The sequence below is a fragment of the Clostridioides sp. ES-S-0005-03 genome (genome assembly GCF_020658455.1).
In the GTDB taxonomy this organism is placed as follows: Bacteria; Bacillota; Clostridia; order Peptostreptococcales; family Peptostreptococcaceae; genus Clostridioides.
Genome location: NZ_JACVWI010000004.1, coordinates 1 through 230,686, shown reverse-complemented (window position 1 = coordinate 230,686; position 230,686 = coordinate 1). Strand labels below are relative to the sequence as shown.

214 protein-coding genes, 2 pseudogenes and 4 riboswitches (1 of these 220 cut by a window edge) are annotated in these 230,686 nt (G+C 28.3%); of the genes and pseudogenes, 196 read left to right on the top strand and 20 right to left on the bottom strand.

Annotation, left to right across the window (positions count from 1 at the left end):
* The 17 genes from glmS to fabZ all read left to right on the top strand — a co-directional run.
* Positions 1–1,212, top strand: partial view of a glutamine--fructose-6-phosphate transaminase (isomerizing) gene (glmS, locus tag IC218_RS16185; RefSeq protein ID WP_227824886.1) — the 3' portion only. It extends 621 nt beyond the left edge of the window; only the last 1,212 of its 1,833 coding nucleotides appear in the window; the start codon falls outside the window, past its left edge; it ends in the stop codon at positions 1,210–1,212.
* Positions 1,213–1,317: 105 nt separating this feature from the next.
* On the top strand, positions 1,318–2,475 hold the full coding sequence (locus IC218_RS16180) for a (Fe-S)-binding protein (RefSeq protein ID WP_413927334.1): 1,158 nt from the start codon (positions 1,318–1,320) through the stop codon (positions 2,473–2,475).
* 43 nt (positions 2,476–2,518) lie between these two features.
* Entirely contained in the window at positions 2,519–3,100 is a 582-nt protein-coding gene (locus tag IC218_RS16175; RefSeq protein ID WP_227824885.1) for a CDP-alcohol phosphatidyltransferase family protein, read from the top strand.
* A gap of 23 nt (positions 3,101–3,123) precedes the next feature.
* Positions 3,124–4,341, top strand: a complete 1,218-nt coding sequence (locus IC218_RS16170) for an ABC transporter substrate-binding protein (RefSeq protein WP_227824884.1) — start codon at positions 3,124–3,126, stop codon at positions 4,339–4,341.
* Positions 4,331–5,206, top strand: coding sequence for an ABC transporter permease subunit (locus tag IC218_RS16165; protein WP_227824883.1), 876 nt, complete (start codon positions 4,331–4,333; stop codon positions 5,204–5,206). The genes IC218_RS16170 and IC218_RS16165 overlap by 11 nt, the downstream gene beginning before the upstream one ends.
* Positions 5,207–5,214: 8 nt before the next feature.
* Positions 5,215–6,009, top strand: coding sequence for an ABC transporter permease (locus IC218_RS16160; protein ID WP_227483567.1), 795 nt, complete (start codon positions 5,215–5,217; stop codon positions 6,007–6,009).
* Between the two features lie 20 nt (positions 6,010–6,029).
* Positions 6,030–7,067, top strand: a complete 1,038-nt coding sequence (locus tag IC218_RS16155) for an ABC transporter ATP-binding protein (protein WP_227434537.1) — start codon at positions 6,030–6,032, stop codon at positions 7,065–7,067.
* Between the two features lie 135 nt (positions 7,068–7,202).
* Positions 7,203–7,943: a rhodanese-like domain-containing protein gene (locus IC218_RS16150; protein ID WP_227434538.1), complete on the top strand. Its 741-nt coding sequence runs from the start codon at positions 7,203–7,205 to the stop codon at positions 7,941–7,943.
* 43 nt (positions 7,944–7,986) lie between these two features.
* On the top strand, positions 7,987–9,288 hold the full coding sequence (locus IC218_RS16145; RefSeq protein WP_227824882.1) for a rhodanese-like domain-containing protein: 1,302 nt from the start codon (positions 7,987–7,989) through the stop codon (positions 9,286–9,288).
* Between the two features lie 185 nt (positions 9,289–9,473).
* Positions 9,474–10,343: a 4Fe-4S binding protein gene (locus tag IC218_RS16140; protein ID WP_227824881.1), complete on the top strand. Its 870-nt coding sequence runs from the start codon at positions 9,474–9,476 to the stop codon at positions 10,341–10,343.
* Between the two features lie 85 nt (positions 10,344–10,428).
* A complete protein-coding gene (locus tag IC218_RS16135) occupies positions 10,429–11,166 on the top strand; it encodes a YwmB family TATA-box binding protein (protein WP_227434541.1) in 738 nt (245 codons plus the stop codon).
* A 20-nt stretch (positions 11,167–11,186) separates the two neighbouring features.
* The gene (gene murA, locus IC218_RS16130) at positions 11,187–12,440 is read left to right on the top strand and encodes a UDP-N-acetylglucosamine 1-carboxyvinyltransferase (protein ID WP_227434542.1); all 1,254 of its coding nucleotides are present in this window, start codon (positions 11,187–11,189) and stop codon (positions 12,438–12,440) included.
* Between the two features lie 86 nt (positions 12,441–12,526).
* Entirely contained in the window at positions 12,527–13,591 is a 1,065-nt protein-coding gene (gene spoIID / locus IC218_RS16125) for a stage II sporulation protein D (protein ID WP_227434543.1), read from the top strand.
* 65 nt (positions 13,592–13,656) lie between these two features.
* The gene (locus tag IC218_RS16120) at positions 13,657–14,325 is read left to right on the top strand and encodes a M23 family metallopeptidase (protein WP_227434544.1); all 669 of its coding nucleotides are present in this window, start codon (positions 13,657–13,659) and stop codon (positions 14,323–14,325) included.
* A 97-nt stretch (positions 14,326–14,422) separates the two neighbouring features.
* On the top strand, positions 14,423–14,683 hold the full coding sequence (gene spoIIID / locus IC218_RS16115; protein WP_044212029.1) for a sporulation transcriptional regulator SpoIIID: 261 nt from the start codon (positions 14,423–14,425) through the stop codon (positions 14,681–14,683).
* A 197-nt stretch (positions 14,684–14,880) separates the two neighbouring features.
* Positions 14,881–15,900 carry a rod shape-determining protein gene (locus tag IC218_RS16110; protein WP_227434545.1) on the top strand — a complete coding sequence of 340 codons (1,020 nt, stop codon included), beginning with the start codon at positions 14,881–14,883 and terminating at the stop codon, positions 15,898–15,900.
* 15 nt (positions 15,901–15,915) lie between these two features.
* Positions 15,916–16,344 carry a 3-hydroxyacyl-ACP dehydratase FabZ gene (gene fabZ, locus IC218_RS16105; RefSeq protein ID WP_227434546.1) on the top strand — a complete coding sequence of 143 codons (429 nt, stop codon included), beginning with the start codon at positions 15,916–15,918 and terminating at the stop codon, positions 16,342–16,344.
* Between the two features lie 144 nt (positions 16,345–16,488).
* Here the strand turns inward: fabZ and yyaC are convergent, their stop codons facing one another.
* Positions 16,489–16,998, bottom strand: a complete 510-nt coding sequence (yyaC, locus tag IC218_RS16100; protein WP_021382545.1) for a spore protease YyaC — start codon at positions 16,996–16,998, stop codon at positions 16,489–16,491.
* A 188-nt stretch (positions 16,999–17,186) separates the two neighbouring features.
* Positions 17,187–17,290, top strand: a riboswitch (SAM riboswitch).
* 136 nt (positions 17,291–17,426) lie between these two features.
* On the opposite strand from yyaC, the gene metK reads away from it, so the two are divergent.
* From metK to nhaC, 35 genes are all read left to right on the top strand, one after another.
* Positions 17,427–18,620: a methionine adenosyltransferase gene (gene metK / locus IC218_RS16095; protein ID WP_227434547.1), complete on the top strand. Its 1,194-nt coding sequence runs from the start codon at positions 17,427–17,429 to the stop codon at positions 18,618–18,620.
* 334 nt (positions 18,621–18,954) lie between these two features.
* Positions 18,955–20,052 carry a hypothetical protein gene (locus IC218_RS16090; protein ID WP_227434548.1) on the top strand — a complete coding sequence of 366 codons (1,098 nt, stop codon included), beginning with the start codon at positions 18,955–18,957 and terminating at the stop codon, positions 20,050–20,052.
* Positions 20,053–20,323: 271 nt separating this feature from the next.
* Complete coding sequence (locus IC218_RS16085; protein ID WP_227434549.1) at positions 20,324–22,543, top strand: ATP-dependent RecD-like DNA helicase; 2,220 nt, start codon at positions 20,324–20,326, stop codon at positions 22,541–22,543.
* 2 nt (positions 22,544–22,545) lie between these two features.
* On the top strand, positions 22,546–23,328 hold the full coding sequence (locus IC218_RS16080; protein ID WP_227434550.1) for a ComF family protein: 783 nt from the start codon (positions 22,546–22,548) through the stop codon (positions 23,326–23,328).
* Between the two features lie 343 nt (positions 23,329–23,671).
* Complete coding sequence (locus tag IC218_RS16075; RefSeq protein WP_227483560.1) at positions 23,672–25,576, top strand: BglG family transcription antiterminator; 1,905 nt, start codon at positions 23,672–23,674, stop codon at positions 25,574–25,576.
* A gap of 139 nt (positions 25,577–25,715) precedes the next feature.
* A complete protein-coding gene (locus tag IC218_RS16070; RefSeq protein ID WP_227483559.1) occupies positions 25,716–26,024 on the top strand; it encodes a PTS lactose/cellobiose transporter subunit IIA in 309 nt (102 codons plus the stop codon).
* Between the two features lie 26 nt (positions 26,025–26,050).
* Positions 26,051–26,377 (top strand): PTS sugar transporter subunit IIB, encoded by a 327-nt coding sequence (locus IC218_RS16065; RefSeq protein ID WP_227434553.1) that lies wholly within the window; start codon positions 26,051–26,053, stop codon positions 26,375–26,377.
* Between the two features lie 38 nt (positions 26,378–26,415).
* Positions 26,416–27,750, top strand: a complete 1,335-nt coding sequence (gene celB, locus IC218_RS16060) for a PTS cellobiose transporter subunit IIC (protein ID WP_227434554.1) — start codon at positions 26,416–26,418, stop codon at positions 27,748–27,750.
* A gap of 10 nt (positions 27,751–27,760) precedes the next feature.
* Positions 27,761–28,279 (top strand): GrdB-related putative oxidoreductase, encoded by a 519-nt coding sequence (locus IC218_RS16055; protein ID WP_227434555.1) that lies wholly within the window; start codon positions 27,761–27,763, stop codon positions 28,277–28,279.
* Positions 28,280–28,372: 93 nt separating this feature from the next.
* Positions 28,373–29,332 (top strand): N(4)-(beta-N-acetylglucosaminyl)-L-asparaginase, encoded by a 960-nt coding sequence (locus IC218_RS16050; protein ID WP_227483556.1) that lies wholly within the window; start codon positions 28,373–28,375, stop codon positions 29,330–29,332.
* Positions 29,333–29,385: 53 nt separating this feature from the next.
* On the top strand, positions 29,386–30,438 hold the full coding sequence (locus IC218_RS16045; RefSeq protein WP_227434557.1) for a Sapep family Mn(2+)-dependent dipeptidase: 1,053 nt from the start codon (positions 29,386–29,388) through the stop codon (positions 30,436–30,438).
* Positions 30,439–30,440: 2 nt separating this feature from the next.
* Positions 30,441–31,115, top strand: a complete 675-nt coding sequence (locus IC218_RS16040) for a copper homeostasis protein CutC (RefSeq protein ID WP_227434558.1) — start codon at positions 30,441–30,443, stop codon at positions 31,113–31,115.
* 565 nt (positions 31,116–31,680) lie between these two features.
* Complete coding sequence (gene hpf / locus IC218_RS16035) at positions 31,681–32,232, top strand: ribosome hibernation-promoting factor, HPF/YfiA family (RefSeq protein WP_227434559.1); 552 nt, start codon at positions 31,681–31,683, stop codon at positions 32,230–32,232.
* A gap of 131 nt (positions 32,233–32,363) precedes the next feature.
* The gene (secA, locus tag IC218_RS16030) at positions 32,364–35,039 is read left to right on the top strand and encodes a preprotein translocase subunit SecA (protein ID WP_227434560.1); all 2,676 of its coding nucleotides are present in this window, start codon (positions 32,364–32,366) and stop codon (positions 35,037–35,039) included.
* A 14-nt stretch (positions 35,040–35,053) separates the two neighbouring features.
* Positions 35,054–36,161, top strand: a protein-coding gene (gene prfB / locus IC218_RS16025) for a peptide chain release factor 2 (protein WP_227434561.1) whose coding sequence is annotated in 2 segments (ribosomal slippage) — positions 35,054–35,128 and positions 35,130–36,161 — 1,107 coding nt in all. Because the reading frame shifts where the segments join, the coding sequence is not laid out codon by codon here.
* Positions 36,162–36,307: 146 nt separating this feature from the next.
* A complete protein-coding gene (locus tag IC218_RS16020; protein ID WP_227824880.1) occupies positions 36,308–38,449 on the top strand; it encodes a Tex family protein in 2,142 nt (713 codons plus the stop codon).
* A gap of 147 nt (positions 38,450–38,596) precedes the next feature.
* Positions 38,597–39,763, top strand: coding sequence for an amidohydrolase (locus IC218_RS16015; RefSeq protein WP_227824879.1), 1,167 nt, complete (start codon positions 38,597–38,599; stop codon positions 39,761–39,763).
* A gap of 59 nt (positions 39,764–39,822) precedes the next feature.
* Positions 39,823–39,940, top strand: a riboswitch (FMN riboswitch).
* A 125-nt stretch (positions 39,941–40,065) separates the two neighbouring features.
* Positions 40,066–40,671 (top strand): ECF transporter S component, encoded by a 606-nt coding sequence (locus tag IC218_RS16010; protein ID WP_227434564.1) that lies wholly within the window; start codon positions 40,066–40,068, stop codon positions 40,669–40,671.
* A 336-nt stretch (positions 40,672–41,007) separates the two neighbouring features.
* Positions 41,008–42,048 (top strand): DUF4116 domain-containing protein, encoded by a 1,041-nt coding sequence (locus IC218_RS16005; protein ID WP_227434565.1) that lies wholly within the window; start codon positions 41,008–41,010, stop codon positions 42,046–42,048.
* A 140-nt stretch (positions 42,049–42,188) separates the two neighbouring features.
* Positions 42,189–42,641 (top strand): tRNA (adenosine(37)-N6)-threonylcarbamoyltransferase complex ATPase subunit type 1 TsaE, encoded by a 453-nt coding sequence (tsaE, locus tag IC218_RS16000; RefSeq protein ID WP_227824878.1) that lies wholly within the window; start codon positions 42,189–42,191, stop codon positions 42,639–42,641.
* Positions 42,641–43,357 carry a tRNA (adenosine(37)-N6)-threonylcarbamoyltransferase complex dimerization subunit type 1 TsaB gene (gene tsaB, locus IC218_RS15995; RefSeq protein ID WP_227483550.1) on the top strand — a complete coding sequence of 239 codons (717 nt, stop codon included), beginning with the start codon at positions 42,641–42,643 and terminating at the stop codon, positions 43,355–43,357. The genes tsaE and tsaB overlap by 1 nt, the downstream gene beginning before the upstream one ends.
* A complete protein-coding gene (gene rimI / locus IC218_RS15990) occupies positions 43,347–43,823 on the top strand; it encodes a ribosomal protein S18-alanine N-acetyltransferase (RefSeq protein WP_227824877.1) in 477 nt (158 codons plus the stop codon). Before tsaB ends, rimI begins: the two co-directional genes overlap by 11 nt.
* A gap of 5 nt (positions 43,824–43,828) precedes the next feature.
* Positions 43,829–44,845 carry a tRNA (adenosine(37)-N6)-threonylcarbamoyltransferase complex transferase subunit TsaD gene (gene tsaD / locus IC218_RS15985; RefSeq protein WP_227434569.1) on the top strand — a complete coding sequence of 339 codons (1,017 nt, stop codon included), beginning with the start codon at positions 43,829–43,831 and terminating at the stop codon, positions 44,843–44,845.
* Between the two features lie 272 nt (positions 44,846–45,117).
* Positions 45,118–47,826 (top strand): 4-hydroxyphenylacetate decarboxylase large subunit, encoded by a 2,709-nt coding sequence (gene hpdB / locus IC218_RS15980; RefSeq protein WP_227824876.1) that lies wholly within the window; start codon positions 45,118–45,120, stop codon positions 47,824–47,826.
* A 3-nt stretch (positions 47,827–47,829) separates the two neighbouring features.
* Entirely contained in the window at positions 47,830–48,087 is a 258-nt protein-coding gene (gene hpdC, locus IC218_RS15975; RefSeq protein ID WP_227434571.1) for a 4-hydroxyphenylacetate decarboxylase small subunit, read from the top strand.
* A complete protein-coding gene (hpdA, locus tag IC218_RS15970; protein WP_227434572.1) occupies positions 48,080–49,030 on the top strand; it encodes a 4-hydroxyphenylacetate decarboxylase activase in 951 nt (316 codons plus the stop codon). Before hpdC ends, hpdA begins: the two co-directional genes overlap by 8 nt.
* A 427-nt stretch (positions 49,031–49,457) precedes the next feature.
* Complete coding sequence (locus tag IC218_RS15965; RefSeq protein WP_285894659.1) at positions 49,458–50,858, top strand: sigma 54-interacting transcriptional regulator; 1,401 nt, start codon at positions 49,458–49,460, stop codon at positions 50,856–50,858.
* Between the two features lie 215 nt (positions 50,859–51,073).
* Positions 51,074–52,141, top strand: a complete 1,068-nt coding sequence (gene ord / locus IC218_RS15960) for a 2,4-diaminopentanoate dehydrogenase (RefSeq protein WP_227434573.1) — start codon at positions 51,074–51,076, stop codon at positions 52,139–52,141.
* A 34-nt stretch (positions 52,142–52,175) separates the two neighbouring features.
* The gene (gene ortA, locus IC218_RS15955; RefSeq protein ID WP_227434574.1) at positions 52,176–52,484 is read left to right on the top strand and encodes a 2-amino-4-oxopentanoate thiolase subunit OrtA; all 309 of its coding nucleotides are present in this window, start codon (positions 52,176–52,178) and stop codon (positions 52,482–52,484) included.
* Complete coding sequence (ortB, locus tag IC218_RS15950; protein ID WP_227824875.1) at positions 52,477–53,907, top strand: 2-amino-4-oxopentanoate thiolase subunit OrtB; 1,431 nt, start codon at positions 52,477–52,479, stop codon at positions 53,905–53,907. Before ortA ends, ortB begins: the two co-directional genes overlap by 8 nt.
* A 77-nt stretch (positions 53,908–53,984) precedes the next feature.
* Positions 53,985–54,359, top strand: a complete 375-nt coding sequence (locus IC218_RS15945) for an ornithine aminomutase subunit alpha (protein ID WP_227434576.1) — start codon at positions 53,985–53,987, stop codon at positions 54,357–54,359.
* Positions 54,353–56,557, top strand: coding sequence for a D-ornithine 4,5-aminomutase subunit OraE (oraE, locus tag IC218_RS15940; protein ID WP_227824874.1), 2,205 nt, complete (start codon positions 54,353–54,355; stop codon positions 56,555–56,557). Before IC218_RS15945 ends, oraE begins: the two co-directional genes overlap by 7 nt.
* Positions 56,557–57,966, top strand: coding sequence for a GlmL-related ornithine degradation protein (locus IC218_RS15935; RefSeq protein ID WP_227824873.1), 1,410 nt, complete (start codon positions 56,557–56,559; stop codon positions 57,964–57,966). Before oraE ends, IC218_RS15935 begins: the two co-directional genes overlap by 1 nt.
* Positions 57,951–59,015, top strand: a complete 1,065-nt coding sequence (orr, locus tag IC218_RS15930) for an ornithine racemase Orr (protein WP_227483545.1) — start codon at positions 57,951–57,953, stop codon at positions 59,013–59,015. Before IC218_RS15935 ends, orr begins: the two co-directional genes overlap by 16 nt.
* A gap of 29 nt (positions 59,016–59,044) precedes the next feature.
* A complete protein-coding gene (gene nhaC, locus IC218_RS15925) occupies positions 59,045–60,466 on the top strand; it encodes a Na+/H+ antiporter NhaC (RefSeq protein WP_227434580.1) in 1,422 nt (473 codons plus the stop codon).
* Between the two features lie 134 nt (positions 60,467–60,600).
* Here nhaC and IC218_RS15920 read toward each other — a convergent pair whose 3' ends face one another.
* The 3 genes from IC218_RS15920 to IC218_RS15910 all read right to left on the bottom strand — a co-directional run bounded on the left by IC218_RS15920 (position 60,601) and on the right by IC218_RS15910 (position 65,594).
* Positions 60,601–61,956: an APC family permease gene (locus IC218_RS15920; protein ID WP_227434581.1), complete on the bottom strand. Its 1,356-nt coding sequence runs from the start codon at positions 61,954–61,956 to the stop codon at positions 60,601–60,603.
* Positions 61,957–61,992: 36 nt separating this feature from the next.
* The gene (locus IC218_RS15915; RefSeq protein WP_227434582.1) at positions 61,993–63,213 is read right to left on the bottom strand and encodes a M20 metallopeptidase family protein; all 1,221 of its coding nucleotides are present in this window, start codon (positions 63,211–63,213) and stop codon (positions 61,993–61,995) included.
* Between the two features lie 368 nt (positions 63,214–63,581).
* Positions 63,582–65,594: a sigma-54 interaction domain-containing protein gene (locus tag IC218_RS15910; RefSeq protein WP_227824872.1), complete on the bottom strand. Its 2,013-nt coding sequence runs from the start codon at positions 65,592–65,594 to the stop codon at positions 63,582–63,584.
* A gap of 612 nt (positions 65,595–66,206) precedes the next feature.
* On the opposite strand from IC218_RS15910, the gene IC218_RS15905 reads away from it, so the two are divergent.
* Positions 66,207–66,857 carry a Crp/Fnr family transcriptional regulator gene (locus tag IC218_RS15905; RefSeq protein WP_227434583.1) on the top strand — a complete coding sequence of 217 codons (651 nt, stop codon included), beginning with the start codon at positions 66,207–66,209 and terminating at the stop codon, positions 66,855–66,857.
* Between the two features lie 149 nt (positions 66,858–67,006).
* Here the strand turns inward: IC218_RS15905 and IC218_RS15900 are convergent, their stop codons facing one another.
* Together IC218_RS15900 and IC218_RS15895 are read right to left on the bottom strand one after the other, a co-directional pair.
* The gene (locus IC218_RS15900) at positions 67,007–68,383 is read right to left on the bottom strand and encodes an MATE family efflux transporter (RefSeq protein WP_227434584.1); all 1,377 of its coding nucleotides are present in this window, start codon (positions 68,381–68,383) and stop codon (positions 67,007–67,009) included.
* Between the two features lie 15 nt (positions 68,384–68,398).
* Positions 68,399–70,312, bottom strand: a complete 1,914-nt coding sequence (locus IC218_RS15895; protein WP_227824871.1) for an ABC-F family ATP-binding cassette domain-containing protein — start codon at positions 70,310–70,312, stop codon at positions 68,399–68,401.
* 135 nt (positions 70,313–70,447) lie between these two features.
* On the opposite strand from IC218_RS15895, the gene IC218_RS15890 reads away from it, so the two are divergent.
* The 11 genes from IC218_RS15890 (at position 70,448) to IC218_RS15840 (ending at position 81,958) form a co-directional block, all read left to right on the top strand.
* Positions 70,448–71,080, top strand: coding sequence for a redox-sensing transcriptional repressor Rex (locus IC218_RS15890; RefSeq protein ID WP_227434586.1), 633 nt, complete (start codon positions 70,448–70,450; stop codon positions 71,078–71,080).
* 147 nt (positions 71,081–71,227) lie between these two features.
* On the top strand, positions 71,228–71,758 hold the full coding sequence (locus tag IC218_RS15885) for an FmdE family protein (protein WP_413926674.1): 531 nt from the start codon (positions 71,228–71,230) through the stop codon (positions 71,756–71,758).
* 223 nt (positions 71,759–71,981) lie between these two features.
* Positions 71,982–72,131: a hypothetical protein gene (locus IC218_RS15880; protein ID WP_227434588.1), complete on the top strand. Its 150-nt coding sequence runs from the start codon at positions 71,982–71,984 to the stop codon at positions 72,129–72,131.
* 70 nt (positions 72,132–72,201) lie between these two features.
* Positions 72,202–72,339: a LytTR family transcriptional regulator DNA-binding domain-containing protein gene (locus IC218_RS22275; RefSeq protein WP_227824870.1), complete on the top strand. Its 138-nt coding sequence runs from the start codon at positions 72,202–72,204 to the stop codon at positions 72,337–72,339.
* 927 nt (positions 72,340–73,266) lie between these two features.
* The gene (locus IC218_RS15870; RefSeq protein WP_227824869.1) at positions 73,267–74,511 is read left to right on the top strand and encodes a radical SAM/SPASM domain-containing protein; all 1,245 of its coding nucleotides are present in this window, start codon (positions 73,267–73,269) and stop codon (positions 74,509–74,511) included.
* Positions 74,501–75,520, top strand: coding sequence for a radical SAM/SPASM domain-containing protein (locus IC218_RS15865; protein WP_227824868.1), 1,020 nt, complete (start codon positions 74,501–74,503; stop codon positions 75,518–75,520). Before IC218_RS15870 ends, IC218_RS15865 begins: the two co-directional genes overlap by 11 nt.
* A 79-nt stretch (positions 75,521–75,599) precedes the next feature.
* Positions 75,600–75,764 (top strand): hypothetical protein, encoded by a 165-nt coding sequence (locus tag IC218_RS15860; protein WP_153885192.1) that lies wholly within the window; start codon positions 75,600–75,602, stop codon positions 75,762–75,764.
* Between the two features lie 107 nt (positions 75,765–75,871).
* The gene (locus IC218_RS15855) at positions 75,872–78,445 is read left to right on the top strand and encodes an ABC transporter permease (RefSeq protein WP_227824867.1); all 2,574 of its coding nucleotides are present in this window, start codon (positions 75,872–75,874) and stop codon (positions 78,443–78,445) included.
* A gap of 16 nt (positions 78,446–78,461) precedes the next feature.
* Positions 78,462–79,127 (top strand): ABC transporter ATP-binding protein, encoded by a 666-nt coding sequence (locus IC218_RS15850; RefSeq protein WP_227824866.1) that lies wholly within the window; start codon positions 78,462–78,464, stop codon positions 79,125–79,127.
* An 11-nt stretch (positions 79,128–79,138) separates the two neighbouring features.
* Positions 79,139–80,155, top strand: a complete 1,017-nt coding sequence (locus tag IC218_RS15845) for a S8 family serine peptidase (protein ID WP_227824865.1) — start codon at positions 79,139–79,141, stop codon at positions 80,153–80,155.
* A gap of 54 nt (positions 80,156–80,209) precedes the next feature.
* The gene (locus IC218_RS15840) at positions 80,210–81,958 is read left to right on the top strand and encodes an ABC transporter ATP-binding protein (protein ID WP_227824864.1); all 1,749 of its coding nucleotides are present in this window, start codon (positions 80,210–80,212) and stop codon (positions 81,956–81,958) included.
* A 634-nt stretch (positions 81,959–82,592) separates the two neighbouring features.
* On the opposite strand, the gene IC218_RS15835 is transcribed toward IC218_RS15840, so the two are convergent.
* Positions 82,593–82,763: a DUF362 domain-containing protein gene (locus IC218_RS15835; RefSeq protein WP_009888017.1), complete on the bottom strand. Its 171-nt coding sequence runs from the start codon at positions 82,761–82,763 to the stop codon at positions 82,593–82,595.
* A gap of 284 nt (positions 82,764–83,047) precedes the next feature.
* On the opposite strand from IC218_RS15835, the gene IC218_RS15830 reads away from it, so the two are divergent.
* From IC218_RS15830 to IC218_RS15815, 4 genes are all read left to right on the top strand, one after another.
* Entirely contained in the window at positions 83,048–84,115 is a 1,068-nt protein-coding gene (locus tag IC218_RS15830; RefSeq protein WP_227434597.1) for a CapA family protein, read from the top strand.
* A 170-nt stretch (positions 84,116–84,285) separates the two neighbouring features.
* A complete protein-coding gene (gene cooS / locus IC218_RS15825; protein ID WP_227434598.1) occupies positions 84,286–86,187 on the top strand; it encodes an anaerobic carbon-monoxide dehydrogenase catalytic subunit in 1,902 nt (633 codons plus the stop codon).
* The gene (locus tag IC218_RS15820) at positions 86,180–86,653 is read left to right on the top strand and encodes a 4Fe-4S dicluster domain-containing protein (RefSeq protein ID WP_227434599.1); all 474 of its coding nucleotides are present in this window, start codon (positions 86,180–86,182) and stop codon (positions 86,651–86,653) included. The genes cooS and IC218_RS15820 overlap by 8 nt, the downstream gene beginning before the upstream one ends.
* Positions 86,628–87,854: an NAD(P)/FAD-dependent oxidoreductase gene (locus IC218_RS15815; protein WP_227434600.1), complete on the top strand. Its 1,227-nt coding sequence runs from the start codon at positions 86,628–86,630 to the stop codon at positions 87,852–87,854. Before IC218_RS15820 ends, IC218_RS15815 begins: the two co-directional genes overlap by 26 nt.
* Positions 87,855–87,996: 142 nt before the next feature.
* On the opposite strand, the gene IC218_RS15810 is transcribed toward IC218_RS15815, so the two are convergent.
* A complete protein-coding gene (locus tag IC218_RS15810) occupies positions 87,997–89,184 on the bottom strand; it encodes an SAM-dependent methyltransferase (protein ID WP_227824863.1) in 1,188 nt (395 codons plus the stop codon).
* Positions 89,185–89,454: 270 nt separating this feature from the next.
* Here IC218_RS15810 and IC218_RS15805 point away from each other — a divergent pair, with 270 nt between their 5' ends.
* The 12 genes from IC218_RS15805 (at position 89,455) to IC218_RS15750 (ending at position 102,817) form a co-directional block, all read left to right on the top strand.
* Positions 89,455–90,279, top strand: coding sequence for an ATP-binding protein (locus IC218_RS15805; RefSeq protein WP_227434602.1), 825 nt, complete (start codon positions 89,455–89,457; stop codon positions 90,277–90,279).
* A gap of 127 nt (positions 90,280–90,406) precedes the next feature.
* Positions 90,407–91,672, top strand: coding sequence for a Glu/Leu/Phe/Val family dehydrogenase (gluD, locus tag IC218_RS15800; RefSeq protein WP_227434603.1), 1,266 nt, complete (start codon positions 90,407–90,409; stop codon positions 91,670–91,672).
* 574 nt (positions 91,673–92,246) lie between these two features.
* On the top strand, positions 92,247–93,377 hold the full coding sequence (locus IC218_RS15795; RefSeq protein ID WP_227824862.1) for a M56 family metallopeptidase: 1,131 nt from the start codon (positions 92,247–92,249) through the stop codon (positions 93,375–93,377).
* Between the two features lie 529 nt (positions 93,378–93,906).
* Positions 93,907–95,040 carry a M56 family metallopeptidase gene (locus IC218_RS15790; protein ID WP_227824861.1) on the top strand — a complete coding sequence of 378 codons (1,134 nt, stop codon included), beginning with the start codon at positions 93,907–93,909 and terminating at the stop codon, positions 95,038–95,040.
* Between the two features lie 439 nt (positions 95,041–95,479).
* Positions 95,480–96,508, top strand: coding sequence for an NlpC/P60 family protein (locus IC218_RS15785; protein ID WP_227824860.1), 1,029 nt, complete (start codon positions 95,480–95,482; stop codon positions 96,506–96,508).
* Positions 96,509–96,799: 291 nt separating this feature from the next.
* Entirely contained in the window at positions 96,800–97,720 is a 921-nt protein-coding gene (pyrB, locus tag IC218_RS15780) for an aspartate carbamoyltransferase (protein WP_227824859.1), read from the top strand.
* A 40-nt stretch (positions 97,721–97,760) separates the two neighbouring features.
* Complete coding sequence (locus IC218_RS15775; RefSeq protein WP_227824858.1) at positions 97,761–98,453, top strand: dihydroorotate dehydrogenase electron transfer subunit; 693 nt, start codon at positions 97,761–97,763, stop codon at positions 98,451–98,453.
* Positions 98,446–99,348, top strand: a complete 903-nt coding sequence (locus IC218_RS15770) for a dihydroorotate dehydrogenase (RefSeq protein WP_227824857.1) — start codon at positions 98,446–98,448, stop codon at positions 99,346–99,348. Before IC218_RS15775 ends, IC218_RS15770 begins: the two co-directional genes overlap by 8 nt.
* Positions 99,349–99,441: 93 nt before the next feature.
* The gene (gene pyrE, locus IC218_RS15765) at positions 99,442–100,026 is read left to right on the top strand and encodes an orotate phosphoribosyltransferase (RefSeq protein WP_227434610.1); all 585 of its coding nucleotides are present in this window, start codon (positions 99,442–99,444) and stop codon (positions 100,024–100,026) included.
* Positions 100,027–100,245: 219 nt separating this feature from the next.
* Positions 100,246–101,172: a ketopantoate reductase family protein gene (locus IC218_RS15760; protein WP_227434611.1), complete on the top strand. Its 927-nt coding sequence runs from the start codon at positions 100,246–100,248 to the stop codon at positions 101,170–101,172.
* A 78-nt stretch (positions 101,173–101,250) separates the two neighbouring features.
* On the top strand, positions 101,251–101,769 hold the full coding sequence (locus IC218_RS15755) for a hypothetical protein (RefSeq protein WP_227824856.1): 519 nt from the start codon (positions 101,251–101,253) through the stop codon (positions 101,767–101,769).
* A 313-nt stretch (positions 101,770–102,082) separates the two neighbouring features.
* Positions 102,083–102,817: an MBL fold metallo-hydrolase gene (locus IC218_RS15750; RefSeq protein WP_227824855.1), complete on the top strand. Its 735-nt coding sequence runs from the start codon at positions 102,083–102,085 to the stop codon at positions 102,815–102,817.
* 236 nt (positions 102,818–103,053) lie between these two features.
* On the opposite strand, the gene IC218_RS15745 is transcribed toward IC218_RS15750, so the two are convergent.
* Positions 103,054–103,950, bottom strand: a complete 897-nt coding sequence (locus tag IC218_RS15745; RefSeq protein WP_227824854.1) for a LysR family transcriptional regulator — start codon at positions 103,948–103,950, stop codon at positions 103,054–103,056.
* A gap of 190 nt (positions 103,951–104,140) precedes the next feature.
* On the opposite strand from IC218_RS15745, the gene IC218_RS15740 reads away from it, so the two are divergent.
* The 9 genes and pseudogenes from IC218_RS15740 (at position 104,141) to IC218_RS15700 (ending at position 117,284) form a co-directional block, all read left to right on the top strand.
* On the top strand, positions 104,141–105,172 hold the full coding sequence (locus tag IC218_RS15740; RefSeq protein ID WP_227434615.1) for a YeiH family protein: 1,032 nt from the start codon (positions 104,141–104,143) through the stop codon (positions 105,170–105,172).
* 293 nt (positions 105,173–105,465) lie between these two features.
* On the top strand, positions 105,466–106,341 hold the full coding sequence (locus tag IC218_RS15735) for a DNA-3-methyladenine glycosylase family protein (RefSeq protein WP_227824853.1): 876 nt from the start codon (positions 105,466–105,468) through the stop codon (positions 106,339–106,341).
* Between the two features lie 19 nt (positions 106,342–106,360).
* A complete protein-coding gene (gene cls / locus IC218_RS15730; RefSeq protein WP_227483532.1) occupies positions 106,361–107,851 on the top strand; it encodes a cardiolipin synthase in 1,491 nt (496 codons plus the stop codon).
* A gap of 192 nt (positions 107,852–108,043) precedes the next feature.
* Positions 108,044–108,328 carry a co-chaperone GroES gene (gene groES / locus IC218_RS15725; RefSeq protein ID WP_227434618.1) on the top strand — a complete coding sequence of 95 codons (285 nt, stop codon included), beginning with the start codon at positions 108,044–108,046 and terminating at the stop codon, positions 108,326–108,328.
* 32 nt (positions 108,329–108,360) lie between these two features.
* A complete protein-coding gene (groL, locus tag IC218_RS15720; protein ID WP_227434619.1) occupies positions 108,361–109,989 on the top strand; it encodes a chaperonin GroEL in 1,629 nt (542 codons plus the stop codon).
* A 268-nt stretch (positions 109,990–110,257) separates the two neighbouring features.
* Complete coding sequence (gene larB, locus IC218_RS15715) at positions 110,258–110,998, top strand: nickel pincer cofactor biosynthesis protein LarB (RefSeq protein ID WP_227824852.1); 741 nt, start codon at positions 110,258–110,260, stop codon at positions 110,996–110,998.
* Positions 110,999–111,045: 47 nt separating this feature from the next.
* Positions 111,046–112,271, top strand: a pseudogene (larC, locus tag IC218_RS22270) (nickel pincer cofactor biosynthesis protein LarC).
* Positions 112,272–112,330: 59 nt separating this feature from the next.
* A riboswitch (purine riboswitch) is annotated at positions 112,331–112,432 on the top strand.
* A 223-nt stretch (positions 112,433–112,655) separates the two neighbouring features.
* Positions 112,656–114,194 carry a glutamine-hydrolyzing GMP synthase gene (gene guaA, locus IC218_RS15705; RefSeq protein WP_227434621.1) on the top strand — a complete coding sequence of 513 codons (1,539 nt, stop codon included), beginning with the start codon at positions 112,656–112,658 and terminating at the stop codon, positions 114,192–114,194.
* 1,044 nt (positions 114,195–115,238) lie between these two features.
* Positions 115,239–117,284: a YceG family protein gene (locus IC218_RS15700; RefSeq protein ID WP_227824851.1), complete on the top strand. Its 2,046-nt coding sequence runs from the start codon at positions 115,239–115,241 to the stop codon at positions 117,282–117,284.
* Positions 117,285–117,909: 625 nt separating this feature from the next.
* Here the strand turns inward: IC218_RS15700 and IC218_RS15690 are convergent.
* Positions 117,910–118,389 carry a MarR family winged helix-turn-helix transcriptional regulator gene (locus IC218_RS15690; RefSeq protein WP_227434622.1) on the bottom strand — a complete coding sequence of 160 codons (480 nt, stop codon included), beginning with the start codon at positions 118,387–118,389 and terminating at the stop codon, positions 117,910–117,912.
* Between the two features lie 162 nt (positions 118,390–118,551).
* Here IC218_RS15690 and IC218_RS15685 point away from each other — a divergent pair, with 162 nt between their 5' ends.
* From IC218_RS15685 to IC218_RS15290, 81 genes and pseudogenes are all read left to right on the top strand, one after another.
* The gene (locus tag IC218_RS15685; protein WP_227824850.1) at positions 118,552–119,112 is read left to right on the top strand and encodes a hypothetical protein; all 561 of its coding nucleotides are present in this window, start codon (positions 118,552–118,554) and stop codon (positions 119,110–119,112) included.
* Between the two features lie 241 nt (positions 119,113–119,353).
* Entirely contained in the window at positions 119,354–119,569 is a 216-nt protein-coding gene (locus IC218_RS15680) for a hypothetical protein (protein WP_227483469.1), read from the top strand.
* A gap of 174 nt (positions 119,570–119,743) precedes the next feature.
* A complete protein-coding gene (locus IC218_RS15675; protein WP_227434625.1) occupies positions 119,744–120,325 on the top strand; it encodes a sugar O-acetyltransferase in 582 nt (193 codons plus the stop codon).
* Positions 120,326–120,697: 372 nt separating this feature from the next.
* Positions 120,698–122,941: an EAL domain-containing protein gene (locus IC218_RS15670; RefSeq protein ID WP_227434626.1), complete on the top strand. Its 2,244-nt coding sequence runs from the start codon at positions 120,698–120,700 to the stop codon at positions 122,939–122,941.
* A gap of 435 nt (positions 122,942–123,376) precedes the next feature.
* Positions 123,377–125,407 (top strand): BglG family transcription antiterminator, encoded by a 2,031-nt coding sequence (locus tag IC218_RS15665; protein ID WP_227824849.1) that lies wholly within the window; start codon positions 123,377–123,379, stop codon positions 125,405–125,407.
* Positions 125,404–125,856, top strand: a complete 453-nt coding sequence (locus IC218_RS15660; RefSeq protein ID WP_227434628.1) for a PTS sugar transporter subunit IIA — start codon at positions 125,404–125,406, stop codon at positions 125,854–125,856. Before IC218_RS15665 ends, IC218_RS15660 begins: the two co-directional genes overlap by 4 nt.
* Before the next feature lies 1 nt (position 125,857).
* Positions 125,858–126,913, top strand: a complete 1,056-nt coding sequence (locus tag IC218_RS15655; RefSeq protein ID WP_227434629.1) for a PTS fructose transporter subunit EIIC — start codon at positions 125,858–125,860, stop codon at positions 126,911–126,913.
* Between the two features lie 78 nt (positions 126,914–126,991).
* Entirely contained in the window at positions 126,992–127,300 is a 309-nt protein-coding gene (locus tag IC218_RS15650; RefSeq protein ID WP_227434630.1) for a PTS fructose-like transporter subunit IIB, read from the top strand.
* Between the two features lie 104 nt (positions 127,301–127,404).
* Entirely contained in the window at positions 127,405–128,670 is a 1,266-nt protein-coding gene (locus IC218_RS15645; RefSeq protein ID WP_227824848.1) for a class II D-tagatose-bisphosphate aldolase non-catalytic subunit, read from the top strand.
* Between the two features lie 87 nt (positions 128,671–128,757).
* Positions 128,758–129,468: an HAD family hydrolase gene (locus IC218_RS15640; RefSeq protein WP_227434632.1), complete on the top strand. Its 711-nt coding sequence runs from the start codon at positions 128,758–128,760 to the stop codon at positions 129,466–129,468.
* Positions 129,469–129,944: 476 nt separating this feature from the next.
* Positions 129,945–130,421, top strand: a complete 477-nt coding sequence (gene purE / locus IC218_RS15635; RefSeq protein ID WP_003420964.1) for a 5-(carboxyamino)imidazole ribonucleotide mutase — start codon at positions 129,945–129,947, stop codon at positions 130,419–130,421.
* Positions 130,422–130,426: 5 nt separating this feature from the next.
* Complete coding sequence (gene purC / locus IC218_RS15630; RefSeq protein WP_227483465.1) at positions 130,427–131,125, top strand: phosphoribosylaminoimidazolesuccinocarboxamide synthase; 699 nt, start codon at positions 130,427–130,429, stop codon at positions 131,123–131,125.
* 11 nt (positions 131,126–131,136) lie between these two features.
* Complete coding sequence (gene purF / locus IC218_RS15625; RefSeq protein ID WP_227434634.1) at positions 131,137–132,504, top strand: amidophosphoribosyltransferase; 1,368 nt, start codon at positions 131,137–131,139, stop codon at positions 132,502–132,504.
* The gene (gene purM / locus IC218_RS15620) at positions 132,498–133,574 is read left to right on the top strand and encodes a phosphoribosylformylglycinamidine cyclo-ligase (RefSeq protein WP_227434635.1); all 1,077 of its coding nucleotides are present in this window, start codon (positions 132,498–132,500) and stop codon (positions 133,572–133,574) included. Before purF ends, purM begins: the two co-directional genes overlap by 7 nt.
* Entirely contained in the window at positions 133,568–134,161 is a 594-nt protein-coding gene (gene purN / locus IC218_RS15615) for a phosphoribosylglycinamide formyltransferase (protein WP_227434636.1), read from the top strand. The genes purM and purN overlap by 7 nt, the downstream gene beginning before the upstream one ends.
* Entirely contained in the window at positions 134,154–135,686 is a 1,533-nt protein-coding gene (gene purH / locus IC218_RS15610; protein ID WP_227824847.1) for a bifunctional phosphoribosylaminoimidazolecarboxamide formyltransferase/IMP cyclohydrolase, read from the top strand. The genes purN and purH overlap by 8 nt, the downstream gene beginning before the upstream one ends.
* A 10-nt stretch (positions 135,687–135,696) precedes the next feature.
* Positions 135,697–136,947, top strand: coding sequence for a phosphoribosylamine--glycine ligase (gene purD, locus IC218_RS15605; protein WP_227483464.1), 1,251 nt, complete (start codon positions 135,697–135,699; stop codon positions 136,945–136,947).
* 24 nt (positions 136,948–136,971) lie between these two features.
* On the top strand, positions 136,972–140,778 hold the full coding sequence (locus tag IC218_RS15600; protein WP_227824846.1) for a phosphoribosylformylglycinamidine synthase: 3,807 nt from the start codon (positions 136,972–136,974) through the stop codon (positions 140,776–140,778).
* Between the two features lie 209 nt (positions 140,779–140,987).
* On the top strand, positions 140,988–141,860 hold the full coding sequence (rfbD, locus tag IC218_RS15595) for a dTDP-4-dehydrorhamnose reductase (RefSeq protein ID WP_227483462.1): 873 nt from the start codon (positions 140,988–140,990) through the stop codon (positions 141,858–141,860).
* Positions 141,861–141,968: 108 nt separating this feature from the next.
* Complete coding sequence (gene rfbA / locus IC218_RS15590) at positions 141,969–142,838, top strand: glucose-1-phosphate thymidylyltransferase RfbA (RefSeq protein ID WP_227434641.1); 870 nt, start codon at positions 141,969–141,971, stop codon at positions 142,836–142,838.
* Between the two features lie 51 nt (positions 142,839–142,889).
* Entirely contained in the window at positions 142,890–143,447 is a 558-nt protein-coding gene (rfbC, locus tag IC218_RS15585; RefSeq protein WP_227434642.1) for a dTDP-4-dehydrorhamnose 3,5-epimerase, read from the top strand.
* A gap of 35 nt (positions 143,448–143,482) precedes the next feature.
* Positions 143,483–144,466, top strand: coding sequence for a dTDP-glucose 4,6-dehydratase (rfbB, locus tag IC218_RS15580; RefSeq protein ID WP_227824845.1), 984 nt, complete (start codon positions 143,483–143,485; stop codon positions 144,464–144,466).
* Positions 144,467–144,504: 38 nt separating this feature from the next.
* Positions 144,505–145,173: a lytic transglycosylase domain-containing protein gene (locus tag IC218_RS15575; RefSeq protein ID WP_227434644.1), complete on the top strand. Its 669-nt coding sequence runs from the start codon at positions 144,505–144,507 to the stop codon at positions 145,171–145,173.
* 8 nt (positions 145,174–145,181) lie between these two features.
* Positions 145,182–145,610, top strand: coding sequence for a YaaR family protein (locus IC218_RS15570; RefSeq protein ID WP_227434645.1), 429 nt, complete (start codon positions 145,182–145,184; stop codon positions 145,608–145,610).
* Positions 145,611–145,633: 23 nt separating this feature from the next.
* Complete coding sequence (locus IC218_RS15565) at positions 145,634–145,948, top strand: FliM/FliN family flagellar motor switch protein (RefSeq protein WP_227434646.1); 315 nt, start codon at positions 145,634–145,636, stop codon at positions 145,946–145,948.
* A gap of 151 nt (positions 145,949–146,099) precedes the next feature.
* A complete protein-coding gene (flgM, locus tag IC218_RS15560; RefSeq protein ID WP_227434647.1) occupies positions 146,100–146,375 on the top strand; it encodes a flagellar biosynthesis anti-sigma factor FlgM in 276 nt (91 codons plus the stop codon).
* A gap of 4 nt (positions 146,376–146,379) precedes the next feature.
* Complete coding sequence (locus IC218_RS15555) at positions 146,380–146,796, top strand: flagellar protein FlgN (RefSeq protein ID WP_227824844.1); 417 nt, start codon at positions 146,380–146,382, stop codon at positions 146,794–146,796.
* A 17-nt stretch (positions 146,797–146,813) separates the two neighbouring features.
* Positions 146,814–148,124 carry a flagellar hook-associated protein FlgK gene (gene flgK / locus IC218_RS15550; RefSeq protein ID WP_227434649.1) on the top strand — a complete coding sequence of 437 codons (1,311 nt, stop codon included), beginning with the start codon at positions 146,814–146,816 and terminating at the stop codon, positions 148,122–148,124.
* An 18-nt stretch (positions 148,125–148,142) separates the two neighbouring features.
* Positions 148,143–149,075, top strand: coding sequence for a flagellar hook-associated protein FlgL (gene flgL / locus IC218_RS15545; protein ID WP_227824843.1), 933 nt, complete (start codon positions 148,143–148,145; stop codon positions 149,073–149,075).
* Between the two features lie 15 nt (positions 149,076–149,090).
* Positions 149,091–149,483 (top strand): flagellar assembly protein FliW, encoded by a 393-nt coding sequence (gene fliW, locus IC218_RS15540; protein ID WP_227824842.1) that lies wholly within the window; start codon positions 149,091–149,093, stop codon positions 149,481–149,483.
* Positions 149,477–149,689 carry a carbon storage regulator CsrA gene (gene csrA / locus IC218_RS15535; RefSeq protein WP_095892764.1) on the top strand — a complete coding sequence of 71 codons (213 nt, stop codon included), beginning with the start codon at positions 149,477–149,479 and terminating at the stop codon, positions 149,687–149,689. Before fliW ends, csrA begins: the two co-directional genes overlap by 7 nt.
* Before the next feature lie 21 nt (positions 149,690–149,710).
* Positions 149,711–150,106 carry a flagellar export chaperone FliS gene (fliS, locus tag IC218_RS15530; RefSeq protein WP_227434652.1) on the top strand — a complete coding sequence of 132 codons (396 nt, stop codon included), beginning with the start codon at positions 149,711–149,713 and terminating at the stop codon, positions 150,104–150,106.
* On the top strand, positions 150,106–150,462 hold the full coding sequence (gene fliS, locus IC218_RS15525; protein WP_227824841.1) for a flagellar export chaperone FliS: 357 nt from the start codon (positions 150,106–150,108) through the stop codon (positions 150,460–150,462). The genes fliS (IC218_RS15530) and fliS (IC218_RS15525) overlap by 1 nt, the downstream gene beginning before the upstream one ends.
* A gap of 22 nt (positions 150,463–150,484) precedes the next feature.
* Positions 150,485–152,008, top strand: coding sequence for a flagellar filament capping protein FliD (gene fliD, locus IC218_RS15520; RefSeq protein ID WP_227824840.1), 1,524 nt, complete (start codon positions 150,485–150,487; stop codon positions 152,006–152,008).
* Positions 152,009–152,010: 2 nt separating this feature from the next.
* Complete coding sequence (locus tag IC218_RS15515) at positions 152,011–152,346, top strand: flagellar protein FliT (RefSeq protein WP_227824839.1); 336 nt, start codon at positions 152,011–152,013, stop codon at positions 152,344–152,346.
* A 102-nt stretch (positions 152,347–152,448) separates the two neighbouring features.
* Entirely contained in the window at positions 152,449–153,321 is an 873-nt protein-coding gene (locus IC218_RS15510; RefSeq protein WP_227824838.1) for a flagellin, read from the top strand.
* Positions 153,322–153,412: 91 nt separating this feature from the next.
* Positions 153,413–155,554, top strand: coding sequence for a glycosyltransferase (locus tag IC218_RS15505; protein WP_227824837.1), 2,142 nt, complete (start codon positions 153,413–153,415; stop codon positions 155,552–155,554).
* A 24-nt stretch (positions 155,555–155,578) separates the two neighbouring features.
* Positions 155,579–157,459: a bifunctional glycosyltransferase family 2 protein/class I SAM-dependent methyltransferase gene (locus IC218_RS15500; RefSeq protein WP_227824836.1), complete on the top strand. Its 1,881-nt coding sequence runs from the start codon at positions 155,579–155,581 to the stop codon at positions 157,457–157,459.
* On the top strand, positions 157,452–159,566 hold the full coding sequence (locus tag IC218_RS15495) for a glycosyltransferase family protein (protein WP_227824835.1): 2,115 nt from the start codon (positions 157,452–157,454) through the stop codon (positions 159,564–159,566). The genes IC218_RS15500 and IC218_RS15495 overlap by 8 nt, the downstream gene beginning before the upstream one ends.
* Positions 159,567–159,574: 8 nt before the next feature.
* Positions 159,575–160,570 carry a peptidoglycan bridge formation glycyltransferase FemA/FemB family protein gene (locus IC218_RS15490; RefSeq protein WP_227824834.1) on the top strand — a complete coding sequence of 332 codons (996 nt, stop codon included), beginning with the start codon at positions 159,575–159,577 and terminating at the stop codon, positions 160,568–160,570.
* A 91-nt stretch (positions 160,571–160,661) separates the two neighbouring features.
* Entirely contained in the window at positions 160,662–161,894 is a 1,233-nt protein-coding gene (locus IC218_RS15485) for an ATP-grasp domain-containing protein (RefSeq protein ID WP_227824833.1), read from the top strand.
* Between the two features lie 19 nt (positions 161,895–161,913).
* Positions 161,914–162,858, top strand: a complete 945-nt coding sequence (locus IC218_RS15480; RefSeq protein ID WP_227824832.1) for an ornithine cyclodeaminase — start codon at positions 161,914–161,916, stop codon at positions 162,856–162,858.
* An 89-nt stretch (positions 162,859–162,947) separates the two neighbouring features.
* Positions 162,948–163,355: a sugar 3,4-ketoisomerase gene (locus tag IC218_RS15475; protein ID WP_227824831.1), complete on the top strand. Its 408-nt coding sequence runs from the start codon at positions 162,948–162,950 to the stop codon at positions 163,353–163,355.
* Between the two features lie 81 nt (positions 163,356–163,436).
* Complete coding sequence (locus IC218_RS15470; RefSeq protein WP_227824830.1) at positions 163,437–164,528, top strand: DegT/DnrJ/EryC1/StrS family aminotransferase; 1,092 nt, start codon at positions 163,437–163,439, stop codon at positions 164,526–164,528.
* Positions 164,529–164,836: 308 nt separating this feature from the next.
* A riboswitch (cyclic di-GMP riboswitch) is annotated at positions 164,837–164,927 on the top strand.
* A gap of 404 nt (positions 164,928–165,331) precedes the next feature.
* Entirely contained in the window at positions 165,332–165,649 is a 318-nt protein-coding gene (gene flgB / locus IC218_RS15465; protein WP_227434666.1) for a flagellar basal body rod protein FlgB, read from the top strand.
* Positions 165,650–165,656: 7 nt separating this feature from the next.
* Positions 165,657–166,061 carry a flagellar basal body rod protein FlgC gene (gene flgC / locus IC218_RS15460; protein WP_038811378.1) on the top strand — a complete coding sequence of 135 codons (405 nt, stop codon included), beginning with the start codon at positions 165,657–165,659 and terminating at the stop codon, positions 166,059–166,061.
* Between the two features lie 9 nt (positions 166,062–166,070).
* A complete protein-coding gene (fliE, locus tag IC218_RS15455; RefSeq protein ID WP_227824829.1) occupies positions 166,071–166,388 on the top strand; it encodes a flagellar hook-basal body complex protein FliE in 318 nt (105 codons plus the stop codon).
* 24 nt (positions 166,389–166,412) lie between these two features.
* Positions 166,413–167,963 carry a flagellar basal-body MS-ring/collar protein FliF gene (gene fliF, locus IC218_RS15450; protein ID WP_227824828.1) on the top strand — a complete coding sequence of 517 codons (1,551 nt, stop codon included), beginning with the start codon at positions 166,413–166,415 and terminating at the stop codon, positions 167,961–167,963.
* A 12-nt stretch (positions 167,964–167,975) separates the two neighbouring features.
* Positions 167,976–169,046: a flagellar motor switch protein FliG gene (fliG, locus tag IC218_RS15445; protein WP_227824827.1), complete on the top strand. Its 1,071-nt coding sequence runs from the start codon at positions 167,976–167,978 to the stop codon at positions 169,044–169,046.
* Positions 169,030–169,770, top strand: coding sequence for a FliH/SctL family protein (locus tag IC218_RS15440; protein ID WP_227824826.1), 741 nt, complete (start codon positions 169,030–169,032; stop codon positions 169,768–169,770). Before fliG ends, IC218_RS15440 begins: the two co-directional genes overlap by 17 nt.
* A gap of 3 nt (positions 169,771–169,773) precedes the next feature.
* Positions 169,774–171,093 (top strand): flagellar protein export ATPase FliI, encoded by a 1,320-nt coding sequence (fliI, locus tag IC218_RS15435; protein WP_227824825.1) that lies wholly within the window; start codon positions 169,774–169,776, stop codon positions 171,091–171,093.
* 27 nt (positions 171,094–171,120) lie between these two features.
* On the top strand, positions 171,121–171,570 hold the full coding sequence (gene fliJ / locus IC218_RS15430) for a flagellar export protein FliJ (RefSeq protein ID WP_227824824.1): 450 nt from the start codon (positions 171,121–171,123) through the stop codon (positions 171,568–171,570).
* Positions 171,571–171,598: 28 nt separating this feature from the next.
* Positions 171,599–172,801, top strand: a complete 1,203-nt coding sequence (locus tag IC218_RS15425; protein ID WP_227824823.1) for a flagellar hook-length control protein FliK — start codon at positions 171,599–171,601, stop codon at positions 172,799–172,801.
* Between the two features lie 17 nt (positions 172,802–172,818).
* Complete coding sequence (locus IC218_RS15420; RefSeq protein WP_227824822.1) at positions 172,819–173,427, top strand: flagellar hook assembly protein FlgD; 609 nt, start codon at positions 172,819–172,821, stop codon at positions 173,425–173,427.
* 26 nt (positions 173,428–173,453) lie between these two features.
* Positions 173,454–174,440 carry a flagellar hook-basal body complex protein gene (locus IC218_RS15415; RefSeq protein ID WP_227483438.1) on the top strand — a complete coding sequence of 329 codons (987 nt, stop codon included), beginning with the start codon at positions 173,454–173,456 and terminating at the stop codon, positions 174,438–174,440.
* A 12-nt stretch (positions 174,441–174,452) separates the two neighbouring features.
* Complete coding sequence (locus IC218_RS15410) at positions 174,453–174,656, top strand: flagellar FlbD family protein (RefSeq protein WP_054268815.1); 204 nt, start codon at positions 174,453–174,455, stop codon at positions 174,654–174,656.
* Entirely contained in the window at positions 174,656–175,474 is an 819-nt protein-coding gene (locus tag IC218_RS15405) for a motility protein A (RefSeq protein WP_227434677.1), read from the top strand. The genes IC218_RS15410 and IC218_RS15405 overlap by 1 nt, the downstream gene beginning before the upstream one ends.
* Positions 175,464–176,159, top strand: a complete 696-nt coding sequence (locus tag IC218_RS15400) for an OmpA family protein (RefSeq protein WP_227824821.1) — start codon at positions 175,464–175,466, stop codon at positions 176,157–176,159. The genes IC218_RS15405 and IC218_RS15400 overlap by 11 nt, the downstream gene beginning before the upstream one ends.
* A gap of 11 nt (positions 176,160–176,170) precedes the next feature.
* Positions 176,171–176,614 carry a flagellar basal body-associated protein FliL gene (gene fliL / locus IC218_RS15395; RefSeq protein WP_227434679.1) on the top strand — a complete coding sequence of 148 codons (444 nt, stop codon included), beginning with the start codon at positions 176,171–176,173 and terminating at the stop codon, positions 176,612–176,614.
* 14 nt (positions 176,615–176,628) lie between these two features.
* Complete coding sequence (locus IC218_RS15390) at positions 176,629–177,003, top strand: flagellar biosynthetic protein FliO (RefSeq protein ID WP_227434680.1); 375 nt, start codon at positions 176,629–176,631, stop codon at positions 177,001–177,003.
* The gene (gene fliP, locus IC218_RS15385) at positions 177,004–177,669 is read left to right on the top strand and encodes a flagellar type III secretion system pore protein FliP (RefSeq protein WP_227434681.1); all 666 of its coding nucleotides are present in this window, start codon (positions 177,004–177,006) and stop codon (positions 177,667–177,669) included.
* Positions 177,670–177,681: 12 nt separating this feature from the next.
* A complete protein-coding gene (fliQ, locus tag IC218_RS15380; RefSeq protein WP_227824820.1) occupies positions 177,682–177,951 on the top strand; it encodes a flagellar biosynthesis protein FliQ in 270 nt (89 codons plus the stop codon).
* Positions 177,952–177,962: 11 nt separating this feature from the next.
* Positions 177,963–179,777 carry a fused FliR family export protein/FlhB family type III secretion system protein gene (locus tag IC218_RS15375; protein ID WP_227434682.1) on the top strand — a complete coding sequence of 605 codons (1,815 nt, stop codon included), beginning with the start codon at positions 177,963–177,965 and terminating at the stop codon, positions 179,775–179,777.
* Positions 179,778–179,785: 8 nt separating this feature from the next.
* Complete coding sequence (gene flhA, locus IC218_RS15370) at positions 179,786–181,861, top strand: flagellar biosynthesis protein FlhA (protein ID WP_227434683.1); 2,076 nt, start codon at positions 179,786–179,788, stop codon at positions 181,859–181,861.
* A complete protein-coding gene (flhF, locus tag IC218_RS15365; protein WP_227824819.1) occupies positions 181,836–182,852 on the top strand; it encodes a flagellar biosynthesis protein FlhF in 1,017 nt (338 codons plus the stop codon). Before flhA ends, flhF begins: the two co-directional genes overlap by 26 nt.
* Complete coding sequence (locus tag IC218_RS15360; protein ID WP_227483433.1) at positions 182,849–183,727, top strand: MinD/ParA family protein; 879 nt, start codon at positions 182,849–182,851, stop codon at positions 183,725–183,727. Before flhF ends, IC218_RS15360 begins: the two co-directional genes overlap by 4 nt.
* Positions 183,728–183,740: 13 nt before the next feature.
* On the top strand, positions 183,741–184,442 hold the full coding sequence (locus tag IC218_RS15355) for a sigma-70 family RNA polymerase sigma factor (RefSeq protein ID WP_227434686.1): 702 nt from the start codon (positions 183,741–183,743) through the stop codon (positions 184,440–184,442).
* Between the two features lie 15 nt (positions 184,443–184,457).
* Entirely contained in the window at positions 184,458–184,880 is a 423-nt protein-coding gene (locus IC218_RS15350; RefSeq protein WP_227824818.1) for a flagellar protein, read from the top strand.
* Positions 184,865–185,050: a flagellar protein gene (locus tag IC218_RS15345; RefSeq protein WP_227434688.1), complete on the top strand. Its 186-nt coding sequence runs from the start codon at positions 184,865–184,867 to the stop codon at positions 185,048–185,050. Before IC218_RS15350 ends, IC218_RS15345 begins: the two co-directional genes overlap by 16 nt.
* 40 nt (positions 185,051–185,090) lie before the next feature.
* Entirely contained in the window at positions 185,091–185,864 is a 774-nt protein-coding gene (locus IC218_RS22265) for a flagellar hook-basal body complex protein (protein WP_227824817.1), read from the top strand.
* Between the two features lie 20 nt (positions 185,865–185,884).
* Positions 185,885–186,646, top strand: coding sequence for a flagellar hook-basal body complex protein (locus IC218_RS15335; RefSeq protein ID WP_227824816.1), 762 nt, complete (start codon positions 185,885–185,887; stop codon positions 186,644–186,646).
* 22 nt (positions 186,647–186,668) lie between these two features.
* On the top strand, positions 186,669–187,550 hold the full coding sequence (locus tag IC218_RS15330; protein WP_227434691.1) for a FliM/FliN family flagellar motor switch protein: 882 nt from the start codon (positions 186,669–186,671) through the stop codon (positions 187,548–187,550).
* A gap of 2 nt (positions 187,551–187,552) precedes the next feature.
* Positions 187,553–187,927 carry a FliM/FliN family flagellar motor switch protein gene (locus tag IC218_RS15325; protein ID WP_413926673.1) on the top strand — a complete coding sequence of 125 codons (375 nt, stop codon included), beginning with the start codon at positions 187,553–187,555 and terminating at the stop codon, positions 187,925–187,927.
* A 31-nt stretch (positions 187,928–187,958) separates the two neighbouring features.
* A complete protein-coding gene (locus IC218_RS22260; protein ID WP_227824815.1) occupies positions 187,959–189,329 on the top strand; it encodes a tetratricopeptide repeat protein in 1,371 nt (456 codons plus the stop codon).
* A gap of 113 nt (positions 189,330–189,442) precedes the next feature.
* A complete protein-coding gene (gene htpG, locus IC218_RS15315; protein WP_227824814.1) occupies positions 189,443–191,383 on the top strand; it encodes a molecular chaperone HtpG in 1,941 nt (646 codons plus the stop codon).
* A 307-nt stretch (positions 191,384–191,690) separates the two neighbouring features.
* Positions 191,691–192,821 carry an iron-containing alcohol dehydrogenase gene (locus IC218_RS15310; protein WP_227824813.1) on the top strand — a complete coding sequence of 377 codons (1,131 nt, stop codon included), beginning with the start codon at positions 191,691–191,693 and terminating at the stop codon, positions 192,819–192,821.
* 211 nt (positions 192,822–193,032) lie between these two features.
* The gene (gene splB / locus IC218_RS15305) at positions 193,033–194,055 is read left to right on the top strand and encodes a spore photoproduct lyase (protein WP_227824812.1); all 1,023 of its coding nucleotides are present in this window, start codon (positions 193,033–193,035) and stop codon (positions 194,053–194,055) included.
* A 312-nt stretch (positions 194,056–194,367) separates the two neighbouring features.
* Positions 194,368–195,279, top strand: coding sequence for an AraC family transcriptional regulator (locus tag IC218_RS15300; RefSeq protein WP_227824811.1), 912 nt, complete (start codon positions 194,368–194,370; stop codon positions 195,277–195,279).
* A gap of 14 nt (positions 195,280–195,293) precedes the next feature.
* Positions 195,294–195,710, top strand: coding sequence for a DUF3788 domain-containing protein (locus IC218_RS15295; RefSeq protein WP_227824810.1), 417 nt, complete (start codon positions 195,294–195,296; stop codon positions 195,708–195,710).
* Between the two features lie 362 nt (positions 195,711–196,072).
* Positions 196,073–196,129 (top strand): annotated as a pseudogene (locus tag IC218_RS22255) (hypothetical protein); the annotation flags it as partial.
* 42 nt (positions 196,130–196,171) lie between these two features.
* Positions 196,172–196,456, top strand: coding sequence for a DDE-type integrase/transposase/recombinase (locus IC218_RS15290; protein WP_413927147.1), 285 nt, complete (start codon positions 196,172–196,174; stop codon positions 196,454–196,456).
* A gap of 563 nt (positions 196,457–197,019) precedes the next feature.
* Here the strand turns inward: IC218_RS15290 and IC218_RS15285 are convergent.
* Both IC218_RS15285 and IC218_RS15280 read right to left on the bottom strand, forming a co-directional pair.
* A complete protein-coding gene (locus IC218_RS15285) occupies positions 197,020–198,000 on the bottom strand; it encodes a CPBP family intramembrane glutamic endopeptidase (protein ID WP_227824808.1) in 981 nt (326 codons plus the stop codon).
* A 154-nt stretch (positions 198,001–198,154) separates the two neighbouring features.
* Positions 198,155–198,547, bottom strand: coding sequence for a winged helix-turn-helix transcriptional regulator (locus tag IC218_RS15280; protein WP_227824807.1), 393 nt, complete (start codon positions 198,545–198,547; stop codon positions 198,155–198,157).
* A 141-nt stretch (positions 198,548–198,688) separates the two neighbouring features.
* Between IC218_RS15280 and IC218_RS15275 the strand changes: the two genes are divergently transcribed.
* Positions 198,689–199,084 (top strand): pyridoxamine 5'-phosphate oxidase family protein, encoded by a 396-nt coding sequence (locus tag IC218_RS15275; protein WP_227483421.1) that lies wholly within the window; start codon positions 198,689–198,691, stop codon positions 199,082–199,084.
* Positions 199,085–199,451: 367 nt separating this feature from the next.
* Positions 199,452–199,658 carry a hypothetical protein gene (locus IC218_RS15270; protein WP_227824806.1) on the top strand — a complete coding sequence of 69 codons (207 nt, stop codon included), beginning with the start codon at positions 199,452–199,454 and terminating at the stop codon, positions 199,656–199,658.
* 69 nt (positions 199,659–199,727) lie between these two features.
* On the opposite strand, the gene IC218_RS15265 is transcribed toward IC218_RS15270, so the two are convergent.
* The 5 genes from IC218_RS15265 to IC218_RS15250 all read right to left on the bottom strand — a co-directional run bounded on the left by IC218_RS15265 (position 199,728) and on the right by IC218_RS15250 (position 202,621).
* Positions 199,728–201,098, bottom strand: a complete 1,371-nt coding sequence (locus tag IC218_RS15265) for an MATE family efflux transporter (protein ID WP_227824805.1) — start codon at positions 201,096–201,098, stop codon at positions 199,728–199,730.
* 371 nt (positions 201,099–201,469) lie between these two features.
* Positions 201,470–201,679, bottom strand: a complete 210-nt coding sequence (locus IC218_RS15260; RefSeq protein WP_021382875.1) for a helix-turn-helix transcriptional regulator — start codon at positions 201,677–201,679, stop codon at positions 201,470–201,472.
* Between the two features lie 5 nt (positions 201,680–201,684).
* Complete coding sequence (locus IC218_RS15255; RefSeq protein WP_227434703.1) at positions 201,685–201,996, bottom strand: DUF6442 family protein; 312 nt, start codon at positions 201,994–201,996, stop codon at positions 201,685–201,687.
* 213 nt (positions 201,997–202,209) lie between these two features.
* Entirely contained in the window at positions 202,210–202,332 is a 123-nt protein-coding gene (locus IC218_RS21965; RefSeq protein WP_255616430.1) for a hypothetical protein, read from the bottom strand.
* A 112-nt stretch (positions 202,333–202,444) separates the two neighbouring features.
* Positions 202,445–202,621 carry a hypothetical protein gene (locus IC218_RS15250; RefSeq protein ID WP_227434704.1) on the bottom strand — a complete coding sequence of 59 codons (177 nt, stop codon included), beginning with the start codon at positions 202,619–202,621 and terminating at the stop codon, positions 202,445–202,447.
* 327 nt (positions 202,622–202,948) lie between these two features.
* Here IC218_RS15250 and IC218_RS15245 point away from each other — a divergent pair, with 327 nt between their 5' ends.
* From IC218_RS15245 to IC218_RS15170, 16 genes are all read left to right on the top strand, one after another.
* Complete coding sequence (locus IC218_RS15245; RefSeq protein WP_227434705.1) at positions 202,949–203,383, top strand: helix-turn-helix domain-containing protein; 435 nt, start codon at positions 202,949–202,951, stop codon at positions 203,381–203,383.
* A 224-nt stretch (positions 203,384–203,607) separates the two neighbouring features.
* Complete coding sequence (locus IC218_RS15240; protein ID WP_227434706.1) at positions 203,608–204,702, top strand: helix-turn-helix domain-containing protein; 1,095 nt, start codon at positions 203,608–203,610, stop codon at positions 204,700–204,702.
* Positions 204,703–204,706: 4 nt separating this feature from the next.
* Positions 204,707–204,907: a PLD nuclease N-terminal domain-containing protein gene (locus IC218_RS15235; protein ID WP_227434707.1), complete on the top strand. Its 201-nt coding sequence runs from the start codon at positions 204,707–204,709 to the stop codon at positions 204,905–204,907.
* Positions 204,904–205,824: an ATP-binding cassette domain-containing protein gene (locus tag IC218_RS15230; RefSeq protein ID WP_413927332.1), complete on the top strand. Its 921-nt coding sequence runs from the start codon at positions 204,904–204,906 to the stop codon at positions 205,822–205,824. The genes IC218_RS15235 and IC218_RS15230 overlap by 4 nt, the downstream gene beginning before the upstream one ends.
* Complete coding sequence (locus tag IC218_RS15225; RefSeq protein ID WP_227824803.1) at positions 205,821–206,579, top strand: ABC transporter permease; 759 nt, start codon at positions 205,821–205,823, stop codon at positions 206,577–206,579. The genes IC218_RS15230 and IC218_RS15225 overlap by 4 nt, the downstream gene beginning before the upstream one ends.
* Before the next feature lie 402 nt (positions 206,580–206,981).
* Entirely contained in the window at positions 206,982–208,055 is a 1,074-nt protein-coding gene (locus IC218_RS15220) for a DUF362 domain-containing protein (RefSeq protein ID WP_227824802.1), read from the top strand.
* Between the two features lie 69 nt (positions 208,056–208,124).
* The gene (locus tag IC218_RS15215; RefSeq protein WP_021382847.1) at positions 208,125–208,388 is read left to right on the top strand and encodes a hypothetical protein; all 264 of its coding nucleotides are present in this window, start codon (positions 208,125–208,127) and stop codon (positions 208,386–208,388) included.
* 207 nt (positions 208,389–208,595) lie between these two features.
* Positions 208,596–209,573: a biotin synthase BioB gene (gene bioB, locus IC218_RS15210; RefSeq protein WP_227824801.1), complete on the top strand. Its 978-nt coding sequence runs from the start codon at positions 208,596–208,598 to the stop codon at positions 209,571–209,573.
* A gap of 220 nt (positions 209,574–209,793) precedes the next feature.
* Positions 209,794–210,816, top strand: a complete 1,023-nt coding sequence (locus tag IC218_RS15205; RefSeq protein ID WP_227824800.1) for a LacI family DNA-binding transcriptional regulator — start codon at positions 209,794–209,796, stop codon at positions 210,814–210,816.
* Between the two features lie 41 nt (positions 210,817–210,857).
* On the top strand, positions 210,858–211,751 hold the full coding sequence (rbsK, locus tag IC218_RS15200; protein WP_227434713.1) for a ribokinase: 894 nt from the start codon (positions 210,858–210,860) through the stop codon (positions 211,749–211,751).
* A gap of 47 nt (positions 211,752–211,798) precedes the next feature.
* Positions 211,799–212,755 (top strand): substrate-binding domain-containing protein, encoded by a 957-nt coding sequence (locus tag IC218_RS15195; protein ID WP_227434714.1) that lies wholly within the window; start codon positions 211,799–211,801, stop codon positions 212,753–212,755.
* 50 nt (positions 212,756–212,805) lie between these two features.
* Positions 212,806–214,317, top strand: coding sequence for a sugar ABC transporter ATP-binding protein (locus IC218_RS15190; protein WP_227434715.1), 1,512 nt, complete (start codon positions 212,806–212,808; stop codon positions 214,315–214,317).
* Positions 214,301–215,299: an ABC transporter permease gene (locus tag IC218_RS15185; RefSeq protein ID WP_227434716.1), complete on the top strand. Its 999-nt coding sequence runs from the start codon at positions 214,301–214,303 to the stop codon at positions 215,297–215,299. The genes IC218_RS15190 and IC218_RS15185 overlap by 17 nt, the downstream gene beginning before the upstream one ends.
* A 154-nt stretch (positions 215,300–215,453) precedes the next feature.
* Positions 215,454–216,716, top strand: a complete 1,263-nt coding sequence (locus IC218_RS15180) for a M20 family metallopeptidase (RefSeq protein WP_227434717.1) — start codon at positions 215,454–215,456, stop codon at positions 216,714–216,716.
* Between the two features lie 19 nt (positions 216,717–216,735).
* Complete coding sequence (locus IC218_RS15175) at positions 216,736–217,479, top strand: glutamine amidotransferase (protein WP_227434718.1); 744 nt, start codon at positions 216,736–216,738, stop codon at positions 217,477–217,479.
* Between the two features lie 164 nt (positions 217,480–217,643).
* Positions 217,644–219,029, top strand: coding sequence for a M20 family metallopeptidase (locus IC218_RS15170; protein WP_413927333.1), 1,386 nt, complete (start codon positions 217,644–217,646; stop codon positions 219,027–219,029).
* A 366-nt stretch (positions 219,030–219,395) separates the two neighbouring features.
* Here IC218_RS15170 and IC218_RS15165 read toward each other — a convergent pair whose 3' ends face one another.
* Positions 219,396–220,040 carry a nitroreductase family protein gene (locus IC218_RS15165; protein ID WP_227434720.1) on the bottom strand — a complete coding sequence of 215 codons (645 nt, stop codon included), beginning with the start codon at positions 220,038–220,040 and terminating at the stop codon, positions 219,396–219,398.
* A gap of 265 nt (positions 220,041–220,305) precedes the next feature.
* Between IC218_RS15165 and IC218_RS15160 the strand changes: the two genes are divergently transcribed.
* From IC218_RS15160 to IC218_RS15145, 4 genes are all read left to right on the top strand, one after another.
* On the top strand, positions 220,306–220,920 hold the full coding sequence (locus tag IC218_RS15160; RefSeq protein WP_227434721.1) for a TetR/AcrR family transcriptional regulator: 615 nt from the start codon (positions 220,306–220,308) through the stop codon (positions 220,918–220,920).
* Between the two features lie 410 nt (positions 220,921–221,330).
* Positions 221,331–222,170 carry a DUF5685 family protein gene (locus IC218_RS15155; protein WP_227434722.1) on the top strand — a complete coding sequence of 280 codons (840 nt, stop codon included), beginning with the start codon at positions 221,331–221,333 and terminating at the stop codon, positions 222,168–222,170.
* The gene (locus IC218_RS15150; protein ID WP_227434723.1) at positions 222,160–222,603 is read left to right on the top strand and encodes a hypothetical protein; all 444 of its coding nucleotides are present in this window, start codon (positions 222,160–222,162) and stop codon (positions 222,601–222,603) included. Before IC218_RS15155 ends, IC218_RS15150 begins: the two co-directional genes overlap by 11 nt.
* Positions 222,604–222,613: 10 nt before the next feature.
* Positions 222,614–223,111 (top strand): hypothetical protein, encoded by a 498-nt coding sequence (locus IC218_RS15145; protein WP_227434724.1) that lies wholly within the window; start codon positions 222,614–222,616, stop codon positions 223,109–223,111.
* Positions 223,112–223,434: 323 nt separating this feature from the next.
* Here the strand turns inward: IC218_RS15145 and IC218_RS15140 are convergent, their stop codons facing one another.
* Positions 223,435–224,163 carry an HAD family hydrolase gene (locus IC218_RS15140; protein ID WP_227434725.1) on the bottom strand — a complete coding sequence of 243 codons (729 nt, stop codon included), beginning with the start codon at positions 224,161–224,163 and terminating at the stop codon, positions 223,435–223,437.
* 125 nt (positions 224,164–224,288) lie between these two features.
* On the opposite strand from IC218_RS15140, the gene IC218_RS15135 reads away from it, so the two are divergent.
* Together IC218_RS15135 and IC218_RS22250 are read left to right on the top strand one after the other, a co-directional pair.
* On the top strand, positions 224,289–225,377 hold the full coding sequence (locus IC218_RS15135; RefSeq protein WP_227824798.1) for a hypothetical protein: 1,089 nt from the start codon (positions 224,289–224,291) through the stop codon (positions 225,375–225,377).
* Between the two features lie 483 nt (positions 225,378–225,860).
* Complete coding sequence (locus IC218_RS22250) at positions 225,861–225,956, top strand: DUF6485 family protein (protein WP_227483497.1); 96 nt, start codon at positions 225,861–225,863, stop codon at positions 225,954–225,956.
* 328 nt (positions 225,957–226,284) lie between these two features.
* Here the strand turns inward: IC218_RS22250 and IC218_RS15125 are convergent, their stop codons facing one another.
* Positions 226,285–227,145, bottom strand: a complete 861-nt coding sequence (locus IC218_RS15125; RefSeq protein WP_227824797.1) for a hypothetical protein — start codon at positions 227,143–227,145, stop codon at positions 226,285–226,287.
* A 202-nt stretch (positions 227,146–227,347) separates the two neighbouring features.
* On the opposite strand from IC218_RS15125, the gene IC218_RS15120 reads away from it, so the two are divergent.
* Together IC218_RS15120 and IC218_RS15115 are read left to right on the top strand one after the other, a co-directional pair.
* Complete coding sequence (locus IC218_RS15120) at positions 227,348–227,713, top strand: ArsR/SmtB family transcription factor (RefSeq protein ID WP_227434729.1); 366 nt, start codon at positions 227,348–227,350, stop codon at positions 227,711–227,713.
* Between the two features lie 22 nt (positions 227,714–227,735).
* Positions 227,736–230,126 (top strand): heavy metal translocating P-type ATPase, encoded by a 2,391-nt coding sequence (locus IC218_RS15115; RefSeq protein WP_227824796.1) that lies wholly within the window; start codon positions 227,736–227,738, stop codon positions 230,124–230,126.
* Positions 230,127–230,686 lie beyond the last annotated feature (560 nt).

Here is a 230,686-nt window from a genome sequence, read left to right as displayed (position 1 = left end):
TTAGAAAATGGAGAGATAGTTCACCTAAAAGATGAAAATGTAACAATTTATGATTCTAATAGAAATGTTGTAGAAAAAGAAGTATTCCATGTAACATGGGATGTAGAAGCTGCATCTAAAGGTGGATATGATTACTTTATGTCAAAAGAAATACATGAGCAACCAACAGGAGTTAGAGAAACTCTAGAAAGAAGACTTGATAATAATGGAAATATAATTTTAGATAGTATAAATATTTCTAAAGAAGATTTAGATAAAATAAATAAAGTTTATATAGTAGCTTGTGGAACGGCATATAATGCTGGATTACTTGGTAAGTATGCTATAGAAAAATTTGTAAATATACCAGTAATAACTGATATAGCATCAGAATTTAGATATAGTGACCCATTTGTAGATGAAAACTCATTAGTAATATTAGTTAGCCAATCTGGTGAAACAGCAGATACTTTAGCAGTACTAAGAGATTCAAAAGCTAAAGGAGCAAGAATACTTTCAATAACTAATGTTGTAGGTTCATCTATAGCAAGAGAATCAGATGATGTTTTCTATACTTGGGCAGGACCTGAAGTAGCAGTTGCATCAACTAAGGCATATACAACTCAAATAACTTCTTTATATATGATAGCTTTAGATTTTGCTATTAAAAAAGGAACAATAACTAGAGAGTTTTATGATGGTATGATTACTAAGATGAAAGAAATACCATCAAAAATACAAGAAATATTAGATAATGAAGAATATATAAAAGAAGTTGCTAAAACAGTTGTTAGCTCTGACCATGCTTTCTATTTAGGAAGAGGTATAGATTATAGTTTAGCAATGGAAGGTTCATTAAAATTAAAAGAAATATCATATATACATGCAGAAGCTTTTGCAGCAGGAGAATTAAAACATGGAACAATAGCATTAATAGAAAAAGGAACTCCTGTAATTGCTATAGCTACTCAAGAAAAATTATTTGAAAAAATGGTTTCTAATATGGAAGAAGTAAGAGCAAGAGGAGCTTATGTTGTAGCAATTGCTCAAAGTCATAATAAAGACGTTGAAAAAGCTGCTGAAAAAATAATTTATATACCAAACTCAGATGATATTTTATCACCAATATTAGCAGTTGTACCAATGCAATTACTTGCTTATCATGTTTCTGTATTAAGAGGTTGTGATGTAGATAAGCCAAGAAACTTAGCTAAATCAGTAACAGTTGAATAAAAATATATTAAAAAGTGCATAGATAATATCTATTAGAAAAAACTCATTCTATTTGTTATAATTTTATAGAATGAGTTTTTTATTATAGAAAAAAGCTATTAATCAATATGGAGGTGTATTTGTATAAAAGAGGTAAAGTTAAAATTAGAGACGTTAAAAAAAATCGAAAAAAATAACAATGATTGTATAAATTGCAAAAAATGTTTTAAGGTATGTCCTATGATGAAAGAATTTGGAGACTCACCAAGAGAACTTATGATAGACATTTTGCAAAATAAATCAATAAATAAAAATATACCATATTCTTGCATGTTATGTGGAATATGCAAGGTAGAGTGTCCAAAAGATATAGATTTAAAAGAAATGTTTTTTGATGTAAGGAAAGAAATATTTCATAGAAATCAAAAAGAATTAAATGATATAGGATATAGAACAATAAAATTTCATCAAACTAATAGTTTCTCTTCATTATTCTCAAAAAAATTTATTAAAAAAAACACCAAAAAGATTTTTTTTCCAGGATGTAGCCTTTCTAGCTATAGTAGTGACTTAGTATTAGCAACATATAAATATTTAGAAAATCATATAGAAAATATATCCTTAGCTTTTGAATGTTGTGGCAAGCCAACTTTAGCTATGGGAGATACAAATAAATTTGATGAATATTATTCTAAAATAGATAAGCTATTTAGAGAAAATGATATAGACGAAGTAATCGTAACTTGTCCAAATTGTTTTAATACTATAAGAAATAATAGTGATATAAAAGTGACCTCAATATGGGAAGTGATAAAAGAATATGGACTTCCAGAAAATCTAAAAAATCATTATGATGATTTAAATCAGGAATTTTTATTACATGACCCATGCCCTATAAGAAATGAGCATAATATACATGAGTCAGTCAGATATATACTAGGTTTTATGGGAATAAAAATAATTGAATTTGAAAAAAATAGAGAAAACACAGAGTGTTGTGGCTCTGGAGGTATGGTAAGAGTTACTAATAATGAAGTTGCTATAAACCAGACCAAAAATAGAGCAAATAATGAAAAAACAGATTATGTAATCTCATACTGTCAATCTTGTTGTGAGTCTATGTTAATGGCAGATAAAAAAGTACTACATGTATTAGATTTAATTTTTGATGTTGATGTTATAAACAAAAATAAATTAACCCAGAAAAAAACATCATCTATTAAAAAATGGAGTACAAGGTATAAAGGAATAGAAGTAGCAAAGAAGATGAATATAGAAACTTAATAAATTCCCATAAAAAGTATATAAGCTAATGAAAGGAAATAATATGTTAGATACACATGCAAGAAAATATGTAGAGCCATTTATAATCAAAGGAGCAGAGTTCTTTTTAAAACTTAAATTAACTCCAAATAACGTGACAATAATAGCACTTATAGTTGGAACATCTACGTCTTTATTTATATATCTCGATATGAAAGTGCTAGCAATAATTACATTATGGGTTTCAGGATACCTAGATGCTGTAGATGGTGATATGGCGAGAAGTAGTAATAAAACATCCTTATTTGGAACATTAATGGATATTACTTTTGACAGAATAGTAGAAATAAGTATGATTTTAGTATTTGGCTTGAAGATGATTGATGTAAGGTTAAATCTAATGATTCTTTTAAGTAGTATTCTTATGTCAATGACTATATTTTTAACTGTTGGGGCCTTAACTGATAAAAAAGGTATGAAATCATTTTATTATCAAGCTGGTGTAGCTGAAAGGAGTGAGGGATTTATACTTTTTACTTTGATGATTTTATTTCAAAGTTATATTGGAACGATAGCAAATCTATTTTCTATAGTCGTTTTATTTACAGCAGTTCAAAGACTACTAGAAGCAAAAAAAATATTATAAATTAATTTTTGAGAGGGGAAAAAATGAAAAAGAGGATATTAACAATATTATTATGTTTAGGGCTTGTATTTGGATTGATAGGGTGTTCAAATAACGATAAAAAAGAAGAGCCTCAAAAAGATATATTAAAAAGTAGCAATGAAGAGATTTTAAAATCTGCAAAAGGTACAACAGTTAACTTTTATGGATATGGTGGAAATGAAGTAATGAATAAATGGTTTGATAGTTATGTAATTCCAAAGATGAAAGAAGACTATGACATAACTGTAAAAAGAGTAGGAATGGATATAGAAAACATTCTTAATAAACTATTGTCAGAAAAACAAGCTGGAAATGCTAAGGGTACTATAGATGTGGTTTGGATAAATGGAGAAAATTTCAAAACAGCAAAAGAGAATAAATTGCTATTTGGACCTTTTGTAGAGAAACTTTCTAATTATGAAAAGTATGTTGATTCATCTTCTGAAGATATTACTACAGATTTTGGAGTTAAGGTAGAGGGGATGGAAGCTCCTTGGGGTAAATCTCAATTTGCAGTTGTAACAGACATATCTAAGATTAATACAAAAATAACTGATGCAAAAACACTAAAAAAAGTAATTGTATCTAATCCTGGAAAATTTACCTATCCAGCCCCACCAGATTTTACAGGAAGTGCATTTGTTAGAAATATAATATATGATGTAGTAGGATATGATAAAGTAAAAAATTTACCAGAAGATGAAGCTAAAGTAAAACAAGTCATACAACCCGCTATGGAGTATCTTAAAGAAATAAAACCATACTTATGGAATAAAGGTAAAACTTATCCTGCGACATCTTCTCAGTTAGATAATATGTATTCAGATAATGAAACCTATTTTACAATGACTTATGCTCCCAATGTATTATTAGGAAGGATAGAAAGTGGAGAGTTTAGCAAATCTACAAAAGCAATAGAATTTGAAAAAGGAAATATAAGTAACACACATTTTGTTGCTATACCAGATAATTCTCAAAATAAAGAAGGTGCAATAGCGTTAATAGATTTTTTGATGAGTATAGATGCACAATCCTCTAAGACAGAAACTAAAAATTGGGGAGATACATCTGTTTTAGATATGAAGAAGATTCCAGGTGAAGATGTTAAGAAATTTAGTGAAACTATAGTATTAAAAAATTCAGTTCCAGAATTAAAAGCAGGAATAGTTCCAATAATAGAAAAAATATGGACTCAAGAGGTACTAGAAAGTGAAAAGTAAAATAATTAATGATAAAATAATTCCATATTTATTAATAGCACCTGTATCTATCATCCTGATACTTATAATGGGTGTAGGAATTATAAATTGCATCTCACAAAGTATAGGATTTTTTCCTCAGATTGGTCTTGAGCAAATTACATTAAATTATTATAGAGAAATTTTTAGAGATTCTAATTTTTTAGAATCTCTTATCTTTAGTTTGAAGATTTCTTTAGTGTCATCAATTTTGGCTATTATTATAGGTATACTTTTAGCATATACAATGTCTCAAAATAAATTTTCTAAAGTTAGATATATGATTCTAAATGTTCCACTAGTAGTTCCACATATAATAGCTGTATTATTGGTATTTATAATATTTTCTCAAACAGGTATAGTTTCAAGAGTATTTTATTTTTTCAATATAATAAAGGATTCATCTGAATTTATACCAATGGTTTCTGATAAAAATGGAATAGGGATAATTTTAGTTTATCTGTGGAAAGGAATACCATATATAACACTGATGGTTTATAATATATTGAAAAATATAAATGATAATCTACAACAAGTGTCTATAAATTTAGGTGCAAGTAAACTTCAAACGTTTAGATATATAGTGTTGCCGCTTGCTATGCCTACAATAATTTCTTCATTTATAATAATTTTTGCCTTTTCATTTGGTTCTTTTGAAGTACCTTTTTTAATAGGTGCATCAACTCCAAAAGCATTACCAGTTCAAGCATATCTGAGTTATTCTAGCTCAGATTTAATGCAAAGACCAATCTCAATGTGTATCAATGTTGTATTATCTGGAATAAGTTTTATACTATTAATAATTTATGATAGATTTTTTAATAAAATATCAAAATATAATGTATAGGAGTATCTATGAGTAAAAAATTTAATATAATTCTTAATATCATGTTTGTAGTTATTATAGCTCCTATAATATTATTGTCAATATGGGGAGTTGTAAATACATGGCCATTTCCAAATCTTTTACCTAAGGAATTTTCATTAAGAGGATTTAGATATATTTTGGATATAAATAATCTGAATATCATTTTGAGAAGTATTATAATATCAATAACTGTAGTATTAGTTACTATTTTATTAAGTATACCAGCATCTAAAGCGTTAGCACTATACGATTTTAAAGGAAAAAGGTTTTGTGAGTTACTGATATTGTCTCCAATTATAATTCCACTAATATCTGTTGCTATGGGCATACATATAGCATTTATTAGAATAGGTCTGGCCAATAATATTTTGGGAGTAATTATTATAAATATACTTCCATGTATACCATATTCAGTTCGAATAATAACAGATGTTTATAAATTAATAGGTGATAATTTAGAAATACAAGCGAAAGTACTTGGAGCAAGTAGATTTAATACATTTAGATATGTAACCTTCCCTTTGATTTTGCCAGGGATATTGGGTGCATCAAGTATGTCTTTCATAATATCCTTTAGTCAATATTTTTTGACTCTTCTTATAGGGGGAGGTAGTGTCATAACTTATCCAATGATTATGTTTCCATATATACAAAGTGGAGACAGGACAATCGCATCTTTGTATAGTATGCTCTTTTTAATAATAAGTTTATTTATCTTGATAATAATAGAATACAATGTAAAAAAGAACTATAAGCATATTCAAAATACAAGGCTATTTTAGTACGATTGGAGGTGTAATAATTGTCATCAGTTAAACTTATAAATTTATGTAAGAGTTTTAACAAAATCAAAGTTTTAAACAATATGAATTTAGATATAAAAGAAGGAGAAATAGTTTCTCTTTTAGGTCCATCAGGTTGTGGAAAAAGTACTACTCTAAAATTAATTGCTGGTATTTTACATCCTGATTGCGGAGATATACTTTTAAATAATGAATCAGTATTAGATATACCTATAGGAAAAAGAGATACTGTAATAGTTTTTCAAGATTATTTATTATTTCCACATATGACTTTATATGAAAATATAGAATTTGGTCTTAAAATGAAAAAAATAAATAAGAATATAAGAAAAAGTAAAGTAAACGAGCTTATAAATTTAGTTAAGTTAAAAGGATATGAAAATAAATATCCAAACGAACTCTCAGGAGGACAACAACAACGTGTTGCAATAGCAAGGTCTTTAGCAATAAATCCAAAGGTACTGTTATTAGATGAGCCATTTTCAAATTTAGATATTAATTTACGCAATGAAATGAGGGAATTTGTATTAGGATTACAAAAACATCTAAAGATAACAACGATATTAGTAACACATGACAAAGAAGAAGCGTTAATGATGAGTGATAGAATAGCAGTTATGTTAAATGGTGAGGTTAAACAATTCGACACACCTGATAATCTTTATGAAAATCCCAAAAGTAAAGAAGTTGCAAATATATTTGGAGAAAAAAATTATTTAATCGGAAATATAAGAAATGGAGAATTTGTAAATGATATAATTTCTATTAAATTAGATAAATATAAAAATATAAATATAGATAATGTAGAGTTAATGATACCAAAAGAAAGTATAATCCTAAAAACGATTGATAATGATGTAGGAAGACAAGGGTCTATATTAAAAAAAAGATATGCAGGAGATAAAGTTTACTATGATGTAGATATTGATGGAACGGTATTAAAAGCTAGTAGCAACAATAATTTATATGAAATAAATGAAAAGGTAGATGTGTTTATGGAACAAAGAAAAATTCTATTCTTTCCTGTTGAACTATAGAAAAAAACTATGGCTGTAAACAAGTAAATAAGTATCAAATATATTTTAATTTTGTTATAATGAATTCGAATACTATAATAAAATAAGATTTTATATCAAAAAAGGGAATATTTTTAATATTTGGAGGGTAATTTTATGAAATTTAGTAAAAGATTTAAAGTTTTAGCTATTGGTTTAACTTTAGTATTAACATTAGGGAGTGTAGTTGGTTGTGATTCTAAAGAATCAGAAAAACCAAAAGAATCTTCTCAAAGTCAAGATAAGGCTAGTTATAAAGAAGCCACAGGTGAAGAGGCTGTAAAAATGATGAAGAAAAATAAAGAATTATTGATATTAGATGTAAGAGGTGCAGAGGACTATGCTAAAGGTCATATTATAAATGGTATAAATATATCAGTAGATGATTTAGAAGATAAATTAAGTGCTTTAGAAGGATATAAGGATAAAACTATATTAGCGTATTGTAACTCAGGTAAAAAAAGTGCAAAAGCTGCTGAAATATTAGTAAAAAATGGATTTAAAGATGTTTATAATGTAGAAGGTGTGAAAGATTTTGATTATGAATTAGTTACATATAATGATATAACTGCGCCTGAAATGTTAAAGTTAATAAGCGAAAATAAAGATTCTATAGTAATAGATGCTAGAAAGTCAAAAGAATTTGAAACTGGACATTTAAAAGAAGCTATCAATATACCACTAGAAGACACAGAAAAGAAAATGGGAGAACTTGATAAAAATAAGGATATAATTTTATACTGTAGAACTGGAAATAGAAGTGGGCAAGCAGCTAAAATACTTTCAGAGAATGGATTTACAAAAGTATATAATTCAGTTGATGGTGTGGATGAATATGATTTTGATTTAGTTAAATAGATTTAAAATAATAAAAGATTGATTAGAAATCGGAGTACAAATTATGTCGAAGAAATTAAGAGAAGAAATAGAAGAAGGTTTTTGTGCTAATGTTAAATCAATTTCTACAGAAGATTTGAAAGAGAAAGTACAAGATGAATCTTGGGTTATAGTTGATACTCGTTTAAATGATGCATATAATGGCTGGAAATTAGATGGAGTAAAAAGAGGTGGACATATAAGAGGAGCAGTAGATTTTTCTGCGAATTGGTTATATGTAGACTCAGATAAAAAAGACAAAGTATTAGAACAAGCACTAAAAACAAAAGGTATTGATTTAGATAAAAATATAGTACTATATGATGCTAATGGAAAAGATGCTTTACTTGTAGCTACTTACTTATCTAAAAAAGGATATAAAAATCTATATAAATATGATATTAAACAATGGGCAAATAATGAAAATCTTCCAATGGAAAGATATAAAAATTATCAAATGATAGTACCTGCTTCCATAATAAAAGATATCTTGGATGGAAAAATTCCAGAGACATTTGAATATTCTAAGAATATAAAAATAATTGAAGCAAGTTGGGGAGAAGAAAAAGAATCTTATGCAAAAGGGCATATACCTACAAGTGTTCATATAAATACTGATATTATAGAACCTCCTCCAACATGGATGCTTACTAACAATGATAATTTGGCCAAATTTGCTTTAGACTATGGATTTACAAAAGATGATACTGTGATAGTTTCAAGTAGCGCATCTATGGCTTCTTATAGAATTGCTATTATATTACGATATATAGGAGTAAGAGATGTAAGAGTTTTGAATGGTGGAATAAACTCATGGTTATCAGAAGGATATGAGCTGGAGTTAACTAGTAATCCAAAAAGTTCATGTACTACTTTTGGGGAAAATATACCAGCTAATCCACAACTAATTGTTAGTATACCAGAATTAAAGCAAAAACTAAGAGATAAAAATAAATTTACATTAGTGGACAATCGTTCTTGGGATGAACATATAGGTAAAATATCTGGATATAGCTATTATGATAAAAAAGGTCGTATACCAGGAGCTTTATATGGTCATGCAGGTAGTGACAGTGTATCACTAGAAGAGTATCGTAATATAGATAACACAATGAGAAATCAATATGAAATATTGGCAATGTGGGATAAAGAAAATATAGATACTAATAAACAACTTGCATTTATGTGTGGAAGTGGATGGCGTGCTGCAGAGGTATTAACATATGCAAATGTTATGGGATTTGAAAATACTTCTCTCTATAGTGATGGATGGATGGGATGGAGTCTTGATGATTCAAATCCAATTGAAACAGGAGATTCAAAATAGAATTTTGTAAAAAATATAATATAATTGTTTAAAATGAAGGTATATTCAGTTTATTAAGTTGAATATACCTTTGTTATGTTTTAAAATATAAACATAGTTAGAATATGCTTATATGGATGTGCACTTATTTAAACATATTATTAGCAATATAGAATTATAAAATTATATATTATGAGGTGTGAAATATGATTAGTAAAGATGAAAAAGCAAGGTTAAAAGCGGATGGTATATTAGCCCAAAGCCAAGAAGGGTATTTCTCAATAAGAATATTGAGTAGAGCGGGAAACTTTACAGCAGAACAGCTTATCAACTTATCAAAGTTATCTGAAAAATATGGTAGAGGTTATTTAGGTGTTACTACTAGATTAGCTGTTGAAATACCATGGATAAAGTATGAAGATATAGATTTAATGAAGGAAGATTTAAAAGCTGTAGGGCTAAAGCATGGTGGTACGGGTAAAAAAGTAAGACCATTAGTCGCATGCAAAGGTACTGTATGTCAACATGGAATATATGATACACAAGAATTATGTGGAAAGTTACATGATTCATATTTTGGATATGATTTACCATCTAAAACTAAAATTACACTAGTTGGATGTCCAAATAACTGTGCAAAAGCAAATACTAATGATGTGGGTATAGTAGGTCAAGTATACGTAAAATTTAATGAAGATAAATGTAAAAATTGTGGATTGTGTACATCATCTTGTAGACAAAAATCAGTTTATATGGAAGATAAGAAATTAGTGTGGAATAAAGAAGAATGTGTAAATTGTGGAAAGTGTGCTCAAGCATGTCCATTTGGAGCTATGGAAGTTGATAAAAAAGGACTAGCTGTTTATCTTGGTGGTAGAATGGGAAGAGGCTATAGATTTGGAGATAGACTTAGTAATTTGTATACAGAGGATAATATAGAAGAATTAGTGCAAGATGTATTTTATACATATAAACAATTAGCAAGTCCAGGAGAAAGAATAAGTAAAGTATTAGAGAGAATTGGAATCGAAGAGTTTGAAAAACATTTATTTAATATAAAATTACAAAATGCATAAAAATACATATTGATAAAGTATATCTCTCTTAAATTTGTTAATAATTCTGTTATAGAGAAAAACAAATTTAAGGGGGATTTTTATTATGAAGATAATAAAATTAGTTGTAAGTTTTTTTATGTTAATGGCTATAGGCATGACAATATCTTATGCAGATGCAAATATAAATACTAGATATAATAAATTAATTAGTGCTCTTGAAACTTCAGAAGCCGATTTTAAATATTATAATATGAAAATTAATTCTGTTATAAATTACAATTTATCAAATAAAGAATTACATAATATTTTTCTAGAAATAATTAACAATCTAAAGTTAGATGAAAAAGGAATAAATTGGAACCAAAAAGGGTATGGCGATGAAATACAATTATATGCTACTATAAAAGATAGCGATAAAGAAATTTCTATAAAAGGAATAAATAAAAATAATAAAGAAAGCTACATAATAGTTGACATATTGGACAACAAAGTATATAAACATAAAGAGGATATTTATAGTAGTGTAGAAAATGTGTTAAATAAATATTCATCTCAAGTAGATGTATCTGCTTGTATTGTTGGAGAATACACAAAAAGGTTACAAAACCACAAATATGATGATATTTTACAAAAAATATTATATAATATGAGTGCTAAGCAAATAGATAAAGTGAAAGACGTAAACTTTTTATCTATAACAGCATATAGTAAAGTATTAAATGATGATGATTTAGAATATTTAGGGGAAAAAATCAATTTAAATATAGGAATTAAATATAATGAGGACGATGGAAAAACACTCATATATATTGCCACACCAATTATAAAATTAGATTATTAATTATGAGGAGATCAGAAAATATGGCTAAGATAATAGTAAAAAAGAGTAATCCACTTAAAGGTAGTGTTAAAATAGATGGCGCAAAAAACGCAGTTTTACCAATAATAGCAGCAACTTTATTAGCAAACGGGAAATCAACTTTAAATGGAGTTCCAAATTTAAGAGATGTTCATGTTATATCAGATTTATTAAGACATGTAGGAGCAGAAGTTGAATATAAAGAAAATACACTTACTGTTGACGCAAGTAATATAAGAACTTGTGAAGCTCCATATGAGCTTGTAAGAAAGATGAGAGCTTCTTTTTTGGTTATGGGACCATTACTTGCTAGATTTAATAGTACAAAAATTTCTATGCCAGGAGGATGTGCTATAGGAACGAGACCTATAGATTTACATTTAAAAGGATTTAAAGCTTTAGGTGCAAAAATAGAAATGGACCACGGTTTTGTTGAAGCCGCAACAGAAAAATTAGTAGGAAATAAATTGTATTTAGATTTCCCATCTGTTGGAGCTACTGAAAATATAATGATGGCAGCTTCTTTAGCAGAAGGAACTACAATAATAGAAAATGCAGCAGAAGAACCAGAAATAGTGGACTTAGCTAATTTCTTAAATGAAATGGGAGCAGATGTTAAAGGTGCAGGTACTAACACTATAAAGATAAAAGGTGTTAAGGAGCTAAAAGGAGCAGAACATAATGTAATTCCAGACAGAATAGAAGCAGCAACTTATATGGTTGCAGCAGCTATGACAAAAGGTGATATAACAGTTGAAAATGTTTTAATGGAGCATTTAAAGCCAGTTGTAGCTAAATTAAGAGAAGCTGGTTGTGAAATTACAGAGATGGACAATTCTGTTAGAGTAGTAGGTCCAAAGGTATTAAAGCCAATAGACATAAAGACTTTACCACATCCAGGGTTTCCTACAGATGTGCAAGCTCAATTTATGGCTATGCTTACTGTAGCTAATGGAACTGGTGTAGTTATAGAAACTGTTTTTGAAAATAGATTTATGCATGTTGCTGAATTCAATAGAATGGGTGCTAATATAAAAATAGATGGAAGAAGTGCGGTTGTTAATGGAGTAGATGAATTACACGGTGCAGCAGTAAATGCTACTGATTTAAGAGCAGGAGCAGCGCTTATTTTATGCGGTCTTATAGCAGAAGGAGAAACTCAAATAGGAGAAATATACCATATTCAAAGAGGTTATGTTGATATAGATAAAAAGATAACAGCATTAGGTGGTCAAATCAAAATAGTAGAAGATTAATAATTGGTTTAGATAAGTAAGTTATAAATTGATAGGGTTGTTCATATACTTAAATACAAGGTTTTAAAAGCTAAGGAGGAGAGTATATGAAGAACCCATTGGTTGTTTTGTTAGGATTTGTAACTTGCTCTGTGTTAGTCCCTTCATTGATAACTTTAGTTTCTTACAAAAATGTGGAGCTAACTGAAAAACCAGAGAAAGTAGTTTCCATAAACAAAACCATTAAAAAAAATGATATTAAAAATGAAGGTAAGAAAGAAGATAAAAAGGTAGTAAACTATGAAACTGTAGACAAGAAAACACCAGTTATAAATGTCTATAATCACATGTCAGGTAAAGTTGAAAAAATGGACATGGAAAACTATTTATGTGGAGTACTAGCTGGTGAGATGTCCTCGGATTTTGATATAGAGGCCTTAAAAGCCCAAGCTGTAGCAGCTAGAACGTATGTAGTATATAAGCAAGAACATGGGAAATCAAGTAAACATAAAAATGCAGTGGTATGTACTGATTATAAACACTGTCAAGAATACAAGAGTTATGCGACTCTTAAAAAGTTGAATGGTGAAGAATGGATTAAAAATAAGTATTCTAAAATTAAAAACGCAGTTAAAGGCACTAAGGGGCAGATAATAACTTACAATGATAAGGCTATACTTCCTCTTTATTTCTCTACTTCATCAGGGAAAACAGAGAATAGTGAAGAGGTATTTTCATCAAAATATCCTTATTTAAAATCTGTAGAAAGCCCATATGATAAGTATTCTCCCAAATTTGCATCAACACTTAAAATAAGCAACACAGATTTTGTTAAGAGCCTTAGAAAGTCTTATAGTAGCATTGTGATAGATGTAAATAATTTGAGTAAACAAGTTGCAATAACTGAAAGAAGCGATGCTGGAACTGTAGAAAAAATAAAATTAGGAAACAAAGAAGTCACAGGAAAAGATGTGAGGACTGTTTTTAACTTAAATTCTGCAAACTTTGATATAAAATTTGGAGAAGGATACATAGATTTTGTAGTAAAAGGATATGGTCATGGAGTTGGTATGAGCCAATGGGGAGCTGAAGGTATGGCAGAAGAAGGCTATAAATACTATGATATATTATCACATTACTATACTGATACAAAAATAAAAGATATATACTAATAATTGTATAAAATACCAAAAACACGTCAATAATCCAAATGTAGAAATATATTTGGAGGTGCGAAATGAAGAAAAAACTGTTAGAAAAAGATGGTTTTTATTTATCTTTATTTGTATGTGTTTGTTTATTAGCAGTAGGTGGAGTTTGGTTTACAAATAATAATGTAGATAAATTAGCTTCTAATAAAGGCATGATAGAAAAATCTAATAAAGATAGTGAAGAGGAAATACATTTAATTGAAAAAGATAAGAAAGATGCTATCCCTACTGCGACAGATTCAAAACAAAACTTAGAAAAAGCTAAGGCAAAAGAAGAAAATAAGTCAAGTACAACAAAATTAAATTACATTGGTGATAAGATAATAAGAGAATATTCAGAAAAAGAACCTAGTTATTCTAAAACATTGGATGTTTGGGAAACTCATAAAGGTATAGATGTTAGTTGTACTAAAGGTAAAGAAATAAAATCTCTATTAAACGGAATGGTAGTAGATGTATTTGATGATGAAGAATATGGAAAATCAGTAAAAATAAAAAGCGACAATAATACTGTAGTAGTATATTCAAATCTAGATGAAAATGTTAGTGTTAAGAAGAATCAGAAAGTAACAGAAGGACAATCATTAGGGACTGTAGGAAGTACTTCTCAGATAGAAAGTGAAGAGGGTATACATGTGCATTTAGAAGCATATAATGGAGAAAAATCTATAGACCCAATGAGTCTAATTAAGTAAAAGTATAACAAGTTTAATCATATTTGGTTAAGCTTGTTATATTTTTTGGTGTTTTTACATATATATCATTAAAGCTATTATGTGAGGGGGGTAATCTTTGAGATCTCATATAGAGGAAAGAGCCATAGTGGTAGCAAAATATATACTTGAAAAAAACACTACAGTAAGACAAACAGCCAAGACATTTGGAGTAAGTAAGAGTACAATTCACAAGGATGTTACAGAAAGATTAAAGGAAATAAATCCATCCCTTGCCAAAGAAGTTAAAAGTGTGCTAGACAAAAATAAATCAGAGAGACATATTAGAGGGGGATTAGCAACGAAATTAAAGTATGAGAAGGAACATAAAAAAATGTAGGTTAAAAACCTACTTTTTTTATTACATTAAATTATTGTAAGAAATATATTATATAATTATAAATAGCAAAAGAATAATACTCTCAAAACATTTATTTTCTCTTGATTAAAGCGAGATTTTTGTATATGCTTTATTATAGGAGTATTAATAAATAGGCTTATAATATAATCTAATATATAAATGAAGGAGTTGAAAAAATGGCTGGAGCTGATATAGGCATAGATTTAGGTACTGCAAATGTACTTGTTTATGTTAGTGGTAAGGGAATCGTTTTAGAAGAACCATCTGTTGTTGCAATAGACAACAGAACAGATTCTGTTTTAGCTGTAGGAGAAGAGGCTAAAAAAATGATAGGAAGAACACCAGGAAATATAGTTGCAATAAGACCTTTAAGAGATGGTGTAATTTCAGATTATGATGTAACTGAGAAGATGTTAAAATCTTTTATAGATAAGATAGTTGATAAAAAGGGATTTGGAAGATTTTTCATGCCTAGAATTATGGTATGTGTGCCAACAGGTGTTACAGAAGTAGAAAAGAGAGCAGTAGAGGATGCTACTAGACAAGCTGGGGCTAGAGAAGTGTATATCATAGAAGAGCCAATAGCAGCAGCTATAGGAGCTGGTGTAGACATATCACAACCTAATGGTAATATGATTATAGATATTGGTGGAGGAACTGTAGATATAGCCGTAATATCACTAGGGGGAGCAGTTGTAAGTGAATCTATAAAAGTTGGCGGAGACCGATTTGATGATGCTATAGTTAAGTACATGAAAAAACAACATAATCTTCTTATTGGAGAAAGAACCGCAGAAAAAATTAAGTTTGAAATTGGTTCTGCATTTAAGAGAGAAGAAGAAAAGTATATGAAAATAACAGGAAGAAATCTAATTACAGGTCTTCCTAGTTCTATAACTATAAACTCAGCAGAAATGTTAGAAGCCCTTAGAGAATGTGTTGAACAAATAGTTGTTGCAACTCATGCTGTTTTAGAAAAAACACCACCTGAATTAGCAGCAGACATAGGTGATGTTGGTATAATAATGACTGGCGGAGGCTCATTATTATATGGATTAGATAAGATAATAGAACAGAGAACAGGAATAACTGTTACAATAGCAGATGAACCACTATCTTGTGTTGCGAAAGGAACAGGGATTGCTTTGGGCTCAATAGATTTACTTGAAACAGGTGGGTCTTTCAAAAGAAAATAATTAGGAGAGTTTAAAATGTTAAATATAGATGAAATAAAAGAACTAATACCACATAGATATCCATTTTTATTAGTGGACAAGATTACAGAGTTAGAAGTTGGAAAAAGAGCTGTTGGTATAAAAAATGTAACAGTTAATGAACCATTTTTTCAAGGTCATTTTCCAAATTACCCATTGATGCCAGGAGTGCTGATAGTAGAAGCTCTAGCACAAGTGTGTGGAGTAGCAATGATGTCTTTGGAAGAAAATAAAGGGAAATTAGGTGTATTTGCTGGTATTGATAAAGTTAGAATCAAGAGAGAAGTAAGACCAGGAGATACATTGACTATGGAAATTGAAATGACAACGCTTAGAAGAAATATAGCAAAAGCAGATGCTAAAGCTTATGTTGGTGAAGAACTTGTCTGTAAAGGTGAGTTAATGTTTGCTCTAGTAGAGAAATAAAATTTTTAAGAATGAAAAGCATTAAAACAGAAGAATAAATATCAAAATAAAAAGGTAGATAATTTGGAGTATTTATTAAATTAAATACTCTATAGTATCTACCTTTTTAATACAAAAAATTTTATCAGTTACCTTATATAAGATTTAAGTAGATACCAATAGTGCTAAGGCTATTGTTTCAGCTAAGTCTAGTATAAAGCTAAGACGTATATTATTAAATGAAAGTCTGTTATTTTCATCAATTTTATCTACAATTCCTACTATAGAATAATTTCCTATTTGAGGTAGTTTTTTTCCCACACCTTTTCCGGGCAGGATAGGTCCTTCTCTAATCTGTATATTGCCTATGTTACTCTGTGACCCCAAGCAAGCATCTATAGCCAAGAAGTTACCTTGCATATGTGTATTTTTTATAGTATCTAAAGACTCATATATATTTAAGGCGTGAATAGGGTTATCTAGTGTACCGTAAACGGGGTATTTAAATTTACTGTTTTTAAGTATTGTTCCAACTAAAGGGCCTAAAGTATCACCTATAGCCCTGTCTGTTCCTATGCAAACAACAATCGTATTTTCATTAATTATGGTTTTGAGAACTGAACTTAGCATCTGTATAACATCATCATCGCTGTAATTTACTTTAGCTAAATACAATAGGAACACCCCCTTCAAAAAAATATATGAATAAAAAACACTAAAAAGACCTAACTTTAAATTTCAGATAGAGATAATATTTTATTTGTCTCACAAAAAAAGTAATGGCAAAAATATGACTAAAAATCTTGACAAAATTTTAAAAAAATAGTAAGCTAATAAAGTAAAATAAAACTTAAATCTTGATTACCTTATCAAGAGCGGCTGAGGGATAGGCCCTGTGAAGCCCAGCAACCACCCAAATGGGAAAAGGTGCTAATTCCTACAAGACAAAAGTCTTGAAAGATGAGGTCAGTTAATTAGTATGCGATTACGATTATTAACCTCTTCTTATAAGGAGAGGTTTTTTATTTTGAGTAAAATTTCTAAGAATTGAAGATAAGGTAAAACCTATAATAAAAATTAAGAATGAATAAGGAGGAACAAAAATGGCAAGACATTTATTTACGTCAGAATCAGTTACAGAAGGACATCCTGATAAGATATGTGACCAAATATCAGATTCAATATTAGATGCATTGTTAGAAAAAGACCCACAATCTAGAGTAGCTTGTGAAACTACAGTAACAACAGGCTTAGTTTTAGTAGCTGGAGAAATAAGTACATCTGCTTATGTAGATATACCTAAATTAGTAAGAGAAACAGTAAAAGAAATTGGATATACAAGAGCAAAATATGGATTTGACTGTGACACTTGTGCAGTTATAACTTCTATAGATGAACAATCTGGAGATATAGCTATGGGAGTTGATGAAGGTCTAGAAAGTAAGACTGGAGAAGAAATAGAGCAAGAAATAGAAAAAGTAGGAGCTGGAGACCAAGGTATAATGTTTGGATTTGCATGTAATGAAACTCCAGAATTAATGCCACTTCCAATATCATTAGCTCATAAATTATCAAGAAGACTTACAGAAGTTAGAAAGACAGGTTTAGTTGATTATTTAAGACCAGATGGAAAAACTCAAGTTACTGTTGAATATGAAGGAAATAAAGCTGTAAGAGTACATACAGTTCTTATATCAGCTCAGCATTGTGAAACAGTATCAAATGATAAGATAAGACAAGATTTAATTGAGCATGTTATAAAATCAGTTATACCAGCTGAATTACTTGATGAAGATACTAAAATTTATATAAACCCAACAGGCAGATTCGTTATAGGAGGACCTCAAGGGGATACAGGTCTTACAGGAAGAAAAATAATAATAGACACTTATGGTGGATATTCTAGACATGGTGGAGGAGCTTTTTCAGGAAAAGACCCTACAAAAGTTGATAGATCTGCTGCTTATGCTGCTAGATATGTTGCTAAAAATATTGTTGCGGCTGGACTTGCAGATAAATGTGAGATAGAACTTGCATATGCTATAGGTATAGCTAGACCATTATCTATATTTATAGATACTTTTGGGACAGGTAAAGTTTCAGAAGAGAAGCTTGTTGAACTAGTAAACAAACACTTTGATTTAAGACCAGGAGCAATAATAAGAGATTTAGATTTAAGAAAGCCTCTTTACAAAAAGGTTGCTGCTTATGGTCACTTTGGTAGAACGGATATAGATTTACCATGGGAAAGAACTGATAAAGTAGAACAATTAAGAAAAGACGCATTAGGTGAATAATGCTTAGATAAGGAGCTGCTAGAATGTAATTTTAAAATTACGTTTTAGCAGTTTTTTATTTTATGATTAAATATATTTAATAAATACTAATTTTAAATCATATAATAAATAAACATTATTTAGTGAGATTAATATATTTCATTATATAATATTGCATTAAATTAATACATAGTAGAAGGAATATGTTAAAAACTGGTTAAGATTTCGTTAAGTAATGTTAAATAATTCAAAAAATATTGAAAAGCATCAATAATACAACTAATATAGTCTTAATAAACTTACATTAAATTTTACTTATTAAAAAATTTATTTTATTTAGGAGGGAGTAGTGTGTATGTCGGATAAAATAAACATCAAAATGGTTATAAGTTTTGCTGGAGCATATGTAGCGACTGTAATAGGTTCTGGATTTGCAACTGGTCAAGAGATAGTACAATTCTTTACGTTTTATGGGTATGCTGGAATTATAGGAGGAATAATATCTATGGTATTATTCTCATGGTTTGGAGCAGAAGTTATAGAAAAAGGGAGAGAATTAAAGCTTAAAGAACCAATAAAGATTTATCAGGTATATTGTGGAAAATATCTTGGTACATTTTTTGAGTGGTTTGGACCATTGTTTTTGTTTGGTACATTAGTAATAATGATTGCAGGAGCAGGAGCTACATTATCAGAGTATTATGGTCTAAATCCATATGTAGGTAGAATTGGTATGGCAATCGTTTCCCTAATAACTGTATCTCTAGGTTTGACAAGGCTTTCAAAGATACTAGGTAATATAGGTCCTATAATAATAATATTTACACTTTTAGTAGGAGCAATTAGTCTATTTAGTAATATTGGCGCTTTATCAAATGCAGGAGCTATAATTGATAGTCTAAACGTTAAAACTGCTACATCAAATGGATATTTCTCAGGTGTACTTTATACTTGCTATAATGTAATAATAGTAATAACATTTTTAACTGGAATGGGAGCTTCAGCAAAAAATAAGAAAGATGCTGTATGGGGAGGTATAGTAGGTGGAGTAGCCCTTATGGCAGCTGCTATAATGATGAATCTAGCATTACTTTCAGATGTAGGAAATATATACACAAAAGAAATACCAGCTCTTTATTTAGCTGACAAGATATCTCCAATTATAGGTATTTTATTCTCAGTAGTACTTTTATTAGGAATATATACTACAGCTGTACCATTATTATGGTCAGTAACTAATAGATTTGTGGAAGATGACCATCCTAAATTTAAAATAATAACAGTAGTAGTAAGCATATTAGCATGTATAGGAGGATTATTACCATTTGATAAGCTTGTAGGGACATTATATCCATATACAGGTTATATGGGAATTTTAATTTTACTATGTATGCTTTATCGAAGAATTACCAAAACTGAAGGATACAAGGAAAATAAATCTGAGGTAAATTAATATCAAAATAAATTTGTGAAATTTAATCTATGTTTTAGAAGTAAGCTGGTTGAAATAAAATAATTATTTATATATGGTACCTTTACTTTAAGGTACCATATTTTTAGGGTGCAGATTTTTTTTGTTTCTGATAAAATGTATAATAGTTAGAAATTAAGTTAAGTATAAAAATATAGAAAAATTTTCTGATAGAATCCTATCATAGAACTTAATATATTTAAGTATACTAACATACGAACGGAACAATTATTAGTATTTTTAGGAGATAAAAATGGAAAAATTAGAAGGAATGATAAGTGAAATAGTCTTTAAAAATGAAGATAATGGCTATACAATAGCTCATCTGGTAAATGAAAATGATGAAATTGTTGTTGTAGGATGTATGCCTACTTTAGCAATGGGAGAGAGTATAGAGGTTGAAGGTAAATGGGTAAACCACAAAATTTATGGAACTCAATTTGAAGTGAATAGTTTTATGCCAGTGACACCATCATCTTTGGAAGGAATTTATGTTTACTTATCTTCTGGTATGATACATGGAATTGGCGAAAAAATGGCTAAGAGAATAATTGATAAGTTTGGTGTTGACACACTAGATATAATACAAAACTACCCAGAAAAATTACAAGAAGTAGAGGGGATAGGTAGTAAAAAGGTAAAGCAAATAGTAAAGAGTTATGAAGAAGATAGAGAATTAAGAAACATAATAATTGAACTATCTCCTTTTGGAATAACACCCAACTACTGTCTAAAAATATATAAAAAATATAAAAGTAGTGCAATAGAAATTATAAATAAAAATCCGTATCAGCTTGCTGAAGACATAAGAGGAATAGGGTTTAAAGTAGCTGATAGTATAGCTAATAAAATTGGTATAGATAAGAATTCTAAAGATAGAATATGCCAAGGAATATTATATACCTTAAATAAATCACTAAGTAATGGGCATACATATTTGCCAGAACATATTCTAATACAAGATTCGGAAAAATTGTTGGAGTTAAGTGGAGACATAGTAAAAGAATGTGTAATGATGTTGGTATATAATCAAAAAATACATATAGAAAAAGTAAATAATGAAAATCTCATATATCTTATGCCCTACTATTTGTCTGAAAATGGAGTATGTAGTCAAATAGTAAAATTGTCGCAGTATGAATTTGAAGATTTGAATATAGATATAGAAAATGAAATTAAAATTTTAGAAGATGATAAGAATATTAAGTTAGCAGAGAAGCAAGTTTTAGCAGTTAAAGAATCTGTGAATAGTGGCGTATTAATTATAACTGGTGGGCCAGGTACCGGAAAAACTACCACTATTAATGCAATTATAGATATATTTGAAAATAATGGGAAAAGTGTAACTTTAGCTGCTCCAACGGGAAGAGCAGCTAAGAGAATGAGTGAAACTTCTAATAAAGAAGCAAAGACTATACATAGATTATTAGAAATGGGATTTTCAACAGATGATGATTTAACATTTTTTAAAGATGAAGAAGACCCAATAAATTCAGATGTAATAATAGTCGATGAAGTATCAATGGTAGATATTATCTTAATGTATAATTTACTTAGAGCAATAAAATTAGGAACAAGAGTAATATTAGTTGGGGATAGCGACCAATTACCTTCTGTAGGTGCAGGCAATGTACTTAAGGACATGATAGATTCAAATATTATAAATGTAGTCAAATTAAATGAAATATTTAGACAAGCTCAACAAAGTATGATAATTGTGAATGCTCATAAGATAAATAATGGAGAACCACTTCATTTAAATACAAAGGGAAAAGACTTCTTTTTTATAAGAAAATCAACAAATGAAGAGATATTAAATGAAATAATAGGTTTGGTAAATGAAAGATTACCTAAATTTTATAATGTTGATAAACTAAAAGATATACAAGTGTTATCTTCAATGAGAAAAGGAGAGCTAGGAGTTACCAATCTTAATATAGAGTTACAAAAGTATCTTAACAAAAAGGAGAAGTTTAAAGTAGAAGAAAGTTTTTCTAAAAGGTTGTTTAGAGTTGGTGACAAGGTAATGCAAGTAAAAAATAATTATACAAAAAAGTGGGAGACAGAAGACCAAAAGGAAAGTGGGGAAGGTATATATAATGGAGATATAGGCTATGTATATCATATAGATAAGGATAAGAAAACTATTTATGTACTATTTGACCAAACTAAAATTGTATCATACTTATATGATGAATTAGATGAGATTGACCATAGTTTTTGTACAACCATACATAAAAGTCAAGGAAGTGAATTCCCAGTCGTAGTGATACCAATAACTTGGGCTCCTCCTATGTTACTAAGTCGTAATTTATTATATACAGCAGTGACAAGAGCAAAAAAATTAGTTGTGTTAGTTGGAGATGTGAAATATTTGGAATATATGATAAAAAATAACAGAGTAAATCAAAGATATTCAAACTTAGGATATAAGTTAAACAAATTCAAACAAGAAGGGCTGTTGATAGAGTAAATATGAAAATATGCAATGATAATTTTATTAAGAGTCTTAGAAATCTAATTAATAAATGTCTGGATTTTATTTATCCTGAAAATATAAATTGCATAATTTGTGATAAATCAATAAAAAAAACTAATACCTATTCAGTCTGTAAAAGTTGTTTTAATGAAATGAATTTTATACTGAATGGGTGTATAAAATGTGGAAAGCCAATAATACATCATTCACTTGAAAAAGAATTTATTGAAGGATGTAGCTATTGTTTTGATAAAAGTTTTTATTTTGACAAGTCAATCTCCTGTATTGAATACAACGAGATAACTAAAAAAATAATATTAGGATTAAAGTACAATCAAAAAACATTTATGGCTAAATACATAGCGCAAATAATGAAAGAAAAGTTGGATTTAGAAAATGTGAAATTTGATTATATATTATTTGTTCCACTTCATAAGAAAAGACTTAATAAAAGAGGATTTAACCAAGCACAAAAAATAGCTTTGAGTTTGAGTAAAATAATCAATGTTCCAATGTTAGATTGTATATCCAGGGAAAAAAATACAAGGATGCTTTATAAGTTAAGTAAACAAGAGAGAAAAAAGGAATTAAAAAATGTGTTTGCTGTTAACAAAAATATTAAATTAATAAATAATAAAAATGTACTTTTGATAGATGATATATTTACAACTGGCGTGACAACAAATGAAATATCTAAGATTTTAAAGTTATCTGGTGTTAATAAGGTTTTTGTAATGACGTTGCTTACAAGAGCAAATGACAACTACGTTATGGAATAATCTTATATATTGACAATTTTACTTTAAAATATTAAAATGAATAAGTGATATTTAGGTCTGTGGTTGAAAGTCCAAGCCAGTCGCAGGCAAAAGGATCCACGTAAGTTAACACTAAAAATTGGGTTAATGAGCATGGTGCGGCTTAGAAGTAAGACCTACCGATAATAAAATCGAGAGAGAGTAGTAGTGCGGCGAACCCAAGCGAACCCTCCAGTAGGCGAGTGTGGGGTCAAAGACCAGGTCAGCTAAATATCATATTAAAAGAGAGCTAGCATAATGTTTTTATGTGTAGCTCTTTTTTATATATAATAAATTTAGATTGAATCATAAAGAGGTGATATATATGAACAAAAGACAAGAGAACTTGTTGACAGTATTGCTATTGAAAGAAGAATTTATAAATATCAATGACATTGCTAACGATTTTGAGTGCTCAGAGAGAACAATAAGAAATGATTGTAAGTACATTGATGAATGGTTGTCTACTTTTTGTAGTGCTTATATTAAAAGAAAGCCTAAAATAGGAATTAAGTTTAGTGGAGATGATACAGATAAAATAATAGTAAATCAGAAGTTAAGAGGTGAAGTTAAAAGAGTAAATAGTGAACTCCATAAACAAGTTGAGATATTGAATCTATTACTTTGCAATAATAAGAAGATTACCTTAAATGATTTGTCCAATAAATTGTATATAAATAAAAATATTGTTAGGGAAGAAATAAATACATTATCAGTAGAATTAAGTAATTATAATTTGAAAATTTCAACTAAAACGGGCAGTGGTATATGTATTGAGGGAAATGAGAAAGACATAAGGATAATGTTAGTGGCATTTTTATTTAAATATATAGATAAATACAGACTAAACATGGATGAAATAGAATATTTCCATATAGTAGACATAATAGTTGTCAAAAATATAATGTCTATAATAGAAGATAAAATGGATATAAGACTTACAGATGTTTCATTCAGGCAATTGATGTTATTTTTACTTATAAATATCATACGAATAAGGTTGGGGAATTCTTTTGAAATAGTAAATATTAAAAAAGAATTAAAGTTAGAAATTCTTATATTAGATATAGAAAATGAGTTGAAATCCAGTCTATCTATAGTATTAAACCATGAAGAAAAATTATTTATAGAATCACTAATACTTGGCATGAATAAACAAATAAATAGTAAAGATACTAAAAAATCACTATACCTTAATGAAGAATTATCAGAGTATACAAAAAGAATTATAAATCTGGTATCAGAAGAATCGGGTATAAACTTTAATAATGATATATTGCTTTATGACCAATTAATATGTCACTTAAATGTTACAATGCACCAAATGCAAAGTAACGTTTATTTGGAAAATCCACTTTTAGATAATATAAAAAATAAATTTTGTTTTTTATTTACAGTAATTTCAAATTCAATAGGAATTGAGCAAAAAGGAACACAAATAACTGAAGATGAAATAGGTTATCTTACTCTTCACTTTCAAACATCTTTAGAAAGAAAAAGTAATAAGAGAGAATCAACTAAAAAAGCAAGTATCGTGTGCCCATTTAGTTTTGGAGTAAGTATGTTACTAAAAGTAAAGATAGAAAAGAGATTTAATAATATAGAAATAGTTGAAACACTAAGGGAAGAAGATTTAAGAAGAGATAACTTCAATAAAATGATAGATTTTATAATTGCATTTCAAGAATATGAAAATGTACAAAAGCCAATTTTTATAACAACGCCACTATTTACTGATGAAGATGAAAATAAACTCAAAGAATTTACCAACAAAATAAAAGAAAAAGATACATCATATAAACTTATGAATAGATTAATGATGTCTGATTATTTAATAAGAGAGCTAGAACATAATGATATTTATGAGGCTATAGCATACTTAACTAATTTATTAATCGAAAAGCATTATGCAGATAAAGAATATTTAAATTCTATTATAGAGAGAGAAAAGGCATATCCAACTAATGTTGGGAAAGGAATATTATTTCCTCATGGAGATATGAAGTATATAAAACAATCTGTCTTATGTTTTGCAAGATTGAAAACACCAATAAAAATTAGAAATGGAAAATACATAAAGATTATACTTTTATTAGCTTATAAAAAAGAGGATGATAGAAAAGTATTTAGAGAATTATTCAAAGAAATATCTAAATTGACAGAAGATGAAAATATGCTTGATGTGCTAAGTAATTGTGATATTAAAAATATAAAAAATATTCTTATATAAATTTATATCAAAATGTGAATAAGCACAAAATTTTCCATGTAGTGGAAAAAGTTGTGCATGTTTTTTTGTTTTTATAAGATATTATATATCTATCAGATAGAAATCAGTTAAAAGTAGACAAGTAATTTAGGAGGAAGAAATGGAAGAAATAGTATTAAAGATTATAATTCATGCTGGAAATGCAAAATCTATGCTTTATGAAGCTCTTGATTGTGCAAAGGAAAACGATTTTGAAAAGGCTGATGAATTAATCGAAAGTGCAAATGAAGAAATATTAAAAGCACATAAAGTACAAACAGAACTTATACAAAAGGAAGCAGGAGGAAATAAATCAGATATATCTATTTTACTAATTCACTCTCAAGACCATTTAATGACTTGTATGAGTGAAAGAAACCTTATAAAAGAAATGATAGTGCTAAGAAAAGAAATTCAAAAATTAAAATAAAAAGTAATTAAGGGGGATTTAAGATAATGAAGAGAAAAGTATATTTATTTTGTAGTTTTGGTATGTCAACAAGCTTACTTGCAGGAAAGATGCAGAAAGTAGCAGATGAACACAATTTACCAATAGAAGTAGAAGCATTTCCAATAGCAGAAATTGATAAGATAGTTGCAGAGAAGAATCCAGATTGTATATTGTTAGGACCTCAAGTTAAATACATGCTAAAGGAGTTAAAGCCAAAGTTTGAAGCTCAAGGAAAACCTGTGGATATAATAAACGAAACTGATTATGGAACTATGAATGGAGAAAAAGTACTAAAGCTTGCTATAAAATTAATAAAGTCTAAACAAGCTTAAAATATAGTAAAAAGATACTGAGAAATGAGGGTGGATAGATGAATAAATTGGAAAGAATACTTATGCCGTTGGCTGAAAAAATAGGTAAAAATAAATTATTAATTGCAATTAGAGATGGTTTTTTAGTATCATCACCATTATTGATAATAGGGTCATTATTTTTATTAGTAGCAAACTTCCCAATAAAAGGATGGGACGAATTTGTAGGTCAAATTTTTGGTCCAGATTGGGCAGTAAAATTACAACAGCCAACTATAGCGACTTTTGAAGTAATGACTTTACTTGCAGTTTTAGGAATTGGTTACTCTTATGCTAAACAAATAGATGTAGACCCAATTGCATCAGCAGCAGTTGCAATAGTCGCCTTTTTTATAGTTACACCATTTGTAATACCATATACACCAGAAGGAACAAAGGCAGTCTATATGGTAACTGGTATCCCATTAGGTTGGATGGGTTCTAAGGGAATGTTTGTAGGAATGATAACCGCAATAACATCTGTTAAGTTATTTGCAGTAGTTGTCAAAAAAGGGTGGACATTGAAGATGCCAGATGGAGTTCCTCCAACTGTTTCAAAATCATTTGCTGCATTAATACCAAGTGCAATAGTTATGGTAGTTTTCTTTTTAGTTAAGATTGCTTTTGAAGCTACACCATATGGAAGTATACATGAATTTATATTTAAGTTTTTACAAATGCCATTATTAAAATTAGGAAATAGTTTAGGTGCTATGGCAATAGCTTATATATTCTTACATTTATTCTGGTTCTTTGGAATAAATGGTAGTAGTGTTGTTGGAGCTGTCTATAATCCAATATTAAAAATTTTATCAGCTGAAAATTTAGCGGCTTTTCAAGCTGGTTCAAAAATACCAAACATAATAACTGGTCAATTCCAGGATATGTTTGCAACATTTGGTGGGGCAGGTAGTACACTATCCTTAATTATAGCTATGTTACTTATATGCAAAAGTAAACGTATAAAATCAATGGGTAAATTATCAATTTTACCAGGGATATTTGGAATAAATGAGCCATTAATATTTGGTCTACCAATAATGCTTAACCCAATATTATTGATACCATTTGCAATAGTTCCAACAATAAACATAATAATAGCCTATTTCTGTATGTCAGCAGGATTAGTACCACTTACAAATGGAGTTCAATTACCATGGACAACTCCAATTATATTCTCTGGATTTCTAACAACAGGATGGCAAGGTGCTTTATTACAAATAATACTTCTTGTACTAGGAATATTTATGTACATGCCATTTATAAAGATGTTAGATAAACAATATTTAAAAGAAGAAAAAACAAATGTTGAAGAGGAAGATGATGATATATCTTTTGATGATTTAGTATTATAGGAGGAAAATTATGAAGAAAATAGTTATGATATTGGATCAAATACAAGCAGGTGCAGGTGGGAAAGAAAAAAGCAATATACCTCCTGCTGGAAAATCAAGTCCATTAGGTCCAGGTGTAATGATGGAACCATTTTTAAAAGAATCTAAAGTAATAGCGACACTTTTCTGTGGGGATGAATTTTTTATAAACAATGAAGAAGAAGTGACAAATAAAATGATAGCTATGGTTAAAAAGTTAAATCCTGATGTAGTAATTTGTGGACCAAGTTTTAACTATGAAAATTTTTCTAAGATGTCAGCAATATTATCTAAAAATATAAATAATAAAACAGATATACCAGCTTTTGCAGCTATGTCAGAAGAAAATACATACGTAATAAACGAATACAAAAATGATATATGTATAGTTAAGACACCTAAAAAAGGTGGAATTGGTCTTAATGATTCACTAAACAATATATGTAAATTAGCAAATTCAATAGCAAATAAAGAAGACATAACTTTAATGAAAGAAGAATTTTGTTATTAATTAACACTTTACTAGGGGACAGGTTTAAGTAAAATATTATTTACATTAAAGTATGTGGATAGAGTTTCTATAATTAAGGAGGGATTTTCTGATATGTGGGGAATGATAGCAACATGGAGAATGGCTATAGAAGGAATCACTGAAGCATCAGAACATTTAGAAAAAGGAATGGAAGCAGGAGATGCTGTAGAACTTGCTGTAAGAAGAGTCGAAGATTATCCATTCTATAAATCGGTTGGATATGGAGGACTTCCAAATGAAAATTGTGAAGTAGAACTTGATGCTGCATTTATGGATGGAAACACACTAGATATAGGAGCAGTTGCAGGTATAAGAGATTATTCTAACCCTGTCAGCATAGCTAGAAAACTAAGTTATGAGAAAGTGAATAATTTCTTAGTTGGAATCGGAGCTGAAGAATATGCCCATAAAAATGGATTTGAAAGAAAAAATATGTTAACAGATAGAGCGAAACTACATTATAAGAAGAGAAAAAAAGAAACTTTAGATAAAGGATTAAGCCCATATGCTGGTCATGATACTGTTGGGATGATATCTTTAGATAGAGATGGAAAGATGTGTGCAGCAACCTCAACAAGTGGTCTATTTATGAAGAAAAGAGGTAGAATAGGAGATTCTGCACTATCTGGTTCAGGGTTTTTCGTTGATAGTAACATAGGAGGGGCTACAGCTACTGGTCTTGGAGAAGATTTGATGAAAGGGTGTATATCATATGAGATAGTTAGACTTATGAAAGAAGGAAAACATCCACAAGAGGCATGTGATATAGCAGTAAATGAGTTAGATGAACAACTTATCAAAAGACGAGGAAAAGCTGGAGACTTATCATTAGTTGCTATGAATAATAAAGGAGAATGGGGAGTAGCTACAAACATAGCTGACTTTACATTCTCAGTAGCTACTAAAGCAGAAGAACCTACAGTGTATATATCAAATAGAATAGATGGTAAAACTATACATAAGGTTGTGTCAAACGAGTGGATGGAAGCATATGAAGCTAGGATAAAGGCTCCAATAGAAGTGAGTGAATAAAGTTTGTATTTATGCAGCAAAGTAGAGTCTTTAATATTTAAAAGGAGATTTTTATGAATATTATAAACAATAAAGTAGACGAGATAAAAGAACATTTATTAAGCGATATTGTAGATATTGTAAAAATACCTAGCGTTGAAGGGGAGTCAGAAAATGACTTCCCTTTTGGCGAAAAGGTAGGAAAAGCACTCAATAAAGCACTAGAAATTTCAAGAAAATTAGGCTTTAAAGTTAGAAACTTAGACAATTATATTGGTTATGCAGAATATGGAGATAGCGAAGATTATATCTGTGTAATTGGCCACGTAGATGTAGTACATGAAGGGGAAAATTGGATATATCAACCTTATGGAGGAGAAATATATAATGGAAAAATCTATGGTAGAGGGGTATTAGATAATAAAGGACCTATAATGTGTGCTTTATATGGATTATATGTTATTAAGGAATTAGGTTTAAAGTTAGATAAAAAAGTTAGGATAATTTTTGGCACAAATGAAGAAAGTGGATTTAAAGATATACCATATTATTTAAAAAATGAAAAACCTCCTATAATGGGGTTCACACCAGATTGCAAATATCCTGTTGTATATGGTGAAAAAGGTATGGCGAAAATTATAATCAAAAATAACTGTAACTATAAGGAAGATACATTTTTAAGCTTTATAGAAAATATGTCTGAAAAGGTGATTGTCACAAATAAAGAGTTACATAAAGAGAATAGTTACATAATACTTGAGATAAAGGTAAAATATGAATTTAGTTATAAACTAGAAGATGTCTTAGATGAAATAAAATCTAATTTTCCCAATGATACAGAGATAGAAGTAATTTCTAATTTTAACCCTGTATATTTTGATAAGGATAGTAAGCTTGTTAAAAAACTTCAAATAGCTTATGAAAGAGTAACATCATTAGATGGTACTCCAGTAACAACTAATGGAGGTACATATGCAAAAGTAATGCCAAATATAGTTCCATTTGGACCTTCGTTTCCAGGACAAAAAGGAATAGCACATAATCCTGACGAATATATGGATATAGATGATATAATCTTAAATGCAAAGATATTTTCAAATGCAATATATGAATTAGCAAAGGAGTAGTTATGCTAGAGATAATAGGAATGACAGTAGAAGACGCTAAGATTATAGAAGATTGTGGCGCAGATAGAATAGAATTAGTTAGTGCTTTAACTGAAGGAGGGCTAACACCAAGTTTTGGACTTATAGAAAGTGTTGTTAACAGTGTAAAGATACCTGTGAACGTAATGATAAGACCACATGCTAAAAGCTTTGTATATAGTAAAGAAGACATAAATATAATGTTAAAAGATATAAATACAGTCAAAAAGATTGGAGCTAATGGAGTTGTATTTGGAATGTTAGACAAGAATAATAATATAGATGAAGAAAATTTAAATTTTTTGTTGCAATATTGCGATAATCTTGATGTTACATTTCATAGAGCAATAGATGAATCAAATACAATAGAAAGTGTTAATCTTTTAAAGAATTATGACAGAATTACAAATATATTAACGTCAGGGGGAAAGGGAAGTATAAGAGAGAATATAAAAATTATAAAAGATATGATGCTTAACTCTAATAATATAAAAATTCTTTTAGGTGGAGGTCTTAATTTTAATAATATAGTTGAAATAAAGGGAGTAACTAAGGCAAATAATTTTCATTTTGGTACAGCTGTTAGAATAGATAAAAATCCATTTGAAGATATAGACAGACAAAAGCTAAAACAATTAGTGGATATAATTTCGAAATAATATAAACATATATAATTTATATAACTTATTAGATTAAATAAAGAGTGTTAGTCAATTGTAGTTTGGGTATATGAATATTATGAGTATTGATTAAGAAATTATTGTTATGATGCTTTACTATTTTTAGATAATTTTGAAGTTAAACTAAATAGTGAAAGAAAAAATGAAATATGGAGGTCTTAGAAGGTGGATAACTATGAAAAATTTATAAAAGTTAAGTAACATATAATACATATAATTTCCTAAAATTACCACTTTATGACATGAATTCACATATTAATAAACAATTATTGGAGATATTTGTGGATAGAAAGGATAATAAAAATAGCTTTAAATACACAGGAACAAGAGTTATTAACAGTTTTATCCACATTATCCACAGGGTATTGTTATAATATTAATCCACATAAGCATTAAGGTGATTAAAAATGAAAAATAATTCTATCAATTGAATAGAAAAAATCACAAAAGTTAATAATAAAAGAAGGATTATGAGATTTCATGTAGAATATATTATTTAAGTATAAATTTTCTTATACTGGCATAATTGAAGGGAGATGTACTTATGAACATAATTATATCTGGAAAACAAATCGAATTAACTGATGCAATAAAAAATAAAATCGAAAGCAAGTTAAGTAAGTTAGATAATTACATTCATCCAGACACTGATGTAAAGGTTACAGTAAGTGCTAAAAAAACAAGACAAAAAATAGAAGTAACAATAGCTACTGTAAATGGTCCTATAATTAGAGCAGAAGATATGCAGGAGAATTTATACACAGCTATAGATGTTGTATATGATAAATTAAGCAAACAATTAAAAAAATATAAAAAGAGATTACAAGATAAGCATCAAGACAATAAGAGTATAAGATTCCAAGATGCAGAGATAAATCTAGCAGATGAACAAGAAGATTATGAAGATGAAAATCAAGATATAGTAATTCAAAGACGTAAGAAATTTAGTGTTAAGCCAATGAGCGAAGAAGAAGCTGTATTACAAATGGAATTAGTAGGACATGATTTCTATATGTTCAAGAATATAGATTCAGATGAAATAGCTGTAGTTTATAAACGTCATAATGGCGGATATGGTATAATAGAACATGAATAAAGCAATTTAGATTTAATCATATTAGCTATCGATAAATTATTTATCGATAGCTTTTTAAATTAATATTAAAAGTATAGTTTTTATGGTAAAATGAATAATAGTACAATAAAGAACGAGGAGAGATGTAAAATATGAGCTTTATGGATAGTTTATTCAACATGGCAGATAAAAAAGAATTGAAAAAGTTCAATAAGACTGTTGATATAATAGATTCATTAGAACCTAAATTTGAATCTATGGCAGACTCGGAACTTAAAAATATGACAAATACATTTAAAGAAAGATTAGAAAATGGAGAAAGTATAGATGATATACTTCCAGAAGCATTTGCAGTAGTCAGAGAGACTTCTAAAAGAGTATTAGGTCTTAGACACTACAGAGTTCAAATGATTGGAGGTATAGTATTACATCAAGGAAGAATAGCTGAGATGAAAACAGGTGAAGGTAAAACTTTGGTTGCAACTGCTCCTGTTTATTTGAATGCTCTTACTGGAAAAGGTGTACATGTTGTAACGGTAAATGATTATCTTGCAAAACGTGATAGAGACCAAATGGCAAAAGTTTATGAGTTTTTAGGAATGAGTGTAGGTGTTATTGTACATGGTCAAAATCCAAAAGTTAGAAAAGAACAATATGATTGTGATATAACTTATGGTACAAATAATGAATATGGATTTGACTACTTAAAAGACAATATGGTAATACACAAAGAGCAAAGAGTTCAAAGAGGATTAAATTATGCGATAGTGGATGAGGTCGACTCTATACTTATAGATGAGGCTAGAACACCACTTATTATATCTGGGCCTGGAGATAAATCAACTCACCTATATTCAGATGCAAATACATTTGTGTTAACTTTAAAACCTGATGACTATGAATTAGAAGAAAAAGATAAGGCTGTATCTCTAACAGCATCAGGTATACAAAAAGCAGAAGTATATTTTAATGTTGATAATATAACAGATATATCTCATACAGAGTTATATCACCATATAAATCAGGCTTTAAGGGCACATGTAATAATGAAAAAAGATGTTGATTATGTTGCTAAAGATGGAGAAATAGTAATAGTTGATGAGTTTACTGGTAGACTTATGTTTGGTAGAAGATATTCAGAAGGCTTGCATCAAGCAATAGAAGCAAAAGAAGGTCTTAAAATACAGAGAGAATCTAAAACACTAGCTACTGTAACATTCCAAAATTACTTTAGAATGTATAAAAAACTTTCAGGTATGACTGGTACAGCAAAAACAGAAGAAGAAGAGTTTAAAGCAATATATAAAATGGATGTCTTCCAAGTGCCTACTAATAAGCTTATGGTAAGAGAAGACTTGCCAGATTGTGTATATAAAAGTGAGATAGGTAAATTTAATGCTGTAGCTGAAGAAATAATTGAAAGACATAAAGTTAATCAACCAATACTTGTAGGTACAGTTTCGATAGAAAAGTCAGAACTACTATCACAAATATTAAAGAAAAAAGGTATTAGACATGAAGTATTAAATGCTAAACACCATGATAAAGAAGCAGAAATAATAGCTCAAGCAGGTAGACTTGGAGCTGTTACAATAGCTACTAACATGGCTGGTCGTGGTACTGATATAGTTTTAGGTGGGAATCCAGATTTCTTAACTAAGAGAGAAATGAGAAGAAATGGATTTAAAGAAGATGTAGTAAATAGAGTTGATACTCCAATAGAAGGAATACCTGTGGCAGGAAATGAAATTTTATTTGAAGCTAGAGCAGAGTACGAAAGATTATATAAACAATTTAAGCAACAAACAGAAGACGAACAAAAACAAGTAGTAGAAGCAGGTGGACTTGCTATAATTGGTACAGAAAGACATGAATCTCGAAGAATAGATAACCAGTTAAGAGGTCGTGCTGGTCGTCAAGGTGACCCAGGTAGCTCAAGATTTTATATAGGTCTTGATGATGACCTTATGAGATTGTTTGGAAGCGATAGAATATCTGGAATCGTAAATAAAATAGGTCTTGAAGAAGACATGCCTATAGAACATAGAATCTTATCTAAGTCTATTGAAGGTGCACAAAAGAAAGTCGAAGGTAAAAACTTTGGAATAAGAAAACATGTACTTCAATATGATGATGTTATGAATAAGCAAAGAGAAATAATATATGCAGAGAGAAAACGTGTATTAGAAGGTGAAGATTTACAAGAGCAAGTACAATCAATGACTCATTCTATAATAGAAGAATCAGTGACTCTTTATACAAAAGATAAAGGATTTGATGAAGAAGGATTTAAGGAACATATGTATAATCTGTTCTTACCAAAAGGTAGTATAGAAATCCCAGAGATAGAAAAGCTTAATCCAGTTGAAATAACAGAAAAAGTTTATGAAATAGCTATGAAGATATATACTGCAAAAGAAGAACAAATAGGTTATGAAAGAATGAGAGAAGTTGAGAGAGTTATCTTACTTCAAGCTGTTGATAATCATTGGATAGACCATATAGATGCAATGGATCAATTACGTCAAGGTATAGGGCTTCGTGCTGTAGGTCAACAAGACCCAGTTATTGCTTATAAAATGGAAGGTTTTGATATGTTTGATGAGATGAATAAACATATCAAAGAAGATACTGTAAGATATTTATTTAATATAACAATAGAGGCTCCAGTAGAAAGAAAAGCAGTTGTAGATGTTGAAAATCTAACTTCTCCCTCAGATGGAACTCTTCCAACAAGTAAAACTATTAAAAAAGATGAAAAAGTTGGAAGAAATGATTTATGTCCTTGTGGAAGTGGTAAGAAATATAAAAACTGTTGTGGAAGATAGTTTTGGAGGATTAAATGTTAAAGATACAAGAGTATAGACATAGTGTGGAGCAAATAGCTTCAAATTTAGAAGAATTGAGGGTTTCTCTTTGACGTAGCTTCATTGATGGAAAAGATAAAAATTAATGAAGAGAAGATAAATAAACAAGATTTTTGGAATGACAATGAAGTAGCGCAAAAAGTACTTCAAGAAAACAAAGCTTTAAAAGAAACTATAGATGAATATGAAAGTCTAAAAAACTTATTAGAAGATGTAGAAGTATTGATTGAAATAGGCCTAGAAGAAGAGGATGATTCTGTTGAAAAGGATATAGAAATGTCTATAGAATCAATAGAAGAAAAATTATCTGAGATGAAAATAAAAACTCTTTTAAATGGCGAGTATGATAAAAATAATGCTATATTATCTATAAATGCTGGAACTGGGGGTCTAGATGCTCAAGATTGGGCTCAGATGCTTTTAAGAATGTATATAAGATGGGCAGAAGGTAAGGGTTATAAAGTTAAGCTTTTAGATATAATATCAGACCCTGAAGCGGGAATAAAGACAGCTACAATTCTTGTAGAAGGAACCAACACTTATGGATATTTAAAAAGTGAAAAAGGGGTTCATAGATTGGTAAGAATATCTCCATTTGACCCATCAGGAAAGAGACATACTTCATTTGCTTCTATAGATGTAACACCAGAGTTAGATGAAAATATAGAAGTAGAAATTAATTCATCAGATTTGAAGATAGACACATATAGAGCGTCTGGTGCTGGAGGACAACATGTAAACACAACTGATTCAGCTGTTAGAATAACACATATTCCTACTGGTGTAGTGGTTCAGTGTCAAAATGAAAGGTCTCAACATTTAAATAAAGATAGAGCTATGAGACTTTTGATGGCAAAATTGATAGAGTTAAAAGAATTAGAGCAAAAGGAAAAAATAGAAGATATACAAGGCAAATACTCACAAATAACGTGGGGTAGCCAAATTAGGTCCTATGTTTTCCAACCATATAAGTTAGTCAAAGACCATAGGACAAATGCTGAGTTTGGAAATGTAGATAGTGTGATGAATGGAAATATAGACTTGTTTATCAACGAATACTTAAAAATGAATAAGACAGTTTAATAAACAATGTACAGTAATTAGGATAGATATATAAGAAGGTTAGTGCTTACTATGCACTTTACAGCACTTAGGCTGAGGACTACAACCCTCAGCCTTCGTTCTGTTTGTTATACTTATGAAAAAACTAACATTAGGAGTGAAAAAAATTGGATATAAATCAAATCTTAAAAAATGAATTTAATCTCAAAGATGAACAAATAAATAATACGCTAAAGCTTATTGATGAAGGAAATACAATACCATTTATAGCTAGATACAGAAAAGAAATGACTGGTGAGATGAGTGATGTCACATTAAGGGAATTCTATGAAAAATTGATGTATCTAAGAAACCTTCAAAGTAGAAAAGATGATGTAGTTAGATTAATAGATGAACAAGGAAAATTAACAGATGAGATAACACAAAATATAGAAAAAGCAAAAACACTACAAGAAGTAGAAGATATATATGCTCCATATAAACAAAAGAAAAGAACTAGAGCAACAATAGCAAAAGAAAAAGGGTTAGAAAATCTAGCAGTATCAATACTAGAGAGTAATCTAGATAATATAGATTTAGAGGCGAAGAGTTATATAAATGAAGAAAAAGAAGTAACTTCTGTTGAGGATGCCTTAAAAGGTGCAAGAGATATAATTGCAGAAACAGTTTCAGATGATGCGAAGATTAGAAAATACATAAGAGAGCTTGCTTTAAGAGAAGGAATGATAGTTAGTAAAAGTTCTACTGATGAGAAATCAGTTTATGATATGTATTACGATTATAGTGAAGCAGTGAAAAGTATGGCTCCACATAGAGTTTTAGCAATAAATAGAGGAGAAAAAGAGAATTTTTTAAAAGTTAAATTAGAAATAAATAATGATAAAGTTTTAAATTATATAGTAAATGAATATGTAAATGATAAAAACTTTAAGAATAAAGATGAAATTGTAAGTTCAATAGAAGATTCATATAAAAGATTAATTTTCCCATCGATAGAAAGAGAAATAAGAAATCATCTGACAGAAATAGCTCAAGAAAGGGCTATAAGTGTATTTGGAAAAAATGTTAAAAGTTTATTACTTCAACCACCAGTTAAAGATAAAGTAGTTATGGGATTTGACCCTGCATTTAGAACTGGTTGCAAAATAGCGGTTGTAGATAAAAATGGTAAATTATTGGACTATACAACAGTATATCCAACAGACCCTCAAAATAATGTAGAAGGGGCCAAGAAGACTTTAAAAGAATTAATTGAAAAATATAATATAGACATAATTTCAATAGGAAATGGGACAGCATCAAGAGAGTCAGAAACATTTGTGTCAGAAATGATAAAAGAGATAGATAGAGACATTCAATATGTTATAGTCAGCGAAGCTGGTGCATCAGTTTACTCAGCATCTGAACTCGCAAATGAAGAACATCCAGATATAAATGTATCAATAAGAGGAGCTATATCTATAGCGAGAAGACTACAAGACCCCTTAGCAGAACTTGTGAAAATAGACCCTAAGAGTATAGGTGTAGGCCAATATCAACATGACTTAAATAAGAAGAGATTAGAAGAAGTATTAAATGGAGTTGTTGAGGATTCCGTAAATAGTGTTGGAGTAGATTTAAATACTGCATCATATTCTCTATTAGAGCATATTGCAGGAATAAGTAAGGTTATCGCAAAAAATATAATAGCATATAGAGAAGAAAATGGAGACTTTACATCAAGAGTACAACTGAAAAAAGTAAAAAGACTTGGCCCTCAAGCATTTACTCAATGTGCTGGATTTATGAGAATCTTAGATGGAAAGAATCCTCTAGATAATACAGGTGTACATCCTGAAAGTTATGATATATGCAAAAAAATGATTGAAATAATAGGATATTCTTTGGATGATGTAAAAAATAAAAATATAGAAGAAATAGATGAAAAAGTTAAGGAAATTGGTTTGAGAGAATTAAGTGAAAAATTGGAAGTAGGCCAAGTTACTTTAAGAGATATCATAGCTGAGATTAAAAAACCAGGAAGAGACCCAAGAGAAGAAGGAATAAAGCCTATACTTAGAACTGATGTCCTAAAAATTGAAGATATACAAGAAGGGATGTCTTTAAAAGGTACAATAAGAAATGTTGTAGATTTTGGAGCATTTGTAGATATTGGAATAAAAAATGATGGGCTAGTTCATAAATCAGAAATGAGTAATAGCTTTGTAAAAGACCCTATGAGTATTGTTACAGTAGGTGATATAGTAGATGTAAAGGTAATTGGAATTGATTTAAATAAAAAAAGAGTTGCATTATCAATGAAAAAATAGGTTAATTTATGTTTAGTTATGATACTTATGTGTAACAATTATAAATGTAAGTAGCATAATAAAAAATTTAAGAAATTATGAAATGAGATTGTAAAGAGATAATATTTAAAATAGTTAGTATAGTATTGAAAATCAGGAGGAAAATGAATGGTTTTTATAAAAAATGGTAATATAAATACCATAACAAATGGAATAATTCAGGGGGATATACTTATAGACCAAGGAAAAATAATAGAGATAGGAAAAGACTTAATAGCACCTTTAGATGTAGAGGTGATAGATGCAAGTGGTAAATTTGTGTTTCCAGGGTTTATAGATGCCCATACTCATTTAGGATTGTGGGAAGATGGTATAGGATTTGAAGGAGCAGATGGAAATGAAGAAACTGACCCAATAACACCACAATTAAATCCTATAGATGGGATTAATCCAATGGACAGAACATTTAAAGAAGCTTTTGAAGGTGGTATAACTTCTGTATGTACAACTCCTGGAAGTGCAAATGTTATGGGAGGTCAATGTATAGCTATAAAGACCTATGGGAAAAGAATTGATAAAATGGTAATAAAAAATCCAGTAGCATCTAAAATAGCCTTTGGAGAAAATCCAAAAAGCTGTTATGGTCAAGATGATAAATCTCCACAAACTAGAATGGCAATAGCTTCATTACTTAGAGAGAATCTTAAAAAAGCAGAAGAATATTTAGAGGAAGTCGACCTGTATGAAAGTCATGATGATGAAGATTGTGAAAAACCTGAATATGATATAAAAATGGAAAGTTTAATACCCGTTTTAAGAGGAGAAATTCCTTTTAAAGCACATGCCCATAGAGCTGATGATATGTTCACAGCCATAAGGATTGCAAAAGAGTTTAATTTAAAGCTTACATTAGACCATTGTACAGAAGGTCATCTTATAGTGGAGGAGCTATTGGAAGAAGGATTTCCTGTAATAGTAGGGCCATCATTATCAGAAAGGTCTAAATTTGAACTTAGAAATTTAACGTTTAATACAGCTGGAATACTTTCAAATGCAGGACTTGATGTATGTATAATGACAGACCATCCAGTAATACCAGTTCAATATCTTCCAATATGTGCAGGGATAGCAGTTAAGCATGGAATGAAAGAAGAAAAAGCAATAGAATCCATTACAATAAATCCAGCTAAGACTCTAGGAATTGAAGATAGAGTAGGTTCTATAGAAGTTGGTAAAGATGCAGATATAGTAATTTGGGATAATTCTCCACTAGAGATTCAAAGTAATGTACTTTACACTATAATAAATGGGAAAGTAGTGTATGAAAAAAAATAACTTGACAATTATTAAAAAATTAACTAATATAAGAGTGTAAGGAAAATTAAAAAATCAAAGAAGATCTTCGGGGCAGGGTGAGATTCCCTACCGGCGGTATAGCCCGCGAACTACTTATGTGGTTGATTTGGTGAAATTCCAAAGCCGACAGTAAAGTCTGGATGAGAGAAGATATTTATGGAATATAAATAAGTTTATTTTAGTTTGTTTAAACTATATCCATAAAAACTCGAAGATAAGGTCTTCGAGTTTTTTGTTTTTCCTAAAAAAATATAAATATATTTATTAGGAGGATAATAATTATGCAAAGTACAGCAAAAAGAAGTAATATGATTTCAACAAGAACTTTAGTAGTAATGTCAATTTTATCAGCAATATCTTATTTACTAATGTTTATTCAAGCACCAATACCAGGTATATTTCCAGATTTCTTAAAAATTGACTTATCAGATATTCCAGCAATATTTGGAGGGATGTCTTTAGGACCATTAGTTGGATTTGGAATAGTTGTAGTAAAAAATATACTACAAGCGATTACAGCAACAACAACTGGAGGAGTAGGAGAGTTTGCAAATATATTAATTGGTGGTTCTTATGTAATGATACTTTGTTATTCATATAAGAAAAGTAAAGATTTAAAAGGCATATTAATTGGATTTGTATTAGGAACAATAGCTATGACTATAATTGGCTCAGTGTTAAATTACTTTGTAATGTTACCACTTTATGGTCAATTTATGGGACTAGATGCTATAATAGGGTTAGGTTCAGCTATAAATCCTAAGATTCATGACCTATTTACTTTTGTAATTTGGATGATAGCTCCATTTAATGTACTAAAAGCTGTGATAATATCTTTAGTAACATTACCACTTTATAAAAAAATGGGAAATGTAATAAAAAAATAATCAGACAAGAAAATATAAAATTTTAAAATTAAATATATTGGAAAGCCATAATTTATTTATAACTTCAGTCTCATGTTGTGATTGATGTATTAAATACATTATGGCTTTATTAATTTATCAAAAAATGTATTTAAAATAAGAAATATTTAGACAGATTTAATTTTTAAAATAAAGGAAGAATTAAAACGATTAACTATTAAAATACTAAAAAGGTATCTACAATATGCAGAGCGAATTCATAATAGACAAAAAATAAAGTTATTATTAAGAATAAATAATGTTTTGAATTGTAATTCTTAATAATAACTAATTTAATGATGATAGGAGAGTAGATTTATGAAAGTATGTAAAAAAATGAAAAAAGTATTTTTAGACGATAAAGGGTATTATTTTAATAGTGATTGGGAAAATATTCATATAGGCATTGATAGTAAAATGTTAGGAGATTCTTTAAAGTATATTACGAATGAATATATTGAAAATATGGAAAGAGTGAAGTATGACTATCATGAATTAGAAAATATAAATAATCAAACAGATGGTATGTGTATTTTAGCTATAAGACAGAATTATAAAGCTTTGAAGTATGTAAAAGAGCAAACAGAAGAATTATGTTTAGAAGCTATAAGGTACAATTATAGAGCACTTGAATATGTAAAAGAACAAACTGAGTATATATGCCTTGAAGCAATAAAAAAGGATTGTAATGCACTTAAGTATGTAAGAAATCAAACAGAAGAACTTATTATAAAAGCAATAAGATGTTCTTCTAATATAGATGTTGTAAGTATATTAAAAGCTTTAGAGGTTCAAACAAGAAAAATATGTTTAGAAGCAATTAAAAAAGATGGCAGGTGTCTTGCATATGTTAGAGAACAAAGTGAAGAATTATGTATAGAAGCAATAAAACGAAACTATAAAGCACTTAAATATGTACAAAACCAAACAGAAAAAATGTGTATTGAAGCTGTAAGTCAAAATGGTATGGCATTACAATATGTAAATCAGCAAACAGAAAGAATATGTTTAGAAGCAGTTAAACAAGATGGAAGAAGCCTACAATTTGTTAATAATAAGACAGAAGAAACATGTATAAGAGCTATAAGATACTTGGATAAAAAGTACAATATTAAAGATGTACTAAATTACATAGATAACTATACAGAAGAGATATGTACAGAGATTGTAAGACAAAATGGAAAGATGCTTATGTATATAAAGAATCAAACAGAAAAAATGTGCATTGAAGCAGTAAAAGAAAATTATAAATCTCTCAAGTATGTAAAAGAGCAATCAGAGGAAATATGTAAAGAAGCCCTGAAACAAAATTGTAAGGCAAAAGAATATGTAAGGATTGCTATTGATGATTATATATAAGTTTTAATAGAATCATCAATATTGAAAGATAAACAAAAAAGATAAATAGAAGTACTTTATAATAGTTGGGGCTTATACTATAATTAATTAAGCAGTGATATAAATTCACACGACGATTATATCAAGATGGAGATGAATTAATGGCAAAAATATATTTAGAAAATGAAAGTAAAACTAGAGAAATAGGATATAAATTAGGTAAATTATTAAAAGAAGGTAGTGTAATTTGTTTAGTGGGGGATTTAGGAGCTGGAAAGACCACAATGACACAAAGCTTAGCAGACTCATTAGGTATAAATGGTTATATAACAAGCCCAACTTTTACTATAATAAACGAATATGAAGGAAAAATACCTTTGTATCATTTTGATGTTTATAGAATTGGTAGTAGTGATGAAATGTATGATATTGGATATGATGAATATATAAATTCAAATGGAATCTGTATAATTGAATGGGGTAATTTAATAGAAGATATACTTCCAAAAGAATATTTAAACATAGAATTAAGGTACAAAGATGAAGGAAGAGAAATGATATTAACTCCAAAAGGAGATTATTATAAAAGTATAGTTGAGGAGTTGATTAAATAATGAAGATATTAGGTATAGATACATCTTCTATGGCAGCAAGTGTAGCAGTTGTTGAAGATGATAATTTAATCTGTGAGTTTACAGTAAATAACAAAAAAACTCATTCACAAAAGCTTATGCCAATGATAGAAAATATGTTGGATATAAGTGATTTAAACATAAAAGAGATGGATTTGTTAGCTATATGTATAGGCCCTGGTTCATTTACAGGTCTTAGAATAGGTATGGCTACAGTAAAAGCTATAGCTCATGTAAATAATCTACCAATAATAGCAGTAAATTCTTTAGAATCTTTAGCAGGTAATATGAATTTATGTGAAAGAAAAATATGCTCTATATTAGATGCACAAAAAAATCAGGTGTATTCAGCTAAATATAAGTTTGAAGATGGAGAGTTAATAGAGTTAGATAGTGTCGATGTTGTAGAATTTGAAACTTTACTAAAGGAAATTAAATCAAGTGATGAAGAATTTATAATAGTTGGAGAAGCTGTTTATAAATATAAGGATGAGCTAGAAAACGTAAAAAATATAAAGATACCTTCACCAGCTCATAATGTATCTAAAGCAGGAAGCTTATGTTCTGTAGCACTAAATAAATATAGTAAAAATATAGATGTACATACTTGTTATACAATAAACCCTATGTATATCAGAAAATCTCAGGCCGAAGTACAATATGACGAAAAAATGAAGAGGATAAATAATGAAAGATAATACAAAACAAATAATAGATGATGTAAAAATAGAAGAAATGACTATTAAAGATATAGATGAAGTTTTTGAAGTGGAAAAAAATTGTTTTGAAGATTATTGGTCAAAAGAATCTTTTAGAAAAGAGTTATCTAATGAAGTAGCAAAGTATATAGTAGCAAAACTAGATGGAAAAGTAGTTGGATATGTTGGAATTTGGCTTATACTTGATGAAGGTCATATAAATAATGTGGCTGTTCATAGTGACTATAGAGGCAAAAAAATAGGAGATAAGTTAATAAAAAGATTAGTTGATTTATGTAAAGATAATAATATTGCGTCTATGACATTAGAAGTTAGAGCATCAAATAAAATAGCACAAAATCTATATAGAAAATATGGATTTAAAATGGGTGGAATCAGAAAAGAATACTATAATGATAACAAAGAAGATGCAATTATAATGTGGAATCAATTAAAAGAGGTGTAGAGTTTATGGGTGATATAATAACATTAGCTATAGAGAGTAGCTGTGATGAAACAGCTGCATCAGTTTTAAAAAATGGTAGAGAAGTACTTTCAAACATAATCTCTACTCAAATAGAAACACATAAAAAGTTTGGCGGAGTAGTACCAGAGGTGGCTTCAAGAAAACACGTTGAAAATATTGATATAGTTGTTCAAGAAGCTTTAGATGGGGCAAATATAGGATTTAATGATATAGACCACATTGCAGTTACATATGGCCCAGGACTAGTAGGGGCTTTATTAGTAGGATTATCTTATGCTAAAGCACTTGCATATACATTGGATATTCCTCTTGTAGGAGTAAATCATATTGAAGGACATCTAAGTGCAAACTATATAGAGCATAAAGATTTAAAACCTCCTTTTATAACATTAATAGTATCTGGAGGTCATACTCACTTAGTAGAAGTTAAAGATTATGGTAAATATGAAATTTTAGGAAAGACTAGAGATGATGCATCTGGAGAAGCCTTTGATAAGATTTCAAGGGCTATGAATTTGGGGTATCCAGGAGGACCTATTATTGATAATTTAGCTAAAAAAGGGAATAAGCATGCTATAGAATTTCCAAGAGCTTATTTAGAAGATGATAGCTATGACTTTAGTTTTAGTGGTCTAAAATCTTCTGTATTAAATTATTTAAATGGAAAAAGGATGAAAAACGAAGAAATAGTAGTTGAAGATGTTGCTGCATCTTTTCAAGAAGCAGTAGTTGAAGTTTTAGCTACTAAAGCATTAAAAGCGACAAAAGATAAAGGTTATGATGTTATAACTCTTTCTGGTGGAGTTGCTTCCAACTCTGGTCTTAGAGCTAAAATAACAGAACTTGCAAAAGAGAGTGGAATTATAGTTAAATATCCTCCTTTAATTTTATGTACAGATAATGCTGCTATGATAGGTTGCGCAGGATATTATAATTTTATAAACAATAAAACACATGATATGAGTCTGAATGCAGTTCCGAATCTTAAGATAAACCAGTAATATAAACTAAGTTTAAAAATATATTGATCAAGTATTTTTATAAAATTAAATATAGTATATGTTAAAGCTTAAAACAAGACAATGGACAATCTTTATATTTTAATAAATCAGTAGGTTTTTAGATATTTAGATATAAGGTAAATTTATGGTCTAAAATGTTTTAAGTTTTATTTTTTTGTAGAAAGATTATTTTAGAAAGTGGGTAATAGACTCTTTTTTTCCCTTCTTAAAAAGTTTTATACTAAGTATAGAAAGTTTAAGGAGGGGAAGAAATGAGTCAAAGTAAAGAAGATAAAATAAGAAGTATTTTAGAAGTAAAAAATATTAAAGCAAATTTTCAAAATCAGGAAAATTTAGATGAACTTAGTGAAAAAAAAGCAAGTAAAAGAGCAGATGATTTATTGAATGTATATTACAATACATTGTCTACAGCTGATATGGAATTTCCATATTGGTACAATAGAGAATATAGAAAATCAGATGGGGATATAGCAGTAGTTAGAAGAGCTAAAGCTCTTAAAGCTGCTTTTTCTCATATGACACCAAATATAATACCTGGTGAGAAGATAGTAATGCAAAAAACACGCCATTATAGAGGTTCTTTCCCAATGCCTTGGGTAAGTGAAAGTTTCTTTGTTGCTCAGGGAGAACAAATGAAAGAAGAAGCAAAGAAATTAGCTAGTAATACAGCAGATGAGCTTACAAAATTTGGTTCTGGTGGAGGAAATGTAACTGAAAGTTTTGGAAATGTTGTTTCAATAGCTGGTAAATTTGGAATGAGAAAAGAAGAAGTACCTGTTCTTGTAAAAATGGCAAAGGAATGGGTTGGAAAATCAGTTGAAGATTTAGGATTTCACTATGAAAAGATGATGCCAGATTATGATTTAAAAGAAAATTTAATGAGTACACTTATATGTATGTTTGATTCAGGATATACACTTCCTCAAGGTAGAGAAGTTATAAACTATTTTTATCCTTTAAATTATGGATTAGATGGAATTATAGAAATGGCAAAAGAATGTAAAAAAGCAGTTGCAGGAAATGCATCTGGAGATGGGCTTATCGGAATGGATCGTCTATATTTTTATGAAGCTGTTATTCAAGTCATTGAAGGGTTACAAGCTTGGATTTTAAACTATGCAAAACATGCAAAATATTTAGAGAGTATAGAAACAGATTTAGAATCAAAAAAAGAATATTCAGATTTAGTAGAGATATTAGAACATATTGCACATAAACAACCTCGTACATTTAGAGAAGCTCTTCAATTGACTTATACAATTCATATAGCATCAGTAAATGAAGATGCTATATCTGGTATGTCTATAGGTCGTTTTGGTCAAATTTTATATCCTTGGTATGAACAGGATATGGAAAAAGGACTAATTACAAAAGAAGAAGTTATTGAATTATTAGAACTTTATAGAATAAAAATCACTTGTATTGACTGTTTTGCTTCAGCAGGTGTAAATGGAGGAGTCTTATCAGGAAATACATTCAATACTTTATCTATAGGTGGGTTAAGAGAAGATGGTTCTACAGGAGCTAATGAATTAGAAGAATTATTATTAGAGGCAAGTATGAGATGTAGAACTCCTCAGCCTAGCTTAACTATGTTATATGATGAAAAACTTCCAGAAGATTTTTTAATGAAAGCTGTTGAATGTACAAAACTTGGTTCTGGTTATCCAGCATGGGTAAACAATTCAAATGGGACAACATTTATGATGAAGCAATTTGCTGATGAAGGAATGACTGTTGAAGAAGCTAGAGCATTTGCATTAGGTGGATGTCTGGAAACATCTCCAGGATGCTGGAAACAACTGACTTTAAATGGAAAGACATATTCTATTGCAGGTGGAGCAGGACAATCTGCTGGTTCTGGAGTTCACTTTATTGCTAATCCTAAAATATTAGAACTTGTTCTTATGAATGGTAAAGACCATCGTATGAATATACAAGTATTTGAACCTCATAATAAGCCATTAGATACTTATGAAGAAGTTGTAGAAGTATTTAAAGACTATTATAAACAAGCAATAAATGTTCTTGAGAGAGCAAATAATATTGAGTTAGATATATGGAGAAAGTTTGATACTTCTATAATAAATTCTCTATTAAAACCAGACTGTTTAGATAAAGGTCAACATATAGGAAATATGGGATATCGTTATAATGCAACATTAAATGTAGAAACTTGTGGAACTGTTACTATGGTTAACTCATTTGCTGCACTTAAAAAACTTGTATATGATGACAAAGCTTTTACAGTTGAAGAAATGAAGGATGCTGTATTAAATAATTTTGGATTTAAAGATGCATTAGAAGTTGGTAATTATTCTATGGCAGACCAAGTAAAAGTGGATAAGACTGGCAAATATGATGCTATTTATAAGGCCTGTCTTGATGCACCTAAATATGGAAACAATGATTTGTATGCAGATATGATTCTTAAAAATTATGAAATATGGCTAGCAAAAGTGTGTGAAGAAGCACAATCTTTATATGCTAAAAAAATGTATCCTTGTCAAATTTCTGTATCTACACATGGACCACAAGGAGCTGCTACTTTAGCTACCCCAGATGGTAGATTAAGTGGAACAACATATTCAGATGGTTCAGTTTCTGCATATGCAGGAACAGATAAAAATGGTGTGTATGCATTATTTGAATCTGCGACTATTTGGGATCAAGCAGTAGTTCAAAATTCTCAAATGAATTTAAAACTTCATCCTACAACTATTAGAGGACAACAAGGAACAAAAAAACTGTTAGATTTAACAAGAAGTTACTTGAGAAAAGGTGGATTCCATATTCAATACAATGTTGTGGACTCAGAAACTTTGAAAGACGCACAAAAAAATCCTGATAATTATCGTCAACTAATGGTACGTGTTGCTGGATTTACTCAATACTGGTGTGAACTAGGTAAACCAATACAAGATGAAGTAATTGCTAGAACAGAGTATGAAGGGGTGTAAAATATGAGAAAACATAGTGATTGTATGAATTTTTGCGCAGTAGATGCGACTAAAGGGATTTGTAGATTATCAAAACAAATGATTAATTTAGATGATGAAGCATGTTCAGAAATAAAAGTAATGCCAAAATGTAAAAATTGTAAAAATTTTGTTGATGCTAATGATGAAGGTATAGGTAAATGTGTTGGGCTAGAGAATGAAGATTGGGTATACTCAACATTAAACGCAATTACTTGTGAAGGGCATGTGTTTAATGAATAGTCAAAGACAATTAGAAGGAATGATTTTTGATATACAAAGCTTTTCAGTTCATGATGGGCCAGGTTGTAGAACAACTGTGTTTTTAAATGGATGTCCACTTAGTTGTAAGTGGTGTGCAAATCCTGAAAGTTGGACTGTTAGACCACATATGATGTTTAGTGAGTTGTCTTGTCAATATGAAAATGGATGTACTGTATGTCATGGTAAATGTAAAAATGGTGCATTGAGTTTTGACCTTGACAATAAGCCAGTCATAGATTGGGGCATATGTAAGAATTGTGAGAGTTTTGAATGTGTCAACTCGTGTTATTATAATGCGTTTAAATTATGTGCAAAGCCATATACTGTAGAGGAACTTGTAAAGGTGATTAAGCGTGATTCTAATAACTGGAGAAGTAATGGAGGAGTAACATTTAGTGGAGGAGAGCCACTACTTCAACATGAATTTTTACATGAAGTGCTATTAAAATGTCATGAAACAAATGTGCACACTGCTATTGAAACGAGTGCATGTGTTTCAAATGAAATTTTTAATAATATATTTAAGGATATCGACTTTGCATTTATTGATATAAAACATATGGATAGAGAAAAGCATAAGGAACAAACAGGTGTGTATAATGATTTAGTATTAGAAAACATATCAAATCTTGTGAACTCTGACTGGGGTGGAAGATTAGTACTTAGAGTACCAGTTATTTCAGGATTTAATGATAGTATAGAAAATATAAATGATATTATATCTTTTATGCATAAAAATAATTTAGTAGAAATTAATCTGTTACCATTTCATAGACTAGGAGAGTCAAAATGGATTCAATTAGGTAAAGAATATGAGTATTCTGATAAAGGAGATGTTGATGAAGAGCATCTTGAAGAATTACAGGACATATTTTTAGATAATGGCATAGCCTGTTATGTTGGGCATGAGACTGCTTTTTAGAAATAAATATTATGAAAATTAAATATTAGTTTGTAGAATCGAGTTATCGCATGAGTAAATTAAATTTGTTCTGTGATAGCTCTTTTTTACGTATTTTAATTAAGTATATTTTAACTTGTTTTATATAAAGTTTATATTTTAAGTTAAAAATATGTACGAGAATAAAGGTATACAAATACTCTTTTTTAGATAATATTTGAGTATAAATAATATATTTAGAATATTTTTTTTAATAAGGAAATATCAACAAAAGGGAAAATACTAAGAATATAACCATTACTATTCATGCTTTACTATGTAGTTCATCAAGTATTAATTAAAAATATAATGGACATAAAAAATATCATAAATATGTGATAAGATAAATATATAGAAATATTTTACTTATTTTTGGGTTGTTATATATTTAGGTACTGGGGTGATATAGTTGAACCAAGAAATATTTTTTAAAGTAATGAATGAAATATTGGAAAATATTGATGAAGGGGTACATTTTGTTAATAAAGAAGGGAAAACTATAATCTACAATGATTCTGTACAAAAAATGGAAAAAATGAATAGACATGATGTTTTAACTAATTCATTTTTTGATATAGTCAGCAAAATGAAAATAAATAGAAGTACACTAGTAGAAGTTTTGGAAAAAAGGGAAATTATTAAAGACAATATTCAAAAATATCTAGATAAAAATGGAAAAGAAATAACAGCAATAAATACTACGATACCAATTGATATTAAAGGAGAATTTGTAGGGGCACTTGAAATATCAAAGAATATGACAACTATAGAAAATTTATTAAACAGAAGCTATAAAAAAAATTTAATTAATAAAGTTGACAATAAACAAAAAAAGGGCTATGAATTTGATGATATTTTAGGGGAAAGTAATCTGATTAAAGAGGCAATAGCAAAATCTAAGAAAGCTTGTAAGTCTGATGCCTCAGTATTTATATATGGTGAAACTGGGACAGGCAAAGAGTTATTTAGCCAGTCCATTCACTATGGAAGTAATAGAAAAAATTATCCATTTATAGCACAAAATTGTGCAGCTTTACCAGAATCATTATTCGAAGGAATACTATTTGGAACTGCTAAGGGAGGATTTACAGGGGCAATAGACAGGCCAGGTTTATTTGAGCAAGCTAACAAAGGGACATTATTATTAGATGAAATAAACTCCATGCCTATTATGTTACAGGCTAAATTGCTAAGAGTTTTGCAGGAAGGTTATGTAAGAAGAGTTGGAGGGACTAAGGATATACCTGTTGATGTAAGAATTATTGCAACAACAAATGAAAGTCCAAAAGTTATTTTAAATGAGAATAAAATGAGAAAAGATTTATATTATAGGCTTAACATAATAGATATAAAAATTCCTCCTCTTAGAGATAGAAAAGAGGATATATCTGTATTATGCAAAAAATTTATTTCAAAGTATAATAAAAAGTTAAATAAAAAAGTAGTAGGTATTTCAGATGAAGCTATCAGGGTTTTAAAAAATTATGACTGGCAAGGGAACATAAGAGAACTAGAAAACATAATTTATTGTACTATGAGTATGATGGAAAACGAGATACAAATAGAAACAAGCATGATTAATTTAAATGACTATTACAATCTTAAAGAGAATAAAGAGGGGAATACTTATTCTTTAAATGATTTAGAGAATAAGACACTTAATAATGTTCTCAGTGAGATAGAAGAGAAGTATATATATGAATCATTAGAAAAGGCATCATATAATATAACTAAGGCTGCATCAATTTTAGGTATGAATAGGCAAAATTTACAATATAAAATAAAAAAATATAATATTAAAGTCCTATAAAGAAGTAAAATAAAGGCGCAAAATTATTATAAAAGAGCAAGTTTTTTTGCTCTTTTTTTATTTCTCAGAAAAAATATTATTTTTTATTTATGAAAATACATAACAAGATAATTATAGTTTCAACGTTCTAATAAATATTTATTTTTGTTTTGAAGTTGGCACGATTCATGCTTTAACTAATAATTAAGAATATAAATTTTTAGGAGGGTGTATATATGAGAAAAGTAAGAGTTGGTATATGGGGATTTGGAGCTATGGGGATAGGCATGGCTAATATGATTTTAAAAAAAGAAGGTATAGAAATAGTATCTGTTTGCAGTAGAAGTACTTCAGGTAAAAGTATGTATGATGTCCTAGGAATTGAAAGAGGAGAAAGAACAGAAGTTATTATCAATGGAAATTATGAAGAAGTTTTTAAAGAAAAAAGTGTAGATGTTGTTTTATTAGCAACTGATTCATTTACTAAAAAGGCTTTTGATAAAATAATGTTCTTATTAAATAGAAAAATAAATGTTATATCAACAGCAGAACAAATGGCATATCCACAAGCTGATGATGCAGACTTGGCTAAGAAAATGGATGAAGTTGCAAAAGAGAATGGAGTAAGTATTCTTGGAACAGGAATCAATCCAGGGTTTGTACTAGATTTACTAGTATTAGCGCTTTCAGGTACTTGTGAAGAAGTTAATAGTATAAAAGCGAAAAGGGTAAATGATTTATCACCATTTGGAAAATCTGTTATGGTAGAACAAGGTGTTGGAGTAACAAAAGAAGAGTTCATAAAAGGTGTAGAAAATAATACTATAGCAGGTCATGTAGGATTTGTAGAATCAATAAATATGATAGCTGATGGATTAGGATGGAAACTAGATAAGATAGAACAAACAAAAGAACCAATAATGACTACAGTAGATAGAAAATCTAAGTACGGAGAGGCATTGGCTGGAAATGTTGCTGGTTGTAGACAATGTGGATATGGATATGTAAATGGAGACGTTTTAATTGAAATGGAGCATCCACAACAGATAATACCTGAAGCAGAAGGTATTAAAACAGGAGACTATGTATCAATAAAAGGGATACCAAATATTGATTTACAAATAAATCCTGAAATACCTGGAGGGGTAGGTACTTATGCAATGATAGTAAACTCTATTCCATTAATAATAAATGCTAGACCAGGCCTTAAAACTATGCTGGATATACCAGTACCTAGAGCAATAATGGGAGATATAAGAAATCAGATAGAAATTGAGTTAGAAGAAGAGTCAAAAGCAAATTAATAAAATAACAGTTAGCTGATAAGGGGATGAAAAAATGGATGCTAAAATTAATGATTGGGTTATTATACACAATATAGTGTTGACTCCAGAAGAAAGAGCTCCACAAGTTCCAGAGGATACTAAGAAAGTATCCTTAGAAATGTGGGTTAAAGGGTTTATACAAAAGGATGCCTCTATAGGTGATTTAGTAGAAGTTAAAACAATTACGGGTAGACTTGTAAAAGGTAATTTACTTAAAGTAAATCCATATTATACTCATGATTATGGTAAATGTATACCTGAGTTACTCCAAATAGGAATACAGGCTAAAGAAATATTATTTGGAGGTGTATATAATGAATAATGCAGCATCAATGAAAAATATGAGCTATCAAGCTGTCATGGGAAGAAACAATGAAATAATGAAAAACGCAATTGGATTGGATTACTCATCTTTTGAACAAGAAGGAATAGGATTTGACTATGAAAAAATGATGGGTGAAACAGGATATACATTACAAGATATTGAAGCAATTCAATCACAATATGCTGTTGGAAATACTCCTATAATAGAACTTAAAAATTTAACTAAGTTGGCCAGAAGATGTGCTCCAGAAGGTAAAGGTGCTAGAATATTTGTAAAAGATGAAGCAATGAATGCATCTGGTAGTTTTAAAGCAAGAAGAGCAGCTACTGCAGTATATCATGCTAAAAAAATGGGATATAAAGGTGTAATAGCAGCTACTAGTGGTAACTATGGAGCAGCTGTAGCATCTCAGGCAGCAATGCAGGGTTTAAAATGTATAATAGTTCAAGAATGTTATGATTCTAATGGTCTAGGTCAACCTGAGATTATAGAGAAAGCAAGAAAATGTGAGGCATATGGTGCAGAAGTTATTCAATTAACTGTTGGACCAGAATTATTTTATACATTCTTAGTCCTACTAGAAGAAACAAGCTATTTTAACGCATCGTTATATTCACCATTTGGAATTGCAGGTGTAGAAACTTTAGGATATGAGCTAGCCATTCAATTTAGAGAAAAATATAAAAGAGACCCTGATGTAGTTGTTTGTACAAATGCAGGTGGAGGTAATCTCACTGGAACAGCAAGGGGACTAATAAAAGCTGGTTCTCTTAACACAAAAGTAGTTGGAGCAAGTGTTGATTTAAAAGGATTACACATGGCTAGTGATAGTCAATTTAATAAAAAATCATTTACAACAGGACATACAGGTTTTGGTATACCATTCTGTACATGGCCTGATAGGTCAGATGTACCTAGGTCTGCAGCTAGACCACTTAGATATATGGACAGATATGTGTTAGTAAAACAAGGAGAAGTTTTCTATACAACTGAATTATTGGCACAGTTGGAAGGTATAGAAAGAGGACCTGCTGGAAATACATCTTTAGCAGCAGCATTTTCCTTAGCACAAGAATTGGATGAAGATAAAGTTGTAGTAGTACAAGAGACAGAGTATACAGGTGCAGGTAAACACATATGTCCACAGCTTACATTTGCAAAAGAAAATGGAATAGATATAAAATTTGGAAATCCAAGAGAAGAAATTGCAGGAGTAAACTTAATATTACCAGAAAGACCAGAATTATTAAAATGTGTTGATATCGACATAAATAAAATAAGAAAATCATTTATAAAAAATTGTATATCTCATAATGGTATTAATAATGTTAATAGTCTAAGTAATGAAGATATAGAGTTTCTAATGAAAGAAGTAAAAAGTTCAAGAGATTTTGTTATTGATACGTTAGATAATTTATAATAATTACTATTTTTTAATTTACCATGAAATGAATAGTTGGAAAATTCACTTAAATTAATATGAATGGGGGAATGTTCATGAAAAAAAGAGAGGATGATTTTGAGGTTAGAAGAAAACATCTTCAGAAATTGAGCGATGATGAGTTAAAAGAAAGATTTTGGAGTTTAGCTGCCCAGATAGTAGAACCAATGATAGACCTTGGCAAAAAGAATACAACGCCATCAATAGAAAGGTCTGTTTTGTTAAGAATGGGATTTTCTTCTCTTGAGGTAAAACCTATTTTAGAAGGTGTTATGGAAAGAGGTCTTATAGGTAAGGGAGCAGGGCATGTAGTTTATAAGCTTGCTAAATCTAAAAATATATCAGTTAGAGAAGCTGGTTTATTATTAGTTAATGGTGAATATTGGGATGAAGTTACATGTTTATTTAGAGAAGGGGTAGAATCATGTTAAAGGAAAATAAAAAATTAGATATAGACTATATATTAAAAGATTTGGATAAATATAAACCAAAAAGAAGAGGTTGGGTTTGGAGAGAACACTTGGAAAATCTTGAAATGGGACCTTTTGAATATAAAGACTGTACAAAACCTTTAAAGAAGAGTGTAGGGTTACCATCATCTAAATATTTTAATAATATAGACCCTCAACCAAGCCCAATTATTACTACTGAAATAGCTTCTGGAAGATTTGAAGATGATATAAGAAGAATGAGGATGGCAGCTCATCACGGTGCTGACCACTTAATGGTCATTAGAACTGCTGGGCAATCACATTTTGACGGACTTATAGAAGGAACCCCTCAAGGTATAGGAGGTGTTCCAATAACAAGAAAACAAGTAAGAGCTCAAAGAAAAGCTCTTGACTTTATAGAAGAAGAAGTTGGTAGACCTATTAATTACCATTCATATGTAAGTGGTGTTGCGGGTCCTGAAGTAGCAGTAATGTTTGCTGAAGAAGGGGTCAATGGAGCACATCAAGACCCACAATATAATGTTCTATATAGAAATATAAACATGGTAAGATCTTTTGTAGATGCTTGTGAAGCTAAGCAAATAATGGCTTTTGCAAATATAGCTCAAATAGATGGAGCACATAATGCTAATGCTACTGCTAGAGAAGCATGGAAGGTAATGCCTGAACTTATGGTTCAACACGCTTTAAATTCTATATTTTCAGAAAAAATAGGAATAGATAAAAGTAATATATGCTTATCAACAGTGCCACCAACAGCCCCTCCAGCACCATGTTTAAGAATAGACTTACCTTATGCTGTTGCACTTAGAGAATTATTTAGTGATTATAAGATGAGAGCTCAAATGAATACTAAATATATGGAATCATCAACTAGAGAAGCAACAGTTACTCATGTATTAAATTTATTAACATCAGTCTTAACTAGAGCTGACATACAATCAACTATAACACCTGACGAAGGTAGAAATGTACCTTGGCATATATACAACATAGAAGCATGTGATACAGCAAAGCAAGCTTTAGTTGGCATGGATGGTCTTATGGATATGATAGAACTTAAGGATGTTGGAGAATTAAGATACAAAGCAAGAGAGCTTAAAGAAAGAGCTGTACTATATATGGAAGAAATCTTTGAAGTTGGAGGATATTTTGAATCAGTAGAACAAGGATTTTTCGTTGACTCAGGAAATTATCCAGAAAGAAATGGTGATGGTATATCTAGAAAAATAAAAGGCGGAGTTGGTGAGGGTACTGTTTATGAAAGAGATAAAGATTATTTAGCACCTGTAACTGCTCACTTTGGATACAATAATGTAGCTCAATATGATGAAACAGCTATAGATAATCCATCAATATTAATAGATGGATGTACATTTGAAAATCCAGACAAAATAATATATATCGATGAACTTGATGATTTTGATAATGTAGAAAATAGACTAAAAGAATCAGAGGAATACAGAGGTGGAACTAAAATCAAACCTGAAATGGAATGGTGTGCAGATGGAATTGTGATGATAACAATGATGCTTCCTACTGATAAAAGAACAGCTGAGTTTGCAGCATTGGAATTTGTCAAAAAAATGAATTTACAAGAAGTTGAAGTTATAAGTAGAGAAGTTATGCATGAATCTGAAGGCACTAGGATAGAAGTGAAGGGAAGAGTTCCATTTGATATAGATTTAAATGACTTAGTAATACCAGAAGAACCTAAAGTACTAACTGATGAAGAAATAAGAGCAGATATAGAAGAAAAGCCTATGAAAATAGTTTCAGCTACAGTTGGAGAAGACGAACACTCAGTTGGTTTAAGAGAAATAATAGATATAAAACATGGTGGTATTGAAAAATATGGTATAGAATGTCATTACTTGGGAACTTCTGTACCTGTAGAAAAATTAGTAGATGCAGCAATAGAGCTAAATGCAGATGCAATACTTGCATCTACAATAATAAGTCATGATGATATTCATTATAAAAATATGAAGAAATTACACGATTATTGTGTAGAAAAAGGTATAAGAGATAAAGTAATGATTGCTTGTGGAGGAACACAGGTAACACCTGAAATAGCCATTGAACAAGGAATAGATGCTGGATTTGGAAGAAACAGCAAAGGTATACATGTAGCCACTTTCTTAGTTGAAAAAAGAAGAGAAATGAATAATAAATAATGGAGAATAAAAAAGTTTCTTTAAAAATAGATGTGTTGGTAGCTGAAATAGGAAGTACTACCACTGTGGTAAACGCTTTCCATAATATTGATTCTGATAATCCTGTATTTTCGGGTCAAGGTCAGGCTCCAACAACAGTGTTTGAAGGTGGCGATGTAAGAAATGGCTTATCAGGTGCTATTAAAGATTTAGCTAATAAATTATCTGTAGATGATATAAAGTATAATGATATGTTTGCAACTTCTAGTGCAGCTGGTGGATTAAAAATGACTGTTCATGGATTAGTGTATGATATGACAGTAAAAGCAGCTAAAGAAGCTGCTCTAGGAGCTGGAGCTGTTATTCGTCAAGTAACATCAGGTAGAATTAAAAGAACTGATTTAAAGAAAATAAAAGAAATAAATCCCAACATAATTTTAATAGCTGGTGGAGTTGACTATGGAGAAAGAGATACAGCTATTTATAATGCTGAAATGATAGCTTCTATGAGTTTAGGTATACCAGTTATATATGCTGGTAATGTTGAAAATCAAGAAGAAGTAAGGTTAATATTTGAAGATACGAATTATAAGCTTTATATAACAGAAAATGTATACCCTAAAATAGATTTATTGAATATAGAACCTACAAGAAAAATCATTCAAGGTGTGTTTGAAGACCACATAACTACAGCGCCAGGAATGAGGTATATCAAAGAAATGGTTAATGAAAATATTACCCCAACTCCAGGGGCTGTAATGGAAGCTTCTAAACTTTTATATAAAAATATTGGAGATTTATTAACTCTAGATGTAGGTGGAGCAACTACTGATGTGCATTCTGTTACATATGGGAGTGACTATATTAATAAAATATTAGTTAATCCTGAACCTGTAGCTAAGAGAAGTGTTGAGGGAGATTTAGGTGTATATGTAAATATGAAAAATATAGTAGAAGTTATAGGCAAAGAAAATTTACAAAATGAATTATCTATAGATATTGATAAAGTAATAGATAATTATCCACCAATACCAAAATCAAAAGAAGAAATATTATTTGTGGAGAGATTGACAAAAGAAGCTGTTATTAAAGCTATGTTAAGGCATTCAGGGAAAATAAGAAATATTTATGGAACAACTGGAAAAACCAAAATTGCAGAAGGAAAAGATTTAACAGAAGTAAGATATATAGTGGGTACAGGGGGAGCACTTACTAGGCTCCCTAGTAGAATTAAAATATTAGATGGTATAACTAAATACAATAAAAATAAAGAATTACTATTTCCAAAGGAAAAAACAAAGATATTGATAGATAATGACTATATTATGGCATCTATGGGGGTTTTATCTAAAAAATACGAAGAAGCATCTCTTAAGCTCCTACTAAAAAGTTTAAACTTCAAGGAGGAAGGACTATGTACCCTAGATTAGAAATAGATATAGAAAAATTAAGACATAATGCTAAAGTAATTTTACAGAGTTGTCATGAAAGAAACATTAAAGTATCTTTCGTAACTAAATCATTTTGTGCACGAAAAGAAATAGTAGAAGCAGTATATAATGAAGGAATAGATCATATAGCAGATTCAAGAATACAAAACTTAAAAAAGTTACAAAATATAAATTTACCTAAAATACTAATTAGAATACCCATGATAAGTGAACTAGAAGAAGTTATCAATTATTGTGATATAAGTTTTAACTCAGAATTAGAAACTATAAAGAAATTAAATGAATTATGTGAAAGTAAAAATATTATTCATAATATAGTTCTTATGTTTGACTTAGGAGATTTACGAGAAGGGTATTTTTATGAAGAAGACCTCTTTAATAGTATAAAAGAGATAGTAAAACTAAAAAATATTAAAATAATTGGTATAGCTACAAACTTAACTTGTTATGGAGCTATTATACCATCTAAAGAAAATACAGGTAGGCTAGTAAGTATAGCTCAAAAGATAGAAGGTAAATTTGGAATAAATCTAGAAATAGTATCAGGAGGTAATTCAAGTTCTATACATTTAATGACAAGTAATAATATGCCAGAAGGTATTAATAATTTGAGAATAGGTGAATCTATTTTACTTGGTAGAGAAACGGCATACGGTAAAAATATAAATGGGACATATCAAGATGTATTCAAATTAATATGTCAAATAGTTGAATGTAAAGAAAAACCATCAGTTCCTATTGGAGAAATAGGAGTTGATGCGTTTAGAAATAAACCTGTTTATGAAGATAAAGGAATCTTAAAAAGGGCAATTATAGCCATAGGTAAACAGGACATAAATATTGACTCTTTAATTCCAATAGACACTGATATAGAGATATTAGGGGCAAGTTCAGACCACATGATATTAGATGTAAGTAATACAAAATGTGATTATAAATTAGGCGACAATGTAGATTTTTTATTAACTTATGGAGGTATCATGTCATCTAGTACAAGCGAATATGTTTCAAAGAAAATTATAGTATAGTGTTCAAATAATTAGGAGGAAATTATTTTATGAAAGAGCGAGAATGTAGAAAAGCAAATCTGTTTGATGCAATGATACCAATTACTTGCTTGATATTATTTTTAAGTTTAGGGGTATTAATGTATGGCTCATCACCTCATGTACCACTAATAGGAGCTGCAGCAGTAGCAGGCCTTGTAGCTGTATATAGGCTTGGATTTAAATGGAAAGACCTAGAATTAAGTATGTTTAATAGTATAAAGATGGCAATGCAAGCAATCTTAATCATAATTATAATAGGTGTGCTTATAGGAACTTGGATAGTAAGTGGAGTAGTTCCATGTATGATTTACTGGGGGCTAAAAATTTTATCACCAAATATTTTTTTAGTAGCATCCACATTAGTCTGCTCAATAGTGTCTCTTGCAACAGGGTCATCTTGGAGTACAATGGGTACAGTAGGCGTGGCACTTTTAGGAATTGGGCAAAGTTTAGGTATGCCAACTGGATTAATAGTGGGTTCTATAATATCTGGAGCTTACTTTGGAGATAAACTATCACCTTTATCTGAAACGACTAACTTAGCACCAGCAATGGCAGGAACAGATTTGTTTACACATATAAAATATATGTTATATTCAACTATACCATCATTATTAATTTGCTTAGTAATTTATGGTGTAATCGGAATGAAGTATTCAGGTCAAGCATTAGATATAAAACAGATAGAGCTAATTAGGTCTACATTAGATTCTACATTTAATACTTTATCACCAGTATTATTATTAGCTCCAGCAATAGTAATTGGATTGGTTATATTCAAAGTTCCTGCTATACCAGGGCTTATAGTAGGTGCCGTATTAGGAGTATTGTTTGCAGTAGTTTTCCAAGGAGAATCTATGAATGTAATATTAGATGCAGCACAAAATGGATATGTTTCATCAACACAAGTAGAAGAGGTAGATGCTTTATTGTCTAAAGGTGGGATTATGAATATGATGTCTACTGTATCTTTAACAATATGTGCCTTATCTCTTGGAGGTATTTTAGAAAAAACAGGCATGCTTGAAGCAGTAGCTTCTTCTTTACTAAGGTTAGCAAAGGGTGTATTTGGAACAGTATTATGTACAATGGTAACTTGCACAGTTACTAACATAATAGCAGGAGAACAATACTTGTCTATAGTTATACCAGGAAGAATGTATAATAAGGAATATAAAAAGAGAGGTATACATCCTAAGATGTTATCAAGAGCTTTAGAAGATAGTGGAACTTTAAGTTCTCCATTGGTACCATGGAATACATGTGGAGCGTATATAACAGCAACATTAGGTGTATCTGCATTAACGTATGGTCCATATGCATTATTAAATATCATAAATCCATTGGTATCTCTAGCATTAATTGCATGTAAGTTTAAAATAGCAAAAATAGAAGATGAACCTGAAACTTGTTTGAATTTTGATGTTTGATTATAGTATTTGATATATGTTACTTATTAGAAAAAATAAAGGCCTAAACTTTGTGTAAATAATAAAGTTTAGGTCTTTATTAACTTTTTCTATAGATTTTAAATAAAAAAGAATGTCAAGCAATCTATAAAATATTACTGAATTTTTTCTCTTGGAACATATAATTTTGAATCTTCTGACTTATCTTTGCACTCACATTCAATTTTTTTGTTTTTTTTCATAAGTACATATAAAGGTGCTATCAATAACATTGCTCCTAATCCTATCAAAACTCTATTTTGAGTTATAGGTTTTGACATATCTTCAACCCAAGCTTGTTGTAACAACCATATACTACCTAATATAGCTACTGTTGGTATAACAGGGCCAAAAGGAATTTTAAATGAAGCCTGGATATCTGCTCTTTTTCTTAAAACTATTACTGCTAAACAAGTTGGTATGTATTGAGCAAATCTGGCAATTACACTCATTACTGCAAGCTGTTCAAAACTTCCAGTTAATACAAGTGGTATGCAGAAGATTAAAGATATTATTATTGCTACATATGGAGCATCATATTTATTTGTTTTTCCTATAAATGCTGGAAGAGAGCCTTCTTCTGCTAGAGCAGAACCACACTTGGGAGTTACTATTGAAGAACCTATATTTATTCCAAATATAGATATTAATGTTGCTACAGATATAAATACTTTACCATAATTGCCTAAAAATACGCTTGAAGCGTCTGCGATTGGAATACTATTTTCAAATAATTTGTCTCCAAGTATACCCATACAGACAACTTGAATTAAGATATAAATTATTGCACATATAAATATTGTAGTTATTAATGCTATTGGAAGATTTTTTTTAGGATTATCCATTTCTCCACTTGCTACAACAAATGATTCAAATCCAGTAAACGCGTAAAATACTAATATTATAGCTGGTCCTATACTAGAATTTACAACATTGCCTGAAGGAACAACATTACCAAATTTTATAAAGAATATTCCTACTATTACAAAAACTATTAATGGTACTAATTTAGCTATGGTTATTACATTATTCATTATCTTTGTACTTTTAATTCCAAATAAGCTGTTTATTGAAAGTAATGTTACTAATGCCACTGCGATATATCCTTTATATTCAGTAGCAGCTTCTGGCCAAAATGCACCTAAAGCTGTTGCAAATCCTACTGCTAGTGTAGACCATGATATGATTCTAATAACCCAAGACATTGTACCAACTTCAAAACCTATAAAATCACCAAATGCCTTTTTGGAGTATAAATATGCACCTCCATTTTTGTCAAACATACTTCCAGCCTCTGCAAAACATAAAAGTATTGATAGAACCAGAAGTGTAGCAAAAATATATATAAATATACTATTTTGGCTCGCTAGATTGTAAACTTTACCTGGTAGTAAGAATATACCTGAACCTATGATACTATTAATTCCTAATAATATCATACTAAATAACCCTAATTTTTTAGCTTTTTCCATATTAATTTATCTCCTATTCTTTTATTAATTACCATATTAATTAAAATATAAAGTATTCATTACATGCATCATAACTCCTATTGGAAGACAATCCTCATCTACATTAAATTTAGAGGTATGAAGAGGTGAAGTCAGTCCTTTTTCCTCGTTTTTGCACCCTAAATGGAAGAATGCTCCTTTGCAATGTTCTGTATAAAAAGAAAAATCTTCACCACCTAATGAAGGGTTTGCTCTCAGTATAAATTTTTCTTCTCCAAGTAATTCCTTAGTACTTGAAATAACAGTATCTACTAATTCCCTTTCATTTATAACAGCAGGGTAATTTTCATCGCTCACGTGTAATGTTCCAATACATCCAAATGCAGATGCTGTATCTTCAACAATTTTAGTAATCTTATTAATTACAAAATCTCTTGTCTCACTATTTAAAGTTCTCAATGTACCCTCTAATTTTACATCTTCACATATTACATTATGTGCATCACCACCATATATTTTGCCTATAGTCAAAACTGCAGCATTATTTGGTTCTAGGTTTCTACTTATTATGGTTTGTAGTGATGTAACAATTTGTGAAGCTGTGACTATTGCATCAATACCATTTTCAGGATACGCACCATGAGCTCTTTTACCCTTAACACTTATTTCTATAGTATCAACACTTGCATTTAATGTGTCGTATTTCGTTTCAATAAATCCTGTTTTAATGTGTGGCATGACATGAAGCCCAAATATATAATCAGCTTTAGGGTTTTCTAAACACCCATCCTCAACCAAGAACTTTGCTCCACCAAAACCTTCTTCTGCTGGTTGAAATAAAAATTTTACATTTACATTTAGATTATCTTTCATTGAATAGAGTACTTTGCATGCTCCAAGTAACATTGTTGTATGCGCATCATGACCACAAGCGTGCATTTTTCCATTATGTATTGATTTATAAGGTATATCGTTTTCTTCTTCTATAGGAAGCGCATCCATATCTGCTCTTATACAAATAGTTTTATCTGCATTTTCTTTTAAAATGTATGCCATAATTCCATTGTGTTTTGTAAATTCCATATAATCAATTCCTATTTCTTTTAAATAAGAAATGACTTTTTGTTTTGTAAGATTTTCCTCAAGAGCTAATTCTGGTATTCTATGTAATTCTCTTCTAACATCTATTAACCAAGGTTTTATAGAATTACAACTTTCTATTACAAAATCTTTTTCTAATTCTTTAACTTGATTTTTTAATTTTAAAGCTGGTTGCATTTTTATTCCTCCAATTACTTTTTATTGTCTTGTTAATATAGTCAAGCAATTATTATGCCATGTTTTTTTACTTAAGAATTTTGTTTTTTATAAAAATATTGAATAAAAAAAATCATTACATTGTATGAAAAGTATGAAAAATAAATATTATATTGCAATTTTCAGTAAAAAATTTTGTTTTGGATAAAGATTGCACTATATATGAGTATTTATAAAAAAAATAGGAAAATTGTTATTTATCCTATTCCTATTAATTCCTATTAATTAGATAAAAATAGACTATAATTTTGATGTATTTAGCAAACAAAAAAATCTACTAAGGAGACAAACTATTCCCTAATAGATTTTTTATTTAATAGTTGATAAACTTATAGAGTTTCATACTTTAATTTACTATAAAAGATTTCTCCTTTTTGAGTTATTTTACTTCCATATCTTCCCGAATTACAAATTATAAATTCTTCTTTTTTTAGATATTCAAATATTTTTTTTATTTTACCTTCAGTAATTTGAATATTTTTATCTAGTAATCTTTGCAAAATTAGTCCTCTACCAATACCAACATCTGATTCTTTATTTAAAATCAACAATTCTAGTATATTTAAAATATCATTTTTATTATACTTTAGTTTTAATGGGGAATTCTTATTATCTAAAGTCCTTAAGTTTGGAGGTAAGTCCTTTTCAAGTACAATATCATCACACATAATATTTAAGTAAGATGTTACATTTTGGAGTTCTCTTATATTACCTTTCCATTTATAGTTTTGTATAAGTTCTTTTGCCTCTGGTGTAATCAATAACTTTTTATTAATTAAATCTTCCATAATAATTAAGATATCTTCTTTTCTCTCCCTTAAAGGAAGTATATTTATTGGAATTGTATTTAATCTATAATATAAATCCTCTCTAAATCTACTATTATCAATCATTTGTTCTAGGTTTTTATTAGTAGCTGATATGATTCTAACATCTATGTTAATTATATTATGAGAACCAACAGGCATTATTTGTTTTTCTTGGAGAACTCTAAGTAGCTTTGTTTGTAGTTCTAAGGGCATGTCGCCAATTTCATCTAAGAATATAGTTCCATTATTTGCTAATTCAAATAATCCCTGTTTTCCTTCTTTTAGCCCCCCAGTAAAAGTACCTTTATCATATCCAAATAACTGACTTTCTAGTAAGTTTTCAGGAACAGCTGCGCAATTTACTGCTATAAATGGCTGATTTTTTCTAGTTGAATTATTGTGTATAGATTGGGCTATGAGTTCTTTACCAGTTCCACTTTCACCTCTAATAAGTATACTTAAATCAGATTTAGAAACTTTTTTAGCTAAATCTATGCATTCAAGCATCTTTGGGCTATTTGTTTTTATATCTTTGAATGTATATTTCGCTATTTGCCCTTTTTCTCTTAATTTTTTAGTTAAATTTTGTTCCAGCTTTTTTATGTATGTTATTTCTTGTAAACTGTAATATGTACCCATTTTTTCATCTTTATTGTATATGTTTTTTTTATTTACATTTATATACTTTTTATCAAATATAATAACCTTGTCCAATATCTCTTTTTCATTTAATAAAACCTTTAAACTATCTATAAACACTTCTTGAATATATTTACCATAGATATCCTCTTTTATGTTTAAGATGTCTTTTACTTTACTATTATATGTATTTATTACACCATCTTTTGAAGTAAATAATATTCCATCTTTTGATAAGTTCAATATTGTATCTAATTCTTCTATCTTTAAAAACAGTTCTTTATATTTATCTTTTATACCTGTGTCTAAACTTATTATTTCTTCTGAGTATTTAACCAGATTAGATTGTATTTCTTTTGAGTCGATTTGTAATAAGTTTATTATTTCTATAAAGGTAGAAATATCTATATATCTATGACCTAAATCAAAAATATCTGAGATAGAACTAGGGACTTTTTCTGGAACTCCTGGAGTTATAGCTATCTTTATATCTTTATAATTATTTTCGTTCATATATGGAACTGGTCTAATATTAGTTACTCCAATCTTATAAAATAAGCTTATAGTCTCTAAAGTAGTTTCATCAGAATCATTTACAATTAAAGCATTTGTACCTTGTGGTAAGGATAATAAATCATATACTTTATCTTCCTTAAAAGTTCTTCTTATTACAATAACTTTTTTCTTGTCTAATATATTATTTATAATTTTGTCTAATCTTTCTACAGACATTACCAATATTACATCATCATTTATAATATCATCATTATTTATTTCATCTATAAAGTATCTGTTAATTTTTATGTAATCTCCAAAAACTAACTTTAAGTTATTTTCCAAAAAATCTATTAAATCTTTTCTGCTATCATTTACTAAAGCTACTGATTTTTTCATTGATTTCTCCTTATTTATATAATAAATAGTTTTTAATAATATTTACAGGAAGGTTATTTCCATAATCAATATATCTTATTGTATCTAAAATTGTACAAAACTTATATAATATTAATACTTAAACTATTAAACATTATTAATACTATAAAATAATTTAATTTTAATATCTTTTTTATATAACATCAATAACTTTATATCTAACCTTTTAAATTTAATAGCGTTTTATACAAAAAAGAAGGTGCCTAGATATGATTTTTTGAGAATCATACATAGAAACCTTCTTCCTTATAATTAAATCTTGTCACCAAATCCCCCTAATTGTTGCTTAAAATTCAAAATGTATGTATATTTTTCATTTCTATTCGATTAAATTATAATATACATCTAAAAAATTTATTTTAACAAATTCTATTGATAATACAATTTCATAAATATAGAATTATATTAAAATAAATAATATATGAAAATATATATGTATAAGTTTATTCTGCTTGAGTAGAATAGATTTGTCAAGATTAATTTAATTGTTATATTATCTTTTGTTAAAAATTAATCTAAATTAAAATATATAAATAGAATATTTTATACAATATATCATAAAAGGAGAATTTAATGAAAGCAGAAGAGACGAGCATATACCCAATTATTAAAAATAATTTAAATCAAGTATCCATTGTTGAATATAAAAAAGGGCAAAGATTTGTAGCATCAGATGAAGATTTGCAAGAAGTCTTTTTTATAATAGAGGGAGTTGCATTAGTAGAATGTTCCACTAGAGGAGGAAATAAATTTCTTGTTGATATTGTGCCAGAAAATGAATTTATAGGTAAAATTAGTTATATATATGAACATAACTTGAAATGTGATATATTTGCAAAAACTAATATAAGATTATTTAGATTTAAAAAAGATGTATTTGATGAGTTATACCTTAAAAGAGATTTTATTGAATTATTTCACAGTAAATGTACAAGAAGAATATATGAGTTGTACAAAACTAGAATGGTAAGAGAATTATTTTCTTGTACAGAAGTTATTGCTTATTGTATCTTAAAAAAACAAGAGCATAGTATATGTAAAGCAAAGCATATTCGTAACTTTAGTGAAATTTATTCAATCAGTAGAAAGAGTAGATACCACTCCCTATTGAATTTAATTGAAAAGGGTATAATTAAAAAAATAGATAGCACATATGAAGTTTTGAATTATGATAAATTACATAGATTAGCCTTTGAAGTAAAGGAATTTTTAGAAGATAAATAGTTATTAATATTATTGTTATTTAATTAAAATATAATATAATAATTTATATAAAAAATAAAAAATAGCTTCACTGAAAACTAGAAATAATTTAGCTGTTTTCAGTGATACTATTTTAAAGTATTATATACTACTAAAATACACTATTGTTATTAATCAATTTCCTTAACTATGTTAATAGCCCATTTTTTAGATAATGCTCTAGGTACCCCAAATATAAATTTTACAACTTCTTCACTGTAAGTGAGTAGAACAAGGATAAATATAGGTGCACCTTTGAATGCAGCTATAAAAGTTAAAGGAAGTGAAGCTAACCACATACATCCTAATTCTAAAAATAGAGCATATTTAGTATCTCCACCACTTCTCAAAATACCAATTATAATTAATGTATTAAATGATTTTAGAGCCATTAGTATACCCATTATAAAAAATATTTTAGTTATATCAGAAGACAAGCTATCAGAAACACTGAACATCTTTAATAATAATGGGATATTTAAAATTAAAATAACTCCAAGTATTAAACCAGCTAAAAACACTAGTATAGAAAATTTCTTAGCATATTCAATGGCTCTTTTGATATGGTCAGCACCAAGTTCATTACCAAGCATAATAGATGCACCAGATGCAATACATACAGCAGTCATTATAAAGAAGTTACCTGTACTAGTTGCTATTTGACTTGCTGCTATAGCAGATGTACCTGCTCTTGAATAAGCAACAGAATACAGGACAGTTCCAACTGCCCATGCAGAGTCATTTACAAATATAGGGAAACTCTTTGATGAAAAAGATTTGATAAAAATCTTATCGATAGCCTTTAGATTTTTCAACCCAAATTTTAATATATAGTCTTTTTTATAAAAATACACATAAGTAAGCATTAAAATTAATTCGCATATTCGTGCAATTACAGTTGCTAAAGCAGCTCCTTTTACGCCTAATGCAGGAAGCCCTAAATTACCAAATATAAATCCATAATTTAAAATAACATTTGTTACAAGAGCAAATGCACTGCAAATCATACCCAACTTAGGATTCCTAACACCTCTAGAACCAGTACTAAACACTGTACTTATAGCTATCAATGGATAACTAAATACTGCGATACTAAAATAGTCTATACAAAGTCTTACAACCTCTGAATCATAAGAAAATATGTGTATTATTGGTTTTGGTGTTAGTAGAGCAGGGATAACAAATACAAAGCTTAAAGCAAGTGCTAATATACAGGTAAGACCTGTAACCTTTCTTATATTACTAATATCTTTTTTTCCATAAAACTGTGAAATAAAAACTCCAGCCCCGCCTGTAATACCAGACAGAGACATATTAAAAAGAAAGAAAAATTGGTTTGCAACTCCAACTGAAGCTACAGATACTTCACCTAAACTACTTATCATAACTGTATCTATTACATTTACAGATGTAGAAATTAAGTTTTGTATGATAATAGGTATACATAAAGATAGAAGTATCTTGTAAAACCTTTTATTTTCATCCTTTAAAGAAAACAATGCTTGCAAATAATCCTCTCCTTTTTACATAAACTCTTCCCACTCATCATATAGAGAGGAAAGTTCATTTTCTAAACTGATTTTTTCTTGACTGACTTCTTTAGCTTTCTCAGGATTAGAGTATACTTCTTCTTGACACAATAGCACATCTAATTCTTCAATTTTAAGTTCTAGTTTTTCAATTTCTTTTTCTATACTTTGCCTTTTTATTCTATTTTTCTTTTCTGATTCTCTTTGCTCTCTTTCTTTTCTTTTTTCATCTTTTATTTGAGTCCTTGTTTTTTCTTCTTTCTCTTCAACAATACTCATTTCTTGAACTTGTCTTTTCTTATCAATATAATAATCATAGTTACCTAAATATTCAGTAACTCCATCTTCATCTAAAACAAGAATCTTATCTACAACAGTATTTAGAAAATATCTATCATGTGATATTGTAAATATAGTACCATCATAATTAGTTAATGCTTCCTCAAGAACCTCTTTAGAATCAATATCTAGATGGTTAGTAGGCTCATCTAACAATAAGAAATTTGCATTTGATAATATAAGTTTAAGTATAGCCACTCTAGCTCTTTCTCCACCACTTAATGTAGAAATTTTCTTGAAAACTTCTTCATCAACAAATAAAAATGCTCCTAACATATTTCTTAAAGTGGTTTGAGTAAGATGATTATTGTTTTCCCAAATTTCATCAATTATAGTGTTATCCAAATTAAGAGTTTTTTGTTCCTGATGGAAGTAAGAAACATGGACATTAGTTCCAAATTTAATATTACCATTAATAGGTTGTAGCTCATTAGTTATTATTTTAAATAATGTAGACTTACCAATGCCATTTGCACCTATGAGAGCAACTTTCTCTCCTCTATATATGTCTAAGTTTAAATCTTTAAAAAGTATTCTTTTTCCATATCCCATAGAGACGTCTCTAATTTGAAGGACATCATTCCCACTTTGAACAGATGGAGTAAATTGTATACGAGCTTTTTTTCTATAAGCTTCTGGCTTATCTAAAACATCCACTTTATCCAATGCTTTTTCTTTGTTTCTTGCACGTTTTAGGTGCTTTTCCCGACCATACGCCTTTAGTCTTTCAATAGATTCTTCTTGTTTTTTTATTTCTTTTTGTTGGTCTTCGAATTTTTTTAGTTCTAGTTCTTTTTCTATTTTAGACAGTTCAACAAATTTAGAATAGTTACCATTATATACTCTAAGTCTTTTATTGTGAATTTCAAAAATTCTATTTACAGCTTGGTCTAAGAAATATCTATCATGAGATATTAGCATAACAGTACCTTTGTATTGTTTTAAAAATACTTCTAACCATTCTATTGCTTCAGAATCTAAGTGGTTAGTAGGCTCGTCAAGTAATAATAAAGTTGGTTTTTTAAGAAGTAATTTTCCTAAAAGAACCCTAGTTTTTTCACCACCAGAAAGTATACTTATTGGTTTATCCATATCATTGTCACTAAATCCTAATCCTTTTAAAACTCCCTTAGCTTCAGACTTATATCCATATCCATTTAAATCTGAAAATAATTCCAACTTATGTGAATATTCATCCATGATTTTTTCTAAAATTGGAGAGTTTGTTTTTGTGCTTTCCTCAGATATTTTAACTTCCAATTCTCTTAAATAGGACTCCATATCTATCAAATCTTTAAAAACTTCCAACACTTCTTCTAAAATGGTATTATCCGAATAAAAATTGGTATTTTGTTCTAAATATCCGATTTCACAATCTTTAGAAGTGTAAATATCTCCACTATCATAGCCATAAATTCCTGATATTATTTTAAATAAAGTAGTTTTTCCAGTACCATTAATGCCAATTATACCAATTTTATCGCCTTCATTTACTGTAAAACTAATATTTTCCAATATAGAATCTATACCAAAACTTTTATTTAAGTTGTTACATGACAAAACAATCATAAATTTCTACCTCCTTGAACTATCTAAAATTATAATGTTTTGATATAATATAATCAAGGTTATATGTATTAGTTTTGAAAAAGAAATATTTTATTGTGAATCAAACAAAAAAGAGGACACTTTTAGGAGGTGAAAATGTTGGGAAATAAAAATATATCAATGGCAGTTATAAGAAGGCTCCCAAAATATCATAGATATCTTGGAGACTTATTAGATAGGGATATACAAAGAATATCTTCTAAAGAATTGAGTGATATAATAGGTTTTACTGCTTCTCAAATAAGACAAGATTTGAACAACTTTGGTGGATTTGGACAACAAGGGTATGGTTATAATGTAGAGGCCCTTCATACTGAGATAGGTAAAATACTTGGATTAGACCGACCATATAATGCAGTTCTTGTAGGAGCAGGTAACTTAGGACAAGCTATAGCCAATTATGCAGGATTTAGAAAAGCTGGGTTCGAGATAAAAGCTTTATTTGATGCAAATCCTAGAATGATAGGTTTAAAGATAAGAGAATTTGAAGTGTTAGATTCAGACACTTTAGAAGAGTTTATAAAAAACAATGATATAGATATTGCTGTATTATGTATACCTAAAAATGGAGCACAAGAAGTTATTAATAGAGTTGTAAAAGCTGGAATAAAAGGTGTATGGAATTTTGCACCATTAGATTTAGAAGTTCCGAAAGGTGTTATAGTTGAAAATGTAAACCTAACAGAAAGCTTATTTACTTTATCATATTTGATGAAAGAAGGAAAGTAGACAACTTAAACATATTAATAATAAGTAACTATGAAGAGTATTGAGAAAGTCAGAAGATTTAATATTAAATCATCTGGCTTTTTAAAATATTAGGATAAAAGTTTAAATAATGTATGCAAATAAATAATATTAGGGAGCGTGAGTTTTGTGGAGGAATTATGGAAAAAAGCAATTGAATTTCATGGTCATGAATGTCCAGGTTTAGCTATAGGATTTAAAGCGGCACTTGCAGCAAGAGAATATTTAGGATGTAAACAATCAGGAGATGAGGAAATTGTATGTATTTCTGAAAATGATGCATGTGGAATAGATGGTATACAAGTTGTATTAAGTTGTACAATGGGTAAAGGGAATTTGCTGCTTAGAATGACAGGGAAATCAGTATACCATTTTTTTAATAGGGAAAATGGAAAGTCTATAAGAATATATGTAAAGTCAAAACCATTTGATATGGATAGAGAAGGGTATAAAAAATACTTATTGGAAAGTGAATTTGAAGATATATTTGAAATTACAGACACAAAATTAAGACTTCCAGAAAAGGCAAGAATATTTAAGTCTCTTAAATGTGAAGTGTGTGGAGAGTTTGCACCTGAGCAATATATAAGAATTCAAAATACAAAAAAAGTATGTCTTGATTGTTTTAGTAAATATGAAAGGTTTTATGAAGAAGATTAATAAAAAAATTTAAAATTATGTATAAAAGATAAGATGCTATATTTTTAACATTAAGCAAAAAATTTAAATGGATACTTAAATTTTTAACGTTATTAGATAGCATTTTTGTTTTGAAAAATATTTATGATATAGAATAACTTAAATTTAAAAAAGTATATATAATTTGTGCATAATTATTATTAAGATTAGTTTATAGATTGAAATAAGGGGAGAGAAACTTTTTATGTATAAAATAGTTATATGTGATGATGAACTAGAGACTTATCTTTTAAATTGTCTTAAAAAGATAAGAGAGAATTTGCAAAAATTTATAGTAGTTACAAATAATGGAGAAATAAATAAAATTTTTATTAATGATATAACACATACATAGAAATTGATAGAAAAAATTTAACAATACATACTAGATATAAGGACTACAAGATTAGGAAAAGTATTGGAAAATGGAGCTAGAATTAGAAACTCATAATTTTTTTAGATGTCATAAAAGCTTTTTAGTCAATCTAAAGCAGATTGAGTATTTAAAAAAAGGTGTGATTTCAATTTATAGTGATAATATACCTGTAAGTAAGCATAATTAAAGAAATTAAAAGATAAGTTATCTTATGTATTGGAGGAGACGCTATGTTAGAGAATGACTTATTCTGACAATACAATAGATATTTTGACAATAGTAATAGAATGTTTGGTATTTAAATTTTTATTAGATGAAATTTTTTACATTAGAAAAACAAAATGTTTGTACTAATTTCCTTTTTAATACTTATGTCTTTGTGCGCTATTTTTAATTATGTGAACATGTCAAATGTTATAAGTACTTCTATAAATATAAAATTATTTATGAGAATTATTGTTAGTTTAATATTTCTAATATAAGTGACAATGCAATAGAAGCATGTAAAAAAATAGATGATGATAGTATACAAAAAGAAATAAAAAAAAGAGTTTGCACATGGAATAGGTATAAACAGTGTAGAAAAATCTGTTAAAAAATATGTAGAAAAATACCTGTTGGGGCTTTAAATTGACCTGTTAGGGCATAGATATTGAAATAGTTAATAATAGATGTTATCTTTTAAGCATAAAAATAATTTAATTGAGAAGAAAAAATATTAAATTATGTGCTGAAAAGATAACATCTATTTTGCTTTATAATAACTCAATAAACGATGAGAATTGTAAAATTTGCACTTATGTATTGGTTGTATCTTTATTTTTTATTATTGTAGGTATAAATATAAAGCGAATTTATAAATATTCTTTTTATATATCATCAGCAATAATGTGGATTTTTATAATGTTAATCTTAGGCATTTAAAGTAATGTGGAGAATTTTAAAGTATGAAAAAATTATCAAATATGATATATAAGAAATATTGGTAAATTAGCAGTGGCAAAATTATATTTCTATCAGCAAATTCAACTTGTGCTTAGACATTATATCAATCAAAAGTACCAACAAACATTTATAAGTTTAAAAAATTTTAAATTATTGAAAGGGTGATATTATGACATATGAATTTAGTCAGTATAGTAAAAAAATTATATATAACAATAAAGTTGTATTAGGGAATACAAAAACTGGTCAATGGATAAGGATATCACAAGAAGTTTTCAATATATTGGATTCATCTATAGAGAATAAAATCTCATTAGAAGAATTAAAATTAAATCTGTATGATGATGAGGACAAGAATTATATTGAAAATCTATATAAAAAGCTAATTTTTATGGGAATACTTGATGATGGAAAAAATAAACCAGAGTTCACTAATAAAATAGCTTCAGTTGAGATGACACATAAATGTAATTTAAATTGTATCCATTGTGGAATAGATGCAGATAGTATGAAAAATAGTACAAAGGAAGACTTAACAACTTCTGAATTGAAAGATATATTAGACAAATTAATTTTATGGAATCCAGAAAGAATAATGTTAAGTGGTGGGGAGCCTATGATTAGAAATGATTTCATAGAACTATTAAAATATTTAAAAGATCATTACAAAGGAAAAATAATAATATCAACTAATGGGACTCTTATAAATAATGAAAATGTAGAAATATTAGCTGAATGTGCATCTCAAATTGATATAAGTTTAGATGGATATGATGAAAAAACATGTTCAATTATAAGAGGAAAAGGTATTTTTAACAAGGTTATTGAAAGTGTAAAACTTCTACAAAACAATGGATTTCATCAAATAAGTTTATCTATAGTAACAGGTGATAAAAATGAATACATAGAAGAGAAGTTCAGAGAATTAAGCGATAAACTAAAAACAAAAGCTATTATAAGAAGATTTATGAGTATTGGAAGAGGTAAAGATAGTAAGGAAATATTTTTGACAACTAATGATTCAGAATTTAAGATTCCAGACAAATTTTTAAAGAGAGAAAGCAGAAGACCTATTAAATTTTTCAGTTGCGCTGCAGCTAAAAGAGAAGTTTTCATAACATACAATGGAGATATATATCCTTGTCCATCTTTTATGAAGTCAGAATATAGACTAGGTAATTTAAATGAAATCAAAAATTTAGAAGATACAACTAATAAATATGATAATAGCAAATTGTATAACATTAGTCAATCAAACTGTATTAATTGTGAAGTTAGTTTATTTTGCTGGTCTTGTATGTCTGAATTTAAAAGAATAATTAAGAATGAAAGAGTTTTTGAAAAAAGGTGTAAAAAAATCAGACCAATATTATTTGAAGAAATTTGGGGAGAGAAGGTTTGTTGTGATAGTTAAATTTTGGGTAACTAATGACTGTAATTTGAAGTGTAATTATTGCTATGAGGGCCAGGATAAAGCTAAAAAATACATGTCTAAAAATGTTATTGATAAGGCTATAAATTATACGTTGAACTACATTAAAAAATTAAATACAAATGAATTAATAGTTTCAATACATGGAGGAGAACCATTTTTAGCATTTGAAATAATTGAATATATAGTAAATTGTTTTAGAAGACAAGTGGATGAAAACCGTATAAATATTTCATTTGCAACTACTACAAATGGAACAATTATGAATAGAAAAATAAAAGAGTTTATTATAAAAGATATTAAAAATATAACTTTCAGCATTGATGGAGCTAGGGAAACACATGATATGAACAGACAGTTTAAAAATGGGAATGGAACTCATCATATAGTATTAAGAAATGCAAATGAAATACTTAAATATATTCCTAATATGAGAATAAGAACTACATTTGATAGTAAAAGTGTTAGAACTTTATATGAAGATGTTAAATTTCTGATTGAAGGTGGCTTTAAATGTATAGTGCCAGCTCCAAATTTATTTGATAAAAATTGGGATGAGGAATCATTATATATATTACAAGCTCAAGTTAAAAAATTGAAAGAATATTTAGAACACAAAGAAAATGTAGTGGTCAGTATACTTGATAAAGATTTACACTTTAAAAAAAGCTGTTGTGTTGGAGGAAGGTCAGGTTTTGATATAGATCCTGATGGAAACTTATATCCTTGTATTTTATCAGTTGGTATTAATGAATTTTGTATAGGGAATTTGAAGGATGGGATGGACGAAAATAAACTAGAAAAAATATTGAGCTATTCTAAAAAGATAAATCCAGAGTGTAATGGATGCGATTTATACCAGTACTGTGATGGAGCTAGATGTAAGATAATTAATAAAATAATTACAGGAGATTATCTTTTACCACCTCCTATGCAATGTGCTATGGAGAAAATGAGATATAAATTTAATATAAAAAATATCTTTATATAGATAAATTTGATAGCTATGATTTTGAAATACACATAGTATTTTAAGATAAATTATAAATTTATAAAAGGGGGAAATGTATATGTTAAAGGTAGAAAAAATACAGGACAAACAAGAGGTAGAAGTTTTATCTCAAAGTAGAGATTGCTCAACACAAGCAGATCCAGATGGTAATTATTATGCACCTTGTTGGGATGACTGTACAGCTGACGATAAACCAGCATATTTTGGAAGTCAATATTGGTAAAATTAAATTTTAAATGACAAAAGTAATCATCTTTATATAAGATGATTACTTTTATCAAATGCAAAATGATATTAATTATATGAGACATAAGGAGGACATGATGCTGAATGAATAAAGATTGTTTTAATTTAAGTAAAAAATATATAAAAATGTATAGAAAAAGATCTATATCAATAGTACTAAGCATGATACTTTCTATAGCTCTCATTGTTGGTATCGGAAGTTTATTAGAGACAACAAGATATGCAGAAATACAAAATATGAGGTATACTCAAGGAATTTATCATGTAATATTTAGTGATTTGAATAAAAAACAGATTAAAAGGATTGAAGATAAAGCTAATATAGCTAACATGGGTTTGAAAGTATACAATGCTTCAACATCAAAAGAAGAAAAGCAATTAGTTGAGCTCACTTTAGTAAACGAAGATTATATAAAAAGCGACTCCGAAATAATAAAAGGAAGATTTCCAAATAAAAAAAATGAAATGATTGCTGAAAGTTGGGTATTGAAAAATTTAAGTATTAAGCCTGACATTAATCAAGAAATTGAGTTGAAAGTTAAAGATGATAAAAAAGGATTTAAAAAAGAAAAATTCAAGATAGTTGGTATTATTAAAGATAGAGAGAGTCATAAGGCAATTGCTAATATGGAACTAATGTTACCACTTGATTTGTATAATATGGATAAAATAAATACATATATAGCATTTAAAAATAATATTGATATAAACAATGAAATAAATAAAATAGCAAAAGAAAATTCTATCCCTAAGGAAAATATCAGACCTCATAATGATTTAATAGGTTTAGAAACATCAGAAAATAAAGAAATTTATAATAAGTTTAAAATAGTTTTAGTAGTAAGTTTAATATGTGGAATTGTTATATATGGAATATTCAATATATCTATATATAACAGAATGGGAGAATATGGTGTATTAAGAGCAATAGGAACTAATAGAAATGGCATGTTTAAAGTTATATTACAAGAACTAAGAATTTTATATTTTATTTCGATACCTATAGGTATAATAACAGGATATTTAGGAGCTAAAATTTTTTATAAATTAGGTGAAAATATAAATACAAAATTTATATTAAATGGTGAAATCATAAAAATAGGCTTGATTTTTCCAGCAGACATAATAATTTTATCAATCTTATCAATTGGAGTTATTATAATATTAATAGCTTTTTTAACTTGTAGGAATATTATGAACAATACTATTATAAGTTTGATAAGAAGAAGCAATGATAATGTATTTGAAAGAAATTTTGTTAGTTTTAGTTTCTTTAATAGGTTTGTAGAATTTTCTAAGGCAATTTCTCTTAAAAATATATTTAGAAATAAAAAAACTTTTTTTATGATAATCCTTTCTATGTGTATTTGTGGAACTATGTTTGTTCTATTGAACTATAATGGGTATCTAAAAGAGAAGAGATATCCAGTTTATTTTTCTAATTTACATATGAATTCTGATTTTATGATGAATATATACAATGATAATAAGAGTAGTGGAATAAATGAAAGTATTTTAGAAGAGATAGAAAAAATTGAAGGTGTAAAAAATATAGAGTCATCTCAAGTTACATATTCAAAGTTAATAATGAATAATATAAAAATTTTGAATAAGGATTATTTTAATGATTTAAATTATTATAATAAAGATACTCCTAAAAAAGAGTATTTGATGAATGATAAATTAATAAAAGAGACTATTTTAAAGAACAACTTTAGAGGATATAATGATAATGCTCTTAATAGATTGAAAGATTATATTATAGAAGGAAATATAGATATAAATAAAATTAAAGAAAATAATTTGGCTATTGTATATATCCCTCAAATAAATGGAAAAAATCCTGTTCCACAAGTAAATGGAAAAAGTGTTGTAGATATAAAACCTGGTGACGAAATTAGTATAAAATTTAGGAAAGATAATATTGTAGATGATAAGTATTATAAATTAACTGATTACGATTCAGAATATGTATATAAACAATTTAAAGTTGGAGCTATAGTATCATATGATTATATGCATGAAGCGTATAATACAACTAGTAATAGCGTGGATGTTATTGTCGACCAGGAAACATTTAAAGCTAGCACAGGTATAAATGATTATTATTCTGTTAATATCAACTTAGATAGAGGAGCAGATGATAAAAATATAGAAGATAAAATATCAAAAATCATATCAAAATCAAATGCTAAAAGAATAATATTGACAAATATAGTGAAGCAGAAACAAGATGTTGAGATATTAAATAAAAAAATCAAAATTTATAATACAGGAATAGTATTTATAATTTTTATAATTACTATTATAAATGTGATAAATAATATAGGATATAGCATAATCTCAAGAATCAATGAATTTGGAATATTAATAGCAATAGGAGCAAATCAAAAGATTTTAAATAAAATGATAGTATATGAAGGTATATCTTATGGAGTATTGTCAAGTTTAGTTACCGTTATATTATCATGTATTTTGCAGAAAAGAATATATCTCAATAGTGGAGTATCAAGTTTAGGAATAGAATTTAGCCTACTATATTGGGATTATATATTAATTACAGCAGTAAATATAATTATAGGAGCTGTAACTGCTCATTTGCAATTCAAGCAAATTAAAAGCAAACGTGTGGTTGAATGTATAAATGGAGTAGAATAAAGTTACAGGAGGAAAAATGAATATATTAAAAACAATAGACTTGTGCAAGATATATGGGAGAAAGGAATCAAGAGTTGAAGTTCTAAGAAATATAAATATTGAAATTGATAAAGGCGAATTTGTATCAATAATGGGTCCAAGTGGAAGTGGAAAAAGCACATTGCTTTATTTATTAGGAGGTATTGAGAGAGCTACTTCTGGAAAAATAATTGTTGATAATAAGGATATAAATATATTTTCAGATATAACTATGTCAGAATATAGAAGGAAAAAAATTGGTTTTGTATTTCAACAGTATAATCTAATCCCAATACTTACAGTTGAAGAAAATATTAAACTTCCACTGTTAATGGGAAAAGAAAAAGTTGATGAGAATTATATAAACGAATTAATAGATATGCTTGGGCTTAAAGATAAGAGGAAATACCTTCCAAGTCAGTTATCTGGGGGTCAACAGCAAAGAGTTGCTATAGGACGAGCATTATCTACATCTCCAAGCATTATATTAGCAGATGAACCTACAGGAAATCTAGACAGTAAAAATAGCGATATAGTTATAGATCTTTTAAAGATGTCTACTAAAAGGCTTAATAAAACATTACTTCTTGTAACTCATGATAATAATATTGCCAAAATTTCAGATAGAGTTATTTCTATAATTGATGGGAAAATAAAAGAATAGGTGATTTTACAATGAGCAGAGTGAAAGTAGCAATATTAGATACTGGAATAGATATTAAACATGACTATTTAAAAGAAAATATAATTGGAGGAAGGTCATTTATATTAAATGATAAAAATATATTAATTGGAGATGAATACAGTGATGATAATGGTCATGGGAGTGCTTGTGCATCTCTAATAAAAAAAGAATTTAAAGATATAGATATATTTGCAATTAAAATATTGGATAGTCAAGGAAGAAGCAATATACAAGTTCTTGAAGAAGCATTAAAATTTATATTGAAAACAGATATAAGGTTGATAAATTTAAGCTTATCAATAAAGGAAAATAAATTTCAAAGTGATTTATATAGTATATGTAAAGAATTATTTTTAAATGGGAAAATAATAGTAAGCTCACTTGCAAATAGATATAAATCAAGTTATCCATGTATATTTGATAATGTAATAGGAGTAAAAGGATTTATCTTAGAGAATAAGGATTCATTTTGGTACAATAAGGATTATGACATACAATGTGTAATAGACAACAATTCTTATTTAAGTTGTAGTTTAAATAACTCATATCAATTATTTGGGAAAAGCAACAGCCAAGCTACAGCTAGATTAACAGGAAAAATAGCTAAGGTTATGTCAAAATATCCCAAAATAGAATTGGAAGGTTTGAATGAAGAACTTGAATCTTTAGCATTAAAAAATAGATGGTCTGAGAGTGACTTATTATCAAGTAAAAGATATTATGATAATAAAGTTGAACCATATGACAGTAATAATTATATTTTAAAAAGTGTAAAGGAAACTTTGAAAGAAGTATTAAAAATAGATAATAAGAGTGAAGATATATATGATTATAATTTGTTTAGTAATAGAGTTGGTTTAAATGATCATAATTGTTTCAGTGTAATAAGAAAAATGGAAGAGAAATTTAATATAAAAATTGAATACATAAATGTCTCAAGATATGACTTTGTGTCAGTACATACTCTAACAAAACTTGTTGAGTTAAATATAAATGGACAAGTGTGAATAATATTTTATTTATGAAGTTTTGTTATGTTTAGATGCTTGGGAGGTAAACTTTTGAAAAATAAAAAAAATATAAAGAAATTTCTAAGAATGGTTTTTAAAAATAATAGAGTTGTTATTATGATGGCATTTATTATCGTATTGACAATATCTGCTTTGGATTTAGTAATTCCTCAAGTGATAAAAATTATATTAGATGATGCTATACAAGTAGGGAATGTAGAATTGCTGATAAAGCTTGTTATAGTATTTTCTGTAATAAAGATAACCGTGGCATTATCTGAAATAGCTCTACAATATATATATTCAAAGATGAAAAAAAGAATAACAATAAATCTAAAATTAAAGCTACTAAAACATCTATCAAAACTATCTGGCAACTATTACACAAATATAAAATCTGGAAATATATTAACCATATTAGAAAATGACATATTTATAGTTGAGAATTTTGGGATAGAAATGATATTTTCTTTGATTGTAAATGTTATAACAGCTTTTTCGGCATTAGTATTTTTAGTTAATATTAGATTTGATTTATTACTTATAGTTTTAGTAATTCAGATAGTAATAATATTTAGTCAATCGAAATTTACAAAAAAAATAGCACTTAAGACAAAAGAAATAAGAACAGATTCAGGAGATGTGTCAAACTTAGTTCAAGAATATGTTTCTAATATGATGAATATAGTGATATCAAAATCAGTATTAAAGTTTTTTAGAACATATGTAAAAAAAGAAAAAGGAATAGTAGATAAATGGATAAGGCTCAATACAATAATTTCAACAAATATTTCAATAGCAATGATATTGAGCAGTTTAATAACAATATCAATTTATTGTTATGGAGGAATAAAAATAATAAAGGGGGAAATGAGTATAGGGGAACTTATTGCATTTCAACAATATACAAGTATGCTGATTATGCCTTGCACAAGTATAATTAAGTCTAATACTAGAATTCAACAGGCATCAGTCTCCATAGATAGGATATTTAATGCATTGGATGAACCAGTAATTATAAAACAAAATAATAATGGAAATAGGTGTAAAGAAAATTTTGTAGGCAATATCGAATTTAAGAATGTTGAATTTTCCTATGATAATGAGATTAAGACTATAGATAATCTAACTTTAGAGTTTAAAAATGGAAAAACAACTGCATTAGTTGGATCTAGCGGATGTGGTAAATCTACAATAGCTAGGTTGATATTTAGACTTTGGGATATTGATAAAGGAAGTATAAAAGTAGATGATGTTGATTTAAAGGATTATAATTTAGTGGATATAAGAAAACAGATATCTGTTATAACTCAAGACTTACTATTATTTGATGATACAATTTTCAACAATTTAACTTTAGGGAATAAAAATATATCTAAAAACGATGTAGAGTATATCTGTAAAAAAATCGATGTGTATGATTTTATAAGCAACCTTGAGAATAGTTTTGAAACTATAGTTGGAGAGAAAGGTGTAAAACTATCTGGGGGACAGAAACAGAAAATATCTATTGCAAGAGCGTTGCTAAGCAATTCTAAAATATTGATATTTGATGAAGCAACATCAGCATTGGACAATATATCACAAAGAGATATATTAAAAAATATAAATGAGTTTTTGAAAAATAAAACAACTATAATTATAGCACATAGACTATCGACAATAAAAAATGTAGACAAGATATATGTCATCAAGGACGGAAAATCTGTAGAGGAGGGAACTCATGAGGAACTTATAAATACTGGAAAATATTATTATAGTTTTTTAAATGAACAAGAATATGAATGTGGTATTGGATAAAGAAGAGAGTGCTCCAAAATGGTTTTAAAGATCATGCAATAGAGCCTCTCTTTTTAGTATACAAAATAAGCATCCTGTAATAGATAAGCTTGTGATAATACACATATTTAAATAATAACATATCTGTTCAATGCCTTTTTATTGAAAAAACTAAAACAAATAAACTAAAAAATATTTTAAAATAATAAAAAATCAGGTTTTGAGTAATGAGAGTACTGTGTATATTTTTAGAAGTAAAGTATAAGAGTATTGAATATATAAAATAGTTTTTAAAAATATTAGATTTATATTTAACTCCATATTATATGCTATTTATAGAAAAGTAGAAAATAAGAATCCTGTGGACTTGAGAAATAAACATATGTAAAGAAACTTATAATAATATTCATAGATTATATTTGAATTTTTTTGATGCAAAACAAGATATAACTTGTGGAAATAGAATATGGTATATAGGTGATATTAAAATTAATAGCTTAGAAATGAGTCATATTTAACGAATAATTTAAAACTGATTTATTTATATATCAGAGTATCATTCTAAAATATAAAATACAATTAAGCTATAAATAAAAGAGACTGATTAATATTGATAAAATCAAATTAAGCCAGTCTCTTTATGAATAACCAATTATTATTCTGGTTGAGGTGCATCTACAGGACAAGCGCCTGCACAAGAACCACAGTCTATACAAGAACCAGCATCTATAACATATGCGTCGTCTCCAGCTGATATACAGCTAACAGGGCATTCAGCCTCACAAGCACCACAGCTTATACAAGCGTCAGTAATTTTATATGCCATTTTGAAATCCTCCCTTTTATATGTATTGTAATTCAATAACATTATAACAAATATTATTGAATATAACAATTAAATTAATTCTACAACAAAAACTTTATTATGATATTCTTATTTTAAAGTTTTACAATAAAGTTTAATCTGCTTATATTTTTATTTATCTTAAAGAAGTTTACCTTAAAAATAAAATTAAAGTTTAAAAGCTATGTATGGAGTACATTTAAAAATGTTATACTTTTAAAAGAGTATATTTTATTAAGAATTTGTTGCTTTAAAGGAGATTTAACATGAAAAATAAGTTAGTTTACATATGTATTATGAGTTTATTGTTATTTGTAGTAGGGTGTTCTAATAATTCTGAGAAGGAAAATAACATTAAAAAAGATTCTAATAATAATCAAAGTCAGGTTGAAGAACAAAAAAGAGAGCCTGTAAAACAAGATATAACTATAAGTTTTGCTGGTGATGTAACTATGGGAAACTATAAAGGTTCATCATACTATGGTAGTTTCGACCATGAATTTGAAAGACAAGGAAAAGATAATGATTATTTTCTTAAAAATGTAAAATCTATATTTGAAAAAGATGATTTAACAGTAGTTAATTTAGAAGGTCCTCTTACTAATGCATCAAAGGCGAAAGAGAAGAAGTTTGCATTTAAAGGCAAACCAGAATATATAAACATTTTGAAGTCTGGAAGTGTAGAAGCAGTAAGTGTTGCAAATAACCATTCAGAGGATTATTTTGAGGAAGGTATGAAAGATACAAAGTTCATACTGGATGAAAATAAGATAAATTATTTTGGTTTAGGTAAAGACGCAGTAATAGATGTTAATGGAATTAAAGTAGGTTTATTGGGATATAATGGATTGTCAACTGAATACAATGAAAAAAACTTAAAACAAATGGAAGATGATATTAAAGCCATAAAAGAGAAGTCAGATGTTGTTATGGTTTATTTTCACTGGGGAATAGAACTGGAATATTATCCAGATAAAAAACAAAAAGATTTTGCTCATTATGCAATAGATAAGGGTGCAGACCTGGTTATAGGTTCTCATCCTCATGTAGTTCAAGGTATAGAAAAGTATAAAGATAAGTATATAGCTTACAGTTTAGGAAATTTTTGTTTTGGAGGAAATAAGAATCCTTCTGATACAGATAGCTATATATATCAACAAACTTTTACCTTCTCAGATAATAAACTATCTTCAATTAAAGAGCCAAATATAATACCAACAGCAATAACATCTAGTAGTTCTAGGAATAATTATCAACCAAAAGTACTAGATGGAAGTGAGAAAGGTAGAGTTTTAAATAAGCTAGAAAAAATAAGTAAAGATTTAAATAATTAAAAGTGTAAAAAAAAATAAATATATATATTTATTTTAATAATTTATATTTTGTTTTAAAGTTGGGAAAACGTGGTATTAAATAAGTAGATTTTAATAGTTAAATTATAGTCAATTGCTATAATACTATCAAATCTACTTTTTTAATATAAAAATATAAGGGGGAATTTGTAATGGCTTGTAACACTTGTAAAATGTGCGAAAGTGCGGACAAGAAATTAGAAAGTTTTGTAGCTTCAAAGGATGTTGAAACAGCATTTCATAGAACAGAAGATCAAAAGGTTAAATGTGGTTTTGGACTTCAAGGAGTCTGTTGTAGACTCTGTTCAAATGGACCATGTAGAGTAACTCCAAAATCACCAAGAGGTGTATGTGGAGCAGATGCAGATACTATAGTAGCAAGAAACTTTTTAAGAGCAGTAGCATCAGGAGCAGCTTGTTATTTACATGTGGTAGAAAATACAGCTAAGAATTTAAAAAATGTTGGAATAACTAAAGGTGTTATTAAGGGAGAAAAAACATTAAATCAATTAGCAGAGATGTTTGGAATAGAAAGTGATGAAAAATACGATAAATGTATAAAAGTAGCTGATAAAGTTATAAATGATTTATATAAATCAAGAGATGACAAGATGGAATTAGTAGAAAAAATAGCTTATGCACCTAGAGTAAAAAAATGGAAAGAGTTAGGCATAATGCCTGGTGGTGCAAAATCAGAAGTATTTGATGCAATAGTAAAATCATCAACAAACTTAAACAGTGACCCAGTAGACATGTTAGTTAACTGTTTAAATTTAGGAATATCAACAGGGTTATATGGTCTTACTCTAACGAATCTTTTAAATGATGTTATGTTAGGAGAACCAGTTATAAGAATGGCTCCTGTAGGATTTAATGTAATAGATCCAGACTACATAAATATAATGATAACAGGTCATCAACATTCAACATTTGCAAATTTCCAAGATAGATTAAAAGATGAAGATGTTATAAAGTTAGCTCAATCTGTTGGGGCAAAAGGATTTAAGTTAGTAGGATGTACATGTGTTGGTCAAGACTTACAATTAAGAGGAGAACATTATCAAGAAGTATTTGCTGGTCATGCGGGTAATAACTTTACAAGTGAAGCTGTTTTATCAACTGGAGCAATAGATATAGTTCTTTCTGAATTTAACTGTACTATACCTGGACTTGAGCCAATAGCAGATAAGTATAAAGTAAAAATGGTTTGCTTAGATGATGTTGCTAAAAAAGCAAATGCAGAATATATAGAATTAGATAGAAGTAATTTAGATGAACTTAGTAATTCATTAATACAAAAATCACTAGAATCTTATAAGGAGAGAAGAGGAAGTGTTGAAATAGATATACCAAAAGACCATGGATTTGAGCAGTCTTTAACTGGTGTAAGTGAAAAGAATTTAAAAGCATTTTTAGGAGATTCATGGAAACCTCTTATTAATTTAATTGCAGAAGGAAAAATTAAAGGGGTTGCAGCTGTTGTAGGATGTTCAAATATGACAGCAGGAGGTCATGATATAAATACTGTTGAATTGACTAAGGAGTTAATTAAAAAAGATATTATAGTACTTTCAGCAGGATGTTCTACTGGAGGATTAGAAAATGTTGGTCTTATGTCACCTGGAGCAGAAGAATTAGCAGGGGAAAACTTAAAAGAAGTATGTAAGACTTTAGGAATACCACCAGTATTAAATTTCGGGCCATGTTTAGCTATAGGTAGACTTGAAATAGTAGCAACAGAGTTAGCGGCTGAGCTTGGAATAGATTTACCACAATTACCATTAGTGCTTTCAGCTCCACAATGGTTGGAAGAACAAGCATTAGCTGATGGAGCTTTTGGACTTGCTCTTGGTTTACCTCTTCATTTAGCATTACCTCCATTTATAACAGGAGGAAAGTTAGTAACAGAGGTATTAACAGAAAAATTAAAAGACTTAACAGGAGGACATGTTATAGTGAATCCAGATCCTAAATCTTCAGCTGATCAATTAGAACAAATAATAATAGACAGAAGAAAAAATTTAGGGTTAAAGGATGTGGAATGTAATGCATAGAATTTTTATAAATAAAGATTTATGTACAGGCTGTAAAAGTTGTGTATTAGCTTGTATGTTAAAGCATAATAAAGATTATAACATGTATACTCTTGATTTAGAAAATGTAGATAATGATAGTAGAGGGCATATAGAACTAGATAGCAAACATAATAATCCAGTTCCAATTCTTTGCAGACACTGTGATGAGCCAGAATGTGCTTTAGCATGTATGAGTGGTGCAATGCATAAAGATAGTCAGAGTGGAATCGTTTCATATGATGAAGAAAAATGTGGTTCATGTTATATGTGTGTAATGTCTTGTCCATATGGATTATTAAAACCAGATGATAGAAGCAAGCAAAACATACTTAAATGTGATTTATGTAAAGATGAAGAATATCCTAGATGTGTAGCTAATTGTCCAAGTGGTGCAATTGAATTACAGAAGGAGGAAAATGATGAATTATGTAGTGTTAGGGGCTAGTGCTGCTGGTATAAATGCAGCAAAAACATTGAGAGAATTAGATAAAGATTCTAATATAGTGGTAATTTCTAAAGATGAAAATATATACTCAAGATGTATGCTACATCATGTTATATCTGAACACAGAACTTTAAAGCAAATAAACTTTGTTGATGAAGACTTTATGGAGAAAAACAACATAAACTGGATTTCAGGTAAAACGGTTAAAGGAATAGATACAGATAAAAAACTAGTTCAAATGGAAGACATCGCTGTAAATTATGATAAGCTTTTAATAGCTACAGGTGCATCTTCTGCTATTCCTCCTATAAAGAATTTAAGAGAAGGAAATTTTGTATACTCTGTAAGAAACATAGATGATATTTATAAAATAAAAGAGAAGGCAGAAAAATCAAAGAAAGTTGTTATAATAGGGGCAGGATTAGTTGGAATAGATGCTTTAATTGGTCTATTTAAATATGAACAGCTGGATATTTCAGTGGCCTTTATGGAAAAATATATTCTAGATAGACAATTAGATGAATATACAGCATCAGTATACGAAAATAAATTTAAAGAAAAAGGCGTAAAATTTTATCCAAGTGCATCAATACAAGAAATTGTTTTAGATGATAGTAAAGATGTTAAAGGCGTTGCATTTTCAAATGGAGAAATTCTTGATGCAGACATGGTAATCGTAGCTACAGGAGTGAAACCTAATGCTGACTTTTTAGATGAAACAGGAATAGAATATGATAGAGGCATAATAATAGATGATAGATGCCAAACAACGCAAAAAGATATCTATGCAGCAGGGGATGTTGTAGGTAAAAATGCTATCTGGCCTATAGCTGTAAAACAAGGAATTATAGCTGCACACAATATGGTTGGAAAAGATAAAAAGGTAGAAGATGAATTTGCTTTTAAAAATAGTATGAATTTTATGGATATACCAACCATTTCTATAGGCATGAATACACCTGTAGATGATAGTTATAAAGTATTAACTAGACATGGAAATGATTGTTATAAAAAGTTTATTTTTAAAGATAATATAATCTATGGAGCAGTTATACAAGGAGATATTTCATATGTAGGTGTATTAACTTATTTGATAAAAAATAAGGTTGAAATATCTGATTTAGAAAATAGGATATTTGATGTGTGTTATGCAGACTTCTTTAACATAAAAGAAAATGGAGAGTTTTGTTATAGTGTATAATACATAGCTGAATAGAAGCTTATAAGAATATAATAAATAGAGCTATTTTAATATAGAGAATTTTTACTTTATAAAAATCTTTACTTAAAGATAGCTCTATTTTTATAATTAAGTTCAAAATTTGATTAATTTATAAAAATATCTATTTTGAACAAGAATACATGTAATCTCTAGTTAGAGGTAAATCATTTTTTATGCCTTTAGTGAAAAGTATTTGATGTATATCTATAATGCCAGTATTAAAAGCAGCAGCACAAGAACAAAGATATAAATCCCACATTCTTATAAATTTATCATCAAACATTTCTTTAATCTTAGGAAGATTATCATAGAAATTTTCATGCCAAGATAATAAAGTTTTTACATAATGTAATCTTAAACTTTCAACATCTATAGTATGATAGTTATAATCGCTACAAATATGTATCATTTCTCTTAAGCTAGGGATAACTCCACCTGGGAAAATATATTTTTTTATCCAAGGGTCTCCATAAGATTCTTTTAAGCCACTTATATAGTGAAGCAAAAATAATCCACTATCTTTTAGGACAGCATTTACATTTTTAATAAAAAGTTCATAGTTTTCTCTGCCAACATGTTCAAGCATACCAACGCTAACAACTCTATCAAATGTAAGGTTTGATTCTTTAAGTTCTCGATAGTCCATAAGTTTTACTTCAAGGTAATCTTGAAGATTCTCTTCTTTAATTCTAGTATTAAACTCTTTAAATTGTTCTTCGCTAAGTGTAATTCCCACACCATGAATTTTATATTTTTTTGCAGCTTCTATTAATAGAAATCCCCATCCACAACCAATATCAAGAAGACTCATACCTTCTTCTAAATTTAGTTTAGTTAATATGTGATGAACTTTATTAACCTGAGCCTCGTAAAGATTATCATTATCATATTTAAAATATGCACAAGAATAACTAAGTGTTTTGTCTAGCCATAAACTATAAAAATCATTTCCAATGTCATAATGAGCGTGTATTTCCTTCTTTTGATGTCTCATCGAATTAGATGAATGTAGCAAATGTTTTACAGCTGAGTTATCAATACTAAATTTGTCTATTTGTTTTAGAAGTAGGTTTAAGGTTAAAAATAAATCTCCTTCAATTTCAATGTCTCTATTTATATAGGCCTCTCCAAGTGCTAAAGATGTACTTTTTAATAATTCAGATTTGCTAATATCATTATTTACAATAACTTTAAATTGAGGAGAGCTATCTCCAACTAGAAATTCTTCCCCATCTTTAAGCCTAACTAGAAATGGTGTTTCATTAAATTTTTCTAAATAGTCTTTTAAAAAATTTTTTGTAATGTTCATATTACCAGCTCCTTTTAATGTAAATCCAGTAAGTTTTCCTTGCTTTAAAGTATATTATATTCCTTTTTTTTAAAAAGTAAAATTTTTTTTGTTGATTTTTCGTTGAATCAACTTTTTACTTTATAAAGGAATCTTATCTTTTAGTATTTTATTTATTTTATAAATTTTAGTATTGGATATAATATTCAATTAGTAGTGATATAATAACTTTAATTAATAATAAAGTTTTGAAGCAATTAGTCTGAAACTATTTAATAAAGGAGATATCAAATGGAAGTATATGCTTTAGTTGGGTCAAGTGGTACAGGAAAAAGTTATAAGGCACTAGAGTTTGCATATGAAAATGACATAGATTATATAATTGATGATGGTATTTTAATATATAGAAATAAAGTTTTAGCAGGTATATCAGCAAAACAAGCAAAGACTACTGTTGAGGCAGTTAAAAGAGCTATTTTTTATAATTTAGAACATCGGCAGAAGGTTAGAGAGGTAATAGAGAAGGAAAATATAAATAAGATTCTTGTTATAGGAACTTCAAAAAAAATGATTAATCAGATTGTAGATAGATTATCAATCGGAAAAGTTTATAAATTTATAAATATTCAAGATATAAGTACTAAATATGAAATAGAAATAGCAAAACAATCTAGAAAAGAAGGAAATCATGTAATTCCTGTTCCAGCAGTTGAAATAAAAAATATGACAAGTGGTCTTAGTATAAATCCATTAAAAAGGCTTTTTAGAAAAGGAAATAATATAAATATGGTCGTTTTAGAAAAGACAATTATAAGACCTACTTTTAGTTATATTGGCAAAGTTTATATTGATGCAGATGTAATTAAACAAATAATTGAATATGAAGTGTACAACTTTGGAAGCATTGATAGAATAAATAAAATCAATATAGAGAATTGCAATAATTTTATGAATATTTTTGTAAGTATAAATATCAATGATTTAGAAATTATAAAAAAAATTGAAAGTATGCAACAGATAATAAAAAAGTCTATTGAGAGAATGACTTTAGTTAATGTACAAAAAATAGATATTAACATTCATAAAATTAAAAAAATAAACTTCCTCCCATGTTAAAAAATAAACTGAAAAAATGATATACTAATTTGCAATAAAGTGTGCTATAATTAAACTGTAAATTTAGGAAATGGTTTTTCTAAATGGAGTATACATAATTATAACGTATTTATAAGGGGGCTTTCAAATGTCAGGAAAAGATGTAAATGTCTTCGAGATGGCGCAATCTCAAGTAAAAAATGCATGTGATAAATTAGGTATGGAACCAGCAGTTTATGAATTATTAAAAGAACCTATGAGAGTTATTGAGGTTTCAATTCCAGTAAAAATGGATGACGGTTCTATAAAAACTTTTAAAGGATTTAGATCACAACATAATGATGCAGTAGGGCCAACAAAAGGTGGAATAAGATTCCATCCAAATGTTTCAAGAGACGAAGTAAAAGCTTTATCTATATGGATGACTTTCAAATGTTCTGTAACAGGTATACCATATGGTGGAGGTAAAGGTGGAATAATAGTAGATCCATCAACTTTATCTCAAGGTGAATTAGAAAGATTAAGTAGAGGATACATAGATGGAATATATAAATTAATAGGTGAAAAAGTTGACGTTCCTGCACCAGACGTAAACACTAATGGACAAATAATGTCTTGGATGGTTGATGAATATAATAAATTAACTGGACAAAGTGCTATAGGTGTTTTAACTGGTAAACCAGTTGAATTTGGTGGTTCTTTAGGAAGAACAGCTGCTACTGGATTTGGTGTTGCTGTAACTGCAAGAGAAGCTGCTGCTAAATTAGGAATAGATATGAAAAAAGCTAAATTAGCTGTTCAAGGTATAGGAAACGTTGGTTCTTACACAGTTCTTAACTGTGAAAAACTTGGGGGTACTGTTGTAGCTATGGCTGAATGGTGTAAATCAGAAGGTTCTTATGCTATATACAATGAAAATGGTTTAGATGGTCAAGCTATGTTAGATCATATGAAAGAGCATGGTAACTTATTAAACTTCCCAGGAGCTAAGAGAATATCTTTAGAAGAGTTCTGGGCTTCAGATGTTGATATAGTAATCCCAGCTGCATTAGAAAACTCTATAACTAAAGAAGTTGCTGAATCTATAAAAGCTAAATTAGTTTGTGAAGCTGCTAATGGACCAACTACTCCAGAAGCTGATGAAGTATTTGCTGAAAGAGGAATAGTTCTTACTCCAGACATATTAACTAATGCTGGTGGAGTTACAGTTTCTTACTTCGAGTGGGTACAAAACTTATATGGATACTACTGGTCAGAAGAAGAAGTAGAGCAAAAAGAAGAAGTAGCTATGGTTAAAGCATTTGAATCTATTTGGAAAATCAAAGAAGAGTACAATGTTACAATGAGAGAAGCTGCTTATATGCATTCAATTAAGAGAGTTGCTGAAGCTATGAAATTAAGAGGATGGTACTAGAATTTACTCTTAATAAATAATAGGATATAATTATTTAATATATAAAAAGGGCTGTACTATGTACAGTCCTTAAAAGTTATATGACTCAAAATGATTTGGGTCATTTTTTATTTTGTAGAACATATTAATGTAACTTATGAAAAAAATTAAATACAATTAGAAGCAATAAAACTAAAGTTGATGCAATTAAAATTCTTTACTTTCAAAACATTTATAATGTAATATTAATGGATTTTAGATAGAGTCTATATTTATGACTTAAACTAATTCTTGTCAATTGACGTGCTAATTATGAATAAGCTATAATTAAATAAAAATAGTTTTATAAACTTAATTGAAAAAATATTAAATAAAAATAAATATATTTCTAAATTAAACATGATTTAAATAAAAGAGGTTTTGTAAAGGAAATCAAAAACTAGTTTGACTTTAGTTAAATATCCATGTTTATATAGAATCAATACACATTGAAGTAAGATGGACATTTATTATTACATAAAAAGTCATAGAAAGAACTTAGAGAGCTAATTAAATTCAAATACAAAATACTAATAAATAAGTTAGGTGAAAATATATGGTTAATTCAATTCTAAATGGGATTTTTAGAACTGTTATAGTAAGTAGTTTAAGTATTCTTCTGATATTGATTTTCAAGAAAAATGTATTTAAAATATTTAGTAAAAAATTTAATTATTACATATGGATGATAGTTGTTATTAAGCTGTTGTTGCCTTTTACATACTATACCTTTACAATAAACATCTTGAGAAGCAAAGAAAATATCAATATTAATAATATTAATTTAGAGGGATTCAATAATATTTCAACTTTAAAGAATAGCATTTTATTGTATGCTTGGCTTATAACTGTAGTAATATATTTAATTTATAATATCTTTAAATACATAAAACTTAAAAACTTAATAAATGATTTATCCTATGATGTAGAGGATAAAGAAGTAATAAATCTTTATAAAGATATATTAAAAGAATTTAATATAACAAAAGATATAAAATTAAAATATTCTTATGAAGTTGAAACACCAGCATTTTTTGACTCATGTGTACTTTTACCACCACATGACTATAAGCTAAAAGAACTTGATTGGATTTTTAGGCACGAACTTATGCATTTCAGAAGTAAAGACCTTTGTCTAAAGTATGTAATGATATTTTTGAAAATAGTATATTGGTTTAATCCATTTGTATATATAATGGACAAACATATAGATTTAGATTGTGAACTTTATTGTGATGAAAGAGTTTTAAAGAATCGTAGTGAAGAAGAAAAACAAGATTATGCTCTAACAATTATAAATGCAATGAGAAGAGGTTCAAACATTTCAAATAAATTTGTGGCTGGATTACATAAACAATCTGATATTAGAAAAAGAGTAATGAATATGTTTAATGAAAAATATAAAAATGGTATTCTAATGGCATTAACTTTATGCTTATTATCTTCTATTACTTTTTTAAAAATTAGTTCAACTAGTATTGTTAATCTAGATGTGTTACCTAAAAATGTGGAAGAAACACAAATTATTGGTAGTACAGTAGTTTTAACTTTACCATTTACATATGCAGATGCTCCTGAAAAAGTTAGAGAAAGATATAAAAAAAATTGTGAAGCATTGGGCATGATTCCTAAAGATTCTGATATTATAGATACTCCCATACAATATAATGATGTATTAATGCAATAGTTAAATTGTCTAGAGTCATCAATTAAACCTTCTTATAGATACTCAATTATGATATGGGTATAGGAATTTATCCATATCAAATAATAAAATATAATTATCCAAGGTATAAAAAAATTGTATTGTGTACAAGCATTAAAAATTAGATGAATCAAAATTATTTAAGACATTTTTCAACTGTTATTTATAATATTATGATAAAATATTAAAAATAAAATTTATAGATAATTATTTTAATTAACTAATGAAAATTGTGAGCTAATTCTTGCTAAGTTATAATTAAACAAAGATTATTTATTATTATAACTTATGATAATTCAAAACAATAAGAAATAGATATATTAAAGAGTAAAGAATATCTAATAAAAACAAGAAATAATATATATTTAATATGCTATTAAATGTATATAAATATTAAAATAATTTTATTAAATAAACATTTAAATTGAAAATTTAAAAACATTTTATGAAAAATTTAACAAATAATTAAACTTAAATATAAAATATTAAAAAATAAGATGGGTGAGAATTAATGACTAACTTAATTCTAAATGGGATTTTTAGAACTACTATAGTAAGTAGCTTAAGTATTTTTCTGATATTGATTTTTAAGAAAAATGTATTCAAAAGATTTAGTAAAAAATTTAATTATTACATATGGATGATAATAGTTATTAAGTTGTTGTTACCTTTTACATACTATACATTTACAATAAACATCTTGAGAAACAAAGAAAATATCAATATTAATAATATAAATTTAGAAGGATTTAATAATATTTCAAATTTAAAGAATAATATTTTATTATATACTTGGCTTATAACTGTAGTAATATATTTAATTTATACTATATTTAAATACATAAAACTTAAAAATTTAATAAATGATTTATCCTATGATGTTGAGGATAAAGAAATAATAAATCTTTATAAAGATATATTAAAAGAATTTGATATAACAAAAGATATAAAATTAAAATATTCTTATGAAGTTGAAACACCAGCATTTTTTGATTCATGTGTACTTTTACCACCACATGACTATAATTTAAAAGAGCTCGACTGGATTTTTAGGCACGAGCTTATGCATTTTAAGAGTAAAGACCTTTGTCTAAAGTATGTAATGATATTTTTGAAAATAGTATATTGGTTTAATCCATTTGTATATATAATGGATAAACATATAGATTTAGACTGTGAACTTTATTGTGATGAGAGAGTTTTAAAGAACCGTAGTGAAGAAGAAAAACAAGACTATGCTTTAACAATTATAAATGCAATGAGAAGAGGTTCAAATACTTCAAATAAATTTGTGGCTGGATTACATAAACAATCTGATATTAGAAAAAGAGTAATGAATATGTTTAATGAAAAATATAAAAATGGTATTTTAATAGCATTAATTTTATGCTTATTATCTTCTATTACTTTTTTAAAGATTAGCTTAACTAGTATCATTGATTTGAATATATTGCCTAAAGATGTAAAAGTTACAGGAAACATTTTTTCTATGACAGTTTCAACCATACCATTTACATATGCAGATGCTCCTGAAAGTATGAGAAGAGAACATAAAGAAAACTGTGAAAGTATAGGATTAACTCCTAAAGATTCTGACAGAATGGAGATTGTTGTAGAATTTTATGATATACTAGTAGAACCATAATCAAATTTAAAAAAATTATAATCTAAAAGTCACTTTTATAAAGGTGACTTTTTACTTAGAATAAGTTAAAAAATTCACTATATTTCTAACTTTATAGAAGTTTTATTAAAAAATATACGATGCATAAAAACGCACAAAAAAACACATAAAACAATATTTATGCGTACTTTAGCTTCAAAAGGTACAAAATTCTTTACTTTTACAAAATCATATTATATAATGAAGTAAATAATGTATATTTAGGTGACATATTGGATAAACTAATTAATTATTATTTATTAATATAATGATACTATAAAAGTTATATAAAGAGGTTTACAAAAAAGTTACAGATAGAGCTTTTATTAATGTATTGTGTATTAGTATTTTATCCTTAGGTACTCTTCACCTACAAAATAGAATCATAAGATAATTATGGGAAAATTTTAGGAGGTTTATCGTGAAGAAAAAGATATTAATACCAGTATTTGCATCAGTTATGGCATTATCAGTAAGTTCAATTGTAAATGCAGATGAAATAAATGATTCATCTCAAAATAAAGATGATAAAACAAATACTGAATTAAATTTAGGCGAATATAAAGAAGTAAAATATAAAGTTGCAAGAATAAAAGATGGAGTAGCTATAAAGATAAGAGAAGAAGGTCAAGTTCAAAATATAGCTTATTCTGGAGACGAATTTACAGTTCTAGGAATTCAAGGAGAATGGGTTAAAGTTAAAGTTGAAGATGGCGAAGGTTGGTTAGCTACTAGATATGTAGATATATCTGAAGGGGTAGGATATACTAACGCTGATAAAGTAAACTTAAGAAAAGATAAAAGTGAAAATTCAGAAGTAATTGGAGAGCTAGAAAAAGGAAGCTCTTTATTGGTTTTAGAGGAAAATGGAGATTGGTTGAAAGTTAAAGATGGAGAAACAGAAGGATATGTAAAATCATCTTATGTAACTGATAAAGCTCCACTAATAGAAGAACCGCAAGTAGACCAAAATGTTACTCAAAATGGAGATTCTACAAACACAAATAACACTCAACAAAACAATATAAATAATAATCAACAAAATAATAATTCAAATGTGCCAACAGCTAACTCTAATGCAGTTCAAGCTGTACTTAATTTGGCTTATTCTAAGCAAGGTTGCCCATATGTTTGGGGAGCAGAAGGGCCAAATACTTTTGACTGTTCAGGATTCACACAATATGTATACAGAAATGCAGTAGGAAAGAAGATACCAAGAACATCTAAGGCACAATCTAATTATGGACAAACTGTAAGTAAGGCAAATTTACAGCCAGGAGACTTAGTATTCTTTACAACTAATGGTTCTGGTTCTGTTAGTCATGTTGGTATATATGTAGGTGGAGGTAATATGATACATTCACCATCAACAGGAAAAACAGTCCGTGTAACTAGTATAAATTCAGCATACTATACAGCGAGATTTGTTACAGCAAAAAGAATCTTATAATCGATTTGTACTATAACAAATTGATAAATACATAAATACAAATGCTCTATATTATATTTAATTTAATCAGGAAATATAAAATGATTATATGTTAAATGCAATATAGAGTGTTTTTGTATTATCTTAAATTTTGATGTGGACTTATATTAATATTACTATTAAATAGTATTCTTTCCAGATAATGATTATTTGCGCAATACCTTGACAGGATAAGGTAAAGGTGATAAGCTACTAACAGTACAAAAATACTTTTAATTTTAGTTCAGAGAGGCTAAAAAAGGAGGACGAAAGATGTTAAAATCAAGAAATTTAATCCAACCAGAAGACTTTTCTATAGAAGAAATAGATGAAATATTAGAATTAGCTCAAAAAATAATTGACAATCTGTCAAAATATTCTCATATATGTGAAGGTAAACTATTAGCTACATTATTTTATGAACCATCAACAAGAACAAGATTAAGTTTTGAATCTGCTATGAACAGACTAGGAGGTCGTGTCGTAGGTTTTTCAGAGCCAAATTCATCATCTGCATCAAAGGGTGAAACTTTAGGTGATACGATGAGGATAGTATCTAGTTATGTTGATATAATAGCTATGAGACACCCTCAATCAGGTGCAGCTACAGAAGCATCAAAATTTACAGAAGTACCATTTATAAATGCAGGAGATGGCGGAAATCAGCATCCAACCCAAACACTTACAGATTTACTTACTATAAAATCATTAAAAGGAACTTTAGAAAATCACACAATAGGATTATGTGGTGATTTAAAATATGGAAGAACTGTACATTCTTTAGTTAAGGCTATGGCGAGATACAAAAATACTAAGTTTGTATTTATAGCACCTGAAGAACTAAAAATGCCAGACTATATAAAAGAAGCTATAAAGGGACATGCTTACTATGAAACTAATAATTTAGATGATGTTATAGGAAGTTTGGATGTTTTATATATGACTAGAATTCAACAAGAAAGATTTGAAGATAAATCAGAATACGAAAGACTAAAAAACTATTATATTTTAAATAAAGCTAAATTAGAAAAAGCATCTGAAAGTATGTTAGTAATGCATCCACTACCAAGAGTAAATGAAATAGATGTTGATGTAGATACAGATGATAGAGCTGTTTATTTTAAGCAAGCTAAATATGGAATGTTCGTTAGAATGGCATTAATAATAAAGCTTCTAGGTGTAAATGAAGGTTAGTAGTTACATTATATAATAGTGAAGTAAAGGAGATTTTGGGATGTATAAAATTCTAGAAAATATATACATAGGTGAAGATATGTATAGAATGAAAGTAAAAGGCGCTTTTGAAGGTAAGATGGGGCAATTTTATATGCTAAGAGCATGGGATACTTATCCAGTCCTTTCAAGACCTATAAGTATACATGATATAGATGAAGAAGGTATAACTTTTCTTTATAAAGTAGTAGGAGAAGGAACTCAAATTATTAGTAATCTAAAAGTAAACGATACTATAAAACTAGAGGGTCCTTATGGAAATGGATATAGTAAAGTTGATGGAAAAGTAGCTCTAGTAGGTGGTGGAATCGGTATAGCACCATTATATTTAGTTGCTAAAAATATAAAAGACTGCGATGCTTATCTTGGATTTAGAGAAGATGTTATATTAGAAAATGAATATAGAGAAGTTTGCAATGAGGTATATACAACAGTAGGAAATAAGTTTGTAACAGACATAATTGATGTAGAAAAATATGACTATATATTAACATGTGGGCCAACTCCAATGATGGAAAAATTGGTTAAAATGGTAGAAGGTACTAAAACAAGGATTATGGTGTCACTTGAAAATCATATGGCATGTGGAGTAGGAGCGTGTTTAGTATGTACATGTGAGACTACTAAAGGAAATAAAAAAACTTGCAAAGACGGTCCAGTATTTTGGGGAGAGGACGTGATTTTTAATGGCTAATTTAAACGTAAAATTTGGAAATATTGATTTTAAAAATCCAGTAATAATGGCGTCTGGGACTTTTGGATTTGGAAGAGAATATAATGAAATTTATGATATACAAAAACTTGGTGGTATAAGTAGTAAAGGTCTTACTTTAAATAAAAAACCTGGTAACAATGGTATGAGAGTTCATGAGACACCATCAGGTATGATGAACAGTGTTGGACTTGAAAATCCTGGAGTTCAAGGATTTATAGACAGTGAACTTCCTTTCTTCAGTGAGTTAGATTTAGTTAGAATTGCTAATGTTGGAGGTGGAACATTAGAAGATTATCTACTTGGGGTTAAGTTGTTAAATAATAAACCTATAGATATTATTGAATTGAACATATCTTGTCCAAATGTCAAAGCAGGAGGAATGGCTTTTGGTATAAAAAATGAAGTGGCAAGAGAAGTTGTTCGTGAGGTAAGAAACGCAACTAAACTACCTCTAGTAATAAAATTATCACCTAATGCTGAAGATATTGTGGGTATGGCAAAAGTTTGTGAAGAAGAAGGTGCTGATGGAGTATCTTTAGTTAATACTTTTAAAGCAATGGCAATTGATATAAAAAATAGAAAGCCAGTATTTGAAAATGTATATGCTGGATTATCTGGACCAGCTATAAAGCCTATAGCTCTTAGAATGGTACATGAAGTTTGTAAAAATGTAAATATACCAGTAATGGGAATGGGTGGAATAACTAAAGCTACAGATGCGATAGAATTTATAATGGCAGGAGCTACTTGTATTCAAGTTGGAACTGCAAATTTCATGAATCCTAAAATTGGGCTTGAGATAATAGATGGAATCAATGAATTTATGGATAGAGAAGGAATAAAGAATTTAGAAGAAATAAGAGGAATTATATAGGTTACAGGTATGACAAATAAGTACAATTAAAGCAAAGAATATAAATTAAAATAAATATAATTTTATAATATTTAACATGGAGGGAAAAATAATATGAGTAAAGTAGATGTAGTAGATATATTAAAGAAAAGTGATGCATTATTAGAAGGACATTTTTTATTATCTTCAGGAAAGCACAGTAACAGATATGTGCAATGTGCAAAGCTATTAAGATTTCCAGAGTATGCAGCTGAGGTATTAAATACAGTTGTTGAACAAATAAAAGATTTAGATATAGACTTAGTAGTTGGTCCAGCTATGGGTGGAGTAGTAGTTTCTTATGAGCTAGGAAGACAATTAGGAAAAGAAGCTATATTCACTGAGAGAAAAGATAATACAATGGAGTTAAGAAGAGGATTTGAAGTTAAAAAAGGTGCAAAGATAATAATTGCTGAAGATGTTGTTACTACTGGTAAGTCAACTATGGAAACAAAAAGAGTATTAGAAGCGTTAGGTGGCGAAGTTATAGGTGTCGCTTGTATAGCTGATAGAACTAATCATGACATAGGTATGCCTATATATAGTGCAATAAAACTTGATATTCAAGTTTATGAAGCTGATGAATGTCCTTTATGTAAAGAAGGAAAATTACCAGTTGTTAAACCTGGAAGTAGAGAATTTAAAGAATTAGGAATGTAATAACCAATTAATTAAATTTAACATTATTTTAGTAAATACAAATTTTTTTACTAAATAAATATCAATTTAAATATATAAATAAGATATAATAAACAGCTAGCTTTCGTTTAAAAAGCTAGCTGTTTTTTGTTAAAAATATATTTACAAAACAGTAGCTGGTAGCAGTACAATATAATTATAAGATAAAAAATTATTATATATATTGGGGAGGGTTTCGGTATGAGTAATCAATTAAAGAAAAATCAAAAAAAGGTTGTATTTTTTGGTGTTGGTGCTGTTGGAGCTACCTTTGCAGAACAATTTTTAAATTCTAAATATGATTTTAAAATTCTTTGTGACCAAAAAAGAAAAAAAAGATATTTAGAAGAGGGTTTTATAATAAATGGAAAAAGATATGACTTCGATTATATAACTAAAGATGAATATAAACAAGAAGCTGATTTTATAATTATAGGTTTAAAATATAATAACCTAAAAGAAAATATAGAAGAGTTAGATGGATTAGTTGGAAAAGATACAGTACTAATGTCTTTACTAAATGGAGTTAATAGTGAAGAGATAATAGGAGAAAGATTTGGAATTGAAAAAATGGTATATTCATATGTAACAAATATAGATGCAAAAAAAATAGAAAATAATATTATACATACTACAGATGGAATAATTGTATTTGGAAATAAAGATAATAGTGAAGATAGAAAAACAGATATAATAACTGAAGTTTTTGATAGTGTAAATATAGAATATGTATTATCAAAAAATATTCAACGAGACATGTGGTGGAAATACATGGTTAATATTGGGGTGAATCAAACTTCAGCTATACTTGGCGCTTCTTATGGAGTATTTCAAGATTCTGAATATCTAAGAGAGTTAGCAAAATCTGCAATGAGAGAAGTGGTTGATATAGCTCGAGTAAAAGGTATATGCCTTACAGAAGATGATGTAGAAAATTCATTACATAGAATACTAGAACATTCAAGAGAAGGTAGAACATCAATGCTTCAGGATGTAGAGGCTCATAGACTTACAGAAGTAGATATGTTCTCTAAGAATATTTGTGAGCTTGGAAGAAAGTATAACATACCAACTCCTATAAATCAGACTTTTTTTTATATGATAAAAGTAATTGAAAGTAGATTTTAGAAAATTTTTAGAAAAAATTGAGGCTGTAAGTAAATCTGTGCAAAACAAATTTATCTACAGCTTTTTTAGTAGACATAATTGATAAAAATGGAAGCAAACTGTCTTTTAGTAGAGTATCATGAAGCAAAAGTAAAACAAGTATTCTGTGAGAAATATGATAAATATTATTCTACAAATATTTGTATATTTCTTATAGCTATATTCTCTTATTTAGGATATGAGTTTTCAGAGGTTATCCATGTGAACTATTCTATTGTATGTCTTGTTGTTGGTGTTCTTGTAACTCGTATTGGTATTGTACCAAAAGACATCTTAGAAAAAGGAAAAATCAAAGGTTTTATCAACATGGTTGTGTTCGCAGCTGTTATTCCTTCTTTAGCAAAAGTTTCTTTGACAGGTTTAATCAGTCTTTTTGTACCAATTGTAGGTATGTTTGCAGTTTCTATTATTGATATATTCATTATGATGAAGGTGCTTCCAGGTTGGAAAATCATTGGTTCTAAACCTCTTGCTTTTGGAGTAGGGTTCTGTCAGATGTTAGGATTCCCAACAACATATTTGATGTCTAAAATAAAAATTATCTTTTATCTAAAATAAAAAACACCCAAATATGACTAAGAGTGGTTTGAAATTCAATGTTAATTTAATTTTAGAACTATCCATCTTATAATATATCAAATGCGAATTAAAAAATATTTTTAATAGCTACAACTATTGGGATTACTTATTTTTATATTAAATACTATATCATAAAATAACAAAAAAATCAAGTCGAGTAATCTCTCTATTTCAGTGATATACTAGGTTTTAATAGTTTTTGATAAATATAATGTAACTAGAGGACAATCTATGTTTTTTAATTTTTTTGATTAAATTTACCTCTAGTTCAATACTTATAAGGAGAAATATTATGAATTTAAAAAAAGGATTAGATATTTTAGAAATTCCATCAAGTATATTAGGCAAAGATAAAGTTATATATATTCCAGTAATCTATACAGAAGATGAGGTAACTCTTGTTGATACTGGACTTCCTGGTCAAGGAGATTTAATAATTGATGCTCTTAATAATAGTAATACAAGTTTTAATAAATTAAAAAATATAGTAATAACTCACCATGATATAGACCATATAGGAAATATAAAATATTTAAGAGAAAAATCTAAAAATGATATAAAGGTATATGCATACAAAAGTGAAGTCAACTATATAACAGGGGAAGAAACCCCATTTAAACTTTGCATGTTAGAACAAGAAATAGATAGTCTTAATGATAAAATGCTTGATATGTTAAATGCTATGAAATTTGGATTTAAGTCATCATATACTACAGTAGATGTATCTTTAAACAATCATGAAGTTTTAAATTTAAGTGAAGAAGTAGAGGTTATACACACAGGTGGTCATACTAGGGGTCATATATGTCTTTATTTAAAAAAATCTAAAGTACTTATTGCTGGAGATTTATTAGAGATAAAAGATGGTAAACTTAGACCAGTTGATGTCATGCATAGTGATAAGCAAGAATTGATAAAAGCTATTAAAAAATTAAGTAACTATGATATAGAGGAAATAGTTTTTAGTCATGGTGGATTATATAAAAAAAACATAATGGAAACATTAAAAAATATAGTTATTGAATAATGTTACATGATTGAAAATACTATCCAGTTCTTTATGAAAAGTTTATTTAAACAATAATTAAATATGAATGGTAAAGAAACAAAAAATTTATAAATAATTACTTACTTAATATTTTGAGAATAAAAATATTACTGGAATCAGAAATTTCCAGTAATATTGAGTAAGAAAAAATATATTTACACAAATCTATAAACATTCTCAAAAAACTTATAATTTATTGTTAGCTTTAAATTCTATTAATCTTTTATGCTATTTAAATTACTAAATACTTTTAACTCTTCAATGAAAATACTTGCTGCTTTTGATAAAGTTATATCTTTTGGAAAGATATATGAAAAATGTCTGTTATAGTTGCTTCCAAGTTCTATGACAGACAGTTCGTTGTTTAAAACAGGTAAGCTTGTTACGAGATTAGATACTATTGTAATTCCTAAATTATTTCTAACTGATTCTTTGACAGCATAATTACTTCCAAAGACCATCATACTTTTTGGAATAATTTCCTTAATGCTTAAAAACATATCTAAATAATCTCTAGTTCCAGAACCGTCTTCTCTAACTATCCATTTTTGATTTTGAAGCTTATCAAAACTAAAATCTTTTAATAAAGGGCTATTATACGGAAGTGCTAAAACCATCTTATCTTCAAAAAAATATTCTTGCATAAATGAGGGAGAAGAATAAGTCCCTTCAATAAGTCCAATATCTAAAATATAATCCTTAACATGAGAAGATACAATGGATGTATTTTCTATGAAAATTTCTACATCTATATCAGGATACTTTTGAGAAAATAGTGCAAGAAAATTAGGAAGAATATATTCTCCAATAGTTAAACTTGCGCCAATCTTTAAACGTCCAGTTATAGCATCTGAAACCTGATTTACATCGTGATATGTAACACTTAAAAGATTTAGTATTTCCTTGGCTCTTTTATATAATATTTGTCCACTTTCTGTAATAAAAATAGTTTTCTGTTTAATAGATCTATTTATAAGTACAACCTTAAAGTAATTTTCTAAGTTTTTAATATGTTTACTTACACTTGGTTGTGATAAATTTAGGTATTCACCAGCCTTGGTGAAGTTTTTATATTCAACAACAGCAACAAATGTTTTTAATTCTTCAAACAATTTTTTACATCTCCTTTGCATAATAAAAATTTTGTATTTTTTATCAGTTACTTACAGATAATTGTAATATATACATTAATCATTAAAATTATTAATCATTACGATATTATATATTTATTTTACTTATGGTTATTACAATTATATACTATTATTGTAAAGAAAACTATATTAATTAGAAGGTAGGTATATTATGTTAAAGAATAAAAGCAGTTTTACATTAAAGAATATAAAAGAAATATTACCTGGGTTGGTTGTATCTGTATTAGTAGGTTATATTAGTATATTTATTTCAACATTAATACCTAAAGTAGGAGCAGCATCAATTTCTATATTTTTAGGTATGTTTGTAGGAAATTTATTTTTAAATCAGAAAGTCTTTCAAAGGGGCTATAAATTTTCAGAAACAGATTTGCTATCATATTCAATAGTATTATTAGGAGCAACCCTTAGTATATCTACTCTAATAGATTTAAAAATTTCAGGTATATTGTTTATAATATTACAAATGACAATAACAATAGTATCAGCACTTTATATAGGTAAAAAGCTAGGTTTTGGTGAAAACTTTAGATTTCTTATGGCAAGTGGGAATGCAGTATGTGGTTCTTCTGCTATAGCAGCAACAGTTCCAGTAGTTAATGCTACAGACAAAGAAAAAGGAATAGCAATAACTATTGTCAATGTTACTGGTATATTTCTTATGTTTTTACTTCCAATAATATCTCAATTCTTATATAGTCATGAGCTTGTAAAAACATCAGCAATGATAGGTGGAACATTACAATCAATTGGTCAAGTTGTGGCAAGTGGAGCTATAGTTGGGGAAAATGTAAAAGATTTAGCAACTATTTTCAAAATAGTGAGAGTAATATTCTTAGTTGTAGTTGTTTTAGTATTTGGACATTTGAAAAATAAGTCTAACAGTGAAATTATTGAAGAAGAAAAAGATGAAATAAAAAAGAAAAAAATAAATATACCATGGTATGTAATTGGTTTTTTCATAACTTGTGCACTTTTTTCAATTAATATTATACCAAAAGAAGTATCTGTATTGTGCAAAGAAATAAGTAATAAATTTGAAATAATAGCACTAGCAGCAATTGGATTAAAAGTTAATGTAAAAGACTTAGTAAGACAAGGTAAAGCAGTTTCTTTATATGGTCTATTTGTAGGAACAATACAAGTTATATCAGCGATAGTTTTGATAAAAATATTTATATAGAATATAAGTATTGATTATAATATCAATTTACTTAATCAAAATAATATGTTATTAATAACTGATAATATAAATAAAAAATGAATTCTAATAAGTGTAGATGGGTATAAGCTTATTGGAGTTCATTTTTTATTTATAGTGAAAATTTAAAGTAAAATATTATTTTACATAATAATAACATTATAAATTTTGAAATTACTTATCTTTGTGTTAAAATAAGAAAAATGCACATATCACAGTTAAGTATTTAAGTAGATAAATAAAATAAAAATATAAATATTAAGGAGATTTTTTATATGAATGTTTATGAAAAGAATAATGTAGTTATACTAGAAGGAGTAACAGATTTTGATCCAAAACATATATTTGAGTGTGGTCAATGTTTTAGATGGCATAAGCAAGAAGATGGTTCATACACAGGAGTTGCAAAAGGTAGAATATTAAATGTAAAAAAAGAAGATGATAAAGTATATTTAAATAATACAAATTTAGAGGAGTTTAATAGCATTTGGTATAATTACTTTGATTTAGGGACTGATTATACAGAAATAAAAAACAATCTAAAGAGTATGGATGAATATTTAAATAAAGCTACTGAATTTGGATGGGGAATAAGAATTTTGAGACAAGATGGATGGGAAATGCTTATATCATTCATAATTTCTTCTAATAATAGAATTCCTATGATACAAAGAGCTATAGAAAACTTATCAAAAAGTTTTGGTAAATACATAGGTGAGTATGAAGGTAAAGAATACTATGCATTTCCAACGCCAGAAGAGTTAAATAAAGCCTCACAAGAGGAAATAAGAGCATGTCAAACAGGTTTTAGAGACAAGTACATAAAGAGTACTACACAGGCAGTTATAGAAAATAATGATAAGGTATCTGAATATGTAAATCTAAGTACAGATGATTGTAGAAAAGAGCTTTTAAAATTTAATGGAGTAGGTCCAAAGGTATGTGATTGTATTGCGTTATTTGGTATGCAAAAATATGATTCTTTTCCAGTTGATGTGTGGGTTAAGAGAGTTATGCAAGAGTTCTACATAAATGAAGATATGAGTTTACCTAAAATGAGAACTTATGGGATTGATAAATTTGGAGAATTGTCTGGGTTTGCACAACAATATCTATTTTACTATGCAAGAGAGTTAGGTATAGGAAAATAGACTTAAGGGGGAAGGAATTATGGGAGTGATAGGCACAATATTTCTGTTCTATTTAATTATATCATATCTAGCTGGAGCCATAATTTCTGTAATTATATTACTTGAAAATAGAGATCCTGCAAAAACCATGTCTTGGTTATTGATGTTTATCATATTTCCTGGGATAGGGTTAATTATATATGCTATTTCGGGTAGAAATATTAGAAAACGAAAATTATTTAAAACTCAAAAACTAGCTAATAATATAAAAGAAAAGAAACTTTTTGATACATTAGAAAAGATAACAGAAATTGTTGAACTAGAAAAAGAATCTATAAGGCAAAATAAGCTTTTAAGAGATGAGGAAGATGGTAGCTATAGAAAAAGAGTCATAAGTATGCTACTAAAGACTGGGATGTTTCCATTTACTAAGAACAATAAAGTAGATGTTTTTGTAGATGGAAATGAAAAATTCAAGAGACTTATAGAAGATATAAGAGAAGCTAAAGACCATATTCATTTAGAGTACTTTATAATCAAAGACAGTGAAATAGGTAGGGTGTTAAAAGAAGAGCTTATAAAAAAAGCTAAGGAAGGTATTAAAATAAGAATTTTATATGATGATGTAGGGTGTTGGAGATTTTGGTTTAATAGAAAATTTTTCCGAGAAATGAGAGAAGTAGGTATAGAAATAGCAGCTTTTTTACCTACAAAATTCCCTATAATAGGAGGAAAGTTAAACTATAGGAATCATAGAAAAATTGTTGTTATTGATGGAATAATTGGATATACAGGTGGAATAAATATAGGAGATGAATATTTAGGAAAAAATGAGAAGTTTGGGTATTGGAGAGATACTCATATTAGAATTAAAGGAATTTCTGTATATATGCTTCAAATGACATTTTTGATTGATTGGTACTATACAACAAAAGAGGTTTTAGTTACTAAAAATTACTTTCCAAGTGTCGGAAATGTAGGTGAGAGTATGATACAAGTTGTAGCTAGTGGACCAGATAGTGATTGGGAAGACATTCATTATGCTTATTTTTCTGCTATATGTCAAGCTAAACAAAGTGTTTATATAGAGACTCCATATTTTATTCCAGATGAGAGTCTGCTGAAAGCTATAAAAAGTGCTGCGCTTAGTGGTGTAGATGTAAGAATAATATTTCCTAAAATTGCAGACCACAAAATAGTTAATATAGCATCTTATTCATATTTTGAAGAAATATTAAGAGCAGGTGGTAAAGTTTATTTGTATAAAAAAGGATTTATACATTCCAAAGTCGTAATAATAGATGATAAAATTGCTTCTGCAGGTACAGCAAATATGGACCTAAGAAGTTTCATGCTTAATTTTGAAGTAAATGCTTTTATCTATGATGAAGATGTTATTAAAGTAATGACAGATGATTTCTATGAAGATTTAAGTCATTGTGAAGAACTTAATTTAGAGGTATTTAAGAACAGAAATATTGTACAAAAAATTAAAGAATCTGTAGCCAGATTGTTTTCACCAATATTATAAAAAATTATTAAAAAAGGTATTGAAAATTATGTGTGATTGGTATATTATAATAATTGTTAGCACTCTAGTAGATAGAGTGATAATAAATAAAAAGTATATATATAAATCTACATATAAAAGTAGTATTAATTTAAAAATAACTAAAAACATAGGCAAACTAGTCTATACTTAATATTTTAGGAGGCGTGAATAATGAAAATAAGACCATTAGCTGACAGAGTAGTAATTAAAAAAGTGGAAGCAGAAGAAAAAACTGCAAGTGGAATAGTTTTACCAGGAGCAGCTAAAGAGCAACCTCAAATAGCTGAAGTTGTAGAAGTTGGACCAGGTGGGATAGTTGAAGGAAAAGAAGTAAAAATGGAATTAGCAGTTGGAGACAAGGTTATATTCCAAAAATATTCTGGAACAGAAGTTAAAATAGAAGGACAAGAGTATACAATACTAAGACAAAGTGATGTATTAGCTGTTATTGAATAAATATAGAATAAATTTATTAGGAGGGGTTTAAAATGGCTAAAGAAATTAAATTTTCAGAGGAAACAAGAAGAGCTTTAGAAGCTGGTGTAAATAAATTAGCAGATACAGTAAAAGTAACATTAGGACCTAAAGGAAGAAATGTTATATTAGATAAAAAATTTGGTTCTCCACTTATAACTAATGATGGTGTAACTATAGCAAAAGAAATAGAATTAGAAGATAGATTTGAAAATATGGGTGCTCAGTTAGTTAAAGAAGTAGCAACTAAAACTAATGATGTAGCTGGAGATGGTACTACAACTGCTACAGTTTTAGCACAAGCTATAATCAGAGAAGGTTTAAAAAATGTAACAGCAGGTGCTAACCCAATACTTTTAAGAAAAGGAATACAAAAAGCAGTAACAGTAGCAGTAGAAGAATTAAAAAATCAATCAAGAATAGTAGAAACACAGGAAGCTATATCTCAAGTTGCTTCTATATCTGCTGGTGATGAAGAAGTTGGAAAATTAATAGCAGAAGCTATGGAAATAGTAGGTAAAGATGGAGTTATAACTGTTGAAGAATCTCAAACTATGAATACTGAATTGGATGCTGTTGAAGGTATGCAATTTGACAGAGGATTTGTTTCTGCATATATGGTTACAGATGTAGACAAGATGGAAGCAGTTTTAAATGACCCATATATATTAATTACTGATAAAAAAATATCTAACATACAAGAGCTATTACCAGTTCTTGAACAAATAGTTCAACAAGGTAAAAAGCTACTAATAATTGCTGAAGATGTAGAAGGTGAAGCATTATCTACATTAGTTGTTAATAAATTAAGAGGAACATTTGATGTAGTAGCAGTTAAAGCTCCAGGATTTGGAGATAGAAGAAAAGAAATGCTTCAAGATATAGCTATACTTACAGGTGGTCAAGTAATATCAGAAGAATTAGGATATGATTTAAAAGAAGCTGATTTATCTATGTTAGGTAGAGCTTCATCTGTTAAAGTAACTAAAGAAAACACTACAATAGTAGATGGTTCTGGAGATAAAAAAGCTATAGAAGATAGAGTAAATCAAATCAAACATCAAGTAGAGCAAACTACTTCAGATTTTGATAGAGAAAAATTAATGGAAAGATTAGCTAAACTTGCTGGTGGAGTAGCTGTTGTAAAAGTTGGTGCTGCTACAGAGGTTGAGTTAAAAGAAAGAAAATTAAGAATAGAAGATGCTCTTAATGCAACTAGAGCTGCTGTAGAAGAAGGAATAGTAGCTGGTGGAGGAACTGCTTTTGTTAGTGTTATACCAGCAATAGGAACACTAGTTGAGAGTTTAACTGGAGAAGTTAAACTAGGTGCTCAAATAGTTAAAAAAGCATTAGAAGAACCATTAAGACAAATAGCTATAAATGCTGGTCTTGAAGGTGCTGTAATTGTACAAAATGTTGTTAACGCTGAAGCAGAAACTGGATTTGATGCTTTAAATGAAAAATATGTAAATATGATAGAAGCTGGTATAGTTGACCCAACTAAAGTTAGTAGAAGTGCTTTACAAAATGCTGCATCAATAGCAAGTACTTTCTTAACTACTGAAGCTGCTGTTGCTGACCTTCCTGAAAAAGAAGATGTAGGAATGCCAGGAATGGGTGGCGGTATGCCAGGAATGATGTAATCTTAAAATATTTAAAAATATAAATTTTAAGATAGAGAACTATTTTGACTTAGATTTTAGTATCTAAGTTGAAATAGTTCTTTTGTATATATTTAATTTTTTTGTGCATTTACAATTTTAATATATATATTTGGATAATTAGTATCTGGATTATAATAATATCTTTGAAGTTGTATTGTTATTTTTTTAGGTTATGATGTTAGATATATATTAATTAAGGTATAATTGTTGATAGAGAATAAATCAAAGTTTAAAAGGATGCGATAATATGGACTTAAGAAAATTGCTTGAACAAGTTAAAAATGAAAACATTGATATAGATGTTGCATTAGAACAATTAAAAGATTTACCCTATGAAGACCTTGGATATGCCAATATAGACCATCATAGAGAATTAAGAAATGGATATCCAGAAGTAATTTATTGTGAAGGTAAAAGTGATGAACATATTTTAGGAATTATTGATAAAATGAATCAAAAAGGTTCTAATATATTGGGGACAAGATGTAGAAAAGAAACATTTTTAAAAGTTAAAGAAATTTATAGTCATGCTGAATACGAAGAATTATCTAAAATTCTTAAAATTCAAAATCATGCTATAGAGAATCTTGGAAAAGGCAAAATTGTAATTGCAACAGGAGGAACTTCTGATATACCAGTAGCAGATGAAGCATATTATACAGCTAAATTTTTAGGTAATGATGTTGATAGAATATATGATGTTGGAGTGGCTGGTATACATAGACTTTTAAATAAGAGACACAAAATAGATAGTGCTAGAGTAGTAGTAGCTGTTGCAGGAATGGAAGGTGCACTTGCAAGTGTAATTGGAGGTCTAGTTGATGTTCCAGTAATAGCTGTACCAACATCTGTTGGATATGGAGCCAATTTTGGAGGATTAGCAGCATTATTGGCTATGTTAAATAGTTGTGCATCTGGAATATCTGTTGTAAATATTGATAATGGTTTTGGAGCAGGATATTTGGCAGCTATGATAAATAAATTATAATAGGTATATTGATATAAATTAAACATAAATTATACGATGTTAATCTAATGTTTATTAGATTTTTCATTATTAAAACTGAGGAGAAATATATGAGTGAAAAAATACTTTATTTTGATATAGTAAGTGGTATATCAGGGGATATGACCCTTGCAAGCTTATTAAATTTAGGTGTACCTGAGGAAATTTTTTTGGAGGAAATTCATAAACTAAAAATGAGCGATGAATTTAATATAAATATAAGCTCAAAAAATGAAAGTGGAATATCAGGTATAACAGTAAAAGTAATTACGAAAGAAACACATATGCACAGGAATTTAGTGGATATATTTGAAATTATAGATGAAAGTGATCTAAATGAAAATGTAAAAGCTAATGCTAAAAAAATATTTATGGTAATTGGAGAAGCAGAAGCAAAGGTTCATGGAACTACAATAGATAAGATACACTTTCATGAGGTAGGAGCTATAGATTCAATTGTAGATATCGTAGGAGCATCTATATTAGTTGATTTACTTTGTATAGATAAGATTTATTCTAGTACAGTATCTGTTGGTTCAGGATTTATAAAATGTGACCATGGAGTCATGCCTGTACCTGCACCTGCAACTATGGAAATATTAAAAGGTGTACCAATCAAATTAAATAATGTAAAAGGAGAATGTACGACTCCAACAGGAGCTGCAATAATAAAAGTTCTGTGTGATGAATTTGTAGAGGATTTTGAGTTTTCTCCAATAAAAATTGGATATGGAATAGGTCATAAGAAATTTGAAGTACCTAATATGTTAAGAGCAGTATTAGGAGAAAAAAAAAAGAAGAATTAATTTATGAAATTAGTGCAAATATCGATGATATGTCTTCAGAAGTATATTCTTATTTGTATGAAAAAATATTAGACGAGAAAGCGTTAGATATTTATACAGAAAGCATTTATATGAAAAAGAATAGACCTGCAACAAAAATATCGATTTTATGTAATAAAGTAGATTTAGAAAAATTTATTGAAATATTGCTTTTAGAAACTAGCACTTTTGGAGTACGATATAATGCTTACAACAGAGAAATTTTAGATAGAAAGTTTGTAAAATTAGACACAAAATATGGATTAGTTACAATAAAACTAGGGTATTACAAAGATAAATTAGTTAAAGCTACTCCAGAATATGATGAATGTAAAACTATAGCAAAAAATGAAGATATTCCTATAAAAAAAGTGTTTGCTGATATAAATTTTAGAATAAAAGAAGAATTTAGTGAAAACTTATTGACATAAGTAATAAATTTTGATAAATTAATACTCAGCTTTAATAAATAAAAGCAAACAGAAAAAAATATATAAAATATAAACTCACTCGTATATGCTCAGAGATATGGTCTGAGAGTCTCTACCAAGATACCGTAAATATCTTGACTATGAGTGAAATTATTATACCAAAAGACCTAGTTAAGTAAATGTGTAGGCTGAGTTATACTCCCTATATGTTGGCTATAAGATAAGGGGCATTTTGGAAGCCTGTATAGTAATTTCACTTTTGCTAGAAATTATGGAAGTTACTATACAGGTTTTTTGTGTAAAAAGATTTAATATAATTTAGACTGTATTGTGTTAAAATAAATATATATAAAAACTATATTATACAAGGAGAGATGGAAATTTATGAAACATGAATTAGTACTTGTAATAGATTTTGGAGGTCAATATAATCAGTTAATAGCTAGAAGAGTTAGAGAAAACAACGTATATTGTGAAATACTTCCATGTACTGCAAGCATAGAAAGAATAAAAGCAAAAAATCCTAAAGGGATAATATTTACAGGTGGGCCAAATAGTGCATACTTAGAAGATTCTCCAACAATATCAAAAGAAATATTTGAACTAGGAGTACCAATACTTGGTATATGTTATGGAGTTCAAATAATGTCTCATGTATTAGGTGGAGTTGTAAGAAAAGGCAATAAACAAGAAAAAGAATATGGAAAAACATCTATAACTTATGGAAAATCATCATTATTTGAAGGGATTACTACAAATAGTGTTTGGATGAGTCATACTGATTTAATAGAAAAGGCTCCAGAAGGATTTACTATAGTTGCAAATACTAAAGATTGTCCAGTAGCGGCTATGGAAAATGTAGAACAAAAACTATATGGAGTTCAATTCCATCCAGAAGTAGAACATTGTTTAGAGGGAGATAAGATACTTAAAAATTTCTTATACAATGTATGTGAAGTAAAAGGTGACTGGACTACAGATTCATTCATAGAAGATAAAATAAAAGAATTAAAAGAAAAAATAGGTGACAAAAAAGCTTTATGTGCTTTAAGTGGAGGTGTTGACTCTTCTGTTGCTGCAGTTCTTATTCATAGAGCAATTGGAGATAACTTGACTTGTATATTTGTTGACCATGGTTTACTTAGAAAAAATGAAGGTGACGATGTAGAAAGAATATTTAGAGAGAAATTCGATATAAATTTAATAAGAGTTAATGCAGAAGATAGATTCTTATCTAAACTAAAAGGAATTTCTGAGCCAGAAGCTAAGAGAAAGATAATTGGTGAAGAATTTATAAGAGTATTTGAAGAAGAATCAAATAAATTAGGAAAAATGGATTTCTTAGTTCAAGGAACAATTTATCCAGATGTTATAGAAAGTGGACATGGAAATGGTGCTGCTACTATAAAATCTCACCATAATGTTGGTGGAATTCCTGAAGATGTGGATTTCCAAGAAATAGTTGAGCCATTAAGAGAACTATTTAAGGATGAAGTTAGAAAAATAGGATTAGAACTTGGTATAGAAGAAGGATTAATATTTAGACATCCTTTCCCAGGGCCAGGTCTTGGAATAAGAGTTATAGGTGATGTAACTAAAGAAAAATGTGATATATTAAGAGAAGCAGATGCTGTTTATATGGACGAGCTTAGAAAAGCTGGTTTATATAGAGAAATATGGCAAGCTTTTGCAACATTACCAGATGTTAAGACTGTTGGAGTTATGGGAGATGAAAGAACATATGCTTATTTAGTTGGTTTAAGAGCAGTTACTTCTTCTGATGGAATGACTTCTGACTGGTATAAGATGCCTTATGATGTGTTAGAAAAAATTTCTAATAGAATAATTAATGAAGTTGATGGAGTAAATAGAGTAGTTTATGATATAACTTCTAAACCACCTGGAACAATAGAATGGGAATAGTATTATTGAAATCACTAGATTGTATGATTTAGATAGATAATAAAAAGCGTGTTGCATATTTACTTATTATAAGTGGTATAAAACACGCTTTTTTATGAAATCATAGAAAATAATTTTCCTTACAGTAAAAGAAATCTTAATTTATTTAAAGTTTATAAGATTTGTTATTTGTAATTTGCAGAATATCTTAAAAGTTTTTTTGATAGGCAGATATGTCTATCTCTTTGAATTTTTAATAAACATGGTTCCAATAAATTTTCTATCTCATTTGAATAAATATACTTTTTAGTTTATATTCTTTTAACTTGAATTATAATTGAACTATCAGATTAAACATTGATTAAATCTTTATTTCTATTTCTTGTTTTAAAACATGTTTAGCCTTACAGTCACAATATGAAGAAAAAACTATTTGCACAATATCTTCTAGTTTACAGGAATTTACATATCTTAAATATTAAGCTTCTTAACAATTCTATATTTATAATTATCCCATTTTATTATTTTATCTAAGTCAACTCTTATAATACTCACATGTATCTCCGAAAAATCAGAATAATCTAAGTATTTAATTTCTGAATATGGAAGTTTCTATATTGTATTCACTAATATATTTTTATTTAGTTTATATCATATACAATATTAATATAAATAATGTGGATACCTAAAATAATATATAAACAAATATTATAATAAATATATGTATTATTACAATATTTACATAAAACAGAAGACTATGAATAAGTTAATGAACATGTTTAATAAAATGATAATACCTAAGATAGATTACGAAAGCAAGTATGATAAATTATTAAAAATATCTTAGTGAGATTTATTTTAATAAAACTATTACTAAGATGTTTTTATATTAATATGAATTTATTAATAATACAAAAAATTGCTTAATAATGGAGAAAACGCATTTTTAGACAAAAAATTTGATATTGATATGATATCATTAATTGATATTACTATATAATAATGTTGAAAAGCTTAATAATTCAATTTAATATTTATTTATGATATATGAATGGAGGGTAATCTATGAATAACACAATAGATAAGGTTCTTGAAAAAATACTTTCTTCTCAAATAGATAGAGGAAATTATACCCCTGCAATAGGGTACTTATCATATTTTAATATATTTATAGGGGTTGATAATGAGGATTTATACAATCAAGAAATCTTTAAGTTTAATAAAAAAATAGAAAATAGAAGTGATGTAATCATATTCAAAGAGGGAATTCCAAATTTTGACAATAATGAAAAACTAACTAACTTTAAAAGTGTCTTAACTGAAAATGTGAGTTATATTAAAGAACTTGATATTGAGTTAATTAATAATGAGTCAATAAATTATAAGGTAAAAAAGTCTATAGATGAAATTTATAATATATCTTTTGACAAAGATAAAATTTTAAATATTTTAATTTGGATAAAAGAATATGTGGGAAAAGTTGTGATTGACAAATTTGAACCTCCTAAAATAATATATTATGGAAAACCAAATAAAATTGAGTATAGTTTATTACTAATATTATTTTTAGCTGGTTTTGATATATTATGTCTATCACCAAGTGAAGAATTTGACATTGGATATTTAAGAAATTATAAAAAAGATGTAAGTATAGACTACTTTGAATGTTCAAAAGAAAAAATATCATTTGATGAAAGAGTATACATGGGAAGTAAAATAGAAAGTATTTCAATTGATAAAAAGTATACTATAGCAGCTGAAACATCTGAAAGAATAGGCAAGGAGTTACTTGATGAAGCAGGATTTATAAAACCTTGGCAACTTAAGAATAAGAAGATTAAAAATATATTGATAAGTACAACTTTAGAGGAGATACCAATTTACTGGGATGAACTTGTTTCATTTAGACATGGATTTAGTTATGATGAAGAAACTGTTAATATTCCAGTCATATTTGCTAAAATATCAGGAGTCTATAGTGAAAAAGATTTATATTATAATTTTATTAGAAAATTAAAACAATCAGAGTTTACATACTTTATTAATTATAAAGGTAATGATTTAATTTTATGTAATGAATTTACTGAAAATGAATTGAATCTTTCTTATACGATATCAAATAATAGGATAAATAAATCGGAAATATTGAGAGAGAATAAATATTCAATTTCATCACTAGATTTAGACATGCAAAAAATGATTTTGGATAAGATTGAAGAACTTATGGAAGGAAATCTATTTATAACAGGTCTATCTGACGAAGATAAAGTAAAAGGACTTAATGCAGTATTAAATATGAATGAAAAATTAATAAGATTATTGAATGCATTTGATTATTCCAGGATTAATCCGAAACTCGTTGTTTTTATTGGGAAAAATTATAATATAAGTAGAGAAATATGTTTCCTATTGCTTTTACTAAGTAAAATAGGAGTGGATATAATCATTTTATCTCCTGGTGGAGAAAGTAACATAGAAAATATTATTATTAAAAATCTAATTGATTTTCATAGGTTAGATAAAATGGAGTATGATATTGATATAAGTAGTATTAAAGATGAACTAAATAAAGAGAACTATATTTCTTTTTTTAAAAATAAAAAGATTAGTAGTAAATTAATATTAGCAGTATGTTTTGTATTAATTATAGCTATTTTTGGAGTAACAAAATTATTAAAAAATGGAAACCCAGTTAGTGCAACTCAGACAGTTACATATAAAAATGAAAATTCAAATCAGGATGTCTCAGGAAATAGTGAAATTGTAACACCATTTAAAGCAAGTGATATTCAAGTAATTGTTGATTTTAAAGAAAAAACTGAAGAGGGATATATATATAAAGCAAAAATTACTAATAATAGTAAAACGCCTCTTAAAGATATGCTTATAACAGTGAGCTTTGATGATGGAGAAGATGAAGGTTTTTTAGACTGCTATGGAACTACGATGCCTGGCAAATCTCAATCAGCAGAAACTTTATCTAATGTAAAGGCGGATACTATTGATTTGATAGATACTTATGTTATTTGGACAGATGATAAGGGCAGAAAAATTAATACATATGTTGATTTTCAACAAGGAACAACAGAATCAAGTATAAATGTAGATTAAATAGAGAGAATTAAGATATTTTTATTAGTCAATTGTAAGAACTACAATATGATTAAACCAATATTTAATATGATAAATTATAATTATCAAAAACATCAAGAGATCTACATTAGAAAAAATATGTAGCAGAATAATCAATGAAGTTGATGAAGTAAATAGAGTAGTTTAAGTTATAACATCTAAACCACCTAGAACCATCGAATAGGAATAGTTGATAGTGAGCCAGAAATTCTTTAGATATAGCATTTCTGGCTCTTTTCTATTTTTTCATATGTGTCTTCCTATATGTAGTGATGTGTGATTATTCTTTTAAATTACATTTGTATTTAACTCATATTTGTAAAATTCATAATACATTTTAGCTTGTTTGACACTAAAAAGTTGCTATTGATATAAAATGTTCAAAAGTCTACCTTGATCTTTACATTTTTCATATTTCCAATGATTTTAAGGGATTGGACTGTGTTAAGTCTAAAATAAGTAATCTATCCATTACTAATGAGAATAAACCTTGGTTTTATCTTACATAAAATGATTTCTTTAATGATTAGGGGTATATAATTCTAAAGTGAATATAGATAAATTTTATTTTATTGAGTTATATTTTGAACTATAAATAATTATTTTACTCATAGTATTTTTCTTCTCTTTCAACTCCTGTATATAGTTTTGTAATCATTTGATAAAACAGGCTGATTTCTTCATTTGAATAATCCTGAAATATATTGTTTAATTTCTCAGTATGGAGTTCCTGTACTTTTTGTGAATATTCATCTGCTTTTTTTGTTAGTACAATAGAAGTATTTCTTTTATTATTGGGTTCATGTTCAATAGTTATAAAACCTTTGTTTTCAAGAGAAACAGCTAGTTTTTTTATATTTTGACGTGAAGACCCTAAGAGTTTCCCAAGATAAGTAAAAGTAGTTTTTTCATCAGCATGCTTTACCATTGTAAGAAGCATAAATTGTTTTAAAGTAAGATGTTCATCTGCTTTATCAAAAATAGTTTGTAATCGGTTTTGTAAAATAAATATGCTTGCAAAAATACCACGAACTTCATTATTTCTTTCACCACTAAAATTTCTAATCATGTTTTTAATTTGCATAAGATACTCCTTTCATGTGAAATCTACTATTTACATTATAGTAATAAGTTGCTATAGTGTAAATGGTAACTTATTACTAAAGGTTTATACAAGAGATTTTTTAGTTACACTAACTAATAACATTTAGAGTCTTTAAACACTTTACCTTAGGGAGGAAATTAAATGATAAAGAAAAAACAAATGACCTGGCTAAATATTTCAGCAACCATTATATTTATATTATTGCTAATCATTACAGTTTGTGGAATATTTTCATTTTCTATAGATAATAAATATGAAGCAATAAACCTATATGAGCAGGTTATTGAGATGTACGGTACAGGTATTTATCAATATGACTCATATTTCAAGGTACCTATATTGATAGGTTCAGACTTAACAATGCTTTTAATTATCGTTCCAGTCATTGGTTCATACATATTTCGTGATATAGATACAGTAGAACAAAAAACAAATTTTCTAACAATTTTAGGTATCATTTTGTATTATGCTTTTAGTATTTCATTTGGAGTTGCACATAATCAATTACAACTAGTATATATTTTGTTAACTTCAATTTCATTTTTCACCCTATTTACTTTACTGCTAGAACTTTATGGAATATCATTTTGCTATAACTGTTCTTTCTATTTAAGAAAGATAGAATTAGTATTTTTGATATTAGCAGGTGCTTCAAATATTATTGCATGGTTACCAGATGTATTACATTCATTATTTAGGTAGTACACTTGCTATAATCTCTATTTATTTTGATAAGTTAAATAAAAAAAGAGTTACAGCGATTCTATCAAATAATGATTTTTAAATTCATATGATACAAATTCATATCAATTATTTAAAAATGACTAAATAAATAATATAATTATGAATTGTCATACAAATATGGTTTGTGTTATGCTTGGTGTATTGAAGATATAGTAACTACATACTTGTTAAAAAAAATCATTATAAAAAGAGACTGCATATGCTAACTGAAAGATGTAAAATCAGAAGATTTCAAGAAAGCTATATTGATTCTTTTATGTCTTACCGAAATAATGAACAAAAGTTTATACAAGTATTAGCAAGTGCTTTATCAGATAATCTGGCTTCAAATAATTTATTGAAAAAAGTAGATTTTAAATTTAGCATTTTTGATTCAATGAATAATGAAAATATCTATAGTCTAGGTTTAATTTAAGTAGAACCTATAATTATATACTAACTTTGTATTTGCAAGATGTAAGTAAATTAAATATTCAATAAGATAGTTTCATTGAGTATTTAATTTTTTATATTACAATATAAATATGGAACAATATTAATAACAAATATTATTTTTAGTTAATATACTAATATATTTTAGGAGGTTGGGATGACAGAACGTGAAAAGATGTTGGCAGGAGAATTGTATGACTGTGGAGATAAAGAATTATTATGTCAATGGCACAAAGCCAAGGATTTAACAAAAGAGTATAATAGTTTGAAATCAGATGATAGTATTAACAAGGAACGTATCTTAACAGAACTCTTAGGTGGAAAGGGAAAAAATATATGGATTACTGCACCTTTTTATGTTGATTATGGAAATAATATTTATTTTGGTAATAATTGCGAAGTAAATATGAATTGTACATTTTTAGATGATAATGAAATCATAATAGGTGACAATGCATTGATTGCCCCTAATGTACAAATATATACAGCATTTCATCCAACTAATGCTAAAGATAGATTTGAGGAAAGAACTGATGATGGATTTAGTTTTTGCAAAACTATAACTGCACCAGTGAAAATTGGTAATGATGTTTGGATTGGTGGAGGGAGTATTATTTTACCAGGAGTAACAATAGGAGACAATGTAACTATTGGTGCAGGTAGTGTTGTAACAAAGTCAATTCCATCTAATACTATAGCTTATGGGAATCCTTGTTGTGTTATTAAAGAAAATAAGTGAAGGTTTAATAATATATTTAGTTATGAGATATTAGAGATATTAAGTGTCTCATTAAAATAAAGAGCTATCTTAAAATATGGGATAGCTTTTTTGATATAAGTATATAGAATTTGTTAGTCTTGAATAAATAGAAACATAAACTTAGATTATGGAATTTGTTTTTAAACAATATTCTACAGCAGTTTAAGGAAAAATATTACATAAATAAAATCAATAAAATGCTTATTAATGAATTATTATTGAAATATAAAGGAGTTTTGTTGAATATTGATAAGTAGAATATTATAATATAGTGTGAATAGTTTTTTGGTAATGAAATTTGTAGAGTTAGTATTTATGCTAAAAATGGACTTATAGTTTGGAGGACAAAAAATGAAATTATCAAGGTACGAAAAAAACAATATGGTTTTGTCTGTGGTTTTATGTGCACTTATTATTTCAATTCTTGTAATTACTGTTTTTACTACTGTAAAACTGTACAACATATCTAATAAGCAAACTAAAAACTATCTAAATGATGTATCTACACAAGTTGTAACAAATGTTGATAATCAAATTAAGTTTATTTTATCTGATTTAAGGCTAATGGCAGATTTTATTAAACAATATGAAGGTGATAGTCGATATGATTACTTAGCAAAAAGAAAAACTAGTTATAAATATTCTGATATTGGAATAATAGATTTAAAAGGTAAAACAAAGTTTTTAAGTGGAAAAGAAGCGGATTTAAAGAATACTATTTCATATAAAAAGGGGATAGAGGGAAAGGAATACACAGAACTTATAGAGTCAATAGATGTTGTACTCTACAGTGTACCTATATTTGATTATAAACATGAGGTATCTAGTATTTTAGTAGGTGTTTCTCAAAAAGAAAGTGTGAATAATATTCTTGGTATTGACAGTTTTAACGGAGAAGGAACTATTGAAATTGTTAATACTAAGGGGAAACCTCTCTTTATAGGTAAAAATAGTGAGTTGATAAAGGACCTTAGTCATAAATATAAAGGTGCTACAAATGAGCATTGGGTTCCCAAAATAATGGATGACTTTAAGAATGAAGAATCAGGAGAAATTACAATAACTTCGTCAAAAAATGTAAAGTGTCTGCTAACGTATCATCCAGTAACAAAAGATTTAAATGATTGGTATTTCATTCTTATAGTGCCTGAAGAAGCTGTTTTAGGTGAATTGAATAAATTAAACATTTTTACAATAATAATGACCTTTATAATTATTTTTATTATTGGAATTATAACATGGATTTTATATACTATTAGAAGAAAATACATAAAACAAATTGAAGATATTGCTTATTTAGATAATATAACAAATGGTATTAATTCAACAAAATTTAGTATGTTAATAAAACCTTTAATTTCAAAATCTCCTGATAATACTTATATGATGATAGCAATAAATATAAAGGATTTTAAGCTAATAAATGACTGTTTTGGTAGTGAAAAAGGAAATAATACACTTAAATATATTTATAATGTTTTAGAAAAAAATATTGCTAATGATGAGGAGTTTGTATGTCGGCATGATGCAGACCTGTTCTATCTATTTATGAAGAATAGACCAGTATTAGAAGTTTTAGAATTACTGTATAAAATAGAAGATGAGATTAATTATTTTAACAAAGGAAAAGAAAACCCATACTTTTTAAGAATATCAGTAGGTATTTACGCAATTGAAAATCATGACGAAGATTTAATTACAATACAAGACCATGTGAATACAGCAAGAAAAAGTTTTAATAAAGCACATAAAAGTGATTTTAATTTTTATAGTGATATAGAAAAAAAACGATTGATATTTGAAAAGGAATTGTCAAATTTAATGGAAAAAGCTCTTGATGATAAAGAATTTTTTATATGCTTACAACCAAAGATTGATATAAAAACTGGAAAGGTTAGTGGTGCAGAATCTCTTGTTCGTTGGAATAGCCCAGAGAAGGGGATGATTTATCCTAGTGATTTTGTTCCCATTTTTGAAAAAAGTGGATTTATATGTGAGTTAGACCTATATGTTCTTGAAGAAACATGTAAATTGATTTCTAAATGGATAAAAGAATGTAAGGAGTTATTAATAATTTCTGTTAATGTATCAAGACAACATTTAAAGGATAAATCATTCTTAGAAAAATATGAGATGATATGTATTAAATATAATGTACCTACATCTTTAATAGACTTAGAACTTACAGAATCTATTTTTTTAGAAAATCCAGAAGCAATTTGTGTAATAGATGATATCCACAGTAAAGGCTTTAAATGTTCTATAGATGATTTTGGATTTGGATATTCATCATTAGGGATATTAAAGGAGTTTAAAGTCGATATAATTAAATTAGATCGTTCATTTTTTGTTAGTAAAAATAATATAGAACGTGGTAAAGTTGTTGTGGAATCTATTATTGAACTTAGCAGGAGACTTGGTATGAAAGTAATTGCTGAAGGTATTGAAGAAGTTGAACAAGTATATTTCTTAAAAAGTATTGGATGTGATTATATTCAAGGTTATGTTTTTTCTAAACCATTATCAATACATGAATTTGAAGAATTCGCATATAATGGTGATAAAGTAAAAAATTTAACAATACCTAATGATTAGGTTTATAAAATTAAATATTTAGGCAAGTTATATAATTTAAATATATAGCTTGCTTTTTTTATTTGTATGTTTAAATCTACAGATATAGTTTTACTTTTAAGTAAAACTTTTAACTATTTTGTTGTTACCCATATAGTTAAAGATATGTAGCAGTTATTAGTAAAGCGTTGAAAATACTATGTAATGTTAAAATATATTGTAATTAGTAGGTGATATAAAGTTTTAAATATAAATATTATATTTTTTAATAAAAATATGTCTACAGATTTTGTAAAAACAATTTTCAAATATTGTAAGTTGTAGTTAAAGCTTTATTGTATTATTCTGAATATAGAAAGATAGTTACTATTTTTAGACATAAAAAAACTTAAATATACAGAATAACATAAAATTTGCAGTATTAATAACTCTAATTATTTTGAAAGGAGGGAAAATATGATAAGTGGAAGAATGTTACTCATTATGAATTTTCTAAAAGGAAAAGAGAAGACAAGTTATAAGGAAATTAGCCAACAATTAAGTATAGAAGAAAGAAAAGTTAGATATGACATAAATAATTTAAATATAGTTTTACAGTCATTAAATAAACCATTAATACAAAAAATAAATAAAGGTGTACTAATTATTCCTAAGAATTTCCAAGTAGTATATATAGATAATAATGAATATGTATTTTCTTTAACTGAGAGAGTATCTATTATGAAGATTATATCAATGTTTAAAATAGATAAGCTAAATTTAGAAAAGTTGAGCAAAGAATTCCAGGTTTCTAGAAGTTCAATTAAAAACGACCTTAATGTTCTATCAAGTGAATTAGAAAGAAACCAAATAACTATTACATATGATAAGACTTTCAAAATAAGTGGAGATGAAAACACTATATATAAACAAAGACTAAGTATATTAAAATTATATTCTTACCTATTTGGTAAAGAAAAGTCTGATTTAAGTGTGTTTGAGCAGTACTTAGTGAAAATTATTGAACAAATATTCAAGGGGATTTCCTTGAATAATATATATAATTGGTCAATAGATTTACTTTCCAAAATGGATTGGATTTTAAATGATGAATCTTTCACATGGTATGTTTCAAATATTTTTCTTTTTACATGGTACATACATTCAGATGAAAAACATCCTTTGGAATCTTCCTCATTAAGTGAACCATATTTTGAAAATAAATTTGACCAAGAATTTGAACAAATCATTCAAAAGAAATTGACTAAAGAACAAATTTTATTGCTAAAAAGTTTTGTGTTTTTTACAAATAAATATGCAAGTTTAAATGAAGATATGGATTTGATTAGTACAGAAATAATAGTTCAAGATTTAATTTACAATATGTCAGAAATATTGAGTGTTGATTTTAAAGAAGATATGATTCTTTATAAAGGATTGCTTAATCATATTGCCCCATTAATAGAAAGAATCAAGCAAAACATACAGATTTATGAAGAACTATTTCATGTAATACCAGATAAGTATCAATATGTACTTGAAGCTACTAAGGTTTCTATACAAAAAAATAGGATGTTAAATCAAATAAAAAATGAAAATGAAATAATACTTTTAGCAATACACTTTTTAGGAAGTGTACAAAGAAATGAGAGAAATAATTATAAAAACATATTATTAGTTTGTGGATTTGGATATGGTGTAATTGCTATGTTAAAAGATACTCTAATAAATGATTATCAAATAAATATAGTGGATAGTATTCCAGCATATAAATTACAAGATTATAAGGAATGGGAAAATATAGATTTTATTATAACAACATCAAAGATAGTTGTAACTTTGCCTAAAGTAGTTATTGAGATTAATCCATTTTTGCAGGAAAACGATTATTTAAAACTCGAAGAAAAAGGAATAAAAAGAAAGAATGTCTTGACTAACTATATATCAATCAAAAAAAGGCTGGATTTCTTAGAAGAAGATGCTCAAAAAAGAGTATTGAGTATCATATGGCAGGAGCTTGGATATAGTGATGAGAGAATATTATCTAGACAGCTTAAATTAAGTGATTTAATAGGTGCTGATACTATTAGTATAATTGATAGAGAAGTTAAGTGGGAAGATGCTGTTAAAATTAGTTCAAATATACTTGCTAATTGTGATTTTGTATCAACACAATATGCTGAGAATATTATAGATATTTTAAATAATGTAGGTTTCTATGCTGTAAAAGATGAAGAGTTTGCTTTATTGCATGGAAATGACAGTTCATTAGTTAAAGTAAGTTCAATAAGTTTACTAATATGTAAAGAGCCAATTAGTTTTGGTGATAAAAAGGTTAAAGTTATATTTTGTTTAGCAAGTAGAGATAAGAAAGAGCAAATTCCAGCAATAATTAATTTAACTAAAATGGTTTATAAGACTAATTTTATTAGTATGTTAGAAAGTGCAAGGACAAAAGAAGAAGCAGAAGGTTTAATTCATAAATATGAGGAGGAGGTCACTGTATGAGTAAATTAGTCAATGTAAAATGCTCATTCAAAATGAAAGCAGATTCAAAAGAAGAAGCTATTACATCATTAGTGGATGTAGTATCAAAAGAGGGGTATTTAAGAGATAAAAATCAATTTTTAGAAGATGTTTTAAAGAGAGAGGAAACATTATCAACATATATTGGGCATGGTATAGGTCTACCTCATAGTCAAAGTATAGGTGTCAAAGATTCTTGTATTACAATTGGAAAGTTTGATGTTCCTATTGAATGGACAGAAGAAGGTGAAAAAGTAGACTTGATATTTTTAATATCAGTAACAAAAGATAATGAAAATAATCTTCATTTAAAGATTTTATCAAAACTGGCACGTTTATTGATGCATGAGAGTTTTAGAAATCAAATTAGAGGGGCAGATGAACAAACAGTTTATAATCTTATAAAAGAAAAGATAGGGGAGGAAGATTAAAATGAGGATTTTAAAGTTTTTACAAAAACATCTTATGACAGCAACATCATATATGATTCCATTTGTAGTTGCTGGGGGAATATTATTTGCTTTATCAGTAACATTAAGTGGACAAGCTGCTGTTCCTGAAACTGGATGGTTAGCTAAACTAAATCAAATTGGTGCTGCAGGTCTAGCTTTATTCATTCCAATATTAGGCGGATATATAGCATTTAGTATGGCAGATAAGCCAGGGCTAGCACCAGGTATGATAGGTGCATACTTAGCAAAAGAAGTAAATGCTGGTTTTATAGGTGGTATTATAGCAGGGTTCATAGCAGGATTTGTTGTATTACAACTGAAGAAAATAAAATTAGCTCCTACAATGAGAACTCTAGGTTCCATATTTATTTATCCTTTGCTTGGTACATTGATTACAGGTGGTATAATTGTATTTTTAATTGGAGAACCTATAGCTTCTTTTATGGCATGGATGACGAACTGGTTAAATGGAATGTCTGGTGTTTCAAAGATTCCTTTAGGGGGTATTTTGGGAGGAATGATAGCCTCTGATATGGGTGGTCCTATAAATAAAGTTGCTGCGACTTTTGCTCAAACACAAGTTGATACACTTCCATACTTAATGGGAGGAGTTGGAGTTGCGATTTGTATACCTCCAATTGGATTAGGGTTAGCAACATTATTATTCCCAAAAAAATTTAGTAAAGAAGAAAGAGATTCAGGAAAAGCATCACTTCTAATGGGATGTGTTGGAATCACGGAAGGAGCTATTCCATTTGCAACAGCGGACCCTGTTAGAGTAATTCCTTGTATTATGGCTGGTTCAATTATTGGAAATATTATGGCTTTTTTACTGGGATGTTTAAATCATGCTCCTTGGGGAGGATTGATAGTACTTCCAGTTGTTGATAACAGGTTGGGGTATATAGCATCTGTACTAACTGGAGCAGTTGTTGTCGCAATATTGATGAAATTAGTAAAGAAAGATGTAAAAGAAGATGAAGAAATTGAAGAAGATATAGATGATTCTATTGAACTAATATTTGAAGAATTATAGATATATAAAATAATAAATTAATTTATATAAAATTGTAAGAAAATTATATAGAACTATAAATTTAAAGGAGATAAAGATATGAAAATTGTAGCAGTAACATCTTGTCCTAGTGGAGTAGCCCATACTTATATGTCAGCTGAATCACTTGAATTATCAGCAAAAAAATTTGGTATAGAAATAAAGGTTGAAACTCAAGGAAGCTCTGGAATAGATAATGAGTTGTCAATTAAAGAAATTGAAGAAGCAACTTGTGTAATATTAACTAATGATGTTGAGATTAGAAATATGGAGCGTTTTAAAGGCAAGAAAGTAGTAAGAATGAGTGTGTCTGATATTATTAAAAAATCTGATGCATTAATTAAGAAAATAAAAGATACTTTTCAATAAAGTTTGATTTGTTTTACATATAACATAAAGATGTTTTTATTGAAGATTTTATTAAAAGCATCTTTGAAAACATCTTAAAAAATAGAATAAAAGGAGATATAGTAATGAAAAAATTACCAATAAAAACTGTCGTACAACGATTACTAGACTTACAAGAAGAGGGGAAAAGTGCAACACTTTTAGGGATTGGTCCTATGTCACCTAACTTGTTACAAGCGAGTTTTGAATTAGCAAAAGATGATGATTTTCCTTTAATGTTTATTGCAAGTAGAAATCAAGTAGATGCAGACGAGCTAGGAGGAGGTTATGTAAATGGTTGGAATCAAGAAACATTTACAAGAGATATTAAGAAAATAGCTGATGAAGTGGGATTTGATGGCTTATATTACTTGTGCAGAGACCATGGAGGACCATGGCAAAGAGATAAAGAGAGAAATGACCATTTACCTGTTGACAAAGCTATGGAATTAGGAAAAAAATCTTATTTAGCTGATATTGAGGCAGGTTTTGATTTATTAATGATTGACCCTACAAAAGACCCATTTGAAATGGGAAAAGTGATTCCATTAGATATAGTGTTAGAACGAACTGTAGAATTAATTGAATATTGTGAAAAAGAAAGAAAAAGACTTAATTTGCCAGAGATAGGATATGAAGTTGGGACAGAGGAAACAAATGGAGGCTTAACTTCAACTGAGACATATGAAACATTTATAACTAGATTAAAAGTTGAACTTGAAAAGAGGGATTTGCCAATGCCAACATTTATAGTTGGTCAGACAGGTACTCTAACTAGAAAAACAGAACAGGTAGGCACTTTTAACTTTAAGAATGCTTATGATTTAGCTCAAATGGCTAAAAAGTATGGAGTTGGGTTAAAGGAACATAATGGAGATTATTTGGATGATGTGACTTTATTAGAACATATACCATCTCAAATTATTGCGACAAATGTTGCTCCTCAATATGGTACTGAAGAGACTAGAGCATACTTAAAGCTAGCAGAAGTTGAAAGAAAACTAAAGGAAGAAGGATTAATTGAAAAGACTTCAAATATTAGACATGTTCTTCTTGTAGATGCTATTGAATGTGGACGTTGGAGAAAATGGGTGATAGGAGAACAGAAAAATCTAACTACTGAAGAAATCTTTAAGGATGAAGTTTTATCTAATGAAATATTAGATATTGCAGGTCACTATACATTCAATAATGATGATGTTAAAAGAGAGATAGAAATGCTTTATAGTAATTTAAGAAAAAATAACATCAATGGTCAAAGATTTGTTGTAGACCATATTAAGCGTCCTTTACGTGATTATGCAGAATGTTATAATCTAAAAGGTGTAACTACTAGAATTTTAAATAAATAATAGGACTTATAGTGGTAGGTATTGTTATACTAGGTATTTATAGTTATAATTATATTTACCACTATTAAATTTTGGAGGACTAATATTTTGATTAATTTAATTTTTGATGTAGATGATACTTTATACAATCAGTTAACACCTTTTTATATCGCATATGATAAAGTATTTTCTTCAATAAAGAATATTTCTGTTAAAGATTTATATATCAGTAGCAGAAAGTATAGTGATGAGGTATTTCATTTGACTGAGAGTGGAGAGATGCCAATTGAAAAAATGCATGTGTATAGAATAATGAAAGCTTTTGAAGAGTTAGGAAACCCCATTACAGAAAAAGATGCTCAAAATTTTCAAGATGAGTATATATATCAACAATCACAAATAACTCTAATACCAGAGATGGAGCAAGTTTTGAATTTTGCTAAAGAAAAAAATATTAATATTGGAATTATAACTAATGGACCATCTTCGCATCAAAGAATGAAATTAAAGCAATTAAATATTGAAAAGTGGGTTGATGAAGAGAATATTTTTATTTCTAGTGAAGTTGGCTTTTCTAAGCCAGACATTAATATTTTTAGATTAGCTGAGAAATTTATGGGTTTAGATAGGGCAAATACATATTATATAGGTGACTCTTATAAAAATGATGTAGTAGGTGCTAAAAAAGCTGGATGGAAGAGTATCTGGATGAATCATAGGGGGAATAGTTTAGAAGATTTGATTTATGAGCCTGATTTTGTAATTTTAGATTATCAAGAAATGAAATTGTTATATAAAAGATTATTTAAGGATGATTAACTATTGGCAAGATATGAATTTATTGATAAAATACAGAATTAAAAACGGCACTTTATATTTTTAAATTAACAACTATAAAATTATACACTAATGAAAAGGAAGATGATTTATGATAATTAACTTCCTTTTTTAGTATAGACTCTGATACAAGTATGTATAGAAATGAGTATCTTACTGAATTATAAATCTTATAATTTAAAAAATACTATGCAAGTTTACTTTAAAATTATATAAAATATATTTATTTATCAAAAAATAATAAATAAATGAAAAGTAATTTTATTAGGTATCAAAAAAAGCGAATAAAGTTCGATATGAGGCGAATAAAAAAAATACAAGTAATATTTTTTTTAAAAAATTTCAAAAAAGAGTTGATAATATATGTATATTAATATAAAATTTAAGGTGTATAATTCGTATAATGATACGAATGATTTAAAATGTAAAATAACTTATAAACGGAGAGGGGAAGTCTAATGAAAGTAGCAGTAGTTATGGGTTCAAAATCAGATTATCCAAAATTAGAAGAAGGGATAAAACTGCTTGAAAAATATGGAATAGAAGTTGTAGCAAGAGCATTATCTGCTCATAGAACACCAGAACAACTTTCAACATTCCTAAAAGAAATAGAAGATGATACAGATGTAATAATAGCAGCAGCAGGAAAAGCAGCACATCTACCAGGTGTAATAGCTTCACAAACTCTAATTCCAGTAATAGGATTGCCTATTAAATCATCAACTATGGATGGATTAGACTCACTTTTATCAATAGTTCAAATGCCAAAAGGAATACCAGTTGCAACAGTTACAATAGATTTAGGTTTAAATGCAGCTTTATTGGCATTACAAATAATGACTCTAAAATACCCAAAATTAAAAGAAGATTTGAAATCATATAGAGAAGAAATGGCACAAAAGGTGCTAGAAGACGACAAGAACTTAAGGGGGTAACAGAAATGTTATTATATGAAGGAAAAGCAAAACAAGTATATTCTACAGATAATGAAAACGAATATGTTGTTTATTATAAAGATGATGCAACAGCATTTAATGGAGAAAAAAAAGCAGAAATATCTTCAAAAGGTATACTAAATAATAAAATATCAACAATAATCTTTGAAATGTTAAAAGAAAATAATATAAATACACACTTTATAAAAAGTTTATCAGACAGAGAAATGCTAGTTAAGAAAGTAGAAATTTTACCATTAGAAGTGATAGTAAGAAATATTGCTGCTGGTTCTATCTGCAAAAGAGTTGGTCTTGAAGAAGGTGTAGTTTTCGATGAGCCAATCTTTGAAATAAGCTATAAAAACGATGATTATGGTGACCCAATGCTAAATGACGATTATGCAGTGGCAATGAAATTAGCAACTAGAGAAGAATTGAAATTCTTAAGAGAAGAAACTCTAAAAATAAATGAATTGCTAAAAACATTCTTCTTAAAATTAAACCTAAAGTTAGTTGACTTTAAAATAGAATTTGGTAAAGATTCAGAAGGAAACATAATATTGGCAGATGAAGTATCACCAGACACTTGTAGACTTTGGGATGTAAACACAAATGAAAAATTAGACAAAGACAGATTTAGAAGAGACCTTGGAGACCTTGTAGAAGGTTATATGGAAGTACTTTCGAGAATGAATAATAAATAGGAGGCAAATGTATGTGTGGAGTTTTAGGGATTTACTCTAATAAAGATGTAACTAAAGAACTATATTATTCTTTATATTCTATGCAACACAGAGGGCAGGAAAGCTGTGGTTTAGCTCTTTTAGATGATGGAGAAATTAAGTACAAAAAAGATATGGGATTAGTTGGAGATGTTTTTAAGGAAAGTGAATTATCTAAGTTAAAAGGAAATATAGGTATTGGACATGTTAGATATTCAACAGCTGGAGGAAGTCATGTTTCTAACTGTCAGCCTTTAGTTGGAAGTTGCAGAAAAAGACAATTAGCTATAGCTCATAATGGAAATCTAGTAAATGCAAATTATTTAAAAGATATGCTAGAAGAAGATGGATATATGTTCCAAACTAATTCAGATACAGAAGTAATTTTATATATACTTGCAAGATATTACAAAGGTGATATAGTAGAAAGTTTAAAAGTAACAATGGACTATATCAAAGGTGCATATGCCCTTGTAATAATGAGTCAAGATGAATTGGTTGCAGTTAGAGATCCACATGGATTCAGACCTCTTGTACTTGGTAAAAAGGGTGATGAATATATATTTGCATCAGAAAATTGTGCAATAGACATACTTGGCGGAGAAGTTATAAGAGATGTAGAGCCAGGAGAAATAATAGTAGTTAAAGATGGTGAATTAAAATCATATTTTTATTCAGAAAATTATAAACCAGTTAAGAAAAGTTGCATATTTGAACACATATACTTTGCAAGAAATGATGCAACTATAGATAATGTAAATGCATATGAGTTCAGAATTAAATGTGGGGAAAGATTAGCTCAAGATGAAAATGTAAAAGCAGATGTAGTAGTTCCAGTTCCTGATTCAGGTTGGCCAGGAGCTATTGGTTATGCAAATGCTAGTGGATTAAAAATAAGTGAAGGTCTAGTTAAAAATAGATATGTAGGAAGAACATTTATAAAACCTACACAAGAGGAAAGAGAAATAGCTGTAAAAATAAAATTAAATCCTCTTTCAACAGTAATAAAAGGAAAATCTATAATTTTAGTAGATGATTCAATAGTAAGAGGAACTACATCTAAACAGTTAGTAAAATCTTTAAGAGAAGCAGGAGCAAAAGAAATTCATCTTAGAATAACATCTCCTCCAGTAGCTTACTCTTGTTATTATGGAATAGATACTCCAAATCGCTCTAAGTTAATTGCATCAAGTAACAACGTAGAAGAAATGAGAGAATATATTGGATGTGATAGTTTAAAATTCCTAGATATAGAAGGAATGTTAGATGCAGCAGAACATAAGTCTACTTTCTGTAAAGCTTGTTTTGATGGAGAATACCCAGTTAAAAAAATTGATAAGGAGGAACTACTTTCATGTTAACATATAAAGAATCAGGTGTAGATATAGATGAAGGAAATAGAGCAGTAGACCTTATAAAAGGTAAAATTAAAGGAACTTATGATGGAAATGTAGTTGGAGATTTAGGAAACTTTAGTGGATTATACAGTTTAAAAGATTTTGTAGGAATGAAAGAACCAGTTTTGCTTGCATCTACAGATGGTGTTGGGACTAAGTTAAAAATAGCTCAAATGATGGACAAGCATGATACTGTTGGAATAGATTTAGTTGCAATGTGTGTAAATGATTTAATATGTCAAGGTGCTAAGCCATTATTCTTCCTTGATTATATAGCTCTTGGAAAATTAGTTCCTGAGCATATAGAAAAAGTAGTTGGTGGAATAGCAGATGGCTGTAAGATGTCTGGTTGTGCACTAATTGGTGGAGAAACTGCTGAAATGCCTGGAATGTATGGAGATGATGATTATGATTTAGCAGGATTCTCTGTAGGTATAGCTGACAAAGAAAAGATTGTTTCTGGAAATGATGTTAAATCAGGAGATGTATTAGTTGGTATATCTTCAAGTGGAGTACACAGTAATGGATTTTCTTTTATAAGAAAGATATTCTTAGAAACTTATGATTATAAGATGGAACAATATGTAGAAGAACTAGGAATGACAGTTGGGGAAGCACTTTTAACACCAACTAAAATATATGTTAAGTTAGCTTTAGATGTATTAGCTAAACATGATATAAAAGCTATAGCTCACATAACTGGTGGAGGGCTTATAGAAAATATAACAAGAGTTATACCTAAAGGATTAGGATTAGATATCAATAAGAAATCTTGGGAGAAACCTCCTATATTCAAAATGATAGAAGGTTTTAATGCTGTAGATGAGAGAGAACTTCATAAGAGTTTTAATATGGGTATTGGACTAGTTTTAATAGTAGATAAAGAAAATGCCAACGATGTTGTAAACTTTATAAATAATAGAGAAAATGACAATGCTGCTTATGTAGATAAAAAGTATAGTGAATTATTAGAAGATAAAGCATATATAATTGGTGAAGTAGTAGATAGTCATGAAGGTGTAGAATTATGCTAAATATAGGAGTTTTGATATCTGGTGGAGGAACAAATTTACAAGCAGTTATAGATGGTACTGAGTCTGGAAAAATAAAAGGTCAGGTTAAAGTAGTTATCTCAAGTAAGCAAGATGCTTATGGTTTAGAGAGAGCTAAAAATCATAACATAAAGGCAATTTGTGAAACTAATGAAGACAAGATAATAGAAATTCTTAAAGAAAATAAAATAGATTTAGTAGTTTTGGCTGGTTATTTAAAAATAATCAGCCCAAAGCTGGTTAATGAGTTTAGAAACAAAATGATAAACATACATCCATCATTAATTCCTTCATTTTGTGGGGCTGGATTCTATGGAGAAAGAGTCCATCAGGGAGTAATAGATTATGGGGCTAAAGTAACTGGTGCTACAGTTCATTTTGTGGATGAAGGTGCTGATACTGGACCAATAATAATGCAAGATGTAGTTAAGGTAAATCAAGATGATGATGCAAAAACACTTGCAAAAAGAGTGTTAGAAGTTGAACATAGGATTTTGGAAGAGAGTTTAAGTCTTTTTTGTGAAAATAAATTAAAACTTCAAGGTAGGAGAGTGTTTATAAATGAGTAAGAGAGCTTTAATAAGTGTAACTGACAAAACAGGTGTAGTTGAATTTGCTAAAGAATTAAATAAGTTAGACTATGAAATTATATCTACAGGAAATACTTTTAAGACATTAAAAGAAAATGGAGTTAATGTAATGCAAGTTGAAGATGTTACAAACTTCCCAGAAATATTGGATGGAAGAGTAAAAACATTAAATCCATATATACATGGTGGAATACTTTATAAAAGAGACAAAGAATCTCATGTAGAAACTGTGAATGAACATAAAATACATTCAATAGATTTAGTAGCTGTAAATCTATACGATTTTGAAGGAACTTTAAAAGCTGGAAAAAGCCACGATGAAATGATAGAAAATATAGATATCGGTGGACCATCTATGATACGTTCTGCTGCTAAAAACTATAAAGATGTAATAGTAGTAGTAGATATAAAAGATTATGATTCTATAATAGAAAAATTAAAAACAGACACAATGACATTAGAAGATAGAAAAAAATTATCATATAAAGCTTTCTCAACTACAGGAAGATATGATGCTTTAATATCTAGCTATTTTGCTGGAGAAGTAGGAGATACATATCCTGACATATTAAATTTAACTTTCCAAAAAGAACAAACTTTAAGATATGGAGAAAATCCACATCAAAATGGTTTCTTATATTCACAATCAAATGCAAAAAATCCAATCTTAAATTATGAACAACTAGGTGGTAAAGAACTTTCTTTCAACAACTTAAATGATTTACATGGTTGCTTAGAAGTTATGAGAGAATTTAAAGACAGTGAAGAAGTAGTTTCAGTAGCTATAAAACATGCTAATTCATGTGGTGTAGGATTAGGAAAAGATGCTTTTGAAGCATATACAAAATGTTATGAAGCAGATAAAGTATCAATCTTTGGTGGAATAGTAGGAATAACTTCTACTATAGACAAAGCTACAGCAGAGAAATTAAATGAAATATTCTTAGAAATAGTAGTAGCATACGATTTTGAACCAGAAGCATTAGAGATACTTAAACAAAAGAAAAATCTAAGAATCTTAAAATTAGCTAAGATAGAAAATAGTTTACAACCATATGAAATGAAATACTTAGATGGAAAATTATTGATACAAGATAGAAACAATACATTAGCAGAAAAAAGTGAAAATGTAACAAAAGCAAAACCAACAGATGAGCAACTTAAAGACATGGAATTTGGTATGAGAGTGGTAAAAAATATGAAGTCAAATGCAATTGCAATAGTAAAAAATGGTCAAACTCTAGCTCTAGGTTGTGGACAAACATCAAGAATTTGGGCATTAAAAAATGCTCTTGAAAATAATAAAGATAAAGATTTTACAGGAGCTGTTTTAGCATCAGATGCATTTTTCCCATTTGATGATTGTGTAACATTAGCTCATGAATATGGAATATCAGCAGTAGTTCAGCCAGGTGGTTCTATAAAAGATAAAGATTCAATAGAAGCTTGTGATAAGTATGATATGGTTATGGTATTTACAGGAATAAGACACTTCAAACACTAAGGAGGATATTATGAAGATATTGGTTGTAGGCGGTGGCGGAAGAGAACATGCTATATGCTGGAAATTAAGCAATGAAAAAAATGTAGAAAAAGTTTATTGTGCGCCAGGTAATGCAGGAATCGCAAATGTAGCAGAATGTGTAAATATAGGTGATACTGATGTAGAAGGGCTTTTAAAATTTGCCAAGGATAACAAAATAGGTCTAACAATAGTAGGTCCAGAAGTACCACTAGTTATGGGAATAGTAGATGAATTTGAAAAAGAAGGTTTAAGAGTATTTGGACCTAATAAAAAATGTGCTCAACTTGAAGGAAGTAAAGCTTTTTCAAAAGATTTTATGATAAAGCATAACATACCTACTGCAAAATATAAAGAATATACAAACTTAGAAGAAGCTATATCAGAAATAGATAGCTTTGGGTATCCAGTAGTAATAAAAGCGGACGGATTAGCTGCTGGAAAAGGTGTTGTAATACCTGAAAATAGAGAAGATGCTATAGCAACTTTAAAAGAAATGATGTCAGATAAGAAATTTGGAACTGCTGGAGATAAAATAGTAATTGAAGAATTTTTAAAAGGTATAGAAACTTCTATCTTGGCATTTGTAGACAATAATACAATAGTTCCTATGGCAAGTGCAAAAGACCATAAAAAGGTAAACAATTATGAACAAGGACCGAATACAGGTGGAATGGGAACTTTTTCACCTAGTGAAATCTATACAGAAGAATTAGCAAATAAAGTAAAAGAAACAGTACTAGAAAAAACATTAGAAGGATTCAAAAAAGATGGACTTAACTTTAAAGGTATTTTATTTGTTGGTCTTATGATAACTGATGATGGAGAGAAAGTACTTGAATATAATGTAAGATTTGGAGACCCTGAAACACAATCTGTTTTATTTAGATTAGAAACAGATTTACATGAAATAATGGAAGCTATACTTGATAATAAGTTAAAAGACATAGAAATAAATTATAGTGATGATGAAGCTGTATGTGTTATGCTTACATCAGGTGGGTATCCAGACAGTTATGAAAAAGGAAAAGTTATAACTGGTCTTGAAAATTTAGATGATGATATAGTAGTATTCCACAGTGGTACTAAGATGCTTGACGGCAATTTAGTTACTAATGGGGGAAGAGTAATTGGTATAACTACAAAATCAGCTACAGTTAAAGATGCAGCAGAAAAAGTTTATGAAAATATAAAAAAAATAAACTTTGAAGGAATGCACTATAGAACAGACATAGGTAGATAATTTTTCTAAAATGGAGGATAAGGTATGTTGAATACTGGAAATAAAGACTCAATGGTTAGAAGAGTACTAGTTGAAAAAAGAGAAGGTTTTGACCTTGAGGCTAAAGCTTTAAAAAAGGATTTAGTGGAAAGCTTGCACATAAGTAGTATAGAAGATTTAAGAATATTAAATAGATATGATGTAGAAGGAATATCAGAAGATGTTTATGAAAATGCAGCAAAGACAATCTTTTCTGAGCCAAATCTAGATGTAGTATACTATGAGGAAATACCAGAATTAAATGGAGAAAGAGTATTTGCAATAGAGTTCCTACCTGGTCAATATGACCAAAGGGGTGACTGGGCAGCTCAATGTGTCCAAATAGTAAATCAAGGTATAAGACCTGCTATTAATACAGCAAAGGTTTATATATTATCAGGTAAAATAACTGATGAAGAATTTAGCAAAATAAAGGATTACTGCATAAATCCAGTGGATAGTAGAGAAGCATCTTTAGAAAAACCAGAAACATTAAAAATGGAAACTGAGATACCAACAGCAGTTGAAATATTAGATGAATTTATAGATTTAAATGAAGACGGATTAAAATCATTTGTAAGTGACAAAGGATTAGCAATGACTTTAGGAGACTTACAACATGTTCAAAAATATTTCAAAGATACAGAAAAGAGAAACCCAACTATAACAGAAATAAAAGTTCTAGATACTTATTGGTCTGATCATTGTAGACACACTACTTTTATGACTGAAATAGAAAATGTGAAAATAGAAGATGGTAAATTTAATGATATAGTAAAAGAAGCGTATCAAATGTATCTTAACTCAAGAGACAATGTATATGTTAATAGACATAAAGATATATGCTTAATGGATATAGCTACAGTTGCAGTAAAAGAATTAAAGAAAAATGGTAAGTTAAATGACCTAGATGAAAGTGAAGAAATAAATGCATGTAGTATAAATGTGGATGTTGAAGTTGATGGAAAGATGGAAAAATATTTAGTAATGTTTAAAAATGAAACTCATAACCATCCAACTGAAATAGAGCCGTTTGGTGGAGCAGCTACTTGTTTAGGTGGAGCTATAAGAGACCCATTATCAGGAAGAAGTTATGTTTATCAAGCAATGCGTGTTACAGGAAGTGCTGACCCAAGAACAACTTTAGAGGACACTTTACCTGGAAAGCTTATGCAAAGAAAAATAACTACAGAAGCAGCTCATGGATATAGTTCATATGGGAACCAAATAGGTCTTACAACTGGACAAGTTGCAGAAGTATATGACGAAAACTTTGTTGCAAAAAGAATGGAAATAGGTGCAGTTATAGCAGCAGCACCAAAAGAAAATGTAGTAAGAGAAAGACCAGAAGCAGGAGATGTAATAGTTCTTCTTGGAGGAAAAACAGGAAGAGATGGTTGTGGAGGAGCAACTGGTTCATCTAAAGAGCATAGTGAAGAATCAATATTGACTTGTAGTGCAGAAGTTCAAAAAGGAGATGCTCCTAATGAAAGAAAAATACAAAGATTCTTTAGAAATAAAGAAGTTGCTCAAATGATAAAAAGATGTAATGACTTTGGAGCAGGTGGGGTTTGTGTTGCTATAGGTGAGATTGCTGATAGTTTGGACATAAACTTAGATTTAGTGCCTAAAAAATACGATGGGCTTGATGGAACTGAACTTTCAATTTCAGAATCACAAGAGCGTATGGCAGTAGCTATAAAAAAAGAAAATAAAGATAAATTTATACAATTAGCAGTAGAAGAAAACTTAGAAGCTACACATGTAGCTACAGTAACTGATACAGGATATTTAAGAATGTTCTGGAATGGAAAAGCAATTGTAGATATAAATAGAGAGTTTTTAGATACAAATGGAGTGAAACAAACTACTGATGTCCATGTTACTAAAGTAGATGAAGAAAATACATTCTTTAGCTCTAATGAAATAGTAAAAGATGTTAAGTGTGCAAGTATGAAAGATAAATTTACAAAAGTATTATCTGACCTTAATGTTTGTTCTCAAAAAGGATTAGTAGAGATGTTTGATAATACAATTGGTGGTAATACAGTACTTATGCCATTTGGTGGAAAGTATCAAGCCACTCCAACTCAAGGTATGGTTGCTAAGATACCAGTTCTTGGTGGAGAAACTAATACTTCTACAATAATGACTTATGGATATAATCCAAAAGTAGGGAAATGGAGTCCATTCCATGGAGCTTTATATGCAGTAGTAGAATCTGTATGTAAATTAGTTGCTATTGGAGGAAATTACAGTACAACAAGACTTACATTCCAAGAGTACTTTGAAAAACTTGGTAACAATCCAGAAAAATGGGGTAAACCATTCTCAGCACTTTTAGGAGCATTTTATGCACAAAGTAAGTTTGAAATACCTGCTATAGGTGGAAAAGACAGTATGTCTGGTACATTTAAAGATATTGAAGTTCCACCAACATTAGTTTCATTTGCTGTTGATACAGTAGATGCTAGAAAAGTAGTATCTCCAGAATTTAAAAAAGCAGATTCAAAAGTAGTAATGTTATGTGTAAATAAAGCAGAAAATAATGTTATAGACTTTGAAGAACTAAAGAAAAACTTAGATAAAGTAAGAGAACTTATACATGAAAATAAAGTTTTATCAACATATGCATTGGGATTTGCAGGTGTAGGTGAAGCAATAAGTAAAATGGCTTTTGGTAACAAAATAGGATTTAAGTTTAATGAAGAAGCTGAAAAAGTATATACAGATGATAAATTATTTGAAGCTAGTTATGGAAATATAGTACTTGAATTAGCAAATGATGATTTAAGCATGTTAGATGGATATAATTACATAGTGCTTGGAAGTACAGTTAAAGATGCTAGTATATTCATTAAAGGTGAAGAACTTTCATTAGATGAATTATATAAAGCGCATTGTAGTACTTTAGAGCCTATATTCCCAACTAAAACAGAAGAAGTAAAATCAAAAATAGAGACTATAAGCTATATATCACAAGGAGAGGCTAAAAAATCATCATTAAGTATAGCTACTCCAAGAGTATTTATACCAGCATTCCCTGGAACAAACTGTGAATATGACTCTGCAAGAGCATTTGAAAGAGCAGGGGCTAATGCAAATATAAGAGTATTTAAGAATTTAACTTATAAAGACATAGAAGATTCTATAGATACAATAGTGAATGAAATAAAATCTTCTCAAATAATAATGTTACCAGGAGGATTTAGTGCTGGTGATGAGCCAGATGGTTCTGGTAAATTTATAGCTACTGTATTTAGAAACCCTAGAGTTCAAGAAGCTATAAATGAGTTTTTAACTCAAAAAGATGGTTTGATGTTAGGTATCTGTAATGGATTCCAAGTATTAATTAAGTTAGGTTTAGTTCCATATGGAGAAATAAGAGTTCCAAGTGAAAGTGCACCAACACTTACTTACAATAATATTGGACGTCATCAAGCTAAGATTGCTAGAACTAGAATTTCATCTAATAAATCTCCTTGGTTAGCTCAAACTAATATTGGAGATATTCACAATATAGCTATTTCTCATGGAGAAGGTAAATTTGTTGCTAGTGAAGATGTTATGAGAGAATTAATTGCTAATGGACAAGTAGCAACTCAATATGTTGATTTTAATAATGAAGCTACTTATGATATTGAATTTAATCCAAATGGTTCATTCTATGCTGTTGAAGGTATAACTAGTGCTGATGGTAGAGTGTTTGGTAAAATGGGACATTCTGAGAGAATTGGTGAGGAAGTATTTAAGAATATCATAGGTGAAAAAGACCAAAAGATATTTGAATCTGGAGTTAAGTATTTTAGATAGGATTCTGGTAATTAATTGGTAATTAAAACATATGTTTTAAATATTTAGATTTAGAGAGATGTAATAATGTGATGATAATCATTTAATGTTACATCTCTTTTTCTATTTATATAAAAATAATATATATTCTACCTAAGTCAAAATATAAGCTATGTTATAATTAAGTATTAGGTAGATTTGAATATTTATTGAGGGGGTAAAAACAGTCAATGAAAATATTAATAACAGGGTCTAATGGTCAATTAGGGAGAGAATTGGTCAATCAATTAGAATCAATTAATCAAAGTATAAAACAAGTAAAATATGATATATTACCTACAACAAGAGATGATTTAGATATATCTAATCAAACTAATGTAGATAGTTTTATAACATATAATAAACCTGATGTAATTATAAACTGTGCAGCATATACAAAGGTCGATGCATGTGAAGACAATATAGAAACTTCATATAAAATAAATTCTTTAGGAGCTAGGAATTTAGCAATAGCATCAAAAAAAGTGAATGCTAAACTTGTCCACATATCAACTGATTATGTATTTAATGGTATTTCTAAATATCCATATAAAGAAGATAATAAAACTGAACCTAATTCTGTTTATGGAAAAAGTAAACTTATGGGAGAAAAATTTGTGGAACAATTCTCACATAAGTACTTTATACTGAGAACAGCATGGCTATATGGTGATGGAAATAATTTTGTAAAGACTATGATAAAATTTTCTAAAGAAAATAAAGAAGTTAATGTCGTTGATGACCAGTTTGGGAGTCCAACAAGTACAGTAGACTTAGCAAAGGTTATAATAAATATTATGGAAACAGAGAATTATGGAGTTTATCATGCCACATGTGAAGGTGAGTGTAGTTGGTATGATTTTGCTAAAAAGATATTTGAGTTAAAAAATATAGATATAAAAGTAAATCCAATTAAAAGTAAAGATTTTAAGAGTAAAACTCAAAGACCACAATATTCTGTACTTGATAATTTTATGCTGAAATTAATTGGATTAAATTCATTTAGAAAATGGGAAGAGTCTATAGAAGAGTATTTAAAAGAATATGATATCATTAGAAGGTAAATATTCTATTTATAAAAAATAAAATAAGATATTACGTAAAATATAAATATTTCTTTTATTTATCCGATAATCATTATATGACAAAGTAAATTTAAGGATGGAATAAATATGAAAGGAATTATTTTAGCAGGAGGGTCTGGAACAAGACTATATCCTATAACAAAATGTATATCAAAACAAACACTTCCAATATATGATAAGCCAATGATATATTATCCAATGTCAGTTCTTATGTTGGCAGGGATACAAGAAATACTTATAATATCTACACCAAGAGATATAATAGCTTTTGAGGAACTATTTGGAGATGGAAGTTCATTGGGACTTAAAATAGCATATGCAATTCAGGAAAAACCAAATGGGATTGCAGAAGCATTTATAATAGGAGAAGAATTTATAGGAAGTGATAGTGTTTCTCTTGTATTAGGTGATAACATATTTTATGGGTATGGATTTAGCGAAAGATTAGAGAATGCAGTTAAAAGAACTGGAGCAACCATATTCGGATATCATGTTAGTAATCCAAATGCTTTTGGTGTTGTGGAATTTGATGAAGAGTTTAATGTTTTATCAATAGAAGAAAAACCTAAAATACCTAAATCTAATTATGCTATACCAGGGTTATACTTTTATGACAATGATGTTGTAGAAATAGCAAAGATTGTTGAACCATCAGATAGAGGGGAACTAGAAATAACTTCAATAAATAATGAATATCTAAAACGAGGAAAACTAAAAGTAGAACTTTTAGGAAGAGGTATGGCTTGGTTGGATACTGGTACACATAAGGGGCTATTAGATGCTTCTAATTATGTTGAAGTAGTTCAGACAAGACAGGGATTGTATATAGCATGTTTAGAAGAGATTGCATATACAAAGGGATATATAAGTAGAGAGAAGTTAATTGAACTAGCTAGACCACTGATAAAAACTGAGTATGGCCAGTATCTATTAAAACTAGCCAATGAAGATATGTAATATGAAATAAAATTTATCATAAATTTTATTTCAATAAAGGAGTTTATTGTAATGGTAAAATTCAATTTTATAAAGACAAAAATAGAAGGGCTATATATAGTCGAACCAAATGTGTTTTATGATAATAGAGGATATTTTTTTGAGAGTTATAATAAAAAAGATTTTATGGAGTTTGGACTTGATATGTGTTTTGTTCAAGATAATGAATCTAGCTCAAGGAAAGGCGTATTAAGGGGAATGCATTTTCAAAATAGATATCCTCAAGGAAAATTAGTTAGAGTTACAGAGGGAGAAGTTTTCGATGTTGCAGTTGACTTAAGGAAAGATTCACAAACATTTGGAGAGTGGGAAGGAGTAATACTGTCTGATAAAAATAAAAAGCAATTTTATATTCCAGAAGGATTTGCACATGGATTTTTAGTTTTATCAGAAAAAGCTGTATTTAGTTATAAGTGTACAAATTATTATTATCCAGAATTTGAGAGTGGTTTTATGTGGAATGATAAGCAAGTATCGATTGATTGGCCTTTAGAAGGAATTGAAGAAATATTCTTATCAGTAAAGGACAAAAAACAAAAAAGTTTTAAAGATATCTGTATAGAACGTTAATAAAATTTATTAGAATTAATATTTAGGAGAAAAATATGAAAAAAATACTGATAACTGGAGGAGCAGGATTTATTGGAAGTAATTTTGTACATTATATGCTTAATAAGTATCTAAATTATTCTATTGTTAATCTAGATTTATTGACTTATGCTGGTAATTTGGAAACATTAAAAGAAGTACAAGATAAGCCCAATTATAAATTTGTTAGAGGAGATATTTCAGATAGAGAGCATGTCTATAAATTATTTGAAGAGGAAAAGTTTGATATAGTTGTTAACTTTGCGGCAGAATCTCATGTAGATAGGTCAGTTGAAAATCCACAATTATTTATACAAACAAATATTATAGGAACACAAGTACTTTTAGATGCATGTAGAAAATATGGGATAAAAAGATATCATCAGGTTTCTACAGATGAAGTCTATGGTGATTTACCAATTGATAGAAGGGATTTATTCTTTACAGAGAAATCAGCTATTAATCCAAGTTCCCCTTATTCAGCGTCTAAAACAGCAGCAGATTTATTGGTTAACTCTTACTATAGGACATATGGACTTCCAACAACTATATCTAGATGTTCAAATAATTATGGGCCATATCATTTTCCTGAAAAATTGATACCGCTTATGATTTTAAATGCTTTTGAAGACAAACAATTGCCAGTGTATGGAAATGGAGAAAATATAAGAGACTGGTTACATGTATACGACCATTGTACTGCTGTAGATTTAATAATACATAAAGGAAAAATTGGTGAGGTTTATAATATAGGTGGTCATAATGAAAGAAGTAATATAGAAGTAGTAAAAACTATATTAAATATTTTAGGTAAATCTGAGGATTTAATATCCTATGTAAATGATAGACCTGGTCATGACTTAAGATATGCTATCGACCCATCTAAAATAGAGAATGAGTTAGGTTGGAAGGCAAAATATGATTTTGATTCAGGTATAAAAGAAACAGTTAAATGGTATATAGAGCATGAATATTGGTGGAAATCTGTTCTATCAGTTTAATTTTGAAGTTTATAAAATTTAGAAAGGGGAGTTTTATATTGAATGAGATAAGTTCATTAATTAATATATTGGCATTAACTCAATTATCTGGTAGCAACACTACAAATCAGTGTAACTGTACATATAATAATTCATCTGGATTTGACATGGTTATGATGACATTGTTAAAAGCATTGTCACAAAATAATCAACAGACTTCTAATGGATATAATTTATTGTCTAATTCTGAAAATTTATTTAACGAGCTTGATAATGCAGTAAATAATACATCTAGTAGGTTTATAGATGTTGATACAAAAGATAAAAATTTAAAGTCAAGAATTGAAAGTGCTGTAGAGCAAGCATCAAAAAAATATAATGTGGATGCGAACCTTATAAAAGCAATAATTAAAGTTGAATCAGATTTTAATCCAAATACTGTATCTTCTGCTGGTGCGAAGGGTCTTATGCAACTTATGCCGGAAAATTGCAAAGATTTGGGTGTTACAGACCCTTTTAATATAGAACAGAATATAGATGCTGGAACTAGACACATTAAGGAATACATTGATATGTTTGGAGGGAGCATAGAAATGGGATTGATGGCATATAATGGTGGTCCTGGAAGGATGAAAAGCAGAGGGGTAGAATCAATTTCTGACCTGTATAAAATGCCAAAAGAAACACAAAATTATATTCCTAAGGTTATGAAATATTATAGAGGGTAGGCTTTATTATGGGTATAAATATAGATAAGCTAAACATAAGTCCAAGTAGAAATATAGAGGTTAAAAAACTAAAAGAGAATAATAAATTTTCTGATAACTTAAACTCTGTAAAACAATCTTCTTCAATGGAAGATATAAAACGAAATCTGGAAAGTGTAAAAAAAGCGGGGGAAAGGCTTGTACTTACTCAAAACTATGGTGATATTAGTATATATAAAAATGCAGTAAAAGAATACCTAAAATCTGTTGTAGATAATATGTATTCACTTGATAAAAATAGCAGTTTTTGGGAGCATCAATACTATAAGAATGTAAAGATTGTTGATGATAAACTTGAGGATATGACTAGTAAATTACTTAGTGAAGAAAAAGAAAACATAGATATTGTTTCTACTGTTGATATGATACAAGGCTTGTTGATAGATATGTATAGATAAGGTTATACAAGGAGAAAAGTTTTATGAATAGCAAAAAAGAGGATATATATGAATTGAATTTTGGGCAACTAATAGAAGAAAAGACTGGCGTTATAGAAGAAAATCAAAATGTTTTTAATGCAAAAGTAAATGTAGCTGTTTCTATAGGAAATACAACAGAAACAATAAAAAATATATTAGAATTAAAAGAAGGTTCTATAATAAAACTAAATAAGAATGTGGATGAGAAATTAGATATATATGCAAATGATAGATTGTTTGCTTATGGAGAAAGCATTATTACAAATGAGAAATTATCTGTAAGATTATCTAAAATAGAAGATTCAGATATAAATTAGCATTTTAAATAGTATCCCTTTAAGCTGTTCTGTATGAGTTTAGCTAAGGGGCTATTTTTATAAAAAATTTAAAATATGTTTGAATCATATAAATGTTTTTATTTTCTGAGCGATAACTAAATTATAAGTATGTAATTTTGGAGGTGAAAATATGGATATTAAAAATGTAAGTTCAAATATTGTAATAAATAATTATTTAAAGAATACATCAGGTGTAAAAAAAGTGGAAGAAGTTCAAAAAACTAGTAAAACAGACAAGATAGAGCTATCTAAATTTGCAAAGGAAATGGCAAGTGTATCAAATATGAGTGATGAGACTATTAGAAATAAGAAAATCGATGAAATAAAAAATGCATTGGAAAATGGAACTTACAAAATAAAACCAGAAGAAATTGCGAAAAAAATGATAGAGGATATGCGAGGATAAAGTCATGATTACAGACTTAAAAGTTATAATATATGAAGAAAAAAAGATACTTAGTAATATGATGGAATTATTAAAAGAGCAATTTGACTATATAGTTGTAAAAGATATAGAAAATTTAAATGGATTAAATCCTAAATTAGAAGATATTAGTAGAGAACTTGCATCTATAGAGATAAAGAGAAGACAACTTTTTAGTGATGATATTTCAATGAGTGAAGTTGTTGAAAATAGTAATGATGAATATTTAAAAGAAATATATACAGATTTAAAGCACATTATTGCTTTAGCTAAAAATCAACAAGAATCGAATGATTCTCTAATAAAGAAAGAACTTATTTTTACAAAAAAGATGATTAATTTTATAAAACCAATGGACAAACAAACTACAACTTATAATTCTTATGGAAATATTAGAAAATAGATATTAGGAGGAAAAATATGGCAGGATTATTTTCCATTTTAAATACAGCCAATTCAGGAATGAATGCACATCAAAAAGCAATACAGACGATTTCTCATAATATAAGTAATCTAGATACAGAAGGTTATTCTAGGCAAAGAACAGAATTTGCCACAAATAGCCCTATGTATATGCCTAGCTTGAACAATGCAATTGGGAGAGGTCAATTAGGTACAGGTGTACATGTAACAGATGTAACAAGAGCTAGAAATAGTTTTTATGATTATCAATTTAGAGCAGAAGCCCATAAATATGGTAAGACAGTTTCAAAGTATGACTATTATAATACTATAGAAACTATAATAAATGAACCATCAGATTATGGAATATCTGCAGGTATAGATGACTTTTTTAAAGGATGGGAATCATTAGCAAAAGATATAAATAGTGACAGTAAAAAAAGTCTCGTGGTAGAAAATGCATCAAATTTAGCAACTTTAATAAGTGAAAGTTATAAGAAGCTTGATAAGTTAAAAGGAGATATAGATGATAATATAAACTCTGAAATAAAACAGATAAATGATATGTTAAAAAGTCTTGAAGATTTGAATAAATCTATTGATGTTATATCTGGCTCAGGTTCTACTCCAAATGATTTACTTGATGAAAGAGATAGAATATTAGATGACTTAAGTTTTAAATTAGACCTTGAAAATGGTGATGTTAAAAATATGCTTGCAGATGGTAAATTAGAACTTAATGAATTAAAAAATCCAGATGGAACTTGGAAAACAGGTGTATCAGGAACTTTACAAGGGCTGTTTGAAATGCATGGTAAGATTGATACATATAAAAGCGATTTAAAAGATGTATCTGATGGATTAGCTAAACAGATAAATGATGTTTATAATACATCTGCAGGAATAACAGTAAGAGATTTTTTTGTAACTTCAAATGTAGCTGGTGAAGATATCATAAAGGTAAATCCAGCTATAAAGAGTAATCCAAATGAATTAAAGCTTACTGCTGATGAGGCTTCAAAGATTGCTAAATTAAAGGATGAAAAAATAGATATTGGGGTAGTTGGTGGAAAAGTAAGTACAATAAGTGACCACTATAAAGCTTTTGCAGAATCAGTAGGTTTAGATTCTAAAAAAGTAAATCAAGATGAAGTGAATCAACGTAAAATTATAAATAATATTGATAGCTCTCGAATGAGTGTTTCAGGAGTATCCTTAGATGAAGAAATGACAGAACTTATAAAAGTACAGCGTTCTTATCAAGCCAGTGCAAAAGTTATGTCCACAGCTGTGCAACTATTGGATGTTGTAATAAATGGAATAATTTAATAGAAGGGGGAATTTATAATGAGAGTTAGTACAGGTATGATGTCTAGCAGTTATCTAAACTCGCTACAAGATAATCTACAAAGATTAGATAAGGTTAATAGACAAGTTAATACAACAAAAGAAATAAACAAACTATCCGATAATCCATATAAAGCAATAAAAATATTGAACTCAAAAAGTGAAATAAAAACTATGGAGACTTATGTTGAGAATTGTAAAGATACAGGAGATTGGTTAGAAACTACTGATACCGCATTAGATCAGCTTGGGAAATTATTATCAGATATAAAGAAAACTTTGGTGGCAAGTGGTGATGGTGCATATTCAGATGATGAGCTAAAGACTCTTAGTAATGAAACTAATGAAAAAATGAAAGAAATTGCAAATGTTTTAAATGCAACACATGAAGGAAAATATATATTTTCAGGTTCAAATACAGGTGTACCACCTGTTGAATGTATAGATAATGCTGACGGTTCAGTGAGTTTAAAGTTTAATTCTAGTCTAAATCTTAATAAATTAAATGACTCTTTGAGTATGGATATAGCTCAAGGGATAAGTGTAGATTATAACGTTAAATTGAGTAGTCTTGGATTTGACCCAACACAGGCTGATCCCTTTAAAGAGTTAAATAATATATCAAAAAAATTAGCAAATCCAGATGCGGATGCTATAAAAGATCTGACAACAACTTGTTTAGGTGACATGGAACAACTAATAGAAAATACAGTGAATGTTAGGTCTATATATGGTACAAAAGCAAATACAGTAGAGGCTATGAAGGAAAAAAATGATGATAGTTTGATACAGTTAAAGGATATTCTGTCACAAAATGAAGAAATAGATTATGGAGAAAAACTTGTTCAATTAAAGGCAGCAGAATTAACTTATCAAGCTTCACTACAAACAGGAGGAAAGTTATTTAATGTATCTATATTAGATTACATATAGTAAAATAACGCAGATATGATGAAGGTTACATTAAAAAAAGGGATACTAGGATTTGAAAATTTAAGAGAATACAAGCTTTTAGATATAGAAAATAATGATATTTTAAAAGAGTTTAATTCTACTGAGGAAGATTGTATAGGATTTATTGTTGTATCCCCATTTGAAATTATTAAAGAATATGAGATAGTCCTAAATCAGGATACAATTGAAAAACTAGAAGTGAAATCTCCAAATGATATTATGTTATTGAACATAATCACTCTTGGACAGACGCTTGAAGAATCAACTGTGAACATGAAAGCTCCTATAGTAATAAATGTAAGAAATAATTTTGGAATGCAAATAATTTTACAGGATGAGAAATATTCAATAAGGCATCCATTACTGAGAGGTGATGGTGGATGCTAGTCATTTCAAGGAAAAAAGATGAAGCAGTACTTATAGGAGAGAACATAGAAGTCAAAGTTGTAGGAGTAGATGGAAATAATGTCAAACTAGCCATATCAGCTCCTAACAATATAAATATACTAAGAAAAGAAATATATGAGAAAGTAAAGAGTGAAAATATAAAGGCTACAAATAAAAATATAAAAATTTTAAAATCATTAAAATAAAATTCTTGGAGGAAGTAATATATGTATGGAGAAAACCCTTATAGTTCTTATAAGCAAAATGCTGTTTTTATGGCATCAAAGGAACAATTGTTGCTTATGCTTGTTGATGGGGCAGTAAAATATACAAAAATAGCCAGAGGAGCTATTGTAGATAAAAATACACAAAGAGCACATAGAGAGCTTATAAGAGTACAGGATATATTTACAGAATTGATGGTTACATTGGACCAAAATGCAGGACAATGGGCAAAAGATATGTACAAAGTTTATGATTTTGTAAGATATGAACTTTCAAGAGCCAATATTAGAAAAGACATTCAGATAATAGATAATGTGTTACCTGTAATAGAGCAAATTAAAGATACATGGCATGAAGCTGATAAAAAAAGCAAAGAAGAAAGAAGTAGGTATAAATAATGAATTTAAATTTAGATAAACTAAATGAGTTATCAAAAGAAGAACTACTATTAATGCTTGTAGATGGTACAGTAGAATATACTAATATATCAAGAGTAGCACTTTTAAATAAGGATTATTTGAAAGCACATAGTGAACTTGTGAGAGTTCAAAATATATTTACAGAATTAATGACTACATTAGACCAAAATGCAGGACAATGGGCAGAAGATATGTATAAGGTTTATGAGTTTATAAAAGCTGAATTAATAAGAGCTGATGTAAATAAGGAGATTAAAATAATTGATGACGTATTGCCAATAGTAGAACAGATTAGAGATACATGGCATGAAGTTTATAGTAAATTAGAAGTATAATTACAGATGGGGGGATAAATATATGTCAAGTATAAGTCCTATAAGAGTTACAGGCCTTTCAGGAAATTTTGATATGGAAGGTATAATAGAAGCTAGTATGATTAGAGATAAGGAAAAAGTTGATAAAGCAAAGCAGGATCAACAAATCGTTAAATGGAAACAAGAAATATATAGAAATATTATACAAGAATCAAAAGATCTTTATGCTAAGTATCTAAGTATAGATTCTCCTGACAGTATAATAAGTAAAAACTCATACTCTGCTACAAGAATAAATAGTTCTGATGAAAGTATTATAGTAGCAAAAGGTTCAGCTGGTGCAAATAAAATAAATTACCAATTTGCTGTTTCTCAAATGGCTGAACCAGCAAAATTGGCTATTAAATTAAACTCAAGTGATCCTATTGTTCAACAATTTCCACCAAATGCTAGTGGAGCTAGTTCTTTAACTATAGGTGGTGTAAATATACCAATATCTGAACAAGATACTACAAGTACTATTGTAAGCAGGATAAACTCACTTTGTGCAGATAGCGATATAAAGGCTTCTTATAGCGAGATGACAGGTGAATTGATTATTTCAAGAAAACAGACTGGTTCTTCATCAGACATTGATTTAAAAGTAAATGGAAATGACAATTTAGCTCAGCAAATTGCTGATGATAATGGTATCACATTTGCAACTGATTCTGGTGGGAATAAAGTGGCAAGTATATATGGAAAAAATCTAGAAGCTGATGTAACTGATGAGCATGGAAGAGTAACACATATAAGTAAAGAACAGAATTCATTTAATATAGATAATATTGACTATAATGTAAATTCAAAAGGAACTGCAAAGCTGACTTCTGTTACTGACACTGAAGAAGCTACTAAAAATATGAAGGCATTTGTGGATGATTATAATAAATTGATGGACAAGGTCTATAGTTTAGTTACTACCAAAAAACCAAAAGATTATCCGCCTCTTACAGATGACCAAAAAGAAGATATGACAACTGAAGAAATAGAAAAATGGGAAAAGAAAGCTAAAGAAGGTATACTTAGAAATGATGATGAGTTAAGAGCTTTTGTTGAAGATATTAGATCTGCATTTTTTGGAGATGGAAAAAATATTATTGATTTAAGAAAATTAGGAATTAATGAAAGTGAAAATTACAACAAAAAAGGTCAAATATCATTTGATGCAGATGCTTTTTCAAAGGCTCTTATAGATGATAGTGATAGAGTGTACGAGAAACTAGCAGGTTATTCTTCAAATTATGATGATAAAGGAATGTTTGAAAAGCTGAAAGATATTGTATATGATTATGCTGGAAGTTCAGTTTCTAAATTGACTAAAAAAGCAGGTATAGAGAAAACTGCTTCCGCTAGTGATAATGTATATTCAAAACAAATTGCAGAGCAGGAAAGAAATATAAATAGACTAGTTGACAAAATGAATGATAAAGAAAAAAGACTTTATGCTAAATATTCAGCTTTGGAGTCTTTATTAAATCAATATAATTCCCAAATGAACTATTTCTCACAAGCACAAGGTAATTAGTTATGGATAAATTAGAAGAAAAAATAAAATTATATAAAGATATATCTTTACAAATTATAACGTTGATTGAAAAAGAGGAGTATGAAAATATAAGTAATAGATTAAATGAGAGACAAAATATTATAAACAGTATAAGTGAAGTGGATAAAAATGACTTCATACAGTTTTATAATGATATGGAATTAATTGCAATTGATAATAGAATAAGAAACTCTTTACAAGAACAATTGTCAGAAGTAAAAAAAGAATTACATGAGTACAAGCTTACTAAACAAGTAAACACAATGTATTATAGCTTAAATAGAGAAAAAGTAAATATTTTTAATAAAAAAGTATAAAGTTATAGATTAGCTTGTCCGATTATATAAATGAAGAATTAATATAAAAAAGTTAAAAGTAGAAATGACAAGGATGTCAACTATACTAAGGAGGGTAAAATAATGAGAGTTAATACAAATGTAAGTGCTTTAATAGCAAACAATCAAATGGGAAGAAATGTAAGTGCACAAAGTAAATCTATGGAGAAGTTATCTTCTGGAGTTAGAATAAAGAGAGCCGCTGATGATGCTGCAGGACTTGCAATATCTGAGAAAATGAGAGCTCAAATAAAAGGCTTAGACCAAGCAGGAAGAAACGTTCAAGATGGTATATCTGTTGTACAAACAGCAGAGGGTGCATTAGAAGAAACTGGAAACATATTACAAAGAATGAGAACTTTATCATTACAATCTTCGAATGAAACTAATACTGTTGAAGAAAGACAAAAGATAGCAGATGAGTTATCACAACTAAAAGACGAAGTTGAAAGAATATCAAGTGCAATAGAGTTTAATGGTAAGAAGTTACTTGATGGAAGTTCAACAGAGATAAGATTACAAGTTGGAGCTAATTATGGAACAAATGTTGCAGGTACAACTAATAACAACAATGAAATAAAAGTTGCATTAGTAAATACTGCAAGTATAATGAGCAAAGCTGGAATAACAAGTTCTACAATAGCAAGTATGAATGTGGATGGAGCTTCTGGAACAGATGCAGCTAAACAAATGGTATCTAGCTTAGATGTAGCTCTTAAAGAACTAAATACATCAAGAGCAAAATTAGGGGCACAACAAAACAGACTAGAATCAACTCAAAACAACTTAAATAATACTGTAGAAAATGTTACAGCAGCTGAATCAAGAATAAGAGATACAGATGTCGCTTCAGAAATGGTTAACTTATCTAAAATGAATATATTAGTTCAAGCATCACAATCAATGCTTGCTCAAGCTAATCAACAGCCACAAGGAGTTTTACAATTATTAGGATAAAATAATTTTGTATATTGGATAGAGAAGAAGAGTAGGGCTTTGCTTTACTCTTTTCTTTTTTAGAAAATATAGCTTTGAAAGGAAAATATATATGTTACTTAGTATAGTTATGATTGTCAAAAATGAAGAGAAGATACTTGAAAAAACTTTAAAATCATTAACCAAATTAAGAGATTCTATAGATAGTGAACTTATAATAATTGATACAGGTTCTACAGATGATACTATAAAAATATCTAGAAAATACACAGAAAATGTATATTTTCATAATTGGAATAATGATTTTTCTAGTATGAGAAACATATCAATATCCTATGCCAAGGGTGAATGGTTACTTATATTAGATGCAGATGAAATATTAATTGATTCTTCAACTATTGTAAGGTTTTTTAAAGATGGGCTTTATAAAAAATTTAACTCTGCCTCTATACAATTAAAAAATCTTTACTCATATGATAAAAAATCATATGGATATTGTTCAGTACTGAGACTTTTTAAAAACGTTGATTTTAAATACCATGGTAAAGTGCATGAACAACCAATGTACAAAAATCCTATATTTAATAATGTTGCTGACTTTGAACATTATGGATATTTGTTTGAAGATGAAGAAATAAGGTTAAACAAAGTAAAAAGAAATGAAAAATTATTATTTGAAGAGTTAAAAGAGAATGAGAACTCTCCATATATAAATTATCAATTAGGGAAAAATTTTATTATATTAGGAAAATATCAAGAGGCTTTAGATTATCTTGAGAAGTCTTATGAATTATACTCTAAACTAGAATCGGCACCTGGTTACTTGATAACAAGCCTTGTAAAAACATATTTATATTTAGGAAAACATAAGAAGTGTGAAAAATTATGTTTAAAGTATATTAAGAAAGACATGAATAATATTGATATATATTATTATATTGCACAAGCACAAGTGGATTTAGGTAAATATGAGAATAGTATAGATTCGTATAAAAGATATCTTTATTTATTGGATAATTATGAAATAAGTACACAAGCAAATAGTCTATTTTCTGATACTGATACTGTAGGGCTTAGAGATGAAGCTGTTATTACACTGATAAAAGTCTATTATAAACTTGAAAAATATGAGTCTCTAGTCTCAGAATACAATAATATTGAAGATATAGAAAAAAAGAAGAATGTGTATTTTAGCTTATTTATGTCCTTATATAAATTGAATAGATTTGAAGATATAAAAAACTATTATAAGGAAATTCCAAATTCTAAAGTTGAAAGAAATAGTTTTTATAGAAATATAGAAGAATTTATAAATAATATAAAAGATGATGAAAAAGAGGCTGTATATAAAAGCTTTTGTGATATTGAAGGTAATTATGGACTTTTAAATCAGATAAGAATAAATAAACATGTATCTGTAGATACATGCAAAGAAATACTAAATGAAGAGAAAGAAATAATTTATGCATGTATTATAAAAATAGCTTTTGAAGAAAAAATTGATTTACTAGATATTTTTTATGATATGGAATATGTTTGGATAGAGAAATATCTAAAATATCTTTTAGCATTGGAAAGAAGTTTTAATTTAGAATTATATAAGTACATAATTAGTCGTCCAAACACATCAGAAATAGAAAAGATAAGAGTATATAAAGTTATATCGAAAGTAGTTTTAGAAAATATTAGTTTAAGTGATGAAAAGTATAAGGATATTTTTTATCTTTATATAATGTACTCTTATAAATACATAAAATATATATATAGTAATCTAAGTGATTTTGAATTAATAAAGTTTGTGTGTAATGATTTAGATAAATTTACTATAGCATTTAAGAATCTACTTGATACTAAGAACAAAATAAATGATGCTAATGAAAAATTAGAATATATAAATAATATGAGTAAATTACTAAATGAATATCCTTTTTATAACAAAATAATAAAAATACTTATAAATGAATTAGAAGAAAATATAAAAGAAAGTCAAGAATTTAAAGAATTAAGAGATAGCTTTATTATTAGTATAGAAAATATGATTGAAAATGGCAAAATAAATGATGCAAAATTATTGGTAGAAGACTATTCAAAAACATTTGTAGATGATGTCAAAATTTTAAATATAAAAGGGATTTTATATATGTTTGAAAATAAACTTGAAAAAGCTGATTTTATGTTAAAAAAGGCGTTATCATTAGATGTAGAAAATGAGGATACTATATATAATATAGAATACCTAAAAAGTTTAAAATAAATTTAAAAATAGGAGACTTAGAGAATGAGCATACCAATAACCGTTAATGAAGAATCTAAAAATATAATAAAAGATTGGCAATATGCGTTTGCAAATGAAGATATAAAATTTACAAGTATAATAATATTGACATATAATCAAATAGAATATACCAAATTATGCATTGAAAGTATTAGAAAATTTACGCCAAAAAATAAATATGAAATAATAATAATTGATAATAACTCTTCAGATGAAACAGTGGCTTGGTTAAAAGAGCAATCTGATATAAAATCTGTATATAACAATAAAAACTTAGGATTTCCGAAGGGGTGCAACCAAGGTATTGAGTTAGCTAAGGGTGAAAACATATTATTATTAAATAATGATGTAATAGTTACTCCTAATTGGCTTTATAATTTGAATAAAGCTTTATGGTCACAAGATAATATAGGAGCTGTGGGTCCAATAACAAATGCATGCTCATATTATCAACAAATTGATGTGGATTACAAATCAATTGAGGATATGTTTATATTTGCACAAAAAATAAATAAATCTAACATCAATTCATGGAAATATAGAGTTAAATTAGTTGGTTTCTGTATGTTAATAAAGAAATCTGTAGTAGACAATGTAGGTGTTTTAGATGAGCTATTTACACCTGGAAATTTTGAAGATGATGATTTATCTTTTAGAATGTTAGAAGAAGGATACAAATTATTATTATGCCAGGATACTTTTATACACCATTTTGGAAGTGTATCTTTTAAAGAAAATCGTAATAAGTACACAGACATAATGGATATTAATAGAAGAAAATTTGAGACTAAATGGGGCTTTAATCCAGAATACAGTGGAATGATACGAACTGACTTAATTTCTGAAATAGATTGTAATGTAGAGAAAAATATCAATGTTTTAGAAATAGGTTGTGGTGTAGGAGCTACTCTTTTAGAAATAAAAAATATATATAAAAATTCATCCATATATGGAATAGAAATAAGTGAATCAGCAGGTAAATTAGCAAAAAACACTGGAGAGGTACTTATAGCAGACATAGAAAAAATACAATTAGATTATAATAAAAATTTCTTCGATTATATAATATTGGGAGATGTACTTGAACATTTAGTTAATCCATGGAAGATAGTCAATGACCTAAAAAGATATCTAAAGAAGGATGGTCATTTGATATCAAGTATACCAAATATTATGCATGTATCCGTTTTAAGAAACCTTGTACAAGGTAATTTTACATATACTGATTCAGGAATTTTGGATAGGACTCACTTAAGATTTTTTACATTAAATGAGATAATAAGAATGTTTAATGATAGTAATTACACAATAGATAGTGTTCATGCTACTAGAATGAGGCTTTCAGAGGATGATAATAGATTCATCGATACAATGTGTAAAGAAAGCCATGAAAATATGAGAGGACAATATGAGTGTTATCAATATATAGTAAAAGCTTCTAACTGTGTAGATACTAGAAGATATTCTAGCGTTAGTATGGTTAATTTAAAATATGCTTTAATGAGAATTGATAATGAGTTAGATGTGGATGATAATTTAAGTTATATATTTGATAATTATAATATAACTGAACAATGTTTTATTGATGATATTGAATATTTAGTTGATATGTTTTCAATAAATAAGACAACTATACTAAATAGATTGGGTGCTGAGGCATTTAATAGAGGTTTGGGTGATTTTAGTATAAGTATGTTTATGATGGCTTTAAATATAGATAGAGATAACATTGACACAATATACAATATAACTACTGTATTGTGTGATTTAAAAGAATTTGAAATTGCTTATGACTTAATTAAGAATAGTAGTGAGAAAGTACAGAGTGAAAGTGATATACAAGATATACTTTATTTTATTGAAGGAAGAAAGAAATATGAATAATGAAAAGATATGTTTTATAACCTGTGTAAATGATGAAAGACTTTATGAGGAATGTCTTGTATATATAAATAGTCTAGATATTCCAAAAGATTTTAGTATAGAAACAATTGCTTTGAGAGGAGCTAATTCAATTTCATCTGCTTATAATAAAGCTATGAGAGAAGTAGATGCTAAATATAAGATATATTTACATCAAGATACATTTATAATTAATAAAAACTTTATATATGATATTTTAGATATATTTAATAAAAATATTGATGTAGGAATGATTGGTGTAGCTGGAGTGAAAGACATACCTGTAAGTGGAGTTTGGTGGGATTCTAATAATAAAGTGGGGAAAGTATATGATAGTCATACAGGTAGAATGGATATTTATGAATTTAATAGCTTTGAAGGAGATTTTGATACAGTCATGGCTATAGATGGATTAATTATGATTACTCAGTATGATATATTATGGAGAGAAGATAAATTTGATGGATGGCATTTTTATGATTTGTCACAAAGTATGGAATTCAATCAAAATAACTACAAGGTTATTATACCAAAACAAGATAAACCTTGGTGCATGCATGACTCTGGGATAGCAAATATAAGTAATGGCTATGATGAATATAGACTAAAATTTGTAAAAGAGTACATAAAACTTGATTTAGAAAGAGAAGATTTTTATGAATTTGATAAAGATAAGGCCTGTACTATACTTAATAAAAACAAGTATGTAACAGAGTGTTTAAAAGAAGGAATTGAGCAACAATTAAAATTAAAGAACTATAATGCTGTTTTAGACATTGTTTCTAAAATTGCTCGTTTTTCTGTTTTTAATCATACTGGTTTGTATTCTTGTGAAAAATGCGAAAGAGCATTGTTAGAATGTGCCAATAATTTACCTGATGTAGAAAATATAAAGTTATTTACGAAAAAAGATTTAAAAAGAAGAAAGGTATTACATGTTTTAAGTGAGGGGTATTCAACAGGAGGTCATACAAGAGTGGTTAAAAATTGGATTGAAAGTGACAAAGATTCTGTTCATTCAATTATAACTACATGGCAATCAGAGACATTGCCAGATTGGTTATTAAAAGCAACAGATGAGAGTGGTGGTGAAATTATATCTTTGGATTCAGTCTCAGATGATTATTTAAAAAGAGCTATGGCTTTAAGAACAATAGCCTATGATTGGGCTGATATAGTTGTTTTATATGTTCATATGTGGGATACAATACCAGTTGTTGCTTTTGGAATTGATGGAAAAATACCTATTTTACATGTTAATCATTATGATAGTACTTTTTGGTTAGGAGCAAGTACTGCAGATATTGTTATTGATTTTAGCGAAGTTAGTCAATCAATTACTTTGAATAAAAGAGGTGTAGATAAATCTGAAATATTGCCAATTCCATTAATAGAAAAAGAAGTTTTTTCAAAATCTAAAATTAGAAAGCAATATAATTTGGATGATGATGTGACAATAATATTAACTATTGCTAATGAAAGAAAATACAATAGTGTAAATGATATTAATTACTTTAAGATTGCTAAGACATTAATTGAAAATACAGATAATACAATTATTATTGTTGTAGGAGTTGATACAGATAATATCTATTGGAAAACTCTAAGTAATGTTACAAATAATAGAATTCTATGCTTTGGGACTGCGAAGAATATAGATGATTTCTACAGAATTTCAGACATATATTTAGAATCTTTTATGGTAGGAAGCCATACTTCAAAATTAGATGCAATTTTATATGGTTTAATTCCTGTTAAATTTAAAAATGAAGTTTCACCAATTTTCACAAATATGTGGGATTTTATAGATAAATTTGATTATAACAATATCAAAGAGGTTGTAGATATGATAAAAAGATACAATGCTAATGAATTTGATAGGAATGATCTAAAAGAAAAACAATTAGAAATAAAACATTTTGTTATGAATAAACATTGTGTTGAAATAAAAAACTATATAGACAAAATATACAGTGAGGCTAATTATCATAAAGTTAAGTATGATTTACATAAAAATGATGAAATCGAAGATTATCAATTTTTTGTAGCTTTATATGGTTATATGGTAGAAAATAAAAAAATGTTATAGGTGATAAAATGAACAATATTCATATTAATAAATTTGAAAAAAGTTGTGAAAAGAACTGGGATTATTTTGTAGAAAATAAATCTATAAATGGTACATTTCTGCAAACTAGAAATTTCCTTAATTATCATAAAGAGGGAAAATTCTCTGACCACTCATTAGTAATATATAAAGGTAAAGAAATACTCGCAGTTGTGCCTGCATGTGAAATTTATGAAAATGGTGAAAAAATATTTTTTTCTCATTTAGGAAGCACCTTTGGGGGCATTATAATAAGAAGTGGTTTTAATGATATTAGGCATGTAAATGCCATTACAAATGAGTTGGAAATGTATTTACAAGAACAAAATTTTAATAAAGTATATTTAAAAAATACATCAAGAATATTTTGTAAGGAAGATACTTCATTACTAGAGTATTTTCTATTTAAGAATAATTACATGTTTTATGATGAACTAAATATGTTTTTAGAGTTGAATAAGTATAAAGAAGATATATTAGCCAATTTTAGATATAGTAAAAGAAGATATTTTAAATATTCTTTAAAGAACAATCTTACCTTTAAAAGACTACATGGTGATAAAGATATAGTATATTTTTTTGATTTACTTTCTAATTGTTTAGATAGTAAAGGAGCTAAAGTAATACATTCAATAGAAGAACTTTTGGAGTTTAAAAATAATAGATTAAGAGATATTGTGGAATTTTATGCAGTATATATTGATGACATTATGATTTGTGGAAGTATGGTATTTAACTTTCAAGAAAGAGTTTATCATACTCAATATCTAGCATCAAACTCAAAGTATAATAAATATTATCCAATGATATTTTTATACTATAATCTAATAAAAAATGCCTTAGAGAGAAATTTTAAGTATCTTTCTTTTGGAATTAGTACTCTAAATAGAGGAAAATATTTAGATGAAGGTCTAGCTACATTTAAAGAAGGTTTTGGATCGAGTGCAATTTGTAACAGAACATACTATAAAAGTATAAATAAGTGATAATTATGATTTATAGAGTTTATAGAATATAGTAAATATCTAGTATTATAATTTTACATAAAAATAATTAACTTATAAAGAAGGTTTGTATATGAAAAGATTAATGATTTTAGGCTCAATTAAGTATTTTGAGAATATTGTTATGTCAGCTAAAAAAGAAGGAATATACACAATTGTTTGTGATAATAGAATTGATACTCCTGCAAAAAAAGTTTGTGATGAAGCAATAGATGTTGATGTATTTGATTTTGATAAAATAAAAAATATAGCCATAGATAAAAAGATAGATGGAATTTTGACTGGATTTACAGATTCTTTAATGAAACCATATGTTTATATTGCAAATGAATTAAATTTACCATGTGTGATTTCTTGCAATCAACTTGAGTCTGTAACTAATAAGGCTGTTATGAAAAAATATTTTAAAAACAATGGAATACCTACAACTGATTATTGTATTCTTGAAAGTTTAAAAGATTTAGAAAAAATACAAGGGTTAAATTTTCCGCTTGTAATAAAACCTGTTGATGGTTATGGTTCAAGAGGTGTATATTTTGTATCAAATAGAGAGGAATTAATAGAAAAATTTAAATATTCTAGGGAAATTTCACAAGATGGAAAAGTAATAATTGAAGAATTTTATGAAAGTGAGGAAATACAAGGACTAGCTTGGGTCCACAATGGAGAGTCACATGTATTTTATATCGGAGATAGAGAACTTGTAAATATACATGTAGGGAGAGCTGGAAAGCCAAACAGATTACTATATCCATCAAAGTATTGTTTTCAGTATGAAGAAGAAATAAAATCGATATATCAAAAGATAACAGAGGCTTTTAATATAAAGAATGGACCTCTTTATGTTCAGATGCTAGTGGGGGCAGATGGAATAAAGGTATCTGAAGTTATGCCAAGATTACCTGGAGGATGTGATTATTTAGCAATTTCACAGATAACAGATTTAGATATAGGAAGGCTATTTGCAAATTTTAGTGTGAATAATGACATCGATTTTAATGAAATAAAAAAATATAATATGCATTTATCAAAGTGTGCATACGCATTACCAATATACATAAGGCCTGGAACAATAAAGACGATAAATAATATAGATAAAATAGAAAAATTAGATTATGTAACTCAATTTCTATTACTAGTAAAAGACGGAGATACAATAGGATTATATGAGGATGAGAGACAGGATTGTGGAAGGATTTATGGAATAGCAAATAATATATTTGATGCAAATATAAAGAAGAAATATATTCATGAAATGATAGAAATACTTGATGAGAATAATGAGAATATGATAGAAAATTTTTAAATAAGGGAGTATGGTAGATATGAAGTTAATAACTCATGAACAAATTATGTCATTGAATATATCTCAGAAGCAAGGATATGAGTGGATAAAAGAATCATTTTTAACAAAAAAAGATTGTCAATTACCACCAAAAATAAGTATGGTAGAACAAGGGCATGTATTTTACAATGTAATGCCATCTTTAAATCATAATCATATGATTGGTGGAATAAAAATGGTTACAAGATTACCAGGAAGAAATCCAAGTTTAAATTCAGATATATTTCTATATGATATGAAGAATGCTAAGCTAAAGGCTATTTTAGATGGTAATTATATTACAGCCTTTAGGACTGCTGCTGTGGCTGCTCTCGCGATTGATACTTTTGCTAAAAAAGACTTTAATACTATTGCTATTATGGGGTTAGGAGTAACTGCTTCTTCTATAATGAATATGCTTTTGTATACCCTTAAAAATAGGAATATAAATGTAAAGTTGCTTAGATATAAAGACCAAGCAGAGTCGTTTGTACAAAAATATAAGGATAATGACCAGTTTAGTTTTAAGATATGTGATACACATAAAGAACTTATTGTGGATTCAGATGTGGTAATTTCAACTGTTACGTATACAGATGAATACCTTTCAGAATTTGAATGGTTTAAAAAAGGTGCTTTACTATTACCTGTACATGTTATGGGCTTTGGAAATGTAGATTATTTATTTGATAAAGTATATTTAGACGATTATAATCATTTGAAACATCTAGAAAATATAGATAAATACAAGTATTCATGTGAATTTCATGATGTTTTAAGTAAACAAGCACAAGGAAGAGAAATTGATGACGAGAGAATAGTGTCTTACAATATAGGCCTATCAATACATGATATATTATTTGCAAGTAAAATCTATGAATTATGTGAAACTCTAAATTGTGAGGATATAGACTTAAAAGAGCCAAAGGACAAATATTGGATGTAGTATATTTTTTATTAACGAGAATTTATTGTAAATTAAAATATGAAGTAATATCTTATTAAAAAGTTATTATAAACAGGGTAGGGACATTTATGGAAAAGTACAATTTAATTAAGTTTGAATCTATTGGAAGTGAGGACGTAGGAAGTTTAATTGCATTAGAATCAAATAAGGCTATACCTTTTGATATAAAGAGAGTGTATTACATATATGATGTACCACATCGTGTAAGGAGAGGTTTTCATGCTCATAAAACTTTAAAGCAAGTGTTAGTTTGCCTAAATGGAAGTGTTAAGATAAGATGTTTTGATGGTGTGAGAGATACAACCATTGTTCTAAATAGAAATGATGTGGGACTGTATATAGGACCAGGGGTATGGCATGAAATGTTTGATTTTGATGAGAAAACTGTTTTAATTTCAATAGCTTCTGAATACTATAATGAAGATGATTATATCAGAGATTATGAAGAGTTTTTAAAATACATAGATATTATCTAGTTACTATGCATACAGATATCTTATTAATTAAATGAATTTAGCATAGCCACATAGATAATAGATAGATAAGGATGTAACTTTATGTTAGTTAAGTTTAATAATTTATTAGAACAATTTAAAATCCATAAAGAAGAATATGAAAAGAAGGTTATGGATGTAATGGAAAGTGGATATTATATCCTTGGAAATGAAGTAAAGTACTTTGAAGAAGAATTTGCTAGATATGTAGGTAGCAAATATTGTGTAGGTTTAGCTAGTGGTTTAGATTCACTGATAATTGCATTTAGAGCATTAGGGATAGGTAAAGGCGATGAAGTAATAGTGCAATCAAATACATATATTGCTAGTGTCATGGGAATAAGTATAAATGGAGCTAAACCAGTATTTGTAGAACCTAACGAGTATTATAATATAGACTCATCTAAGATAGAAAAAAAGATAAATAGTAAGACAAAAGCTATATTAGTAGTACATTTATATGGTCAGGCAAGTAAAATGAAAGAGATACAAGAATTGTGTAAAAAATATAATTTGTATTTAATTGAAGATTGTGCTCAATCTCATGGAGCTAAATATGATGGAAAAATGACAGGGACATTTGGAGATGTAGGATGTTTTAGCTTTTATCCAAGTAAAAATTTAGGTGCATTTGGAGATGCAGGTGCTATAGTAACGAATAATAAAGAAATAGCTGATAAAGTGAAAGTGTTTAGAAATTATGGTTCAGAAAAGAGATATTATAATAAATTTGTTGGATATAATTCAAGATTGGATGAAATTCAGGCAGGTTTGTTAAGAGTAAAACTTAAATATCTTAATGAAATTGAAAATGAAAAGTCAAAAATCGTACATAGATATCTTAATGAAATTAACAATTCAAAAGTTATACTTCCAAAAATAGAAAAGAACTGTACACATGTATGGCATTTATTTGTTTTACAAGTTGAAAAACGAGAGACATTTATGAAATACTTAAAGAAAAATGGTATAGAGTCTATAATACATTATCCTATACCACCTCATTTATCTGAAGCATATTCTTATTTGGGATATAAAAAGGGAAGTTTTAATATAGCTGAGAATTATTCGAATAAAGTTGTTAGTATACCTTTATTTGTTGGTATGAAAGATGAAGAAGTTAGCTATGTAATTAAAATTATAAATGAATATTAAATGAATTGTAATAATACCATAAATAAATTTTTTGTGTATAGTTTATTTAAGATTCGTTAATTAATATTTTTAGATATTGATATATTATATAAATAAAATTGAAATATATAGAAAAATATACAATAAAGATGAGATTTGTCTTATATTTTTCTAAAATAAAAATATTTTCAGATAATTTATTATAAAATTGTAGAATATAGTATTTATAATCTGTATAATTAATAATAACTAAGTTTTTAAAATAAAATGTTTAAGTATACATAAAAAAAATATTTAAAAAAATTGTTATTTATTGTATACTTAAATTAAAACTAAATAGGCAAAACTAGATAAATCTAGTGACGCAAAGCTATAGGGGCTAAGGTTTGTATATACGAACTATGTCAGCCAGTTGCCAAAAAGAATCCTAAGTATACTGTATATGTAGAATTAGTCGAAAATGACTGCCTTTTTGGCAGTCATTTTGTTGCTAAAGTTCACTTTATTACAGTAGAAAATATAAATTTTAACATATTTTACCAAGTATAAGTAAAAATAAAACTGCACTATCTAGAAAAGTTGCTATTTTACAAAAAAGAGCAACTTTATGTAGAAATATTTAAATACATATTAAAATTTTTTTTTATTTTCATTGAGGTTAATTAAAAAAAGATTTGTTTTATTACTAAAAAATAAATCGTTATATTGAATATAATAGAAATGTAATAAATTTAGATGGGTAAAGAAGTCATTTTTTGTAATATAGCAACTTCAACTTTAATCACTAAATATAGTAGATAAATATATTTTAAGGAGGAGTGAGTATGAATACATATGACATTATAAAAATGGGATTAGATGCAACTAATCTAAGAAGTCAGGCAATAGCGAATAATATAGCAAATATAAATACTGAAGGTTACAAAAAACATTACGTAACCTTTGAAGAAACATTAAATGATGCCATGCCAAAAATAGAAGAAAAAACAGATAATTCCAAAGGATTAAGAGTGGATGGTAATAATGTAGATATAGAAGAAGAAAAAGTAAACCAAGCAATGACAACATTACAATACAATGCTTTGATAGGTTTTGCAAATGGTAAAATAGCAATGACTAAATCAATAATAAGTGGGAGGTAATTAGAAGATGAGTGTGTTCAGTGGAATGGAGATCTCTGCGAGTGGTTTAACAGCAGAAAGCTTGAAAATGGATATCATATCATCTAATGTAGCTAACATAAACGCTACAAGAGGTCCAAATGGGGAAGCATACAGAAGAAAAATTGTTTCCTTTGAAGAAAATTATGATAACAAATTAGGTATGCTAGGAGTAAAAGTCACATCTGTTGAAGATGATAAATCACCTCTTAAAGAAGTATATGACCCATCTCATCCAGATGCAAAGCCAAATGGATACGTAGAATATCCAAATGTAAATATATTGGTTGAAATGACAGATTTAATAACAGCTTCACGAGCATATGAGTCTAATATAGATACATTAAATGCTCAGAAGTCTATGATAGCAAAAGCACTGGAAATAGGAAAGTAGGGATAATTTATGCCAATTACACAGATTAACAACATAGTGCAAGGTACACAGTTAGATAACTTAATTGGAGGCATTAAACCATTAAATACTAACAATAAAGAAGAAAAAAAGAATTTTGAAGATGTAATAAAGGATACTATAGATAAGGTTAATTTTCAACAAGCGACAGCAGATGATATGAAAGAAAAATTTATAAAAGGCGAAGATGTTTCTATGCATGAAGTCATGTTAAGAGGTCAAGAAGCACAACTATCTATGCAATATTTAATAGAAGTTAGAAATAAGATTCATGATGCATATCAAGAAATGAATAAAGTACAAATTTAGCCTTTTGAACAGGAGTAATAATCAATGATAGCCAGTTTTAAAAATAAGATTAAGGAGCAAGTTGCTAAATCTAGGACAAAAATAAGTTCTCTAAAAAAGGGAACTAAGATAGCATTAGGTATAGGGATTGTTGCTATATGTTTAGCGCTAGTATTTACAGCAATATCTGCAAGCAAAAATAAGTATGCAGTCTTATTTTCAGAACTAGATGTTCAAGATGCTGCAGATATATCAGCAGAATTAGAGTCTAGAAAGATAGATACCAAGGTAAAAGGAAGTACAATTTATGTTCCTAGAACAGAAGTTGATAAGTTGAGATTAGAGTTAGCTCCAAGTTTGACAAGTGGTTCTAAAGGATTTGCACTTATGGATGATAGTTCATCAATAGGTCTTACTGATGAAGAGTTTCAAATTAAGAAGCAACGAATGATACAAGGAGAAATAGAAAAAACAATTAAGAGTTTTCCTCAGGTGGAAGATACTAGAGTACATATAACATTTGGTGAATCTTCTGTATTTGAGAAGGAGGCTGTTCCAGGGAGCGCAGCAGTTTATTTGATGCTAAAGCCAGGGACTACTTTAGAGAAGAATCAAATAAAATCTGTTATGGCACTTGTATCAGGAAGTGTTACAAATATACCAGAGAAAAATGTTCAAGTTATTGATAACAAAATGAACTTATTATCTGAAGGCATCTTAGATAATGAAGAAGTTGATGAAAACAATCAACCGATAAATGGTGCTATTAGTATTGATAAAAATAAGGCATCTGAGCAGGCACTGAATAAACAATTAGAAAAATCTATTTTAGATATGTTAGAACCAATATTTGGTACAGGAAAAGTAAAAGCTACAGTAAATGCTGATTTGAGTTTTGATACAGCTGAAAAAACTGAAATAAAAATTGACCCTGATAAAGTTGCTATAAAGGAAACAAGGTCAAAAAATTCATCTAAATCTGCTACAAATAATGTCCAAGGTGTAGATGCTAATATGAATAACCAAGGAAATAAAAATGGTACCAATACAGAAGATAGTTTGGATGAGAGTTTTGAATATGAAACAGGTAAGATTGAAACTCACACTATAGTTGCGCCTGGAGAACTTAAAAGATTGACAGCTTCTGTTGCTATAGATGGAAAAATAGCTAAAGGTGTTCAAGCTGATGTGGAAGATATTGTTAATAATGCTATAGGCATGGATGGAGCTAGGGGAGATACTCTTAGCGTTGTTTCAATGGTATTTGACCCTAAAGGTAAGGCAGAAGCTAAACAAGAAATGGAAGATATTAAAAAAGAAGGATTCAAAAACAATATAATAAAAGCAGTTGTTGGAGTAATAGCAGTTGTTGCAGTAGGTGTTATTGGATACTTGATATATAAAAAGAGAAGCGAACAAGAAGATATGGATTATGAAGATGAAGTTTATAGTGCTAATTCTAATTCTATTGATAAGAAAGACAATCCTCTATTAGGGGATGACCCAGAATTGACATTAGAGGAAGCTGTTAAAATGTATGCAGAAGAAAAACCAGACCAAGTCACAGAGATAATAAAAACTTGGTTAAATGAGTAAGGGGGATAGAAAGTGTCCGCGGAAATTACAAATGTTAATGCGTTTGATTTAAGTGATATAAGTGAAAATGATAAGAAAGAGAAGGTAGAAGGTGAAGGTTTAAAAAAAGCCGCTGTACTGTTAATGACATTAGGTCCAACTGTGGCTAGTGATATAATAAAAAGTCTACCAGATAAACAAGTTCAAAAAATAGGTTTGGAAATTGCAAATATTTCTTCAATAGCTTCAAAAGAAAGAAGAGAAATATTAAAAGAGTTTGTAGAAATAAATAAAGCGAAAGATTATGTTATAGAAGGCGGGCTTGAATATGCCAAAGAATTGTTAAGTAATGCTCTGGGAAATGCCAAAGCAAGTAAATTACTTGAAGGTATATCAATAGATACAAGTACAAAACCTTTTAAACATATTATAAAACTAGATGTAAAGAAGATATTAGAAATACTTAGAAATGAAAGTGCACAGACTATAGCCATTTTACTTGCACATATGGAACCTGAAAATGGTGCAGAAGTTTTAGCTTATTTAGATTTTGATTTACAAAATGAAGTAGCTATGAGAATAAGTTCAATGGGTTCAATATCTCCAGATGTTATAAGTGTAATTGAAAGCTCATTAGAGGATAAATTGCATTCAATAAGTGGTGAAGATTTTAAAGACTATGGAGGAATAGCTACATTAGTTCAAATATTACTTAATTCTGATAGAAAAACAGAAAAGAATATTTTGAATACTATTGAAGAAAAAGACCCAGCCTTAGCAGCTCAAATTAAATCTAATATATTTGTATTTGAAGATATTGTCAAGTTAGATGATATAAGCATACAGAAAGTACTGAAAGAAGTAACTATGAAGGATTTAGTATATGCTTTAAAAGGTGTGGATGATGAAATATCAGATGCTATATATAGAAACCAATCTTCTAGAGCAGCAGAAGCACTTAAAGAAGAAATGGAAATGGTTGGTGTCATAAAGGTTACTCAGGTTGAAGGTGCTCAACAAAAAATAGTAAGTATTGTAAGGAAACTTGAAAGAGAAGGTGCCATAACTATTGTAAGGAATTTTGGTGATGACTTTGTTGAATAATAAAATTATTAAAAGTAAAAAAGCATCATATAAAGGAGTGCTGGACTTATCTATAATAGATAAAGCTAGATTGGGAGAATCAAATATAAACGAGGATAATGATTGTAGATTTAGAGATGAAGTAATAAAAGAAGCTATAGAATCTGCTGAGATAAAAAAGAATGAGATATTGGAAGAAGCAAAAATAAACGCACAAAATATAGAAAAGCAAGCATATGAAAAAGGATATAGTCAAGGCCAGAAAAATGGATATGAGGATGGATATAAAGAGTCGTATAATGAGTATACCCAAAAAGCTAAAGATGAAGCAGATTCTATAAGAAATCAGGCAAATTTAATCTTATTACAAGCTAATGAGAAAATGACTGAGTACATAAAAGAAAAAAATAAAGAGATTATAAGACTTGCTATTAATATGGCTAGTTCTGTGCTAAAAAATCACTTTGAAGATGAAGACTCTATGAGCGATTTGTTAAAACAAATTATTCAAGATTATGAAGGAAGTAGTTCATTCATAGTAAGATGTAATTCTTTCTATAAAGACAATATAGAGAAAGAGTTTGAATTATTTAAAGAAGAAACATCATTAAAATCAAGTGTATTTGTTATCGCAGATGATAGTATAGATAAAGGAAATGCTATTATACAAAAGGAAAATGGAAGAATAATAGTTGGTATTGATTGTGCTATGGAAAAACTAAAAGAAGAATTGCTTGGTGAATAAAATATGTATAAAACTGATATCTCTATAGATTTTGACAAAATAAATAAGAAAATAGAAAATTTAGAACTCACTATATCAGAAGGTAGAGTTAAAAAGATAATAGGACTTACTGTAGAAGTTGAAGGAATAAAAACTTTTGTTGGCGAGTTATGTGTTATATATAATCAAGTCAATAAGCCAGTGAATTGTGAGGTAGTAGGATTTAAAGATAAAGAAGTAATATTAATGGCATTAGGAGAGTTAACATTAATATCACCTGGTTGTAAAGTTATTTCTAAGGGGATACCTCTAAGTGTTATGTGTAGTGATAATTTACTGGGTAAAGTACTTGATGGTCTTGGAAATCCTATAGATAACTCAGAAGTTGTTTTAGGAGATAGATACAACTTGAATAATGAACCTCCTGACCCAATGAAGAGAAAAAAGATACGAAATATAATGGAAACAGGTGTAAGAGCAATAGACGCATTTACTACTTGTGGTGAAGGACAGAGAATAGGAATATTTGCAGGAAGTGGAGTAGGTAAGAGTACAACGCTAGGTATGATTGCTAGAAATGCAAAAGCAGATGTAAATGTAATTGCCCTTGTTGGAGAAAGAGGAAGAGAAGTATTAGACTTTATTGATAAAGACTTAGGTGAAGAGGGAATGAAAAAATCTGTTGTTGTATGCGCAACATCAGATAAAGCACCATTAGTTAGACTTAAAGGTGCCCTTACAGCCACTGCAATAGCCGAATACTTTAGAGACCAAGGGAAAAAGGTAATACTTATGATGGATTCTGTGACTAGATTTGCTATGGCGCAAAGAGAAGTTGGAATAGCTATAGGAGAGCCACCAGCACAAAAAGGATACACACCATCTGTATTTGCAATTTTACCAAAACTCATGGAGAGAACAGGGACATCAGATAAAGGCTCTATAACCGCTTTTTATACAGTATTAGTTGATGGAGATGATTTTAATGAGCCAATAGCAGATACTACAAGAGGAATACTTGATGGTCATATAGTTCTATCTAGAGATTTAGCTAACAAGAATCATTATCCTTCTATAGATGTTTTAAATAGTTTAAGTAGACTTATGAATGAAATTGCTTCAAAAGAAGATATAAAAGTAGCATCTTTTGCAAGAGATATGCTCTCTGAATATAGGGAGGCAGAAGATTTGATAAATATAGGTGCATATGCTTCAGGGACCAATAAAAAAATAGATGAAGCAATCTATTATCATGAGCATATTATCAATTTTTTAAAACAAGGGATAAATGAAAAGAGTTCTTTTAACGAAACTATAAGTAGTTTGAAAAGAATATTTGAATAAATAATTAAAAAAATATTTGAATAGGTTGTGATAGAGTTGGATAAGAACTTTAAGTTTAGATTACAGAAGGTTTTAGACTTAAAAATGAAAGATGAAGAGAAGATAAAAATGGAATTTGCTAAGATTCAACAAAAAAAAATAGATATAGAAAATAATTTAGAAAACCTGGAAAGTAATTATAACAAGTATTCAATAAGTAAAAATAATGATAGTATTCAAAATCAAAAAATAACTATTAACTATTTGTTAGCTTTAAATAACTCTATAAAAGATTTATCAGAGGAATTGGACAAGTCAACAAATGAACTTGAAAAGGCTAGAAAACAACTCATAGATAAGCAGATAGAAAGAAAATCATTAGAAAAACTAAAAGAAAAAAAATATGGTCAATATTATAAAGAAGAAAATTTAAAAGAACAAAAAACTAATGATGAGTTTGCAAGCATGAGTTATTTGAGAAAAAGACAAGTTCTATAAGAAGAGTAGGAAGTGAGGATATTATTGTATGAAGATACAAGCAGATTCTTATAATGTTATTAAAGATATTGGGAATAAAAAGAGTTCATCTAAGAATAAAGATGTGAAAAATAATAAATTTGAGGATAATCTATATAAGGCAACAGATAATGGACAAGTTAAAGACAAAAAAGAAACAAGTAATCAAAATATCAGCTCAAATAAATCAGAAGATAGTGATAATGAGTGTCATTCAGATGTAGATAAAAGTAATCACTTAGAGGATGAAAGTACATATGAAAAAGATTGTAGTAAGAATAATGAGATTTTACAACAATTATTGACTCTTTTAAAAAATAATAATGAAAAAGATAAAGATATAAATTCTATATTGAATGGTATGGAAAAACTAAACATATCGGATGAATTGAAACAAGGGCTTAAACTTAATAAAAATATATTGAATAATATTGTAAAGCAAAATGCAGAGTTAAATAAGGCTGACATGAATAACTATAATGATATGCAAAATTTAGACATGATGAAGTTAAGAGAGTTTTTAGATAATAATGTTAATGAAAACTTTGAAGTAATTAGTAAAACTACAGAGGATGATAATAAAAGCATAGATTTATACAACTTTGATAGTAATAGAATGGATAACCTTAATTCAAATAAGAAAAGAGATGATAACTCTGATATTTTGGAAAAACTAGCAGGTATTAATGGAAATAAAAGTGGAAACTTTGGTCAAGTAATAAATAAAAGCATGGATATAAACAAAGTTAAAAATGATAATGTTGACTTAAAACATATAGAATCAAATGTTATGGATGATTCTATCAAAGCTATTAAACATATGAAAACAAATGACATCCAAGAATTAACAATTAGATTAAGGCCAAAAGAATTGGGAGATATGAACATACAATTATTGAAAGATAACGAAAGTATGAAAGCTGTTGTGACTGTTTTTAATAAAGACGTATTTGACTCTATAAATAAAAATATAACAGATTTAAAGCAACATCTTGAACTTACGAATGTAAATATAAAAGATGTATCTGTGCAAATGCATAGTGATAATAGAAGTACATCAGATACTTTTGATAAAGCATTTGAACAACAGAATAGACAAAATAACCAAGAAAATATGAATAAGCAAAATACAAATAATAAGCGTAACAATATGGTCATAGAAGATGAAATTAAAGAAAATATTGATGATGATAGAGTAGATTTATTAGCTTAATAAGGGGGAAATACTGTATGTATGGAGTGGCAACAGCTTTAGCAGGGGTTCAACGAAACTATAGGTCAAATAACTTGAGCCAACTTGAAAGAAATATTAATGATATTGCTAATAAACAAGTTCGAAGTAAAGGAAATCAGACAGTAACAGATAATGGAACTCCAATTATAGGACAGGGTGATGATGCTGATAAAGACTTGTTTATGAAAATACTTGTAGCACAAATGGGTAATCAAGACCCAATGAATCCACAAGACCCAACAGAGTATGTATCACAATTAGCTCAGTTTGCAACTTTAGAAAAGATGTCAGCTATGAACGACAAGCTAGATATACTCTTAGCTTTAAGTAACTCTACTCTAATAAACTCTGCTTTGAGTATGGCAACGTCATTAATTGGTAAAGAAGTAGAAGTATCCGGAGAAGAGAAGGAAGATGAAAACATTGTAGGTGTAGTAAAGTCTACATATATAAAAGATGGAGAGGTACACTTAGAACTGAAAGTAGATGGTAGTGATAAAACTGTAGATGTTAAATATGAAAAATTACTTAAAATAGGAGAAGTAGATACAACTTCAGGAGAAGAAAATAACCCACCAGAGCAAGAATCTCCTGAACAAGAATAATATTAAATTAGAAAAGAGGTAAATTCATGATAAAAGCGATGTATTCAGGTGTAAGTGGAATGAAAGCAAATCAAACTAAACTAGATGTAATAGGTAACAATGTAGCAAATGCTGGGACTACTGCTTTTAAGAAAAGTTCAGCTAGAATAACAGATTCATTTTATCAAACTGTACTATATGCAAGTGCTCCAACAGCTGCATTAGGGGGAACAAACTTAGGACAAGTAGGTGTAGGTAGTAAGATATCAAGTATAAATAAAGATATGACACAAGGAAATGTACAGCCAACTAATAGACCATCAGATTTAATGATAGATGGAGATGGGTATCTTCCAGTAGTAAGGCAAGGTACAGTTATGTATACAAGAGATGGTTCTTTTAACTTAGATACAGGATTTAAAGCAACAGCTGGACCTCTGAACGGTGTCAAAGGTGGAAGACTTGTAAATGGAGATGGGTATATGTTACAAGGTGAGGTTTATAAGGGTACATATAATGCTACTACTGGTGAATTTACTAAAAATGCTACTGCAGAAGGAAAAGAACCCATTGTAATTCCTCTTCAAAGTATAAGTCCTAAAGATGGTACAGTACAAAATGTACTGGAGTACAATATATCAAAAGATGGAACAGTAGAATTTTTATTGAGTGATGGTCAAAGAACTCAGTTTGTGTATGATATTCCTGACAATTCTGAAGTAGGAAAAGTACCAAATCCTGCAATAGCAACTAATGATGGAAAACTTCAAAAAGTACAAACATATGTATTCCAAAATCCAGCAGGATTAGATGCAGAAGGAGGAAACTTATACAAGCCATCAGCAAACTCAGGAGACCCACAAATAGCAGGAGCTACAGGAACAATAATACAAGGAGCAATAGAAGCTTCCAATGTAGACATAGCAGAAGAATTTACAGAAATGATAATAGCAAGTAGGTCTTTCCAAGCAAACAGTAAAATAATATCTACATCAGATGAGATACTTCAAGAAATAATAAGTCTTAAGAGATAGTAGGTACATAGCATGATAAGAGTAACAGACTTAAACGGAAGAAGCTACATATTAAACTCAGACCTTATAGTAAGAATTGACTCCGTTCCAGAAAGTAGAATATTACTTACAACAGGAGAAAAGAATCTTGTAAAAGAGTCTGTAGATGAGATAGTAGATAAAGTGATAAAGTATAAAAGGAAAATAAATGTAGGTTATATTAGGAGCGAAAAGTAATGAAAAAAACAGATTCACTGACATTCATTGGACTAATATTATCTACAGTATTAGTTTTATTTGGAGCAGTAAAAGGAAGTAGTTCAGGATTAAAAAGTTTCTTTGATTTTTCATCAATATTAATAACAGTATTTGGGTCATTTGGAGCGTTGATGATTACATTTACTATTGATGACATGAAACTTATAAAAAATGCATTACAATACTCATTTAAAACAACGAGTATATCAAGATTAGACTTATTGAATCAATTTAAAGCACTTTCAAAAAAAGCAAGAAGAGAAGGTCTTTTGTCAATAGAAAGTGATGTAATGAAAATACAAGACCCATTTATGAAAAAAGGATTAGAGTTATGTATTGATGGCCTGGAAGTCAATGAAATAAGGTCTATATTAGAATTAGAGATAGATTCTGTTGAAGATACAAATAACAGATATTCAAAGATATTTAAAACTTGGGGAACATTTGCACCTGCATTTGGAATGTTGGGGACTCTAATCGGTCTTATACAAATGCTATCTGACCTTACGTCACCAGATTTGATTGCTTCTGGTATGGGAAAGGCGTTAATTACAACATTTTATGGTTCTCTACTTGCAAATATTGCTTTAAATCCAATTGCATATAACATAGATGAAAAAACGGAAAAAGAAGTTTACATAAAAGAGATGATGCTGGAAGGTATAATAAGCATACAATCTGGTGAAAGCAGTATAGTAGTTGAGGAACGTTTAGCGACGTACCTTTCAAAAACTGAAAAATTACAGTTTATGAAATCCAATAAAAATACAGAAAGAGCAATGAGTAATGGCGCGTAGAAAAAATAAAAAAAAAGATGAGATAAATCCAGATGCATGGTTGGCCACTTATGCAGACACAATAACTCTAATTCTTACATTTTTTGTACTTCTATATGCAACATCAGTTGTAGATATTGAAAAATTTAAAAATATATCAAATGCATTAAAAGGTCAGTTTTCTGGAGTAAGTATGTTTAACACAGGTTCAAGTACAAGTGCGAAGTCTCCAATAGATAGTGGTTTAGTGGATAAAAATGATAAGTCAGATTTAGAACAAGATTTAAAAGATAAGGTTAATAATTCTAACCTGCAAAATAGTGTAACAGTTAAGGATGATAGTAGAGGGATTTTATTAGAGTTAGATGACTCAATCTTATTTGACTCTGGGAGTTCGGAGTTAAAAGTTGATAGTAAAGCTACTCTAAATAAAGTATATGACATGATAAAAATGATGAAAAATAAGATAGTTATAGAAGGTCATACTGATAATGTACCTGTAAAATCAAGTACACATGAGTCCAATTGGGATTTATCTTCTAGTAGAGCAGTAAGTGTTGTAAGATACTTTGTAGAAGAAAAGGGCATGGGCCCTAAATTGTTTTCAGCAACAGGATGTGGAGAGTATCAACCTTTAGTTTCAAATGATACAGCAAAGGGAAGAGCTGAAAATAGAAGAGTTAATATACTTATAACTATCGACTAGGAGGAAGAGTTTTGTTCAAAAATAAAAAAATTATTCTAATTATTTTGATACTGATTGTTTTCTCAGCAGGAGCAGGGTTTTTTATATTAGGTAAAGGTGGAAGTGGACAAATTGATAAGATTATAGGTTTGTTTATTCCAACAGGAAAAGCTAAAGATGAAATAAAGACAGAAAATCTTGATTTAGAAGAAATGGTATTGAAGCTAGCTGATGAAGGTGTAAGATATTTAAAGGTGTCAATAACTGTATCTTATGATGCTTCATATAAAGATATAGAAAAAAATACACCTTTAATTAGAGATAATATTATAAATTGCCTTATGGCAAAAAGAGCAGATGATTTTGCTGCTGAAAACCTAAATAATATAAAAGATGAAATAAAAAATACTTTAAATACAAATTTAGGTGGAAATGTAATACAAAGCATATATTTCACAAATATAGTAGTACAATAAAAGGATGGTAAGACATGATACTTTATTTATTAAAGATATTAATATGTATTCCAATAATTTTAATATTGATAGTCTTATCTTTAAAAATTAGCCAGGGAACTTTATTAAAAAAATACAATGACAAATATGTAAAAATACTAGACATTGTAAGTATAAATAAAAACAATAGCATAATAATTTTAAAAGTAGGTGAAGAAGGATGTATTATTGCATCTTCTTCAGCTAGTATGAATAAGATAAAAGATTTGACCAAAGAAGAAATATCAAAAATAGAAGATGACATTAAAGAGAGAAATTTTAAAATCCAAGATTTTAAAATGGAAAAAATCAAAGCAAAATATGATTTCAGTAGATATATTGGAAAATTTACAAAAAAGGAAGATAAGTAAATGGAACTATTATCAAAATTACCTTTGGCTGACGTACCATATACAAGTTCAATGCAATTGTTTTTATTTCTAACGGCATTAATGTTTTTGCCATTTGTAATGTTCATGATGACAAGCTTTGTTAGAATAGTCATAAGTTTATCATTTTTGAAATCAGCATTAGGAGCACAACAAGCAATTCCAAGTCAAGTTTTGGTAGGGCTTGCGATAGTATTGACAATATTTATAATGAGGCCAGTATTAAATGAAATAAACGAAAAGGCATTACAACCATATATGAAAGAAGATATTACTATGGAAAAAGCCATGAAAGAAGCAGAAGTACCTATTAAAGAGTTTTTACTAAAGCAAACTAGACAAACTGACTTAGATTTATTTGTAGAACAAGCAGGGTTAAAAGAAAAAAAATTAACTCGTGAAAATATACCCTTATCTGTTGTAGTTCCAGCTTTTGCAATAAGTGAACTAAAAACTGCTTTTCAAATAGGCTTTTTAATATACATACCATTTTTGATAATAGACCTTGTTGTAGCAAGTGTTTTAATGTCTATGGGAATGTTTATGTTACCTCCAGTTATGATATCATTACCATTTAAGTTGTTATTATTTGTAATGGTGGATGGATGGAACTTGATAGTAAAAACATTGATATTGGGATTTGGATAGGAGAAAAATAATATGAGCGAATTTATGATAATGAGTATTCTTAAAAATGGTATGTTTACAGGAGCTATGATTGCAGCTCCAGTACTTATTGTTTCTCTTGTAGTTGGACTTTTAATAAGTGTATTTCAAGCTACAACTCAAATCCAAGAGCAAACTTTGACATTTGTACCAAAACTAATAGCAATTCTTTTGGTAGTAGCTATTGGTGGAAGCTGGATGTTACATACTCTTATTAGTTTTACTTCTGAGATATTCAATATGATGTCTCTTATAACTAAGTAAGTAGGATACATATGATTTTTGTATTTATTAGAATAGTAGCCTTCTTTGGAACATTGAGAATGCTATTTCCAGCTGGTACGCCTGCTTTATTTAAGTCACTCTTTGCAATCATTATATCAATATTGATTTCAAGTACTATGCAAATTGAATATGTAACAAATATAGACAATATTGTAATGTTTACTTTATATGGTATAAATGAGACTATAACAGGGATTATTCTTGGATATATAACGAATCTATGTTTTTACAGTATCAGAATGGCAGGTTCTATGATGGACCAACAGATGGGATTATCAATGATTAATATGTTTGACCCAAACTCAATGACTCAAACAACTCTAATTGATAATCTTATGAACTGGACAGCAATTATGATATTTTTTAGCATGGATGGTCACCATATTTTAATTCGAGGTATAAGGTATAGTTTTGAGTTAATTCCAATAGGAAAATCATTTGTAGATAATAATATAGATTATATAATAAACATATTTGTGCAGTGCTTTATAACTGGGTTTAAAATAGCAATACCTATTGTACTTTGTCTGCTTATGGCAGATTTTATATTAGGTCTTATATCAAGAAGTGTACCTCAACTAAACGTAATGATAGTTGGTATGCCATTAAAAATATTGGTTGGTATAGCATTATTTATCATATCAATACCTTTAATTGTCAACCAAATAAGTCATTTATTGAGTCAAATACCAAAGATGTATGAGGGAACTTTTGCACTAGCCCCTATGTTTTTTATGGGTTCAACAGACAAAACAGAAGACGCTACTCCAAAGAAAAGGGGAGAACAAAGAAAAAAAGGTAATATAGCAAAAAGTAGAGAATTACCTGTTGCAATGACCTTATTTGCATTCACTTTGTTAGTCCCTACATTATTTTCATATGTAGTGGACACACTTAAATCTTCACTCAATCATTTTTTAAGCGTGAATTTTTATATGAACATAAATTATTCAAACCTAGAAAACTTAATTATAGTAGGATTAATGGATTTTTTCAAGATATTTTTGCCAATAGCTATTCCATTTTTGGTCTTAGGTGTAGTAGCTAACCTATTTCAAGTGGGAATATTATTTACTGGGGAAACTTTGAAACCAAATTTATCAAAATTAAATCCAATTAGTGGATTCAAAAACATGTTTTCTATGAGAAGTTTATCAACTTTAATAAAGGATACAGCAATTATATCTGTCTTAGCTTACATAGGATATAAATTTTTTCAAGATAATTATTTAGATATCTTAAAACTAGGTAATATATACTTACCAACTTTAATGTATACAGTTAAAGACTTAGTATATTCCATATTAAGTAAAATTTGTATAGCTATGATAGTTATAGCAGTTGCAGATTATTTTTATCAAAGGTATAGTCATAAAAAACAACTGAGAATGACAAAACAAGAAGTTAAAGATGAATATAAAAACTCAGAAGGAGACCCAGAAATAAAAGCTAAGATAAAACAAAAACAAAGACAAATCTCATCTCAAAGGACTATGCAAGCAGTACCAAGCGCTACTGTAATAGTAACCAATCCAACTCACTTGTCTATAGCAGTGAGATATGAAAAAGGGAAGGACCAAGCTCCAGTAGTAGTGGCAAAAGGTGCAGACTATTTAGCTTTTAAAATAAGGGAAATCGCAAAGGGAAATGACATCCCAATAATAGAAAATAAACCCATCGCTAGGTTGTTATATAAGCAAGTAGAAATAGACCAAGAAATTCCAGAGGACATGTATCAAGCTTTTGCAGAGATATTAGTGGCAGTATATAAAATAAAAAATAGATACAAAGTCCCAAAAAGGTAGGATAAGTAATGAATAAGTTTAATCTAAAAGAACATATGGACGTAATAGTGGCTTTTGGTGTTGTAGGAATTGTTCTTATGATGATAGTGCCATTACCTACATTTATATTAGATATTTTACTGGCAATTAACATAAGTTTATCTGTGCTAATTTTATTAATGACATTATTTACAACAAATGTACTTGATTTATCTATATTTCCAACAGTGTTACTTGTTACAACACTATTTAGATTGGGATTAAATCTTTCATCAACTAGATTGATTTTAACTCAAGGATACGCAGGTGAAGTTATAGAGGCATTTGGAAGTTTTGTTGTAGGTGGAAATTACGTAGTAGGGATAATTATATTCCTAATTATATTAATTGTTCAATTTGTCGTTATAACTAATGGTTCTGGAAGAGTATCTGAAGTAACAGCTAGATTTACGTTAGATGCCATGCCAGGGAAGCAGATGAGTATAGATGCAGATTTAAATGCAGGAGTTATAGATGACAAAACTGCTAGAAAAAGAAGAAAAGAACTCCAACAAGAAGCTGATTTTTATGGTTCTATGGATGGTGCAAATAAGTTTGTAAAAGGAGATGCTATAGCAGGTCTTATAGTAACAGCAATAAATATAATAGGAGGAATTGTAATAGGAGCTGTAATGCTAAACATGACTCTTATGGGTGCAGCTCAGACTTATGTAAGACTTACTATAGGTGATGGACTTGTAAGCCAGATACCAGCTCTACTAATATCCACATCAGCTGGTATAATCGTAACAAGAGCTTCGACTGATGAAAACTTTGGTGACTTAGTAGGTAAGCAATTAACAGCAATACCAAAAGCAGTAATGATGACTGGTTGTGTTTTAATTATACTTGGTATGATGCCTGGATTACCCAAGCCAGCGTTTTTTTCACTGGGAATAGGTGCAATAGCAGCAGGTTACTTCTTAGGAAGAGAAAAGAAGGATACCTTAGAAGATTTAGATTTTGAAAAACCTGATATGGTAAATCCAGACAAAAACGAAGTAGAAGATGTAACAAACTTAATAAATGTAGAAGCTATAGAAGTAGAAATTGGATATGGCTTAATATCTTTAGCTGATGAATCAGCAGGAGGAGATTTACTTCAGAGAATAGCATCAATAAGAAGACAATGTGCCATAGACATGGGTATAGTTGTACAACCTATAAGAATAAGAGATAATTTACAACTAAATCCAAACCAATATAACATAAAGATAAAAGGTAATGTAGTTGGTGGATATGAGATAATGCCTAATATGGTTTTATGTATGGACCCTATGAATCAAGGTTTTAATATATTTGGAATAAAGACAATTGAGCCTACTTTTGGAATAGAGGCACTTTGGATAGAAAGTGATAAGGTAGAAGATGCAGAGTTAAAAGGTTATACAGTTGTAGATTCATCCACAATACTTATAACCCATTTACTAGATATAATAAAATCCAATGCACATGAGTTACTGGGAAGACAAGAAGTTAAGACTATTATAGATGCAGCAAGAGAAAATTATAGTGCTGTAGTTGATGAGTTGATACCAGACTTAATGACACTTGGTGAAGTTCAAAAAGTACTTAAAAATCTGTTGAGAGAAAAAGTAAATATAAAGGATAGGGTTACAATCCTTGAAACACTTGCAGACCAGTCCAGAAACACAAAAGACATAGAGCTTCTTACTGAATATGTGAGAATAGCTTTAGCTAGAAGTATTTGTACGAATTTGGTGGATGAAGATAAGTCAATTGTAGTGGCTACATTATCTCCAGAAACCGAGGAATTGGTATCTAATAATTTACAAAGGTCTGTAAATGGAACTTATCCAGCTGTTGACCCAGAAAACACAAACAAAATATTTGAGAGTATACAAGATGTAATAGGTAATGTATATTTCAATCATAATATACCAGTAATAGTAGTATCACCAAAGATAAGAGCACCATTTAGAAAACTAGTTGAGATTGTATATCCTAATTTGACTGTACTATCATTAAATGAAATACCTAATGATGTTAAAATCAAAGCAGAAGGTGTGGTGAGCATATATGATGACGAAAAAGTATACAGCTAATACAATTCAGGATGCTATGAATCTAGCCAAAATGGAATTGGGTGACAATATTACATTAATAGATAAAAAAGAAGTAAGAAAATCTGGAATACGAGGTATTTTTTCAAAGAGAGATATCGAATTAACTGTCGGATGGGAAAAGAGAGATAATGTAGAACAAAATGACTTGAAACGAGAGGTAGAACAATTAAAGTCAATTATAAGTAATATGGGGTTTGATAATAAGAATGACAATGATATAGATAAAATATGTAAGAACCTACTAAATCTAGAGTTGAATGAAGAAATTGTAGAGTCCATAAGAACTGACTTACAAGAGATGAAGTTCAATGGAATTGATACAAGTAAAAATTTAGTGGAAAGTCTAAAGAAAAAGATTAAAATAGAAAATCCAACGATAAATGGGAAAATCGCTCTAGTTGGACCACCAGGAGTAGGAAAGACAACTACAATAGCAAAGTTAGCCGCAAAATTAGTATTTGAGGAAAATAAAAAAGTAGGTGTAATAACTATAGATACCTATAGAATTGGCGCTGTGGAGCAGTTAAAGATATATACTGACATAATGAATATTCCTTTTAAAGGAGTAATAAGCCCCGATGAGATGGAGTTGGCGCTTGATGAGATGAAAGATTGTGATGTTGTATTAATAGATACTACAGGTAGAGGATATAAAAATTCTATGCAAATATTAGAAATCAAAAATCTCATAGATAAAGCTGAAACTGATAATATACACTTAGTTTTGAATTGCACAACAAGAGAAAATGATACAAAAGCAATTATAGATTCATATAGAAATGTGAACTTTAAAAGCTTAATAATTACAAAGCTGGATGAAACAATCACATATGGTTCCATCTTTAACATAGTGAATTATGCACAAAAACCAATATCGTATATTACAATAGGGCAAAGTGTTCCTGATGACATTATAAAACCTAATGAAGATAAGATTATAAGATTACTATTAGGAGTTGAAAGTATATGATTGACCAAGCTCAAATCTTGAGAAAGATGGCAATAGAAAAAAGAGGACTTGATGAATTTATAGTGGAGAATGGGAATGCACCTAAGATAATTACAATAGCTTCTGGGAAAGGTGGTGTTGGAAAGAGTAATCTCGCTACAAATTTGTCTATCTGTTTGACTAGGCTTAATAAAAAAGTTCTTATATTAGATGCAGATATAGGAATGTCAAATATAGATATAATAATGGGTGTAAATGTAAAAGGTACGATAATTGATGTAATTAATGGAGAAAAAAATATAGAAGATATAATTTCACGTACTAAATATGGTGTGAATATAATTTCTGGAGGTTCTGCACTTAATCATATAGAAGATTTTACAGAAGCTCAAAGAAATAAGTTTATACATAGTATAGAACAGATTCATGATGTCGATTTTATAATAATTGACACAGGCGCTGGTATGAGTAAAAGTCTATTGTCATTTATATATTGTAGTACTGAATTTTTCTTAATAACAACTCCAGAACCAACATCATTAACTGATGCATATAGCTTACTAAAGGCCATAAGTAATTTTGGGATAAAGAGAAGTGCAAACATAATAATCAACAGGGTAATAAATTTAGAAGAAGCAAAATCTACATACAACAGAATAAAGATGGTTGTAGACAAATTTTTAAATCTTAATTTAGAGTTATATGGATATATAATAGATGATAAAAAAGTAGGAATATGTGTAAAAAAGCAGATACCATTTATTCTGGAATATCCTACAAGTAGCGCTTCAAAGTGTATTATATCTATAGCAAAGAGAATGGTAAGTCAGTCAAGAGAAGATATTGATGAGAATAAGGGTCTACTAAGAAAAATGTTTAGTATATTTAAAAGCTAAGGAGGCGTAGTTAATGAATAGAGAAGAATTAATAAAAGAGAATATGCCTCTTGTAAAGAGTATAGCAAGAAAATTTTTTATACCTGGGAAAGGCTTTGAATATCAAGATTTAGTAAATAGTGGAGTTATTGGATTGATTGATGCAATAAATAAGTTTGATGTTGAAAAAGGAGCAAAATTTTCTAGTTACTCTTATATAAAAATAAAATCAGCTATATTAGATGAAATTAGAAATCAAAGTCCAATCTCTAAGCATAATTTAACTAAAGTAAATAAATATAATAGAGTAGTAGAAAAATTGCAGGCTGAGTTATTAAGAGAGCCAACTTCATATGAAATTGCGAATGAATTAAATATTTCAGAAAAGGAACTTTATGATATCGAAAATAATATAGATATGCTAAATATTGTATCATTAAACCATGTAATCTTTGAAGATACAAATGAAACTGTACAAGATACAATAAGTGACAGAGATGAAGATATTCCAGCAAATGTAATAGAGGAAGAAGAAAAACTAGAAATTTTATCTCAAGCAATTTGTAATTTAAAGGAAAAGGAAAAATTAATACTTTCACTGTACTATTATGAAGATTTAAATCTAAAGGAAATAGGAAAAGTGCTAGGTGTTTCAGAATCAAGAGTTTCACAACTCCACAGAAAATCAATAAGAAACTTGAGAAGCAAAATAAAAGAACTTAAATATTCTATATAGATGGTGATTGATGTGATGATACAAATTATATTAATAGTAGTGTCTATTTTGATAATAGTAACTATAATAGCAAATTTACATAAGGAATCGAAAAACAAAGATAACAGGTACTTTGACAAAATATTTGAACAGGAATATGAGGCAAATGATAGATTGATAGTTGCAGAAAAAAGAAGATTCTTTTTAGATAAAGTACTTGCTGAAATAAGAAGTAATAATCATATAAAAGTTTATGAAAATTATAACTTAATAAAAACTAATGAAGAAAAAAAAGACAGTATCTTTATAGAATCAAGACAGGAAATAAAACAAGAAAATGAGCTATCTCTTAAAGTGAAACATCTTATAAATTCTGGTTATGATGATGTGGAAATATGCAAGATGCTAGATATTGGAAAGGGTGAGCTGTCATTAATAAAGAGTTGTTACAAAATATAAGAATATTATTATTTGATAAAAAAGTACTTTTAGGAATAGGGATTGGTATATTAATATCGACTTTATGTATAATGCTTTTTAGTAATAATGATATGAGCAAAGCAGAGATAGAAAAAAAGGCCAGAGCATTAGGGATGAAATATTCAAGTGAGATGAAAGTTTTAGAATAAATAATCCTGTTAAACAATTTACGAAAAAGGAGGTCATAATGTGATAAGAGGATTATATACATCAGTTTCGGCTATGATAACAAATCAGCAAAAGCAAAATGTTGTTGTCAATAACCTAGCCAATATGGACACTAATGGATATAAAAGTAAACAGCTTTTAACCAAGAGTTTTGATTTATTGAAATTAGAAGCTTACAATAACTACGCAAATGGAACTAAACAAAAGCAAGAGATAGGTGAAATAAGCCCAGGTATTTCTATGGATGAAACTATTACAAATTTTAACCAAGGTCCTATAAAGCAGACTGATAATAAAATGGATGTAGCTATTCAAGGTAAGGGGTTCTTTTTGGTTAGTGATGCAGCTGGGAATCAGTTTTATACTAGAAATGGTAATTTTAGGACAGATAATCAAGGAGAGCTTATAACTAGTGAAGGATACTATGTTCTTGGAACAAATACTGTAACTGGTGCTGTGGGTCATATAAATGTAGGAAATAAGAAATTTGAAGTAGCAAAGGATAATACAATATCACTGGACGGAAATGCTATGTACAAATTTAATATGGTAGATTTTAATGACTATAATAAGCTAAAAAAAGAAGGCGATAACCTGTATTCTGGAGAAGGAGCTATAAAAGCAAATAACGCATATACAATACAAAATGCCATAGAGTCGTCTAATGTTGATATGGTATCTGAAATCAATAATATGATGACAATTTCAAGAGAATATGAAGCAAATCAAAAGATAATTCAAGCTATGGATTCTAAATTAGCAAAAATAGCAAGCGAGATTGGTTCAGTAAGATAGATAATAGGAGGTGAATTTTTATGTACACAATGTTTTATACTAGTAAAACAGCTTTATCAGCAAATCAAAGTAAACTAGATATAATATCTAATAATATAGCAAATACTGATTCTACAGGATATAAAAAGCTAAATATGGAATATTCTGATTTAGTAGATGAAGTACTAAATAGACCATCTTACCCGACAAATGGTAAAGATATATCAACTGGAACTGGTTCTAAGGCCTCAGCTCCTATGAGAAATTATGAACAAGGAGCATTAGCTCCAACAAATAGTAAAAGTGATTTGGCAATAGATGGAGAAGGATTCTTTAGAGTCATAAGAAATGATGGGACATATGTATATACAAGAAATGGTGGATTTAATGTAGATGCTTTAGGTAAGATTGTAGATGATAATGGAAATATACTAGATGTCCAATTTGATGCAGGTTATAACTACAATAATACAAATATAACTGATACAAACTTAACCGTTTCAAGAAATGGAGATTTATTTGTAGATAATAAAAAAATAGGAACGATAAATTTGTATGAGCCTACAGGAACTCAAAATTTTATATCTGAAGGAGATAGCCTATTTGTTGCAACTGATGCAGGAGAAGTCAAACAAGTTGGAAAAGTTGATATAGTTCAAGGCTACAGAGAAAGGTCAAATGTTTCTTTACAAGAAGAATTTGTTGATTTAATAGCTACTCAAAGAGCATTTCAAATGAATTCAAAAGGAATAAAGACAGCTGATGAAATGTGGCAAATAGCTAATAATTTAAGAGCTAAATAATTATGTAAGGTGAGGAATATTCATGTATGATATGAAAGATTATGATTTCGGCAAACCTCAGAGTTATTCAAGAGAAAATTTAACTTGCTTAAATTTTTTATTAGCTGAATTCTGTAAAAAATATAAAAACTATATAGTTTATGAACTTAAGTGTAATTCTAGTATGGTGGTTGAGAATATAGACCAAGTAAATTATCAAACTTTTTTAGATAAAGTGACATCTTCATGTTTAGTAGTACAAAATTCGATGGAACCTATTATGAAAAACTTTTCTTTTAGAATAGATAGAAGTGTAGCTGATATGTGGATTGATATAACATCTGGAGGAAATGGAGTTACAATAGATACTAACAGAGAACTTACAGAACTTGATAAGAAATTACTTTTACATCTTATGGAGGATTTAGTAAGAAATATGCATTTATTTGAAGGTTTTGAAAACATACAAGTGTTAGATACACATACACATATTAATTTACCACAATTGTGTTCACCAACTGCACCTGTATGTGTTGTAGATTTAAAAGTGCTAAATGATAATAAGCATATTGGTAATGTTTCACTTTGTTTCCCATACAATGCTTTAGAGGCCGTTTTGGAAAATATTTCTGTAGTAGAATTTTTAGATATGGATGCAGGGGATAATTCAGAGGAATTCACTAAGAAAATCTATGATAGTGTATCTAATATAGAATTATCAGTTATTGCAGAGATAGGTAAAGTATCAATTAATGTTGAGGATTTACTTAAACTAGAAGTTGGAGATGTAATAGTAACAAATAAAAAGATAAATGATTATATAGATGTATATGTAGAAAATTCAAAATCATACACAGCAACACCAGGATTTATATCAAGTAAAAAGGGTGTGAAAATAAATGATGCTGTCAAAAAAGAGGTGTAGTTATGGATAATAGTAATCTTATTTCTGATGAAGAAGCAAAAATGTTACTGAATGATAAAATTGAAAAAGAAATTAGTGGAGATGATGAATTAGCTTTAGAAATTTCTGAAACTAATAGAAATAATATAGATAGAATACTTGACCTTAAGTTAGAGTTATCTGTAGTTATAGGAAGAACTAAGATGAGTTTGAGAGATATTTTAAATCTAAATAAAGGTTCACTTATTGAACTTGATACTTTAGCAGACCAAGATGTAGAAATACTAATAGACAATAAAGTACTGGCTTATGGAAAAGTGGTAGTGGTAGACTTAAACTTTGGTGTAAAAGTAACAAGTATAGTAAGTGAAGAGGACATGGTAAAATCTCTTGTTTAGAAACAAAATCAATTAATACTTATGGCATGAGGTGGTATTTATTTTAAACTTAAATGATGTAAAGAAAGATATATTAAAACTCAATAAAAAAGACTCATGTGTTCTATATAATGAATCTATCGATAATATAAATAATAATTGTATATCAAGTGGATTAAACTTTTTAAAAGAAGCAAGAGATTTAAGCCCAAATGATGTAGATATTTTAAATCTTATAGGTCTTGTAAACCTACTAAAATGTAATTTTGATGAGGCTGTAGAAAGTTTCTATAAGAGTTCCCTTTGCGAAAAAACTGCTCTGTGTGAAAAGTATATAAATATGCTTACATCTGAGGAGTTTTTAATTTTCTTTGAAAAATATAATCAGCTTATAAGATTCATAAATAAAGGAATGTACAAAGAAGCTATACAAGGTTTTAAATTTATAACTGAGCAATATAGTGACTTAATAGAGCCTTATGAGTTACTTGCTTTGATTTATGATAAAGAAGAAGATTACATAAAATTTGATGAATGTTTAGAAGTTTTAAAAAGAATTGATAAAGAAAATCATTTATTAAAGCAAGAGAATAATATATTAGATACATATAATAAAAAAATTAAAAGTAATGCAGATGTAGATATTTATGAAAGTGAATTTTCACATAAAAATATTAAACGCTCTAAATTTGATGGAACTAAAGATGTTGTTAAGAAAGATAATATAACTGAAAAGCAGAAAAATTTAACTTCTAATGAGAAAAAAAGTATTAAAAAAAATAAATATCTACATTTAGCAATAATATTAGGTATATTATTAATAGGACAAAATATATATAGCTCTTATAAGATGAATAATTTAAAAAATCAGATGTCTGAAAACACTAGTGTTAAAAATGAAGAAAAACTAAATTCTAGCTTAAATGATAAAGAAAATAAGGATAAGACTTCTAATGCAAATAATAATGATAGAAGTGATGACAAAGAAGATGTAAATTCTGAAAAAAATACTGTAGACAATGAAAGTGATAAAAATACTGATTTATTTACAGAAGATGAATTGATGTCTAAAGCGAATAATTTAAAGAAGGAAAAGAAAACCAAGTCCTCTATACAATTATATAAAAAGGTAGTAGATACTGGTGAAAATAAAGGCAATACATCAGAGGCAACTTATCAAGTAGCTATTCTTAGTGAAAAATTAAAAGACTATAATACTGCTGAAGAATATTATAAAATGTATGTAGAAAATTACTCAGAAGAAGATGCCTATTTTGATGAATCGTATTATAATTTAGGTATGATGTATTATAATAAAGGTGATTTAAAAAACTCTAAATTGACATTAAAAAAACTAGTTAATAAGGTTCCTAATAGTATGTATAATAACTCAAAGGTAAAGGAAATTTTAAAAGAGGAATAAAAAAATAACTAAGAAAAATAAATTATTTTATTTTAAAATAATTTATTTATAATATATTGACATACTATTTTAAAAAATTTAAAATAGTAATTATAAAATGAGGAGGGATAAAAATGGAGTTTGAAAAAGGAAGTATTTCAATTCATACAGAAAATATTTTTCCTATAATTAAAAAATGGTTATATTCTGATAAGGACATATTTATAAGGGAGCTTATCAGTAATGCATGTGATGCAGTAAGTAAACACAAAAGACTTATATCATTAGGAGAAATATCAGAAAATAATCCATCAGATTATAAAATTACTGTATCTGTAAATAAAGGTGAGGGTACACTTAAATTTATTGATAATGGAATAGGTATGACTGAGGAAGAAATAAAAAAATACATAAACCAAGTTGCCTTTTCAGGTGCAGAAGATTTCTTTAATAAATATAAGGATAAAATGGAAGAGTCAAATGACATAATAGGTCATTTTGGGTTAGGATTTTATTCTGCATTTATGGTGTCTAAAAAAGTACAAATAGATACACTTTCATATATGGAAGGAGCAACTCCTGTAAGATGGATATCTGAAGGTGGTACAGAATATGAAATATCTGAATCAGATAGTAGACATGACAGAGGAACTACGATAACACTATTTATTGATGATGATAGTAAGGAATTTTTAGATGAATTTACTGTAAGAGGAATAATAAACAAATACTGTTCTTTCCTACCAGTAGAGATATATTTAGAAGATGTTGAAAGGTTAGAAAGAGAAGCTAAGGAAGCTGAAGAAAAAGCTAAAAAGCAAAAAGAAGATGGAAAAGAAGAAGAAGTTATAGATGCAAAGGTAATTGAACCATTAAATGATACTAATCCTTTATGGCTTAAATCTCCAAAGGATTGTACTGATGATGAGTATAAAGAGTTTTATAGAAAAGTATTCAATGTATTTGATGAACCTTTGTTTTGGATACATCTAAATGTTGATTATCCTTTCAATTTAAAGGGTATACTTTATTTCCCTAAATTAAAAAATGAATTTGAATTGACAGAAGGAAAAGTAAAATTATATAACAATCAGGTCTTTGTAGCTGACAACATAAAAGAAGTTATACCAGAGTTTTTACTTTTATTAAAAGGTGTAATAGATTGCCCAGATTTACCACTAAATGTATCAAGAAGCTTCTTACAAAATGATAGAGATGTAAGTAAAATTTCTAAACATATAATTAAAAAAGTAGCAGATAAGTTAAAATCTCTTTGTAAAAATCAAAGGGAAGAATACAACAAGTTCTGGGATGATATACAAATATTCATTAAATATGGTTGTTTAAAAGATGAGAGCTTCTATGAAAAAGTGAAAGAATGTATATTATTTAAAACTATTGATGATGAGTATATAACACTTCAAGATTATTTAGAAAAATGTAAAGAAAAACATGAAAATAAAGTATTCTATGTAAGTGATAAAGAGCAACAATCACAATATATAAAATTATTTAAGGAATATGACCTAAATGCTGTGGTATTAAATTCATCAATAGATACTCATTTTATTTCATTTATGGAATACAAAGAAAATGGTGTTAAATTCAACAGAATAGATGCAGACCTTTCTGATGTATTAAAAGACAAAAATGAAAATAAAGATAGTGAAGAAAATAAAGAAGAGGTAGCTAAGATAGAAGGGTTATTTAAAGAAGCTGTCGGAGAAAGAGTGAAAAATTATTCTGTAGAGGGATTAAAAAACGAAGAAACTCCAGCTATGATTTTAGTATCTGAACAATCTATTAGAATGGCAGAAATGCAGTCAAGATTTGCTGGAATGGATTTAGGAATGAGCTTTGAGGAAGAAAAAACTCTTGTAATAAATGAAAACAGCCCAATTATCAAAAAATTAGTTTCTCTTAAAGATGATGAAGAAAAGAAAGATAAAGTAGCACTTATATGTAATCAAATAGCTGATTTAGCTTTACTTTCTAATAAAGAATTAAAGCCAGGAGAATTAGATTCATTTGTACAAAGAAGTAATAAACTTATGAATATGTTAATAGAGTTATAGACTTAAAATATAGGAAAATAAAGTTTAAAAAATTTGTATGATACAAAAATGAAAAGAGTTGTCTTAAGATGATTGAAATTATCTTTAGATAACTCTTTTTTATTTTTATAATTTTTAGTTAAGTTTTAATCATTTAATGGTACTTCAGCAAGAAATATATTTGATTAAATAGAGTTAACTTGATATGAAATAAAATAATACATATAATTAAGTAAAAGATTATTTTATAAATTATGTTTCAATACATAATTATACTTTTATTAAAAAATAAAGTTATTACTAAAGTAGAAAAATAGGAGGTTTTAGCATGAATTTTAATTATAGTTTGCCAGTAAATATTTTATTTGGAAGAGGAAGAATTAATGATGTAGGAATAGAAGTATCTAAATATGGTAAAAAAGTATTAATTGTAACTGGGAAAAACAGTACAAAGAAAACAGGGTTACTTGATAAGACAATAGATTTGCTAAAAGGTGCTAAAGTAGAATATGAAGTTTTTGATAGAGTAGAGCAAAATCCTCTTATAACTACTATATATGCAGGCGTAGAAGCTATAAAAGAAACTGGTTGTGATTGTGTTTTAGGTCTTGGTGGTGGAAGTATAATGGATGCAGCTAAAAGTATAGCTTTTTCTTATAAAAATCCAGGTGATTTAAATGATTACATATTTGGAATTAAACAAGGTGAAGAGGCTCTACCCATAGTTTTAGTTCCAACAACATCAGGCACAGGTAGTGAAGGGAATTGTTTTGCAGTGCTTACAAATTCAGATACTAAAGATAAAAAATCTATAAAAAAGAATAGCATGTATGCAAAAGCTTCAATAATTGACCCAGAGCTTATGGTAACAATGCCAAAACATATAATTGCATCAGTGGGATTTGATGCACTTGCTCACAACATAGAAGCATATCTTTCTAATGGAAGAAATCCTCTTGCAGATGTACAGGCTATCTATGGGATTGAACTTATATCAGAAAGCTTAGTAAATGTATACAATAATTCTGATGATTTAGAAGCTTGGGAGAAAATAACACTTGCAAGCACTATTGGTGGGATGACAATTGGTACATCTGGAACAACTCTTCAACATGGAATGGAGCATCCTGTAAGTGGTCTTAGAGATGTAATGCATGGAAAAGGTCTTGCAGCTTTAACACCAACTATTGTAGAAAGTTCATGGGATAGTGATATTGAAAGGTTTGGAAATATATCAAAACTATTGGGTGGAACTTGTGCAGAAGATTGTTCAGGTGCAGTTAAAAATTTCCTTAAAAAGATAGATTTAGATATAAAGCTAAGTGACTTAGGTATTGTAAAATCAGATATTGATTGGTTAACTGATAACTGTATGAAAATATCTGCTGCAAATATTAAGAGACATCCAAAGACTTTTAATAAGGAACAAATAAGAGAAATATACTATAAATCTTTGTAAATTAAATTTATAAATTAAATTTTAGATAAAAATTGGTTGTGTTAGTTGTTATAAGTAAATAAACTTGTAATTAGTTAATGCAAAAAAATAAATTTATCTCAAATGTTTATTTTACTTTCTGATAAATAAAGAAACTTAAAAAGGGGAAGATTAACTAAGTAATATTTTATAAAAATCTTCATTTTAAAAACTTTAAGTAGAGGTGAAATAAATGTTTAATCCTAAAAGAATAATATTTGAAAAGGGTAGCTTAGATACTGATATTGGGAAAAACATATATGATAAATTTAAGGATAAAAAAGATGTAGAAATAATTAAGATATCATCAAATAGGGTTAAGGAACATATCCCAGGAGAAAATCTATATGAACAATATAGAAATGGAAAACAAACAATGGTAGTTGGCACTAGGAAAAGCTTAAAATTTCAAACATGTAAACCTTCTGCTAATTATCAACTACCACTTGTCAGTGGATGTATGGGAAGATGTGAATATTGTTATTTAAACACACAACTAGGTGATAAACCCTTTATAAGGGTGTTTGTAAATATAGATGAGATACTTGAACAAACAAAGAAGTATATTGAAGATAGAAAACCACAGGTAACCATATTTGAAGGAGCAGCTACATCAGACCCTGTTCCAGTAGAGCCATATACTAATTCATTGAAAAAGACAATAGAGTTTTTTGGAAAAGAAGAAAAGGGAAGATTTAGATTTGTTACTAAATACAGTGATGTAGATAGCTTGTTGGATGCTGAGCATAATAACCATACAGAGATAAGATTTAGCATAAATACACCTAGAATTATAGATGGACATGAGCATTATACAGCTTCTGCAAAGAAAAGAATAGAATCAGCTGTAAAGCTTGCAAAAGTTGGATATCAGATTGGATTTATAATAGCTCCTGTGTTTTTATATGAAGGTTGGGAAGAGGAGTATAGAAGTCTGATTAGAAGTATAAAAGAAGCTCTTCCAAAAGATTTTGATAGAAAAATTATATTTGAAGTTATATCTCATAGATATACAACTAAAGCTAAAAATAGAATATTAGAAATTTATCCAGACACATTATTGCCAATGGAAAATGATGATAGAAAGTTTAAATATGGTCAATTTGGATATGGAAAATATGTATATACTAAAGAGCAGTTGGATGATATGAAGGAATTTTTTAGTAAAGAAATAAATACAGTGTTTAAAAACAATTTAATAAAATATATAATATAGCAAATCTTCAAATAAGATTTGCTATATTTTATTTTTACTGCAATACTTTATGTTTACAATAAAATATTGTAATTGTCATATAGCCTATTATTAATATTACAATATTTAACATAGAGTAGAGAACTAATAACCACTTATGATATTACTTAGAAGTGGGAGAATACTTGTCTAAAGACAAGTTAAATAAGTTTAAATAATCTTGTTGGTAAGTATTGTAAAGATTAAAAAAGGCACTGTATATCAAGAAGAATTTTTATGATTTTGATAATATAAATATAGAAGCTTAAGATAACTATAAGGAGGAATTATAATATGCATGCATGGGAATCCATTCAAACTACACTAGACTTGATAGAAGAAAGGTTATCAGAAGAAATATCTATTGATGATTTAGCAAATGCAGCTAATTTATCACCATTTTATTATCAACGATTATTTAAAAGGTTAGTTAATAAGACCGTAATGGAATATATAAAGCTTCGTCGCCTTGCAAAAGCTTCAGAATACTTAGCAGAAAATAAAAATCGTATACTTGATGTAGCTTTAAATTTTGGATTTGATAGCCATGAGACATTTACACGTGCTTTTAAAAAAGCATATGGATTAACTCCAGAGGAATATAGAGCAAATCCAGTAAAACTTAATCAATTTGTTAAGCCAGAATTAATTTTAAATTATGTTATGGTTGATGAAGGTGTGCCACTGATTGCCGATGATATAGTAATTGAAGTAACTCGCAGAAGATTGAGTAACTCAAGGACTTTTATTGGAATAGAAAAAGAAATACCTATTTGCCAGTTGATGGGTGGTGAGACAACTGGCATAGCGATAGCAAAGGAATTATGGATGAAACTTGGAAGTCAAAAACACAATATACCAAATAAAATCCCAGGTGGAAATGAATTTGCTGCTCTTTATATGGGAAGTGCAAAAGAAGGTAATTGTATGTATATGGCAGGTATAGAAGTGGAGCCAGGTACATTGGTGGAAGGATATAGTATTTTTGAGTTACCTGCTAAAGAATATTTAGTGTGTGGATTTGAAGCAGAAAATTTTAATGAGTTAGTTGATTCAGCTGTTTTTAAAGCGGATAAGTTTATGGAAAGATGGATGAAGAATCATAATTTAATAGCCACTGATTTTGCGATTGAAATGTATTATCCTACTACACCTGAAGTGGCATATATGGAACATTGGACTATTCCAGTGTCTATTGAACAATAGAAAGGGTGATGAATATGGATTGGCAAGATATGTTTTTTCAAGATAATAAACCAACCTTTGAACAAATCAAAGAATTTATTAATAGTCCATTGTGGGACAAGCTAAATAGTATATTAAGTTCAACATATAGTGTGGAACCAAAACTCGAGTATAGCAAATGTTCAATGCAAAGAGGTTGGAATGTAAAATACAAAAAAAGAGGAAAGTCATTATGTACCTTATATCCTCAAGAAGGTTCCTTCAAAGCTTTAGTCATTGTAAATGAAAGTAATAGAGTTGAGGTTGACTTATTTATTAATACTTGTTGTGATTATATAAAGCAATTGTATAATGAGATAAAATTCTTTAATGGAAGTAAGTGGTTAATGATTCAAATAGATAGTATGTCAGCATTAAATGACACACTTGAGCTTATTAAATTTAGAGTTTAATATATAAAACAGGGTGACTTATATACTCATCCTGTTTTTATATATTAACTTTTAAAAAATATTTAAAATATAATATGGTAGATACACCATTTCAAATTCTTAATTATTTTTCTAAGCAATATAGTTTTAATTTTATCATCTATTAATTGTAATATTGAAATTATTTAGTTTTTTATAAAATTATAATTTAAACTAAAAATTTTTGTAAACATACTATAAATGGCTCAATCAATATAAAAGTAATTTAGAACTTGAAAACATTAAATTAGCAGCTTTGATAACTAAGATATATGAAGAAAAGAATGGTTTTTTTTGACTCTTTAAGGATGACTATGCAGTTAAACTGAGAGTATAAACTTAATGTCAATCACAAGAGAGTGTACAGACTAATGAGAGGCGTAGGTTTAAGGTCTGTTTGTAGAAAAAAGAAATTCAGTTATGTTAAATGTAAACCAGAAGTAATCGCTGGAAATGTATTAAGTAGAAAATTTAGTGCAGATAAAACCTATCAAAAATGGTTAACAGATGTAACTGAATTTAAATTAACCAATGGGACGAAGGCCTATTTAAGTGCAATTCTAGATTTAGGCGATAGAAGTATAATTTCATATGTTATTGGAAAATCAAATAACAATAACTTGGTGTTCGAAACTTTTGATAAAGCAATAGAACTATATCCAAATGCAAAACCTATTTTTACATGTTTTAACTGTATAAAACAGTGGGTACAGTTCACGAAAGAGTAGCTTTAGTTTTGAACTAAAAGTTAAGTTCAAAAAGAATAATCAATAATTTCTAGACTCCACTCTACAACAATAAATTATAGTCCTTCTTGATTTTTATTATACCACAAAATGTAAAATAACGATTAGATTTTGAAGAGCTACTTCTATATCCATATTTAAATTTATGAAGTCCTTTATTAGATTGATTTTTTCCGATTTAACTGTTCTATATAAATTAAACTAAGAAATTATTTTACTTAAAATAAAGTAAGGTATGTATTATTTTTATTATACCATAAAACATAAAATGGCTATTTTTAGATTGATATAAATATATAATAATCTGTTTTAGATAAGAATGAGCTAAAAATTAAATGTAGAAATATTATTTTAAAAACCACTTTTTTACATCTAATGAAAAGTGGTTTTTAAAATGAGCAAATTATTAAAATTTACATAAAAAGTAATTTTATTTTACTTATATACCATAAGGACTACTCTTCTATATATTAAAACAGATATTTTATCAATATTATGGACAAATATAAAAAGCCTCTATGTCTAGAGATTTATGTATTTATAGACTAGTTAGAACTTTCATCATAGTTATTAGTTTTGTACTCTCTAGTAAATAAGAATGGTAAAAACAATATAGCATCAACTAGAATACTCCATAATAGTGATTCTAATGTAAATATAGATTCGGTACCTCCTTTAAGTATAATATAAACATTGTTATTTACTAAGTGGATTAATATTGGTGCCCAAAGGTTTTTGGTCTTCATATAGGTATATCCTAAAAATATTCCTATAAAGGTACAATATGATATATGGGAAATAACACAATAAAATGGGGTTTCGGGACTGTACAAAGTGACACAAAGAGGCAAATGCCAAATTCCCCATATAAAACCTAAAATTAATACACCAAATTTTTTGCCATAAATCTTTTGTAGTCTAGGTTGAAGAAAGTATCTCCATCCAAATTCTTCTCCAAAAAATAAATTAAAACCAAAACATAAATTTATAATTATATTTATAAATACTGTGAAAAATTTATTTACAATATTAATTGATAAACCTTCTTTATCAATAACACTTCTAACTATAATTAATATCAAGAATATTAATAGAATACCTAAAACTTTTTTGAAATTTTTACTTAAAGATAAATTTAAAACTTCAAATTGAAATTCATTGTAAAGAACAACCGCTAAAAGATAAAAAGATGTTAATGTATCTATTGTTGAAGAAATAATACTACTATGGATTAAAAATGTTTCAGCTATAGATATTACTATTCTCACAATTGTAGTTATAGCAAAAAACTTTAAAAATTTATCCACTGTTGAATCAAACTTGTAATTAGAAACTTTTTTTAGGACAACAATTGCTGAAAATGCAGGAATATACATAAATAATACAGAGAAGCTTGATATAAGTTCACTATTATTTGGTTTTGATATTGACCAAAATAAAAATATTGATGTAAAAGCAATCAGTAAAAAATTTATTAATAAGAAATAGTTTATTTCTTTTTTTATTATTTTGATATTATTTGACATATTAATTCCCCTTATCTTAAATTTTAAAATTATATATAATAACAAATTTTATATAGAAATAAATATATGTAGCAAATATTGAAAACTAACAAAAATATTTTTATATATTATTAAAGAACTAAAAAAAAGTTTGTAATGATTGTATATTATATGATTAAGTTATTTTTCTGCATTCTTTACAATTAAGTCCGCATGTGTTTTTCTCCTGCATATTAATAGCGCCCCAATTAGCAAATTGTCGCAAAATAGGTACAATACTTTTACCTTTATCCGTTAATGTATATTCAACTTTTGGAGGAATTTCATTGTATTGTTTACGATGAACAATACCATCAGACTCTAAATCTTTTAATGATTGAGCTAGCATAGTATTTGTAATTCCATCTAATTTTCTTTTTATACTACTATACCTAATTGGATTATCAACTGCTAACATACATATAATAGGTAATTTCCACTTTCCACCAACAACATCTAATGCGTAACGTATAGGGCAAGTTAATTCTTCAGCATTTTCAGTTATATTATTTTTATTATCTAAACTCATTTTAATTCACTCCTCAATTCCAATAGTATCTTTTTTATACTTTATCAGAAAAAACTGCATACTTGTTTTTTTCTTATTTTATATTAAAATTATATCAAAGGATAATCCTTAATACAAGTATTTAAAAGGGGTGTAGTAATTATGAAAGTATTAGAATTTTTGAACAAAGCAGGAGTTTATTATTTAGCAACAGTTGATGAGAACAATCAAGCACATGTGCGTCCTCTAGGATTTGTTATGGAATATGATGGCAAACTTACATTTTGCACATCTAATCAAAAAGATATGTTTAAGCAACTTATTTTTAATCCAAAGGTTGAGCTTTGCTGTATAGACCAAAAACTTAATACTCTACGTATTTTGGGTGAAGCAGTATTCGTTACATCAAAAGAAACACAAGCTAAGGCACTTGAAATAATGCCAAGTTTAGGTCAGATGTACTCTGTAGGAGACGGTAAGTTTGAAATATTCTCTATTGATAAGGCAAAAGTTAGTTGTTGTTCAATGAGTGGTAAAAAGATTGATGTAGAGCTTTAATTATAATAGAATCGACATTCATATTGAAAATAAAGAAAACGCTATTACTGAAATGTCGATAAATTTAACTTAAATTCAATAAAAAAGATTTTTAAATAGTGAATGTATAAAAATATTTAGTTATTAGAGTTGTATTTCAACAATGACATATTGTCTTGAATAATTACATAATAAAAATAAGAACAATTAAAATTTGTTTTCTGATGAAGTAAACTTTCTTTTAAAAAATATTTTAACTACGAGTGACTTTTCTTAAATATGAAGAAAATATGATAATTATAAATAATAAGTAGCATAACTTTATAAATTAATAGTGATAGAATATAAACTAATAGATAAGATATAATTTTAAAAGGAGTGATATAAAATGAGCAAATATAGTTCTTTATGGGAATATGTCAAGAAAAATGGTAACCAATCATTTAAATTAACTTTTGAAGAAATAAAAGATATTGTAGGAATAGAGATAGACCATTCATTTTTAAAATATAAAAAAGAATTAAATGAATATGGATATCAAGTAGGAAAAATCTCTTTAAAAGAGAAGACTGTTATTTTTAATAAAATTGATTAATATATTAATAATTACATATAATAAAATAATTTGTATTGACTAACATTAAAATTAAAAATAAAGTAAATCTTATATAAGACTTACTTTATTTTTAGTTGATGCCTTTTTAAGTTTTATACTATAAGGTATATATAAAACTGCACCTATTAAAAATGTTATAATTTCTGTTACTGTCATAGACCATATTAGCCCATCAAGTCCATAAAAATAATTAAGCAATATTACTATAGGTATATACAATCCACCTTGGCTTATAGACATTATACCTGTTTCAATGCCTTTTCCTGATGCTTGATATATTGTCATAAATAAAGATGTAACTCCATTGAATAAGGCAGATACTAACATAGCTACCAATACATACGTTCCTATTTCAATAACTGACGTATCAACTGAGAATGTTTGTATTACTTGGGTTCTAAATATATAAACAACTCCTGAAAATACAACTGCGATTACAAATATGAATAAAGCAGAATACTTTATACTTTCCTTTAAACGAGGTATATTCTTATTAGAAAAATTATATGCTATAAGTGGCATTACACCTAAAACAATACCCATAACAAAGAATTCTGGAATTTGAGCAATTCTAAGTGCTATACCAAAACTAGCAACTATGTTATTTCCATATTGCATAGAGTAGTTATTGGATAATAATGTAGTCACAATTAAGAAAGAGCATTGGATTAATTGGGATACACCAACTTTATATATTTCAACTTGACTGTTTATGTTGATTTTTATGTAATGTAAAAACCCTCTAAGGTTCTCGCTTTTAACATTTAAATACCAAACATAATAAGCACTAGATGCAATGTTAGAAAGTATCATTGATAATGCAGCACCATACACATGCATATTAAGAACTAGTATAAATAAAACATCTAATATGATACTAACTATTACACTTACAAACATACCATACATAGATTCTTTTGATGCACCTTCAGACCTTACAATTTGTTCAAGAGAGAAGTTCAATATAATAGAAAATCCGCCAACAAATAGTGTAATTGCATATTGTTTTGTATATTCAAATGTAGTCATATCGGAACCTAATAATCTAATAATAGGATTCATTAGTAAGTAGCCAATTAGACCTATCAATAGACCTGTTATAATACTTGCATAAAAAGTATATCCAGCAATTTTCTTGGCTTCATCACTATTATTTTGTGCAATTAGCCTAGTTATGAATGTACTACCACCAACGCCAAACATATTTCCAAAAGCCATTAGAATTGTAAATATAGGGAGTCCCAATGTTATTGCACTAAGCATAGCTGTGTCATGAACTAAACCTATAAAGTAGGCATTAATTACATTATAGATAGTTCCAGCTGACATTCCTATCATCATAGGAATAGATAAATAAAGAATAGTTTTTTTTATTGGTTCTTCTTTTAAATATTTAATGTTTGATTTTTCATTTTCCATGTTATCCTCCTAAATAATATGATTTATAATGATAAGGCACCTTATGAAATATATTATACAGGTACCTTAATAATTTTGCAACATATTTATTAAGGTACCTGTATATTTATTTTATATTTAGACAACATATGGATTTAAAAATGAGGTTTTTGAAAATAGGAGTTATTTTAATGAATATGGAATGTAGGGTATTAAAGAGATGTATAAGACTTTAAAATAAATAAAAGAGTAAAGTGATAAGATAATAAATATCTAACCATTTACTCTTTTTGTTTTATTTATTTATTTAACTCTTTTTATTTTGAGTTTTAGAAGTGAATAAAATATACAATAACTATGGTTTCTTTTATATTTTATGACTACAATACATTTTATTCAAAGTAAAATAAATCTTCAAATTTTTTATCTAGAGCTATACATAAAATAAGTGCTAATTTTGCTGTTGGATTAAACTGACCTGTTTCTATTGAACTAATAGTGTTTCTTGACACGCCGACCATTTCAGCTAGCTGACTTTGAGATAATTTTTTCTCTGTTCTTGCTATTTTTAAGTGATTTTTTAATATTAATTCTTCATTCATATTGCTTACCTTAATGATGATAAAACAAAATTAGTTAATGAGAATATAGTTGTAATTAAGAAACCAATAGCCAAAATTAAATTCTTTTTTTCATGTGTGAATTGGTATTTTGCTATATTTTCAGCAAGACCAAATGTCCAAAATAAAGCAGATACTGCATCACTCTTTTGTCCAATAAAGGCGTTAAATATTACAATGAAAGCGAAGACACATATGAAAATTGAATATCCTATTTTTCTGCCTTTATTTTCAATATACTCTAAGCCTTCATCTTTAGTGGATTGACGACTCTTACTTAAAATTTCTTCTTTATTCATGTAAGATACCTCCTATTTGGATGCCAAGTTTACTTGGTACTTTTATTATACTTATGACAAGTTTACTTGTCAAGAACTTTGACAATAAAACTTGAAATGAGTATAATAAAAATCAATAAAAAAAGACAAACTTAATTAAATTAAAAATGTCTTTTTTATTGAAATACTATAATAATATTCTATTGAACTAATAACCAAATTTAAACTTAGAATCTAACATACAGTCTTTATTATCTTAGCAGGGATACCTGCAACCACAGTATTTGGAGGTACATCATTTGTGACTACTGCTCCTGCAGAAACAACAGTATTTTCACTTACTGTAATACCTGGCATAATCATTGCTCCTGCACTTAATCAAGCATTCCTCTTTATAACTATGGGTGTAGACACAGTGGAATGTCTTTCTGAGGGCTCTAAAGGAGGGTTTATTGTTATAAGATTTACCTTAAGGGCCAATCAGTACATCATCTGCAATCGTAATTCCACTTCTATCCATGAATGTACAAGCATGGTTAATAAATACATCCTTTCCAACTCTTATATTTTCTCCAAAATCTGTATAAAATGGTGGTATTAAATATAGGCTTTCATCAACATTAACACCTGTAAGTTTAGAAAACAATTCCCTTATTTCCTTTTTAGTATGATATGATTTATAAACTGTACAATATCTCTACATAAAACTCATTATGTTTTACTCAATTCTTAAATAGAGTATACTACTTGGAGTTAACTACAATACAAGCCTTTTTTATTATTTAAGAATAAATAATTAATTTTTATTAAAAAATCTATAATTAAATATTAATACTAGTATTGTTCATATAGAATGATTCATCATGTATGTAAACTAAAGTTTACATATTTCAAACTTTGCTTTGTAGAATCATTGAGTTTAATACTTTATAATTGAAATATAATTATTTTTACCTTGAAAGGAGTTTAATATATGAATTTAGAAGACAAGATTACAAAACTAAGAAAGAAATATAATTATTCTCAAGAATTGTTGGCTGAAAGACTAAATGTATCTAGACAAACTATTAGCAAGTGGGAATTAGGGCAAGCTAAGCCAGACTTAGAAAATATAAAAAATATATCAAAGCTGTTTAATATTACTTATGATTACTTAATCGATGAAAGTAATTTATGTTCTAAAGATGTAACTGATAATATTAGTAAGGATGTTGACTGGACAAAAGCATGGAGCTCTAAGTATCCTATTTTAGAAACATATGTTGACATAGAAGGGATAGAAAAGTATCAAATAGCTATTGAAGAATTATATTCAAGATTTGAAAAGGAATACAGGATGAGCAATGAGAATAATGTACTCATATTAAAAGATATTTTATACAAGACGTTTAAAAAACATGATAAATAAAAAATATGTTTGGATATATTCATATGTGGTTTTGTATAAAAATGTGGAAATGATTGGAATAAATAAAAAATTATATAAATTGAATTTAAAAATATATTTAAGCAGGTATCTAAGATACCTGCTTATTTGTTTCTCTATGGTTGATTTTTTCATCAAAAGTCAACTTCAAATCGCTTGTTAGGTTTATGTATTTAAGGATATAATTATACAAAGGAGGCGTTGATATGAATGAATTAAACATTGCAAAAACACTAATTTTAAAGCGTAAAGAAAAAGGAATTACACAAGATGAACTTGCAAATTATATAGGTATCTCTAAAGCTTCTGTGTCTAAATGGGAAACTGGGCAAAGTTATCCTGATATCACTTTTTTACCACAACTCGCGACATATTTCAACATTACAGTTGATGAATTAATTTGCTACGAACCACAAATGATTAAGGAAGATATTAATAAACTATATCAGCGATTGTGTAAAGATTTTACTGTTAAACCATTTGATGAAGTTATGGATGAAATAAGAGAAACCATAAAAAAATATTATTCATGCTTTCCTTTGATTTATCAGATGGGTATTTTGATAATTAATCATTATGACCTTGTAGATGAAGAAAAACGTGAACTATTAATTAGTGAAGCATTAGAAATTTTTATTCGAATACGAGAAACAAGTGATGATATAGAAATTTGTCGTCAGTCAAAAGGTATGGAGGCAACTTGTTATATCTTGTTAAATCAACCTATAGAAGTTATTGATTTATTTCAAGATAGCAATTTTCCCATGGTAAATGAAAGCATACTTCTTGCACAGGGACAAATGATGAATGGTCAAACTAATGAAGCTAATGAAACGTTACAGATTGGAGCATATCAGAATCTTACATTATTAGTTCAAGATTTAGTGGGACTTCTGCAAAACTCAGATAAATCACAAATTGAAGAAATAGAAAGACGTATTTTAATAATTTCAGATACATTTGACCTTAATGAATTATCTCCTGGTGTTATGTTTTCTGTATATTTGACTCAGATACAAATGAATTTAATACATGGAAATACTAAAGGAGCTATTAAGTCGTTACAAAGATATGTAGATTTGGCAATAAGTGATATATATCCAATTATGCTACATAGTGATGACTTTTTTAATCATATTGATTGCTGGATTTCTGAGATTGGAACAGGTATTACACGTGATGATACAATTGTAAAGGCAGGTATTGTTGCTGCTATTAAGAACAATCCTATGTTCTCTGTATTAAATGAGAACAAAGAATACAGATTTCTTATAGAAAAATTATCTTTATTGGAGGAATAAGATTATGGAAAATTTAATGGAATATCTACCACTTTTACTTCCTGTTATTATTTTAAATTTAATACTTGTAATTACTGCACTTATTCATATAATAAAACATCCAAATTATAAAATTGGTAATAAGGCAATATGGATTATTTTAGTGCTATTTATAAGTATAATAGGTCCAATTTTATATTTCACTATAGGAAGAGGTGATGAATGATGAATATTGTTTCAATAAATGGGTTATCAAAAAGTTTTGGTAATCGAAAGATAATAGATAAGCTAAATCTTACTGTACCAGAAGGGTCAGTATTTGGATTTGTAGGTAAGAATGGTGCAGGCAAGACTACAACAATGAAAATGGTGCTTGGGTTACTTGAAGCAGATAGTGGAACTATAAATGTTTTTGGTGAGAAGGTGACTTATGGAAGAACAAGTTCTAATCGCCATGTAGGTTATCTACCTGATGTTCCAGAGTTTTATAACTATATGAGACCACTTGAATATCTTTCTCTTTGTGGAGAAATCACAGGGCTTTCAAAACAAGAAATAAAGTTAAGAAGTGAAGAGTTGTTGACACTTGTGGGACTTGGAAATGAAAAGAAACGAATAGGTGGATTTTCTCGTGGAATGAAGCAACGTCTTGGGATAGCTCAAGCATTACTTTCACGCCCTAAATTACTTATTTGTGATGAACCAACAAGCGCACTTGACCCTGTTGGGAGAAAAGAAATATTAGATATTATGTTTAAAATCAAAGACTCAACAACTGTAATATTTTCAACACATATACTGTCTGATGTTGAAAGAATTTGTGACCATGTAGCTATATTAAATAACGGAAGCATTGCTCTTAGTGGTACACTTTCAGAAATAAAAAGTATGCACGGAAAAGATAGACTTTTATTGGAGTTTTCAAGTAATGATGAAATCCAAGCATTTAAGTCTAGTAGTAGCATTAAATCCTTACTTAAAGATTCAGAAGAGACTAATATGGAAATTATTTTCCATGGTAAAGATATAAAATCAATACAACAAACAGTTATATCTACACTTGCAGAAATGAATCTTTGTCCAAGAAAGATGGAATTAATAGAATTGTCACTTGAAAATTTATTTTTGGAGGTAGTAAAGTGAGAGAATACATAGCATTTACAAAAAAAGAATTTGTAGAGAACGTAAGAAATTATAAATTATTTAGTCTAATTATTTTATTTTTGATATTTGGAATAATGAGTCCTCTTTCTGCTAAATTTATGCCAGACTTGATTGCTCATTTTGCCCCAACTTTAAAAGTTACTTCTCTACCAACTGCTTTAGATTCTTGGACACAGTTTTCTGGCAATATTTCTGGTCTTGGAATGAGTTTAACTCTAATTATTTTTTGTAATATTTTATCAAACGAATATTCTAAAGGGACACTTGTCATTATGTTGACTAAAGGATTGTCACGTTCGTCTGTAGTATTGTCTAAATTTTCTATTACAGTAATTATTATGACCATTGGTTTCTGGCTGAGCTTTTTATGTACTTATGGTTATACAATGTATTTTTGGCCAACTGCAAATCTTAATCATGTTGTATTTTCAGCATTTAACTTATGGATAATTGGTATTATGTATATTACTATATTAATTCTTGGATGTGTACTATTTAGACCAGCATTTGCAAGTGTATTACTTGTATTAGTAGTAACTCTTGTTTTGAGTTTAATTTCTATTCCTAAGCAGATTGCACCTTATACGCCTAATTTCATATTATCAAAAAATATAGATTTGATTTCAGGGAAAGTGACGGCTCCAGAATTTATTATTCCAATCATTGTAACAATCATTATTTCAATAGTGTGTCTGTTATCAGCTGTTATTTTATTTAATAAAAAACCAGTTTAATTATATCTTTATTATAAATGTAAATAGCACTGTATTGTGTAAAAATATACTTAGTAATATATAAGAATATATCTAAGTAAAAAAGACTTGAACTTAAGTTTCAAGTCTTTTTTTGTTTTAGTCGTACTCATTATATTTTATAATAATTAAATTATTACATTAAGGAATTGTTTAAAAATAAAAAAGGAGATAGATTATAATCTAGTGATTATCAGTTATTTAAGATATGCTATAGTATATAGAGCCTAAACTAATAAAGAATTAAAAAATGTAGTAAGGATTTAAAATAATATTGTTTTTATTAAATAAAGATAAGAATCTTTAATTGTGGTAAAATATACTAAAAAATTACTTTAAAAGTGATAAAATTAATTCAAGTAAATATTTTAAAGGGGTGTAGATATGGAAAAGTCAAAAGTATATTTTTGTGACTTATACTCAAATTCGCAAAATAAAAATGTGCCAAACAATGTAAAAAGATTATTTGATACAGCAGGATTCAAAGATTTAATAGAAAAGAATGACCAAGTAGCAATCAAACTTCACTTTGGAGAAAAAGGAAATACTACATATATGAGTCCTGTAGCAGTTAGACAAGTGGTTGATAAGATTAAAGATTGTGAAGGAAAGCCATTTTTAACAGATACAAATACATTATATACAGGGAGTAGAACAAATTCTGTAGACCATCTTACAACAGCTATAGAAAATGGTTTTGCCTATGCAGTGGTAAATGCGCCAGTAATAATTGCAGATGGATTGTACAGTAGAAATTATGAAAATGTACAAATAGATAAAAAACATTTTGAAAGTGTGAAAATAGGTGGCGAAATTTATAATTCTTCTGCAATGATAGTAATGAGTCATTTTAAAGGTCATGAAGCAGCAGGTTTTGGAGGAGCATTAAAAAATTTAGCTATGGGGTGTGCAAGTGCAGCAGGAAAGCAAATGCAACATTCTGATGTTACGCCAGTAGTAAAAGAGAAGAAGTGTGTAGGATGTGGAAAATGTGTTAATTCTTGTCCTACAAAAGCTATAAGTATAGTAGATAAGAAGGCAATTATAGATTCTGATGTGTGTTATGGATGTGGAGAATGTCCAACTGTCTGTCCAACTAGAGCAGTAACTATACAATGGGAAAGTGACTCAGATGTATTTGTTGAAAAGATGGCAGAATACGCTTATGGAGCAGTATCAAACAAAAAAGATAAGGTAGGATATATAACTTTTGTTATGAATGTGACTCCACTTTGTGATTGTGTGCCTTGGTCAGGTAGACCGATTGCACATGATATAGGAATATTAGCATCAACAGACCCAGTAGCAATTGAACAAGCATGCTATGATTTGGTTTGTAAGGAAATGGGTCATGATGTGTTTAAACATGAGCATCCTCATGTAAATGGAACTAGAATAATAGACTATGCGTGTGAAATGGGAATGGGAAATAAAGAATATGAATTAATAAAATTATAAGAATAGTAGGACTTAAATGCATATAATTATTGTAAGAGAAATTTAAAAGTATCAAAGGAGTATGCATTTATGAAAATTTACTATGAGAAAGAAAATAGCAAGAAAGCTAATGTAAACAATATTCCAAGTGTATTTGCATTTAATTTTCTAAGAAACTTTTTAACTAGCAAAGAGTATGAGGAAACTAGAAAAGAATATTTTATAAATAATCTAACAAAAAGTCAGGTTAATCAAGCTATGAAGGATTTAAAATGGCTATTTAGAGAGTATGAAGGATTAGAGGTTGTTACAATGGAAAGCTTGGATGGAGTTAAGACAAGAATAGTTTTATAAATTAATAAGAATGATTCTTTAATAAAAAATACTGTTTTAATAATGATACGTATAAGATATTATACAAATACTATTTTAGAACAGTATTTTTTTTTATAATAGTAAACCTATATATAAAATAAAGTTGACCAATAAATGTTGTCTATGTAATACTATATATAATAAGTAAACTATATAAAAAATATAAGTTGACAAATAGGAGGATATATGGAAAAATACATAGTCAAATTAAAAAATAAAATATTGAGTGGAAAAGAAATAAATTATGAAGAAGCTCTTAATTTAATAAGTATTGATACTAATAACAAAAACAATTTTGATATCTTATTAAAATCTGCAAATGAAATAAGAGAATATTTTATGGGAAGAAAAGTAGATTTATGTACAATAATGAATGCTAAGTCTGGCAAATGTAGTGAAGACTGTAAATTTTGTGCACAATCATCTCATTATAAAACTGGGATAGAAGAATATTCATTACTAGATTATAATGAGATTTTAAAGAGAGCCAAAGAAATGGAAAGTAAAGGAGTACATAGATTCTCTTTAGTTACAAGTGGTAAAGGTATAACAGGAAAAGAGTTTAATGATATTTTAAATATCTATGAAGGATTAAGAGAAAATACTAATTTAAAATTATGTGCATCTCTAGGAATTATAGATTATGAGCAAGCTAAAAAGCTAAAACTAGTAGGTGTGACTACATATCATCATAATGTCGAGACATCTAAAGATAATTTTGATAATATATGTAAAACACATACTTATCAAGACAGAATAAGAACAATTAAAGAAGCTAAAAGGGCTGGATTAGATGTATGTGTAGGTGGAATCATTGGGATGAATGAAAGTAAAGAACAAAGACTACAAATGGCTTTTGAAATACGAGAATTAAATACCAAATCAATTCCAATAAATATTTTAAACCCTATTAAGAATACTCCTATGGAAAATTATGATGTATTAGAGCCTATGGAAATATTAAAAACAACAGCAGTATTTAGATTTATAATTCCTAATGTATACATAAGATATGCTGGTGGAAGGCTATCTTTAAAAGGGTATGACAAAATTGGATTTAATGGTGGTGTAAATTCTGCAATTGTAGGTGATTATTTAACAACTGTAGGAAATGGAATTGAAAATGATAAAAAAATGATTATAGAACAAGGACTTGAACTTTAATAAAGATTACTTAAATTAATTAATGTACTTTTAAATAATTATAAAAGTATATTAATTTTTTTTTGTATATTAATATAAATATTAAATTTGAATTTATAAATTGCAATATTATGAAAAATAAGAAAAATATCAAAATTTGTATAAAGTAGTTGCAAAGCGAAAAAAGATATGATAGTATCTAGGTAACCGGTTAAGTAAAACGGTTTCCTAAATTGTGGGGGTGAACTTCTTGAGTATAACTATAAAAGAGATTGGCGAATTGGCTGGTGTTTCCAAAACAACTGTATCAAAAGTCATTAATAATAAAGATGAAAATATAAGTCAAGCAACAAGAGAAAAGATTTTAAAAATAATGAAGGAAAAAAATTATGTTCCAAATAAATTAGCACAAAGTTTAGTAACTAAAAGAACAAATACAATAGGACTTCTTATACCAGATATACGAAATCCATTTTTCACAGATGTATCAAGAGGTGTGGAAGATAAAGCTAATGAGGAAGGTTATAATATAATTTTATGTAATACAGATGAAGATGCCAAAAAGGAATATGAAGGGATAAGAACATTATCAGAAAGAATGATAGATGGAATTATATTTGCAGCATCATCAAATACAAACTGGAAAGAGGCAAATTACAAAGATATAAAAATACCAACAGTATTAATCGATAAGAAAATAAGTATGAATAAAGAAACCTTAAAAGGCATAGTTAAAATAAATAACTTTGAGGGTGCATATATAGCTACAAAACATTTATTAGATATTGGAAATAAGAAAATAATATACTTGAGTGGTCCACTTCAAAATGAAATAGCAATAGATAGATTAGAAGGATATAAAAAAGCTTTAACTGAGTGTAATTTAGATTACAATTCTAATTATGTATTTGAAGGAAAATATAAGATTGAATGGGGGCAAGAATTTATAAAAAATTTAGAAGTGATAGATTTTAATGCGATATTTTGTGCAAATGATTTAATTGCAATAGGTGTTATCAGAGGTCTTCAAGAAAGAGGATTAAATATACCAAACGATGTAAGCGTTGTGGGATTTGATGATATTCAAACTTCTAGTTTAATAAGTCCTCCACTTACAACAGTACGACAACCATCTTATGATATAGGATATAAAGCCAGTGAAATATTAATAAATTGTTTAAGAGGAGATAAGAAAGAATCCTTTGATGAATTAATTTTTAAGGCAGAACTAGTGATAAGAGCTTCAACTAAAGAAAGTAATTAACAGCATGAAAAGCATAAATAGATATGTAAAGGAGTAACGTAATGGGAAACATAGTTGTCATAGGAAGTGTAAATATGGACATGGTATGTTCTGTAGATAAAAGACCAGAAAAAGGAGAAACAATACTAGGTAATAGCTTTTTTACATCACCTGGGGGAAAAGGTGCTAACCAAGCAGTTTCAGCATCTAAGTTAGGTGCAAATGTAAAAATGATATCTTGTGTAGGGGAAGATAGCTTAGGCGAAGAATTGATACGAAATTTTAAAGAGAATAAAGTTGATTATAATTTGATAGCTAGAAATAATCAAAAAAGTTCTGGTGTTGCTGTCATAACACTATGTGAAAATGATAATAGTATTGTTGTTGTGCCAGGAACAAATGAACTAGTAGATATAAACTTAATTAAAAAGAATGAAGAAGAGATAAAGAATGCAGATATAGTATTACTACAGTTAGAGATTCCACTAGAAACAATAAAATATGTAGTAAATTTCTGTTTTGAAAATAATATAAAGGTTTTATTAAATCCAGCACCAGCAATAAGATTAGATGAAGATATAATAGAAAAAGTAACCTATTTAACACCAAATGAACATGAATATAAGATAGTTTTTGACACAGAGGAAAGTATAGAAGAAGTATTAAAAAAACATCCAAATAAACTTGTAGTAACAGAAGGAAAAAATGGAGCTAGATTTTATGATGGTAAAGAAGTAAAACATGTGTCTTGTATAAATGTTGATGTTCAAGATACTACAGGGGCAGGTGATACTTTTAATGGAGCATTGTCAGTAGCTATAACAGAAGGCAAAGACTTATATACAGCAGTAGGGTATGCTGTAGTAGTGTCAGGACTATCTGTAACAAAATTAGGTGCTCAATCTGGAATGCCTTATAGGGAAGATGTTGAAAAATATTTAGATATTAATAAATAAAAATTAAAATTGTTCAAATCTAAAACTATTAAAAATGGAGGGTAATTATGAGAAAAATTTTATCTTTAGGAATTGTTGCAACACTAGCAGTAGGAATGTTAACAGGATGTTCAATGGATGGACCAGGTAAATCAGAAAAGAAGGATAATTCAGCTAAGAAAGATTTAACTATAGGGGTATCTACAATAACTCTTCAACATCAATTTTTTATAGACATTGATGAAGGGATAAAAGAAAAAGCTAAAGAACTAGGTGTAAAAGTCATAGTAAATGACCCAGACCAAGATGTAGCTAAGCAAACATCAGCTATAGAAGATTTTATACAACAGGATGTAGATGGAATGATAGTACTTGGAACAGATAATTCAGCTATAGTACCAGCTGTAGAGGGAGCATTTGAAAAAATGCCTGTAGTTACAGTAGATGCTGTATTAAATACTGAAAATATTACAAGTTATGTTGGAACAGTTAGTTACGATGCTGGTAAAAAATTAGGCGAATACACTAAAAAGTATATAGATGAAAACTTAGGTGGAAAATCAGAAATTGCAATAGTAACAGATTTAAAATCTCAAATACAAATGCAAAGAATAGATGGGTTTAAAGAAGCATTAAAAGGTTCAGCTAATGTTAAAATATTAAACTCACAACCAGGATATGATAGAGAAGAATCTCTTAATACTGTAGAAAACTTAATTCAATCTAATCCAAATGTAGATATAATATATGCAACAGCTGAAAATAGTGTATTAGGAGCTAAAGCTGCACTTGAATCTGCAAAAAATAAGGATGTTAAGATTGTAGGATTTGATTTAACTGATGAAGCAGCAACTGGAATAACAGATGGAACTGTTCTTGCTATGATTCAGCAACAACCTAAAGAAATGGGACGTTTGGCAGTAGAAGCAGTAGTAAAGGCTATAAAAGGTGAAAAGGTAGAGAAAAATATACCAGTACCAGCCTTACTTTATGATAAAGAAAATATAAAAGACTTTAAGAATTAATAAAAAATAAGATTATTTAAAAGAAATCCTATCTAAAAAGGAGTGTCATTATGAGTAATATAATTCTAAAGTTAAGTAATATTGCTAAGGAATTTCCTGGAGTTAGGGCGTTGGATAATGTTAATTTTGAGTTATTTCATGGCGAAGTTCATGCACTACTGGGTGAAAATGGTGCTGGTAAATCAACAATGATAAAGATTTTAACTGGTGCACATGCAAAGACTGCTGGTAAATTTATTTTTGAAGGAAAAGAGATAGAAAATATATCACCAGATATTTCTAAAAAAATAGGTATAAATGCCATATATCAAGAATTAACAGTATTTGATGAATTGACAGTAGCACAAAATATTTTTATGGGAAAAGAAATAAATGGCAAGGTCTTAACTAATGATAAAAAAATGAATGAAGAATCTAAAAAGATTTTTGACAATATGGGAATAGATATAAATCCAAGTAGCTTAGTCAAAGAACTTAGTATAGCTCAAAAGCAAATGGTTGAAATAGCAAGAGTTTTATCATCAGAAACTAAGGTATTGATAATGGATGAGCCAACATCTTCAATAAGTAAAAAAGAAACTGAGATACTTTTTAGACTTATAAATGATTTAAAGAGTAGTGGAGTTAGTATAATATATATTTCTCATAGAATGGAAGAACTTTTTGAGATTTGTGACAGAATAACTATAATGCGAGATGGGAAAACGATTTCGACTTTGAATACCAAAGAAGTATCATCTGAGGAAGAATTAGTTAATTTAATGATAGATAGAAAATTAGACCAATTTTTCCCTAAAAGAAAGGTAGAAATCAAAGAAGAAATTATGAGGGTAGAAAATCTAACTAAAAACAATGTTTTTAATAATGTCAGCTTTAATATAAGAAAAGGAGAAATTTTAGGAATAGGTGGATTAGTTGGAAGCAAGAGAAGTGAAATCGTAGAGGCTATATTTGGACTTAGAACATATAGTTCTGGGAAAATATATTTAAATAATAAAGAAATTAAATTTAAAACACCATCGGATGCAATTGAAAATGGTTTAGGTTTGATAACAGAAGATAGAAAGGGCACTGGATTATTTTTACAGATGAGTGTCAAAGAAAATACAACTATGGCAGGATTAAAGAAAGTATCTAAATTTAAATCAGTTATAGATAGAAAAAAAGAAAAAGAAGTTTTAGAAAAATACATAGAAGCTTTAAAAATAAAGACTCCACATATGAATCAGGTTATACAGAGCTTAAGTGGTGGTAACCAACAAAAAGCTATAATAGCCAGATGGCTTTTATTACAACCAGACATATTAATTATGGATGAACCGACTAGAGGTATAGATGTAAATGCTAAAGCAGAAATATACAATCTAATGGGTGACTTGGTAGAGGATGGCGTAAGTATCATAATGATATCTTCAGAGATACCAGAGTTGATATCAATGAGTGACAGGATAATGGTTATGAGAGAGGGTCATATAAGTGGCTTTTTAGAAGGTGAAGAAATGGTTGAAAATAATGTATTAAAATTGGCTTTTGGAGGTAAAATTAATGAGTTCAATAACTAAGCATAAAGAAAATGCTTCATCTCCATTATTATCAAAATTAACAAGTGTATTTAAAGACCAGGGGAGTGCAGCTATAGGACTTGTAATAATTTTTATAATAATGAGTGTAGCTTCATCTAATTTTTTAACTTTAGATAATTTAATTAATGTTGGAAGACAAATATCAATAAATGCAATTCTTGCAGTAGGGATGACTTTTGTAATAATTACAGGAGGAATAGACTTAAGTGTAGGAGCAGTAATTGCTTTAGTAGGTACATTTTGGGCTACAACAGTAGTGAATTACAATGCACCTGTATGGGTGGGTATGTTACTGGCATTAGCAATTGGAACAATACTAGGTATCATAAAAGGTGCAATTATTTCAACACAAAAATTACCACCATTTATCGTAACTTTAGCTATGTTGACAATAATAAGTGGAGCAAGCTTTGTGTTTACAGGAGGGAGACCTATATCAGTAAACACAGATGCATTTAAGATGCTTGGTAGAGGATATGTTGGACCAATACCAATACCAGTTATAATTATGATTATAGTCGTAATAGCAGGACATTTTCTCTTAAAAAGAACTGATTTTGGACGCCATGTACATGCTGTAGGTGGGAATGAAGAAGCAGCTAGACTATGTGGAGTAAAAGTAAATAAAGTCATAGTTAAAGTATATGCCTTAGCTGGATTATTAACAGCTTTAGCTGGAATAATATTATCTTCACGTTTAGCATCAGGTTCACCAACTGTTGGAGATGGAGCCGAATTGGATGCTATAGCAGCAGTTGTGCTTGGAGGTACTAATATGATGGGTGGTTCTGGTTCTATAGTAGGTACATGTATAGGTGTTGGAATAATAGGAATATTAGGAAATGGATTAAACCTATTGAGTGTATCTTCATATAATCAGATGATTATAAAAGGTTTGGTAATGTTATTTGCTATATGGATAAATAACATAAAATTAAAAAAATCAGCTAAAGTAAAATAATAAATATTACTTAACTAGTAAGCTATAAGAATTATTAGTTTTGCATAGGTGCTAAATAAAAAGGATAGGTATTAAATAAAAAGAAAGATTGTAATTTAAGCAGAGGATATTAACTTTGAAATCTTAAATGTGAAAATAAATCTTGGGAGGAAATATGAAAAAAATTCTCTTAGATACATTAAATAGCAATAAAAAAGAATATATAGACTATTTAAAAGAGCTTGTAAGTATCAAAACCGAAGATGTAGGTCATGGAATACTAGGTGGATTTGAAAAGGAAGGTCAAGAATATATTGAAAAACTTGCAAATTCCATAGGTTTTAGTGTAAATAGGCAAGAAATGAGCGAAGATTTAATTAAAAAGGCAAAAGACATATATAAAGAAGGTAATCTAGGTCACAATTATGATGATAGATATAATTTAATATGTAAGTACAGTGATAATTTGCCTGGTAAGACAATAGTTTTTAATGGTCATGTAGATACTATGCCACCTGGTGATATAAAAAAATGGAGATATAATCCATATTGTGCTACAGAAGATAAAGGGAAGCTTTATGGACTTGGAACTGCAGATATGAAATCTGGTCTAATGGCTTCAATATTAGCTGTAAAACTTATAAAAGATAGTGGCTTAAATATACCTGGCAATATAAAGGTAATGTCGGTGGTAGATGAAGAAGGCGGAGGAAATGGAACTATAAATGCAGTTATGAATGGAATTGATGGAGATTACTGTGTAATTTGTGAACCATCAGAGAAGGACATAATAATTGCACATATGGGATTTGTATTCTTTGAGGTTGAAGTTAAAGGTGTATCTCTCCACTGTGGAAGTAAGTGGGAAGGTGTAAATGCTATAGAAAAGGCAATGTTATTACTCCAAGATATAAAAGAGTTAGAACATAATTGGCTTATGAGGTATAAACATGCTTTATTACCTCCACCTACAATAAATCTAGGCGTAATAAATGGTGGAACAGCAGGTTCTACTGTACCAGATAAATGTGTATTTAATTTATGTGTACATTTCTTGCCAAATACAATGAGTTATGAGCAAGTTGTGGAAGATATAACTAAGGTTATAATGACAAGAGCTGATGGAGATTTGTGGCTTAAAGATAATAAACCAGAGATAAATATATATCAATCAGGATTAGGTTTTGAGATGGACAAGCAATCTGAATTTATAGTTAATACTCAAAAGATATTAGAAGAAACCTTAGAAAGAAAGCTAAATATAAAGGGGTCAACGGCTGGAAATGATGCAAGACTGATGAAAAACTTAGCTAAAATCCCAACACTAATATTAGGGCCAGGTTCAATAGAACAATGTCATTCAATAGATGAGTATGTTGAAATTCAAGAGTATTTAGACAGTATACTTATGTATGCCAGTCTAATATTAAACTTATAAAAGTAGGAGGAATATATAGATGAAAAAAGTATTAATAGTAGGGGAATCGTGGGTAAAAAATATAACTCATATAAAGGGATTTGACACATTTGTTACAACACATTATGAAGAAGCAGTAAAATGGTTAAAAGAAGCAGTAGAGTCTGGAGGATATGAAGCAGTTCATATGCCTGCACATGTAGCAGCAGACAGTTTTCCATATAAATTGGAAGAGTTAAATGAGTATGATTGTATAATATTATCTGATATAGGTTCTAATACATTCTTATTATCTAATAGTACATTTATAGATTGTAATAGTAAACCAGATAGACTTGAGTTAGTTAAAGAGTATGTAAATAGCGGTGGAGCATTAATCATGGTAGGTGGATATATGTCATTTACAGGTATAGATGCAAAAGCTAGATTTGGAGAAACTGCTATCAAAGATGTATTGCCAATAACAATGATAGATAAAGATGATAGGGTTGAAAAACCAGCAGGAATAACTCCAGTCGTTGTTGATTCTGAACATCCAGTTTTAAAAGATATACCAAAGGAATGGCCACAGTTTTTAGGATATAATAAGACAATAGCTAAAGATAATTGTCCTGTGCTAGCGACTATTGGAGGAGACCCATTTGTAGCTGTTGGCGAATTTGGAAAAGGAAAATCTGCTATCTTTAGTTCTGATTGTGCACCTCATTGGGGTCCAAGAGAATTTACTGATTGGAAATATTATAATAAATTATGGGTTAATATGCTTGATTGGTTAACATGCTAAAAATTTTATAAATTTAAAAGACCTCTTACTTGATAAAGTGTAATTTACAAGTCAAGAGGTTTTCTTATATAAAATGATTATAATATAGAAGCTATTTAAAAAATAATTATTTTATATAATCAAATAATATAATTATTAGTCTTATGGAGGAGAATATGGTTAATATAAATGATTCAAATAAAAAATTTATAATGGATTATATAGATAAAATACAAGGAGAGTTAAGAGATATATCAGATAAAATATGGAAAAATCCAGAACTTCAATATAAAGAATATTATGCTTCAAACTTACAAAAAGAATATTTAAAAAAACATGATTTTAGTGTAGATGAATTAGAGGATATGGATACAGCATTTGTAGCTAGCTATGGAGAAAGTAAGCCAGTTATAGCAGTTTTAGGTGAATATGATGCATTAGATGGTTTGTCTCAAAAAGTATCCATTACAAAAGAATCTATTTCAGATGGTGGTGCAGGTCATGGTTGTGGACATAATTTACTTGGTACGGGTTCAATAGGAGTTGTAATTGCAATAAAGGAACTAATCAAACTAAAAAAATTGAAAGGAACTATAAAATATTATGGATGTCCAGCAGAAGAAGATTTGTCAGGAAAAGTATTAATGATAAAAAAAGGTTTCTTTAATGGAATTGATTGTGCATTTAGTTGGCATCCATTTGATATAAACACTCCAATAAGAATTCCAACTCTTGCTAATTATTCTGTAAAGTTTAGATACAAGGGTGTTAGCGCACATGCAGCACAAGCTCCTTATAACGGAAGAAGTGCACTTGATGCAGTGGAACTTATGAACATAGGCTGTAACTATTTAAGAGAGCATATATTTGATAGCTGTAGAGTTCATTATGTAACTACTAATGGGGGAAAAATGCCAAACATAGTTCCAGACTTTGCAGAAGTATGGTATTACCTAAGAGGAGTTAAAATGGAGCATGTAAGAGATGTATTTGACAGAATTGTTGATATAGCAAAAGGAGCAGCATTGATGACTGGTACTAGTATGGAATATAATATTGTAAGTGGAGTATATGACTATATTCCAAATACAATATTAACAGATGTTTTATCAAAAAACATGAAATTGATAGGAGTACAAAAGTATGATGAAGATGACTACTATTTTGCAAAAAAATTAGTTGAAACAGTTTCTATAGATAAAAGAATTAATGTGTCTAGTGTATTAAGTGGAAACAAGGAGATTACTAAGATGAATCTACATGATGAAGTTACAGATGATACCTTTACTCATAATAACTGTATATCACTATCATTAGATATTGGAGATGTTAGTTACATAACTCCCACAGCACAATGTTCTTGTTCAGTTTGGCCTATTGGTATTTCTGCTCATACATGGCAATCTTGCGCTAGTGCAGGTTCTGACATGGGATTTAAAGCGATGTTGTTAGCATCAAAATCTATAGCATGTTCAATAAATGATGTAATGCTTGATGAATCTATTGTAGATAAAGCAAAAAAGGAATTAAAAGATACTTTAGGCAGTTTTGAATATACTCCAATTATTTAAAAATTAACTTAATGTAAGTAAGATTGAATTGTATGAATTAGTATAAATATATATTGAGAGCCATAGGAACGACTAATTCTAAGACACAGACAAAAGTAAAAATAATTGATTATGGTGGATATACATATACTTTAAAAGAAATACAGGAAAGTTATTTACCAGAGTTGAAGGAAAAGAATTTAATTTCAGGCTCAATAAAAGGACTTATAATTTATAAGTCCTTTTATTATATTTATTCTTTGTTTGTAATTAATTTGATTATCTTAGGCTCAGTTAAATTATAGATTCCTCTGAGAAACAGCATGTCATCTATTATTAAAAATATGTAAGAATAGTTTATAAATATTTGGTTTTCAATATTATTTATTATATCCATTTTATTGATGGATGAGGAATGGCTCTGCCTTCCTTAATTACAGATGTTGTAGGGAAACCAATTGTACAGGCATCAAAGCCATATTCACCTGTTGGTACTCCTAAAATATCGCAAAAATCTTTATTATTACTTAATCTTCCTATTACACTAACAAGTTCAAAACCTAATCCTAAAGCAGTTGCTTTAAGCCACATATTCTGCATAACATGAGATAATGACTTTTGTTCTATGGCTGGTATTCCACGACGTTCTGCCACAATAATAAGATAAGGTGCTGACCCTACACCAAGAACCCCTTTTTTAACTTGCATCTTTAAAGAAGTAATGAAGGATTGTAGAGCTATGTCATTATCGGCCTTCTTCTCATGGGTTGATATTTGAGTTTTAATAACATCAATAAGAATAGTTTTTATTTTATCCATTTGTAAACTGTTATTTGAGATAACAAAGAAATGTCTGAAATCTGTTTGTTTTGCTACTGCAAGTATTGCATAAGGTGCAAGTCTTCCAGTTTCAATTATTTTTTCAACCAGTTCTTTTGAAGGTACTTCTTTTGTAAAACTTCTTATGGATCTTCGAGTTCTTAATAGCATATCCAAAACTTCATTAACATTGTTTTTATCTAAATTGTTCATTTTTATCCTCCATTAATACTTATTCTTAAGATATCCTATAATGTATTCATATAAAGGCGAAATTTTAGGTCATATTAAACATTTACTTCAAATCAATTCGCTATTTTTTATGAACACATTGTTGATTAATAATCTATATGTATATTATAATATGTATATTGATTTATGCAATGAACAATAATATTTAAATTGTTAAGTAATAAACATTTAATATAAAATTGTCAATTAAAATTAAAAAAATTTATATAGAGCGAGGAAATAATTCATGAAAAAAGTATCTGTTGATAGAAGAACAATACGTACTAAAAAGATGATTAGGTCTGCATTAGCAGAGTTAATAGATGAGAAAGGATTTAACAATATATCAGTTACTGACTTAACTCAAAGGGCAGATATAAATAGAGGAACCTTCTACCTGCATTATGTTGATAAGTATGACTTGTTAGAGAAAATTGAAAATGAAATAATACAGGAAATTGAAGAAGAGACTAAGCACCTTGATTCAGTCAACATGATGAACATGGATGCCTCAAATGAACCTCTTCCATTTATGGTAAAGCTTTTTGAATATTTTAGAAAAAATTCAGTAATTATTAAATCTATTTTAGGTCCAAAAGGTGACCCTACCTTTGAAAGAAAAATAAAAAAATTTATTGAAATCAATTTGTTTGAGAAACAAAAATTAAAAAATTTTAACATAGATGAGGCAATAATTTCGGAAGAATATTTTATACAATATATACTTTCAGCGGACTTAGGTGTAATTCAATATTGGCTTGAAAAAAACATGAAAGAATCTCCTGATGAAATGGCACTGATACTTGCTAGAATGTCGTTACTTGGTCCATTAAGAGCAGTAGGTATTCGTAAAGACTCATAAAAACCATCAGAAAAATAATTCTAAACAATGAATTATAATTTTATTAATGATATAATAATAATTAATAAAAAATAGAGAAATAATGACTTGTTCAAATGCAAAGGATATACTACTGTTAAATGATATAAGTAACTTAGAGATAACACATAGTAAGTCAAAAGGATATATAACATTAGTAAGTAAAAAAGAGTAAAAACTTACATAATGTACTATATAATAAATGATTTAGAAAATAAATATAATGAGTTTATAGATAACAAAGTAAATATTTATGTAAGTCACAATACTTTTTATAAACCATAAAGAAGTATTGTGAATATAAAAGAGTTAAATGCGATATTTATAGATATAGATTGTTACAATACAAATTATAATTTATTATATAAAAAGTAGTACAAGAAGGAGTATTTATGTTTGGATATGTTAAAATAAACAAAATGGATTTAACATTTAGAGAATATGACCATTACAAAGCTTATTACTGTGGGTTATGTAAATATCTAAAAAGAAATCATGGAGAAATCTCAAGGTTTTCTTTAAACTACGATATAACATTTCTAATTATCTTATTAACTTCAGTATATAAGCCAGAGTCTATAAGTACAGAAGAAGTGTGTGTAGTCAGTCCATTTAAGAAGAAAAAGATAATAACAAATGATATTACCGAATATGCAGCAAGTATGAATGTTCTTTTAACGTATTATAAATTGGAAGATAATTTAATGGATGATAAACGCATAAAAGATAAATTAGCATATTATATATATAAAAACAAATTAAACTTAGCCTATGAGAAATATCCTGAAAAAGCTGAGTATATAAAGCAACAATTAAATGAATTAAATAAGTTAGAAAAGGACAAAAATATAAATATAGATGAAGTGTCTAATGTCTTTGGAAATATAATGGGAGAAGTATTTGCATATAAAAAAGATGAAAATGAGAGAAATCTAAGAATGATAGGCTTTAATATAGGTAAATATATATATTTACTAGATGCATATGAAGATTTAGATGAAGATTTTAAGAAAGGAAGATATAATCCTTTTATAGAATATATAGATAAAAATGATGAGTTAAAAGAAAAAGTAAAAAAAATAATTGTAACATCATTAGGTTTTTTAGCTAGGGGAATTGATAATTTAAATCTAAATAAAAACGTTGGAATAATAGAAAATATAATTTATTCTGGAGTTTATTTAAGATACATGAATATATTAGAAAGTAGAGGTGGAAAGAATGTACAGTAATACTTATAATAATGAAAATTTTATGAGAGCAAGAGCTTTTATGGAAAATAGTGAATTTAAAAAAGCCTATGATTTTTTAAAAACATTAACTGACAAATGTGCAGAGTGGTATTATCTAACTGGTTTTTCTGCGATGAATATTGGATATTATGAAGAAGGAGAAGACTTCTTAAAGAGAGCAAAATTCATGGAGCCTGAAAATCAAGAATACAATGATGCACTTAGAAGTTATACACAATATAGAAATGAATATAACAATAGAGCTGATAATTATAATAGAAGAAGACGTAATGATTTAGATGGATGTTGTTGCTGTTGTTGTGATGACTGTTGTTGCTGTCTAGGTGATGATTGTTGTGAAAACTGCGCTAAACTTTGGTGTCTAGATTCCTGTTGTGAATGTTTTGGTGGAGATTTAATATCTTGTTGTTAGGATGATAAATATGAGTATAAAAGTTGCTTATGGAGGAGTTTTATTAGCATTAAATGTGATACTGTTAACTCTTACAAATATTATTCCTGTAAATACATTGTTTATTATGGGGTTAGCATCGCTTTTAGTATCAATTGTAATAATGGAATGGGGATTTAAAAGTGGAATTGCTTTTTATATAGGTTCTGTAGCATTAGGATTTATAGTAATGGCAAGTAAATCTCAATGGATTGTATATTCTCTTACTTTTGGGATATATGGTATTGTTAAATATTTTATAGAAAAAGATAGGTCAATATATATTGAGTATCTTATGAAAGTAGTATTTGCAAATATAATGATAGTTATATTGTACTTTATATTAAGGACAATAGTTTATATTCCAATAAATATTATTATAGTAGCTTCATTTGAGGTAGCCTTTATAATATATGATTATGTATATAGTTCTTTTATAGATTATTACAATAATAGACTAAGAAAGATGTTATTTAAAAATAACAACTGACTTAATGTTTTACTTTAGAATGGTTTTAATTTTTATATGAATAATACATTTGCAAAGGTACATTGAAATATAAAAATAAAATTAACATATGTATGAGTTTATTTAATAAAAAAGGCTTTGATTTTTATATCAGAGTCTTTTTATGTTGTTATACAAACTTTTAATGTTTTAGCAATAACAATTTTTATATTTGAAATAGATACTTACCATCTATGAACTAAAATATATAATATGAATAAAAATAAAGGATATCACTTCAATGATGACATCCTTTATTATAATAAGACTTTTGTTGTATAAGTCTTTAAAAGAGCTAATATAAATTAAATATCTACCATATTCACATCTGTAGATAAAGAATAGATAATGTCTTTTCTTTCTACTATTATTTCAACATTTTTAGAAATTTCCTTATTAAGTGATATTTGAGCCAAAAGTTCTTTTGTAGGATTTATTGCGATTGGATTTCCAACTCTTTTTAGCATATTTATATCGCCATTAGTATCTCCATAAGCGTACGAATTTGATAGGTCTAAATCATATTTTACAACAAAATCATTTATAGCGTTATTTTTACTTATAGAATCCCACATTGGTATGACTGTTCCTGTAAATATATCATCTTCAAATACATAATCACTTCCTAAGAAGTCAGTTACATTGTATTTTTTAGCCATTTTTTCAACCAAAAACCCAGGGCTGCCAGAAATAAAGATAACTATGTGACCTTGATTTAAATGCCAATCTATTCTTGAACGTGTGTATTTATAAACTCTATCTGCTTTTAATTTAATTACTTGGTCACTTGTAAAATTAATGCAAGTTTTGTCTAAGCCTTTTAAGGAGTCAACATAAAGATTACATATTTCTAGTAAGTAATCATCATAGTTGCCTTGTCTTTTATCCCAATCCATAAATGTATCTCTGGCGTGTTTATACCAATTTTTTTGGTCAATTATATCATATTTAATTAATTTCTTAAAATGTTCAACCATAAGAGAGTCCCTATAAAGAGTACCATCTATATCAAAAAAAGCTGCTATATTTTTCATAAAAACCACCTCAATTAATCATTTCCTTATATTATATTATAAATTATACCTAAGTTGTTAAAATATATGTATAATAATTTATATATTAAAAAACAAAGATTTTAAATTTTAAAGGACGTGATTGTATGAATTTTAATTTTGCAAAGGTTACAAATTCTAGACTTATGGGGAGCTTGGGTCTTATAATAAATTGGATAGACAATAAAAACAATCACTTTTGTCAATATTTTTTATTGGATGCAGAAGGATTAGGTCTGGCGGATTATGTGAGTTTAAAAAATCCAACACAAGAAGAAGCTTATAGGGAAGAAGAAAGATTAATGGGTGGATTTGGCTCAGATAGAATTGGATTAACAGAGGAGGAATCTCTGTTTTTAGTATCTTACTTTGGAAATAAGAATATTTGTTATAACAAGATATTGCCAGGAGATAAATGTGAATACATTGACATTATAAAAAATTATAAAACAGATTTAACTATAGAAAAATTATATAATAAAATATGTAAAAGAGTTGATGAGGAAGTTGAATTCATAAACTATATGACTATGAGGTTTATAGCATGGGATAGAGAAAGCTTAAGATACTTTTCAGGAAGTGACGAGATTGCAAATATGCATATTACAAATATCAATGGTACATTACTTAAAAATACAGTAAGCAATAAAGGACAAGGTAGGTATATTAGTGAGGCTTTATATGAAGATAATGATGGGTATTATACATGTAAAATAGCCTTTTGTATAAGTAAATGTAATGATACTGGTTTTAAAATCAATTCTATGCTAGTAACAGATAAAGAGCCTATGTACGATTTTGAAGTTTTTGATGAAATTTCTAAGAGTGAATTTGTAAGTGTATATAGCGTAAGTTCACCTGAGGAATTTGCAAAAGTATTTTATGAAGAAAATCCGTTCTTATTAAAAAGTAATATGAATGAAGGTATATTTTTTACTAGATTTAATTTTAATAATGACCATGTTAAAGAAAATGTATATATAATAAATAATGATATGAAAGCTATATATTACTTAATGGGAAACAAGTTTTTTATAGGGACTTATAGTGATAATGATTGTAATTGTATTAATGAAATAAGTCAGTCTAATTATAGCAAATATATTAAATTTGAAGAGAAATTTTTCTTTGAGCAAAATGCTTTATACGATTTTGCAGAGTCAGATTCAATAGACTTTGATGATTTTTTGAAATAGTATATGATTTTTGACATTATTTAAGCGAGATTAACTGAATTTAATCTCGCTTAAATTTATTTCTATAATATTGGGGGAATATTATGAGGAATACATTTATTATTGTGGTCAATTATTAAAATTTTATACAATTTATTAAAAAAATAAAAATATTTTATTTTTTTCTAAAAATATTTGTTAATATTGGTTTTTAACATACTGTATCTAAACATATTACTAGATATATAGGGAGTAAAATATATTTTATGATTGTTATATGATGAAACAATGAAGTTTTATAATGAAAATAAAATAATCTTAAAGAGTTATGAATGATAGTTATAATAAAATTACTAGCTTTTATTTATTTGTAAATATATTAGAATCATACCAGTTCCAGAAAAGTAAAATACACATATTTTATTCAAAATAATGCCTACTATAAACAAGATAATGACTTGTTAGAGTCATTATAACATAGAGTTAGTAAACTTAAGTTGAGAACTGCCAAATAAATCCAAAAACTATGAGAAAGAGTGTAGACCATGTATCCTTGACAATCTAAAAGAGAAGAAAATGCCAGCATGTTTTTTGGTATAGTTAATGAAGATATAAGTGATGTAATTGATTACTCCATTCAAGGATTTGTGGGTTACTTCCATAAACATCAAACAAATAGTGATATGCAGGGATATTTTTTAAGTATTAAGTTAAATGTAAATAAAAAATCAGATAAAATTTTATTTTATCTGATTTTTTATTTACATTTATTTTATTAGATTATGTTAATATTTTTTGACTAAATAAAAGGATATTCAATCAAAATTTTATACCTATAATAATATTGGGGGAATATTATGAGGAATACATTTACTATTATGTTCAATTATTAAGGTCTTATACAATTTATTTAAAAAATAAAAATATTTTACATTTCTTCCTCATCAAACTCCTCAATATTAGTTTGTGGCATGCCTTGTATAGACATATTACTAGAACCATAAGGAGTCGGATACATGTTAGAAGGCATATTACTAGGCATAACTACAGGCATACCATTCATTGTATTATGACATATAACACCTGGTATCATCATAAGTACATTAGGAGGCATATTTTGATTACATGATAAGTTAGGAATACCCATGTTATTCATATTATATCCCATATTATTCATGTTGCCAGACATGTTATTCATATTATACCCCATATTATTCATGTTGCCAGACATATTGTTAGGCATACCCATATTGTTATTCATGTTACCAGACATGTTATTAGGCGTACCCATATTATTATTCATATTACCAGACATGTTATTAGGCATACCCATATTATTATTCATGTTACTAGACATGCTGTTAGGCATACCCATATTATTATTCATGTTACCAGACATGTTGTTAGGCATACCCATATTGTTATTCATGTTACCAGACATATTAGTGGGTACACCCATATTGTTCATATTATTAGATGTATTATAGTTCATGTTGTTAGGCATATTGTTTGGAGTAGATGTGTTGTAGTTCATATTTCCAGATGTATTATTTGTGTTAGGCAAGTTGTTTGGAGAATTACTACTTTTAGGATAATTATTTACGCTATTAGGATAAATGTTACTTATATTCTGATTATTAGGTATTTTTGTATAACCACTAGGGATTTGTGGGTCATTTCTCAACTCATCTTGAGGAATTTCTTCATTAGTAATATAATCTGCATAATTAGCAGGGTCTAAGTAAGGCATGTAGCTAGTATCTAAGTTCTTTTTTTTCTTATTACTCATATTAAACTTGCACCTCCTAGAAAAACTATAAAAAAGTTTACAAAAACTTATTCTAATAATATATATATTAAAAAACTCCATAATATGTGCATTCTAATTATTATTAAATAAATAAAAAAATATTGTTGCGAAATTAGATATAATAGCATATAATGAACATATGAACAGTTATTCATATATTAAAATAATGGAGGATTATATAATGAGAGAAGAGATAAATGATTGTAGTTGTAATATAATACATGAGGAAATAGTAACAGAAGCTAAGTCAACTATGCCAGATGAAGAAATGTTATATGATTTAGCAGAATTATTTAAAGTATTTGGAGATACTACTAGAGTAAAGATATTATATGCATTATTTGCAAATGAAATGTGTGTATGTGATATAGCAAGTTTATTAAATATGACTCACTCTGCAATATCTCACCAACTTAGAGTATTAAAACAGGCTAGGTTAGTAAAATTTAGAAGAGAAGGAAAGACGGTATATTACTCATTAGATGATAGCCATATAAGTCAAATATTTGACTGTGGATTAAATCATATTAGAGAGACTTATAAATGATAAATGAGAGGAGTGAATATATATGGAAGCAAATAATATAATTAAAAAGGAATTTGTATTAGGAGGATTGAATTGTGCGCATTGTGCAGAAGAGATTAACAACAAAGTTTCTAAGCTACAAGAGGTTAAGTCTTCTAATCTAAATTTTATAAATAAAAAACTTACAGTAAATATAGAAAATAGTTTTGATGAAGAAAATACTATAGAAAAGATAATAGAGATAATAGATTCAACAGAACCAGGACTTAATATACAAATAAGCTCTAAAGACAATACAATAGCCAACAAAACATCAGCTAAAAAGGAGCTTATATTAGGAGGGTTAAATTGTGCACATTGTGCAGAAGAGATTAACAACAAAGTTTCTAAACTAAAAGAGGTTGAATCTTCTAATTTGAATTTTGTAAATAAAAAACTTACAGTAAACATAATAAGTACTTTTGAAGAAGATGCTGTTATAAATAAAATAAAAGAAATAATAGACTCAACAGAACCAGGACTTGATATACAAGTAGAGTCTTCTGACAAAACAAAATCTAGAACGGTTGAAAAGTCAGAAACTGTGAGCGATACAAATAAAAAAGAATTAATTCCACTTATAATAGGAGCTCTTGTATATATTTTTGGTATATATCAAACAGCAACAGGATTTGAAAGTCAATTTAGCAATATAGTATTTATAGTTGCTTATGTGATAGTAGGTGGAGATGTACTTTTAAGAGCAATAAGAAATATATCAAAAGGAAGAGTATTTGATGAAAACTTCTTAATGGCTCTAGCAACAGTAGGGGCATTATTAATAGGAGAACTATCAGAAGCAGTAGGAGTTATGCTTTTCTATAAGGTAGGAGAGTATTTACAAGGTGTTGCGGTTGGAAAGTCTAGAAAGTCTATAACTTCACTTATGCAAATAAGACCAGATTATGCAAACCTAAAAGTTAACTCTGAAGTGAAAGTAGTATCTCCAGAAGAAGTAAATATAGGTGATATAATAGTAGTAAAACCTGGTGAAAAAGTGCCATTGGATGGTGTAGTAGTAGATGGAGTATCTATGTTAGACACTTCTGCACTTACAGGTGAGTCTGTATTAAGGGAAGTTGAAAAAGGAGACGAAATTTTATCAGGTGTTATAAATAAGAATGCTTTACTTACTATTGAGGTTACAAAGAGCTTTGGAGAGTCAACAGTTTCAAAAATACTTGACCTTGTTGAAAATTCTAGCATTAAAAAATCAAAAACAGAAAATTTTATATCTAAATTTTCAAGATACTATACTCCAGTAGTAGTTATAGCTGCTTTATTGATAGCATTTGTACCACCACTTGTTATTTCAGGTGAAGTATTTAGTGATTGGCTATACAGAGGGTTGATATTTTTAGTTGTTTCTTGTCCTTGTGCATTAGTTTTATCAATACCACTTAGTTTCTTTAGTGGGATTGGATTTGCATCTAAAAATGGAATACTTATAAAGGGAAGTAATTACTTAGAGGCTTTAAGAAGTGTAGATACAGTAGTGTTTGACAAAACAGGAACTCTTACTAAAGGTGTGTTTAATGTAACTAAGTTAAATCCTGTGGGAATATCAGAAGAAGAATTATTGCAATATGCAGCTCTTGCAGAAGTAAATTCAAATCATCCAATAGCAAAGTCTATATTAAGCTACTATAGTAAAAAAATTGATTTAAATACAATAGATAGTTATGAGGAAATAGCAGCCTATGGAATCAGAGTAAAATACAATGGTCAACTTATATTGGCAGGTAATGAAAAACTTATGAAAAAGGAAAATATACTCTATTCACCAGCTAAAGAAGTAGGAACAGTAGTGTATATTGCTGTTGATAAAATGTATAGAGGTTATATAGTTATATCTGATGAGATAAAAGAAGATAGTAAAAATGCCATAAGAAGTTTAAAATCAATAGGAGTAAAAAAAGTTGTAATGTTAACTGGAGATAATGAAAAAGTAGCAAAAAACATTGCTAAAGAGTTGGAGTTAGATACAGTTTACTCTAATTTACTTCCTAATGAAAAGGTAGATAGACTAGAAGAGTTGTATGAAGGTAGAACAGAAAAAGAAAAAATAGCTTTTGTTGGTGATGGAATAAATGATGCACCAGTTTTAGCCAGAGCGGATGTTGGTATAGCAATGGGAGGTTTAGGTTCAGATGCAGCTATTGAAGCAGCAGATGTGGTACTTATGACAGATGAACCAAGTAAAATATCTAAAGCCATTGAAATAGCAAATAAGACTAATAAGATAGTATGGCAAAATATAATATTTGCTCTAGGTGTAAAAGTTATAGTTATGGCATTAGGAGCTGGAGGAATAGCTACTATGTGGGAGGCTATATTTGCTGATGTAGGGGTAGCACTTATTGCAGTACTAAATGCTATGAGAGCTATGAGATAATATGTAAGTTAAAAATGAATAGATTATAATATTAAAAGATAGATAATAAAAGAAGAAGTATTGATAAGTTTATTCTAACTGTATTAATACTTCTTCTTTTATTATTATATTTATTTACATTTATTTCTATATTCTTATTTATTGTCTGTATTTTCTACTGTATTTTTTCAATCTATATAGGGATAATTCTATTATAACTGTTGAATTTGTATATAGAAATATTTAAAATATTAATAGTTAAGATAAGCAAATGTGATTTTTTATAAAAAATTATAAATATATTAAAATTGATTGAGACTATGGTATTACTACATTATGATGGAATATATGACAATGGAAATTAAAAAAACTTAAAAAAAAATTTAAAAAGTGTTGACGAATTATTTTTAAGGTGATATAGTATTACTTGTCCTTAAGAAAAGGGCAAACATGAAAAATGAACTTTGAAAATTAAACAGTAGGTTAATTTATAAAAACAAGAAACAAACCATAAAGCCAGATATTTAGATAACAATAGTATCTGAGCCTGATAAACTTTTATTTGAGAGTTTGATCCTGGC

Coding starts and splice junctions, on each gene's coding strand:
- IC218_RS16175 (WP_227824885.1), top strand. CDS start 2,519: ATGTTAGATACACATGCAAGAAAATATGTAGAGCCATTTATAATCAAA.
- IC218_RS16170 (WP_227824884.1), top strand. CDS start 3,124: ATGAAAAAGAGGATATTAACAATATTATTATGTTTAGGGCTTGTATTT.
- IC218_RS16160 (WP_227483567.1), top strand. CDS start 5,215: ATGAGTAAAAAATTTAATATAATTCTTAATATCATGTTTGTAGTTATT.
- IC218_RS16150 (WP_227434538.1), top strand. CDS start 7,203: ATGAAATTTAGTAAAAGATTTAAAGTTTTAGCTATTGGTTTAACTTTA.
- IC218_RS16145 (WP_227824882.1), top strand. CDS start 7,987: ATGTCGAAGAAATTAAGAGAAGAAATAGAAGAAGGTTTTTGTGCTAAT.
- IC218_RS16140 (WP_227824881.1), top strand. CDS start 9,474: ATGATTAGTAAAGATGAAAAAGCAAGGTTAAAAGCGGATGGTATATTA.
- IC218_RS16135 (WP_227434541.1), top strand. CDS start 10,429: ATGAAGATAATAAAATTAGTTGTAAGTTTTTTTATGTTAATGGCTATA.
- murA (WP_227434542.1), top strand. CDS start 11,187: ATGGCTAAGATAATAGTAAAAAAGAGTAATCCACTTAAAGGTAGTGTT.
- spoIID (WP_227434543.1), top strand. CDS start 12,527: ATGAAGAACCCATTGGTTGTTTTGTTAGGATTTGTAACTTGCTCTGTG.
- IC218_RS16120 (WP_227434544.1), top strand. CDS start 13,657: ATGAAGAAAAAACTGTTAGAAAAAGATGGTTTTTATTTATCTTTATTT.
- IC218_RS16110 (WP_227434545.1), top strand. CDS start 14,881: ATGGCTGGAGCTGATATAGGCATAGATTTAGGTACTGCAAATGTACTT.
- fabZ (WP_227434546.1), top strand. CDS start 15,916: ATGTTAAATATAGATGAAATAAAAGAACTAATACCACATAGATATCCA.
- metK (WP_227434547.1), top strand. CDS start 17,427: ATGGCAAGACATTTATTTACGTCAGAATCAGTTACAGAAGGACATCCT.
- IC218_RS16090 (WP_227434548.1), top strand. CDS start 18,955: ATGTCGGATAAAATAAACATCAAAATGGTTATAAGTTTTGCTGGAGCA.
- IC218_RS16085 (WP_227434549.1), top strand. CDS start 20,324: ATGGAAAAATTAGAAGGAATGATAAGTGAAATAGTCTTTAAAAATGAA.
- IC218_RS16080 (WP_227434550.1), top strand. CDS start 22,546: ATGAAAATATGCAATGATAATTTTATTAAGAGTCTTAGAAATCTAATT.
- IC218_RS16075 (WP_227483560.1), top strand. CDS start 23,672: ATGAACAAAAGACAAGAGAACTTGTTGACAGTATTGCTATTGAAAGAA.
- IC218_RS16070 (WP_227483559.1), top strand. CDS start 25,716: ATGGAAGAAATAGTATTAAAGATTATAATTCATGCTGGAAATGCAAAA.
- IC218_RS16065 (WP_227434553.1), top strand. CDS start 26,051: ATGAAGAGAAAAGTATATTTATTTTGTAGTTTTGGTATGTCAACAAGC.
- celB (WP_227434554.1), top strand. CDS start 26,416: ATGAATAAATTGGAAAGAATACTTATGCCGTTGGCTGAAAAAATAGGT.
- IC218_RS16055 (WP_227434555.1), top strand. CDS start 27,761: ATGAAGAAAATAGTTATGATATTGGATCAAATACAAGCAGGTGCAGGT.
- IC218_RS16050 (WP_227483556.1), top strand. CDS start 28,373: ATGTGGGGAATGATAGCAACATGGAGAATGGCTATAGAAGGAATCACT.
- IC218_RS16045 (WP_227434557.1), top strand. CDS start 29,386: ATGAATATTATAAACAATAAAGTAGACGAGATAAAAGAACATTTATTA.
- IC218_RS16040 (WP_227434558.1), top strand. CDS start 30,441: ATGCTAGAGATAATAGGAATGACAGTAGAAGACGCTAAGATTATAGAA.
- hpf (WP_227434559.1), top strand. CDS start 31,681: ATGAACATAATTATATCTGGAAAACAAATCGAATTAACTGATGCAATA.
- secA (WP_227434560.1), top strand. CDS start 32,364: ATGAGCTTTATGGATAGTTTATTCAACATGGCAGATAAAAAAGAATTG.
- IC218_RS16015 (WP_227824879.1), top strand. CDS start 38,597: ATGGTTTTTATAAAAAATGGTAATATAAATACCATAACAAATGGAATA.
- IC218_RS16010 (WP_227434564.1), top strand. CDS start 40,066: ATGCAAAGTACAGCAAAAAGAAGTAATATGATTTCAACAAGAACTTTA.
- IC218_RS16005 (WP_227434565.1), top strand. CDS start 41,008: ATGAAAGTATGTAAAAAAATGAAAAAAGTATTTTTAGACGATAAAGGG.
- tsaE (WP_227824878.1), top strand. CDS start 42,189: ATGGCAAAAATATATTTAGAAAATGAAAGTAAAACTAGAGAAATAGGA.
- tsaB (WP_227483550.1), top strand. CDS start 42,641: ATGAAGATATTAGGTATAGATACATCTTCTATGGCAGCAAGTGTAGCA.
- rimI (WP_227824877.1), top strand. CDS start 43,347: ATGAAAGATAATACAAAACAAATAATAGATGATGTAAAAATAGAAGAA.
- tsaD (WP_227434569.1), top strand. CDS start 43,829: ATGGGTGATATAATAACATTAGCTATAGAGAGTAGCTGTGATGAAACA.
- hpdB (WP_227824876.1), top strand. CDS start 45,118: ATGAGTCAAAGTAAAGAAGATAAAATAAGAAGTATTTTAGAAGTAAAA.
- hpdC (WP_227434571.1), top strand. CDS start 47,830: ATGAGAAAACATAGTGATTGTATGAATTTTTGCGCAGTAGATGCGACT.
- hpdA (WP_227434572.1), top strand. CDS start 48,080: ATGAATAGTCAAAGACAATTAGAAGGAATGATTTTTGATATACAAAGC.
- ord (WP_227434573.1), top strand. CDS start 51,074: ATGAGAAAAGTAAGAGTTGGTATATGGGGATTTGGAGCTATGGGGATA.
- ortA (WP_227434574.1), top strand. CDS start 52,176: ATGGATGCTAAAATTAATGATTGGGTTATTATACACAATATAGTGTTG.
- ortB (WP_227824875.1), top strand. CDS start 52,477: ATGAATAATGCAGCATCAATGAAAAATATGAGCTATCAAGCTGTCATG.
- IC218_RS15945 (WP_227434576.1), top strand. CDS start 53,985: ATGAAAAAAAGAGAGGATGATTTTGAGGTTAGAAGAAAACATCTTCAG.
- oraE (WP_227824874.1), top strand. CDS start 54,353: ATGTTAAAGGAAAATAAAAAATTAGATATAGACTATATATTAAAAGAT.
- IC218_RS15935 (WP_227824873.1), top strand. CDS start 56,557: ATGGAGAATAAAAAAGTTTCTTTAAAAATAGATGTGTTGGTAGCTGAA.
- orr (WP_227483545.1), top strand. CDS start 57,951: ATGTACCCTAGATTAGAAATAGATATAGAAAAATTAAGACATAATGCT.
- nhaC (WP_227434580.1), top strand. CDS start 59,045: ATGAAAGAGCGAGAATGTAGAAAAGCAAATCTGTTTGATGCAATGATA.
- IC218_RS15920 (WP_227434581.1), bottom strand. CDS start 61,956: ATGGAAAAAGCTAAAAAATTAGGGTTATTTAGTATGATATTATTAGGA.
- IC218_RS15915 (WP_227434582.1), bottom strand. CDS start 63,213: ATGCAACCAGCTTTAAAATTAAAAAATCAAGTTAAAGAATTAGAAAAA.
- IC218_RS15910 (WP_227824872.1), bottom strand. CDS start 65,594: ATGAAAAAATCAGTAGCTTTAGTAAATGATAGCAGAAAAGATTTAATA.
- IC218_RS15905 (WP_227434583.1), top strand. CDS start 66,207: ATGAAAGCAGAAGAGACGAGCATATACCCAATTATTAAAAATAATTTA.
- IC218_RS15895 (WP_227824871.1), bottom strand. CDS start 70,312: ATGATTGTTTTGTCATGTAACAACTTAAATAAAAGTTTTGGTATAGAT.
- IC218_RS15890 (WP_227434586.1), top strand. CDS start 70,448: ATGTTGGGAAATAAAAATATATCAATGGCAGTTATAAGAAGGCTCCCA.
- IC218_RS15880 (WP_227434588.1), top strand. CDS start 71,982: ATGTATAAAATAGTTATATGTGATGATGAACTAGAGACTTATCTTTTA.
- IC218_RS22275 (WP_227824870.1), top strand. CDS start 72,202: ATGGAGCTAGAATTAGAAACTCATAATTTTTTTAGATGTCATAAAAGC.
- IC218_RS15870 (WP_227824869.1), top strand. CDS start 73,267: ATGACATATGAATTTAGTCAGTATAGTAAAAAAATTATATATAACAAT.
- IC218_RS15860 (WP_153885192.1), top strand. CDS start 75,600: ATGTTAAAGGTAGAAAAAATACAGGACAAACAAGAGGTAGAAGTTTTA.
- IC218_RS15855 (WP_227824867.1), top strand. CDS start 75,872: ATGAATAAAGATTGTTTTAATTTAAGTAAAAAATATATAAAAATGTAT.
- IC218_RS15850 (WP_227824866.1), top strand. CDS start 78,462: ATGAATATATTAAAAACAATAGACTTGTGCAAGATATATGGGAGAAAG.
- IC218_RS15845 (WP_227824865.1), top strand. CDS start 79,139: ATGAGCAGAGTGAAAGTAGCAATATTAGATACTGGAATAGATATTAAA.
- IC218_RS15835 (WP_009888017.1), bottom strand. CDS start 82,763: ATGGCATATAAAATTACTGACGCTTGTATAAGCTGTGGTGCTTGTGAG.
- IC218_RS15830 (WP_227434597.1), top strand. CDS start 83,048: ATGAAAAATAAGTTAGTTTACATATGTATTATGAGTTTATTGTTATTT.
- cooS (WP_227434598.1), top strand. CDS start 84,286: ATGGCTTGTAACACTTGTAAAATGTGCGAAAGTGCGGACAAGAAATTA.
- IC218_RS15820 (WP_227434599.1), top strand. CDS start 86,180: ATGCATAGAATTTTTATAAATAAAGATTTATGTACAGGCTGTAAAAGT.
- IC218_RS15815 (WP_227434600.1), top strand. CDS start 86,628: ATGAATTATGTAGTGTTAGGGGCTAGTGCTGCTGGTATAAATGCAGCA.
- IC218_RS15810 (WP_227824863.1), bottom strand. CDS start 89,184: ATGAACATTACAAAAAATTTTTTAAAAGACTATTTAGAAAAATTTAAT.
- IC218_RS15805 (WP_227434602.1), top strand. CDS start 89,455: ATGGAAGTATATGCTTTAGTTGGGTCAAGTGGTACAGGAAAAAGTTAT.
- gluD (WP_227434603.1), top strand. CDS start 90,407: ATGTCAGGAAAAGATGTAAATGTCTTCGAGATGGCGCAATCTCAAGTA.
- IC218_RS15795 (WP_227824862.1), top strand. CDS start 92,247: ATGGTTAATTCAATTCTAAATGGGATTTTTAGAACTGTTATAGTAAGT.
- IC218_RS15790 (WP_227824861.1), top strand. CDS start 93,907: ATGACTAACTTAATTCTAAATGGGATTTTTAGAACTACTATAGTAAGT.
- pyrB (WP_227824859.1), top strand. CDS start 96,800: ATGTTAAAATCAAGAAATTTAATCCAACCAGAAGACTTTTCTATAGAA.
- IC218_RS15775 (WP_227824858.1), top strand. CDS start 97,761: ATGTATAAAATTCTAGAAAATATATACATAGGTGAAGATATGTATAGA.
- IC218_RS15770 (WP_227824857.1), top strand. CDS start 98,446: ATGGCTAATTTAAACGTAAAATTTGGAAATATTGATTTTAAAAATCCA.
- pyrE (WP_227434610.1), top strand. CDS start 99,442: ATGAGTAAAGTAGATGTAGTAGATATATTAAAGAAAAGTGATGCATTA.
- IC218_RS15760 (WP_227434611.1), top strand. CDS start 100,246: ATGAGTAATCAATTAAAGAAAAATCAAAAAAAGGTTGTATTTTTTGGT.
- IC218_RS15750 (WP_227824855.1), top strand. CDS start 102,083: ATGAATTTAAAAAAAGGATTAGATATTTTAGAAATTCCATCAAGTATA.
- IC218_RS15740 (WP_227434615.1), top strand. CDS start 104,141: ATGTTAAAGAATAAAAGCAGTTTTACATTAAAGAATATAAAAGAAATA.
- IC218_RS15735 (WP_227824853.1), top strand. CDS start 105,466: ATGAATGTTTATGAAAAGAATAATGTAGTTATACTAGAAGGAGTAACA.
- cls (WP_227483532.1), top strand. CDS start 106,361: ATGGGAGTGATAGGCACAATATTTCTGTTCTATTTAATTATATCATAT.
- groES (WP_227434618.1), top strand. CDS start 108,044: ATGAAAATAAGACCATTAGCTGACAGAGTAGTAATTAAAAAAGTGGAA.
- groL (WP_227434619.1), top strand. CDS start 108,361: ATGGCTAAAGAAATTAAATTTTCAGAGGAAACAAGAAGAGCTTTAGAA.
- larB (WP_227824852.1), top strand. CDS start 110,258: ATGGACTTAAGAAAATTGCTTGAACAAGTTAAAAATGAAAACATTGAT.
- guaA (WP_227434621.1), top strand. CDS start 112,656: ATGAAACATGAATTAGTACTTGTAATAGATTTTGGAGGTCAATATAAT.
- IC218_RS15700 (WP_227824851.1), top strand. CDS start 115,239: ATGAATAACACAATAGATAAGGTTCTTGAAAAAATACTTTCTTCTCAA.
- IC218_RS15690 (WP_227434622.1), bottom strand. CDS start 118,389: ATGCAAATTAAAAACATGATTAGAAATTTTAGTGGTGAAAGAAATAAT.
- IC218_RS15685 (WP_227824850.1), top strand. CDS start 118,552: ATGATAAAGAAAAAACAAATGACCTGGCTAAATATTTCAGCAACCATT.
- IC218_RS15680 (WP_227483469.1), top strand. CDS start 119,354: ATGCTAACTGAAAGATGTAAAATCAGAAGATTTCAAGAAAGCTATATT.
- IC218_RS15675 (WP_227434625.1), top strand. CDS start 119,744: ATGACAGAACGTGAAAAGATGTTGGCAGGAGAATTGTATGACTGTGGA.
- IC218_RS15670 (WP_227434626.1), top strand. CDS start 120,698: ATGAAATTATCAAGGTACGAAAAAAACAATATGGTTTTGTCTGTGGTT.
- IC218_RS15665 (WP_227824849.1), top strand. CDS start 123,377: ATGATAAGTGGAAGAATGTTACTCATTATGAATTTTCTAAAAGGAAAA.
- IC218_RS15660 (WP_227434628.1), top strand. CDS start 125,404: ATGAGTAAATTAGTCAATGTAAAATGCTCATTCAAAATGAAAGCAGAT.
- IC218_RS15655 (WP_227434629.1), top strand. CDS start 125,858: ATGAGGATTTTAAAGTTTTTACAAAAACATCTTATGACAGCAACATCA.
- IC218_RS15650 (WP_227434630.1), top strand. CDS start 126,992: ATGAAAATTGTAGCAGTAACATCTTGTCCTAGTGGAGTAGCCCATACT.
- IC218_RS15645 (WP_227824848.1), top strand. CDS start 127,405: ATGAAAAAATTACCAATAAAAACTGTCGTACAACGATTACTAGACTTA.
- purE (WP_003420964.1), top strand. CDS start 129,945: ATGAAAGTAGCAGTAGTTATGGGTTCAAAATCAGATTATCCAAAATTA.
- purC (WP_227483465.1), top strand. CDS start 130,427: ATGTTATTATATGAAGGAAAAGCAAAACAAGTATATTCTACAGATAAT.
- purF (WP_227434634.1), top strand. CDS start 131,137: ATGTGTGGAGTTTTAGGGATTTACTCTAATAAAGATGTAACTAAAGAA.
- purM (WP_227434635.1), top strand. CDS start 132,498: ATGTTAACATATAAAGAATCAGGTGTAGATATAGATGAAGGAAATAGA.
- purN (WP_227434636.1), top strand. CDS start 133,568: ATGCTAAATATAGGAGTTTTGATATCTGGTGGAGGAACAAATTTACAA.
- purH (WP_227824847.1), top strand. CDS start 134,154: ATGAGTAAGAGAGCTTTAATAAGTGTAACTGACAAAACAGGTGTAGTT.
- purD (WP_227483464.1), top strand. CDS start 135,697: ATGAAGATATTGGTTGTAGGCGGTGGCGGAAGAGAACATGCTATATGC.
- IC218_RS15600 (WP_227824846.1), top strand. CDS start 136,972: ATGTTGAATACTGGAAATAAAGACTCAATGGTTAGAAGAGTACTAGTT.
- rfbD (WP_227483462.1), top strand. CDS start 140,988: ATGAAAATATTAATAACAGGGTCTAATGGTCAATTAGGGAGAGAATTG.
- rfbA (WP_227434641.1), top strand. CDS start 141,969: ATGAAAGGAATTATTTTAGCAGGAGGGTCTGGAACAAGACTATATCCT.
- rfbC (WP_227434642.1), top strand. CDS start 142,890: ATGGTAAAATTCAATTTTATAAAGACAAAAATAGAAGGGCTATATATA.
- rfbB (WP_227824845.1), top strand. CDS start 143,483: ATGAAAAAAATACTGATAACTGGAGGAGCAGGATTTATTGGAAGTAAT.
- IC218_RS15570 (WP_227434645.1), top strand. CDS start 145,182: ATGGGTATAAATATAGATAAGCTAAACATAAGTCCAAGTAGAAATATA.
- IC218_RS15565 (WP_227434646.1), top strand. CDS start 145,634: ATGAATAGCAAAAAAGAGGATATATATGAATTGAATTTTGGGCAACTA.
- flgM (WP_227434647.1), top strand. CDS start 146,100: ATGGATATTAAAAATGTAAGTTCAAATATTGTAATAAATAATTATTTA.
- IC218_RS15555 (WP_227824844.1), top strand. CDS start 146,380: ATGATTACAGACTTAAAAGTTATAATATATGAAGAAAAAAAGATACTT.
- flgK (WP_227434649.1), top strand. CDS start 146,814: ATGGCAGGATTATTTTCCATTTTAAATACAGCCAATTCAGGAATGAAT.
- flgL (WP_227824843.1), top strand. CDS start 148,143: ATGAGAGTTAGTACAGGTATGATGTCTAGCAGTTATCTAAACTCGCTA.
- fliW (WP_227824842.1), top strand. CDS start 149,091: ATGATGAAGGTTACATTAAAAAAAGGGATACTAGGATTTGAAAATTTA.
- csrA (WP_095892764.1), top strand. CDS start 149,477: ATGCTAGTCATTTCAAGGAAAAAAGATGAAGCAGTACTTATAGGAGAG.
- fliS (WP_227434652.1), top strand. CDS start 149,711: ATGTATGGAGAAAACCCTTATAGTTCTTATAAGCAAAATGCTGTTTTT.
- fliS (WP_227824841.1), top strand. CDS start 150,106: ATGAATTTAAATTTAGATAAACTAAATGAGTTATCAAAAGAAGAACTA.
- fliD (WP_227824840.1), top strand. CDS start 150,485: ATGTCAAGTATAAGTCCTATAAGAGTTACAGGCCTTTCAGGAAATTTT.
- IC218_RS15515 (WP_227824839.1), top strand. CDS start 152,011: ATGGATAAATTAGAAGAAAAAATAAAATTATATAAAGATATATCTTTA.
- IC218_RS15510 (WP_227824838.1), top strand. CDS start 152,449: ATGAGAGTTAATACAAATGTAAGTGCTTTAATAGCAAACAATCAAATG.
- IC218_RS15505 (WP_227824837.1), top strand. CDS start 153,413: ATGTTACTTAGTATAGTTATGATTGTCAAAAATGAAGAGAAGATACTT.
- IC218_RS15500 (WP_227824836.1), top strand. CDS start 155,579: ATGAGCATACCAATAACCGTTAATGAAGAATCTAAAAATATAATAAAA.
- IC218_RS15495 (WP_227824835.1), top strand. CDS start 157,452: ATGAATAATGAAAAGATATGTTTTATAACCTGTGTAAATGATGAAAGA.
- IC218_RS15490 (WP_227824834.1), top strand. CDS start 159,575: ATGAACAATATTCATATTAATAAATTTGAAAAAAGTTGTGAAAAGAAC.
- IC218_RS15485 (WP_227824833.1), top strand. CDS start 160,662: ATGAAAAGATTAATGATTTTAGGCTCAATTAAGTATTTTGAGAATATT.
- IC218_RS15480 (WP_227824832.1), top strand. CDS start 161,914: ATGAAGTTAATAACTCATGAACAAATTATGTCATTGAATATATCTCAG.
- IC218_RS15475 (WP_227824831.1), top strand. CDS start 162,948: ATGGAAAAGTACAATTTAATTAAGTTTGAATCTATTGGAAGTGAGGAC.
- IC218_RS15470 (WP_227824830.1), top strand. CDS start 163,437: ATGTTAGTTAAGTTTAATAATTTATTAGAACAATTTAAAATCCATAAA.
- flgB (WP_227434666.1), top strand. CDS start 165,332: ATGAATACATATGACATTATAAAAATGGGATTAGATGCAACTAATCTA.
- flgC (WP_038811378.1), top strand. CDS start 165,657: ATGAGTGTGTTCAGTGGAATGGAGATCTCTGCGAGTGGTTTAACAGCA.
- fliE (WP_227824829.1), top strand. CDS start 166,071: ATGCCAATTACACAGATTAACAACATAGTGCAAGGTACACAGTTAGAT.
- fliF (WP_227824828.1), top strand. CDS start 166,413: ATGATAGCCAGTTTTAAAAATAAGATTAAGGAGCAAGTTGCTAAATCT.
- IC218_RS15440 (WP_227824826.1), top strand. CDS start 169,030: ATGACTTTGTTGAATAATAAAATTATTAAAAGTAAAAAAGCATCATAT.
- fliI (WP_227824825.1), top strand. CDS start 169,774: ATGTATAAAACTGATATCTCTATAGATTTTGACAAAATAAATAAGAAA.
- IC218_RS15425 (WP_227824823.1), top strand. CDS start 171,599: ATGAAGATACAAGCAGATTCTTATAATGTTATTAAAGATATTGGGAAT.
- IC218_RS15420 (WP_227824822.1), top strand. CDS start 172,819: ATGTATGGAGTGGCAACAGCTTTAGCAGGGGTTCAACGAAACTATAGG.
- IC218_RS15415 (WP_227483438.1), top strand. CDS start 173,454: ATGATAAAAGCGATGTATTCAGGTGTAAGTGGAATGAAAGCAAATCAA.
- IC218_RS15410 (WP_054268815.1), top strand. CDS start 174,453: ATGATAAGAGTAACAGACTTAAACGGAAGAAGCTACATATTAAACTCA.
- IC218_RS15405 (WP_227434677.1), top strand. CDS start 174,656: ATGAAAAAAACAGATTCACTGACATTCATTGGACTAATATTATCTACA.
- IC218_RS15400 (WP_227824821.1), top strand. CDS start 175,464: ATGGCGCGTAGAAAAAATAAAAAAAAAGATGAGATAAATCCAGATGCA.
- IC218_RS15390 (WP_227434680.1), top strand. CDS start 176,629: ATGATACTTTATTTATTAAAGATATTAATATGTATTCCAATAATTTTA.
- fliP (WP_227434681.1), top strand. CDS start 177,004: ATGGAACTATTATCAAAATTACCTTTGGCTGACGTACCATATACAAGT.
- fliQ (WP_227824820.1), top strand. CDS start 177,682: ATGAGCGAATTTATGATAATGAGTATTCTTAAAAATGGTATGTTTACA.
- IC218_RS15375 (WP_227434682.1), top strand. CDS start 177,963: ATGATTTTTGTATTTATTAGAATAGTAGCCTTCTTTGGAACATTGAGA.
- flhA (WP_227434683.1), top strand. CDS start 179,786: ATGAATAAGTTTAATCTAAAAGAACATATGGACGTAATAGTGGCTTTT.
- flhF (WP_227824819.1), top strand. CDS start 181,836: ATGATGACGAAAAAGTATACAGCTAATACAATTCAGGATGCTATGAAT.
- IC218_RS15360 (WP_227483433.1), top strand. CDS start 182,849: ATGATTGACCAAGCTCAAATCTTGAGAAAGATGGCAATAGAAAAAAGA.
- IC218_RS15355 (WP_227434686.1), top strand. CDS start 183,741: ATGAATAGAGAAGAATTAATAAAAGAGAATATGCCTCTTGTAAAGAGT.
- IC218_RS15350 (WP_227824818.1), top strand. CDS start 184,458: ATGATACAAATTATATTAATAGTAGTGTCTATTTTGATAATAGTAACT.
- IC218_RS15335 (WP_227824816.1), top strand. CDS start 185,885: ATGTACACAATGTTTTATACTAGTAAAACAGCTTTATCAGCAAATCAA.
- IC218_RS15330 (WP_227434691.1), top strand. CDS start 186,669: ATGTATGATATGAAAGATTATGATTTCGGCAAACCTCAGAGTTATTCA.
- IC218_RS15325 (WP_413926673.1), top strand. CDS start 187,553: ATGGATAATAGTAATCTTATTTCTGATGAAGAAGCAAAAATGTTACTG.
- htpG (WP_227824814.1), top strand. CDS start 189,443: ATGGAGTTTGAAAAAGGAAGTATTTCAATTCATACAGAAAATATTTTT.
- IC218_RS15310 (WP_227824813.1), top strand. CDS start 191,691: ATGAATTTTAATTATAGTTTGCCAGTAAATATTTTATTTGGAAGAGGA.
- splB (WP_227824812.1), top strand. CDS start 193,033: ATGTTTAATCCTAAAAGAATAATATTTGAAAAGGGTAGCTTAGATACT.
- IC218_RS15300 (WP_227824811.1), top strand. CDS start 194,368: ATGCATGCATGGGAATCCATTCAAACTACACTAGACTTGATAGAAGAA.
- IC218_RS15295 (WP_227824810.1), top strand. CDS start 195,294: ATGGATTGGCAAGATATGTTTTTTCAAGATAATAAACCAACCTTTGAA.
- IC218_RS15285 (WP_227824808.1), bottom strand. CDS start 198,000: ATGTCAAATAATATCAAAATAATAAAAAAAGAAATAAACTATTTCTTA.
- IC218_RS15280 (WP_227824807.1), bottom strand. CDS start 198,547: ATGAGTTTAGATAATAAAAATAATATAACTGAAAATGCTGAAGAATTA.
- IC218_RS15275 (WP_227483421.1), top strand. CDS start 198,689: ATGAAAGTATTAGAATTTTTGAACAAAGCAGGAGTTTATTATTTAGCA.
- IC218_RS15270 (WP_227824806.1), top strand. CDS start 199,452: ATGAGCAAATATAGTTCTTTATGGGAATATGTCAAGAAAAATGGTAAC.
- IC218_RS15265 (WP_227824805.1), bottom strand. CDS start 201,098: ATGGAAAATGAAAAATCAAACATTAAATATTTAAAAGAAGAACCAATA.
- IC218_RS15260 (WP_021382875.1), bottom strand. CDS start 201,679: ATGAATGAAGAATTAATATTAAAAAATCACTTAAAAATAGCAAGAACA.
- IC218_RS15255 (WP_227434703.1), bottom strand. CDS start 201,996: ATGAATAAAGAAGAAATTTTAAGTAAGAGTCGTCAATCCACTAAAGAT.
- IC218_RS21965 (WP_255616430.1), bottom strand. CDS start 202,332: ATGCCAGGTATTACAGTAAGTGAAAATACTGTTGTTTCTGCAGGAGCA.
- IC218_RS15245 (WP_227434705.1), top strand. CDS start 202,949: ATGAATTTAGAAGACAAGATTACAAAACTAAGAAAGAAATATAATTAT.
- IC218_RS15240 (WP_227434706.1), top strand. CDS start 203,608: ATGAATGAATTAAACATTGCAAAAACACTAATTTTAAAGCGTAAAGAA.
- IC218_RS15235 (WP_227434707.1), top strand. CDS start 204,707: ATGGAAAATTTAATGGAATATCTACCACTTTTACTTCCTGTTATTATT.
- IC218_RS15230 (WP_413927332.1), top strand. CDS start 204,904: ATGATGAATATTGTTTCAATAAATGGGTTATCAAAAAGTTTTGGTAAT.
- IC218_RS15220 (WP_227824802.1), top strand. CDS start 206,982: ATGGAAAAGTCAAAAGTATATTTTTGTGACTTATACTCAAATTCGCAA.
- IC218_RS15215 (WP_021382847.1), top strand. CDS start 208,125: ATGAAAATTTACTATGAGAAAGAAAATAGCAAGAAAGCTAATGTAAAC.
- bioB (WP_227824801.1), top strand. CDS start 208,596: ATGGAAAAATACATAGTCAAATTAAAAAATAAAATATTGAGTGGAAAA.
- rbsK (WP_227434713.1), top strand. CDS start 210,858: ATGGGAAACATAGTTGTCATAGGAAGTGTAAATATGGACATGGTATGT.
- IC218_RS15195 (WP_227434714.1), top strand. CDS start 211,799: ATGAGAAAAATTTTATCTTTAGGAATTGTTGCAACACTAGCAGTAGGA.
- IC218_RS15190 (WP_227434715.1), top strand. CDS start 212,806: ATGAGTAATATAATTCTAAAGTTAAGTAATATTGCTAAGGAATTTCCT.
- IC218_RS15185 (WP_227434716.1), top strand. CDS start 214,301: ATGAGTTCAATAACTAAGCATAAAGAAAATGCTTCATCTCCATTATTA.
- IC218_RS15180 (WP_227434717.1), top strand. CDS start 215,454: ATGAAAAAAATTCTCTTAGATACATTAAATAGCAATAAAAAAGAATAT.
- IC218_RS15175 (WP_227434718.1), top strand. CDS start 216,736: ATGAAAAAAGTATTAATAGTAGGGGAATCGTGGGTAAAAAATATAACT.
- IC218_RS15165 (WP_227434720.1), bottom strand. CDS start 220,040: ATGAACAATTTAGATAAAAACAATGTTAATGAAGTTTTGGATATGCTA.
- IC218_RS15160 (WP_227434721.1), top strand. CDS start 220,306: ATGAAAAAAGTATCTGTTGATAGAAGAACAATACGTACTAAAAAGATG.
- IC218_RS15155 (WP_227434722.1), top strand. CDS start 221,331: ATGTTTGGATATGTTAAAATAAACAAAATGGATTTAACATTTAGAGAA.
- IC218_RS15150 (WP_227434723.1), top strand. CDS start 222,160: ATGTACAGTAATACTTATAATAATGAAAATTTTATGAGAGCAAGAGCT.
- IC218_RS15145 (WP_227434724.1), top strand. CDS start 222,614: ATGAGTATAAAAGTTGCTTATGGAGGAGTTTTATTAGCATTAAATGTG.
- IC218_RS15140 (WP_227434725.1), bottom strand. CDS start 224,163: ATGAAAAATATAGCAGCTTTTTTTGATATAGATGGTACTCTTTATAGG.
- IC218_RS15135 (WP_227824798.1), top strand. CDS start 224,289: ATGAATTTTAATTTTGCAAAGGTTACAAATTCTAGACTTATGGGGAGC.
- IC218_RS15125 (WP_227824797.1), bottom strand. CDS start 227,145: ATGAGTAATAAGAAAAAAAAGAACTTAGATACTAGCTACATGCCTTAC.
- IC218_RS15120 (WP_227434729.1), top strand. CDS start 227,348: ATGAGAGAAGAGATAAATGATTGTAGTTGTAATATAATACATGAGGAA.
- IC218_RS15115 (WP_227824796.1), top strand. CDS start 227,736: ATGGAAGCAAATAATATAATTAAAAAGGAATTTGTATTAGGAGGATTG.